The 230,686-nt window shown below is 31.3% G+C and carries 230 protein-coding genes, 14 tRNA genes, 1 other RNA gene and 3 other annotated features (2 of these 248 cut by a window edge); of the genes, 69 read left to right on the top strand and 176 right to left on the bottom strand.

Translation table 11 applies throughout. The features are described from left to right. From glyS to BHU33_RS02095, 5 genes are all read left to right on the top strand, one after another. A protein-coding gene (gene glyS / locus BHU33_RS02115) for a glycine--tRNA ligase subunit beta (protein WP_056997600.1) crosses the window boundary here: on the top strand, positions 1 to 1,687 show its 3' portion. The gene continues 392 nt to the left of window position 1, outside the view; the window shows 1,687 of its 2,079 coding nt (coding positions 393-2,079); its start codon lies off the left edge, out of view; it ends in the stop codon at positions 1,685 to 1,687. A gap of 34 nt (positions 1,688 to 1,721) precedes the next feature. Next, complete coding sequence (gene dnaG, locus BHU33_RS02110; protein ID WP_054646146.1) at positions 1,722 to 3,560, top strand: DNA primase; 1,839 nt, start codon at positions 1,722 to 1,724, stop codon at positions 3,558 to 3,560. Between the two features lie 14 nt (positions 3,561 to 3,574). Next, a complete protein-coding gene (gene rpoD / locus BHU33_RS02105) occupies positions 3,575 to 4,780 on the top strand; it encodes an RNA polymerase sigma factor RpoD (protein WP_078775158.1) in 1,206 nt (401 codons plus the stop codon). 62 nt (positions 4,781 to 4,842) lie between these two features. After that, on the top strand, positions 4,843 to 5,541 hold the full coding sequence (locus BHU33_RS02100) for a tRNA (adenine(22)-N(1))-methyltransferase (RefSeq protein WP_054646147.1): 699 nt from the start codon (positions 4,843 to 4,845) through the stop codon (positions 5,539 to 5,541). Beyond that, the gene (locus BHU33_RS02095) at positions 5,534 to 6,343 is read left to right on the top strand and encodes a Nif3-like dinuclear metal center hexameric protein (RefSeq protein ID WP_056997601.1); all 810 of its coding nucleotides are present in this window, start codon (positions 5,534 to 5,536) and stop codon (positions 6,341 to 6,343) included. Before BHU33_RS02100 ends, BHU33_RS02095 begins: the two co-directional genes overlap by 8 nt. A gap of 40 nt (positions 6,344 to 6,383) precedes the next feature. On the opposite strand, the gene BHU33_RS02090 is transcribed toward BHU33_RS02095, so the two are convergent. Further along, positions 6,384 to 6,572: a DUF2929 family protein gene (locus BHU33_RS02090; protein ID WP_054646148.1), complete on the bottom strand. Its 189-nt coding sequence runs from the start codon at positions 6,570 to 6,572 to the stop codon at positions 6,384 to 6,386. A 129-nt stretch (positions 6,573 to 6,701) separates the two neighbouring features. Between BHU33_RS02090 and dnaE the strand changes: the two genes are divergently transcribed. The 27 genes from dnaE to BHU33_RS01955 all read left to right on the top strand — a co-directional run bounded on the left by dnaE (position 6,702) and on the right by BHU33_RS01955 (position 36,428). Beyond that, on the top strand, positions 6,702 to 10,052 hold the full coding sequence (gene dnaE, locus BHU33_RS02085) for a DNA polymerase III subunit alpha (RefSeq protein ID WP_054646149.1): 3,351 nt from the start codon (positions 6,702 to 6,704) through the stop codon (positions 10,050 to 10,052). Between the two features lie 117 nt (positions 10,053 to 10,169). Further along, positions 10,170 to 11,930, top strand: a complete 1,761-nt coding sequence (gene pyk, locus BHU33_RS02080) for a pyruvate kinase (protein ID WP_054646150.1) — start codon at positions 10,170 to 10,172, stop codon at positions 11,928 to 11,930. Between the two features lie 98 nt (positions 11,931 to 12,028). Further along, entirely contained in the window at positions 12,029 to 12,892 is an 864-nt protein-coding gene (locus tag BHU33_RS02075; protein WP_054646151.1) for a CvfB family protein, read from the top strand. An 11-nt stretch (positions 12,893 to 12,903) separates the two neighbouring features. Then, positions 12,904 to 13,791 (top strand): site-specific tyrosine recombinase XerD, encoded by an 888-nt coding sequence (gene xerD / locus BHU33_RS02070; RefSeq protein ID WP_054646152.1) that lies wholly within the window; start codon positions 12,904 to 12,906, stop codon positions 13,789 to 13,791. Positions 13,792 to 13,813: 22 nt separating this feature from the next. Beyond that, positions 13,814 to 14,176 (top strand): hypothetical protein, encoded by a 363-nt coding sequence (locus BHU33_RS02065; protein ID WP_054646153.1) that lies wholly within the window; start codon positions 13,814 to 13,816, stop codon positions 14,174 to 14,176. Next, entirely contained in the window at positions 14,163 to 14,888 is a 726-nt protein-coding gene (locus BHU33_RS02060) for a segregation and condensation protein A (RefSeq protein ID WP_054646154.1), read from the top strand. Before BHU33_RS02065 ends, BHU33_RS02060 begins: the two co-directional genes overlap by 14 nt. Further along, positions 14,885 to 15,430, top strand: coding sequence for an SMC-Scp complex subunit ScpB (scpB, locus tag BHU33_RS02055; RefSeq protein WP_054646155.1), 546 nt, complete (start codon positions 14,885 to 14,887; stop codon positions 15,428 to 15,430). Before BHU33_RS02060 ends, scpB begins: the two co-directional genes overlap by 4 nt. A gap of 24 nt (positions 15,431 to 15,454) precedes the next feature. Beyond that, positions 15,455 to 16,189 (top strand): pseudouridine synthase, encoded by a 735-nt coding sequence (locus tag BHU33_RS02050; protein ID WP_054646156.1) that lies wholly within the window; start codon positions 15,455 to 15,457, stop codon positions 16,187 to 16,189. Between the two features lie 37 nt (positions 16,190 to 16,226). Continuing rightward, the gene (locus BHU33_RS02045; protein WP_054646157.1) at positions 16,227 to 17,303 is read left to right on the top strand and encodes a helix-turn-helix domain-containing protein; all 1,077 of its coding nucleotides are present in this window, start codon (positions 16,227 to 16,229) and stop codon (positions 17,301 to 17,303) included. After that, positions 17,290 to 18,708 carry a RecQ family ATP-dependent DNA helicase gene (locus BHU33_RS02040; RefSeq protein WP_225354769.1) on the top strand — a complete coding sequence of 473 codons (1,419 nt, stop codon included), beginning with the start codon at positions 17,290 to 17,292 and terminating at the stop codon, positions 18,706 to 18,708. Before BHU33_RS02045 ends, BHU33_RS02040 begins: the two co-directional genes overlap by 14 nt. Positions 18,709 to 18,759: 51 nt before the next feature. Then, positions 18,760 to 19,542, top strand: coding sequence for a LysM peptidoglycan-binding domain-containing protein (locus BHU33_RS02035; protein WP_054646158.1), 783 nt, complete (start codon positions 18,760 to 18,762; stop codon positions 19,540 to 19,542). 18 nt (positions 19,543 to 19,560) lie between these two features. Continuing rightward, the gene (gene cmk, locus BHU33_RS02030) at positions 19,561 to 20,253 is read left to right on the top strand and encodes a (d)CMP kinase (protein WP_056997603.1); all 693 of its coding nucleotides are present in this window, start codon (positions 19,561 to 19,563) and stop codon (positions 20,251 to 20,253) included. A gap of 81 nt (positions 20,254 to 20,334) precedes the next feature. Next, complete coding sequence (rpsA, locus tag BHU33_RS02025; RefSeq protein ID WP_054646159.1) at positions 20,335 to 21,555, top strand: 30S ribosomal protein S1; 1,221 nt, start codon at positions 20,335 to 20,337, stop codon at positions 21,553 to 21,555. 64 nt (positions 21,556 to 21,619) lie between these two features. Beyond that, a complete protein-coding gene (gene der / locus BHU33_RS02020) occupies positions 21,620 to 22,927 on the top strand; it encodes a ribosome biogenesis GTPase Der (protein WP_054646160.1) in 1,308 nt (435 codons plus the stop codon). Between the two features lie 178 nt (positions 22,928 to 23,105). Next, positions 23,106 to 23,381 carry an HU family DNA-binding protein gene (locus tag BHU33_RS02015; protein WP_054646161.1) on the top strand — a complete coding sequence of 92 codons (276 nt, stop codon included), beginning with the start codon at positions 23,106 to 23,108 and terminating at the stop codon, positions 23,379 to 23,381. A gap of 63 nt (positions 23,382 to 23,444) precedes the next feature. Next, a complete protein-coding gene (locus tag BHU33_RS02010; RefSeq protein WP_054646162.1) occupies positions 23,445 to 24,707 on the top strand; it encodes a tetratricopeptide repeat protein in 1,263 nt (420 codons plus the stop codon). A gap of 121 nt (positions 24,708 to 24,828) precedes the next feature. Beyond that, complete coding sequence (locus tag BHU33_RS02005; protein WP_054646163.1) at positions 24,829 to 26,040, top strand: CCA tRNA nucleotidyltransferase; 1,212 nt, start codon at positions 24,829 to 24,831, stop codon at positions 26,038 to 26,040. A gap of 13 nt (positions 26,041 to 26,053) precedes the next feature. Further along, positions 26,054 to 27,952, top strand: a complete 1,899-nt coding sequence (locus tag BHU33_RS02000; RefSeq protein ID WP_054646164.1) for an ABC-F family ATP-binding cassette domain-containing protein — start codon at positions 26,054 to 26,056, stop codon at positions 27,950 to 27,952. Between the two features lie 18 nt (positions 27,953 to 27,970). After that, positions 27,971 to 28,921, top strand: coding sequence for a thymidylate synthase (locus tag BHU33_RS01995; protein ID WP_054646165.1), 951 nt, complete (start codon positions 27,971 to 27,973; stop codon positions 28,919 to 28,921). 9 nt (positions 28,922 to 28,930) lie between these two features. Further along, the gene (locus BHU33_RS01990; protein ID WP_054646166.1) at positions 28,931 to 29,422 is read left to right on the top strand and encodes a dihydrofolate reductase; all 492 of its coding nucleotides are present in this window, start codon (positions 28,931 to 28,933) and stop codon (positions 29,420 to 29,422) included. A 12-nt stretch (positions 29,423 to 29,434) separates the two neighbouring features. Next, entirely contained in the window at positions 29,435 to 29,656 is a 222-nt protein-coding gene (locus BHU33_RS01985; RefSeq protein ID WP_054646167.1) for a YozE family protein, read from the top strand. A gap of 13 nt (positions 29,657 to 29,669) precedes the next feature. Beyond that, positions 29,670 to 30,527 carry a ribosome biogenesis GTPase YlqF gene (gene ylqF / locus BHU33_RS01980; protein ID WP_054646168.1) on the top strand — a complete coding sequence of 286 codons (858 nt, stop codon included), beginning with the start codon at positions 29,670 to 29,672 and terminating at the stop codon, positions 30,525 to 30,527. 5 nt (positions 30,528 to 30,532) lie between these two features. Further along, positions 30,533 to 31,294 carry a ribonuclease HII gene (locus BHU33_RS01975; protein ID WP_054646169.1) on the top strand — a complete coding sequence of 254 codons (762 nt, stop codon included), beginning with the start codon at positions 30,533 to 30,535 and terminating at the stop codon, positions 31,292 to 31,294. Positions 31,295 to 31,328: 34 nt separating this feature from the next. Then, complete coding sequence (gene dprA, locus BHU33_RS01970) at positions 31,329 to 32,204, top strand: DNA-processing protein DprA (protein ID WP_054646170.1); 876 nt, start codon at positions 31,329 to 31,331, stop codon at positions 32,202 to 32,204. 88 nt (positions 32,205 to 32,292) lie between these two features. Further along, positions 32,293 to 34,422: a type I DNA topoisomerase gene (gene topA, locus BHU33_RS01965; protein WP_054646171.1), complete on the top strand. Its 2,130-nt coding sequence runs from the start codon at positions 32,293 to 32,295 to the stop codon at positions 34,420 to 34,422. Positions 34,423 to 34,472: 50 nt separating this feature from the next. Further along, entirely contained in the window at positions 34,473 to 35,393 is a 921-nt protein-coding gene (xerC, locus tag BHU33_RS01960) for a tyrosine recombinase XerC (protein WP_054646172.1), read from the top strand. A 150-nt stretch (positions 35,394 to 35,543) separates the two neighbouring features. Next, entirely contained in the window at positions 35,544 to 36,428 is an 885-nt protein-coding gene (locus BHU33_RS01955; protein ID WP_054646173.1) for an aldose 1-epimerase family protein, read from the top strand. 79 nt (positions 36,429 to 36,507) lie between these two features. Here the strand turns inward: BHU33_RS01955 and plsY are convergent, their stop codons facing one another. Continuing rightward, a complete protein-coding gene (gene plsY / locus BHU33_RS01950) occupies positions 36,508 to 37,137 on the bottom strand; it encodes a glycerol-3-phosphate 1-O-acyltransferase PlsY (RefSeq protein WP_056997604.1) in 630 nt (209 codons plus the stop codon). A gap of 160 nt (positions 37,138 to 37,297) precedes the next feature. Here plsY and parE point away from each other — a divergent pair, with 160 nt between their 5' ends. The 5 genes from parE (at position 37,298) to msrA (ending at position 43,854) form a co-directional block, all read left to right on the top strand. Beyond that, positions 37,298 to 39,259 (top strand): DNA topoisomerase IV subunit B, encoded by a 1,962-nt coding sequence (gene parE, locus BHU33_RS01945; protein ID WP_054646175.1) that lies wholly within the window; start codon positions 37,298 to 37,300, stop codon positions 39,257 to 39,259. A 14-nt stretch (positions 39,260 to 39,273) separates the two neighbouring features. Continuing rightward, positions 39,274 to 41,739: a DNA topoisomerase IV subunit A gene (gene parC, locus BHU33_RS01940; RefSeq protein WP_078775157.1), complete on the top strand. Its 2,466-nt coding sequence runs from the start codon at positions 39,274 to 39,276 to the stop codon at positions 41,737 to 41,739. Positions 41,740 to 41,811: 72 nt separating this feature from the next. Next, entirely contained in the window at positions 41,812 to 42,753 is a 942-nt protein-coding gene (locus BHU33_RS01935; protein WP_056997605.1) for a manganese-dependent inorganic pyrophosphatase, read from the top strand. Positions 42,754 to 42,865: 112 nt separating this feature from the next. Beyond that, positions 42,866 to 43,303, top strand: coding sequence for a peptide-methionine (R)-S-oxide reductase MsrB (gene msrB / locus BHU33_RS01930; RefSeq protein ID WP_054646176.1), 438 nt, complete (start codon positions 42,866 to 42,868; stop codon positions 43,301 to 43,303). Between the two features lie 20 nt (positions 43,304 to 43,323). Continuing rightward, entirely contained in the window at positions 43,324 to 43,854 is a 531-nt protein-coding gene (msrA, locus tag BHU33_RS01925; RefSeq protein WP_054646177.1) for a peptide-methionine (S)-S-oxide reductase MsrA, read from the top strand. 77 nt (positions 43,855 to 43,931) lie between these two features. On the opposite strand, the gene BHU33_RS01920 is transcribed toward msrA, so the two are convergent. The 4 genes from BHU33_RS01920 to BHU33_RS01905 form a co-directional block, all read right to left on the bottom strand. After that, entirely contained in the window at positions 43,932 to 44,561 is a 630-nt protein-coding gene (locus BHU33_RS01920; protein WP_054646178.1) for a pyridoxamine 5'-phosphate oxidase family protein, read from the bottom strand. Between the two features lie 26 nt (positions 44,562 to 44,587). Further along, the gene (locus BHU33_RS01915) at positions 44,588 to 45,595 is read right to left on the bottom strand and encodes a GIY-YIG nuclease family protein (protein ID WP_056997606.1); all 1,008 of its coding nucleotides are present in this window, start codon (positions 45,593 to 45,595) and stop codon (positions 44,588 to 44,590) included. Between the two features lie 175 nt (positions 45,596 to 45,770). After that, positions 45,771 to 46,637 (bottom strand): DegV family protein, encoded by an 867-nt coding sequence (locus tag BHU33_RS01910; protein ID WP_054646180.1) that lies wholly within the window; start codon positions 46,635 to 46,637, stop codon positions 45,771 to 45,773. 1 nt (position 46,638) lies between these two features. Then, the gene (locus BHU33_RS01905) at positions 46,639 to 46,965 is read right to left on the bottom strand and encodes a MarR family winged helix-turn-helix transcriptional regulator (protein ID WP_318529175.1); all 327 of its coding nucleotides are present in this window, start codon (positions 46,963 to 46,965) and stop codon (positions 46,639 to 46,641) included. 237 nt (positions 46,966 to 47,202) lie between these two features. On the opposite strand from BHU33_RS01905, the gene BHU33_RS01900 reads away from it, so the two are divergent. Next, positions 47,203 to 48,924, top strand: a complete 1,722-nt coding sequence (locus tag BHU33_RS01900; RefSeq protein ID WP_056997607.1) for an Rqc2 family fibronectin-binding protein — start codon at positions 47,203 to 47,205, stop codon at positions 48,922 to 48,924. A 70-nt stretch (positions 48,925 to 48,994) separates the two neighbouring features. Here BHU33_RS01900 and BHU33_RS01895 read toward each other — a convergent pair whose 3' ends face one another. The 6 genes from BHU33_RS01895 to BHU33_RS01870 are packed head-to-tail and all read right to left on the bottom strand — an operon-like array spanning position 48,995 to position 55,007. Then, a complete protein-coding gene (locus BHU33_RS01895) occupies positions 48,995 to 51,559 on the bottom strand; it encodes a carbamoyl phosphate synthase preATP-grasp domain-containing protein (protein ID WP_056997608.1) in 2,565 nt (854 codons plus the stop codon). Then, on the bottom strand, positions 51,549 to 52,637 hold the full coding sequence (locus tag BHU33_RS01890) for a carbamoyl phosphate synthase small subunit (RefSeq protein ID WP_054646181.1): 1,089 nt from the start codon (positions 52,635 to 52,637) through the stop codon (positions 51,549 to 51,551). Before BHU33_RS01890 ends, BHU33_RS01895 begins: the two co-directional genes overlap by 11 nt. Before the next feature lie 33 nt (positions 52,638 to 52,670). Beyond that, a complete protein-coding gene (pyrR, locus tag BHU33_RS01885) occupies positions 52,671 to 53,201 on the bottom strand; it encodes a bifunctional pyr operon transcriptional regulator/uracil phosphoribosyltransferase PyrR (RefSeq protein WP_056997609.1) in 531 nt (176 codons plus the stop codon). Beyond that, positions 53,194 to 54,129, bottom strand: coding sequence for an RluA family pseudouridine synthase (locus BHU33_RS01880; RefSeq protein WP_054646182.1), 936 nt, complete (start codon positions 54,127 to 54,129; stop codon positions 53,194 to 53,196). The genes pyrR and BHU33_RS01880 overlap by 8 nt, the downstream gene beginning before the upstream one ends. Before the next feature lies 1 nt (position 54,130). Further along, complete coding sequence (gene lspA / locus BHU33_RS01875) at positions 54,131 to 54,601, bottom strand: signal peptidase II (RefSeq protein ID WP_225354770.1); 471 nt, start codon at positions 54,599 to 54,601, stop codon at positions 54,131 to 54,133. A gap of 16 nt (positions 54,602 to 54,617) precedes the next feature. Further along, positions 54,618 to 55,007 carry an EbsA family protein gene (locus tag BHU33_RS01870; RefSeq protein ID WP_054646183.1) on the bottom strand — a complete coding sequence of 130 codons (390 nt, stop codon included), beginning with the start codon at positions 55,005 to 55,007 and terminating at the stop codon, positions 54,618 to 54,620. A gap of 33 nt (positions 55,008 to 55,040) precedes the next feature. Between BHU33_RS01870 and BHU33_RS01865 the strand changes: the two genes are divergently transcribed. Then, positions 55,041 to 55,445 carry a ribonuclease HI family protein gene (locus tag BHU33_RS01865; protein WP_054646184.1) on the top strand — a complete coding sequence of 135 codons (405 nt, stop codon included), beginning with the start codon at positions 55,041 to 55,043 and terminating at the stop codon, positions 55,443 to 55,445. Here the strand turns inward: BHU33_RS01865 and BHU33_RS01860 are convergent. The 5 genes from BHU33_RS01860 to BHU33_RS01840 all read right to left on the bottom strand — a co-directional run bounded on the left by BHU33_RS01860 (position 55,438) and on the right by BHU33_RS01840 (position 59,167). Further along, the gene (locus BHU33_RS01860; RefSeq protein WP_054646185.1) at positions 55,438 to 56,550 is read right to left on the bottom strand and encodes an NAD(P)/FAD-dependent oxidoreductase; all 1,113 of its coding nucleotides are present in this window, start codon (positions 56,548 to 56,550) and stop codon (positions 55,438 to 55,440) included. The two genes, BHU33_RS01865 and BHU33_RS01860, sit on opposite strands and share 8 nt — an antisense overlap. 9 nt (positions 56,551 to 56,559) lie before the next feature. After that, the gene (locus BHU33_RS01855; RefSeq protein ID WP_054646186.1) at positions 56,560 to 57,699 is read right to left on the bottom strand and encodes a THUMP domain-containing class I SAM-dependent RNA methyltransferase; all 1,140 of its coding nucleotides are present in this window, start codon (positions 57,697 to 57,699) and stop codon (positions 56,560 to 56,562) included. 65 nt (positions 57,700 to 57,764) lie between these two features. Next, positions 57,765 to 58,145, bottom strand: an RNA gene (rnpB, locus tag BHU33_RS01850) — RNase P RNA component class B. A 16-nt stretch (positions 58,146 to 58,161) separates the two neighbouring features. Next, positions 58,162 to 58,551 carry a cell division regulator GpsB gene (gene gpsB / locus BHU33_RS01845; RefSeq protein ID WP_054646187.1) on the bottom strand — a complete coding sequence of 130 codons (390 nt, stop codon included), beginning with the start codon at positions 58,549 to 58,551 and terminating at the stop codon, positions 58,162 to 58,164. 46 nt (positions 58,552 to 58,597) lie between these two features. Next, complete coding sequence (locus tag BHU33_RS01840) at positions 58,598 to 59,167, bottom strand: DUF1273 domain-containing protein (RefSeq protein WP_054646188.1); 570 nt, start codon at positions 59,165 to 59,167, stop codon at positions 58,598 to 58,600. 106 nt (positions 59,168 to 59,273) lie between these two features. Here BHU33_RS01840 and recU point away from each other — a divergent pair, with 106 nt between their 5' ends. Both recU and BHU33_RS01830 read left to right on the top strand, forming a co-directional pair. Then, complete coding sequence (gene recU / locus BHU33_RS01835) at positions 59,274 to 59,885, top strand: Holliday junction resolvase RecU (RefSeq protein ID WP_143444884.1); 612 nt, start codon at positions 59,274 to 59,276, stop codon at positions 59,883 to 59,885. 1 nt (position 59,886) lies between these two features. Next, positions 59,887 to 62,223, top strand: coding sequence for a transglycosylase domain-containing protein (locus BHU33_RS01830; RefSeq protein WP_065866220.1), 2,337 nt, complete (start codon positions 59,887 to 59,889; stop codon positions 62,221 to 62,223). A gap of 41 nt (positions 62,224 to 62,264) precedes the next feature. Here the strand turns inward: BHU33_RS01830 and BHU33_RS01825 are convergent, their stop codons facing one another. Genes BHU33_RS01825 through BHU33_RS01815 form a run of 3 tightly spaced genes read right to left on the bottom strand, consistent with a single transcriptional unit; the run spans position 62,265 to position 66,365 of the window. Beyond that, positions 62,265 to 62,969, bottom strand: coding sequence for a DnaD domain-containing protein (locus BHU33_RS01825; RefSeq protein ID WP_056997611.1), 705 nt, complete (start codon positions 62,967 to 62,969; stop codon positions 62,265 to 62,267). Between the two features lie 25 nt (positions 62,970 to 62,994). Then, positions 62,995 to 63,498 (bottom strand): cell wall elongation regulator TseB-like domain-containing protein, encoded by a 504-nt coding sequence (locus BHU33_RS01820; RefSeq protein ID WP_054646190.1) that lies wholly within the window; start codon positions 63,496 to 63,498, stop codon positions 62,995 to 62,997. 47 nt (positions 63,499 to 63,545) lie between these two features. Further along, complete coding sequence (locus tag BHU33_RS01815) at positions 63,546 to 66,365, bottom strand: helicase C-terminal domain-containing protein (RefSeq protein ID WP_054646191.1); 2,820 nt, start codon at positions 66,363 to 66,365, stop codon at positions 63,546 to 63,548. A gap of 129 nt (positions 66,366 to 66,494) precedes the next feature. On the opposite strand from BHU33_RS01815, the gene mvk reads away from it, so the two are divergent. Genes mvk through fni form a run of 4 tightly spaced genes read left to right on the top strand, consistent with a single transcriptional unit; the run spans position 66,495 to position 70,562 of the window. Beyond that, positions 66,495 to 67,436: a mevalonate kinase gene (gene mvk / locus BHU33_RS01810; RefSeq protein WP_054646192.1), complete on the top strand. Its 942-nt coding sequence runs from the start codon at positions 66,495 to 66,497 to the stop codon at positions 67,434 to 67,436. A 9-nt stretch (positions 67,437 to 67,445) separates the two neighbouring features. Continuing rightward, a complete protein-coding gene (gene mvaD / locus BHU33_RS01805) occupies positions 67,446 to 68,435 on the top strand; it encodes a diphosphomevalonate decarboxylase (protein ID WP_054646193.1) in 990 nt (329 codons plus the stop codon). A gap of 16 nt (positions 68,436 to 68,451) precedes the next feature. Beyond that, on the top strand, positions 68,452 to 69,519 hold the full coding sequence (locus tag BHU33_RS01800) for a phosphomevalonate kinase (RefSeq protein WP_056997613.1): 1,068 nt from the start codon (positions 68,452 to 68,454) through the stop codon (positions 69,517 to 69,519). Between the two features lie 11 nt (positions 69,520 to 69,530). Continuing rightward, the gene (fni, locus tag BHU33_RS01795; RefSeq protein WP_054646194.1) at positions 69,531 to 70,562 is read left to right on the top strand and encodes a type 2 isopentenyl-diphosphate Delta-isomerase; all 1,032 of its coding nucleotides are present in this window, start codon (positions 69,531 to 69,533) and stop codon (positions 70,560 to 70,562) included. A gap of 47 nt (positions 70,563 to 70,609) precedes the next feature. On the opposite strand, the gene BHU33_RS01790 is transcribed toward fni, so the two are convergent. After that, positions 70,610 to 71,950 (bottom strand): RsmF rRNA methyltransferase first C-terminal domain-containing protein, encoded by a 1,341-nt coding sequence (locus BHU33_RS01790; RefSeq protein WP_056997614.1) that lies wholly within the window; start codon positions 71,948 to 71,950, stop codon positions 70,610 to 70,612. Then, the gene (gene glpK, locus BHU33_RS01785) at positions 71,937 to 73,457 is read right to left on the bottom strand and encodes a glycerol kinase GlpK (protein ID WP_054646195.1); all 1,521 of its coding nucleotides are present in this window, start codon (positions 73,455 to 73,457) and stop codon (positions 71,937 to 71,939) included. Before glpK ends, BHU33_RS01790 begins: the two co-directional genes overlap by 14 nt. A gap of 145 nt (positions 73,458 to 73,602) precedes the next feature. Between glpK and BHU33_RS01780 the strand changes: the two genes are divergently transcribed. Continuing rightward, positions 73,603 to 75,027 (top strand): C69 family dipeptidase, encoded by a 1,425-nt coding sequence (locus BHU33_RS01780; protein WP_054646196.1) that lies wholly within the window; start codon positions 73,603 to 73,605, stop codon positions 75,025 to 75,027. A gap of 12 nt (positions 75,028 to 75,039) precedes the next feature. Next, a complete protein-coding gene (gene yjeM, locus BHU33_RS01775) occupies positions 75,040 to 76,533 on the top strand; it encodes a glutamate/gamma-aminobutyrate family transporter YjeM (RefSeq protein ID WP_054646197.1) in 1,494 nt (497 codons plus the stop codon). A gap of 41 nt (positions 76,534 to 76,574) precedes the next feature. On the opposite strand, the gene rplS is transcribed toward yjeM, so the two are convergent. The 15 genes from rplS to BHU33_RS01700 all read right to left on the bottom strand — a co-directional run bounded on the left by rplS (position 76,575) and on the right by BHU33_RS01700 (position 91,919). Beyond that, the gene (gene rplS, locus BHU33_RS01770; protein WP_054646198.1) at positions 76,575 to 76,934 is read right to left on the bottom strand and encodes a 50S ribosomal protein L19; all 360 of its coding nucleotides are present in this window, start codon (positions 76,932 to 76,934) and stop codon (positions 76,575 to 76,577) included. Between the two features lie 118 nt (positions 76,935 to 77,052). Next, positions 77,053 to 77,799, bottom strand: coding sequence for a tRNA (guanosine(37)-N1)-methyltransferase TrmD (trmD, locus tag BHU33_RS01765; protein WP_054646199.1), 747 nt, complete (start codon positions 77,797 to 77,799; stop codon positions 77,053 to 77,055). 1 nt (position 77,800) lies between these two features. After that, entirely contained in the window at positions 77,801 to 78,316 is a 516-nt protein-coding gene (gene rimM, locus BHU33_RS01760; protein WP_054646200.1) for a ribosome maturation factor RimM, read from the bottom strand. Between the two features lie 59 nt (positions 78,317 to 78,375). After that, entirely contained in the window at positions 78,376 to 78,621 is a 246-nt protein-coding gene (locus tag BHU33_RS01755) for a KH domain-containing protein (RefSeq protein ID WP_054646201.1), read from the bottom strand. An 8-nt stretch (positions 78,622 to 78,629) separates the two neighbouring features. After that, positions 78,630 to 78,908 (bottom strand): 30S ribosomal protein S16, encoded by a 279-nt coding sequence (gene rpsP, locus BHU33_RS01750; protein WP_054646202.1) that lies wholly within the window; start codon positions 78,906 to 78,908, stop codon positions 78,630 to 78,632. An 82-nt stretch (positions 78,909 to 78,990) separates the two neighbouring features. Next, complete coding sequence (gene ffh / locus BHU33_RS01745) at positions 78,991 to 80,427, bottom strand: signal recognition particle protein (RefSeq protein ID WP_056997615.1); 1,437 nt, start codon at positions 80,425 to 80,427, stop codon at positions 78,991 to 78,993. Positions 80,428 to 80,438: 11 nt separating this feature from the next. Beyond that, positions 80,439 to 80,798 carry a putative DNA-binding protein gene (locus BHU33_RS01740; RefSeq protein ID WP_054646203.1) on the bottom strand — a complete coding sequence of 120 codons (360 nt, stop codon included), beginning with the start codon at positions 80,796 to 80,798 and terminating at the stop codon, positions 80,439 to 80,441. Between the two features lie 6 nt (positions 80,799 to 80,804). After that, positions 80,805 to 82,061 (bottom strand): signal recognition particle-docking protein FtsY, encoded by a 1,257-nt coding sequence (gene ftsY, locus BHU33_RS01735; RefSeq protein WP_054646204.1) that lies wholly within the window; start codon positions 82,059 to 82,061, stop codon positions 80,805 to 80,807. Positions 82,062 to 82,063: 2 nt separating this feature from the next. Further along, positions 82,064 to 85,597 (bottom strand): chromosome segregation protein SMC, encoded by a 3,534-nt coding sequence (gene smc, locus BHU33_RS01730; protein WP_056997616.1) that lies wholly within the window; start codon positions 85,595 to 85,597, stop codon positions 82,064 to 82,066. A 16-nt stretch (positions 85,598 to 85,613) separates the two neighbouring features. Beyond that, complete coding sequence (gene rnc / locus BHU33_RS01725) at positions 85,614 to 86,342, bottom strand: ribonuclease III (RefSeq protein WP_056997617.1); 729 nt, start codon at positions 86,340 to 86,342, stop codon at positions 85,614 to 85,616. 59 nt (positions 86,343 to 86,401) lie between these two features. Then, a complete protein-coding gene (locus BHU33_RS01720; protein WP_054646209.1) occupies positions 86,402 to 86,659 on the bottom strand; it encodes an acyl carrier protein in 258 nt (85 codons plus the stop codon). A 30-nt stretch (positions 86,660 to 86,689) separates the two neighbouring features. Continuing rightward, positions 86,690 to 87,706 (bottom strand): phosphate acyltransferase PlsX, encoded by a 1,017-nt coding sequence (plsX, locus tag BHU33_RS01715; RefSeq protein WP_056997618.1) that lies wholly within the window; start codon positions 87,704 to 87,706, stop codon positions 86,690 to 86,692. 11 nt (positions 87,707 to 87,717) lie between these two features. Next, entirely contained in the window at positions 87,718 to 89,748 is a 2,031-nt protein-coding gene (recG, locus tag BHU33_RS01710; RefSeq protein ID WP_056997619.1) for an ATP-dependent DNA helicase RecG, read from the bottom strand. Between the two features lie 78 nt (positions 89,749 to 89,826). Then, positions 89,827 to 91,524: a DAK2 domain-containing protein gene (locus BHU33_RS01705; RefSeq protein ID WP_054646210.1), complete on the bottom strand. Its 1,698-nt coding sequence runs from the start codon at positions 91,522 to 91,524 to the stop codon at positions 89,827 to 89,829. 32 nt (positions 91,525 to 91,556) lie between these two features. Then, on the bottom strand, positions 91,557 to 91,919 hold the full coding sequence (locus BHU33_RS01700; RefSeq protein ID WP_056997620.1) for an Asp23/Gls24 family envelope stress response protein: 363 nt from the start codon (positions 91,917 to 91,919) through the stop codon (positions 91,557 to 91,559). Between the two features lie 186 nt (positions 91,920 to 92,105). Between BHU33_RS01700 and rpmB the strand changes: the two genes are divergently transcribed. After that, on the top strand, positions 92,106 to 92,291 hold the full coding sequence (gene rpmB, locus BHU33_RS01695; RefSeq protein WP_054646212.1) for a 50S ribosomal protein L28: 186 nt from the start codon (positions 92,106 to 92,108) through the stop codon (positions 92,289 to 92,291). A 64-nt stretch (positions 92,292 to 92,355) separates the two neighbouring features. Here the strand turns inward: rpmB and BHU33_RS01690 are convergent, their stop codons facing one another. The 24 genes from BHU33_RS01690 to miaA all read right to left on the bottom strand — a co-directional run bounded on the left by BHU33_RS01690 (position 92,356) and on the right by miaA (position 111,764). After that, a complete protein-coding gene (locus BHU33_RS01690; protein WP_054646213.1) occupies positions 92,356 to 93,003 on the bottom strand; it encodes a thiamine diphosphokinase in 648 nt (215 codons plus the stop codon). A gap of 2 nt (positions 93,004 to 93,005) precedes the next feature. Next, on the bottom strand, positions 93,006 to 93,665 hold the full coding sequence (gene rpe, locus BHU33_RS01685) for a ribulose-phosphate 3-epimerase (RefSeq protein WP_054646214.1): 660 nt from the start codon (positions 93,663 to 93,665) through the stop codon (positions 93,006 to 93,008). Positions 93,666 to 93,667: 2 nt separating this feature from the next. Further along, a complete protein-coding gene (gene rsgA, locus BHU33_RS01680) occupies positions 93,668 to 94,567 on the bottom strand; it encodes a ribosome small subunit-dependent GTPase A (protein WP_056997621.1) in 900 nt (299 codons plus the stop codon). A gap of 9 nt (positions 94,568 to 94,576) precedes the next feature. Further along, entirely contained in the window at positions 94,577 to 95,914 is a 1,338-nt protein-coding gene (rsmB, locus tag BHU33_RS01675) for a 16S rRNA (cytosine(967)-C(5))-methyltransferase RsmB (protein WP_054646363.1), read from the bottom strand. Then, complete coding sequence (gene fmt, locus BHU33_RS01670; RefSeq protein WP_103422780.1) at positions 95,904 to 96,848, bottom strand: methionyl-tRNA formyltransferase; 945 nt, start codon at positions 96,846 to 96,848, stop codon at positions 95,904 to 95,906. The genes rsmB and fmt overlap by 11 nt, the downstream gene beginning before the upstream one ends. A gap of 10 nt (positions 96,849 to 96,858) precedes the next feature. After that, positions 96,859 to 99,264, bottom strand: a complete 2,406-nt coding sequence (gene priA, locus BHU33_RS01665; protein ID WP_056997622.1) for a primosomal protein N' — start codon at positions 99,262 to 99,264, stop codon at positions 96,859 to 96,861. A gap of 16 nt (positions 99,265 to 99,280) precedes the next feature. After that, complete coding sequence (gene coaBC, locus BHU33_RS01660; RefSeq protein WP_056997623.1) at positions 99,281 to 100,480, bottom strand: bifunctional phosphopantothenoylcysteine decarboxylase/phosphopantothenate--cysteine ligase CoaBC; 1,200 nt, start codon at positions 100,478 to 100,480, stop codon at positions 99,281 to 99,283. A gap of 105 nt (positions 100,481 to 100,585) precedes the next feature. After that, positions 100,586 to 100,786 (bottom strand): DNA-directed RNA polymerase subunit omega, encoded by a 201-nt coding sequence (gene rpoZ, locus BHU33_RS01655; protein ID WP_054646215.1) that lies wholly within the window; start codon positions 100,784 to 100,786, stop codon positions 100,586 to 100,588. Next, on the bottom strand, positions 100,783 to 101,400 hold the full coding sequence (gene gmk, locus BHU33_RS01650; protein ID WP_056997624.1) for a guanylate kinase: 618 nt from the start codon (positions 101,398 to 101,400) through the stop codon (positions 100,783 to 100,785). The genes rpoZ and gmk overlap by 4 nt, the downstream gene beginning before the upstream one ends. An 82-nt stretch (positions 101,401 to 101,482) precedes the next feature. After that, the gene (gene recN / locus BHU33_RS01645; protein ID WP_056997625.1) at positions 101,483 to 103,186 is read right to left on the bottom strand and encodes a DNA repair protein RecN; all 1,704 of its coding nucleotides are present in this window, start codon (positions 103,184 to 103,186) and stop codon (positions 101,483 to 101,485) included. A gap of 18 nt (positions 103,187 to 103,204) precedes the next feature. After that, positions 103,205 to 104,023, bottom strand: coding sequence for a TlyA family RNA methyltransferase (locus tag BHU33_RS01640; protein ID WP_054646216.1), 819 nt, complete (start codon positions 104,021 to 104,023; stop codon positions 103,205 to 103,207). 12 nt (positions 104,024 to 104,035) lie between these two features. After that, a complete protein-coding gene (locus BHU33_RS01635; RefSeq protein WP_054646217.1) occupies positions 104,036 to 104,902 on the bottom strand; it encodes a polyprenyl synthetase family protein in 867 nt (288 codons plus the stop codon). Continuing rightward, positions 104,903 to 105,187 carry an exodeoxyribonuclease VII small subunit gene (locus tag BHU33_RS01630; RefSeq protein WP_054646218.1) on the bottom strand — a complete coding sequence of 95 codons (285 nt, stop codon included), beginning with the start codon at positions 105,185 to 105,187 and terminating at the stop codon, positions 104,903 to 104,905. A 1-nt stretch (position 105,188) separates the two neighbouring features. Then, positions 105,189 to 106,535, bottom strand: a complete 1,347-nt coding sequence (gene xseA, locus BHU33_RS01625) for an exodeoxyribonuclease VII large subunit (protein ID WP_054646219.1) — start codon at positions 106,533 to 106,535, stop codon at positions 105,189 to 105,191. Beyond that, positions 106,532 to 107,389 carry a bifunctional 5,10-methylenetetrahydrofolate dehydrogenase/5,10-methenyltetrahydrofolate cyclohydrolase gene (locus BHU33_RS01620; RefSeq protein ID WP_054646220.1) on the bottom strand — a complete coding sequence of 286 codons (858 nt, stop codon included), beginning with the start codon at positions 107,387 to 107,389 and terminating at the stop codon, positions 106,532 to 106,534. Before BHU33_RS01620 ends, xseA begins: the two co-directional genes overlap by 4 nt. Positions 107,390 to 107,486: 97 nt before the next feature. Then, the gene (gene nusB / locus BHU33_RS01615; RefSeq protein WP_054646221.1) at positions 107,487 to 107,885 is read right to left on the bottom strand and encodes a transcription antitermination factor NusB; all 399 of its coding nucleotides are present in this window, start codon (positions 107,883 to 107,885) and stop codon (positions 107,487 to 107,489) included. Continuing rightward, the gene (locus tag BHU33_RS01610; protein ID WP_054646222.1) at positions 107,875 to 108,312 is read right to left on the bottom strand and encodes an Asp23/Gls24 family envelope stress response protein; all 438 of its coding nucleotides are present in this window, start codon (positions 108,310 to 108,312) and stop codon (positions 107,875 to 107,877) included. Before BHU33_RS01610 ends, nusB begins: the two co-directional genes overlap by 11 nt. Before the next feature lie 37 nt (positions 108,313 to 108,349). Beyond that, entirely contained in the window at positions 108,350 to 108,913 is a 564-nt protein-coding gene (efp, locus tag BHU33_RS01605; RefSeq protein ID WP_056997626.1) for an elongation factor P, read from the bottom strand. Between the two features lie 117 nt (positions 108,914 to 109,030). Beyond that, complete coding sequence (gene rpmA, locus BHU33_RS01600; protein ID WP_054646224.1) at positions 109,031 to 109,327, bottom strand: 50S ribosomal protein L27; 297 nt, start codon at positions 109,325 to 109,327, stop codon at positions 109,031 to 109,033. 29 nt (positions 109,328 to 109,356) lie between these two features. Then, the gene (locus tag BHU33_RS01595; protein ID WP_054646225.1) at positions 109,357 to 109,677 is read right to left on the bottom strand and encodes a ribosomal-processing cysteine protease Prp; all 321 of its coding nucleotides are present in this window, start codon (positions 109,675 to 109,677) and stop codon (positions 109,357 to 109,359) included. Between the two features lie 5 nt (positions 109,678 to 109,682). After that, positions 109,683 to 109,991 carry a 50S ribosomal protein L21 gene (gene rplU, locus BHU33_RS01590; protein ID WP_054646226.1) on the bottom strand — a complete coding sequence of 103 codons (309 nt, stop codon included), beginning with the start codon at positions 109,989 to 109,991 and terminating at the stop codon, positions 109,683 to 109,685. Positions 109,992 to 110,010: 19 nt separating this feature from the next. Continuing rightward, positions 110,011 to 110,084 (bottom strand) — a sequence feature (ribosomal protein L21 leader region). Positions 110,085 to 110,183: 99 nt separating this feature from the next. Further along, a tRNA-Arg gene (locus tag BHU33_RS01585) sits at positions 110,184 to 110,257 on the bottom strand. A gap of 69 nt (positions 110,258 to 110,326) precedes the next feature. After that, positions 110,327 to 110,851, bottom strand: a complete 525-nt coding sequence (locus BHU33_RS01580) for a hypothetical protein (RefSeq protein WP_054646227.1) — start codon at positions 110,849 to 110,851, stop codon at positions 110,327 to 110,329. Continuing rightward, a complete protein-coding gene (gene miaA / locus BHU33_RS01575) occupies positions 110,826 to 111,764 on the bottom strand; it encodes a tRNA (adenosine(37)-N6)-dimethylallyltransferase MiaA (RefSeq protein ID WP_054646228.1) in 939 nt (312 codons plus the stop codon). The genes BHU33_RS01580 and miaA overlap by 26 nt, the downstream gene beginning before the upstream one ends. A 92-nt stretch (positions 111,765 to 111,856) precedes the next feature. On the opposite strand from miaA, the gene BHU33_RS01570 reads away from it, so the two are divergent. Then, the gene (locus BHU33_RS01570) at positions 111,857 to 112,033 is read left to right on the top strand and encodes a DUF3042 family protein (protein WP_065866225.1); all 177 of its coding nucleotides are present in this window, start codon (positions 111,857 to 111,859) and stop codon (positions 112,031 to 112,033) included. Between the two features lie 39 nt (positions 112,034 to 112,072). On the opposite strand, the gene BHU33_RS01565 is transcribed toward BHU33_RS01570, so the two are convergent. The 14 genes from BHU33_RS01565 to BHU33_RS01500 form a co-directional block, all read right to left on the bottom strand. After that, the gene (locus BHU33_RS01565; RefSeq protein ID WP_054646229.1) at positions 112,073 to 112,486 is read right to left on the bottom strand and encodes a rhodanese-like domain-containing protein; all 414 of its coding nucleotides are present in this window, start codon (positions 112,484 to 112,486) and stop codon (positions 112,073 to 112,075) included. Positions 112,487 to 112,511: 25 nt separating this feature from the next. Further along, complete coding sequence (locus BHU33_RS01560; RefSeq protein ID WP_054646230.1) at positions 112,512 to 113,474, bottom strand: ROK family glucokinase; 963 nt, start codon at positions 113,472 to 113,474, stop codon at positions 112,512 to 112,514. Next, positions 113,449 to 113,703 carry a YqgQ family protein gene (locus tag BHU33_RS01555; protein ID WP_054646231.1) on the bottom strand — a complete coding sequence of 85 codons (255 nt, stop codon included), beginning with the start codon at positions 113,701 to 113,703 and terminating at the stop codon, positions 113,449 to 113,451. Before BHU33_RS01555 ends, BHU33_RS01560 begins: the two co-directional genes overlap by 26 nt. A gap of 37 nt (positions 113,704 to 113,740) precedes the next feature. Beyond that, complete coding sequence (locus BHU33_RS01550) at positions 113,741 to 114,415, bottom strand: rhomboid family intramembrane serine protease (protein ID WP_054646232.1); 675 nt, start codon at positions 114,413 to 114,415, stop codon at positions 113,741 to 113,743. Between the two features lie 2 nt (positions 114,416 to 114,417). Next, positions 114,418 to 114,957 carry a 5-formyltetrahydrofolate cyclo-ligase gene (locus tag BHU33_RS01545; RefSeq protein WP_054646233.1) on the bottom strand — a complete coding sequence of 180 codons (540 nt, stop codon included), beginning with the start codon at positions 114,955 to 114,957 and terminating at the stop codon, positions 114,418 to 114,420. A 50-nt stretch (positions 114,958 to 115,007) separates the two neighbouring features. Next, positions 115,008 to 115,157: a 50S ribosomal protein L33 gene (gene rpmG / locus BHU33_RS01540; protein ID WP_054646234.1), complete on the bottom strand. Its 150-nt coding sequence runs from the start codon at positions 115,155 to 115,157 to the stop codon at positions 115,008 to 115,010. A 118-nt stretch (positions 115,158 to 115,275) separates the two neighbouring features. Next, a complete protein-coding gene (locus tag BHU33_RS01535; RefSeq protein ID WP_054646235.1) occupies positions 115,276 to 117,339 on the bottom strand; it encodes a peptidoglycan D,D-transpeptidase FtsI family protein in 2,064 nt (687 codons plus the stop codon). Between the two features lie 185 nt (positions 117,340 to 117,524). After that, entirely contained in the window at positions 117,525 to 118,001 is a 477-nt protein-coding gene (gene greA, locus BHU33_RS01530) for a transcription elongation factor GreA (RefSeq protein ID WP_054646236.1), read from the bottom strand. Between the two features lie 69 nt (positions 118,002 to 118,070). Continuing rightward, entirely contained in the window at positions 118,071 to 118,730 is a 660-nt protein-coding gene (gene udk / locus BHU33_RS01525; protein ID WP_056997627.1) for a uridine kinase, read from the bottom strand. A gap of 31 nt (positions 118,731 to 118,761) precedes the next feature. Further along, complete coding sequence (pheT, locus tag BHU33_RS01520) at positions 118,762 to 121,173, bottom strand: phenylalanine--tRNA ligase subunit beta (RefSeq protein WP_056997628.1); 2,412 nt, start codon at positions 121,171 to 121,173, stop codon at positions 118,762 to 118,764. A gap of 15 nt (positions 121,174 to 121,188) precedes the next feature. Continuing rightward, positions 121,189 to 122,226 (bottom strand): phenylalanine--tRNA ligase subunit alpha, encoded by a 1,038-nt coding sequence (gene pheS, locus BHU33_RS01515; protein ID WP_054646238.1) that lies wholly within the window; start codon positions 122,224 to 122,226, stop codon positions 121,189 to 121,191. A gap of 281 nt (positions 122,227 to 122,507) precedes the next feature. After that, a complete protein-coding gene (locus tag BHU33_RS01510; RefSeq protein ID WP_054646239.1) occupies positions 122,508 to 122,855 on the bottom strand; it encodes a winged helix-turn-helix transcriptional regulator in 348 nt (115 codons plus the stop codon). 1 nt (position 122,856) lies between these two features. Then, entirely contained in the window at positions 122,857 to 123,366 is a 510-nt protein-coding gene (locus tag BHU33_RS01505; protein ID WP_054646240.1) for an HD domain-containing protein, read from the bottom strand. Between the two features lie 23 nt (positions 123,367 to 123,389). Beyond that, entirely contained in the window at positions 123,390 to 124,157 is a 768-nt protein-coding gene (locus BHU33_RS01500) for a TrmH family RNA methyltransferase (protein WP_056997629.1), read from the bottom strand. Between the two features lie 74 nt (positions 124,158 to 124,231). Between BHU33_RS01500 and BHU33_RS01495 the strand changes: the two genes are divergently transcribed. Continuing rightward, positions 124,232 to 124,507 (top strand): acylphosphatase, encoded by a 276-nt coding sequence (locus BHU33_RS01495; RefSeq protein WP_065866227.1) that lies wholly within the window; start codon positions 124,232 to 124,234, stop codon positions 124,505 to 124,507. 78 nt (positions 124,508 to 124,585) lie between these two features. Then, a complete protein-coding gene (gene yidC / locus BHU33_RS01490; RefSeq protein WP_054646242.1) occupies positions 124,586 to 125,524 on the top strand; it encodes a membrane protein insertase YidC in 939 nt (312 codons plus the stop codon). A 68-nt stretch (positions 125,525 to 125,592) separates the two neighbouring features. On the opposite strand, the gene BHU33_RS01485 is transcribed toward yidC, so the two are convergent. The 26 genes from BHU33_RS01485 to BHU33_RS01360 all read right to left on the bottom strand — a co-directional run bounded on the left by BHU33_RS01485 (position 125,593) and on the right by BHU33_RS01360 (position 149,903). Beyond that, positions 125,593 to 126,291, bottom strand: coding sequence for a Bax inhibitor-1/YccA family protein (locus BHU33_RS01485; protein WP_054646243.1), 699 nt, complete (start codon positions 126,289 to 126,291; stop codon positions 125,593 to 125,595). 119 nt (positions 126,292 to 126,410) lie between these two features. Further along, positions 126,411 to 127,859, bottom strand: coding sequence for a hypothetical protein (locus BHU33_RS01480; RefSeq protein WP_054646244.1), 1,449 nt, complete (start codon positions 127,857 to 127,859; stop codon positions 126,411 to 126,413). Between the two features lie 126 nt (positions 127,860 to 127,985). Further along, the gene (gene rpmF / locus BHU33_RS01475; protein WP_054646245.1) at positions 127,986 to 128,168 is read right to left on the bottom strand and encodes a 50S ribosomal protein L32; all 183 of its coding nucleotides are present in this window, start codon (positions 128,166 to 128,168) and stop codon (positions 127,986 to 127,988) included. A gap of 41 nt (positions 128,169 to 128,209) precedes the next feature. Further along, positions 128,210 to 128,764, bottom strand: coding sequence for a DUF177 domain-containing protein (locus BHU33_RS01470; RefSeq protein WP_054646246.1), 555 nt, complete (start codon positions 128,762 to 128,764; stop codon positions 128,210 to 128,212). An 80-nt stretch (positions 128,765 to 128,844) separates the two neighbouring features. After that, entirely contained in the window at positions 128,845 to 129,975 is a 1,131-nt protein-coding gene (locus BHU33_RS01465; protein ID WP_054646247.1) for a nucleotidyltransferase, read from the bottom strand. Further along, positions 129,975 to 130,712 (bottom strand): class I SAM-dependent DNA methyltransferase, encoded by a 738-nt coding sequence (locus BHU33_RS01460; RefSeq protein ID WP_054646248.1) that lies wholly within the window; start codon positions 130,710 to 130,712, stop codon positions 129,975 to 129,977. Before BHU33_RS01460 ends, BHU33_RS01465 begins: the two co-directional genes overlap by 1 nt. A gap of 2 nt (positions 130,713 to 130,714) precedes the next feature. Further along, positions 130,715 to 131,074 carry a ribosome silencing factor gene (gene rsfS, locus BHU33_RS01455; RefSeq protein WP_054646249.1) on the bottom strand — a complete coding sequence of 120 codons (360 nt, stop codon included), beginning with the start codon at positions 131,072 to 131,074 and terminating at the stop codon, positions 130,715 to 130,717. Between the two features lie 8 nt (positions 131,075 to 131,082). Then, positions 131,083 to 131,685 (bottom strand): bis(5'-nucleosyl)-tetraphosphatase (symmetrical) YqeK, encoded by a 603-nt coding sequence (yqeK, locus tag BHU33_RS01450; RefSeq protein ID WP_056997630.1) that lies wholly within the window; start codon positions 131,683 to 131,685, stop codon positions 131,083 to 131,085. Then, a complete protein-coding gene (locus BHU33_RS01445) occupies positions 131,678 to 132,250 on the bottom strand; it encodes a nicotinate-nucleotide adenylyltransferase (protein WP_054646250.1) in 573 nt (190 codons plus the stop codon). Before BHU33_RS01445 ends, yqeK begins: the two co-directional genes overlap by 8 nt. Positions 132,251 to 132,259: 9 nt before the next feature. Further along, positions 132,260 to 132,571: a ribosome assembly RNA-binding protein YhbY gene (gene yhbY / locus BHU33_RS01440; RefSeq protein ID WP_056997631.1), complete on the bottom strand. Its 312-nt coding sequence runs from the start codon at positions 132,569 to 132,571 to the stop codon at positions 132,260 to 132,262. An 11-nt stretch (positions 132,572 to 132,582) separates the two neighbouring features. Next, the gene (yqeH, locus tag BHU33_RS01435) at positions 132,583 to 133,725 is read right to left on the bottom strand and encodes a ribosome biogenesis GTPase YqeH (RefSeq protein WP_056997632.1); all 1,143 of its coding nucleotides are present in this window, start codon (positions 133,723 to 133,725) and stop codon (positions 132,583 to 132,585) included. Beyond that, positions 133,725 to 134,252, bottom strand: a complete 528-nt coding sequence (locus tag BHU33_RS01430; protein WP_056997633.1) for a YqeG family HAD IIIA-type phosphatase — start codon at positions 134,250 to 134,252, stop codon at positions 133,725 to 133,727. Before BHU33_RS01430 ends, yqeH begins: the two co-directional genes overlap by 1 nt. Positions 134,253 to 134,381: 129 nt before the next feature. Further along, entirely contained in the window at positions 134,382 to 134,735 is a 354-nt protein-coding gene (rplT, locus tag BHU33_RS01425) for a 50S ribosomal protein L20 (protein ID WP_054646252.1), read from the bottom strand. Positions 134,736 to 134,758: 23 nt separating this feature from the next. Continuing rightward, positions 134,759 to 134,953, bottom strand: coding sequence for a 50S ribosomal protein L35 (rpmI, locus tag BHU33_RS01420; protein ID WP_054646253.1), 195 nt, complete (start codon positions 134,951 to 134,953; stop codon positions 134,759 to 134,761). Positions 134,954 to 134,986: 33 nt separating this feature from the next. Further along, positions 134,987 to 135,493, bottom strand: a complete 507-nt coding sequence (gene infC, locus BHU33_RS01415; RefSeq protein ID WP_054646254.1) for a translation initiation factor IF-3 — start codon at positions 135,491 to 135,493, stop codon at positions 134,987 to 134,989. Positions 135,494 to 135,535: 42 nt separating this feature from the next. Continuing rightward, positions 135,536 to 135,659 (bottom strand) — a sequence feature (ribosomal protein L20 leader region). Between the two features lie 17 nt (positions 135,660 to 135,676). Then, positions 135,677 to 137,650 carry a threonine--tRNA ligase gene (gene thrS, locus BHU33_RS01410; protein ID WP_056997634.1) on the bottom strand — a complete coding sequence of 658 codons (1,974 nt, stop codon included), beginning with the start codon at positions 137,648 to 137,650 and terminating at the stop codon, positions 135,677 to 135,679. Between the two features lie 258 nt (positions 137,651 to 137,908). After that, on the bottom strand, positions 137,909 to 138,835 hold the full coding sequence (dnaI, locus tag BHU33_RS01405; RefSeq protein WP_056997635.1) for a primosomal protein DnaI: 927 nt from the start codon (positions 138,833 to 138,835) through the stop codon (positions 137,909 to 137,911). Then, positions 138,835 to 140,181: a DnaD domain protein gene (locus tag BHU33_RS01400; RefSeq protein ID WP_054646256.1), complete on the bottom strand. Its 1,347-nt coding sequence runs from the start codon at positions 140,179 to 140,181 to the stop codon at positions 138,835 to 138,837. Before BHU33_RS01400 ends, dnaI begins: the two co-directional genes overlap by 1 nt. A gap of 4 nt (positions 140,182 to 140,185) precedes the next feature. After that, a complete protein-coding gene (nrdR, locus tag BHU33_RS01395; protein ID WP_054646257.1) occupies positions 140,186 to 140,665 on the bottom strand; it encodes a transcriptional regulator NrdR in 480 nt (159 codons plus the stop codon). Between the two features lie 7 nt (positions 140,666 to 140,672). Beyond that, positions 140,673 to 141,245: a dephospho-CoA kinase gene (coaE, locus tag BHU33_RS01390; protein ID WP_054646258.1), complete on the bottom strand. Its 573-nt coding sequence runs from the start codon at positions 141,243 to 141,245 to the stop codon at positions 140,673 to 140,675. Continuing rightward, complete coding sequence (gene mutM, locus BHU33_RS01385) at positions 141,238 to 142,080, bottom strand: DNA-formamidopyrimidine glycosylase (RefSeq protein ID WP_054646259.1); 843 nt, start codon at positions 142,078 to 142,080, stop codon at positions 141,238 to 141,240. Before mutM ends, coaE begins: the two co-directional genes overlap by 8 nt. A gap of 15 nt (positions 142,081 to 142,095) precedes the next feature. Then, complete coding sequence (gene polA, locus BHU33_RS01380) at positions 142,096 to 144,786, bottom strand: DNA polymerase I (protein WP_056997636.1); 2,691 nt, start codon at positions 144,784 to 144,786, stop codon at positions 142,096 to 142,098. A gap of 392 nt (positions 144,787 to 145,178) precedes the next feature. Continuing rightward, on the bottom strand, positions 145,179 to 146,528 hold the full coding sequence (gene murC, locus BHU33_RS01375) for a UDP-N-acetylmuramate--L-alanine ligase (protein ID WP_056997637.1): 1,350 nt from the start codon (positions 146,526 to 146,528) through the stop codon (positions 145,179 to 145,181). Between the two features lie 71 nt (positions 146,529 to 146,599). Beyond that, positions 146,600 to 148,864, bottom strand: coding sequence for a DNA translocase FtsK (locus BHU33_RS01370; RefSeq protein ID WP_054646260.1), 2,265 nt, complete (start codon positions 148,862 to 148,864; stop codon positions 146,600 to 146,602). A 49-nt stretch (positions 148,865 to 148,913) separates the two neighbouring features. After that, positions 148,914 to 149,552, bottom strand: a complete 639-nt coding sequence (gene ytpR, locus BHU33_RS01365) for a YtpR family tRNA-binding protein (protein WP_054646364.1) — start codon at positions 149,550 to 149,552, stop codon at positions 148,914 to 148,916. A gap of 21 nt (positions 149,553 to 149,573) precedes the next feature. Next, complete coding sequence (locus tag BHU33_RS01360; protein WP_054646261.1) at positions 149,574 to 149,903, bottom strand: thioredoxin family protein; 330 nt, start codon at positions 149,901 to 149,903, stop codon at positions 149,574 to 149,576. 89 nt (positions 149,904 to 149,992) lie between these two features. Between BHU33_RS01360 and BHU33_RS01355 the strand changes: the two genes are divergently transcribed. Further along, a complete protein-coding gene (locus BHU33_RS01355; protein WP_054646262.1) occupies positions 149,993 to 150,310 on the top strand; it encodes a hypothetical protein in 318 nt (105 codons plus the stop codon). Positions 150,311 to 150,314: 4 nt separating this feature from the next. Here the strand turns inward: BHU33_RS01355 and trmB are convergent, their stop codons facing one another. The 3 genes from trmB to BHU33_RS01340 are packed head-to-tail and all read right to left on the bottom strand — an operon-like array spanning position 150,315 to position 152,909. Next, a complete protein-coding gene (gene trmB, locus BHU33_RS01350) occupies positions 150,315 to 150,959 on the bottom strand; it encodes a tRNA (guanosine(46)-N7)-methyltransferase TrmB (protein ID WP_054646263.1) in 645 nt (214 codons plus the stop codon). Positions 150,960 to 150,976: 17 nt separating this feature from the next. Further along, on the bottom strand, positions 150,977 to 152,179 hold the full coding sequence (locus BHU33_RS01345; protein ID WP_054646264.1) for an ABC transporter permease: 1,203 nt from the start codon (positions 152,177 to 152,179) through the stop codon (positions 150,977 to 150,979). Continuing rightward, the gene (locus tag BHU33_RS01340) at positions 152,172 to 152,909 is read right to left on the bottom strand and encodes an ABC transporter ATP-binding protein (RefSeq protein ID WP_054646265.1); all 738 of its coding nucleotides are present in this window, start codon (positions 152,907 to 152,909) and stop codon (positions 152,172 to 152,174) included. The genes BHU33_RS01345 and BHU33_RS01340 overlap by 8 nt, the downstream gene beginning before the upstream one ends. Before the next feature lie 110 nt (positions 152,910 to 153,019). Here BHU33_RS01340 and BHU33_RS01335 point away from each other — a divergent pair, with 110 nt between their 5' ends. Further along, positions 153,020 to 153,454 carry an HIT family protein gene (locus tag BHU33_RS01335; RefSeq protein ID WP_054646266.1) on the top strand — a complete coding sequence of 145 codons (435 nt, stop codon included), beginning with the start codon at positions 153,020 to 153,022 and terminating at the stop codon, positions 153,452 to 153,454. A gap of 125 nt (positions 153,455 to 153,579) precedes the next feature. After that, positions 153,580 to 154,467, top strand: a complete 888-nt coding sequence (locus BHU33_RS01330) for a peptidylprolyl isomerase (protein WP_054646267.1) — start codon at positions 153,580 to 153,582, stop codon at positions 154,465 to 154,467. Positions 154,468 to 154,513: 46 nt separating this feature from the next. Here BHU33_RS01330 and BHU33_RS01325 read toward each other — a convergent pair whose 3' ends face one another. From BHU33_RS01325 to BHU33_RS01300, 6 genes are all read right to left on the bottom strand, one after another. Further along, positions 154,514 to 157,084, bottom strand: a complete 2,571-nt coding sequence (locus BHU33_RS01325) for an ATP-binding protein (protein WP_159442461.1) — start codon at positions 157,082 to 157,084, stop codon at positions 154,514 to 154,516. Continuing rightward, complete coding sequence (locus BHU33_RS01320) at positions 157,074 to 158,306, bottom strand: metallophosphoesterase family protein (RefSeq protein ID WP_056997639.1); 1,233 nt, start codon at positions 158,304 to 158,306, stop codon at positions 157,074 to 157,076. Before BHU33_RS01320 ends, BHU33_RS01325 begins: the two co-directional genes overlap by 11 nt. 64 nt (positions 158,307 to 158,370) lie before the next feature. Further along, on the bottom strand, positions 158,371 to 158,718 hold the full coding sequence (locus BHU33_RS01315) for a YlbF family regulator (protein ID WP_054646271.1): 348 nt from the start codon (positions 158,716 to 158,718) through the stop codon (positions 158,371 to 158,373). A gap of 53 nt (positions 158,719 to 158,771) precedes the next feature. Continuing rightward, positions 158,772 to 160,880, bottom strand: coding sequence for a transglycosylase domain-containing protein (locus BHU33_RS01310; protein ID WP_056997640.1), 2,109 nt, complete (start codon positions 160,878 to 160,880; stop codon positions 158,772 to 158,774). A gap of 112 nt (positions 160,881 to 160,992) precedes the next feature. Beyond that, complete coding sequence (argS, locus tag BHU33_RS01305) at positions 160,993 to 162,684, bottom strand: arginine--tRNA ligase (protein WP_056997641.1); 1,692 nt, start codon at positions 162,682 to 162,684, stop codon at positions 160,993 to 160,995. A 222-nt stretch (positions 162,685 to 162,906) separates the two neighbouring features. Continuing rightward, positions 162,907 to 162,977 (bottom strand) — tRNA-Gly (locus BHU33_RS01300). 60 nt (positions 162,978 to 163,037) lie between these two features. Between BHU33_RS01300 and BHU33_RS07760 the strand changes: the two genes are divergently transcribed. After that, the gene (locus BHU33_RS07760; RefSeq protein ID WP_078775152.1) at positions 163,038 to 163,412 is read left to right on the top strand and encodes a DUF1516 family protein; all 375 of its coding nucleotides are present in this window, start codon (positions 163,038 to 163,040) and stop codon (positions 163,410 to 163,412) included. Positions 163,413 to 163,438: 26 nt separating this feature from the next. On the opposite strand, the gene BHU33_RS01290 is transcribed toward BHU33_RS07760, so the two are convergent. The 5 genes from BHU33_RS01290 to BHU33_RS01270 all read right to left on the bottom strand — a co-directional run bounded on the left by BHU33_RS01290 (position 163,439) and on the right by BHU33_RS01270 (position 169,278). Beyond that, positions 163,439 to 164,155 (bottom strand): aspartate/glutamate racemase family protein, encoded by a 717-nt coding sequence (locus tag BHU33_RS01290; RefSeq protein WP_054646274.1) that lies wholly within the window; start codon positions 164,153 to 164,155, stop codon positions 163,439 to 163,441. 5 nt (positions 164,156 to 164,160) lie between these two features. Beyond that, a complete protein-coding gene (locus BHU33_RS01285) occupies positions 164,161 to 165,414 on the bottom strand; it encodes a carboxylate--amine ligase (protein WP_056997642.1) in 1,254 nt (417 codons plus the stop codon). Beyond that, complete coding sequence (locus BHU33_RS01280) at positions 165,404 to 166,951, bottom strand: UDP-N-acetylmuramoyl-L-alanyl-D-glutamate--2,6-diaminopimelate ligase (RefSeq protein ID WP_054646275.1); 1,548 nt, start codon at positions 166,949 to 166,951, stop codon at positions 165,404 to 165,406. Before BHU33_RS01280 ends, BHU33_RS01285 begins: the two co-directional genes overlap by 11 nt. A 136-nt stretch (positions 166,952 to 167,087) precedes the next feature. Continuing rightward, positions 167,088 to 168,638 carry a UDP-N-acetylmuramoyl-L-alanyl-D-glutamate--2,6-diaminopimelate ligase gene (locus BHU33_RS01275; protein WP_056997643.1) on the bottom strand — a complete coding sequence of 517 codons (1,551 nt, stop codon included), beginning with the start codon at positions 168,636 to 168,638 and terminating at the stop codon, positions 167,088 to 167,090. A 181-nt stretch (positions 168,639 to 168,819) separates the two neighbouring features. Continuing rightward, positions 168,820 to 169,278 (bottom strand): MarR family winged helix-turn-helix transcriptional regulator, encoded by a 459-nt coding sequence (locus BHU33_RS01270; RefSeq protein WP_054646276.1) that lies wholly within the window; start codon positions 169,276 to 169,278, stop codon positions 168,820 to 168,822. 140 nt (positions 169,279 to 169,418) lie between these two features. On the opposite strand from BHU33_RS01270, the gene BHU33_RS01265 reads away from it, so the two are divergent. Continuing rightward, positions 169,419 to 169,502 (top strand) — tRNA-Leu (locus tag BHU33_RS01265). A gap of 162 nt (positions 169,503 to 169,664) precedes the next feature. Here the strand turns inward: BHU33_RS01265 and BHU33_RS01260 are convergent. After that, positions 169,665 to 170,438 carry a (S)-acetoin forming diacetyl reductase gene (locus BHU33_RS01260; RefSeq protein ID WP_054646277.1) on the bottom strand — a complete coding sequence of 258 codons (774 nt, stop codon included), beginning with the start codon at positions 170,436 to 170,438 and terminating at the stop codon, positions 169,665 to 169,667. Between the two features lie 152 nt (positions 170,439 to 170,590). On the opposite strand from BHU33_RS01260, the gene BHU33_RS01255 reads away from it, so the two are divergent. Both BHU33_RS01255 and BHU33_RS07495 read left to right on the top strand, forming a co-directional pair. Further along, positions 170,591 to 171,127, top strand: a complete 537-nt coding sequence (locus BHU33_RS01255; RefSeq protein ID WP_054646278.1) for a hypothetical protein — start codon at positions 170,591 to 170,593, stop codon at positions 171,125 to 171,127. Next, positions 171,114 to 171,275 (top strand): hypothetical protein, encoded by a 162-nt coding sequence (locus BHU33_RS07495; RefSeq protein WP_167550923.1) that lies wholly within the window; start codon positions 171,114 to 171,116, stop codon positions 171,273 to 171,275. The genes BHU33_RS01255 and BHU33_RS07495 overlap by 14 nt, the downstream gene beginning before the upstream one ends. A gap of 55 nt (positions 171,276 to 171,330) precedes the next feature. Here the strand turns inward: BHU33_RS07495 and BHU33_RS01250 are convergent, their stop codons facing one another. Beyond that, positions 171,331 to 171,576: a hypothetical protein gene (locus BHU33_RS01250; protein WP_054646279.1), complete on the bottom strand. Its 246-nt coding sequence runs from the start codon at positions 171,574 to 171,576 to the stop codon at positions 171,331 to 171,333. A gap of 882 nt (positions 171,577 to 172,458) precedes the next feature. Here BHU33_RS01250 and BHU33_RS07585 point away from each other — a divergent pair. The 8 genes from BHU33_RS07585 to BHU33_RS07565 all read left to right on the top strand — a co-directional run bounded on the left by BHU33_RS07585 (position 172,459) and on the right by BHU33_RS07565 (position 177,326). After that, positions 172,459 to 173,259: an Ltp family lipoprotein gene (locus BHU33_RS07585; protein WP_054646280.1), complete on the top strand. Its 801-nt coding sequence runs from the start codon at positions 172,459 to 172,461 to the stop codon at positions 173,257 to 173,259. Beyond that, positions 173,256 to 173,333, top strand: coding sequence for an Ada metal-binding domain-containing protein (locus BHU33_RS07740; protein ID WP_225354816.1), 78 nt, complete (start codon positions 173,256 to 173,258; stop codon positions 173,331 to 173,333). The genes BHU33_RS07585 and BHU33_RS07740 overlap by 4 nt, the downstream gene beginning before the upstream one ends. 76 nt (positions 173,334 to 173,409) lie before the next feature. Continuing rightward, positions 173,410 to 174,144: a hypothetical protein gene (locus BHU33_RS01235; RefSeq protein WP_054646281.1), complete on the top strand. Its 735-nt coding sequence runs from the start codon at positions 173,410 to 173,412 to the stop codon at positions 174,142 to 174,144. Positions 174,145 to 174,222: 78 nt separating this feature from the next. Continuing rightward, positions 174,223 to 175,029, top strand: coding sequence for a hypothetical protein (locus tag BHU33_RS01230; protein WP_054646282.1), 807 nt, complete (start codon positions 174,223 to 174,225; stop codon positions 175,027 to 175,029). A gap of 106 nt (positions 175,030 to 175,135) precedes the next feature. Then, entirely contained in the window at positions 175,136 to 175,939 is an 804-nt protein-coding gene (locus tag BHU33_RS01225; RefSeq protein WP_054646283.1) for an Abi-alpha family protein, read from the top strand. Between the two features lie 270 nt (positions 175,940 to 176,209). Continuing rightward, positions 176,210 to 176,419, top strand: coding sequence for an Arm DNA-binding domain-containing protein (locus tag BHU33_RS07575; protein ID WP_225354771.1), 210 nt, complete (start codon positions 176,210 to 176,212; stop codon positions 176,417 to 176,419). After that, positions 176,394 to 176,780 (top strand): phage integrase SAM-like domain-containing protein, encoded by a 387-nt coding sequence (locus BHU33_RS07570; protein ID WP_225354772.1) that lies wholly within the window; start codon positions 176,394 to 176,396, stop codon positions 176,778 to 176,780. The genes BHU33_RS07575 and BHU33_RS07570 overlap by 26 nt, the downstream gene beginning before the upstream one ends. Positions 176,781 to 176,792: 12 nt before the next feature. Next, positions 176,793 to 177,326, top strand: coding sequence for a site-specific integrase (locus tag BHU33_RS07565; RefSeq protein WP_235806985.1), 534 nt, complete (start codon positions 176,793 to 176,795; stop codon positions 177,324 to 177,326). A 115-nt stretch (positions 177,327 to 177,441) separates the two neighbouring features. Here the strand turns inward: BHU33_RS07565 and BHU33_RS01215 are convergent. From BHU33_RS01215 to BHU33_RS01165, 11 genes are all read right to left on the bottom strand, one after another. Further along, positions 177,442 to 177,526, bottom strand: a tRNA-Leu gene (locus BHU33_RS01215). 24 nt (positions 177,527 to 177,550) lie between these two features. Further along, positions 177,551 to 177,621, bottom strand: a tRNA-Cys gene (locus BHU33_RS01210). Positions 177,622 to 177,674: 53 nt separating this feature from the next. Next, positions 177,675 to 177,747 (bottom strand) — tRNA-His (locus tag BHU33_RS01205). 15 nt (positions 177,748 to 177,762) lie between these two features. Next, positions 177,763 to 177,833: transfer RNA gene (locus BHU33_RS01200), tRNA-Trp, on the bottom strand. Positions 177,834 to 177,838: 5 nt separating this feature from the next. Further along, positions 177,839 to 177,921 (bottom strand) — tRNA-Tyr (locus BHU33_RS01195). A 5-nt stretch (positions 177,922 to 177,926) separates the two neighbouring features. Next, positions 177,927 to 177,999, bottom strand: a tRNA-Phe gene (locus BHU33_RS01190). 59 nt (positions 178,000 to 178,058) lie between these two features. Further along, positions 178,059 to 178,132, bottom strand: a tRNA-Asp gene (locus tag BHU33_RS01185). Between the two features lie 8 nt (positions 178,133 to 178,140). Further along, positions 178,141 to 178,213 (bottom strand) — tRNA-Val (locus tag BHU33_RS01180). Positions 178,214 to 178,218: 5 nt separating this feature from the next. Next, positions 178,219 to 178,291: transfer RNA gene (locus tag BHU33_RS01175), tRNA-Glu, on the bottom strand. Between the two features lie 15 nt (positions 178,292 to 178,306). Beyond that, a tRNA-Ser gene (locus BHU33_RS01170) sits at positions 178,307 to 178,398 on the bottom strand. A 6-nt stretch (positions 178,399 to 178,404) separates the two neighbouring features. Next, positions 178,405 to 178,477: transfer RNA gene (locus tag BHU33_RS01165), tRNA-Asn, on the bottom strand. Between the two features lie 221 nt (positions 178,478 to 178,698). Between BHU33_RS01165 and BHU33_RS01160 the strand changes: the two genes are divergently transcribed. Continuing rightward, complete coding sequence (locus BHU33_RS01160) at positions 178,699 to 179,352, top strand: VTT domain-containing protein (RefSeq protein WP_054646284.1); 654 nt, start codon at positions 178,699 to 178,701, stop codon at positions 179,350 to 179,352. Here BHU33_RS01160 and BHU33_RS01155 read toward each other — a convergent pair. From BHU33_RS01155 to BHU33_RS01075, 16 genes are all read right to left on the bottom strand, one after another. Then, complete coding sequence (locus BHU33_RS01155; protein ID WP_054646285.1) at positions 179,349 to 179,993, bottom strand: TIGR01906 family membrane protein; 645 nt, start codon at positions 179,991 to 179,993, stop codon at positions 179,349 to 179,351. The genes BHU33_RS01160 and BHU33_RS01155 overlap by 4 nt on opposite strands. After that, positions 179,977 to 180,756 carry a TIGR01457 family HAD-type hydrolase gene (locus BHU33_RS01150; protein WP_054646286.1) on the bottom strand — a complete coding sequence of 260 codons (780 nt, stop codon included), beginning with the start codon at positions 180,754 to 180,756 and terminating at the stop codon, positions 179,977 to 179,979. Before BHU33_RS01150 ends, BHU33_RS01155 begins: the two co-directional genes overlap by 17 nt. Positions 180,757 to 180,761: 5 nt before the next feature. Next, positions 180,762 to 181,286, bottom strand: a complete 525-nt coding sequence (locus tag BHU33_RS01145) for a YutD family protein (protein ID WP_056997644.1) — start codon at positions 181,284 to 181,286, stop codon at positions 180,762 to 180,764. 10 nt (positions 181,287 to 181,296) lie between these two features. After that, entirely contained in the window at positions 181,297 to 182,673 is a 1,377-nt protein-coding gene (locus BHU33_RS01140; protein WP_056997645.1) for a bifunctional metallophosphatase/5'-nucleotidase, read from the bottom strand. A 99-nt stretch (positions 182,674 to 182,772) separates the two neighbouring features. Then, complete coding sequence (locus BHU33_RS01135; RefSeq protein ID WP_054646287.1) at positions 182,773 to 184,152, bottom strand: amino acid permease; 1,380 nt, start codon at positions 184,150 to 184,152, stop codon at positions 182,773 to 182,775. Between the two features lie 186 nt (positions 184,153 to 184,338). Next, entirely contained in the window at positions 184,339 to 185,538 is a 1,200-nt protein-coding gene (locus BHU33_RS01130) for an acetate/propionate family kinase (RefSeq protein WP_056997646.1), read from the bottom strand. Between the two features lie 23 nt (positions 185,539 to 185,561). Continuing rightward, the gene (locus tag BHU33_RS01125; protein ID WP_225354775.1) at positions 185,562 to 186,581 is read right to left on the bottom strand and encodes a class I SAM-dependent methyltransferase; all 1,020 of its coding nucleotides are present in this window, start codon (positions 186,579 to 186,581) and stop codon (positions 185,562 to 185,564) included. A 215-nt stretch (positions 186,582 to 186,796) separates the two neighbouring features. Further along, positions 186,797 to 187,243, bottom strand: a complete 447-nt coding sequence (locus BHU33_RS01120; protein ID WP_078775150.1) for a competence type IV pilus minor pilin ComGF — start codon at positions 187,241 to 187,243, stop codon at positions 186,797 to 186,799. A gap of 143 nt (positions 187,244 to 187,386) precedes the next feature. Then, positions 187,387 to 187,785: a hypothetical protein gene (locus BHU33_RS01110; protein WP_146037950.1), complete on the bottom strand. Its 399-nt coding sequence runs from the start codon at positions 187,783 to 187,785 to the stop codon at positions 187,387 to 187,389. 34 nt (positions 187,786 to 187,819) lie between these two features. Next, positions 187,820 to 188,116, bottom strand: coding sequence for a competence type IV pilus major pilin ComGC (comGC, locus tag BHU33_RS01105; protein WP_054646291.1), 297 nt, complete (start codon positions 188,114 to 188,116; stop codon positions 187,820 to 187,822). Beyond that, positions 188,116 to 189,135, bottom strand: coding sequence for a type II secretion system F family protein (locus tag BHU33_RS01100; protein WP_056997647.1), 1,020 nt, complete (start codon positions 189,133 to 189,135; stop codon positions 188,116 to 188,118). The genes comGC and BHU33_RS01100 overlap by 1 nt, the downstream gene beginning before the upstream one ends. Then, complete coding sequence (gene comGA / locus BHU33_RS01095; RefSeq protein WP_054646294.1) at positions 189,104 to 190,072, bottom strand: competence type IV pilus ATPase ComGA; 969 nt, start codon at positions 190,070 to 190,072, stop codon at positions 189,104 to 189,106. Before comGA ends, BHU33_RS01100 begins: the two co-directional genes overlap by 32 nt. Positions 190,073 to 190,151: 79 nt before the next feature. After that, positions 190,152 to 190,889, bottom strand: coding sequence for a YebC/PmpR family DNA-binding transcriptional regulator (locus BHU33_RS01090; protein ID WP_054646295.1), 738 nt, complete (start codon positions 190,887 to 190,889; stop codon positions 190,152 to 190,154). 74 nt (positions 190,890 to 190,963) lie between these two features. Next, positions 190,964 to 191,974, bottom strand: coding sequence for a catabolite control protein A (gene ccpA, locus BHU33_RS01085; protein WP_103433983.1), 1,011 nt, complete (start codon positions 191,972 to 191,974; stop codon positions 190,964 to 190,966). A 143-nt stretch (positions 191,975 to 192,117) separates the two neighbouring features. Next, complete coding sequence (locus BHU33_RS01080) at positions 192,118 to 192,573, bottom strand: YtxH domain-containing protein (RefSeq protein ID WP_054646297.1); 456 nt, start codon at positions 192,571 to 192,573, stop codon at positions 192,118 to 192,120. A 23-nt stretch (positions 192,574 to 192,596) separates the two neighbouring features. Beyond that, positions 192,597 to 193,010 carry a DUF948 domain-containing protein gene (locus BHU33_RS01075; RefSeq protein WP_054646298.1) on the bottom strand — a complete coding sequence of 138 codons (414 nt, stop codon included), beginning with the start codon at positions 193,008 to 193,010 and terminating at the stop codon, positions 192,597 to 192,599. A 139-nt stretch (positions 193,011 to 193,149) separates the two neighbouring features. On the opposite strand from BHU33_RS01075, the gene BHU33_RS01070 reads away from it, so the two are divergent. Then, a complete protein-coding gene (locus BHU33_RS01070) occupies positions 193,150 to 194,160 on the top strand; it encodes a mechanosensitive ion channel family protein (protein ID WP_078775147.1) in 1,011 nt (336 codons plus the stop codon). A gap of 37 nt (positions 194,161 to 194,197) precedes the next feature. On the opposite strand, the gene BHU33_RS01065 is transcribed toward BHU33_RS01070, so the two are convergent. After that, positions 194,198 to 194,788: an XTP/dITP diphosphatase gene (locus BHU33_RS01065; protein WP_054646302.1), complete on the bottom strand. Its 591-nt coding sequence runs from the start codon at positions 194,786 to 194,788 to the stop codon at positions 194,198 to 194,200. Beyond that, entirely contained in the window at positions 194,778 to 195,593 is an 816-nt protein-coding gene (gene murI, locus BHU33_RS01060) for a glutamate racemase (RefSeq protein ID WP_054646303.1), read from the bottom strand. Before murI ends, BHU33_RS01065 begins: the two co-directional genes overlap by 11 nt. Positions 195,594 to 195,717: 124 nt before the next feature. Here murI and BHU33_RS01055 point away from each other — a divergent pair, with 124 nt between their 5' ends. Continuing rightward, positions 195,718 to 196,203 carry a YslB family protein gene (locus BHU33_RS01055; RefSeq protein WP_054646304.1) on the top strand — a complete coding sequence of 162 codons (486 nt, stop codon included), beginning with the start codon at positions 195,718 to 195,720 and terminating at the stop codon, positions 196,201 to 196,203. Positions 196,204 to 196,230: 27 nt separating this feature from the next. Here the strand turns inward: BHU33_RS01055 and trxA are convergent, their stop codons facing one another. The 30 genes from trxA to BHU33_RS00905 all read right to left on the bottom strand — a co-directional run. Beyond that, the gene (gene trxA, locus BHU33_RS01050; protein ID WP_054646305.1) at positions 196,231 to 196,542 is read right to left on the bottom strand and encodes a thioredoxin; all 312 of its coding nucleotides are present in this window, start codon (positions 196,540 to 196,542) and stop codon (positions 196,231 to 196,233) included. An 84-nt stretch (positions 196,543 to 196,626) separates the two neighbouring features. Beyond that, positions 196,627 to 198,984, bottom strand: a complete 2,358-nt coding sequence (locus BHU33_RS01045) for an endonuclease MutS2 (protein ID WP_054646306.1) — start codon at positions 198,982 to 198,984, stop codon at positions 196,627 to 196,629. Positions 198,985 to 198,999: 15 nt separating this feature from the next. Further along, a complete protein-coding gene (locus tag BHU33_RS01040; RefSeq protein WP_054646307.1) occupies positions 199,000 to 199,482 on the bottom strand; it encodes a CvpA family protein in 483 nt (160 codons plus the stop codon). A 2-nt stretch (positions 199,483 to 199,484) separates the two neighbouring features. Further along, positions 199,485 to 199,739 carry a cell division protein ZapA gene (locus BHU33_RS01035; protein ID WP_225354776.1) on the bottom strand — a complete coding sequence of 85 codons (255 nt, stop codon included), beginning with the start codon at positions 199,737 to 199,739 and terminating at the stop codon, positions 199,485 to 199,487. Between the two features lie 95 nt (positions 199,740 to 199,834). Then, positions 199,835 to 200,125 carry a DUF1292 domain-containing protein gene (locus tag BHU33_RS01030; protein ID WP_056997648.1) on the bottom strand — a complete coding sequence of 97 codons (291 nt, stop codon included), beginning with the start codon at positions 200,123 to 200,125 and terminating at the stop codon, positions 199,835 to 199,837. A 13-nt stretch (positions 200,126 to 200,138) separates the two neighbouring features. Continuing rightward, positions 200,139 to 200,567 carry a Holliday junction resolvase RuvX gene (gene ruvX, locus BHU33_RS01025; protein ID WP_054646308.1) on the bottom strand — a complete coding sequence of 143 codons (429 nt, stop codon included), beginning with the start codon at positions 200,565 to 200,567 and terminating at the stop codon, positions 200,139 to 200,141. Between the two features lie 81 nt (positions 200,568 to 200,648). Beyond that, on the bottom strand, positions 200,649 to 203,300 hold the full coding sequence (alaS, locus tag BHU33_RS01020; RefSeq protein WP_054646309.1) for an alanine--tRNA ligase: 2,652 nt from the start codon (positions 203,298 to 203,300) through the stop codon (positions 200,649 to 200,651). A gap of 252 nt (positions 203,301 to 203,552) precedes the next feature. Next, complete coding sequence (locus BHU33_RS01015; RefSeq protein WP_056997649.1) at positions 203,553 to 204,914, bottom strand: DEAD/DEAH box helicase; 1,362 nt, start codon at positions 204,912 to 204,914, stop codon at positions 203,553 to 203,555. Positions 204,915 to 204,916: 2 nt separating this feature from the next. Continuing rightward, the gene (locus BHU33_RS01010; protein WP_054646310.1) at positions 204,917 to 205,873 is read right to left on the bottom strand and encodes a DHH family phosphoesterase; all 957 of its coding nucleotides are present in this window, start codon (positions 205,871 to 205,873) and stop codon (positions 204,917 to 204,919) included. A 55-nt stretch (positions 205,874 to 205,928) separates the two neighbouring features. Further along, complete coding sequence (dinB, locus tag BHU33_RS01005) at positions 205,929 to 207,047, bottom strand: DNA polymerase IV (RefSeq protein WP_054646311.1); 1,119 nt, start codon at positions 207,045 to 207,047, stop codon at positions 205,929 to 205,931. Positions 207,048 to 207,117: 70 nt separating this feature from the next. Next, on the bottom strand, positions 207,118 to 207,459 hold the full coding sequence (gene yajC, locus BHU33_RS01000; protein WP_056997650.1) for a preprotein translocase subunit YajC: 342 nt from the start codon (positions 207,457 to 207,459) through the stop codon (positions 207,118 to 207,120). Positions 207,460 to 207,525: 66 nt separating this feature from the next. Beyond that, positions 207,526 to 208,530, bottom strand: a complete 1,005-nt coding sequence (gene ruvB, locus BHU33_RS00995; RefSeq protein WP_078775145.1) for a Holliday junction branch migration DNA helicase RuvB — start codon at positions 208,528 to 208,530, stop codon at positions 207,526 to 207,528. Between the two features lie 13 nt (positions 208,531 to 208,543). Beyond that, positions 208,544 to 209,146 (bottom strand): Holliday junction branch migration protein RuvA, encoded by a 603-nt coding sequence (ruvA, locus tag BHU33_RS00990; RefSeq protein WP_054646312.1) that lies wholly within the window; start codon positions 209,144 to 209,146, stop codon positions 208,544 to 208,546. An 18-nt stretch (positions 209,147 to 209,164) separates the two neighbouring features. Then, the gene (gene mutL, locus BHU33_RS00985) at positions 209,165 to 211,090 is read right to left on the bottom strand and encodes a DNA mismatch repair endonuclease MutL (protein ID WP_056997651.1); all 1,926 of its coding nucleotides are present in this window, start codon (positions 211,088 to 211,090) and stop codon (positions 209,165 to 209,167) included. Between the two features lie 16 nt (positions 211,091 to 211,106). After that, positions 211,107 to 213,719: a DNA mismatch repair protein MutS gene (gene mutS, locus BHU33_RS00980; RefSeq protein WP_054646313.1), complete on the bottom strand. Its 2,613-nt coding sequence runs from the start codon at positions 213,717 to 213,719 to the stop codon at positions 211,107 to 211,109. Positions 213,720 to 213,736: 17 nt separating this feature from the next. Continuing rightward, positions 213,737 to 214,546, bottom strand: a complete 810-nt coding sequence (locus tag BHU33_RS00975) for a TIGR00282 family metallophosphoesterase (protein WP_054646314.1) — start codon at positions 214,544 to 214,546, stop codon at positions 213,737 to 213,739. 91 nt (positions 214,547 to 214,637) lie between these two features. Next, a complete protein-coding gene (gene rny, locus BHU33_RS00970; protein WP_054646315.1) occupies positions 214,638 to 216,197 on the bottom strand; it encodes a ribonuclease Y in 1,560 nt (519 codons plus the stop codon). 144 nt (positions 216,198 to 216,341) lie between these two features. Beyond that, positions 216,342 to 217,580, bottom strand: coding sequence for a competence/damage-inducible protein A (locus tag BHU33_RS00965; protein WP_054646316.1), 1,239 nt, complete (start codon positions 217,578 to 217,580; stop codon positions 216,342 to 216,344). Positions 217,581 to 217,606: 26 nt separating this feature from the next. Continuing rightward, the gene (gene pgsA / locus BHU33_RS00960; protein ID WP_054646317.1) at positions 217,607 to 218,194 is read right to left on the bottom strand and encodes a CDP-diacylglycerol--glycerol-3-phosphate 3-phosphatidyltransferase; all 588 of its coding nucleotides are present in this window, start codon (positions 218,192 to 218,194) and stop codon (positions 217,607 to 217,609) included. 64 nt (positions 218,195 to 218,258) lie between these two features. Beyond that, a complete protein-coding gene (locus BHU33_RS00955; protein ID WP_054646318.1) occupies positions 218,259 to 219,158 on the bottom strand; it encodes a helix-turn-helix domain-containing protein in 900 nt (299 codons plus the stop codon). 67 nt (positions 219,159 to 219,225) lie between these two features. After that, a complete protein-coding gene (gene yfmH, locus BHU33_RS00950) occupies positions 219,226 to 220,521 on the bottom strand; it encodes an EF-P 5-aminopentanol modification-associated protein YfmH (protein ID WP_054646319.1) in 1,296 nt (431 codons plus the stop codon). After that, positions 220,514 to 221,776, bottom strand: a complete 1,263-nt coding sequence (gene yfmF, locus BHU33_RS00945) for an EF-P 5-aminopentanol modification-associated protein YfmF (RefSeq protein WP_054646320.1) — start codon at positions 221,774 to 221,776, stop codon at positions 220,514 to 220,516. Before yfmF ends, yfmH begins: the two co-directional genes overlap by 8 nt. Positions 221,777 to 221,839: 63 nt before the next feature. Then, a complete protein-coding gene (gene minD, locus BHU33_RS00940) occupies positions 221,840 to 222,637 on the bottom strand; it encodes a septum site-determining protein MinD (RefSeq protein WP_054646321.1) in 798 nt (265 codons plus the stop codon). Between the two features lie 2 nt (positions 222,638 to 222,639). After that, a complete protein-coding gene (locus tag BHU33_RS00935) occupies positions 222,640 to 223,317 on the bottom strand; it encodes a septum site-determining protein MinC (RefSeq protein WP_054646322.1) in 678 nt (225 codons plus the stop codon). Between the two features lie 14 nt (positions 223,318 to 223,331). Continuing rightward, the gene (gene mreD, locus BHU33_RS00930; RefSeq protein ID WP_054646323.1) at positions 223,332 to 223,856 is read right to left on the bottom strand and encodes a rod shape-determining protein MreD; all 525 of its coding nucleotides are present in this window, start codon (positions 223,854 to 223,856) and stop codon (positions 223,332 to 223,334) included. Positions 223,857 to 223,869: 13 nt separating this feature from the next. Next, positions 223,870 to 224,715, bottom strand: a complete 846-nt coding sequence (mreC, locus tag BHU33_RS00925; protein WP_054646324.1) for a rod shape-determining protein MreC — start codon at positions 224,713 to 224,715, stop codon at positions 223,870 to 223,872. A 57-nt stretch (positions 224,716 to 224,772) separates the two neighbouring features. After that, positions 224,773 to 225,777, bottom strand: coding sequence for a rod shape-determining protein (locus tag BHU33_RS00920; protein ID WP_054646325.1), 1,005 nt, complete (start codon positions 225,775 to 225,777; stop codon positions 224,773 to 224,775). A gap of 115 nt (positions 225,778 to 225,892) precedes the next feature. Further along, positions 225,893 to 227,206: a bifunctional folylpolyglutamate synthase/dihydrofolate synthase gene (locus BHU33_RS00915; RefSeq protein WP_056997652.1), complete on the bottom strand. Its 1,314-nt coding sequence runs from the start codon at positions 227,204 to 227,206 to the stop codon at positions 225,893 to 225,895. A 53-nt stretch (positions 227,207 to 227,259) separates the two neighbouring features. After that, entirely contained in the window at positions 227,260 to 229,932 is a 2,673-nt protein-coding gene (locus BHU33_RS00910; protein ID WP_054646328.1) for a valine--tRNA ligase, read from the bottom strand. A 46-nt stretch (positions 229,933 to 229,978) separates the two neighbouring features. Beyond that, positions 229,979 to 230,183: a binding site (T-box leader), on the bottom strand. Between the two features lie 38 nt (positions 230,184 to 230,221). Beyond that, positions 230,222 to 230,686: the 3' portion of a thiol peroxidase gene (locus tag BHU33_RS00905; protein ID WP_054646329.1), read on the bottom strand. Its footprint extends 33 nt past the window's final position; the window shows 465 of its 498 coding nt (coding positions 34-498); the start codon falls outside the window, past its right edge — the gene reads right to left on this strand; its stop codon occupies positions 230,222 to 230,224.

Here is a 230,686-nt window from a genome sequence, read left to right as displayed (position 1 = left end):
TGGCTTAGTTGATGTAATTAAGTCAATGAACTTTCCTACTATGATGAAATGGGGGGCTAATAAATTCCATTTTGTTCGTCCAATTAAATGGCTTGTTGCTTTATTAGATGATGAAGTAATCCCAATGCAGATTGTAAATGTCAAATCAGGCAGAACCACTCAAGGCCAACGTTTCTTGGGAAGCCCTATCAATTTAAATAATGCTAATGATTATGAAAATGATTTATTAAAGCAATTTGTAATTGCTGATTCGGATAAACGAAAAACTAAAATTAAAAATCAAATTGATACAATTGCAAAAGAAAATGATTGGAAAGTCAACATTGATCCCGATTTGCTTGAAGAAGTTAATAACTTAGTTGAATGGCCAACTAGTTTTTCTGGTAAGTTTGACAAACGTTTTTTGAATATTCCTCGTGAAGTCTTAATTACTTCTATGAAAACTCATCAGCGTTTTTTCTATGTTGAAGATCAAAGTGAAAATTTACTGCCTGATTTTATTTCAGTTCGAAATGGTAATTCTGAGTACTTGGATAATGTAATTGAAGGAAATGAAAAAGTTTTGGCAGCTCGCTTATATGATGCTGCATTCTTTTATGAAGAAGATCAAAAAAATAGCATTGATTACTTTGTCAATAAGTTAAAAGATGTTAGTTTTCATGATAAAATTTCCTCAATGTACGAAAAGATGCAACGGGTACAAGTTATTGCACAACTGATTGCTAATCAAGTTGGGCTTAATCAAAAACAAATTGATTTGTTGCAGCGTGCGGCTGAAATTTATAAATTTGATTTAGTAACTGGGATGGTTGGCGAATTTTCTGAACTTCAAGGTATTATGGGAGAAAAATATGCACTTTTGAATGGAGAAGATCCTGCTGTTGCAACAGCTATTAGGGAACACTACATGCCTATTTCTGCTAATGGTAAACTTCCCGAGACAAAAATTGGTGCCATTTTAGCAGTTGCTGACAAGTTAGACAGTATTTTGACTTTCTTCGCTGCAGGAATGATTCCAAGTGGTTCAAATGATCCATATGCTTTAAGAAGACAAGCAACTGGAATTGTACGCATTATCGCACAGCAACAATGGGATTTGCCAATGACCACTTTAATGCAAAATGTGATTAATGATGAAACAAAAGCAGATGTATTGCCTAAAGTCGATCAAAGTAAAGTTATTAATGATGTCGTTAAATTTATGAAAGATCGTATCAAACGATATTTAGAAGGCAAAGATGTTAGTTATGATTTAATTAATGCAGCTGTTTTGTCATCTAGTACAGATATTTTTTATAATATTAAAAGTGCCGATACTTTAAGTAATCATCAACATGATGATAATTTTAAGTCAACAATTGAAGCTTTAACTCGAGTTACTAGAATTGCTACTAAGAGTGATTTTAAATCAGATGATTTATTTGTTGATCCAGCATTGTTTGAAAATGATTCTGAGTTAAAAATGAATGCTGCTGTTGATAAATTAAGCTCTGATTTTATGGAATTAGATGCAAATAGTGCATATATTGAGTTATCTGATTTGCGCGACACAATTGACGATTACTTTGATAAAACCATGATTATGGCGAAAGATGAAACTGTAAAAAATAATCGATTAAAAGAGTTAACTAAACTTTCAAAATTAATTATTCATTTTGCCGATGTAGAAGAAATAATGGTTAAATAATAAAATCGAAATTAGTTAGTTGGTGATGATATTCATGGCTAAAATTCCTGAAGAATTTGTCGAAAAAGTACGTGAAAAAACAAATATTACTGATGTAGTTGGTAAATATGTTCAATTAAAAAAATCCGGGAAAAACTATTTTGGGTTATGTCCATTTCACGAAGAACGGACACCTTCTTTTTCGGTCAATGAAGAAAAACAAATTTTTCACTGTTTTAGTTGTGGACGGGGCGGAAATGTTTTTACATTTTTGATGGATTTACAAGGTCTTTCTTTTCCTCAAGCAGTAGAAGAAGTTGCTAAAGATGATGGAATTGAGATTCCAACTGATGCAACTTGGAATAAGGAATCACCAAAACAAGCCTCCGTTAAGCCATTGATAGATGTGCAAGAAAAAGCTGCTAAACTTTACCATCATATTTTAGTAAACACTAAACTTGGCGAGTCTGCACTTGAATATTTACATCAGCGTAAAATCAGTGATGAAATGATTGAAACATTTAATTTGGGGTTTGCTCCTGAAGAACGTATTTTAAAGCCTTTCTTTGCTGAAAATAAAACGGATTATCAATTGTTACGTAAATCAGGTTTATTTACTGAAAATACTTCCGGAGATTTGCGTGATTGGTTTGTTGGTAGATTAATGTTTCCTATTAGAAATACTTCTGGAGCTACGATTGGTTTTTCAGGTCGACTATTACAAAAAAATGATGATTTACCTAAATATTTAAATAGTCCTGAAACTGAAATTTTTAACAAACGAAGAATTGTTTATAATTTTGATTTGGCTCGACCTAACATTAGAAAAGATCATGATTTAATTTTATTTGAAGGTTTTATGGATGTGATTTCTGCATATCAAGCTGGAGTAAAAAATGGGGTTGCCTCCATGGGAACCAGCCTTACCAACGAGCAAATTTATGATTTTAATCGAGTTACTGATCATGTTTATGTTTGTTATGATGGCGATACACCTGGACAAAAAGCGACCAATCGTGCAGTTGATTTACTTTCTAAAGAGGGACATTTTAATGTTGGAGTAATTCAAATGCCCAACGGGATTGATCCAGATGAGTACCGTCGCGGACAGGGATCTGAAGCATTTCAAAAAGTGATTATAAACGGTCGCGAGCCAATTATTAAGTTTAAAATTAATTATTTGCGTTCACAATATAATCTTTCTAATGAAGAAGATAAATTAGAATATGTTGATCAAGTACTACATTTGATTGCAAGTTTAGATAATCCGGTTGAACAGGATTTATATTTGAATGAGATTGCGACGACTTTGGATTTGAGTATTGAAAGTTTAAAAACTCAAGTAAATCGGTTTCAAAAATCTTTCTCAAAACAAAATGTGCGTGAAAAGATTCAAAAATCTAATCACAATACGTATCCACAAGTTTTAAATAAAAATACACAGAAGTATTCTCAAGTTGAAAGTGCTGAAAGACAGTTATTAAGTGCCATGTTATTAGATTCTGATGTTTGGACACGAGTAAATAACATTTCAGGATTTAATTTCATTCATGACGATTATCAGCAACTCTATATGTTTGCACAAGAATTTTTTAAGCATCATGATGATTATCATTCATCAGAATTCAGTGATTTTGTTGGAGAACGTAAATTACAGTCAATTCTAGCTGAAATTGAAATTGATGATGATTTTAGTCAGCATAATAATAAAGGTATTGATGATTGTGTTAAAATAATAATGGAAGATGCACCGCTTAATGAACAAATCAAGCAAATCAAAGCTGATTTTGATAATGCCAAACAACTTGGTGATGAAATGCAACAACTGAAATTAGCAAGTGAAATTATTGAGCTTCAAAGAAAATTACAACAATTAAAATCGTCTGAAAATTAATGGGAGGTTATAAAATGGCAGAACGAAAAGCTAAAAAAGAAAAAGAATTAAAAAAATCTACTCCCGAACCAAAAAGTAAAACTCAGTCTAAAAAAGCTAAAACTACTAAAGCGTTAAAAAAAGAATTTGATAAAGATGGCTATAAAAAAGTTTTTGATGTTTTAAAAAAGAAGTATAAAAAGATCGGTCACATTACCTATAATGTTCTTCAACAAGAATTACAAGTTCCATTTGATTTAAGCAGAAAACAAATGGATGAATTGATGGAAAAAATTGAAGATTCTGGGATTAGCATTGTTGATGAAAATGGTGAGCCGGATGCGCGTGCTTTAAAGGCTGCTAAAAAGGTTACTCAAAAAGAACTTAAAAATGCATCTAATTCTAAAGGTGTTAAGATTAACGATCCAGTTCGAATGTATTTAAAAGAAATTGGACGTGTGCCTTTATTAACTGCTGATGAAGAAGTTCAGCTTGCACTTCGAATTGAGCAAGGTGATGAATCAGCTAAACAAGAATTAGCAGAAGCTAACTTACGACTAGTTGTTTCAATTGCAAAACGTTATGTAGGACGTGGAATGCAATTTCTTGATTTAATTCAAGAGGGAAACATGGGTTTAATGAAAGCTGTTGAAAAATTTGATTATCACAAAGGATTTAAATTTTCAACATACGCTACTTGGTGGATTAGACAGGCAATTACTCGAGCAATTGCTGACCAAGCCCGAACAATTCGAATTCCAGTTCATATGGTTGAAACCATTAACAAACTGATTAGAGTTCAAAGACAATTACTTCAGGATTTGGGTCGTGAACCTTTACCAGTTGAAATTGGTGCCGAAATGGATATGCCAACTGCCAAAGTTAGAAATATCTTAAAAATATCTCAAGAACCAGTCTCACTTGAAACTCCTATTGGTGAAGAAGATGATTCTCATTTAGGGGACTTTATTGAAGATAAGGATGCTACTAGTCCAGAAGATCATGCTTCCTATGAATTATTAAAGGAGCAGTTAGAAAGTGTTCTTGATATGCTGACTGACCGTGAAGAAAATGTTTTACGACTTCGGTTTGGTTTAGACGATGGGAGAACTAGAACCCTTGAAGAAGTTGGAAAAGTTTTTGGAGTTACGCGTGAACGAATTAGACAGATAGAAGCTAAAGCATTACGCAAATTAAGACATCCTTCTAGAAGTAAACAATTAAAAGATTTCTTAGATTAAATAAAAAACAGAGATCCCAAAGGGTCCCTGTTTTTTATTCATACATAGTTAGGAGTAATTAAATGGATGCTAGGAATTTATCAAAACGAATGCAGGCGGTTGCAGATTTAGTGCCAGCAGCTAAAACGATTGCTGATATTGGGTCTGATCATGCCTATTTACCTGCTTATTTGTTACTAAACGGGATCATCCAGTTTGCTATCGCTGGAGAAGTGAGAAAAGGCCCATTAAAAAATGTAACACTAGAAATTGAACGATTACAGCTTCAAGGAAAAATGGAAGCAAGACTCGGTGATGGATTAGATGTTATTCATGCAAATGACCAAGTGGAAGTTATTACTATTGCAGGGATGGGTGGTGAATTAATTACTAAAATTTTAGAACGAGGAATAGATAAGTTAAATTCTGGAACAACATTAGTTTTACAACCTAATGTGGATGAAAATATCTTAAGATCCTGGTTAATGAAACATAATTTTAAAATTATTGCTGAAAATATAGTAGTTGATGCTAATCATTACTATGAAATGATAAAGGCGCAATATTGTTTTGAACAAGTCGTTTATAGTAAAACCGAGTTAGATTTTGGTCCGATTTTAAAACAACAACAAAGTCCAATTTTTAAAGCAAAATGGAATCATCGTTTAAAGAAAAATAATGAAATTTTAGCTAAACTAAAGAAGTCTAATACTCATCCCGTTACTAAAATAAAAAAGTTGGAATCATTCAAATCTGAAATGGAGGATGTTTTAAATGACTAGCGTTAATGATATTATTACTCGATTTGAAAAATTTGCTCCATTAGCTTTACGTGAAGATGGAGATCCAACTGGCTTTCAAATTGGATCTAAAAAAAATATTGTGCACAAAATGATGACTACTTTAGATGTGAGACCAGAAATAGTTCAAGAAGCAATTAATAAGCATGTTGATTTTATTTTTGCTCATCACCCAGTAATGTTTAGACCGGCAAAAAATTTGGATTTGTCAAATCCTCAAAATAAAATGTATGCCGATATTTTAAAAAACAATATTACTGTTTATGCTGCTCATACAAATTTAGATAATGCTAATGGTGGAATGAATGATTGGTTAGCAGAAACAATAAAATTACAAAATGTTAAAGGATTAGTTTTACATGATACTAATATTAATGGAATAAATCATTATATGGGGCGGATTGGTAATCTATCTCATTCCATGAGTGTGCGAGAATTAAGTGAATTATGTAAGAAAGAATTTAAGGTTTCTGGATTGCGATTAGTGACGAATGACGTAAATCACTTGATTAAGCGTGTAGCTATTTTGGGTGGTAGCGGTGGGAAATTTTATCCTATTGCTTTAAAAAAAGGAGCGGATTTGTATATTACTGGTGACCTTTATTATCATACTTCTCAAGATATGCTAGCTTATGGATTAGATGCTATTGATCCTGGTCACCATATTGAAAGTATTTGTAAAGTTAAATTACAGACAATATTTCAAAAGTGGAATCAAGAAAATGATTGGAAAATTGAAGTAATTACTTCTGAGATTAATACAGATCCATTTACATTTGCATAAAAAAAGAGCCTGATTTAATTATCAGGCTCTTTTAATTTAATTAAGGCTTCATTACTAATTTGAGTAAGTTAACTCCGAAAATAGCGATTATGGCTCCTACAATTGCAACATTAATCGCAATTGTTTTAGAAAATGGAACTTGGACTAAAGCTGATCCAATATAACCAATAATTTCTCCGTAAACAATACCCCAAAATAAAGTTGTTAAGTTAGCAGCAATTATTCTCATCGTATTAACACCCCTTACTTAATAGTAGTTTATCACTATTTTTATCAAATGCAATTAAGTCGTGCTTATCAAGCAAAAGTAGTTTATTTGTTATAATTGAAATAATATAAATGGAAGGAAGCGTTGCTAATGTCATATTCTTTATTGCAAAACATTAGTTCTTATAGTTTATTGCAGAGCACTAATACTTTACCAAAATTGGTTAATACTGCTAAGGATAAAGGATACACAGCGCTTGCTTTAACGGATAAGAATGTAATGTATGGGGCAGTTGCATTTTACAAAGAAGCTAGTAAGCATGGAATTAAACCAATTATTGGATTAACATTATCAATTCAAGGAACATTTCTTTCAGAACATTCTTTTGATTTGGTACTACTTGCTAAAGATCAACTTGGATATCAAAATTTAATGCGACTATCTACCTTGACCATGACAAATGATTCACCACTTAAACTAGAACAAGTAGGAAAACTATTACACCATTTGTTTGTTTTGTTACCTGAAACTAGTGAAGCCAGTTCCTTAGTTACTTATGATCGATCAGACGATGCATTTACTTATATCAATGAGTTAAAACGACTAGTAGATGATAATGCAGTAAAGCTAGGAATTACTGATGATTTTGAAAATAATCAATTCCAACAAAAAAAGGAACTAAGTCAAAATACACAAATTGATTTAGTAGCGTTAAACCCGGTTTCTTATTTAAAGGCACATGATTATTTTAATACGAAAGTTTTAAAAGCTATTGAAGCTGGGACAGTTTTAAATAATATTTCTGAGCAAAAAAATGATTTAGGTCATGATTGGTTGAGAACTCAAAAAGAAACTGAAGCTCGTTATTTAAATCATGATTTAGAATCTGCTTTAAATGTAAATGAAGAGATTGTAGAGTCATGTAATGTTACTATTCCTAAAGAACAGCCGCAGTTACCACATTTTGAAAATCCTAATCATGAGTCTTCCGATGAGTATTTACGTGAATTATGTGAAAATGGGTTAAAAAAGATTATCAAGCAACATCCTGAACAAAAAATAGAATATCAAGATCGTCTAAAACATGAACTAGATGTTATTAACCGAATGGGTTTTGATGATTATTTTTTGATTGTTTGGGATGTGGTTAATTTTGCACATATACATCATATTTTAACTGGACCTGGAAGAGGTTCTGCTGCAGGATCATTAGTAGCATATTGTTTAAAGATTACTGACGTTGATCCGATCGAATATGATTTGTTGTTTGAACGTTTTTTAAATGAAGAACGAGCACAGATGCCTGATATTGATTTGGATATTCCTGATGACAAACGAGATGAAGTTTTACAATACGTTCATGAAAAATATGGGAATGATCGTGTAGCACAGATTATTACATTTGGAACATTAGGTGCTAAGCAATCAATTCGTGATGTAGGTAGAGTATTTGGAATGACACCTAGTGAAATGTCTGAATGGAGTAAGGCAATTCCTAATCATCTGCATGAAACTTTAAATAAAGCATTTCAAGAATCACAAAAATTAAAAAATATTGTAGCTGATCAAAAAATTAATCAAACCTTATTTGAAACTGCTAGCGAGATTGAAGGATTACCAAGGCATTATTCTACTCATGCAGCAGGTTTGATTTTAAGCGATAAACCAATAGTGGAAAAAGCACCATTGCAAAGTGGTAACGATGGGTTATTGATGACCCAATATTCTAAATATTATGTTGAAGATGTTGGTCTTTTAAAAATTGATTTTTTAGGTTTGCGTAATTTATCAATTATGGCTAATATTTTACAGACGATTAAAAAACAAGGGAAACTTGATTTTTCAATTTCTGAAATTAATTTAAACGACCCTAAAACATTAAAATTATTTCAGGATGGAAAAACAGATGGAGTTTTCCAGTTTGAATCTTCTGGAATAAAAAGTGTCTTAAAACGAATGCATCCTGATAATTTCAATTTAATTGCAGCAGTTAATGCATTGTATCGTCCTGGACCAATGGAGAATATTGATACTTTTATTGCTAGAAAAAATGGGAAAGAAAAAGTTGATTATCAAAACGATGCTATTAAAAAGATTCTGGGATCGACTTATGGAATTATTGTTTATCAAGAGCAAGTTATGCAGTTAGCCGCGACAATGGGTGGATTTTCTCTTGGACAAGCTGATGTTTTAAGACGAGCGATGAGTAAAAAACATCGAAATGAAATGGATTCCATGAGGGAGCGATTTATTAATGGTTCAATTACCAATGGTTATAGTAAAGAAACAGCAGAAACTACTTTTGAATATATTGAAAGATTTGCCAGTTACGGATTTAATAAGTCACATGCGATTGCTTATAGTAAGATGGCTTTTGAACTTGCTTATTTAAAAGCGCATTTTCCAGGTCCTTTTTTTGCAGCATTACTTAACTCTGTTTTAGGTAATAAAAATAAAATCAAAAACTATGTTCAAGAAGCTAAAGACAATCAAATTAAGGTTTTAACTCCTGATATCAATTACAGTAATCCTGAATTTGTTTATCAAAATGAATCAATTAAATTTGGTTTTAATGCCGTGAAAGGTCTTAGATCAGATTTTATTAAAGAACTTATTCGGATTAGAAAATCGAGTGGTTTATTTACCAGTTTGTCTGATTTTATTAATCGTATGGAAAAGAAATTTCGTAAAGAAGATCAAATTAAAGCACTAATTTATGCAGGAGCTTTTGATAATTTTGGTTATAATCGACGAGAATTAATTGAAGCACTTCCTGGATTAATTAATTCAGCTGAATTGTCAGGTTCGTTATTGGAATCAATTCCCGGGTTAGAGGTAAATATTAAAAGAAAAGCTGATTTTTTGGATTGGGAAAAAATCAACTTTGAAAATGAATATCTTGGAACCTTTTTATCTGGTCATCCAGTTGAAAGATACAATGATTTAAAAGAACAGAAGCATACTTATCGTATTAATGAATTGCATGATGGACAAAAACACGTTTCTGCAATTTTGCTTATTTCACACATTAAGGTCATTAGAACTAAAAAAGGTCAATTAATGGCATTTATCGATGGAAGCGATCAATTTGGAACGGTTGATATCACAATTTTTCCGCAATTATATGCTCAAATTGGTCAATCTCTAAAACAAAATATGGTAGTGCTAGTTCAAGGAAATGTTGAAAAAAGACGGGAATTGCAAATTATTGCTGATTCAATTCAGCCTGCTGCAAATGTAGTTCATCAGATAGAAAATAATAGAAGTGTAAAAAATAAAAAACTTTTTTTACAGATTTCTGAAGAGCTGGATAATAAAACAGTTTATGAGAAAATGAAGAACATTTTTGTTGAAAACCACGGCAAGACCCCAATTATTTTGTATCGAAAAAAATCAAGAAAAAAGCAAATTTTAGATCACAAATTTAATATCGCTTTAAATCCAAAATTGATTAAGGAATTAAGTGATTTATTAGGAAAAGACAATGTAGTAACAAGATAGTTTTTTATGAGTAATCAGCAGACATCTTTTTCTAAAAGTGATACAATTATGTTGAAATCTATTAAAAGCAAATTGAGTTTTAAACTTGATTTACATTAAAAAGGAGAGGTTTTACTTATGAAGAGAACAAAAATCGTAAGTACACTTGGACCCGCTTCAAATGATGTCGACACAATTGTTGACCTTTTGAATTCAGGTGCCAATGTTTTTCGTTTCAACTTTTCACACGGAGATCATGAAGAACATTTATCAAGAATGAATATGGTCAGAGAAGCTGAAAAGAAAACTGGTAAAGTTGCCGGAATCATGCTTGATACTAAAGGTGCTGAAATCAGATCTACTGTTGAAAAAGGCGGTAAGCTTAATTTTAAGATTGGTGACAAGTTCAGAATTTCTATGGATGACAGTCTTGAAGGTACTAAAGAAAAGATTGCTGTTACTTATCCAGGCTTATACGATGATGTTAAGGTGGGCGGACATGTTTTATTTGATGATGGTTTGCTTGATGCAAAAATCATCGAAAAAGATCCTAAAAACCACGAACTCGTTGTTGAAGTTATGAATAATGGTATTTTAGGTTCACGTAAAGGTGTTAATGCTCCTGGTGTTTCAATCAATTTACCTGGTATCACTGAAAAAGATTCAGACGATATTCGTTTTGGTTGTGAACACGGCATCAACTATATTGCTGCTTCATTTGTTCGTGAACCTCAGGATGTTTTGGATATTCGTGCATTACTTGAAGAAAAAGGAATGCAAGATGTACAAATCTTCCCTAAGATTGAATCCCAAGAAGGTATTGATAACTTTGATGAAATCATCAAAGTATCAGATGGATTAATGATTGCTCGTGGTGACATGGGTGTTGAAATTCCACCACAAATTGTACCAACTGTTCAAAAACGTTTGATTAAGATTTGTAATGAAATTGGTAAGCCAGTTATTACTGCAACCCAAATGTTAGATTCAATGCAGGATGAACCTCGTCCAACTCGTGCTGAAGTTTCTGATGTTGCTAATGCTGTTTACGATGGAACTGATGCAACTATGCTTTCTGGTGAAAGTGCCAATGGTGATTACCCAGTTGAATCTGTTGCTATGATGGCTAGTATTGATGAAGAAGCTGACAAACATTTCGATGAATTTGGTACACCACGTCCTGTATTTAACGATAGTGATGTAACTGAGGCTCTTGGTGAATCAGTTGCTCGTATTGCTAAAGATATGGGAATTCACACAATTGTTGCAGCTACTGGTTCAGGCTATACTGCACGTATGATTGCTAAATATCATCCAAATGCTAATATCTTAGCACTTACTTTTGATGATCGTGTGCGTCGTGGTTTGACAGTTAACTGGGGTGTTTTACCAGTACTTGTTGATAAACCAGCCTCCGCTGAAGAAATGGTTAATTTAGCAGTTGCTAAAGCTGTTGAAACTGGATTAGCTAAAGAAGGCGAAGAAATCATTGTTACTACAGGTGTTCCATTAGGTGATGAAGGTACTACTAACACTATTCGTGTTCAATTAATTGGTGCTAAACTTGCTCAAGGACAAGGTATCGGTGATGAAACAGTGATTGGTAAAGCCGTTGTAGCTGATGATGCTAAAGAAGCTGATGCTAAGACTGTTGATGGTAGTGTATTAGTTGTTAAAGATACTAACAAAGATTACTTGCCAGCTATGAAAAAAGCTAGTGCAATCGTTGTTGAAAATGGTGGTTTAACTTCATATGCTACTGTTGTTGGGATTTCTTTAAATATTCCAGTAATTGTTGCTGCTAATAATGCTACTAAAAACATTAAAGACGGCGAATTAGTTACTGTAGATGCTCGTCGTGGAGTTGTTTACCAAGGTAATCAATCTAAAAATGAATAAATAATTTAATTATTTTAAAAAGACATTCGATTTTATTCGAATGTCTTTTTGTTTTGTTATAATAAGGATAACAAGTAATAAATAATTGGAGACTGAAAATGAATACAGATGACGGAACAATCATTACTGGTAAAGTAACAGATGAAAATGACAAAGAATATTTTATACAAAAAGATGGAATTACTTATTCATTAAATAAAAAAGAAATAAAAAAACCACTTAAGTTAGGTAGTAATTTCAAAGGTTTTGCTTATGAAAATGAAAAACACGAAATGCAAATTACTCGTGATATCCCAGAAGTCGGAATTGATAGTTACGGTTGGGGGAAGGTAGTTGGAACAAAATTTGGTCTGGGTATTTTTGTTGATATTGGATTAAAAAACAAAGATATTGCAGTTTCAATGGATGATTTACCTGATATGAAATCTTTATGGCCTGATGTTGGAGATAAATTATTAATTGCTATTAAAAAGGATAATAAAGGACGGTTATGGGGTGAATTAGCTGATAATGAAATTTTTAAAGCAATTTCACAACCAGTTGATGACCCAAAATTAAAAAATCATGATGTTAAAGCTCGAGTAATTAACACTAAAAAAATGGGAACTCAGGTTTTAACTGATCATTATAATTTAGGATTTATTGATAAATCTGAAGAAGAACAAGAACCACGTTTAGGTGAAGAAGTTAATGCTAGGATTATTGGACTTCGTCCTAATAAGACACTTTATTTATCGCTTCGTCCTCGTTCTTATGAATCAATTGGTGAAGATGCTGAAATGATTAAACGGATTTTGCCGATGAAGCCTAATAACTTTTTGCCATACAACGATAAAAGTGATCCAGAAGAAATTAAGAATTATTTTGGTATTAGTAAGGGACAATTTAAACGTGCATTAGGAAAATTATTGAAAAATGGATTAGTTGAGAAAGAAACAGATGGTATCAAATTAATTAAATAATTGGTGATGAAATGCAAAATCAAATTCAAGACTATTTACACTATTTATTAGTTGAACGGGGACTATCTGATAATTCGATTAAAAGTTATCGGCAAGATTTAAATGATTTTGAAAATTATTTAAAAAAAGCACACATTAACTCTTTTGCTGCAGTTGACCAATATGAAATTTTAAGTTACTTAGAATTTAAAAAGCAAAGTGGGAAAGCTCGAAATTCAATTATTCATTCTGTGTCATCACTACGAAAATTTTATCAATATTTAATGAGATTTAAACTAATAACTGAAAATCCAATGAATCAAATTGATACACCCAAAAAAGGGTCACATTTACCAGCAGTATTGACTCAAAAAGAAGTTAATCTTTTAATGGAAATGCCTAATGTGAATAATAAATATGGAATACGAGATCGAGCAATTTTAGAAATATTATATGCTACTGGTCTACGGGTTTCGGAATTAATTAATTTAAAACTTCAAGATTTACATTTGGAAATGAATCTTATTCAAACAATTGGTAAAGGAGATAAAGAACGAATTGTGCCAATTGATGAAATAGCAATTGGTTGGCTTGAAAAATATCTGAATCAAATTCGATCATTACTATTAAAACAAAGAAAATCTCCGTATATCTTTTTGAACGCTCATGGCAGTCAGCTAAGTCGTCAAAGTGTTTGGGAAAAAATCAAACATTATGTTTCTTTAGCTGAGATTAAAAAAAATGTTACCCCACACACTTTAAGACATACTTTTGCAACCCATTTATTAGAAAATGGAGCTGACTTAAGAACTGTTCAAGAACTTTTAGGTCACTCAGATATTTCTACGACCCAGATTTATACGCATGTTTCTCATGAGCATTTAACTAGAGAATATAATAAATACCATCCCCGTGCTTAATAAGATTTTTCTAGGAGGATTTATGCTTTATAAATATCAAAAAGATAACGAAAAAATTGTTTTAGGGATTTTATCGCTTTCAAAACGAAATAATAACGTGAAATATTTAAAACAAGAACTTAATTGGTATAATGACTCAGATAATCGGAATGTCTATTTATGGAAAGATCAGTTTAATAATTGGTCGGGAGTTATTGGAATAGAAAAATATAAATCATGTGTGGTAATAAGACATATCATTTTGACACCAGACTCCAATACGGTTTTTAATGTTTTTCGCGTTCTAGATGGTATCCAAAAAATGTATCCTGGAGAAATGATTATGGGGACATTAGAAACTCAGGATTTCATTACTAAATGGGAGCGTAATAATGAACGAAGATAATTTAAATATCCATTTACATGATTTTGATGGACCATTGGAATTATTATTGCACTTGATTAAACAATCAAAAATGGATATTTATGATATTGATATCAAAGATATTACTGATCAATATGTTAACTATTTAAATAAAATGAAAAGAATGCGAATTGAAATTGCTGGAGAATTTTTTGTGTTGGCTGCTAATTTAATGCGAATAAAGTCACAAATGTTGTTAGCAGAAGAAATAGATGATGATTACGAAGAAGATCCTAGAGAAGAGCTAGTAACTCAATTAGTTGAATATAAGAAATACAAGCAGGCAGCCTTTGAATTAAAGCAACGAGAAAAGAATCGCAATAAAATGCATTCAAGAAACTTGCTTATAAATAATAAAAATATTTCCATCGAAACTGATGAATTTCAAATTGGTATCTTAAAAAATGCTTGGAATAAAATTAAACAAAGACAACAAAACAACTTAGATCTTCCAATTGAGCGAATCAATGAATGGAATTATGATATCAATACTCAGACTAAAATAATTGAAAAATATCTTCGTACTAGTTCCAATAACGAACTAAAATTTTCTCATTTATTTACAATAGATAGTCCCATTGAAGAATTAATCACTGATTTTTTAGCATTATTGACAATGGTTAAACATAAAATTGTAAAAGTATTTCAACAGAATGATGATTCTGATATTACGATTAAAGGTGTTAATAAATGACTTTAAGGAATAAAATTGAAGCATTGATTTATATTTCTGGGGATCAAGGAATTACAATCAAAAAATTGAAAGAATTAACTAATGCATCAAGCGCTGCAATTCGAGAAAACATTGTAAATTTAACCTTGAATTATGAAAAATCTGATTCTGCTCTTTGTATCTCTCAAAATGGTGACATAGTACAGATGATGGCCAAAACAGAATTTGATACTTTGATTCAGAAATATACTAAGTCCAATGATTCATTATTAACCCAATCAGCATTAGAAACCTTGACAATTGTTGCTTATAAGCAACCAGTCACCAGAATTGAAGTTGATGAGGTGCGTGGAATTAATAGTTCTGTTTCACTACGGAATTTACTGAATTTTGGCTTGATTAAGATTAAGGGAAAAACTGATGATCCTGGGAACCCTAGTTTATACGCTACAACTGATTTGTTTCTAAAAGCCTTTGGGTTAAAAAACATTTCAGAGTTGCCAATTTTACCTGAAGATGATGAAATTGTTTCGGAAAATAATAATGAAATGTTTGATAAATAATAAAATTAGTGGAGGACCATGGTAATGAATGATCGATTGCAAAAGGTTATGGCTCATGCTGGAATAGCTTCTAGGCGGGCTTGTGAAACTTTAATTGAAACGGGACATGTTAGAGTTAATGGGTCAGTGGTTACAACTTTAGGAGTTAAAGTTAATAATAGTGATCGAATTGAAGTAGACCGTGTACCGATTAAGAGAGAATCACCGGTTTATTTTGTTTTGAACAAACCTAAAGGAATTATTACCTCAGTAAAAGATGAAAAAGATCGAAAAACAGTTCTGGATTACTTTAAACATAAAGTTCCTGAGCGGATTTATCCAGTTGGAAGATTAGATTATGATACTAGTGGGGTATTATTATTAACTAACGATGGCAATTTAGATTATTTGTTAACTCATCCAAAACATGAGATTAAAAAAACGTATATTGCCAAGGTAGATGGTATTCCTGACGAAAAGGATTTAGATAGACTTCGAAAAGGTGTCAAGCTAGAAAAAAATATTAAGAGTGCACCAGCAGATGTTAAATTACTTAAAAAAGTTGGTGATAATGATCAAAGTGGATTAATTGAATTAACCCTTCATGAAGGTAAAAATCACGAAGTAAAAAAAATGCTTAATGCAATAGGACATCCAGTTGAAAAACTTAAAAGAATTAATTTTGCAGGTATTGAAGTTGAAAATCTTGAACCAGGACAATGGCGTCCTTTGAAAAAACGTGAAGTTCGTGATTTATTTGAACTAGTTAAAAATAGATAAGAAAATTTGAATAAAGGTTTTTAATGGTATAAAAATAATGGATTTTAAAAATAAATTGGCGTTATTTTTATTGGATGAACAACAAGTACGTAGGAAAAGATTATTAGAGAACTTATTAAATGGAAAAAAAACTGTTGCAACTCTTTATTGGTCATTACGTTATGATTTATTAGGTTATTTTGGTGTGGGTCGTTATTTTGGAATATATAACCTTAGCTATGATGAACTTTTAGATCAAGATTTAATAAAAGCAGTTCCTAATAATTCCTTTATAATCACAAATAAAGGACAGAAAAAAAAAGATCAATTAAGAACAATTCTGCCAGATTACAAGTGGTCAAAACAATTTCAAAATATTGATATTATCCATTTTAAACAGCGATTTATGCTTTTTATCCAAGTTGTTTCTGAATATTCTCATGGAGAAAATCAATATTATGCTTTAGATATAAATCAAAATGATAAAAGGTTTGTTAAAAACTATTTTAAATCATTAAAGAAAACTGATTTAGAACAAAAAGTTAAAAGCGAATTAATTAATTTTTTATCTGAATTAGATAATAAAACTGCTTTGTTATTTGCGTCGGAATTAGTTGGTTACCATAATAATGGAAATACTATGGAACAAATTTCACAAAAATTAAATTTAGATTTGTTTGCAGTTTATTTTGTTGATTTAACATTGTTTTGTTTGTTTACCAAGTACGTCGAAAGGAATTCAGATTCAATTTTCAAACCACTTTTAAATGGATTAAATAAATCATTACTTAATCAAAGTGCGTTAAAAACATTTAAATTATATGAAAATACACATAATATAAACACAATTATTGAAAAACGAAATATTAAACCTTCTACGATTTACGAACATTTATTAGAAATTGCAATTTGCTGGCCGATTGATAAATTTCCTTATGCTGATTTTATTACAAATCAAGATAAGGAATTGATTGTTAGTGAGTTAGGCAAAAGAATTGATACATGGAATTATGAAAATTTAACTGAAAATATTAAGCAGAAGCTTTCTTTTTTTAAATTTAGATTAATAGAGATATTGTTAACTAAAAGAAATCTAGTAAATGCAAACGGTGAAATTGAAATTGACGAAAATTAAAGGATTATTAAAAGAAAAATTTGGCTTTTCTAAATTAAGATCAGGACAAATCGATACGATTAATGAACTATTAACTGGCAATAATGTTTTAGCTGTTTTACCAACAGGATCTGGGAAAACTTTAATTTATCAGCTATTTGGCTATTTAGTTAATAAGCCTATTGTGATTGTTTCTCCATTACTTTCATTAATGAGTGATCAAGTTAATCGAATGAATTTTTTAGGTGAAAAAAAAGTTGTTGCATTGAATTCTAATCAGGATTGGGAACAAAAACAATTTGCTTTAAAACACTTAAATCAATATCGATATATTTTTATTTCCCCAGAAATGATTACCAATCAACAAGTGTTACAAAAAATGAAACAATTATCCCTTGGGTTATTTGTCGTTGATGAAGCTCATTGTATTTCAAAATGGGGAGTTGATTTTCGTCCCGATTATTTAGAATTAGGGCACGTTTTAGCAACGCTTAATAACCCTCAAGTTTTAATGTTGACAGCAACTGCGTCACAAAAAGTGCAAAATGATATAATTAAAAAACTACAATTAAAAAATTTTCAAAAAATCATAAAAAGCGTTGATCGGCCTAATATCTATTTAGGTGTCCACAAATCTCTAAATGAATTAGAAAAGCAAAGCTATCTTTTGGATATTTTGAAAAAGCTTAAGGGTAATGGAATCATCTATTTTTCTAGTAAAAAAATGGCTAATGTAATGGCTGACATGATTCAGCAAAAAACTGGATTAACAACAGCCGCTTATCATTCAGACTTAAGCAGCGCAGATCGTTTTAAAATTCAACATCAATTTATGGATAATGATTTACAAATTATTTGTGCTACTAATGCATTTGGAATGGGAATTGATAAATCAGATGTTAGATTTGTAATTCATTATCATATGCCACAGGATTTAGAAAGTTATGTCCAAGAAATAGGTCGTGCTGGTCGTGATGGAAAACAGAGTTTAGCAATTTTATTATATGCAGAAGGTGATGAACAGATTGCTGCAAATTTAATTGAACATTCACTTCCAACTAAAATGGAAATTGATTTTTATTTACAAAAAGAATATTCAAGAATCGAGGAGTCCAAAAAAAATTTATTGGATTTTTATTTTAAACATGATTTTAGTGTTGAACAAATTCAAAAAGTCTTTCAAGATGAATTTTCTCAAAAAGAAAAGGAATTATTTAAAATGCTAGATTACATTCAATGTAGTGGATGTAGAAGAAAAGTATTATTAGCTAATTTTGATGAAGAGTTTGATTCTCATGATGAAATTTGTTGTGATTTTGGAATAGAAAATAATATTGATTTTTCATTATTTGAGCAGAAACTTAATATTAAAGTTTCAACTAATGATAAAAGTAATTGGCAGCAGATTATTAATGATTTGCTATAGAAATCATTTAAAATGATATAATAAAATAAATACTATTTTGGAGGTTTTGATTTGAATAATAATAGTGATAGTGAAAATAAAAAAAATAAGCCATGGAACCAATCTTTTTCTGATGATCGCGATGAAAGTGGTAATTTATCTCGGACGGAACTACGTAAAAGTCAAAGTAATTTCAAAGTGATTGTTGCTGTTTTAATTTCAATTATTGTTTTGATTGCTATTTTTGCTTTGGCATTTGGAATGTCCAAGCAAAGCACAGTACAACAATCTAAGGTAACTACTCATAAAAAAGTTGATAAAAATCATAAAAAAGACCAAAAAAGTGATAAAAAGAACAAAAATAAAGAAACCAAAGTAAAATCTGATAAAAAGAAAGATTCTGAAAATACCACCAATGATGACAATACAACTCAGACAACTAAAACTTCTACTAGTAGTTATACTCCATCGCCATCAAATACTTCTAAAGAAACAGCAACTCCTTCTCCAAGTACTAACTCCACCTCTTCTTCGACTGATGCTGGTTTACATAACACTGGAACAGCTGCCAATCAATCCAGCCAACAAACATCGAAATCCGCAAACAACAATAGCTCGTATAATCAATCACAAAAGCAAACTAATAATCAAACCAATTCTGGTAATAGTAACCAACAAAGTTATCAATCTTCAAATGGTTCTGATGACTCTTCCAATTACGTTGTAGCAAGTAACAATCAGGGAGTTTATCGAATTGCTAAAAATGCTGGGATTTCTGTATCACAATTACAAAATCTTAATGGATTAAATGATCAAAGTGTCATTAAACCAGGGCAAAAATTAAGAGTTAAATAAAAATAGGGATTGATATAAATGCATAAAAAAGGACTTCAAGTTGCAATTGATGGACCTGCGTCGGCCGGGAAAAGTACCGTTGCAAAGGTTGTTGCTAAACGTTTTAATTACATATATGTTGATACTGGTGCAATGTATCGAGTTGTTACTTTAAAGGCAATTGAAGAACATTTAAAATTAGATGATGAAATTAAAATTTTAGATTTATTAAAAAAAATTAATATTGAGTTCAAACCAGGGAATCCAGTACAGCATGTATATGTAGATGGACATGAGGTTACCAACCAAATAAGGTCAGAAAATGTTACAAATAATGTTTCAACAGTTGCAGCATTACCAGCAATTCGCAAAGAATTAGTTAAACGTCAACAACAAATAGCTGCTGATGGTGGGGTAGTTATGGATGGTAGAGATATTGGGACTACTGTTTTACCAAACGCTGAAGTGAAAATATTCTTAATTGCTAGTGTGACTGAAAGAGCAGAACGACGTTATCTGGAAAACAAAAAAAATGGAATAAACGTTACTTTAACAGATTTAAAGCGAGAAATTGAGACAAGAGATTATAAAGACTCTCATCGTAAAATTTCTCCTTTAAAAAAGGCTAAGGACGCCATCGAGATTGATACAACCTCGATGACAATTGATCAAGTTGTTGATGAAATTTCTAATTTAATCTCTAAAAAAATAGTAGAAATTAAAAATAATTAAAACTTAAATATTATTTTACTGGTATTCTAAATCTATTTAAGATAAAATAAAGGTAGAGTAGTATCAAGGAGGAAATGTTTGATGAGTGAAGATGAAAACAAACAATTATTAGACGCACTTGACAATATAAAGCAAGTGAACGTTGGTGACGTGGTTAATGGTGAAATTTTAGCCGTTGATAATGACCAACAATTAATGGTGGGAATTGATAACGCTGGTGTCGAAGGTGTAATTCCCCGTAAAGAAATTTCTGCATCATTAGAAGACAACCCAACTGATGGCTATAAAGTCGGCGATCAAGTTAAAGTTGTTGTTATTTCTAAGATTGGTGACGATAAAGAAAATGGTAGTTATCTTCTTTCTATTCGTCGTCTTGAAGCCCTTAAAATTTGGGATGAAATTAAAGAAAAAGCAGAAAAAGGCGAAAATATTAACGTTAAGGTAACTCGTCCTGTAAAGGGTGGATTAGTTGTTAATGCTGATGGTGTTCGTGGATTTATTCCTGCTTCAATGATTACTGATCACTTTGTAAGTGACTTGAACCAATGCAAGGGTGAAGAATTAGAAGTTAAGATTATTGAAGTTGTTCCTGAAGAAAACCGCTTAATTCTTTCCCATCGTGCAATTGCTGAAAAAGATCGTAAAGAAGCAAGAGAAAAAATTATGAATAGCATTAAACCAGGCGATGTGGTTGAAGGAACTGTTGCTCGTTTAACTAACTTTGGTGCTTTCATTGATCTTGGTGGAATTGATGGATTGGTTCATATCTCAGAAATTTCTTATGATCATGTAAGTAAAGCTTCTGATGTATTAAAAGTAGGTGAAAAGGTTAACGTTAAAGTCCTTTCTGTAGAACCAGAACGTAACCGTATTTCACTTTCAATTAAGCAATTACAACCTGGTCCATGGGACGATATTGAAGATAAAGCAGCTGTTGGTAGCGTACTTGAAGGTACTGTTAAGAGACTTGTAGACTTTGGTGCTTTTGTGGAAGTGTTACCTGGTGTAGAGGGATTAGTTCATATTTCTCAAATTTCTCATAAGCATATTGACAAACCAAGTGATGTACTTAAATCTGGTGAAAAGATTAACGTAAAAGTTCTTTCTATTGATCCAGATGATCATCGTTTAGCTTTATCAATCAAGGCATTAGAAGAAAAACCAGAAGAAGATAACAATGAAAAGAAGGCTCCTAAAAAGAATGTAGATGATAATACAACTTCTGGTGCTCCAGAAGAAGAAAATGGATTTACATTGGGCGATATTTTAGGGAAAGCCATTGATGACGATTCAGAAGAATAGTTTTTAATAAAAAATCCTTCATTTTTATGGAGGCTTTTTTATTTTTTAGAGAAGGGGTGAAATTATGGCACAACCAACTGTGGCAATTGTCGGAAGACCAAATGTAGGTAAGTCTACGATTTTTAACCGGGTTGCGGGAGAAAGAATTTCAATTGTTGAAGATACTCCTGGAGTTACACGAGATCGAATTTATGCACATGGAGAGTGGTTAGGACATAACTTTAATTTGATTGATACTGGTGGAATTGAAGTTTCAAATGAACCGTTTATAAAACAAATTACAGCACAGGCAGAAATTGCAATTGATGAAGCTGATGTAATTATTTTCATGGTTAATGGAAAACAAGGAATTACTGATGCCGATGAACGAGTTGCCCAAATTTTATATAAATCTGACAAACCGGTTGTTTTAGCAGTTAATAAAATCGACAATTTTGAAAGTCGTGCTGATATTTATGATTTTTATGCACTGGGTTTTGGTGATCCATATCCAATTTCTGGAGCTCATGGCTTAGGACTTGGTGATTTATTAGATGAAGTTATTAAAAATTTCCCAGAAGTTCCGGAAAATCAACCGGATGATAGTATTCGGTTTAGTTTAATCGGAAGACCAAATGTAGGTAAATCATCATTAGTTAATGCTATTTTAGGAGATAGTCGAGTGATTGTTTCTGATGTAGCTGGAACAACTAGAGATGCAATTGATACCAAGTTTGTACACGATGGGCAAGAATTTACAATTGTTGATACTGCCGGAATCCGAAAACGTGGCAAAGTTTATGAAAAAACTGAAAAATACAGTGTTATGCGGGCTATGAAAGCAATTGATGATAGTAATGTAGTACTTGTTGTTTTAAACGCTGAGGAAGGAATTCGTGAACAAGATAAACGAGTTGCTGGATATGCTCATGAGGCTGGTAAGGGTGTTATCATTGTTGTAAACAAATGGGATACTTTAAAAAAAGATAATCATACTCAACAGCAATTTGAAGCTGATATTCGCAGCGAATTTCAATATTTAGCTTATGCACCAATTATCTTTGTTTCTGCAAAAACCAAACAAAGATTAGAACGATTACCAAATTTAATTGAAAAGGTTGATGACAATCATAATAAGCGAATTAGTTCATCAACATTAAATGAAGTTATTATGGATGCAGTTGCTATTACTCCAACTCCTACCATTAAAACTAGGAAATTACGAATTTATTATGCAACTCAGGTTGCTACTGCTCCGCCAACGATTGTGCTGTTTGTTAATGATCCCGAATTACTACATTTTTCTTATAAACGTTATTTGGAAAATCAAATTAGAAAAAACTTTGATTTTAAAGGAACACCAATTCATATTATCGCTCGAAGTAGAAAATAGTAATTTATAATTGGAATTAAAGTAAAATTAGTTATAATTGCGTTGCAATCGCAGTTTTCATGTGCTATCTTTAAATACGAAATGATGTTTGCATTATTTCATCTAGTTCCGCTACATAAGACTTGTAGGAGCTTAGAAGTCGGTGTTTTTTAAACATCTTTCAGGAGGTGAATCACTCATGGCCAACAAAGCAGAATTAGTAGATGACGTTGCTAAATCAACTGGTTTAACTAAAAAGGATGCAACTGCTGCATTAGATGCAGTTTTTGATGCCATCCAAGATCAACTTGCTAAAGGTGAACGTGTTCAATTAATTGGTTTCGGTAGTTTTGAAGTTCGTGAACGTGCCGCACGTAAAGGTCGTAACCCACAAACTGGAAAAGAAATTGAAATTCCAGCAAGTAAGGTACCTGCCTTTAAACCTGGTAAAGCATTGAAAGAAGCTGTCAAATAATTATTTATTTGATATTTAGTCGGTTCGCATGTGCGGACTGACTTTTTTGTTAGAGGAGATAATATGAGTTATTCAGAAAAAGCGTTAGATGAATTACAAAAAAATGATTTAGAAGAGTTTAAAAAAAATTTTAAAGAAGCCTTAAAATCTGATAGTGATGAAATGCTTTTTTCCCTGGCAGAAGAATTATATTCTTTGGGATTTTCAGATGATGCTTTGAAAATATACAAACAATTATTGGCAAAATATCCTGATGAAGATGAGATTAGAACTTATATTGCAGATATTTTAATTTCGAAAGATGAAACTGATGAAGCTTTAAATTGTTTAAATGAGATTAAACCAGGTTCTCCTTATTACATTAATGCCCTTTTAGTAGAAGCTGATTTATATCAAACACAGGATTTATTTGTAGTTAGTGAACATAAATTACTAGAAGCAGAAAAACTTGCTCCTGATGAGAATGTAATTAAATTTGCATTGGCTGAATTATATTATTCAACGGGAAAATATAATCAATCAATCCCAATTTATCTTAATTTGATAAAGCAAGGGGAATTAAGCATTTCAAATGTTAACTTAGTTGAACGATTAGGAGTTTGTTATGCTCATGCTGGCAAGTTCGAACAAGCAATTGGTTATTTAGAACAAATTAAACCAATTGATATGACGCCGTCTGTACAGTTTGAAACTGGATTTACTTATTTACAATTAGGAAATTATAAAAAGGCAATTGAAATGTTTGAAATGCTGCGTGATTCAGATCCGCAGTATGCTACTCTCTATGTTTATTTAGGAGAAGCCTTTTTAAAAGATGGCAAGCCTGAAGAAGCACTAAGGACGTATCAAGAGGGTATAAGTGTGGATGAGTATAATGTTGCCTTATACTTAAAAGCGGCTGATACAGCAGCAAAATTAGGTAAATCAGAACTAGTGACTGATTACTTACAAAAAGGTAATCGGGCTAATCCACAAAATATGGCGGTTATTATTAAACTTTCAGACGTTTACCTTAAAGATGGTAAATATCAAGAGGATATTGACTTTTTAAAACCATATTTACAAGAACATGACGTTGATCCGCAAATTTATTGGGATCTTGCGATTGCTTATGACCATTTAGATCAAATTAAAAACGCACAAGTCTATTATGAAAAAGCATATCCTGATTCAAAAAATAATCCAGATTTTTTGAAACAATATATCCTATTTTTGCGTGAAAATGGACAAGTTGAAAAAACTATTGATTTATTAAAGCAATATGTAAAATTAGAGCCTGGCGATGATGAAATGATTTATATGCTAGATGATTTGGAACAACAATAAAATTAAAGTGCTACTTGATTATCATCTTTTTCTTGATAATTAGTAGCACTTTTTATTAGGTTGACTGCTTTTTGGTATAATATAGATAATTATTATCTAGTAATGAAAGAAGGTTGCTTCTTTGAAAATTGAACATTTACCTGTTGAATTTGTTGATGCGCGTAAAGTATTACAGGTTATTGAAAAACATGATTATGAAGCATATTTTGTTGGGGGAAGTGTTAGGGATACAATCATTGGCCTTCCAATTCACGATGTTGATATGGCCACTTCTGCCTATCCAGCTGAAATTAAACAAATGTTTAAACGTACTATCGATACTGGGATTGAACATGGGACCATTACGGTTATGTTCGATAATATTGGTTTTGAAATAACAACTTTTAGAACAGAAACAGGATATCAGGATTATCGGCGACCAGACCAAGTTAACTTTGTTAGATCACTAAAAGAAGATTTAAAAAGACGTGATTTCACAATTAATGCCTTGGCAATGCGCGAAAATGGCGATGTAATTGATTTGTTTGATGGAATTGGTGATTTACGACGACATTTAATTAGGGCTGTGGGAGACCCAGAGCAGCGTTTTAATGAAGATGCTTTAAGAATGATGCGAGCAGTTCGTTTTGGCAGTCAATTGGACTTTACGATTGAAAGTGATACATTTAATGCAATTAAAAAACATAGTTCATTATTAAAAAAAATTGCTATTGAAAGAATTAACGTTGAATTTGTTAAGATGATGTTAGGCTTTGCCCCTGGTCGTGGTATACAACAAATGCTTGAAACAGATATGTTTAACAATGTTCCTTTTTTTGATCGATTTATTGTAAGCTTAAAGGAATTAGTTCATTTACCAATTGCAGAAAATATCAAGAGCGAAGATCAGGTCTGGTCATTATTTTCAATTTCATTAAAGCTGAATTATGATCAAATAAAAAAGATGATGCGTTTGTGGAAATGTTCTAATAAAATGATTGAAACCACGCTTAAAATTGTTATGGGCTGTTACGCCATTACAAAAAATAACTTAACTGCCTGGACGACTTATGAAATTGGGTTGGGGAATTTATTAAAGGCCAATCAGGTAGCTGCTGTATTTGAAAATTCAATCATGACAACGCAAATAAATGATTTATATCAACATTTACCAATCAAACATAAAAATGAATTAAAAATCAATGGTAGTATTTTAATAAAAAATGGTTTTCATCCAGGCCCAAATTTAGGTAAAATCTTAAGTCAGTTAGAACATGAAGTCATTGATTTACAAGTTAATAATGACACTGATAAATTATTAAGACGAGCAAAAAAGATAAGCAATAATATGTAAATGAGGTAATTTAATGGTAGAAACATTAAAAGCAGAAAATTTAACAAAAACATATGGTGAAAAAAAACTATTTGAAAATTTAGATTTTACCATTAATGAACATGACCGAATCGGTTTAATTGGAACTAACGGAAGTGGAAAGTCATCATTATTGAATACCATTTCTGGGATTGACAGTGATGTGACAGGTCAAATTATAACTTCTAAAGCTTATCGTATTGGTTATCTAAAACAGCATCCTAAGTTGCCAGAAAATATGACGGTTTTAGATGCTGTCTTTTCTGGCAATCAAAGTGTTTTTCAAGTGATTAGGCATTATGAAGACGCTTTGAATAATTATTCTAACCATCCAGATAATAAAGAATTTGAGAAAGCCTATTTGGATGCTGAAGCTCATATGAATGAAAAAGATGCTTGGAACGCTGAAAGTCGAGTTAAAACTGTCTTAAACCAGTTAAAAGTCACTAATTTAAACCAAAAGGTTGGGACAATGTCTGGTGGTCAACAAAAGCGAGTTGGACTGGCTCAAGTATTAATTCAATCTCCAGATTTGTTGTTATTGGATGAACCAACCAATCATTTAGATTTTGATTCAATTGAATGGTTAGAGCAATATCTTGCGAAATATAAAGGATCATTGGTAGTTGTAACACATGATCGTTATTTTCTTAACCAAGTTGTTAATCATATTTGGGAACTTTCATTTGGGGGATTATACGAATATCCAGGTAACTATCAAACCTATGTTGCTAAGAAAGCTGAATTGATTAGTGAGCAACAATATGCTAGCCATAAAGAACAACAATTATATAAGCAAGAATTAAAATGGATGAAAACTGGAGCAAAAGCTCGTTCAACTAAGCAAAATGCTCGAATTGAAAGATTTAATGATTTACAGGATAAAGTAAAGGAAGGCCCTAATATTGAGGAAAATGTTGACATCAGCATGGGACAGCAACGCTTGGGTAAAAAAGTAATTGAAATTAAAAATGTTGATTTGAAAGTTGCTGATAAAACAATCTTAAAAGATTTTAGTATGCTAATCCAGAATCAGCAAAGAATTGGAATTAGTGGAGAAAACGGAGCAGGAAAGTCAACATTCCTAAATATGATTGCTGGATTGTGTCCAATTGAATCCGGTACTATTGAGATTGGAGAAACAGTTAAATTAGGTTATTATACGCAACAAATGGAACCAATCCCAGATGATAAGCGGGTTATAAGTTATCTAACTGATGTAGGTCAAAATGTTGTTGATCAGGATGGTAATAAAATTAGTGTTACAAATTTATTGGAACAATTTTTATTCCCAAAATTTATGCATGGAACATTAATAAGAAAATTATCAGGTGGGGAAAAGAGAAGACTATATCTACTGAAACTTTTAATGGAACAGCCTAATGTATTGTTATTAGATGAACCAACTAACAATTTAGATATTGGAACACTAACGGTACTTGAAGATTATATTAAACACTTTAATGGAACGACGATTACTGTTTCACATGATCGATATTTCCTAGACAAAGTTGCCGATCAATTGTTGATTTTTGATGGTAACGCCAAAATTGAAAGATATACAGGTGTATTTACTGATTATTTAAGCAATAAAAGAGAAACTAAGCAAAATAATAACAAAATTAAAAATAAAAAAAGTTTAATTTCTAATAAAACTAAAATTGATTCAAAGCAAAAAACTAAGCTTACTTATGCAGAAAGATTAGAATGGGATAAGATTGAAACTAAAATTGATCATAATGAACAACAGATTAATGAAGTTAAATCAGAGATGCAAAAAAATGGAAGCAACTATGACAAATTAGCTGATTTGCAAAAACAGTTATATGAACTTAATCATGAATCAGAAAATTTGATTAGCAGATGGGAATATCTAAGTCAATTTGTAGATTAATATTTAAAAGGAGTTAACATGCTAGAAGATGCATACCTAAATTTAGCAAAATTTATCTTAGAAAATGGGCAAAAAAAAGAGGATCGTACAGGAACTGGAACAATTAGTTATTTTGGTTATCAGATGCGCTTTGATTTGTCTGAAGGATTTCCTTTATTGACTACTAAGAATGTTCCGTTTAGATTAATTAAAAGTGAACTTCTCTGGTTTTTACAAGGTGATACAAATATTCGCTATTTGTTGCAAAATAATAATCATATTTGGGATGAATGGGCGTTTAAGAAGTGGATTACTTCGTCAGAGTATCAAGGCCCAGATATGACAGATTTTGGGTTACGTGCTCAAAATGATCCAAAATTTAAAAAAGAATATTTAAAGCAGAAACAAATATTTTGTGAAAAAATAATTGATGATGAAAATTTTGCTGCTAAATATGGAGATCTGGGATTAGTATATGGAAGCCAATGGAGAAATTGGAAGACTAGTACGGGTGAAGCTATTGATCAAATTAAAAATGTCATTCATACGATTAAAACTAATCCAAATTCAAGGCGAATGATTGTGACTGCTTGGAACCCGGAAGATGTTGACAATGTTGCTCTACCACCATGTCATACCATGTTTCAATTTTATGTAAATGACGGTAAGTTAAGTTGTCAATTATATCAACGAAGTGCAGATGTATTTTTAGGTGTTCCGTTTAACATTGCTAGTTATGCTTTGTTAACTAATTTAATTGCAAAAGAATGTGGATTAAAACCTGGAGCATTTATTCATACTTTAGGTGATGCACATATTTATTTAAATCATATTGAACAAATTAAACAACAATTAACCAGAAAACCATATAAAGCACCTAAATTATGGTTAAATCCAGATAAAAAAAGTGTTTTTGATTATGATATTGATGATATTAAGGTTGAAGGTTATCAGCATCATAAGACTATTAAGGGATCAGTTGCAGTATAGGAGAAATTAATGTTAGCTTATATATGGGCAGAAGCAAAAAATCATGTGATTGGAAAAAATGGAAATTTACCATGGAATATTCCAGATGACATGAAATTTTTTAAAGAGCAAACTTTAAATCATCAAATTTTAGCAGGATATACTACTTATAAAAGTTTTGGAAGACCATTACCGCATCGTAAAAATTTAGTTTTAACTCATCGTAATCCCAAACAATTTCCAGTAGATGTGAAAGTATTTAGTGATGAAAATGATTTCTTGCAATATGCAAATAAATATAAAGACGATATTATTTTTGTTGTTGGAGGAAGAAAGGTTTATGAAGCATTACTTCCTTATGTAAAATTATTGTATCGTACATCTATTGACAAAGAAGTTGATGGAGATACAAAAATGATTCCAATTGATTATTCAAAATTTGAAAAAATAAAAGAAATCCCAGGAAAAGATAATTCAGAATATCCTCATCAATTTGATATTTTTAAACGTAAAGTGAATTAAAAAGGAGTAATTGTGCGTAAAAGTTTTTATGAGTATTTAATGACAGAAAGAAATCCTGATAGTTACGATGAAATTGCACAGTTTGCTAATAACGCTTTTTTTGATCAGACCTTCCCCAAACATGAAAATGATTTTCAGAATTTATCTAAATATTTAGAAGAAAATGCTGGATATTTGCCGTCGATGACAATTTTTGATGATGCATGGCAAAAGTATTTAGCTTACCTTGATTAGAGGAGTTTTCAAAATGAAAAGTAATATCCAATGGTTTCCTGGACATATGGCCAAAGCCATCAGACAATTTGAAGAAAATATCGGGTTAGTTGATATTGTTTTTGAATTAGTTGATGCTCGTATTCCATATACTTCTATTAATCCTGAAATAAAAAGAATTAGTATAGATAAGCCCCGTTTGATGATATTAACTAAAGCTGATTTAGCTGATCCCAATTTAACTAATAAGTGGATTTCATATTTCAAAAGCCAAGGAATTGATGCAATTGCCATTGATTCTAAGGTTAATGGCGCTAGAAAGAAAATTGAAAGTGCAGCTAAAGAAATTTTAAAAAATAAATTACTTCTTAAAAATGAAAAAGGTGTTGAGCGCAAGTCAATCAAAGCAATTTGTGTGGGTGTCCCAAATGTAGGTAAGTCGACTTTGTTAAATCAATTAGTTAATAAGCGTTCTGCTCCAGTTGGAAATCGTCCTGGGGTTACTAAAGGGCAACAATGGCTGACATCTAATGGACGATTGGAATTACTCGATACACCAGGGATTTTATGGCCTAAGTTTCAAAGTCAAGAGATTGCAGAAAAACTAGCAGTAACAGGTGCAATTCGAGAAAAATCTTATCATAGTGATGATGTGGCTCTTTTTGCTTTAGATTTTTTTAAAAATAAGTATCCTGACGAAGTTATTAAAAGATACCATTTAACTAGTGCTGATTTAGATTTGAATAATCCAAATTTATTATTGAAAATAACTGAAAAAATTGGTATGCGCGATGATTATGATCGTGCTTCTGATCGAATCATTAATGACATTCGTAAAGGTAAATTAGGTCGTTACACACTTGATGAACCAAACGAGCTTATTAAGGAATAAAACTCATGAAAATTACAGAGATTGCGAAACAATTTAAGCGGGTTAATGACTTATCGGACCCGCTTTTTTTGTTGTATAAAAATGATTCCCGAAAAGGGGTTCAAGCTATTGTGCGAAAAGTATCTAATAGAATTATGAAAAATAATGAAAAAATTACTGCATTTCATGAACGATTTCGTTATGAGAATACAATTTGGGAAAAAGGTGTAACTTATATTGCTGGAGTTGATGAGGTTGGAAGAGGTCCATTAGCTGGACCAGTAGTATCTGGAGCAGTTATTATTCCCAAAGATTTTGATGTTATTACAGTAAATGATTCAAAAAAACTATCAGATCAACAACGTCGTGATTTAATTCCATTGATAAAACAAGAAGCATTGAGTTACAACTGCGCTGAGATTTCAAGCCAAGTTATCGATGAAGTTAATATTTATGAAGCAACTAAAATCGCAATGAAACAAGCAATTGAGGGACTCTCTATCACTCCAGAACATATTATTGTCGATGCAATGTCAATTGATATTGAGATTCCACAAACAAAATTGATTAAAGGAGATTCAAAGTCAATTAGCGTTGCAGCTGCTAGTATTATCGCTAAAGTAACACGAGATGACTTGATGATTAAATATAGTCAAAAATATTCGGAATATGGATTTGAAAAAAATGATGGATATGGGACTAAGCAACATTTGATTGCCTTACAAAAATTTGGAGCAACTCCAATTCATCGAAAAAGTTTTGCCCCAGTTAAAAATTTAAAATCATAAAAACGTATCTATCTAAAAAGGTAGAGTATATTTTATGAATAAAAGAGAACTACTATTAAGAATTAAATTATGTTCTGGAATTGGTCTCAAGGGAGAAAGCTTAGTTTACGAGTGGATTAATCAATGTGAAATATCAAGTTTATCAATCGAAACTTTATGTGCAAAAATATGTCATTTATTGAGTGAAAATCATTTGCGAACGCAAAACTTTAAAATTGATTTTTTAAGTTCTTCATTGGATAAATTAATAAAAATTAATCAACAGCAAAATTGGATTTCAATTTTAGATGACAGTTATCCTCAGCAATTAAAAGAAATTTATCTTCCGCCAATCATTTTATTTTACGCAGGAGATATTAATCTTTTAACTAAAAATGCAATGCTGGGAGTGGTTGGATCAAGAAAATGTTCTAAGTATGCGGTTTCTGCTATGAAAAAAGCCATTACTTCTAAGGTAACTGATTATTTTGTGATTGTTTCTGGTTTAGCTGCTGGTGTCGATACATTAGGTCATCAAATTACATTGGCAAATCAGGGTAAAACAATTGCAGTTTTAGGAACAGGATTAAATCGTTATTATCCATATTCCAATCAAAGACTGCAGCAACAATTAATGGCTGATCAATTAGTATTATCCGAATATGGTTTAGACGATGGCCCGAAAAAATTTCATTTTGTAGAAAGAAATCGAATTATTGCTGGATTAAGTCAAAAATTATTAGTTGTAGAAGCACGCGAAAAATCTGGTAGTTTAATTACTGCGAGCTTAGCATTACGAGAAAACCGTGAAGTTTTAGCAATTCCTGGCAATATTGATAGTTATTTTTCAACTGGAGCAAATGAGTTAATCGCTGCAGGAGGTCAGCCTTGTTTAGATGAACGAGATTTGTTGGGCAGGGTTGTTATTTGACAGCGTAAAAAAACTGCAATATGATGTGTTAGAATTTAAACGGATTTTTACGCATTATATATGTAGAAAATTTATGAGGGATGAATTAATGGCTACAAGTGTTACAACTTTAAAACCAACTAAGAAAAAAACAACTAAACGAAAAAAACGTAATACAAAAAAGAAATTAGTTATTGTTGAATCACCTGCAAAAGCTAAAACTATTAGTAAATATTTAGGACGTACTTATAATGTTATTGCTAGTAAAGGACATATCCGTGATTTGCCTAAAAGTCGAATGGGAGTAGATATTTCAGATGATTATAAACCTGACTATATCTCAATTCGTGGTAAGGGCGATACAATTAAAATGCTAAAAGCAGAAGCAAAAAAATCCAAAGAAATTTTCTTGGCTTCTGACCCGGATCGTGAGGGTGAAGCAATTGCATGGCATGTGGCACACGTATTAAATTTAGATGTTACTGATAAAAATCGAGTTACTTTTAATGAAATCACTAAAGATACTGTCAAGGATGCCTTTAAGCATCCAAGAACAATTGATATGAACTTGGTAAATGCACAACAAGCTCGAAGAATTGTTGATCGTTTAGTAGGATATTCGATTTCTCCGATTTTGTGGAAAAAAGTTAAAAAAGGCTTGAGTGCAGGACGTGTTCAATCAGTGGCATTATGGATTGTGATTCAACGTGAAAGAGAAATTAAGGCTTTTAATCCCGAAGAATACTGGACAATTGATTCAGTATTTAAAAAAGGACGATCAAAATTTAAAGCCAGTTTTCATGGTTTAAATGGTAAAAAAAAGAAATTAAGTAGTAATGAAGACGTTCAAGATATTTTAAAACGACTTGATCCTAAAGGCGATTTTAAAATTAATGAAGTGAAAAAAAGGGAAAAAAAACGACAACCTCCACTTCCATTTACTACTAGTACGATGCAACAAGATGCTAATAAAAAATTACATTATAAAACTGGTAGAACCATGATGGCAGCTCAACAACTTTATGAGGGAATTAATGTTGGAAAAGAAGGAAGCCAGGGTTTAATTACTTACATGCGTACTGATTCCACTCGGATTTCTTCAATTGCTAAACATGAAGCTGCTGAGTTTTTGCATAAGGAATATGGACCGGAATACGCTGCAAATCATCCTAAAAAAGGTAAATTACCTGAAGGTTCACAAGATGCTCATGAAGCTGTTCGTCCGACTTCAGCTTTTAGAACTCCTAAAAGTATAGAAAAATATCTAACAAAGGATCAATTTAGGCTGTACTCTTTAATTTGGTCTCGTTTTATAGCTAGTCAGATGACTCCAGCGGTGGTTGATACTGAAACAGTTACTATTGAACAAAATGGAGTTGATTATCGTGCTAATGGATCAAAAATGAAGTTTGAAGGATATTTAAAGGTCTATTCTGCTGGAAAAGAAAAAGACAATATTTTACCAGAACTAAAAAAAGACGATGTTGTTAAATTAGATACTAATAATCCAGACCAGCATTTTACCCAACCCCCGGCTAGATATACTGAAGCAGCTTTAATTAAAACCTTAGAAGAAAATGGTGTTGGAAGGCCATCAACTTATGCTCCAACTTTAATGACGATTCAAAAACGTTATTATGTAAGACTTGATGCTCGACGTTTTGTACCAACTGAATTAGGCGAAATTGTTAATACCTTGATTGAAGAATATTTTCCAGATATCGTTAATGTTGACTTTACTGCTGATATTGAAGGCAAATTGGATGAAATTGAAGAAGAAAAACGTAAATGGGTTGCCGTAGTTAATCAGTTTTATCAGCCTTTTTCCAAAGAAGTTACATATGCAGAAAAAGAAATGGAAGACGTTCAGATTAAAGAACCTTTAGCAGGATTTGACTGTGAAATATGTGGATCTCCAATGGTAGTTAAAATGGGAAAATATGGGAAGTTTTTTGCTTGTTCCCGTTTTCCTGATTGTAGAAATACTCAAACTATTGTAAAGGAAATTGGCGTTAGTTGTCCTAAATGTCACGAGGGGCAAGTTATTGAAAGAAAAACTAAACGTAAACGTATTTTTTACGGTTGTTCTCGTTATCCTGAGTGTGATTTTGTTTCTTGGGATAAACCAATTGGTAGAGATTGCCCTAAATGTGGTCATTTCTTAGTTAATAAAAAAGTTCGTGGTGGCTGGCAAGTTGTTTGTCCTGAAGGTGACTACGAAGAAGATGTAATTAAATAATAGAAAAGACTGTTCTAATGAGCAGTCTTTTTAAAATATTGAGGGAAACAATGAAAAAAGATAATCAAAGTTTAATCGATTTATTTATTAAATATATTGTTAATGAAAGACAATATTCTAAAGATACTGCTCGTGCTTATCACGACGATATTTTTGAGTTTGATCAGTTCCTAATTGAGTCAGAAGAACCTAAAGATTTTAGAAAAGTTGACAGTTTTGATGTTGAAGTTTTTTTAGGCCATTTGCATGATATTGGAGATAATAACAATACAGTTTCAAGAAAGACTTCTTCTTTACGTTCTTTTTATAATTTTTTAATTAATAATGAATTAGCTGAAGATAATCCTTTTTCATATGTTCATATAAAAAAACATTTGAATCATCTCCCTCGTTTTTTTTATGAAAAAGAATTAGAAAAGCTATTTAAAACAGCAAAAAAAAATAAAAATACTAGTTTGGCAAAACGTGATTCAGCAATTTTAGAAGTTTTATATGGTTCAGGATTACGAGTGAGTGAATGTGCGAATCTAACAATTGGTAACGTAGACTTAGACAATAATATGATGCTAGTTCTTGGTAAAGGGAATAAGGAGCGTTACATTCCTTTTGGGAGCTATGCTAATAATGCTATTTGTGATTATTTGGCTAATGCTCGGGATCCGATTATGAAAAAATATCAAAAGGAACATAACTATTTATTTATCGATCATCATGGCGATCATTTGACTAGTCGTGGAATTGAATATATTTTGGATAAAATTATGAAAAAAAGTGGGATGAATAGTAGTATTCACCCACATATGCTTCGACATTCCTTTGCAACAGAAATGTTAAATAATGGTGCGGACTTAAGAACGGTTCAAGAATTATTAGGTCATGCTAATCTTTCAAGTACACAAATTTATACTCACGTAACCAAAGCAAAATTATTAAAAAATTATCAACAATTTTTTAAACGATCTTCTAGATAGTAAACTCAAAGACTGATTAATACTTATTAATAATTTAACTTTTCTAATATGAGTAAAATGAGATAGAATAGTAAATATACTTAAGTTTTAGCTAGAGGAATACTCAATGTTTTTATTTAGAAAATTATATTTCACTTTGGGGAGATTTAGATGACGGTAGTTTTAAAAAATAATCAATTAAATGTGAAAATTAACGAAAAAGGTGCCGAGATAGTTTCAGTTACTAATAAAGAACTCCTTGAATATATATGGGATGCTGATCCCCGCCATTGGAAGAGACACGCACCAATTTTGTTTCCAATTGTAGGAAGGCTACAAAATGATGAATACAATTATGAGGGAACCATTTATAAAATGTATCAACACGGCTTTGCTCGTGATAGCGAATTTGAAGTTGTGGAACATACGAATACAAAAGTTGTGTTTTTATTACAACCAAATGATGAAATTAAGCTTCATTATCCTTTTAAATTTAAATTATATGTAACCTATATTTTAAATGGTAATGATTTAAGTGTTGATATGTTGGTTAAAAATGAAGATCGTCATTCAATGTATTTTTCGATTGGAGCTCATCCTGGTTTTAGAATTCCTTTGTCTCCCGAAAAAGAATCATTTAATGATTATTCTGTTACGATTATTCCGGATCATCAATATTCATTGATTAGTTTAGATAAAGATGGATTAACGACCACTAATGTACACAATAAATCAGGACTTACCGATCCGCTTCCGATTAGTCATCATTTATTTTCCGAAGATGCAAAAATATTTGACGTTTCTGAAAATAAAAAGACGACTTTTAAAATTAGTTCTAAAAAGGGAAAACATGGAGTTGCAGTTACGGCTTATAATAATCAATACTTTGGATTGTGGTCAACGTACCCACAAGAATCTGATTTTGTTTGTGTTGAGCCGTGGTGGGGTATTGCAGATTCAGAAAGCAGTACCGGATTTATTAAGGATAAAAAGGATATTAGTAGGTTACGCTGTGGTGAAGATTTCTATGCTAAGTTTACAATTAAATTCTTTTAATAATGAATAAATTTTTAAACAAAAAACCTCTCAATTTAGTAATTAATTTGAGAGGTTTTATTCGCGATTAAAACAGTAATTATTTAATGGTTTTTTTTAAGTATTTCAAATACCAATAATATAAACCAAAGGGAACAATATTTTCTTGTCCATGAATAATTTTTTTAATGTTATTACGATGTCTGTAAAAAATAAATATTGTTAATACAAATGCTAAGATAGTTAAAGCTGTATCATGGGTAAAGTAGGCTGCAATTACAATTATTACAAATCCAAGCATACTTCCTAAACTAACCATACTAGTTAAAAAAATACAAAGGGTAAACGCAGCAGCAGCAATCCAGAAAAACCCAAAGTTATATGCCATTAGCATTCCAGCACTTGTAGCAACAGCTTTTCCACCTTTAAAGTGATCAAAGATAGAAAATGTATGTCCCAAAACAGCTGCTACCCCAAAAATAAGTGGATACCATGAACTTATTCCAAACTGCATTGGTATCCATGTTGCAAGATAGCCTTTCCCAATATCTAAGATTGTTACAATGGTCCCGGCTAGTGGTCCTAATACTCGAAAAGTGTTAGTTGCTCCGATATTTTTAGAACCATGTCTTCTGATATCAACGTGAAAAAATAATTTTCCAATCCAGATACCACTTGGTATTGATCCTAAAAGATAAGCAATAATTAAAAGAGATACTAACTTAATCATTTTTCCTCCAAGTTGTATTAATTAATTAACAAAAATAATTTTAGCATTAAATTAAAGATTAAAACAGCTGAATATTGATAATCATTGTTAATCTAGCAAGTGTTTGCAATCATTTTTAAATCAGTTATTATAAATATTGGATAAAAAGGAGCTTTTCGAAATGACGAAACAAAATAATTCACAAAAATATGATGCTTCTTCAATTCAGGTTTTACATGGATTAGAAGCAGTTCGAAAACGTCCCGGAATGTATATTGGATCGACCGATGCTAGAGGATTACATCATTTGGTATATGAAATAGTAGATAATGCGGTTGATGAAGCAATTGCAGGTTACGGTGACGAGATAAGTGTAACAATTCATGAAGATGATAATATTACTGTTGAAGATCATGGTAGGGGAATGCCAGTTGATATGCATTCATCAGGTAAACCAACTCCAGAAGTTATTTTGACTGTTTTACATGCCGGGGGCAAATTTGGTCAAGGTGGATACAAAACCTCTGGTGGATTACATGGTGTTGGATCAAGTGTTGTAAACGCTTTATCAAAGCAGCTAACTGTTCAAATCGTGAGAGACCACGAATTATACCAAGAAGACTTTGAAAATGGTGGGAATCCCGTTGGAACATTACGTGATTTGGGAAAAACTAAAAAATCGAATGGAACATTGATTACTTTTAAACCTGATCCAGAAATTTTCACTACTACTGTATATAATTTTGATACCCTAGCCGTGAGACTACGCGAATCTGCATTTCTCTTAAAGGGAGTTAAAATATCTTTAACAGATGAACGACCTGGCAAAGAAAAACAAGAAATTTTTAAGTATGACGATGGAATAAAAGAATTTGTCGAATACTTAAATGAAGGGAAAAGTACGCTAGGGAATGTACTTTATTTTGATGGAAAAAAAGGCGGCATTGAAGTTGAAGTGGCTAGTCAATACAATGATGGCTATACTGAAAATATGCTTTCTTTTGTCAATAATGTTAGGACTAAAGATGGTGGTTCTCACGAAGCTGGATTTAGAAGTGGTTGGACGAAAGCCTTTAATGAGTATGCTAGGAAAGTTGGCCTTTTAAAAGAAAAAGATAAAAATTTAGATGGTAATGATGTTCGTGAAGGATTGACAGCTGTAATTGCTCTTCGTGTCCCTGAAGAAGCACTTCAATTTGAGGGACAAACTAAGGAAAAGCTGGGGACTCCAGAAGCTAGATCAATTGTTGATAGTGTTGTTTCGGAACAATTGTTATATTTCTTAATGGAAAATGGTGACTTTGCTAATACATTAGTACAAAAGGCGCTAAAGGCCCGTAAGGCTCGTGAAGCTGCTAAAAAAGCGCGTGATGAAACTAGACATGGTAAGAAGAAAAAGAAGCGTGAACGTCTATTATCGGGGAAATTAACTCCAGCACAATCTAAGGATACTAGTAAAAATGAACTTTTTTTGGTTGAAGGTGATTCTGCGGGTGGTTCTGCTAAACAAGGTCGAGATCGAAAACATCAAGCTATTTTACCGCTTCGAGGTAAAGTTTTAAACACTGAAAAAGCTAGTACAGCTGATATTTTAAAAAATGAAGAAATTAGTACCATTATGTATACAGTTGGAGCTGGATTAGGCAATGAGTTTATTTTAAAAGATGCTAATTATGACAAAATTATTATTATGACTGATGCTGATGATGATGGTGCCCATATTCAGATTTTATTATTAACTTTCTTTTATAAATATATGCGTCCCATGATTGAAGCTGGAAAAGTGTATGTAGCTCTTCCTCCACTTTATAAATTACAAGAGGGTAAGGGTAAAAAAGCTAAAATTGAATATGCCTGGACAAATGAAGAATTAGATAATCTCAGAAAAGATTTCCCTAAAGGAATGACTTTACAACGATTCAAAGGTCTTGGAGAAATGAATGCCGATCAATTATGGGAAACAACGATGAATCCTGAACATCGGACATTGATTAGAGTACAAATTGATGATGCAGTTATTGCTGAAAGACAAGTTTCAACATTAATGGGTAATAAGGTTGAACCAAGAAGAAATTGGATTGAAAATAATGTCCAATTTACTCTTGGAGATGAAGGAAGTATTTTAGATAAAACTAATAATTAAGGGAGGTGATCTTTTTGGTAAAAAAATCAGAAATCAAAGATTTATCGCTTGCATCCGTAATGGATGAGCGATTTAGTCGTTATTCTAAAGCAATTATCCAAGAAAGAGCTTTACCAGATATTCGAGATGGGTTGAAACCAGTTCAAAGACGAATTATGTATTCTATGAATAAAGATGGTAATACATATGACAAAGGATTTAGAAAAGCAGCTAAATCTGTTGGTAATGTAATGGGAAATTTTCATCCGCATGGTGATAGTTCAATCTATGATGCTATGGTTAGAATGAGTCAATCATGGAAGCTAAGAGAAACTTTAATTGATATGCATGGTAATAATGGATCAATGGATGGTGATCCACCTGCTGCAATGAGATATACTGAGGCACGATTAAGCAAAATTGCAGGAGAAATGCTGCGAGATATTGATAAGGGGACAGTTGATTGGGTATTAAATTTTGATGACACAGAATATGAACCAACGGTCCTCCCGTCAAGAATTCCCAATTTGTTAATTAATGGTGCTACTGGTATTTCTGCTGGATATGCTACTGAAATACCACCTCATAATTTAGGTGAGGTAATTGATGCGCTAATTTACTTGCAAAGTAATCCTGAAGCGACCCTTACTGACTTGATGAAATTTATTAAAGGACCAGACTTTCCAACATGCGGAATCATTCAAGGAATTGATGGAATTAAACAGGCTTATGAAACCGGTCATGGACGAGTTATGATTCGTTCCCGAAGTTCTATTGCTGAAATGCGTGGCGGTAAGAAATTGGTTCAAGTAGTTGAAATTCCATATGAAGTTAATAAATCACAACTAGTTAAACAGATTGATGAAATTCGGTTGAACAAAAAAATTGATGGAATTGCAGAAGTCAGAGATGATTCTGATCGATCAGGATTGATGATTTCTATTGAATTAAAACGTAATGCCGATGTGCAAGGGATTTTAAATTATTTATATAAAAATACTGATTTACAAATTTCTTATAATTTTAACGTGGTTGCAATTAAAAAAATGCGTCCTGAACGCTTGTCTTTAAAAGATATTTTGGTAACTTATTTAGATTATCAACGAGATGTTTTGACTAAGCGAACTGAATTTGATTTAAATAAAGCTCAGGAACGTCAACATATTGTTGAAGGTTTAATTAAAGCATTATCTATTTTAGATGAAGTAATTAAAACGATTCGTGCTAGCTCTACGAGAAAAGATGCCCGAGATAACTTGGTTAGTGAATATGAATTTACTGAAAAACAAGCTGATGCAATTGTTGCTTTACAGTTATATCGATTAACTAATACTGATGTTACTAAGTTAAAAAATGAGAATGCTGATCTAGCAAGTAAAATTGCTAAGTTTGAATCAATTTTAGCTAATCCAGAGGAACTTAATCGGGTTTTAAGTAGAGAATTGACTGATATTGCTAAGGAATATCGTAGTCCGCGTCGTTCAAGTATTGAAGCTGAAATTCAAAATCTTAATGTTAGTAAAAAAGTTACAGTTCCTGACGAACAAGTAATTGTAATGGTTTCTAAAGATGGTTATTTAAAACGAAGTAGTTTACGGTCGTACAAAGCATCTGAACTATCCGATAATGGATTAAAAGACGAAGATTATCCAGTTTTTATTAAAAAATTAAGTACACGAGATTTTATTTATATTTTTACTGATGGGGGAAATTTAATTTATCGACCTGTTTTTGAAATTGAAGATGTTAAATGGAAAGATACTGGAGAACATATTTCTCAATTAAATGGACTAGATGCTAATGAAAGTGTTATTGCAGTATTTGATTTTCCAAATCTTAAACAATCCGGAAACTTTGTTATTACCACTAATGCTGGACATATTAAAAAAACTGAATTTGCTAAATTATTGCCTAGTAGAACATATAAAAGTAGAGCTGCTGTCTATGAAAAATTAAAAGATACTTTGCAAAAAGTTGTAAATGTTGAATATGTTGAAAATAGCAATGATAGCGAAGTAATTATTATGACAGAACATGGGTTAGCATTACGTTATAGTCTAGAAGAAGTTTCTACTAGCGGACCAAAAACTACCGGGGTTAAATCGATTAATTTAGGATCAGATGATACTGTTATCAATTCTCAGATTATTAATAATAGCTCAGAATTAGGCATTGTCTTTCAAGATGGTAATTTTAAAAAGATTAAAATAAATGATATCCCTGTTACATCTAGAGCTCGTAAAGGAATCAAAGTATTAAAAGACTTAAAAACACGGCCAAATTTATTGGCTAGTTTTATTAAAATTAATGCTGAAGATCAAATGTTACGTATTTATACTGATCATCGTAGTGCTCATGATGTAATTTTAGACGAATATCATGTAGCTTCTAGAACTTCAAATGGTTCATCAGCAGTTAATACAAAAATCGATGGAGTACCAGTTTCAATTAATCATTTACTATTGGATAATTTAAGTGATGCAACAATGGAAAAAAATTAATGGGTTCCTTCACCAAATGTTTTGTGTTTGTGTTAAAGTAATTAATATAAAGTTATTAAAGGAGATAATTAAATGACTAAAGAGCTAGTTTTTGGACACAAAAATCCCGATACTGATGCAATTGCAGCAGCAATTGGGTTAGCATATTTAGAAAAACAAGATGGATACGATACAGAGGCAGTTGCGTTGGGTCCTGTAAACGCAGAAACTAAATTTGTATTGGATTATTTTGGGGTAAAAGCTCCTAGAATTGTTGAAGCTGCAAGACCTGAAACTGATAAAGTAATGTTGGTAGATCATAACGAACCACAACAAAGTATTAGCGACATTGCAGAGTTAACAGTTACACATGTAGTTGATCATCATAGAATAAGTGGTTTTGAAACAGCAAAACCATTATATTATCGGGCCGCTCCTTATGGTTGTTGTTCAACAATTTTGACACAGATGTATTCTGAAGAAGGAATTGATATCCCTAAAGAAATTGCTGGATTAATGATGTCTGCTATTATTTCTGATACATTACTTTTGAAATCTCCCACCACAACAGCGATAGATAGAGATGCGTTACAAGCATTGGCAGATATTGCTGGAGTTGATAACTATGAAGAATATGGTATTAAAATGCTTAAAGCTGGAACTAATGTTGACGCTAAGTCGGACAAAGAATTAATTGATGGAGATGCTAAATCATTTGTACTCGGTGGTAAAAATGTCAGAATTGATCAAATTAATGTGGTTGATTTAGAGGATATTAATAAACGTCTTCCAGAAATAAAAAAAGCGATGGAAACTGAATCTAAAGAAGAAAATTATGATTTATTTTTAGTTTTAGCAACTAATGTTCTTACAAGTAATTCTGAATTAATTATTGTTGGAGAACCCAAGGATCTTGTAGAAAAAGCATTTAATAACAAATTTGCTGATAATGATGTAATGAATTTACCAGGTGTAGTTTCTAGAAAGAAACAAGTTGTTCCACCATTAACTGAGCAATTAGATCCAGAAAAATAATTTTTAATTTAGAATCGTACTTTTAAGTACGATTCTTTTTAAATGAATTAAATTGCTTGCAATTTAATTATTATTGATTAATATTAGTAGTAGAATAAATAGGGGTGATATTATGAATGATTATGATAAAAAAGAGTTAAAAAATAAACTGACTCCAGAACAATACGCTGTAACGCAAGAAGCTTCAACTGAACCAGCCTTCACTGGTAAATATGATAATTTTTATAAAAAAGGTATTTATGTTGATGTTGTTAGTGGTGAACCATTATTTAGTTCTGCCGATAAATATGATTCTGGATGTGGCTGGCCAGCATTTACTAAACCAATTGATCAAAACAATATTAAAGGAAAAACTGATAATTCTTTTGGTATGATACGTGAAGAAGTAGAAAGTTCAAAAGCCAATTCACATCTTGGACATGTTTTTCCTGATGGACCTCGTGACAAAGGCGGATTACGATATTGTATTAATTCAGCTGCTTTAAAATTTATTCCTTATGATGAGATGGATAAAGAGGGATATGGTAAATATAAAAGTTTTTGTAATTAAAAAATTAGGAGGTGTATGTAATGAGTAAAACAGAAACAGCAATTTTTGCTGGTGGTTGTTTTTGGTGCATGGTAAAACCATTTGATGAAATGCCAGGTATTGAATCTGTTGAATCTGGATATACTGGCGGACATGTTGCAAATCCAACATATGAACAAGTTTGTGATGGCAATACCGGTCATACTGAAGCAGTTAAAATTACCTTTGATCCTAGTATTATTTCTTACAAAGAATTAGTCGATATATATTGGCGTCAGACTGATCCAACTGATGCTATGGGGCAGTTCCAAGACCGCGGTGATAGTTATCGTCCTGTAATATATGTAAATAGTCCAGAACAACGACAAGTTGCGGAAGCATCTAAAGCAGCACTTGAAAAATCTGGTAAGTTTGATAAACCAATCGTTACTAAAATTGAAGATGCTAAGCCGTTTTATCCAGCTGAATCTTACCATCAAGATTTTTATAAAAAGAATCCACTTCGAGCAGAAATTGAAGAAATGGGTGGAAGAAAACAATTCAAAAAAGATGTTTGGAAAAATAAAGAATAAATTTAATTTTAATATAGTTAAAAATATGAAAAAAACAGATAACTTCAGCTTTTATGTAAGCTGGTAGTATCTGTTTTTTATTTGAATGTAATATTTTCAGGACGTTCTCTAAATGATTCAATTACTACTGATTTAATTGTAATAACAATAATTGCTTTATCAGTTAGATTTTCGTCTAGCTCTTTAATTTGAGGTACTTTATTGGTTAATGATTCAATTTGATCTTGATTAGTAATGGATTCAGCAGTTGCTTGATTAGAAGAGAAGCGAAGACCAGTTTTATTATTAAATAAACTAGCAATTGCAACTTGAGAATTATAATTAATGTTATTTACTCGTTCCGAATTAGCAGAAGTTACAACATAAAATATATTTTCTTGTTTTGAACTCTGTGAATAGGTAATGATGGAGTTACTAATCGTACCATCATTATTCTTAGTTGCTAAATAAATAAAAGCAGGTAGTTCGTTTAATACTTTTGAAAATTTACTTTTATTTTTGTTAACTCCACTGGCGTTTTCACGAGTAGCCATCTTTTTTATGGTAAGTAGTGTTAGGGGTATAACTAAAATAATATATCCAATTATTACTCCTAAAATAATTAAACCCAAATGATAAAAATTAAATGGATAACCAATTACCCAAATAGCAATTAAAAACGAAACTCCATAAGCAATAAATAATTCTACAAATCTTTTTAAGTACATATTATATCTCCAATAATTTTTCTTTATTAAATTAAACCAATATATTTTTTTGTTTTAATAATTGAATCCTGATTAAATACTTTTTTTACAATATTAATATCATTCGTTTTTTGATATAAACGGTAGCCGTATGTTTTTCTTGGAGTCAAAGTACCAAGTTTGACGATATTTGTAAGCTTTTTGTTTTTATCTGTTTGAATTTTTTTTTGAGTTTTTTGCATTACTTGATAAAATCCATGTTGTTTAATATGAGTTACTGAATTTGATTTGTTTGATGGAAATATATAAGAATTCTCAGTTACGTCATCATATTCATGATAAATCCAAGTTAAATAGTTATTTAGCTCATTTAAAATTTCGTTACTCAAAATATCTTTATAATTAATGTCTGCTTGATTACAAATAATTAAATCATTAGGTTTTTTTAAATCTTTAATTTGCAAACTCATTAACGAATTAGGGGTTAATCCGGTAGCAAGACCTAAATCAAACATAAATAGATTGCGACGACCGTAATTTCCTTCCAATAGTATTTCACGGATTCGTTTCATTAATTTGTTTGATTTAATGGGTAGTAAAGCAGGTTTATTGGTATTTAACGTTTTATTTGATGATAATTGCTCAACAGTAGGAATTATATTCAAGTCCATTTTATCAATCAATGCTAATATTTTAGAAGCAGATAAATCAAAAAATTCGCTTTCTCCGTCGCTATCGGCAGTCGAATAACTAAGTTTGTGACTGTGATATTGATCTAAATTACCATGAATAGTTTGCTCAATTGTTTTAGGATCATTATAAGTAGTGTTTGAAATATATGTTTTTTCTAAATAATAATTATGATTTTCAAGCATTGATCGTTTTAAATCATTAATACGGTTAAATGGATTTTGAGTAATTCCAACTTTAGTAATAACAAAAGCCAATTCATGATTTTTTTTAAATTCTAAAACATAAATATATTTTTGTTCACTAAAAGTGGGACTTGGAAAATTATTTTTGTAAATTTGATTAAATGTAAGATGATTATGCATAATTAATATTCTCCATAAAAATAGTCTATTCAACATTTTTATCATTTTTCACAGAATAGATCATTTATAGCTACTTCGTATAATATATATTATGTAAAGTAGACAAAATAACACAAATAAATCTATTTCCCCTAAATTTGCTTCTTAGATAAATTTTTAAAAATTAATTTAATTATTATTTCAGGTTTAAATCTTTTTCCCATCCTAATACAAGTGCACCTTCACCAAGATGAGTTCCAATTGCAGGACCAATATAACTATGCTCGACATTTATATTTGGAAAATTTTTTTTGAAATTTTTAACCCAAATTTTTCCTGATTTGGAATCGTTTGCATCATATATGATTGCTTTAATTGGATAATCAATATGTTCCAAATCTTCACTAAATAATTTTTCAACTCGTTTAAGTGCACGTTTCATCGTTCTAACTTTTTCAAAAGCTACAATCTCATCAGTCTGGTTATCAAATGTTAAAATTGGTTTAATATTTAATAGTCCGCCAATAAATGCTGAAGCATTTGATAATCGTCCACCTTTAACTAAATTTTGTAAATCAGCAACTATAAATAATTCGTCAATAGTTGCTCGTTGTTCTTTTAATTTTACGATAATAGTATCTGGATCAACATTTTGTGCAGCTAAATTTGCAGCATATTTTGCTAAATCTCCCATTAAACTTACAGTAATTTGCGAATCAAAGGGAATAATTCGAATATTTGAAACCATTTTTGAAACGTTCACTACTTGGTTATATAATCCTGAAATCGTTGCTGCAAGTGTGATAGTTATAACAGTATCATAACCTTCATCGGCTAATTGATTATATAATTTAATTAACTTACCAATTGGGGGTTGTGAAGTGGTTGGTAGTTTTTTTGAACTGTCTAATTTTTGATAAAATTCTTTGTTTGATAAATTAATTCCCTCTTGAAAACTTTGATTTTCAAAAATGATTTCAAGAGGAATTATGTGAATATTATATTTTTTGAGCTCTTTTTTTGAAAGGTATGAAGAACTATCAGTAACAATAGCTGTTTTCAATTTATTCACTCCATTTATTATTTTTAGTCATACTATTTTCTAATCGATTAAGTAAAATTTTCAACATATTTTTTTCTTCATCTGTCCATTGTTCAAAAATGTGTAGTTTGAATGTTTGATAGTCATTTTCAATACTTTTGTAAGCGTTAACCCCTTTTTCATCAATATTATAGACAAGTTGTCTCCTATCCTTGCCTATTGCAGTTTTATGAACCATTCCTTTTTCTACTAAACGTTTTAATTGTCGCGACAAGGTTGAAGTATCTAAACTCATTTCTTTAGCTAACTTTTCTTGAGTATTATATTCATTGTTAATTGCAGTTAACAATTTCCATTCTGAAATGGTTAAATTCCTTTTTTTTTGTGATTTTCAATAATTTTTGTTGTTGAGTTTTACTTACATCATGTAATGCAGCCAAAATGTTTTTCATTTTAAATTCCCCCAATCGATATTATAACATTAATTGTGCTATACAATATTGAGTAATCAGTAAATTTACTATAAGTTAGTATGAGTATAAGGTATACTAAAATAAAGGTACAAATTTAAACAAGGAGTCTTAGTATGTCTTTTGATGGATCATTTATGCATGCAATGTCAAACGAATTAAATAATGAGTTATTGAATGGTCGAGTTACAAAAATTAACGAACCATATCCTAACGAAATAATGATGACAATTCGTGCCAATGGCAATAATTATCAGACACTTTTATCTGCAAATCCCCTTTATGCACGTATCCAAACTACCAAAATTCCCTTTACCAATCCAAAAGAACCTAGTAATTTTGCGATGACATTAAGAAAACGACTACGAGGAAGTTTTCTTAATAAAATTCATCAAGTTGATAATGATCGAGTTATGCATTTTCATTTTAATACTAGAAACGAATTGGGTGACATTGAAGAATTAGTTTTGGTTATTGAAGTTATGGCTAGACATAGTAATATTATTTTAGTAGAAGCAAAGAATCGAAATATTATTGATGCTGTCAAAAGAATTGGATTAGAAAAAAATCGTTATCGTACCCTTCTTCCTGGTTCCAAATACATTAACCCGCCTAAACAAAATATGATTAATCCTTTTGATTTAAATGATTTTACTACTATAAATCAACTTAATCATGATTTTCCTAATGTAAGTGTATTTGCAACGAATTTACGCCAATATTTACAAGGACTGGGTAAAGATACTTCAACTGCATTAGCAACTGCAATTCATGAACCTGGATCAACTATCAAAAGTAAATATCAGAACTTTTTTTCTAATTTTAATAATCCAACCCCAACTATTAGTATTAGTGAAAATGGAAAATTAAATTTTTCTGCTTTTCCTTATCTTAATCAAAAGATTGAAAAACAATTTCCTACTTTAAGTGAAATGTTGGATGTTTATTTTCAAACCAAGGTAAACCATGAACGAGTTAGAGAACAAGGCTCTCAACTCATTCAAATCACTCAAAATGAATTAAAAAAGAATAAACGTAAAATAAAAAGATTAGAACAATCTGAAAAAGAATCTAAATTAGCTGACGAATATCGCATTAAAGGCGAGATTTTAATGACTTATTTAAAACAAGTTAAATCTGGCGAGAAATTGATTGTATTACCAAATTTTTATGACAATAACAAAAAAATAAAAATTAATTTGAAACCTTCCTTATCACCTTCAGCTAATGCACAATGGTATTTTAAGCAATATCAGAAAAAAAAGAATGCGGTTAAATTTATTAATCAACAATTGAAAAAGACTAAAGCAGAAATAGATTATTTTGAGAATATTAAATCACAAATTGAAATTGCAGATCCTGAAAATTTAGCTGATATAAAAATAGAATTACAAAATGAAGGCTATCTTAAAATTAAAAACAAAGTTAAAAAGCAACGAAAAGCAAAAGTAAGCAAACCAGAACGATTTGTTTCGGATAATGGTACCATTATTTTAGTTGGTAAAAATAATTTGCAAAATGATCAGCTGACGCATAAAATAGCTGACAAGCGTGATACCTGGTTGCATACTCAAAAAATTCATGGTTCTCACGTGATTATTCGTTCTTTTAATCCTAGTGAAGAAACTATTATACAAGCAGCCGAGTTAGCTGCTTATTATTCTAAAGCCCGAAATTCAGCAAATGTTCCTGTTGATTATGATGTAGTAAAAAGAATTAAAAAACCTAGTGGTGCTAAACCAGGTTTTGTTACCTATACAGGTCAAAAAACAGTTTATGTTACTCCTACTAAAGAAAAATTTAAACATCTTCGTGAAAATGTACTTAAAAACAATTAGCAAAAAACAGGAAAATAATTTATTTTCCTGTTTTTTTAATTAAATATTTATATATTGTTTTTCAATTTACTCATTTCAATAAATTTTTTTGTGAATCACTAATTGATTTGCCAAATGAAAGCTTGGCTCCAATCTCAAAGTCTCTTTTTTTAGGAATATTGCTAATTCCAAGTGATTTAAATGGGAAAATTATTTGCATAATTGCAAATCGACTAGTTGAATCAATACTTGGAATTAATTTTTTTAAAAATGATGGATTAAAATGTTCAGTATACATTTGCATCAAAATTTTTATCCAATTAATACCAGTGACTTCATTTAAAAAAATTGTTTCCGTAATTCTTAATGGTGTAATCCCAGATACTGCGTATCCACCAGTATGATGATTAGTATGGAATAATACTTGAATTAGTCCCGTTAATTGATGCTCCTGAACTTCATTCTTTGCCATTTTTTCTATTTTTTTGATATCTAAAGCATCTTTTCCAAAAGGAATATAATAATCAGTTTGTTTATCAACTTCATCGTCATCAATGTCTTCTTGCGATTTGAATCCAACCGTAGAAATGGGAATGATTTCATTACGACTTACCAATAAATCAATAGCAAAATCAGCTTTTGGCACATTCCAAATACCGTTTTTTTGATCAGGTGGTAAAACAATTAGTGTAAAATTATCTTTTAACTTACTTAGTTCTCTAATTAAATAATGACGATTTCCAGGTAAAAACACATAACTCGGTTTCTCTAACTTAATTATATTTAAAATTTCTCCAAGTTGAACTGGTTCAATGTATTGTTTATCACTAATAATCGGAATTAATGATACTGAATTTGGATTGTTGTTAAGAATGATAGTTTTATAGCCGAGTTTATGAAGTTGAATCAACATCTCAGCAGTATAAGTATCAGCAGCTGTATTAGGCCCAAGATGATTTCTTCCTTTACCAATAACTAATGCACTATTGTTACTTAATTGATTACTATCAGATTCTGATTCATAACTACCATAAAAAGAATCAGTATTTTCTATAAATTCGCCTGCGGTCGGTTCAATCATTTTATAGGTCTTTTTATTATTTAAATTTTCTTGCAGATAAACCACGGTTTGATTGCTAACATTCCAATAATGACAAAACATACCATTTCCGAAACCATATCGATCTCCAGCTAATAATGCTTTTGGATCTAAAGGATTGTCTTTTACAAATTTAACAATTTTTAAAATATTTTTCATAATAACAAAAAAGAATTCATCAATTTTAGTTATTTCACTTAAATCATTCGTTGAATATCCACGATTTACTGCTTCATATAAAATTAACAACTGTTGATCAGTTGGATGCAATAATTGTTCAATTAAGTCATCTTCACTTAAATAGTTATAACTTGGCAAAACATCTTTGGGGCTAGGTTGTGAACTTCTTAATGCATTCATAAAAGCAGCTTCAGCACTTCTCCCAACTCCAATTGCAGCACCAGTAGCTTTAGCATGTGGTCCTAAATGTGAATCAGCCATATCCAAATAATCAAATGGCCAAATTGGTGTTTTTACGGTGATGTGATCATTAATTGGTTGTAAAATTGGGGTTAATTTATTAAATTTTGGCGGTAATTTGATTTCTGTAAGTGAATAATTGATTATTATCGAAGCCACTATCATAGCTAAAGGATAACCTGTAGCTTTGGCAGCTATTGAAGTTTCTTGGTTAAAAAAAGGATTTATTTTCAAAACATAATATTCATCAGTTTTTGAATTAACAGCAAATTGTATATGGCAAATTCCTTTTATACCTAAACAATCCATTACTTTGAAAGTAGTTGCACGAAGTTGTTGAAGCATTATATCATTTAACGTTTGTGCAGGTGCAAAAACTACTGAATCAGTTGAATTTACCTTAACTGGGTTCATATCCTCTAATGATGAAATAATCATTTTAGTTCCAGCTTTATCTCTAATTGCAACCATACCAATTTCTTTGTATGTTCCAACTTCTTTTTCTAAAGAAATTTTATTTACTTTAGATTGTTGAAAAATATCATTAATTTGAGCATTTAAATCCTCTACATTTTGAAAAACATTTCGATATTGCCCTTTAATTGGATTTACGGGTTTTACAGATACAGGAAACTTTATTTTTTCAATATTACTTCTTAATTCATCGAAATCATTAATAATGTTAGAAGCTAATATTGGAATGTCATTTTCAAGCAATCGATTTGCTAATACTGTATTGTTATCAACATTATCCTTAATTCCACCAAATAATGAAATATTATTTTCATTCAGACCGATAATTTTTACATTATAATTTTTTAAAATACCGTTCTTGTTTAGTCTTTGAATTACTTTTAATGCTTCCTTTTTTCCATAAATAGAAGTAATTGCATCAATTTTTTTTGTTTTAATAATTTCTTCAACGTTTTGTGTGTTGATATTTTTAACAAATACGTCACTTGCAGGGACTTCCTGTAACAACAATGAATAAGGATTATTATCAATAATAAATGTTTTTATTCCAATATTTTTCCACATAGAAAAAGCTTGAAAAGCAGCAGCATCTTGTTCGTTTTCATGACCCACATCAGAAGGGCCACCACCAATTATTAAAATATTTTTAATCTCACAATTCATATTTAACTCTCCTGTGAGCTACTACGCTTTCAATAAATTCATCAAAAAGATCTAAATTGTTTTCTATACCTAATGCACTTTCCGGTAAAAATTGAACAGAAAAAGTAGGATAATCGCGACTTCTAAGTCCTTGAACTGTTCCATTGATTAAATCAACATAAGTAATAATTAGTTTTGAGGTATCAACGGAATCAGTCACAATTGCATAATCTTGTGCTTGATGTGGGTAAACAATTTCATTTGTAATAATCTTTTTTACTGGATGATTATCTCCATAATGACCAATTTTTAGTCTTTTAATTTTTGCACCATTAACAATGGCAATTAATTCATGACCAAGTCCAATTCCGAACAACGGTAATTCTTTTTGAATCTCCAAAATATTATCTATTACAGAATTTTCAATTTCTTCTGGAGAACCTGGTCCAGAAGAAATCACAACTCCTTCTGGATCTAAATTTTTGATTTCAGAAAAACTAGTATTCCAAGGAACTACAATTAAATTACAATTTAATTTAGATAATTGCCGTACAATGGATTCTCTGAGACCCAAGTCAATTACCACAATAGTAATACCGCTTCCTGGTACAAGATATGGTTTAGGAGTAGCGACAGATTGAATTTGTTGGTTACTTAATACTGATGCTTGTAATTGATCAAAGGCATGTGCATCATTATTATTAACAATGCTAGCTTTTTTCACATTATGAGTATGAACATATTTTTGTAGTGCTCTTGTATCAATCTGACATATCCCTGGAATATGACGTTCTTTTAAAAAAGAATTTAAAGATAAATTTTTCAGATGTGAAAATGAAATATTTTCCTCTTGATGTACTACAATTCCTTTAGCAGAAGTTAAAATAGATTCATAACTTTTAGGATTAATTCCAATATTTCCAATTGAAGGCTGCGTAAAAGTAATTATTTGATTATGATACAAAGGATCTGTGAGTGACTCTTGATAATTATTTAAATTACTGTTGATTGCTAATTCTCCAGTTGCTGTAGACAAATCACCAAAGGCTTCGCCAACAAAGGAAGTTCCATCATCAAGTATTAAATATTTTTTCACCAAAAAATCGCCCTCTTTACTTTAAAATATTTATAGTTATTTTTTTGTGATTTCTACCCCATCACGATCGTCAATTTCAGAAACTAAAACTTTTATAGTTTCATCTTTCGAACTAGGAATATTTTTACCAACAAAATCTGCTCTAATTGGAAGTTCATGATGTCCTCGATCAACTAAAACAGCTAAATTAATTCGCTTGGGTCTACCGATTTCATTAATAGCACCTAATGCAGCTCTAACTGTTCTGCCAGTGAATAAAACATCATCAACTAACACAATATTTTTTTCATTTATATCAACAACATTTGTAGCGACTTTTTGGCTATTATTTTTCTCTTTTTTATCATCACGATAATTAGTAATATCTAATTCGATTACTGGAACATCTGTGTTTTCTAATTTTTTAAGTCGATTTGCTATTCTTTTAGCTAAATAAACTCCACGAGTTTTAATACCAATCAGAACTAAGTTATTAACGCCTTTATTTTTCTCAATTATTTCATATGTGATTCTAGTTAATGCCCTTTGCATTGACATGTTGTCCAATACAACTTTTTCATTATTCATAGGTATCTCCTTCTTTTTTACTATGATATTGTTCCCTTAAATTTTTTAAAGTTGTTTCAAAAATTATTGGAAGTTGACTAGAAAAATCCATTTCTTTCCCTGAAGTTGGATGTTTAAAACCTAATTCTGATGCATGAAGAAATTGACCATGTCCTTTAATAGTTTTTCGTGGTCCATATAATGGATCTCCAACTAAAGGATGATTGATATACTTTAAATGAACTCTGATTTGATGTGTTCTACCGGTTTCTAATTGGCACTGAATCAATGTATAATCGCTACCGAATCTTTCTAAAACTTTAAAATGAGTTACAGCATTTCTACCACCGGTAATCACTGCTTGTTTTTTACGATCTTTAGGTGATCTACCAAGAGGAGCTTTAATAGTTCCACGGTCTTCTTTAATATTACCGTGGACTAATGCTATGTACTTTCGACGACTCGTCTTATTTTTCAATTGTTGTGATAAAGATTTATGTGCAATATCAGTTTTTGCAACCATTAATAATCCTGAGGTATCTTTATCAATTCTGTGAACAATTCCAGGTCGAATAGTTCCATTAATACTGGATAATTTTGTATGATACAAAAGAGCATTAACTAAAGTATGATTTAGATGACCAGGTGCTGGATGAACAACCATTCCTTGCGGTTTGTTTATGACAATCACTTGATCATCTTCATAAACAATGTTTAATTTAATGTTTTCTGGTTCCAAATCAAGTTTTTTAGGTTCAGGAATTGCTACTGTAATAACATCTTCATATTTAGTTTTATATTTTGGTTTTTCAATTTTTTCATTCACTAATACATGATTTTCTTTAATTAAATTTCCAGCTCGAGAACGACTAAGATCAGTATAATTATCAGAAATTATTTTATCTAAGCGAATTCCATTACTTTTGACTGTAAACTTACGATTATCCATCTTACTTTCCTTTACAAACGAGTGAATAAATAATGATTAATACCCCAACCGAGAGACAACTATCAGCAACGTTAAATACTGGAAAATTAATAAAATCTAATTGAAACATGTCAGTTACATAACCAAATAAAATTCTATCAATCAAATTTCCAATTGTTCCAACTAACATTAAAACAAGACCGATAGTATAATGATAATTTTCATAATATTCACAAATAAGATAACCAAAAATAAAGATTGCTATAACTGATATAACAATAAACAAAAAGGAATTTCCAGTCAAAATACTCCAAGCTGCTCCAGTATTTTGTAAATTTGTAATTGATAAAATCCCTGGAATAAACTTAATGATTTTCCCAATTGGAATTAAAGATCGAATCATTAATTTTGAAATTTGATCAATTAGCAATAAAATAATTCCAAAGATTGTGATTAAGGTAAATTTTATTTTGTTTTTTTTTGAAAATCTCACTTTTTTCTCATTTCTATTATTGTTTTTTTGAAATAATTTCTTGTAATTCAATTAATGAATTCGAAGGTAATAAAAATTTATAATTCTTTCCATTAGCATCGAAAGAAATACTATTCCTTTTTGTTTTAATATTAGTAATTGAACTAATACTTATTTTCTTTCCAAATGGATTTAAGACGCTATGAATATCAATCTTTCCATTGCCAACAAAGATCTTTCTAAAATAAATTTGAATCCATGTTAAAAATGCAAAAGCAATAAAAAAACCTAAAGTAATTGTTTGAAAATGTGTTATTTCCAACCAAATAATTATACCAATCAACATAACGATTAATGTCCAACTCCAACAAATACTACTTGTAAGTAATGGTGGTTGATACAAAAATTTCCTTTTTTGCGTTATCATAAACACTACCTCTTTTTGAAATGGAGAAAATCAATGTTTTATAAATTATATTCTGATGCTGCTGTAAATCCAATTAACTTAAAAAGTAGTGCTGGTGTATTAATTATTAATAAACACCAACAAACTCAATTAAAAACAATTTTAAAAGCTAACGATAATCATACAGCCGAGTTCATGGGATGTATTTTTGCATTTAAATCGCTTATCAATGAAATTAATGATAATGAATTACAGCATGTAATAGTCACATACTATACTGATAGTAAGATACTTGCTGATAGCTTAAACAAAAAATATGCCAAAAAATATCAAATATATGTTAATGAAATCATAAAAATAGAAAATAAATTTCAACAAGTTTTTATTAATTGGATCCCAGAATCACAAAATAAAGGTGCACATATGCTTGCTCAACAAGCATTACATGAACTTAACTAATGTATTGCCCAATTGGTTTTCTATAATGTGCGAAGTTAAGCTTTTCATTACAAACTAACTCAGCTAAAAATTTGCCAACTAATGGCCCAGTAGTTAATCCTGAAGAGCCTAATCCGCTTCCAACTAAAATACTATCATGTCCAGGGATAGTTCCAAAAAATGGAGCATAATCATTAGTATAAGCACGTGTACCGACTCTTTCCATAATAACATCATTTGTACTAATACCAGTTACAAAATGATGAGCAGTAGTTATTAAATGATTAGTTACTGATTTTTCAATGTTTAAATCAAATTGTTGTTCATTATCATGGGTTGCCCCAATAATAAGTTTTCCTTGACCTAAAGGAATTAAATCAAATTCTGATTCAGGCATCATTACTGGCATTTTTTGATCATTTTTAAAAGATGGGACTTTAACTTCAATCAATTGTCCTTTTTGGGCACGTATTTTACATTTAATCCCTAATGGAGCTAGTGTTTGTTTCGCCCATGCCCCTGTAGCGACAATAATTTTGTCAAAATAATAAATTTGATGTTTATATTCTAAATTATGATCATCTTGAAATGTAGTTTTACCCTTCAAGATTTTAAGGTTATTTTTTTGAGCAATATTTAGCAAATGTCTACAAAAAAAACCACCTTCAATCCTAGCGCCCCCAGAAATAAACAAACCATCATATAATGGCTTGTTTATAATTGGAATTTTTTTTGTAATTTCTTCTTTAGTGAGAATTTCAATGGATCCCATTTGAGGTGCTTCTAATTTTCTTTTCTTAGCTAATTCAAAAAGATTAGTTAAATCATCAGCATTTTTTCTGGTAATAATAGTTCCATTATTTGCATAAGTTTCAGAATTCATATTGGTGTCAACAGCAATTTTAGCAATTAATTTTGCTCCATCTTTTGCTAGTTGATACCATTTTTTATTTCTTCGTTTGGATAACCAAGGAGAAATTATTCCGGCAGCTGCCATAGTAGCTTGTCCCTGACCATCATCAAACAAGGTAACATCTATTTTATCATTATTCGGAAGACAATTTAAAAAATAAGCAGCAGACGATCCAACGATTCCTCCTCCGATAATTGCAACTTTCTTTTTCATTAATTACCTCTATTTTTTAAAATTTGATTTGCTCCAATATTGAAAGTAATCAGTTCTAATTCGTCCATTATATAATTTACGTCGTTTAGTTGCTTTTTTACCATAGGCCTTTTCAAAGTTTAAATCACTAGTAAGATAATATTTAGACCAGGTAGTCATTGGAATGAATACTTTACCTAAGTCTCGATAAAGTTTTTCAGCAGCTTCTTGGTCACCCATTCGTTGACCATAAGGAGGATTAGTAACAACTACTCCATTCTTTTTATTAGTATGAAAATCCTGAACAGCTAATTGTCTAAAATCAATATCATGAAGTAAACCAATTTCTTGTGCATTTACTTTAGAGTAGTTAATCATTTCACCGTTTACATCTGATCCGGTGATATCAAATTCACTATCATAATCTGCTTTAGAATCTGCTTCAGCTTTTATTTCATCAACTAATTTTTTATCTACCCAATCCCAACTTTCAAAAACAAATTCTCGTTGAATTCCTGGTGCAATATTACGTGCTATCATAGCAGCTTCAATTGGAATGGTTCCAGAACCGCACATCGGATCTAAAAATGGCATTGTTTTAGGTTTCCAATCTGTTAATAAAATTAAACCAGCAGCCATATTTTCTTTTAAAGGTGCTTCACCCTTAGCAACACGATAACCCCTTTTAAATAAACTAGGACCGGTTGTATCAAGTAAATCAACGACTTGATTTTTTAAAATTCTAACTTCTAGCGGAAATAATCCCCCAGTTTCAGGTAATCTTGTTCTACGATGATAGAAATCACCTAACTTAGTTGCAATAGCTTTTTTGGTAATTGCTTGAATATCAGGAACACTATGTAAATCAGAACTACGAGAACGTCCCTCAACTGGAAATTTTGCATCCATAGGAATAATTTCTTCCCATGGTAAATCTTTAGTCTCTTCAAAGAGATCATCAAAAGTTTTTGCTTCAAACTTTCCAACAATTATTTTTATTCGGTCAGCTGCCCTTAACCAAAGATTCGTTTTGATTATATCTTTAACGAATCCATCGAATAAAACCATACCATTTTCGACTTCAACATCGTATCCCATATCTTTCAATTCTTTGCCAACAACTGATTCTAATCCAGCAGAACAAGTTGCCATTAATTTAAATTTTTTCATTAAGTTACCTTTCCAATTCTATAAAAAAAGAGTGGGAAATCCCACTCTTCCTGATTGGTGCAGACCCCTGTAAGCCATGTTTTGTGCTCAATTGAAATATCAGGAATAACAATTGAGTAGTAATCATCTATCTCAAGAATCAAAGATTCTTGCCCTACACTTGGTTCAATTTCCGTGTGTAAAGCTCCCCTACCAAAGTTTGGGTTTCCCGCTCGAGGGGTTTACTACGTTCCAGTAATTTGATTTCTCAAATTAATCGTCTCTATAGCACCTTAGGAAATACTAAGACATAGATTAAAAATCCTTAGTCTGTTCTTTCGCCGTAATCGTAAAAATACAATTCCCCGGCTTATTTTTTCACCGAGCACGAACACTACAAGCGTCTCAGCTTGTGCGAGAGTGGACTTTCCTCAGCCAGTAAAAACTGACCGCGATTACTCAGAGTCTGCACCAATTATACATTTAGTTGTTAGTATTTTCACCAAATACTTTACGTTCAAGATTTGACAAACGTCGCAAAACATCCATGTTAGTTACATTGTTATTTGTATCATTTTCAACCGGTTTAGGTTGTGGAGCAGAAGTTGTTTCAACACTCTGCTCAGGTTTAACATAATCTGCTTTATTAGCTAATTCATTTGTCAATGCAGCTACTCTAGATTTTAATTGTTTGTTTTCAGAATCTAATTGATCAATTTGTTGATCTTGTTCTTGAATATTTTTTTGAAAACTTTCATAGTCTTTAATAACTTCATCTAAGAACGAATCAACATCGTTTGGATCATATCCTCGCATTTTTTGTTTAAATTCTTTTTGCAAAATTTCTTTTGGTGTGAAATTGATTTTGTTCATTCTAAAGCACCTCTTGTAATTTAAATACTACATTATTATAGCATAATTAAGAAAAATTGTCATCATCAGTTTGTGATTGCAATTCGTTAGCGGTTTCTTGTAAATCATCAAAATCAATTATTTGCATTGTATAATTATGATTTTTCATATAATAATTAGTTGCATTGTAATCATACATTGTTTTTCCCTCATTATCAGTGTCGTATAAAAACAAGGCCCCATCCGTATGTGTTAACATAAATGTTTGATAATTTTTTAATTGCTGTGGCGACTCATAAGGATGATCGCTAACTGAAGCAGAAAAATCAGCTATAGATAATAAATGTTGCATTTGAATTTGATTAGCTTCATTCCATTTTTTTCCAAAATCTTTAAATGGTAACATAATTCCAATTTTAAATTGATTTGGATATTCTTCCTTTAATTGGTTTGCAATTTCAATTGTCCATTGTTCTGTACCCAATTGAACTCCTGTTATTATCCACTCACATCCATTTTCAATTAACTGTTTCAATTGCTCCTTAATTGCTAATTTAATAATTAGAGCTTTTGGACTTTTATTATCAAAAACCCCTAATTCGTAGTTACGATATCCACTTACCCATATCCTATTCATTCATAATCCTCTAATCAATAAAATTTTTAATAAATCAATTATATTGCTATAATTGTAGTACATTACGCAATAAGATTGTATGAATTATTTAATGAGGAGTTTTAGATTGACTATCAATTATCCCAACGGAAATGATTATTCACCAAATAACAAGCAGTCAAAAAAAAAGAGTACCATTAATTACGGCGATCGAGGAATGTCTTTGGAACAAGAAATTAATTTAAGTAATGCATATTATTTAAATAAAGGAATTGCTGTCATTCATAAGAAACCAACTCCAATTCAAATTGTAAAAGTAGATTATCCTAAGCGAAGTGCAGCAGTTATTAAAGAAGCCTATTTTAAGCAAGCGTCTACTACTGACTATAATGGTATTTTTAAAGAAAAATATATTGACTTTGATGCAAAGGAAACTACTAACAAAACTTCTTTCCCCCTGAATAATTTTCACCAACATCAAATTAGCCATATGCAACAATGTTCTAAATTAGGGGGAATTTGTTTTTCATTAATTAAATTTGTGAAAACAAACGAATTATTTGTTCTAAATGGAACTGATTTATTTTTTTATTGGGAAAGACAATATAACGATGGAAGAAAATCTATTTCTAAGCAAGAATTAGAAAATTCAGGCTATAAACTAAGCTATCAAATCAATCCCCTTATTCCATATTTGGATGCGGTTGATAAGATTATTGACGACAATGGAGGAAAATAAAATGAGCTCAGATGAAACGTATTCTAGAATGAGGAAAAATCAAAGGCATCATGGGCCAGTATTTCACATTATTATGTGGATTATTTTATTTGTTTTTTTACTTATTTTAATGGGATGTGGGATGTTTGCATATTACGCAGCAACGGCTCCTAAAATTTCTTATCACACGCTTTCTAGCGATAACTCCACCACTATTTACGATAAAAATGGAAAAGTTATTTCTCGACTAGGAATGCAAAATAGAGATTATGTTAAACAACAAGATATTCCGGATAATTTAAAAAATGCAATTATTTCTATTGAAGATCGCCATTTTTACTCTGACAAAGGTGTTGATCCAATTAGAATTATAGAAGCTGCTGGAAGCGATTTAATTGGTTCTGGTGGAGGATTACAAGGTGGAAGTACATTAACCCAACAATTGGTAAAATTATCTGTATTTTCAACTAAATCTTCTGACCAAACTTTGAAACGAAAAGCCCAAGAAGCTTGGTTAGCCATTAAAGTTGATCGTGACTATAGTAAACAACAAATCATGGAATTTTATGTTAATAAGGTTTATATGGGGAATAATTCTTATGGAATGCAAACAGCTTCACAATTATTATTTCATAAACCTTTAAATAAACTTGATCTTTCACAAACAGCTTTGTTAGCTGGATTACCACAAGCTCCTGTCGCATATAATCCTGTACACAATCCTAAATATGCTCAAATGAGAAGAGATACAGTTTTAGAAGCAATGGTTCGTAACAAATCAATTAGCCGTGCACAAGCTGATCAAGCTGAAAAAGAAAGTGTAAAAAAAGGACTGCATACAAAAAACGTTGATAAGACACCAACTCAAAAAGATGAAAAATATGCTGATGGTTATATTAGCCAAGTTATTCAAGAATTAAAAAACAAAGGATACAATCTTACTTCTGGTAATAAGGTTTATACAAACTTAGATATGAGTACGCAAAAACATATGTATAAACTGGCAAATGATAAGAATTCTGGAATGGATTTTCCAAATAAAAACTTTCAAATTGGAGCAACAATGGTTGATCCACATAATGGTAAAGTTGTATCAATGTTAGGAAGTCGAAAACAGAATGTATTATTTGGATTAAATCGAGCTGTTCAAACTGATCGTTCAAGTGGTTCAACTATGAAGCCATTAATGGATTACGGTCCAGCCATTGAATACCTTAAATATCCAACCTACCAACCTATCAAAGATACACCCTTTACTTATCCTGGAACTGGTAAGGAGTTAAATGATTTTGATAATAAACATGAGGGTACCATCACGATGCGTCAAGCACTTATAGAGTCTCGTAATATTCCAGCCATTAGAACTTTACAGGCAGTTGGTATTCCTCAAGCAACGAATTTCCTCAATGGCTTGGGAATGAAATTTAAACAGCCGCTTGATTTGCAAAATGGTATTGGTGCTTACATTTCTACTGAACAAGAAGCTGCTGCTTATGCAGCCTTTGCTAATGGTGGTATTTATCACAAACCTTACATGATCAATAAAGTTGTTACCCCAACAGGTGAAGCAAAACACTATGGTTCTACCAGTCACAGAGCAATGTCAACTGCTACTGCGTTTATGATGACCGATATGCTTAAAGGTGTTATGACTGATCCAAAAGGTTCCGGAACAGCAGCTAAAATTGATGATTTATATGAAGCTGGTAAAACGGGTACTGTTCAATATCCTGGTAATTATCTAGGCAAGTTCCCTAAAGATGCAAGTATGGATTCATGGTTTACTGGTTATACTAAAAACTTATCATTGTCGGTTTGGACTGGTTATGATCGCCCACTTGAAGATGGTCATTATGTATCTCAGTCTCAAACTAAGATTGCTCAAAAATTTTATAAAGAAACGATGGAAAAAGCTTCTGAAAATCTACCAAATGAAAATTGGGATAAACCTTCGGATGTGGTTAAAACCCACAAAGACCACGCAACTCAATATTACATCGTTGGTTATCCTGGCGATTCAGACGCTAAAGTTTCCCATAATTCTACTCAATCAGAGCAAGCTTCCAATGATAAATCTGTTGTGAATAACAATTCTAATAGTTCACAAAATAAGAATGAGTCAAAGACGGACGATGATGCCACTAGTGGTGGTACTTCAGCTGCCAATGAAGAAACACCAAATGATGATAATAAAAATAATTCTACAAATAATAATCAAGATAATAATAATCAAACCGACAATAGTCAGAATGATGGGAATCAAACAAATAATACTCAAAATAAGAATCCCCAAGGAACTCAAAGTCAGCCTACTAATGTTGATAATGAAAACAACAATGGTGGAAATAGTAATCCTTAAATAAAAACCAAACCCCAGATTTTTAAAATCTGGGGTTTGGTTTATTTTTTTTGAATTTTAAATAATGGTATTTTAGGACCTTCATTGCTATTGTTTGATTTAAAATTACTTTGTCTTTTATTTCTCTGATCTTCAACTTGAGCTGCAGTTTGAATATTAGACTTTTTCCAATTTATCAATATTCGATCCATATATTTCAAGTTATAAACTTGATTTAATACAGCTTCTTTCAATGCTAAATTAACTAACTTTGGCGAATAATTATCTTCATCAAACCATGCATTAATAGTTTCTAGTTCAAGTGGAGAAAGCATCCTACCAAATTCACTGCTAATCATATCAAAGGTTTCTTTTTTAGCATTTTTTTCATTGTTATTTTTTGTCTTAGAAACATCCATTTTATAATTAGGAATTGTTTCTTTATTATCCATAAGCTGATTCATCTTATTAATCAATGGTTCTAGACTGTATTCATCTTTATTAGTAGTATTACTAGTTTTAATTGAAATTAATTTTTTAGCTACTAATTGGTGTAAAATTTCATAGACTTCGCTTTCAGTTAAACCAGTAACTGTAGAAAGCTTTTGAGCATTCGGAAACGAATCTCCTTGAGTACGAAAATAATTTAATTCTAAAATAATGATTAATTCTGCAGAATCAATCCCCAATTTAGGAAAGTTAGTCAATAAAAAACCGGAAACATTAATTGAACCTAAATTTAAATAGTGAGTTAATTTATCGTCCATATAGCCTCCTCCTATTTATATTTAACTAAATATTATTAATTTTAGAAATAACACGACCATTATAAAAATTAATTATACTATAACTCATGTGATGATCTTTAGAAGACATCGAAACTATCCAAACCGGTTTATTTTTTAATAATGACAATCCAACATTAGTCACCTTTTTATTTTTATTTCCATCGAGAGCAATATTTTTAGCTTTATTAGAAGAAATTCCATCATCATGTTTAATAACTTGAATATTTTCCCAATTTTTAGAAACTATTGCATACGCAGGTTTACCGTCCTGGTTATAACCAGATACTGAATAATATGTCTTGCCCAAATTAGAGGTATAAAATTCATTAATTCCATGAAATTTAGCGTGCTTTTCTACCAAATTAATTGTAGTTCTTTTCGTTTTAATTTGTGGTTCTTTAGCTTGATGAATAATCATAACCGCCATTATTAATAAAAAAATTAAAAATATGACTAATATTTCAAATATTTTCATCAATTTTTTACGTCTAATCCATTTTTTTCGCATCTTTAATCCTCTTTTTGGCTGAATAATTTAATTATAGCAAAGAACAACTATTTTTGATGATGTTGTTTTAAAAATTCAATGTTTTTTTTGGCAATTTTCTCTATTGATCCGACTTCTGGAGCTACTCCGTTATCAATTGCCTTCATTATTTGTTTTCCATATTTTTTAGTTATAATTCGATTATCTAAAATTGTAATAGTCCCATAGTCTTGTTTATTCCGAATTAAGCGTCCAATCCCTTGTTTTATATCCATAATAGCTTGGGGTAATGAATAACTAGTAAAAGGATTCTTTTTTTTCTTTTTTAGATATGATGCTCTAGCTTTAACTATCGGATTATTTGGTGCTGGAAACGGTATCCTAGGAATAATAATAGATTTTAAATAGTGTTTTGGGAAATCAATCCCTTCCCAAAAAGCATTTGAACCCAAAATAATTGAATTTGGATTAGCTTCAAAACGTTTAATTATTTTTTCTTGACCTCCAGAAATACCAGATGCAAGAACAGCATAAGAATTATCGTTTCCATTAAGTCTTTCATAAACTGCTTTAATTAAGTTCATTGAATTAAATAACACTAGCGTAGGCTGTGGACTTTCTTCAAACAATTTTTGGATTGAATTTGCTAAATAATTAACGTATTCATCATTTTCATAATTTTCTGGTGTTGGAGTTTCTTTAGAAATTACTATTTGACTTTGTTTAGCATAATCAAATGAATTTTTTAAACGTTTCATTCTAGTGTTACTTCGATGTAAGTCTAATTGATCATAAATATATTGGGATTTTTTTGATGTAAACAAGACTGACCCGGTAAAAACAACTGGCTCAAAATATCTATAAATTTTTTTATTCAGATTGCTGCTGGTGTCAAACCTAGCTAGTGATAGATAAACGTTATTAACATCCATGTCATCTGAATAATTTAACCAAAAAACTTCAGAATCAGAACTAACATTAATTTGATTAACTATATTTTGAACCTTAGTAATAAAATTATTAATATGATTAACATGATCATTAAATTGCAGAAAAATTTTGTAATCTGATGCCGTCCACTTTTGCACACTTTTAGAAATTTTAATATTAATTTGATTTAATAATTTTTTGATTTGCTCATTTAATTTAAATTGTTTTTTTAAATCATTATGAACGTTTTCAAAATATTTATTGAGTTTGGTTGTTTTCAAACCAATTTCATGTTGTTCATTAGATAAATGATGCATAAAATTTTGTTGAAACTGGTTCAATAGTTTTGAATTAACTTCAAAAACCTCATCAATTTTTTTCATGATTTTTTTAAGTTCATTATTTAATGATATGTCATCGTCAAAAATATCCATTAAATTTTTATTATGAGTTTGAAAAACGTCATTTTTAATCCGTCCAGTATATAACTTAATTGTGCCTAACCAAAGCGATTGTTTTTGGGAATCAAACGCTACGTCTGCTAATCGATGGGCTTCATCTATGATTAAATAAGGATTAGTATTCAGATTTTCATGAATTTTTTTTGCGTTCTTAAATAAATAATTATGATTAACCACTATCATATCCGAAACTTGAAGCTTCTTTTTTTGCCACTCTAAAAAATCGTATTCTCCAAATTCATTGTCAAAGTTATTTTTTCCAGATTGATAACTGATTTGTTTTAAAATCGCTGCTTCAGTGGGTAGATGTAATTCATCTAAATCGCCAGTAGTTGTTTCAGTTAACCAAACTAAAATTTGTGCTTTAATAAATTGTGATAATTTATTATCATCATTAACTACTAGATTATTAACAAATCTTGAAAGATCAATATAATGATTTTTTCCCTTTAAAATGCTTGTATTTAGATTAAATCCAAAGTAATCATTAATTTCGTATTTTAAAATTTGGCTTAATTGTTCTTGCAATGCGATTGTAGCAGTACTAATTACAACTGGTTTTCCTTTAGCAGCTATAAAGGCCATTGGTAGCAGATAACCAAGTGTCTTACCACTTCCTGTTGGAGCTTCGATTAAAAGATTATCAGTTGTTTTTTGCGAATCAGTGTAATTACGATAAATCAAATTCATCATTTTACTCTGAGATTCACGCCATTTAAATTTATTTTCTAATAATAATTGTTTTTGATGTTTAGTTTTTGGAAACTTTTTGTCAATTTCTTGATTATTATTTAATTTAATTTGATGTTTTCGTAAGATAAGTCCTTCAACATTAACCAAATCATCTGATAATAAAGCATTATTATTTTTGCTTAGTTTTTCTTGATAAATTGATTTAATAAAATCATTTGTTTGTTGTGGTAAATCTAAATTAATTTCTAAAATACTTTTTATGGTATCTATTGGTAGTGAGTTAATCTTATTATAAATGATTAATAATAAATCAGCGGTTGCTTTAGCGTCGCTAAATGATGAATGCGGATGATCATGTAAAATATGAAAATAACTACTTAAGTGACTTAAACGATAACTAGTCAGTGTCGGGAAGAAAATCTGCGAAAGAGTTACCGTATCAATAGCATCATTATCTAACGTTGGATATCCAACCTGTTCTAATGAATTATTTAAAAAGGGAAAATCAAAATTGACATTATGAGCTACAAAAACCGTATTTTTTAATTTTTTATAAATGATGGGAGCTAGTTGATCAAAAGTTGGAGCATTTTTAATTGTTTTTTCAGAAATACCCGTAAGTTTTGTAATTTCCTGTGGAATTTCTTCCCCATTATTTACATATGTTGAATAAGAATCAATAACTTTACCATTTTGCACAAAAACAACACTAAATTGAATTATTTGATCTCCATTATTTATATCAGTTCCAGTCGTTTCCATATCAACAACCGAATATACTGTATCTTTATTCGTAATAATCACCAACTTTCATTTCTAACTAAAACAATTTTACTACAAGTTAGTGATATTCGATAATGTCAATACGCTTGAGTGCTAGAAATAAAATAATTTGTGATAAAATGAGACTATTAAGAAAGCGAGCGATTATTAATGAAAAATAGTGCCTCTGGTAAAAGTCATGCCAAAGTTATTTTTTTGGGTGAACATAGTGCTGTATATAATAAACCGGCCATTATCTTCCCAATACCTCAAGTTAAAGTTTTCGTAACTATTAAAAAAAGTAAAATTAATCAATCGATAATTCATAGTTCTTATTTTAATGGTACTCCTAACGAACTACCTGCTTATATGGACGGACTAAAATTATTAATCATTAAATTAGAAGATAACCTTAACTCGAAACGAATTCCTTTAGATATTACAATCAAAAGTGAAATTCCTTTGGGAAGAGGCATGGGATCTTCTGCAGCAACCGCGACTGCTATTATTCGGGGATATTTCAATTTTTTCGAAAAGCCATTAAATATGAATACCTTAAAAACATTTACTGATATTGAAGAAAATGTCACGCATGGTAATCCAAGTGGAATTGATGCTGAAACGGTTAGTTCTATGCATCCGATTTTATTTGAAGCAAAACAATTTTCTGACTTTCCTTCTAAATTAAATGGTTACTTAGTAATTGCAGATACTGGGATTTCTAGTAATACACGCGTCGCAGTTAGTAAAGTACATGACGAATTAGCAAATAATAAAACTAAAATATTACAAATTATTGATCATTTAGGTGACTTAGTTGAGAATGCTAAAAAAACCATTTCATCTGATGATATTAACGGCACTGGTAAAATTATGAATTTGGCCCAACAAGATTTAAAACAACTTAAAGTTAGTTCAAAAGAAATTGAAAAATTAATAAAAATATCACTACAATTTGGTGCAGTAGGTGCTAAATTAACTGGTAGTGGTTTGGGAGGCTGTATAATTGCTCTTACATCCAAAGAACATACAGCTATTAATATTAAAAATGCTTTATTAAAAAATGGAGCAGCTCACGTTTGGATTCAAACATTACAAGAATTAAACAATTAGGAGTAAACAATGACATTTGAAAGTCAAAATAATTCCAAAGTACGTGCTCATACCAATATTGCATTAGTAAAGTACTGGGGAAAAGAAAATGAAGCCTTAAAAATCCCGACTACTAGCAGTTTGTCATTAACATTAGATAAATTTTATACTGACACGGAAGTAACATTTAAAAATGAGTTAGCTGCTGATCAAATTATTTTTAACGGTGAAGCAGTTAAAGGAAATAAAGCAAAACGAATTACTAATTTTTTAAACATCGTTAGAGAAATGGCTGGTAAAAACATTTTTGCAGAAGTTAAAACGTCAAACAATGTTCCAACTGCCGCAGGATTAGCTTCTTCTGCTTCTGGATTTGCTGCATTAGCAGGAGCTGCCAGTAAAGCAATCGGATTAAAATTAAACAAAAAAGAACTATCGAGATTAGCTAGAAGAGGTTCTGGATCTGCAACTCGTTCTATTTATGGTGGCTTTGTGGAGTGGCAAAAAGGATTTGGTGATCAAACCTCAATTGGAGTTCCTTTTATTGAAAAAGTTGATTGGAATATTCATATAGTGGCAATTTTGGTTAACAAATCAGAAAAAGAGATGACTAGTACTCAAGGTATGAAAATTTCAAAAGACACTTCCCCTTACTACGTTGAATGGAAAAAACTTTGCAAACGAGACCTTAAAAATATTAAAATAGCAATTAAAGCTCATGATTTTAGTAGAATGGGTAAAATTGCAGAAGAAAATGCTATGAGGATGCACGCATTAACATTAAGCGCAGACCCAGATTTTACCTATTTTGATGCTGATTCATTAAAAGTTATGAAATTAGTTCATAACTTACGTCAAAGAGGAATCGAATGTTACTTTACTATGGACGCAGGTCCCAATGTGAAGATTTTAGTAGAAGACCATAATCTTGTAAGCTTAAAGCAAGAATTGAAAAAAGACTTTGATGAGGATAAGATAATAGTTGCTTCACCTGGTCCTGGAATTAAGTATTTAAAATAAGAAAGAAGTTACTAATTTGATTACAACTAAAGCTCCTGGAAAAATTTATATTGCTGGAGAATATGCTGTTGTTGAAAACGGCAATCATGCCATTATAGCTGCGGTTAATCGTTTTGTTACCGTTAAGTTAAAAAAAACTTCCGGAACTGGTCTGATTACCTCAAAACAATATGAAAATCATATGTTAAGATCGCATCGGATAGGTTCAAAAATGGTTGTTGATAATCGTGATAATCCATTTCAATATATTATTTCTGCTATCAATGTTACAGAAGAATACGTTCAAACGTTGAATATTCCCCCACAAACATATGAAATTAACGTTAACAGTACATTGGATAATGGTGATGGAAAAAAATATGGATTAGGTTCATCTGCGGCGGTGACCGTAGCAACTATCAAAGCACTTTGTGAACTGTACCAATTAAAAATTACTAAAATTGAATTATTTAAATTAGCTGCAATTTCTCATTTTGATGTTCAAGGTAATGGATCATTAGGTGATGTAGCATCAAGTGTTTTTGGTGGAATTATTTCATATAGTTCTTTCGATCGACAATGGTTAGCAGATTTTCGTAAAAAAATATCTATTAAAGAACTTCTCAAATTACAATGGCCGGATTTAGAGATTATTCCTTTAAAAATCCCCAATTCATTAAAATTTTTAGTTGGATGGTCTGGATCTCCTTCTTCAACATCTAATTTAATTGATAAAGTTGAATTAAAAAAAGGAAAAAATAATTCACGTTATCAAAAATTTCTCCATGATAGTAATAAGTGCGTAAGAGAAATTACAAATGGTTTCAGACAAAATAATATTAGAATAATTATGAACAATATTAACTGGAATCGATTATTATTGCGCAATTTAAGTAAATTTGCTCATGTTGATATTGAAACCCCTGCTTTGACAAAATTAATTGAAATTGCTGACAAGTTTGGTGGTGCAGCAAAAACTTCTGGAGCTGGTGGTGGAGATTGTGGAATTGTTTTAATTGAAAAAGAATGCGATATCAATCAGCTTATTAAGGATTGGAAAGAAAATGGAATTCAAAGACTTGATATTAGTATTTATGAACATTAAGGAGTTTTAGGATGTTAAACCAACATTCCCATAGAAAAGATGAACATGTTTCATTAGCCAAAAAATTTCATCAAGAGAATTCAAATGCTGGATTTGATGATATTCGCTTTATGCCTAACTCTCTGCCAGAAATTAGTAAAAAAGAAGTTGATATTTCGACACAAATTGGCAATCTTAAATTTAATATCCCCTTTTACATTGAAGCAATGACTGGTGGAAGTGATTTTACTAAAAAATTAAATCAAAAATTAGCTAAAATTTCTAAAGATACTGGAATAGCAATGGCTGTTGGGAGTGAAAGTGTCGCTTTAAAATATCCAGAAACAAGCGACAGTTTTACAATTGCCAGAAAAGTTAATCCAAAAGGAATTTTAATTGCTAATTTAGGTGCGGATGTTTCCTTGGATGAAGTTGATGATGCGATTAAACTCATCGATGCCAACGCAATTGAAATCCATATTAATGCAGTTCAAGAGATTATTATGCCAGAAGGAGCATCAGTATTTAAGTGGATTGATAATATCCAAAAAATTGTAGAACATGTGACAATCCCTGTAATTATTAAAGAAGTGGGTTTTGGAATGGATTCTGAGTCCCTTCAACGATTAAAAAATATAAGTGTTAAATACGTTAATATCGGTGGACGTGGTGGTACTAATTTTGCACAAATTGAGAACTTTAGACGTAAAAATAAGGAAATGAAATATTTAAAAGATTGGGGCATAAACACAGTTCAATCTCTTTATGAGTCTCAAAAAGTTAATGGGGTACAAATTATTGCCACCGGTGGAATTACAAATCCATTAGAAATTGTAAAATCACTATATTTGGGTGCAGATGCAGTTGGGATAGCTAGTGAAATATTAGTTAGTTTAATTGATAATGGCGTCGAAAAAACAGAAATTATGATTAATTCATGGATTGATGGAATTAAATCAATTTTTACTATTTTGGGTGTTCAAAATATCCAAGAATTGCGTACTAAAAAAACAGTCCTTAGTCCTGAACTACTTAGTTATTTACAACAAAGACATATTAAATAAAAAAATAATGCTCTGACCAGCTAATTGTTGGTCAGAGCATTATTTTTTTATACTTTAAATCTTAAACCCTTAGGGAAAAAATTTTTCAAAGTTCCATTAACAACTTTACCAAATCCAACTGCCATTTCATCACATTGAATTAAATACCATCCTTTATTCAAATCTTTATCGACTTTAATAGTATCTCCGTGAACATATGCTTTCCATTGATTTCTGTCAATTTGAATTTTTCTCTTAACATTTTTAGGATTGATAGCTAGTGAGAGTCCATAACTAGGTTCGATTCGATTTTTTTTAACTATCCCTAATGGTGTTCCTGGTCGCATAACTTTTAATCCCTGTAAATTTGGTATTTCAGGATTGAAAGAATATAACATATCACCAAACTTTAAAAGATTTTTGGGATCAAAATCAACAAAAGTATCATTGTTAAATTTTTCCCATTCCTTTTGGATATCAGGTTTTACATTTGATTTTTGCGGATTAAATTTATTAATCGATTTCAAATCGTTATTCTGTAATTTAGCTACAAAATGCCCATCTCCCCTGAACAGGTGCGGAAAAAGACGAACAGTTTTAGTTAAGTCCTCTTCTCCATTTGCCCAAGCAGGTTTCCCATCAACCATTCCTTCATATTTAGGGATTGGTAATATAGTAAAATTGTAATTTTCTAATATCCAAGCAATAATCTGTTCATCCTCTTCAGGAGCAAAAGTACAAGTCGAATAAATTAACTGGCCACCAGGTTTAAGCATTTTAACTGCTTCGGTAATTATTTCTTTTTGTCGAATAGCGCATTCTTTAGGGTAATCAATTGACCAATATTTCGTAGCTTCATGATTTTTACGGAACATTCCCTCCCCAGAACAAGGTGCATCAATTAAAATTTTGTCAAAATAATGTTTAAAATGACTAGCCATTTTTTGAGGAGATTCATTCAAAATTAGTGAATTCCAAACGCCAAACCTTTCAAGATTTTCTACTAATATTTTAGCGCGTCCCCGATCAATTTCATTAGAAACTAATAAACCAGTATTATTTAATAAGTTAGCAATTTGGGTGGATTTCCCACCTGGTGCAGCACATAAATCTAGGATTTTTTCTCCAGGTTGTGGATCTACTACTTGAGCCACAAACATTGCTGATGGTTCTTGACTATAAACATATCCACTTTGATGTTCAGGTGTTTTACCATTGACTTTACCATAGTATCCATTTGGAACATACTCAATTGGATAGTCAAAATTTTCATGAATATTTGCTGCTGATTTTAATTTATTAATGCGAAATCCATTATCTGGTTCATCATCAAAACTTTTTATAAATTCACCATATTCATTGCCCAGTAATTTTTGATATTTAGTTTTAAATTCTTCAGGAAGTTCCATTACTTTTCCCCTTTTTAAATTCACTAGTTGCTTTGACAGCCATTTTCCAACCATCATATAGTTTATTACGATTATTTTGACTTATCTGGGGATTAAATATAATACCAGCTGTTTTATTTTTTTGTAATTCAGTAATATTTTTCCAATATCCCACTGATAATCCAGCTAAATAAGCTGCCCCTAGTGCTGTAGTTTCAGATATTTGTGATCTTTCAATTGTCTTATTTAAAATATCTGACTGAAATTGCATTAAATAATTATTTTTGGACACACCGCCATCTACAACTACTGATTTTAGTTCGATTCCTGTTTCATCCACCATCGTTTCTAAGACGTCTTTTGTTTGATAGCCTAATGATTCTAACGTTGCACGCACAATTTGATTCTTGGTGGTATGCATAGTTAACCCTAAAATTGAACCACGAATATTTTGATCCCAATAAGGAGCACCCAACCCAGAAAATGCAGGTACTACATAAACAATTTCTGAAGTTTTAGTTTCCTGTGCCAGCTTTCCAGATTCAGAAACATCATCAATAATTTTAATTCCATTTTTCAACCATTCAACGGCTGCTCCTGCAGCAAAAATACTTCCCTCATATGCATAAGTAATTTCACCATTAAGACCATAGGCAATGGTAGTCAGTAACCCTTGTTTAGATAACTTAACCGAATTACCTAAATTCATCATGATAAAGGCACCAGTTCCATAAGTGTTCTTAGTCATTCCAGGTTTTAAGGCTAGTTGTCCAAATAAGGAAGATTGTTGGTCTCCAGCAATTCCAGAAATTGGAATTTGAACTCCCATAAAAGTAAAATCTTGTGTATATCCATAAATATGAGAGGGGTCTTCAACTTTTGGCAATAACTTTTGCGGAATATTCAAAATATTTAATATTTCTTGATCCCATTTTAAATCGTTAATGTTAAACAACATAGTTCTACTAGCATTAGTATAATCGGTAGCATGTACTTTTCCATTAGTCAACTTCCATAATAACCACGTATCAATGGTACCAAACATTAACTCACCATTTTGTGCTCTTTCTCTAGAACCTTCAACATGATCTAAAATCCATTTTATTTTAGTAGCAGAAAAGTAAGAATCAATTAATAATCCAGTTTTTTCATGAATTAACTTTTCGTAACCCTCTTGTTTTAATTGATTAGCAATCGATGCGGTTTGTTTTGATTGCCAAACAATTGCATTATAAATAGGCTTGCCTGTATTTTTATCCCAAATAACCGTTGTCTCTCTTTGATTGCTAATTCCAATTGAACGAACCTTATATGGAGGGATTTCACTTTTAAAAAGCACCTCAGAAATTATAGTTTCAACAGTATTCCAAATTTCGTTTGCATCTTGTTCAACCCATCCAGAATGTGGAAAGTATTGTGTGATTTCTTTTTGTGCTTTTCCAATTTCTTGTCCTTGATGGTTAAATAAAATAGCACGAGCAGATGTGGTTCCTTCATCAATTGCCATTATGTATTGTTCGTTTTTCATGTTTAACTCCATAAAATTAACTTAATATAATAATTATAACCTTTATTGGTTTTTCTTCATAACTATTCATTATCATGAATTATAAATTAGCTTGGTGTACAATTAAAATGTAAGATATTTTTTTGAAAATAAATAAGGAGTAATAATGAATAATAATTATTCAGCATGTACAAGCATTTTGGTTGGTAGAAAAGCAACTACAGATGGAAGTACTCTGATTGGTAGAAATGAAGATGCTAAATCAGCTTGGCCTAAACGTTTTATAGTTCATGAACACCAAAAATTAGCAAAACAGCAAAAATTTATTTCTAAAGATAATAATTTTCAAATCTTGTTGCCTAAAGAACGGTTAAAGTATACTGCTACTCCGGAATGGACCGATAAATTTGGTTTATTTGAAGAAGACGGTATTAATGAAGACGGAGTAGCAATGAGTGCTACTGAAAGTACTTATGCTAATAATCAAGTTCTTGGAGCGGATTCCTTAGTAAAAAATGGTATTGGGGAAGAAGCAATGGTAACAGTTGTTCTTCCATATATAAAAACCGCTAAAGAAGGTGTAAAGAGATTAGGTAAAATTGTAAGTGAATACGGAGCTTCTGAAACAAATGGAATTCTTTTTTCAGATTGTAAGGAAGTTTGGTATTTTGAAATCGGATCTGGTCATAATTGGGTTGCTGAAAAAATCCCAGATGATGAGTATGCTGTTGTGGCAAATCAAATGGCAATCCAAAATATTAATTTTGATGATCCCATTAATTTCCAATGGTCCCCTAATATTCTTGAGTTTGTTAATCAAAACAAATTAAATATTAATAGAAAGGGGTTTAATTTTAGAGAAATTTTTGGTACTCAAGATCAATCAGATACTTATTACAATACACCTAGAGTTTGGTATGGACAAAGAACATTTAATCCTAAAATTGAACAAAATCCAAATTCACAACAATTACCTTTTAGTCAAAAAGCAGAGCATTTAATTTCTGTGTTTGATGCTCAATCATTTTTAAGTTCTCATTATCAAGGAACTGTTTTTGATCCACTTGGAACCGGAACTAAAACAGAAAAAACTAAGTTTAGACCTATTAGTTTGGCTAAAACACAAGAGTCACATGTTTTACAATTAAATGGTAATCTTCCACAACAAATTGGCGATATCCACTGGCTTTTAATGGGTGTGGGTGCACAAAGTACTTATGTGCCATTTTTTGCTGGAATTACTGATACTCCTGAAGAGTATCAATATCCAGTTGGAAAAGATTATGATCCTAAATCTGCTTATTGGATTTATAAATTGGTTGGAGTTCTTGTTGATCCTCATTATTTAGAGTTTGGAGAACAGTTATCTAATGTTCAAAATCAACTAGTTCAAAGTTATATTCAAATAATCAACGAAACTATTCAGGCATCAGATAATCTTACTGGGAAAGAACTAAACAAATTAGCAGATAAACAAAGCAATAAAGCAGCTATAATGGCTATGGATTCTTTTAAAAAACTTGCATCTCAGTTTATTACGCAATCAACTGATTTTTCTCCATTAAATTATCATCAAGATTTGAATCTTTAAGGAGGTAATCATATGAAAAATAATAAAAAAATGAGTGTAAGTGGTTTAGTTTTAATGATTCTTTCGTCAATATTTGGATTTGCCAATGTGACTGTTGCATATGATCAAATGGGTTATGCAAGTATTATTTGGTATGTTTTTGCAGCCTTAGTATTCTTTTTACCTACTGGATTAATGTTTGCTGAATACGGTTCTTCATTTAGTAATGAAAAAGGTGGCATTTATTCCTGGTTAAAAAATTCAATTGGAGAAAAATTAGCTTTTATTGGGACTTTCATCTGGTTATCTGCCTGGATAATTTGGATGATTTCAGTTTCAAGCAAGGTTTGGATTCCAGTTTCAAATATTTTCTTTGGTACTGACAAAACTAGTACTTGGCATTTGTTTGGAATTTTCTCATCAATGCAAACTATTGGAATTTTGGGAATTCTCTGGGTACTAATTTCTACACTTTGTGCCACTAAAGGATTTAATCAAATTTCAAAAGTAGCCAATATCGGTGGTATTTTCTCAATTATTTTACCTGTTTTATTCGTAATAATTTCAATTTTCATCTTGTTTGCAAATCATGGTAATTTAGCTGAACAAGTTCATGGAATGTCTACTTTTATTAAATCCCCTAACCCATTATTTTCTAGTCCCATCGCAGTAATGTCATTTGTTGTTTATGCCATTTTTGCTTATGGTGGAATGGAATCTATGGGAGGAATCGTTGATCAAGTTGATAATCCCAAGCGTAATTTTCCACGTGGTGTAATTATTGGTGGAATTATTATGGCAGTAATTTATTCTGGAGCTATCTTCTTCGTAGGAGTAACTGCTAATTGGCAACAAGTTTTAGGTAAAGGAAGCGTTAATTTAGGTAATATTACTTATGTTCTTGTTAGCAACCTTGGTTATGTTTTAGCTAAGACTATAGGATTCTCTTCTGCTACTGCTATTATAACTGGAGAATGGTTTGCACGTTTTGCCGGATTAAGCATGTTTTTGGCATATATTGGTTCCTTTTTTGTCTTAATATATTCACCCATTAAATCATTTATTGAAGGCTCAGACCCTAAAATTTGGCCTAAACGAGTGACTAAACTTAACAAACATGGAATGCCAGCATTTGCGATGTGGATTCAAGCAGCTGCCGTGGCAGTCGTTATTTTTGCGATTTCGTTCAGTGGTTCAGGAGCACAAAAATTTTATCTTATTTTGACTGATATGGGAAATATTTCTAGTACTTTCCCATACCTTTTCTTAGTTGGTGCATTTCCATTTTTCAAAAAATTAAAAAACATCGAAAGACCGTTTGTTTTTTATAAAAATAAATTATTTACTACAGTAGTTGTGACAATCATTATGATTGTTCTAATTCTTGGAATAGGATTCACAGCTATTGAGCCAATTTTAACCAAAGACTACGAAACAGCTTTTTGGACCATTTTTGGACCAATTGCATTTGGACTAATTGGATGGATTATTTATGATATTGGAACACACAAACAAAAAAATGCTTAAAAAAAGAGATTAGACATTGTTGTCTAATCTCTTTTTTATTTTTAACGTTTTTTGAAAGATTGCTTGATACGAGCAGCTTTCCCTTGACGATCACGTAAGTAATAAAGCTTAGAACGACGTACTTTACCGTGTCTAATAACTTCAATTTTTTCAACACGTGGTGAATTCAATGGGAAAATTCTTTCCACTCCAACACCATTACTAATCTTACGAACAGTATAAGTTGCTTGAATACCAGCACCACGACGTTTAATTACAACCCCAGTAAAGTCCTGAATTCTTTCGTTGTCACCTTCAACAACTTTAACTGATACCTTAATAGTATCACCAGCACGAAAGTCTGGAATATCTGAACGTAATTGATCACTATTAATCTTTTCAATCAATTTGTTTTGACGCATAATAAATTCTCCTAACTAGCACTCATATCTACTCGACAGCGGAATACTGTTGTATTTAGTTTAACAATCAATATAAATTATATCATAAAAATTTAAAAATAGTAAAGGTTAATTTACATTATTCTTCTTCAATCTTAACTTCAGCAAGTAATTTAATTGCTTTTTTAGAAAGTTTTTTATAATTAATTAAATCTGGACGTCTTAAATAAGTCTTTCTTAAAGATTCTTTTAATCTCCAATCAGAAATTTTTTGGTGATCTCCACTAGTTAATACTGCTGGAACTTCTTGACCTCTGAAATTAGCAGGACGCGTATACTGTGGAGATTCTAATAACCCACTTGAGAATGAATCATCTGCTGCTGATCCTTTATTTCCAAGTACTCCTGGAATCAAACGTGCAATGGCATCAATCATAACAAGAGTGGGTAGTTCCCCTCCAGTTAGCACATAATCTCCGATTGAATATTCATCAGTAACAATTTGTTTAATACGTTCATCGTATCCTTCATAATGACCACATAAAAAAGTTAGATGTTCTTCTTTGGCTAATTCTGCTGCAACATTTTCATCAAATTTTTTCCCAGCAGGATCAGTTAAAATAACTCTTCCAGTTGAAATATCGTTTTCTTTTGCCACTTGTTGAGTATGATCAAATGCGTCAATAATTGGTTGAGGTTGCAACAACATTCCTGCTCCACCACCATATGGCATATCATCAACGTTATGATGTTTATTAGTAGAATAATCTCTAAAATTTGTAATATCAATATTCAAAAGATTGCGATTAATTGCTTTGCCAATTATTGATGCATTTAAAGGTCCTTTTAAAATGTCTGGAAAGAGACTTAAAATATCTATTTGCAAACTATTCCAATCCTTTCAACATTTCAACAATAACTTTATCATTTTCTAAATCAACTTTTTTAACGACGTCATCAATTTTAGGTAATAATAAATCTTTTTGATTTTTACGTTTAACAACCCAGACATCATTCGGACCAAGATCCATAATATCTTTAATTTCGCCTAATTTATTATTATTAGTATCAAAAACATTTAAACCAATAATTTGATGATAATAATATGCACCTGGTTTTAATTCATCATCTTTTTGTTGTTCTTGTTTTATTTTTAATAATGAAGGTTTAAGATATTCAACATCATTAATTGAATTGAGTCCTTTAAAATGAAGTAAAATAAAATTTTTATGTTTTCTAGATCCATCAATTTTAAGTGGAACAATTTCATTATTTTTGGGAAAAGCATATACAATTGCTCCGACCTTAAACCGTGAATCTGGAAAATCAGTAATAGCTTGAACTCTTACTTCGCCTTTAATACCTTGAGTATTAACTATTTCTCCAACATTTAAATATTGCATAATTCACCTGTTCTAAAAAAACTCTTAAATAAAACTAAGTTTTATTTAAGAGTTTCTATTTATTTACCGTCATTAATAATAAGTTTAATTCGCTTATTATCAGGAACATGGACACTATAAACAATAGCACGAATTGTTTGAGCAACTCTTCCACGTTTCCCAATCACACGTCCAACATCTTTTTCATTTGTTGATAAAATATATTCATGAAAATCGTCAGTATCTTGATGAGATATTTTAATATCATCAGGAAATTTAACTAACGGTTTAATAATGGTTTTTATTAAATTATCAAAATTAATCATAATTAAGGTTATTTCTTATTAGCAAGCTTTAAATCATGAAGTTTTTTCATAATTCCAGCATCTGACAAGATATTTCTAACTGTATCAGAAGGCTTTGCGCCTTTTTCTAACCAATTAAGAATATTTTCTTCTTCAAGAGTTACTTGGTTTTCTTGAATTAATGGATTATAAGTACCAACATTTTCAATATAACGACCATCACGAGGACTACGTGAATCAGCAACTACAATACGGTAAAATGGATTTTTCTTTGAACCCATACGTTTCAAACGAATTTTAACAGACATAATTACACCTCCTATAAGTTTCTTAACACCTATTATAATAACAAGAATAATTTGTAATGTAAAGAGTTTTTTCTTTACACTACTATTTTTTCTTTTTCTTACGACGACGCTTATTTTTTTTCATTTTACGACTCATACGTTTCATAGCTATATTGGATAACTTGCTCATTCCCCCACCCATTCCAGTTGCTTCCATCATATTTTGCATTCCAGACATGTTACCATTTGATACTTGATTCATCATTTTTTTCATTTGGTCAAATTGTTTAATCAAACGATTAACATTTTGAATTGGCTGAGCAGAACCTCGAGCAATTCTTCTTCTTCGTGAAGGGTTTAATACATCTGGATTTTCACGTTCTTCATTAGTCATAGAATAAATAATTGCTTTAATTTTTTCTAAATCTTTTGGATCCATATTAACATTTTTCAAAGCAGGATTATTGGCCATACCAGGAATCATACCAATAATATCTTTTAAAGGTCCCATATTTTGAATTTGTTGTAACTGATCTAAAAAGTCATCAAAATTAAAAGAATTTTCTTTAATTTTTTCAGTTAATTCTTTTGCTTTTTTTTCATCAACATTTTTTTGAGTTTTTTCTACTAATGAAAGAACGTCTCCCATTCCCAATATACGAGAAGCCATTCGATCTGGGTGAAAGACGTCCAAATCATTCATCTTTTCACCTTGACCAGTATAAAGGATTGGTTTACCAGTAACTGCTTTAATTGATAAGGCTGCTCCACCACGAGTATCCCCATCAAGTTTAGTTAAAATAACACCAGTTAAATCTAGAGCATCATTAAATCCTTCTGCTGTATTAACGGCATTTTGACCGGTCATTGCATCAACTACTAAGAGAATATCAGTTGGATTAGCAACTTCTTTAATATTTTGGAGTTCTTTCATTAATTTTTCATCGATTTGTAGCCGACCAGCAGTATCAATAAAAACATAGTCATTATGATTTTCTTTAGCTTGTTTTAACCCATCTTCAACAATTTTAACTGGGTCAACATTTGTACCTTCATCAAAAACAGGAACGTTAATTTGATTACCAATTTGTTGTAATTGCTCAATAGCAGCTGGACGATATACATCGGCTGCTATCAATAATGGTCGAGCATTATCATCATTTTTTAAGCGATTTGCTAATTTTCCAACAGTGGTGGTTTTACCTGCTCCCTGAAGTCCAACCATCATTATGATTGTTGGTATTTTGGGTGCTTTTATTAACGAAGTAGTTTCTTCGCCCATCATTTGTGTCAACTCATCATCAACAATTTTAATGATTTGCTGTGCAGGATTTAATCCTTCAAGAACATTTTCCCCATTTGCTTTAGCTTGTACTTTTTTTACAAAATCACGAACAACTGAAAAATTAACATCAGCATCTAATAATGCTAATCTAATTTCTCTCATTGTAGCACGTAAATCTGCTTCACTAATCTTACCTTTACCACGCAAATTTCTAAAAGCATTTTGTAATTTATTAGTTAACCCTTCGAATGCCATTTTATAACCTTCTATTCTTCCTCTATTTTTTCTAATTTATCAACTAATTGATTAATATATTTATCATTATTATATGTTTTTTTGACATAATCTTGTAAATTATCAATTATTTTGTTTCTCTTTAGAAATTTATCATACAAACACATTTTTGCTTCATATTTTTCTAAAGTTTGTTCAGTTCGTCGAATATTATCATAAACCGCCTGACGACTAACATTAAAGTTTTCCGAGATTTCTCCTAATGATAAATCATCTGCATAGTACTGACAAACATATTCGGCTTGTTTAGGAGTTAATAAACTCCCGTAAAAATCAATTAAAGCATTAATTCGATTATCCTTTGCTAATTTTAAATCGAAGTTTTCATTCATGAATTATTATTCCTTTATTAACCCTTTAAAAAGTCCGTAAACAAATTCTTTTGGATCAAAATCCTGTAAATCATTTACCGATTCTCCCAATCCTACATATTTAACTGGGATTCCAAGTTCATTTTTGATTGCAATAATTATTCCACCACGAGCTGTACCATCTAACTTAGTTAATACTAAACCTGATATATTAGCAACATCTTTAAACATTTTAGCTTGAACTAAAGCATTTTGACCAATGGTAGCATCAATTACAAGCAATACTTCTTGTGGTGCACCTGGGATTTCACGTGTAATGATTTTATTCATTTTTTCTAATTCGTTCATCAAATTAACTTTATTTTGCAAACGTCCCGCCGTATCAACGAATAAAATATCATAATTTTCTTTTTTAGCTCGTTGGACAGCATCGTAAACCACTGACGCTGGATCACTACCTTCATCTTTTTTAACGATATCTACATGATCACGCTTAGCCCATTCGTCAAGCTGTTCAATCGCTCCAGCTCTAAATGTGTCAGCAGCTGCAACCAAAACTTTTTTACCATCTTCACGATATTTATTAGCTAATTTACCAATTGTAGTTGTCTTCCCAGCTCCATTGACCCCAATAAATAAAATCACTGTTGGACCATCAGGATTAATATTTAATTCTGATTTGCCATCATCTGGTGCATCGTACATATCAATTAATTTTTCAACAATAAAATTTTGTACTTCTGCAGTTTTTTTTATGTTATTTAATTTAACTTCTTCTTTTAGTTGATCACTAATTTCGGTTGCTGTTTTCACTCCAACATCTGATTCAATTAAAGTATCTTCTAAATCTTCAAAAAATTCATCATCCACAGATCTGAAATTAGCAAATAAACTATTTAACTTTTGACCTATTAACGAACGTGATTTTGATAATCCATGTTCATATTTTTTTTCTTTATCAATATCATTGCTTTTATCATTATCCAATTCAGAATTTTTAGAACTGATCGATTCATCTTCATCATCATGATTATTATTGTTTTCCAATTCCATTTTATCAAAATCATCATCTGATACATCATTTTCTGATGATTCTGTTGTATTTTCATTACTACCAGCTTCAATATTCTCATTTGAATCATGTTCATCTTTTGAATTGTTTATATTTTCCGTTTCAGCATTGGTTGGTTGCTCAATATCTTCATCATTTTGTGGCTCATTATTTTCTTTTTCTAATTCACTATTTTCTTTATTTTTCTTTTTAAAAATATCAAATAATCCCATTTTTAATTCTCCCTATGTTTATCATCATTTAAGTTTACCGATACTAGCTTTGATATTCCAGAATCTTGCATAGTAACCCCATATAGATTATCAGCATATACCATGGTTTCTTTTCTATGTGTAATAACTATAAATTGGATTTCCTGCTTTAAGTCTTGAATATAACGAGCAAATCTATCAACGTTTGCAGGATCGAGTGCAGACTCAGCTTCATCTAAAATTACAAATGGAACTGGTTTAACTTCTAAAATTGCAAATAATAATGCTAAAGCTGTTAAAGCTTTTTCGCCCCCGGATAATAAACTAATGTTTCTAAATCTCTTTCCAGGCGGTTTTACTATAATATCAATTCCAGTAGTTAATAAGTGATGAGGATCATTTAATTCTAACTTAGCTTCACCACCGCCAAAGATATTGCGAAAAACTTTAGAAAATACTTGGGAAATGTTTTGGTACGTTTTTTCAAAACGAACCTTAACCGTTTCATCCATTTTATTCATAATGCTTAACAATTGATTTTTAGCTACATTTAAATCATTCATTTGATGTTGCATAAAATCATAACGTTCTTTAAGTTCTTCATATGACTTAATTGCACCTATATTAACATTACCAAGTTCACTTAATTCCTGTTTAACATTTGAAATTTTTTGCCTAATTTCATCAAAATTTAATGTTAGTTTTGAAAATTTATCATAATTAATTTCTAAGTCTTTTATTTTGTTTTTATTTTTTTTAAGATTATCAGAAATTACATTGAGTTGCGATTGAAATTGATGAAGCTTTTCATTTTGATTAATTGTTTCATCTTGATTTTCACTAATTTGTTTGTCAATTTTAATGATTTTTTCTTTATTAATCTTTGTTTTTTGTTTAATTTGATCAATTTTAATTTGGATGATTTTTATTGATTGTTTAATATTGTCAGTATTTACGTTATCTAATTTAATAGTTTGGTTCAATTCAGCAGTTAATTCTTTGATTTTATTTCTTGAATCTGACAATTGTTGATTAACACTTTGTAATTGATTAGCCAAATTACTCTTTTGCTGATTTAAATTTCTTTTTCGTTCATCAGCAACTACTAATTTTTGATTAATTTCATTCAAACTTTGTTTACTTTGATTTTGTTTTAATTTTAATTCATCAATTTCACTTTTTAATTTTTCATTTAACTTTTGATTATTTTCAATTTTTATTTGTAATTGTTTAATGACATTATTGAATTCATGTTCATTATAATTATTATCACTAAAACTTCCGCTAATTTTAATTTGTAATGCTTTAATGTTTCGGTTATTTTTGTCAAATTCAATTTTATTTAAAGTTAAACTTTTTTGTTTTAGCTCTAATTTTGATTTTAAATCACTAGTTAATTTGTAAAGTTCATTCTTTTTTTGCTGAATTTCTTCATTAATTTTTTTAGTTTGATTAAGCTTTAACTCATCATCTTTTAACTTTTTACCTTTTTTTTCAACTTGAATATTAAGTTTTATTAATTTGTTTTTTTGGCTTAAAATTCCTTCATTTTGATGTTGATTCTTACCACCTGTAATAGATCCGCCTGAATTAATCACGTCACCATTTAAAGAAACAAATTTAACTCGATGATGAACTGTTTTACTTAGTTCAGTAGCATGTTTCAAATTATCAGTAATTATTACATTTCCAAGTAAATGATTTTTTACTTTTTCCATATTATTCGGCATTTGAACTAAATTAGCTGCAATACCCATAAATCCAGGTTTATTTTTAATTAAATCAAGGATTCTAGGACTAAGTAAACGTTCATTAATTTCTTGTATGGGAAGTAAAGTTACTCTTCCTTGTTTATTTTTATTCAAAAAACGAATTGCATTACGTGCATTAGTTACATTATCAACGATTATCTGTTGAATTGAACTACTTAAAGTAATTTCAATTGCTGTTACGTACTCTTTTGGAACACTAATGAAGTCGCTAACTGTTCCTAGAATCCCTGGTAATTTATTACGTTGTTTTAATAAATTACGTGTTCCTCGATAAAGATTGTTATGGCTTTCTAACATTGACTGCAAACTATCTCGTTCAGTCTTTATTTCTTGATAATTTCGCACATCAGCATACCAATTTTCTTGGTAATCTTCAATTTGTTTTTCTATTTTATCTGATTGAACATTTATATCATAAAATTGCTTATTAGTAATATAAATATTAGCTTGTAATTCTTTTAATTCTATTTCATCAGAATCTATTTTAGTTTTAATTTCACTAACTTGATCTTGATAAGCTCTAATTTGTCTTTGTTGTTCTGCTGACTCATTATTACTTTGCTGCGACAATTTTTGGTTTAAACGCATATCATTTCTTTTATTCGTAATTTGTTGCATTAAATCAACATAATCACTACGATTTTTTTCTAATTCTTTTTCTTTTTTATTTATTTCAAATGACAATTTTTGGTCATTTGAAACTCGCTTTGATTTATCAAAATTTTTAATATTATTTTTTATTTTTACTAATTCATTTTCATTTTTTTTAACTTCAATGATTAAAGTATCTCTTTGAGCTTTAAGATCTAATATTCTTTTCTCTAAATCATTTTTTTTCTGAGAATTAAATTGTTCTCTTTGCTCATACAAACGTTCTTCACTATTAACAGTTTCCAACGTTTTAGTATTCGTTAAAAGTTCTTGCTGTAGCTTTTCTTGTTCGGCATTTAAGGATTCTATACTACCATTTAAATTCTTTTTTTCAGATTTTAAATCAGTTAAACGATGATTCAAATCTAAGCAGTTTTGACTAAGTTTAGATATTTCATTAGATATTTGTTTCTTTTTATTCTCATCTTGATTGATTTCAAGATTAAATGCATTATATTCTAATTGACTTAAGTACTTTTTTTTACGCAAATAAAGCGAAGCGGTTTCGCTTTGCTTTTTTAGTGGAGTCATTTGCTTTTTTATTTCACTAGTAATGTCAGAAATACGATCTAAGTTAAATTGCGTTTCTTCTAATTTTTTCTTAGATTCATTCTTTTGCTTTTTATATCGATATACACCAGCAGCAGTTTCAATAATAGAACGACGTTTTTCAACATCATCATCTAAAATGTCATCAACATTACCTTGCGAAATGATTGATAAAGATCCTTCACCTAATCCTGTATCCATAAACAAATTATTAATATCACGTAATAAACACTCTTTATCATTAATGGAATAAATACTTTCACCATTTCGATAGTATGTTCTAGTGATTTTAACTTCGCTATAATCAGAATCTAAAAAATGAGTTGAATTATCAAAAATCAAACTAACTTCTGCCCGATTTAAAGGATGACGATATTTTGATCCAGAAAAAATAACGTCTTTCATTTTTTTACCACGAAGGCTTTTAGCAGATTGCTCTCCTAATGCCCATCGAACGGCTTCAATGACATTACTTTTACCGCTTCCGTTTGGACCTACAATTCCTGTTAATCCTTTTTGGAAATTTATGATTGTTTTATCAGCAAAAGATTTAAATCCCGCAATCTGAATTGATTTTAATTTCACAACAGAATCCTCGCTTTTACTGCAATTTTTGATCTTTAATGCCTAATTTATTTAAAGCAACTTTAGCAGCAGCTTGTTCGGCATTTTTTTTGGCATGTCCTTCTCCCACACCTAACTCTTGATTATCAACATAAACAGCTACTTTAAATTGACGATCATTGTCAGGACCATCTTCATCTAAAACCTTATAGTCAATATTAACAGGTCCATTAATTTGAATTGCTTCTTGAAGCTCAGTCTTATGATCAAAAAACTCATCAAACCAACCTTCGTCGAGTTTAGGGAAAATAACTAAATTACAAAAATGCTTAACCGTTTCAATACCTTGATCAAGATAAACAGCTCCAATAAAAGATTCAAATATATCGCAAAGTAAAGAATCACGGTTTCTAGCTCCAACTTTTTCTTCTCCTCTTCCTAAACGAATATATTTATCAAAATGACATTCACGAGCAAACCGACTAAAACTATGTCGATTAACCATGGCAGCACGTAGTCTAGAGAGACGGCCTTGTGGCATATCTGGGTATCTTTTAAAGATATAATTGGAAACTACTAATTGATAAACTGCATCTCCCAAAAATTCTAAGCGTTCATAAAATTTTAAATCTTGATCTGGATGTTCATTTACATATGAAGCTTGTGTAAATGCTTCATCTAATAAAGCTTCATTTTTAAATTTAACGTTATATCTATCTGCTAAAATATCATCAAATTCTTTTTGCAACTTAAAAACCTCCAACATATTTATCTTACAGTATAGCATTAAATTAAAAACTCCATCTTAATTGATGGAGTTTTTAATCATTTTTTTCTTTTTTTGTTAGTACTTTCAACAATTACATTGACTAAATCATTAACAGTTTGAATTCTTTCTGCTGCGTCATTTGGAATCACATCGCCAAATTCATCTTCAATTTCAACAATAAACTTGGCTAAATCAACAAAATCAGCTCCAAGATCCTTATTGAAATCAGTTTTAGGTGAAACTAAGGCGGCATCAACATTAAATTGATTGCAAACAGTCTGGACTACGCTCAAAAAAACTTTTTTATCATCCATTAAAAAAACTCCTATCAACATTTAATCTAATTAATCATTTTTCTCAGTATTATTAAAAAAATTTTCAACTTCTTCAACATAACCTGAGGTAACAATTTCATTTGCATGGAATAGACAATTTTTAATCATTTCAGGATTACTGTTACCGTGACCTTTAACTACTGGAGCTTTTAAACCTAAAAGAACTGCCCCACCATATTTAGTATAATCCATTTTTTGAGCAATTTTTTTCAGAGTATCCTTTAAAAAAAACGCTCCCATTTTACTTTTAATTCCGCCATTTTTAATTCCATCTTTTAGCATATCAATAACGGCTAAAGCACTACCTTCTGTTGATTTCAAAACAGCATTACCTGTAAATCCATCTGTAACAGCTACATCCGTAATACCGTTTAATAATCCACGCGGTTCAATATTTCCAATAAAATTAATGTCCCCATTATCACTCATTGATTGCAATGCTTGATGCATCTTTTGATGGATAATATTTCCTTTATCATCTTCGGTTCCATTGTTTATTAAGCCAATTTTCGGATTGTCTACTTTTCTAACATTTTTTGAATAAAATTTTCCTAATAAAGCATACTGGCAAATATTATTAACTTTAGCATCTGCATTCGCTCCAAAATCAATCATAGTAAATCCAGTATCATTATTAATTACAGGCATCGTAACCGTTAGTCCTGGTCTATCAATTGATTTTATTCTACCAATGATTAACAGACCAGCTACCATGACTGCTCCAGTACTACCAGCAGATACAAATGCGTCTGCTTCCCCATCTTTTACAGCTTTAGCAGCCAACACTAAACTTGAATTTTTCTTTTTTTTAACCGCTCTAACTGGTTCATCATCCATAGTAATTACTTCATCAGTATGAACAATTGTTATATTTTTATTATCTTTTAAAAGTGGTTGAATTTGTTTTTTATCTCCAAATAGTAAAAATTCAATCTTACTATTTTCATTTCGTGCCAATTCTACACCTTCAATTATTGATTGAGGTGCATTATCTCCACCCATCGCATCAACTGCAAGCTTAACCATTAGATAACTCCTTAATCAAATGATGTATTATTATTTATTGCATTCAAACGCTCGACAAGATTTTTATTTTTTGCGAGTTGCTGCCAATTGTCTTCATCTGTAACTCTTGTAGCAACATTTTTAGCAGCACTAAGAATATTAACATCAGAAATTGGATCACCAACTTTAAAATTAGGAATACCAGATTGCTGTTTTCCTAAAATATCACCTGGTCCTCTTAATTCTAAATCTTTTTGTGAAATAAAGAAACCATCAGTTGAAGAGCTCATTACATTCATTCGCTCAATCCCAGTTTTGTTTTTAGGATCAGCAATTAAAATACAATATGATTGTTGTTGACCACGTCCCACTCTTCCACGTAATTGATGCAACTGTGCAAGTCCAAAATGATCGGCATCAAAAATCACCATTACGCTTGCATTTGAAACATCTACACCTACTTCAATTACAGTAGTAGAAATTAATATTTGAGTCTTATTTTTTTTGAAATCATCCATAACTTGATTCTTATCTTCATCATTCATTTGACCATGCAACAAACCAACTTGGTAAGTCGGTGAAAATGTCTGTTCAAATTTTTCATAAGTATCAGTTACATTTCTCATATCAACAGAATCGGATTCATCAATTAAAGGAACCACTACATAAGCTTGCTCATGATTTTTGAGATGTTTTTTTAGGAAGTTTAACATTAATCTTACTTGGTTATTTTTAATCCAGGTTGTTTTAATTGGTTTTCTTCCACCTGGAAGTTCATCAATCACTGAAATATCCATTTCACCATATGTCGTAATTGATAATGTTCTAGGAATCGGAGTAGCTGTCATGGATAACACATTGGTAGCAGCTCCTTTTTCACGCATTTTACGACGTTGATTAACCCCAAATCGATGTTGTTCATCAATTACTGCTAAACCTAAGTCATGATATTGAACGGTATCCTGGAATAAGGCATGCGTCCCCACAATTAAATTGATTTTTCCATCTTTAATTCTAGGTAGTAATTGTTTTCTAGCAGAATTAGGAGTGTCTCCGGTTAATAAAGCAATATTAATATCTGTATCTTTAAATAGTTTGGCTAAACTATTAGCATGTTGTTCAGCTAGTATTTCTGTTGGTGCTAGCATCACTGCTTGTTTATGAGACAAAACAGTAGCTAAAATGGCAAGAGCTGCCACTACTGTTTTTCCACTACCCACATCACCTTGTAGCAGGCGATTCATCTGATATGGGCGATGTAAATCGTACAATATTTCATTAACTACTTTATCTTGTGCTGCAGTTAATTCATACGGAAGTTTGTCAATGAAAGGCATTAAAGTTAATTTATCACTCATTATCTTAGCTTTTTCACTTTTTTGTTTCTGACCTTTAACGGTCTGAAGACGCATTTGGAACAAAAAAAATTCATTAAATTTAGCTGTTCTACGAGCACCCTTTACATCGGCTTGTGATTTTGGAAAATGCATTGTTTTAATAACATTTTTTAGATTTTCAAGTCTATATTTTTTTATAATCCAATTGGGAACAAAGTCTTCAATTACATCCTGATATTCAGAATATGCTTGTTCAATAATCTGCTTTAAACTTTTTTGAGTAATTTTACTATTTACAGAATATATTGAATTATAACCTTGATTTTTAGTTTCATTAATTATTTTAATTCCAGACATTGTTTTTCGATTAGAATCAAATTTTCCGTAGACTAAAATTTCTTGACCCACAATTAAATTTTTTTTCAGCCAAGGTTGGTTAAAAAAAGAAATCGGAATAACATCATTACCAACTAATAATCTAATAATCAAACGATTGCGTCGCTTTCCAAAATAGTTGACTGTTGGTTCAACCGCAATTTTTCCTTTTAAAGTGACTGTTTGCTGATCCTGTAGTTGACTTAAATCTTTCATTCTAAAGTCATCATAACGAAACGGAAAATAATTTAATAAATCAAAAATTGTTTTAATATTTAAATCAAATAAATCTTCCTGTTTTTTAGGACCAACTCCTTTTAGTTTACTAATAGGATCATCTAGGTTTTTCAATTTAGTTCACCTCCTATACTAAAAAACTGTTAATCCAATTTTGAATTAACAGCTATTTAATATTAATTTAATTTATTATTATTCTACCGAAATAATAAGTGGATAAACAGGCTGATTTCCTTCATGAATTTCAATTTCAAGATCTGCATCAATTGCCAATGCAGCTTGTTCAATTTTATCGGCATCAGTTTGGGAAGCCCCGTCACCAAAAATAATAGTTACATTTTCACTATCTTCGTCAAGCATTGATTTAAGCATATTAATTGTAGTATCATCAAGGTTTTCGCCTATAACATCAATAGTTCCATCAACAATTCCCATAAAGCTACCCTTTTTGATATCTAAACCATTAATTTTAGTATCTCTTACAGCTGCAGTAACTTGTCCACTTTTTACAGTATTTAAAGAATCATCCATTTCAGCTTGATTCTCTTCCAAACTATTTTCCGGATTATACGAAAACATAGCAGTTAATCCTTGAGGAACGGTCTTACTGTGAACTACTTTCATTGGAATATCAGTTAATTTTTCAGCTTGTTCAGCCGCAAGAAAAATATTTTTGTTATTTGGCAATACAATTGCTTGTTTAGCATTTGAATTATTAACAGATTTAACAATATCTTCAGTACTTGGATTCATTGTTTGTCCACCACTGATAATGTTAGTAACACCTAAACTTTTGAATAAATCTTCAAGTCCTTTACCAGCAACCACAGACACAATAGCTAAGTCCTTTGGTTCAGCAGCAACATCATCAACTGGTTGTTCTTCAATTTCTTCATCATTTTCCATGATATTTTCTTGTTGAGCTCGCATGTTATCAATTTTAATGTTAATTAAATCACCAAACTGCTGTCCCCAACCTAAAACTTTCCCAGGTTGTTCCGTATGAATATGGACTTTAGCGACTTCATCATCATTAATTACTAATAATGAATCACCCAAAGGAGCAAGGTAATTATAAAATTCATCATATTCAAACGACTTCTTAGCTTCCTTACCTTTGCCAAATCGAACTGTCATTTGTGTACAATAACCATACACAATACTTGCAGGATCCAATTGTCCTTGGGCACTTTCATGATGATCTTCGTTAACCATTTGATCCATCTTATTTGACTCAACATTAAACTTTGATCTTTTATCGTTCGAAGGTTGACGACCATTTAAAATGTCTGCAAAAGCTTCAAAAACAAAGGTTAAGCCTTGTCCACCAGAATCAACTACCCCAACTTGTTTTAAAACTGGAAGTAAATCAGGTGTTTTTTTCAATGCGTCTTGAGCACCTTTGGTAATAGCATCCATCACTTCAGCGACATTATCAGTTTTTTCAGATTCACGTTGTCCAGCATTTGCTGCATAGCGAACAACAGTTAAAATTGTACCTTCAGTTGGTTTCATTACAGATTTATAAGCTGTTTTAGCCCCTGCTGTAATTGCATTAGATAATTCTTTAGCTGTTAAATCTGTCTTTCCCTCGACATCTTTAGAAAAACCACGAAAAATTTGAGAAAGAATTACTCCAGAATTACCTCGAGCTCCCATTAACAATCCTTTTGCTAATGCAGAAGCTTTTTCACCAATAGTTTTACTATTAGATTGTTTTACATACTTAGCTCCACTAGCAAAAGATAAGCTCATATTAGTACCAGTGTCACCATCTGGTACAGGAAAAACATTTAAAGAATTAATAAAATCTGCATTATTTTTTAGTACGACCGATGCAGCCTGAACCATTTGGTCGAACTCTTTAGTAGTAATCTTAGTTACTGGCACTATTATTCAATCTCCCTTTCAATTCAAAATAATTAATCGATAATCACCTTAACGCCTTGAACGATAACATTAACCGCGTCAGCTGTAACACCGAGCATTGATTGTAAATTATATTTTACTTTATCCTGAACAGTTCGTGAGACTTCCGATATTTTAGTTCCGTAACTCACAATGATATTAACATCTACTTCAATTTGATCATCAACTTGACGTACAACAACTCCACGTGAGTAAGCATCTCTACGTAAAATTTCATTCATATTATCTTTTAATTGATTTTTACTGGCCATACCCACAACTCCGTAATTATCAGTTGCCGCACCGCCGACTACTGTAGCAATTACGTCATTATCAATATCTATTGACCCATATTGGGTATTCATTTTTACTGCCATCGTATGCATCTCCTTATTTTAACGAGCTAATAACGATACTATATAATAACATATAGAAACCCAAATCCAAAATTTTTGGGTGTAAAGCAAAATTACTTGAAAGAACAATTGCATTTATAGCTTATTTATGCTAACCTATCATTATAGCTTATTTACGCTTTAATGCATTTTAAAGGAGGGATTTTCATGGCTAAAGATCAATTATCAGGAAAGAGAACTCATTTTGGTAACCGTCGTTCTCATGCCTTAAACGCTTCAAGAAGAAGTTGGAAGCCAAACCTACAAAAAGTTCGTATTTTAGTAGATGGTAAACCAAAACGTGTTTGGTTAAGTGCAAGAACCTTAAAATCTGGTAAGTTCAAACGTGTATAATTACAAATATTTTAATTAATTAATTAAAAAAAGAGAGCAGCCACAAATATGGCTGCTCTCTTTTTTAATCGGAACTTTGGATAACCATTAGAATCCCACTATCAAATGAAAATGTGGCATGATTTCCAATAAATTCATTACTTGAAAAAGACACCGGAAACTTAATTTCATAATTATTTAATTTATATTTTTCGTCTGGAAGTGTTAATTTAGTTTTTTCTAATGAAACAAAATCTAAATATTTCATTCCTGAGATCTTTGTAATTTGATACTTTCCAGGTAAAAAGAAATTAACAAAATTATGTCGATCAATTAAAGTTATTTTCTCGGCCACAGATTTAATTGGATCTTTATATACCATCAACAAGTTTGTCATCAGTTGATCTAATCTTCCACCCGAAAAACCATAAACGTTAATTTGATAATTAGGAAAGTGTTTAAGTACATATCTAATTCCTAACTCTGTATCCGTTTCATCTTTGATTGGATTTGAACAATAAACATTCGAAACATTTTTTTTAATTTGTTGTAATTCAACTGATGAAACTGAATCAAAATCCCCTACAGCTGCAATCGGTTTGATTCCCATTTCCAAAAGGCTTAATGCCCCTCGGTCAACTCCAACAAAAGGACCTTTTATTTTTGTATCTGACTTTAAATCAGTAGGCCATTCTGTTTTAGGACCACCTACTAATAAATTAACTACTTTCATAATTAGAAATTAGTTGCCTCTCTAATCGCATTAATTCTAGCTGCGGGATCTTCAGCATCAAATACATAAGAACCAGCTACAGCTACATTAGCACCAGCTTCATATGCCTTAACAACTGTCTTATTGTTAACTCCACCATCAATTTCAATATCGTAATTATAATTATCATGTTCATTTCTTAAACGATCTAGCTGCTTAATCTTTCCAATAGTTTCTGGTATAAACTTTTGTCCGCCAAATCCTGGGTTTACTGTCATTACTAATACTTGATCAATCATGTAAAGAATTGGTTTGATTAAGCTAACTGGAGTTCCTGGGTTAATTACTACTTCTGCTTTTACGCCTTTAGCTTTAATCATTTGTAAAGCACGATGAATATGTTGGGTGGCTTCTACGTGCACACCAATGATATCTGCACCATTATCAGCAAAAACATCGATGTATCTTTCTGGATTTTCAATCATTAAATGGCAATCTAATTCCATTTTAGTTATTGGTCGAATTGCTTTTACCCATCCAGGTCCATAGGAAATAGAAGGAACAAACATTCCGTCCATAATATCAATATGTAAAATTTCTGCACCGGCTTTATCAACTTCTTCAATTGATTTTTGCAGATTTACATAATCAGCACTTAAAATTGATGGCGCAACCTTAATCATAATTATTTTCCCCTTTTTTTGTTATAAATTGGTTTTTGATTTTTTACAACTTCATATTGTTTTAGATAATTTTCATACCTACTAGCTAAGATTGTACCATTTTTAACACCCATTTTCACTGCACAACCAGGTTCATTAATGTGCAAACATTCTCTAAATTTACAATTATCAGCAACCTTTTCAAAGTCTGGATAATAATTTTTTAATTCATTCGCTTTAAGATCATTGGCATCAAATGTAGAAAATCCAGGGGTGTCAGCCACCAGTCCATCGTTAATATTTAACAATGATACTTTTCTAGTAGTATGTTTTCCCCGACTAAGTGCTTTTGAAACTTCTCCTGTTTTTAAATTTAAATTTGAATCAATTTTATTTAGCAAAGTAGACTTCCCTGCCCCAGTTTGACCTAAAACAACGGTTTGTTTCCCTTTCAAAGATTCAAATATTTTTTTCAATTGATGACCATCAGTAGAGGGTAATATGACTTTGTATCCAACCTTTTGCTCATAATCGGACGCAATCTTTTTGAAATTTATTAATTGTCCCTCATCTAACAAATCAGTTTTCGTAAAATAAATCAATGGAACAATTTTTTCTTGTTCTAAAGCCACTAATTCTTTATCAAGCAATCTTGTAGAAAAATCAGGTTGAACAGCTGATACAACAACAATTGCTTGATTAGTATTAGAGATTGGCGGACGGACCAACACATTAAATCTGGGCATAATTTCTAAAATATATCCTTCGTTTTCATTAGTAATATCAAATTTAACCTTATCACCAACTAACGGCTTTATTTGAAGTTTACGAAAATTACCTCGAGCCCGAGTTCGAAAAATTTTTCCGTCTGAATAAACATCATAAAAACCACTTAAAGATTGATAAATTTTACCTTCACGCACACTATCCACCTATTTAACCTTTTTAAAACCAGAAATAAAGAATCCATCAGAACCATAATCATCAGGAAATATCTTTAAATAATCTTCTGGACGATCTGGCTTCAAATTCATTTTAGTTTCCACTCTAATCGGTGCAAAATTATGATGTTCATTTAAAAACTTTGTTACATTAGCTGAATTTTCTTGATTAATAATTGAACAAGTACTGAACACCAATTGACCACCAACCTTCAATTTAGGTGCAACAGCATCTAAAATTTGTGATTGAATCCTACTTAAACTTTCAACATCTCTAATTGATTTATCATAACGAATTTCAGGTTTTCTACGGATTAATCCCATACCAGTACAAGGAGCATCAACTAAAATTTTATCAAAGGTTTCATCATTAAATAATTTATCTAATTTACGGGAGTCACAAGCATGAACCTCAATCTGATTAGCAACTCCCATTCTTTCAGCATTTTTTTTAATTAAATTTAACTTATTTTCATGTAAATCTAATGCTTCAACTTTTCCAGTAGTGAGATATTCAGCGATTTGCGTAGTTTTCCCACCAGGGGCAGCACACGCATCCAAAATATAATCATCACTAGCAATCTGCATTGATTGAACTGGCAACATTGCACTTTCATCTTGAATTGTAAAAAGTCCGTCTTTAAATAAATCAGTATGGGCAGCATTTCCATTTGAAACAACTAAAGCATTAGCAGCTACCTTACTTGATTCAACTTCAAACCCTTTTTCTTCTAACATTTTAGTTAAAGAAGATGGATTGGTGCTTTTAATATTAACTCGTAGTGACTGATTAGCAGGTTCATTAATTGATTCTAAAATCTTTTCCGTTTTTTCTTTACCTAATTGATTATTCAGTTGTTCAATAATCCAAACTGGGACGCTAAATTTTATAGATAAATATTCTGTTTTATCTTTTATATCATCTAAGCTAGGAAGACCATCACGATTAATTTTATGTAAAATCCCTGTTACTAATCGTCGAATCCCATCATGTCCCCTCGCTTTATCAATTTCAATTGACTCATCAAAAATTGCACGATTAGGAACTTTATCAAGATATACCATTTGATAAATTGCAGTATATAACAATTCTTTAACCCATGGTTTTAATTTATCAGGATGTTTTACCATCTTCTGAATGTAATATTCAAAAGTTAAGCGATGCTGAATAACTCCATAAACAATCGTTGTAAATAAGCGCACATCTTTTTCATTCATATTAGTTGAATCAATCACATTATTAATTTGTAAGTTGGAGTATGCACCATTAGAAACACGTTCTAAAGTTTTTACAGCCAAATATCGAGGGTTACTAGTATTATTTTTCATCAATAAATTGATCTCCTATTTTTATGTCCTGCTTGCCATTCAAGAAATCAGTAATTGATTTCTTGGGTTTGCCGGAAGGCTGAATTTCATTAACTTGAATAACTGTCTGATTTCCAGCAGCCAGTTGCAATGTGTGCTTATCTTTATACACTATTTGACCTGGTTCAAGCGTAGTTTTCTTATCAACTACTTCTGTATCCCAAAATTTAAAGCGCTTTCCAGCAACATATGCATAGGCAGTTGGATCTGGTCTTAAAGCCCTAATCTTGCAATCAATTGCAAAAGCTGTCTGATTAAAATCAAGTTTTTCCTCAGAACGCTTAATTGTTGGAGAAAAAACTACTTGAGATTCATCTTGCTTAATTGGATTAATATCATTAGAAGCAATTTTAGGTAAAGTATCTAATAATAAATCACGACCAACAATACTTAACTTATTAAACATTGTTTCTGTATCATCAGTTTCAGTGATTGCAACTGCCTGTTGAGCAATTATATCCCCTGCATCCATTCCTTTAACCATATACATAATTGTAATTCCGGTTTCTTTATCACCATTCATAATGGCGTATTGGACAGGAGCACCACCACGATACTTTGGTAATAATGAACCATGAACATTGACTGCAGCAATCTGAGCAGCATTTAACAATTTAGTTGGCAAAAATTGCCCATAAGCTGCTGTGATAATAAAATCCGGTTGCATCTCAATTACAGATTGCATTTCTTCACTACCACTTAATTTTTCTGGTTGTAGAACTTTCAAATTTAAGTCATTAGCCGCTTGTTTTACTGGAGATGCACTAATTTTCTTTTTTCTACCAACTGGACGGTCTGGTTGCGTTACCACCGCCAAAATATCATATTTCTCATTTAATGCCTTTAAAATTGGAACACTAAAAGATGGTGTTCCCATAAAAACAATTTTTTTCAAATTATTCCTCCTACATGAAGTTAACTGGTTCTGGATCAATTGCAATTCTCAGGCCTTTTCTAATTTCTTTTTGTGAAACCTGTTGCACATGTTTTAAGGCCTGATCTAAATTTTGATCCCGCTTATATTTGATAATGATTTGATAATAATACCTACTTTTAACACGAGCAATTGGTCTAGGAGTAGGTCCTAAAATAATTGTATCTTTTTCTAAATTTCCTTTTAAATAATTAGATACTTGATACGCTTCTTTAGCTGCTTGATGTTCAGACAGTGAGCTAATAGTCACTTTTATCGTAAAATAATAAGGTGCATAATCTGCTAAATGACGAAGCTCCATCTCTTTTTGAAAAAATTTTTCATAATTTTGTGTGCTTGCTAATTTAATTGCATAATTATCAGGATTGAAAGTTTGAATGATAACTTTTCCATTTTTATCAGAACGACCTGCTCGTCCAGAAACTTGCGTCAGCAAATCAAATGTCCTTTCGCTCGCCCGAAAATTAGGAAGGTCGAGCCCAGTGTCAGCATTTAAAACTCCAACTAACGTAACATCTGGAAAATCAAGTCCTTTAGCAATCATTTGTGTTCCTAATAATACATTAGCTTCATGATTACCAAATTTACGTAAAATATTTTCATGTGCTCCTTTACGTTTAGTTGTATCCACATCCATTCGCAATATTTTAGCTTCGGGAATTAATTTTTCTAACTGTTGTGCTGCTCTTTCGGTCCCAGTCCCAAAATAACGAATATTTTTACTATGACAAACTGGACATATATTCGGAATTGCTTCTTCAAAGCCACAATAATGACATTTCATGGTATGAGAATCTAAATGCATCGTAAGGGAAATATCGCAATTAGGACACATTAAAACGTGACCACAATCTCGACATAACATAAATGAAGAAAATCCACGACGATTTAACATTAAAACAACTTGGTTACCTTGATTAATTGTTTGCTTAAGATCATTTAATAACTCTGTTGAAAAGATGTCGCCGTGTTTTTCAATTTCTTGTGTCATATCAACAATAGTTACTTGAGGTAAACTTTGTTGATTAATTCGATTGGGAAGCAAAATCAAATCATAAACGCCTTTTTCAGCTCTTGCCCGTGACTCTAAAGATGGAGTTGCACTACCAAGGATGACAGGACAATGATGATAAGCAGCCCTCCAAATTGCAACATCTCTAGTATGATAGCGAGGATTATCGTCTTGTTTATAACTAGCATCATGTTCTTCATCTAAAATTATTAACCCAATGTTTTTTAATGGCGCAAAAATAGCTGAACGAGCACCCACTACTACTTGTGCTTCTCCTTGATTAATTCGTCGCCATTCGTCATACTTTTCTCCATTTGAAAGGCCACTATGAATAATAGCAACTTGAGATCCAAATCTATTTTTAACCCGTCCTACCATTTGCGGCGTAAGTGCAATTTCTGGAACTAACATTAAAGCCTGTCGCTTATCATTTATGGCGTGTTGAATTGTTTGTAAATATACTTCTGTTTTCCCTGATCCAGTAACTCCTTCTAATAAAAAAACTCTATCATGATGTTGTGCAATTGCTCTATCGACTTTATTTACCGCGATTTGTTGGTCAGAATTGAGTTTTTTGGGTTTATTCAAAACAATTTGATGCTTATAAGGATTTCGATATTTTTCTACCCTGATTTTTTTAACAAATCCTTTTTTTACAAAATTATTAATAGCACTAATTGAGATTGCATTCTCATTTACAATTTTTCTTTGTATTAAAGGCTGGTCGGGAAATTTTTGTAATAGTTTTAACAATTTTATTTGAGCAGTAGCATTCTTAGAAATCTCTTGAGTAACTTCAGCAAAATCAGTTATTTGGTTTAAAATTGCTAATTCCGTTTTAGGTTTCGCCTTATTTTGTACATGATAAGTCATTTTAATTTGATTTCTTTTTTTTAAATCAGATAATTTTGCCATTTCAGCTTTTGAAAAATGATCCTCATCGAATGGAATAACTTGTTGCTTTTTAAATCGATTAGCTAACGACTTATCATCAATTTCCCCGATTAATTCAACCGTACTACTATATTCAGCTTTCATAACACTGGGTAACATAGTTAAAAGACAACTAATTTGAAATGAATAAGTCTTGTTTGCCATCCAGCTTGAAAGTTTAATTAATTCATTATTTAAAACTGGACTTAAATCCATGATACTAGAAATACTTTTCAAAGTAGTGGTTTTATCTTGCGCGAGATTACCAATTCCAACTACGAATCCCTCAACTTTTCGATTTCCATTACCAAACGGAACTACCACTCGCATTCCAGTTTCTAAGCGTCCTTTTAAATCATCAGGAATTAAATATGAATACGGTGTGTTTGTTTGCATTGTAGGAACATCAACAATCACATCTGCGACATTCATATTATCCCTCCCATCTTTAATCTTTGAAATTTGTAACTATAATATCCATTAATTCAGTTGCAATTTTATCTTTTGTTTCAACTTCCGTAGTTTTTTTAATACCATTATTAGAAATAAATGTAACCTGGTTTAAATCACTATTAAAACCAATTTTAGGATTAGAAACATCGTTTAAAACAATTAAGTCCAAATTTTTCTTTTTTAATTTAATTTTGGCATTCTTTTCTGGACTTTGAGTTTCAGCAGCAAATCCAACTACATATTGATTATTTTTTTTCAACTTACTAATTTCTTTTAAAATATCAGTTGTTTTTTCTAAAACCAAACTGATACTGTTTTCATCATCAAGTTTTTTAATTTTTTGTTTAGCAATTTTTTTAGGTTTAAAATCACTAACTGCCGCTGCCATTACTAACACATTATTTTTTTTAAATTCAGTTAAGATTTCTGTTTGCAATTCATCAACTGAATTAACTTTTATTATTTTCATACCTCTGGGATCAGGCAAACTAGAATTAGCACTGATTAATGTAACATTTGCACCTTGATCACGAGCAGCTTTTGCAATGGCGTAGCCCATTTTCCCAGATGAACGATTCGAAATAAACCGAACTGGATCAATTTGCTCCCTAGTTCCTCCAGCTGTCACTAAAAAGTTGAGATCTTTTAATTTATTTCCATCTGACATTTTAGCAATTACATGTTCCACAATATTTTTAGGATCAGGCATTCTTCCCTTGGCTGAATATCCTTCAGCTAGCATCCCAACATCGGAATCTATGACATCAACCCCGTTTTTTTGTAAAGTTGCAATATTTTTTTGGGTAGCATCATTTTTTAACATGATATCATTCATAGCAGGAACTACTATTTTCAAACTAGGAGTTGCTAAAAATACTGTTTGAGCAAAATTATCAGCAATTCCATTTGCAGCTTTAGCAATAAAATCAGCTGTTGCCGGCGCAACAATTGAAATGTCAGCCCATTGTGCTAATTCAATATGAGTAACTCTTTCCTCAATAAAATAACTTTCATCATCATAAACTTTGTGTTTAGAAAGCGTTTGAAAAGTTGTTTTTGAGACAAATTTTGTTGCAAACGGAGTCATAACAACTCTAACTTCTGCACCATTTTTTTGTAAAATTCGCATTAAATAAACTGCTTTATAGGCAGCAATACTCCCAGTTACATATAAAACAATTTTTTTACCGTTCATCTTTTCCTCCGCATTGCTTAATACAGTATTAATTATACATTAGTTCATCATCTAATTAATAAAAAGACCACCATGCACTTTGGCATAGTGGTCAAGTAATATAATCTAACTACCTGGTTCAATTTTAAGCACACCTGCAGCAATTTCTTCAAGTGCCATTCCAACTGATTTTGAATTTTTGTAATGGGCCAACATTGGTGCGGCCCCTTGATCTAATTCTTCTGCTCTTTTACTTGCAAGCATTACTAAAGAATAACGTGAATCAACAATTTCTAACAACTTGTCAATTGATGGATAAAGCATCAAATATCATCTCCTAAACTAGTTAAATAATCAGGCATAACTCTTTTAACCTTTAATCTTTCACTTTTTACAATATCTTTAATCTGAGAAACGGCATTATTAATTGTATCATTAACAACGGCATAATCATAATTCTGCATCATCCGTATCTCTTTGGATGCCTTTTGAATTCGTTTATTAATAATATCAATATTATCGGTTCCACGCCCTACTAATCGATTACGTAGTTCTTTAATATCAGGCGGTGTCAAGAAGATAAAAACTCCATCAGGGCAGTTAGCACGAACTTGTAAGGCCCCATTGACTTCAATTTCTAAAAATACATCATGTCCAGCATTAAGCTGATCGTTAACATATTTTAACGGTGTTCCGTAATAATTGTCAACGTATTTGGCATATTCCAACATTTCTCCATTTTTAATATGATCTTCAAATTCTTCTTTGGTTACGAAAAAATAATCAACACCATTTTTCTCACCATCACGAGGCTGACGCGTCGTCATTGAAATTGAATAGTTAAAATCTACTGTTGGATCTTCAAATAATGCTTTTCTAACCGTTCCCTTGCCAACACCTGATGGACCAGAAAGCACAATTAGCATTCCTCTTTTTGCCAATTAAATCGCTCCTCATTATTTATTATTATTACAATTATTATGACTTTTTTATAGTCGATAATCAATAGCAATTATCATTGACTCATACATTTGTTTCTTTTTCTTTATCAGCCAACTTTAATAATTCTTGAGCGTGTTCCAAAGTTAATTTTGTAACCGTGGTACCAGCTAGCATTCTAGCAAGTTCATTTACACGAGCTTCGCCTTTAATTAATTTGATGGTAGTTTCTGTTCGATGTTCTTTATCGATGTGTTTAGAAATATAATACTGATGGTCTGCCATAGCTGCAACTTGAGGTAAGTGTGTAATACATAAAGCCTGAGATTGAATGCTTATTCCATGAATTTTATCAGCGATAGCTTGTGCTACTCGACCAGAAACCCCAGTATCAACTTCATCAAAAATAATTGAAGTTATTCCTTGGAGTTTGGAAAAAATAGTTTTCAGCGCTAACATAATTCGAGACAGTTCTCCTCCAGATGCTATTTTTGAAAGCGGCTGCATTGATTCTCCAGGATTAGTACGAATATAAAACTCCACATTTTCAATTCCAAACCGATTAAATGTATCTTTAGACAAACTACTAAAACGAACTTCAAATTCTGTTTTATCCATATATAAATCAGCCAGCTGCTGGTGAATTTCTGCTTTTAATTTTTGTGCCCCATCATGACGAATACTTTTTAATTTTTTACCCAATTTATTTAATTGAAGAACACAATCAGCTAAATTTTTTTCTAAATCATTTCCAGTATTTTCTTCAATTTCCATTTCATGTAATTCACGAGAAATTTTTTCAAAATATTGTAAAATTTGACCGATTGAATCCCCATATTTATGTTTTAATTCGAAAATAGTATTTAAACGTGATTGAACTTCATTTAATCGATTCTCATCAAATTCTAAAGAATCTAACTGATTTGATATTTCACCAGTGGCATCTTGAAGCATATAGTATGCACCTTTAATATTCTCAGAAATTTTTTTGAAATCATCATCAAGACGTTCAATGTCTTCGATAGAACTCATTGCTTCACCAATCATATCAAGAGGGCTAACTGTTTCATTACCTTCAATGTTATTTAAACCATTACTAAGGCTTTCGTTAATAGTTTGAAAGTTATTAAGTCGATCTTTTTCTGAAATCAATTCTTCTTCTTCGCCATTTGTCAGCTCTGCTTTTTCAATTTCATCAACTTGATATTTAAGCATATCTAATCTTTGAGCCCATTCTTTTTCATTTTGATTCTTATTTTCCAATTGTTTTTTTAGTTTTAAATATTCTGTATATTTAGACTGGTATTTTTGTAAAACAGGCTTAATTTGATTACCAACAAATTCATCTAACAAATGCAAATGTTGATCACTTTGCATCAAAAGTTGGTGTTCGTTTTGTCCATAAATATCAACTAAAGTCTCTCCAACTTGTTTTAAAGTATTTGTATTTACTAACATGCCATTAATCCGACAAATATTACGACCGTTTCGATATAATTCACGTTGTAAAATTACATTATCATCACTATGGTCAATTCCATACTCATCAAGTTTCTGTTCGGTTAATCCACCTTTAGGAACTTGAAACAAGCCCTGTAACACTGATTTATTTGCTCCAGTACGAATAAAATGTTGGGAACCACGCCCACCAGCTAACAACCCAACTGCATCAATAATAATTGATTTCCCTGCACCTGTTTCTCCAGTTAAAACTGTCATTCCAGTTTCAAAATTAACTGATAAACGTTCAATAATTGCAAAATTTTTGATTGATATTTCTTTTAACAAAACATCACCTTCTACCTATCAATTATTTAAAGCTTTGTATGCTTGTTCTTGAACTGCATCAACTAAAACATTACTTTGTAACTGCGGATTATCTGTCGATTTTAAATGAATTAAAAATTCAACATTTCCTTCTCCACCTTTAATTGGCGAAAAATCTAAATTTAATACAGAAAATCCAGACTCGAGTGCAAAATTAATCACCTTTTCAATTACTTGATGATGGACATTACGATCTTTTACAATTCCATGTTTCCCAACATTTTCTCGTCCAGCTTCAAATTGAGGTTTAATTAATGCAACGACTTCCCCATTTGTTTTTAAAATGTTTTTTAAAGCCGGCAAAATTAAGTGAAGAGAAATAAATGATACATCAATAGATGCAAATTCTGGCAATCCCAATGTAAAATCAGCTGATTTGCTATATCTAAAATTAGTATTTTCCATTACTTCAACTCTTGGGTCATTTCGAAGTTTCCAAACTAACTGATTAGTCCCAACATCTAACGCGTAACTCATTTTAGCACCATTTTGTAACATTACATCGGTAAATCCACCTGTTGAAGAACCAATATCCAAAACAGTTTTATCTTTAACAGAAATCGCAAAACTCTTTAATGCTTTAGCAAGTTTTAAACCGCCCCGACTGACATAGGGCATTGCCTTTCCTTTTAAGTGAAGTTCAGTATCAACTGGAATTTTTACGCCCGGCTTATCTAAACGCTGTTCATTTTTGCCTAAAATTTCTCCAGCCATTACAGCACGTTTAGCTTGTTCTCGACTATCAAAAAGCCCTTGTTTAACTAATAAAACATCAATTCTTTCTTTTTCTTTTGCCATTTTAACCTTATCCTATATCTCAAAATATGAAAAAAATGAAGCTAATAAATCAACAAATTGACAATCATTTAATTCGTTTAAAGCATTTTTTCCATCTTCAATGGTAATGCGTAATTTTTGTTGTGCACCTTTCATTCCTAAAAGATTAACATAAGTATTTTTATTAGCGTCTTCATCAATTTCTGTCGAAGGATGATCTAATATATCATCATAAATTTGAAAAGCTAATCCAAAATTACAAGCAAATTTTGATAAAATTTGTTGATCTTCTTGATTAACATCAGCAATAATAGCACCTGCCATAATACAATAATGAAATAATTCGCCAGTCTTCTTTTGATCTAAATTCATTAATTGATTTAGATCAAGCTGTAAATTATCTGATGATACATCGATTACTTGTCCTGCTACCATACCATTTGGGCCAGCAGATTTAGATAACAAGTCAATCAATTTAATCCGTTTTTCAGAATTAATATTACTTTCAGCTATCCATTGAAAGGCTAACGTTAATAATCCATCACCTGCCAAAATTGCAATGTCGGTGCCAAATTTTTTGTGATTGGAAAGTCGTCCTCTTCGATAGTCACTATTATCCATTGCAGGAAGATCATCGTGAATTAAAGAATATGTATGCACTAATTCAACGGCAGAACTTAATTTAATGATTGATTCATCAATGGGAAAGGAAAATGCCTGCAACGTTGCTAATGTTAGTAACGGACGTAATCTTTTGCCACCAGCTAGTAAAGAATAATTCATTGACTGCTCTAAAATCTTTGCTGCGGTAGGATGTTGAATATTATTTTTTAAAACTTCATCAATTTTAGGGGTATATTGATTTTTAAATTTTTTTAATATTAATTTATTATTTTCCATTTAAAAAGGAGCAGCTCCATCTTCATTTCCGTCTGATTTCTGTTGTTTTAATTCTTCATATCCTTTATCACGCGTAAAGGGAACTTCGTCTCCATCAGAATTTACCATTTTAGCCAACGTGTTATCGGCATTTTGTAATGTTTTTTGCATTTCTTGACTTAATTTAACTCCGTTTTGAAATTCAGACAAAGCTTTTTTAAGTGGAACATTCCCACCTTGCAATTCTTGCACGATTTCATTTAATTTATCCATATTTTCTTCAAAAGTTGCTTTTTTTTCTGTCATATTATTTATCCTCTTTTGAATTTATATTTGTGACATTAGCGTTTATGTTTCCATCTTTAAATTCAATATTTAATTCTTCATCATTTTTAACATCTAACACAGATTTAATCAATTTACCATTTTTATTTTTTACCAAACTATAACCACGAGCCATAATTTTTAACGGACTTAAATGGTCGAGAGCTGCAACTTTTGAAACTAATAATTCATTTTTTTGCGACAAAATATTGTGTGTTTCTCGTTGCATAGTTTCAAACAAATAATCTAACTGTTTTAAATTTGATTGTACCAGATTATGCGGCGAAATACCTTTTAACTTTCCAACCAATAATTGAAGTTCGTTTTTATTAGTATTAATAATCTTTGAAAATTCGTTAAATAATTTTTCAGTTAAGATATCCTTTTGTTGCATATATGACTCATACAAACGTTCTGGATGTTTGAATATATAACTATTAAGTTGTTGATTAAGTTGCTGTCGCTTCATTTTAATAATATTAGAAGTTGCATTTTCTAATGCATTTTGATTATTTCGTATCTTTTCAATCACATCATTTAAAACCGGAGATGCAATTACCCCTGCTTGAGTAGGCGTAGATGCTCTAATATCAGCCACAAAATCAGCAATCGTATTGTCAGTCTGATGCCCAACTGATGAAATAATAGGGACATCACTATCATAAATTGCCCTTGCTACTTCTTCCTCGTTAAAAGGCCAAAGATCTTCAATTGACCCACCACCACGACCAATAATCATAGTGTCAAAACCACCAAGATCATTAACATGTTTAATTTGATTTACAATTTCCTTTGCAGCATTTTCCCCTTGAACTGCGGCTGGAAAAAGAACAATTTGAATTTTAGGATCTCTTTTTCTGACTGCATCAATAATATCACGAATTACAGCTCCACTTTGAGAAGTTACTACCGCAATTCGTTTTGGATAATTCGGAATAGCTTGTTTATGTTCTTGCTCAAATAAGCCTTCATCATATAGTTTCTTTTTTAATTGTTCATAAGCAACATAAAGATTTCCAACTCCATCTGGTTCCATTGAATCAACATATATTTGATATTGTCCACTTCGTGCGAATGTAGAAACTCTCCCAGTTATAAGAACTTTCATTCCTTCTTCTGGTTCAAATTTAATCTTTCCAAATTGACCCTTCCACATTACTGCACTAATAACTGATTTATCATCTTTAACACTAAAATATTGATGCCCTGGCCGTTTTCTCCAATTAGATAATTCTCCTGTCAAGTAAACTCGATTTAAATAGGGATCCTTATCAAATTTTTGGTTAATATATTGATTTAATGCCGTTACAGTTAAATAATCTCGTTTCATTCTACATGGCTCCATTCACACATTTCAACTGTTTGTTGCATCAGTGTAGCAATCGTCATTGGACCAACTCCTCCTGGGACAGGAGTAATAAAGCCAATATTTTTTGAATTCTGATCGTAACTTACATCTCCAACGAGTTTTCCATTTATATCCAAATTTTGTCCTGCGTCGATTACATAAGCTCCTGGTTTGAAATGATTGTCGTTTAAAGTATTAGCGTTTCCGACAGCAGAGATAACTAAGTCTGCTTTTTTAGTGTGCAAAGTAATATTTTCACTATGACTATGTAAACACGTCACGCTTGCATTAGCATTTAATAATAAAGCTAAAAGAGGTTTACCAACAATTGGGCTTCTGCCAATAACTACTACATTTGCACCATTTAAATTAACTTGATAAGCAGCTAGTAAAGTCATAATTCCTTTTGGAGTACAAGCTACCGGAAATTGTTCGTTAAGATTCAAAAATAATTTTCCAATATTTAATGGATGAAATCCATCTACATCTTTTTTAGGATCAATTGATTGAATAATATTTTGTTCATTAATATGACTAGGTAACGGTAACTGAACTAAAATTCCATTAATTTTTGGATCATGATTTAATTCATTAATTGATTTTATTAAATCTGTTTCACTGATATCGTTTTCAAAATGTTTCATTATTGAATAAATTCCCAAAGATCGAGCCTTCTTATCTTTCATACGAACATAACGTTCACTAGCCTGATCATGACCTACAATGATAACCGCAATTCCAGGAACAATTCCGCTTTTAGCTAATTTTTCAATATGTTGTTTGGTTATCTCATTTAAATGTTTCGCCTCTTTTTTACCGTCAATTATTTCGACCATTTAATCTCTCCTAATTACACTATTATTAATATTAGTTTAGCATACCACCAATTGGCAGATCTAAAAAATGATATAAAAAAAGAACCTTCATTAGGTTCTATTTCATAATTTTATCCAAAACAGCATTAATAAAATTAGTTGATTTATTATCACTGTATTTTTTAGTCATTTCCAATGCTTCGTTAATTGCAACTTTAGCAGGAACTTGATCAACAAAATCAATCTCATAAACTGCCATTTGCAATATTACTAAATCAGATTTATTTAGTCGTTTCAAACTCCATTTATTATCTAGGTTATCCTGAATTTTTTGATTGATTTCAGATTCATGATTTCTTACACCATTCACAAGCTCAATATAATAGCCTGGAACAGCTTCAATTTTACCTTCGGTTAAGTAATCAAAAAATGCTTCAGGATCAACATTTTCATTACTATCCATTGCAAAGAGAGTTTGAAATGCCAACTCTCTTATTTGATGTCTGTTAATTCTCACTGTTCTCTCCATCATTATCAAATAAACTATCTGTATCTACTTTAGGAGTCTTTTCAGGTACAATACCTTCTACGTGAACATTTACAGATCCAACATGAAGATCTGTCATGAAAAGTAGTTGTTGTCTAACTTGATCCTGAATCTGTAAGGCTACTTTAGGCACAGAAACACCATAATCTAGGTACACATAAACATAAACATCGAGTTTATTATTTTCGTCAAAAAGAAGTTTTACACCTTTGCTGCGTTCTTTTTTCCCAAACAACCCTTTAACACTTGAAGAGAAATTTCCACGCATTCTATTGACACCATCAACGTCAATAGTAGCAATTCCAGCAATAACTTCAATTACTCGAGGAGAAATTTTTATTTTACCTAAATCATCTTTTTTAATATCTAACGTAATAAATGGTTCAGCTGCTGCCATCTTATAACCTCCAACTCAAAATAAATTAAGATATTATCTATTTTTCACGTGAAATATACGTTCCATCGGTAGTATTAATAACTACTTTATCTCCTTGGTTAACGAAGAACGGAACTTGTAAAGTCACACCAGTTGACATCGTAGCTGGTTTTGAACCTCCTGAAGCTGTGTCACCTTTAATTCCTGGTTCAGTTTCAGCAACTTCAAGAGTAACAGTTTTGGGAATATCAATTCCAATCGTTTCACCCTTATATTGCATAATTTGAACTTCCATATTAGGTTGCATGTATTTCATTGCTTCTTCAGCTGCTTCACGGGGAATTGTAAGTTGTTCATAGGTATCAGTATCCATGAATACCAATCCATTACCGTCATCATACAAATATTGCATTTTCATCGTATTGATTTCAGCTTTTTCCATTTTTGCACCAGAACGGAAAGTCTTTTCCTGAACAGCACCAGTTCTTAAATTCTTTAATTTAGTTCTAACAAATGCTCCACCCTTACCAGGTTTAACGTGTTGGAAATCCAAGATCTTCCAAATAGCGTTATCAACTTCGATTGTTAATCCAGCTTTAAATTTTGCAGTAGAAATAGCCATAATAAAGCCTCCTATTAATTAACAGTAATCATATCAATCTTAACAGTTTCAAATCAAGTAAAACCACTAATTAAAAATAAAAAAAGAGACCCACGTTAAGCAAGCCTCAAATTTTATTTACTTATTTGCAGTTTCAGCTTCTGTATAAACAGAAACTTGACGTTTGTCTCTACCTAAACGTTCGAAACGAACGACTCCATCAACCAATGCGAATAAAGTATCATCTGAACCACGTTTAACGTTTTTTCCAGGATAGATATGAGTTCCACGTTGTCTGTAAATAATTGAACCAGCAGTAACTGAAGAACCATCAGCAGCCTTTGTTCCTAAACGACGACCTGCAGAATCACGACCGTTAGATGATGAACCACCTGTTTTATGGTGAGAGAAGAATTGTAAATCCATTTTAAGCATATGCAATACACCTCCATACTTATTTAAGTTTATTTAATTTGTACATAATCATTATATTGACTAGCAACATCACTAATACCATTTTTAAAGCTTTTCAATAATGCCTGTGCAATAACATTAGTTAAATCATTATCTTGAAGAGTGATGGCAAGATAACCACCATTTTTGCTATCTTGATCCACTAAAGGATTAATGTTAGCAACTTGTGACAATCCATTAACTGTAGTAATTGCTAGAGCAGAAACTGCTGCACAAACGATATCATGTCCATAATCTCCAGCATCGGCATGACCAGATAATTTAAATCCAGTCATAACTTGATCTTTATAATCAAATTTAACTTTAATCATGATGATTATGCATTAATCTTTTCAATTTTTACCTTAGTATATGGTTGACGATGTCCTTTTTTAGAACGAGCACCTTTTTTAGCTTTGTATCTAAAAATAGTAATCTTTTTGTTTTTACCTTGTTTTTCAACTGAACCTTCAACTGAAGCTCCATCAACTAATGGAGTTCCAACCTTAGGAGTGTCTCCACCGACAAAAACAACTTGATCAAATGTTACTTTGTCGCCTTGGTCACCATCTAATTTTTCAACGAAAATTGATTCACCTTCAGCAACTTTGTATTGTTTGCCACCTGTTTCAATAATTGCGTACATTTCAATGCACCTCCTCTTAATATATGCTTAGACTCGCCAGAGATAAGTGTCTTTTACGAACTTAAAACTTACACTGCGCGGTTGTAGCTGTGGAAGTCCACAAGTACAACAACAAAAGTATATCTAATAAAACTGTATAAGTCAAATAAAAAAGGAAACCTTCTTAAAAAATTAAGAGATTTCCTTTTTTAATGTCGCAGGAGCGATTCGAACGCTCGACCTACGGTTTAGAAGACCGTTGCTCTATCCAGCTGGGCTACTGCGACATAACCAATGCAACACTCATAATTATATTTAATTTTGATTAATAAGTCAATAACAAATTAAAATATATTTTAATTTAAAGCTTGATTTAGTTCTTCTTGAATTTTATTTAAAAATTCATCATTAATTTCACTAGTATTAAAACCTAAATCAACAATCCCCCATTTTAAGAATAATTTCCAAGCATGTTTTAAATAAGTTTTATTTTTTTCATAATAACCTTTTAAAAGCATATTTTTCAATGATAAATAAAGAGTCATAATTTGAGTTTGATCATCTTTTTTCAATGCTGATAATTTATCGAAAAATTCATCAGAAGCTTCCAAAGTATCGCTCCAGTTTAACAAATTAGCTAGTAGCAAAAAATCTTGTAATACTAATAAATAGTAATCTAATTTTCTTTGATGAGAACTTTGAGATACATTTCCTAATCCAATAACATCTAAACCACTAATTTTGGCCAAATCACTCAAATGAATATCTAAAGCCACTAAAATACTATTTATATGCTTATTATCTTGCCAAATGTTTTTCTTTTTTGCGTCAATTTGCCGGTATAAATTAATTGTTTTAGCACTCATTTCTGGTAAATTCATTTTTTCTCCAATCTTGAACTAATTTATTAATATTATTTATTTCTTCAGGATGCTCAACTAAGTTAAACCAATTAACATTCATTTTATTTCTAAACCAAGTTAGCTGACGTTTAGCATAATGTCGAGAATCTAACTTTATTTGTTCAATGGTTTGATTTAAATCACGTTCTCCAGAAAAATATTTAACAAACTCCCGATAACCAATTGCCTTACTAGCAGGATTTTCGATGCCACCATGAGTATATAACCAATGATTTTCTTCTAATAATCCATTTTTTACCATTTGATCAACTCTTAAATTAATTCGATTATATAATAATTTTCGATCACAATTTAAACCAATTAACAAAGCATCATATTGCAAACTTCCATTTTTTTGTTCAGAAAATTTTTTACCAGTAGTTTTATAAACTTCCAAAGCTCTAATCACCCGACGTGAATTTTCCGGTGGTATTTTTTCAGCTGACTTGGTATCTACAAGCTTTAATTCATTCCACAAATTAATTTTCCCAACTTTAGCTAATTTTTTTTCTAAGTCAGTCTTGATTTTCTTGTTTGAACTGTTTTCACCGCCCAAGGTAAGACCATTAATTAATGCTTGAACATAGTATCCTGTTCCCCCTACTATTATAGGCAAACCACCAGTTGCAGTAATTGAATTTATTAAAGTTTTAGCATCTTTTACAAATTCAGAAACCCCATATTGTTGATTTACATCTCTAACATCAATTAGATAATGCTTAATTCCTTCACGTTCAGAGCTTAAAACTTTTGCAGTGCCAATGTCAAGGTTTCGATAAACCTGCATTGAATCTCCTGAAATTATTTCTCCATTAAATTTTTGTGCTAATTTAATTGCTAAATCACTTTTACCTACTGCGGTTGGTCCAACAACTACTAAAATTTTTTTCATTTGTTACTTTCCTAACTTAATCTGAGTTTTGTTACTGGATATATTAACGTAAATAAAGCATAATAGACAAGTAATAACAAAGGAGGCTAATTATGCACAAATTTGGAAAAGGTTTCGCAACTGGGGTTGCCACAATGATTGGAATTACAGCTGGTGTTTTATTATCTTTTAAAAAAGCTGTCGTTGAACCAATTGAATCGCAAGAACAAAAAGCTGACGAAAACCGTAAAAAATCAATGAGAAAATCTGGATCATCACATCTAGGTTAATTAAATAAAAAATAAGAACTCTTCCGAGTTCTTATTTTTTTACTCTTTTTTAACCTTACCATCCCACTTTTGATATCCTTCATCCAAAATTGAAATGTCTTTAAATCCATGCTTATGAAGTAATTTAGCGGCTCTCATACTAAGAGATTTATTTTGATCATATAAATAGACTGGTAAGTCAGGTCTTAAATCTGTATAAAAGCTTTTAAATGTCGAATATGGCATATTTCTAGCACCAAGAATATGTCCATCTTTAAAATTATTTGATTCTCTCAAATCAACAACTTGAGCCTTACGCATACCTTTTTTGAATTCAGGTTCGGAAAGAAATTTAGCATACTTTTTTGCTCGAAAAATATTATAATATCGAATAATCGACCAAATACCAACTAAAATTGCAATTATCACTAAAGAAATTGTAATTGATTCTAAAATACTGGTTCCAATAACCACTTATATCCACTCCAATTATATTGTTTTATCTAAATTGTAATGCCATAGAAGCAGCACCAATAACACCAGCATCATTACCTAATTCAGCAAGTTTAATTTTAGTTGAGTCTCGAACTGAAGTAAAAGCATTTTGTTGGAAATATTTAGTGGTTGGTTGTAACAAGGTATTTCCGGCATTTGATACTCCACCACCAATAATGATACTAGCAGGATTAAGAGTATTACCTATATCAGATAATGCAAGACCTAGATAAAAGCAAACTTTATCAACAACTTGATTAGCTAAAATATCGCCATTATCAGCTAAGTAAAAAATCAACTTTGAAGTAATTTTTTCATCAGTCTGCTCTAATTCAGCTAATCTTGAAGTGCCATTAAATTCTTTTGCCATATCTCCAGCAACTCGGACGATCCCAGTAGCAGAAGCATACGTTTCAAGACATCCTTTTTTACCACATGTACATAAATATCCGTTTGGTTGTACAGCAATATGACCAATTTCACCTGCTCCACCATTAACACCATGTAATAATTTACCGTTGGCAATAACTCCACCACCAACACCAGTACCTAAGGTAACAAATACAACATCGTCTTCACTACTTCCAGCACCTTTCCAGTATTCACCTAAAGAAGCCACATTTGCATCATTATCAATTTCAAAAGGTAATCCTAAACCTTCTTGAATTTGTTTTCGAATTGGTTGTACTGTTTTCCACCCTAAATTATAAGCTTCCGTAACAGTCCCATTCTCTCTGTTAACAGCACCAGGCGTTCCCATTCCAATTCCAATAAAATCGTTTGTAGTTTTCCCTGAATCTTCAATGTGTTTACTGATTGATTTAACAATGTTTTCAACAATATGACTTCCATTATCACTAATATCAGTCAAAATTCTCCATTTATCTAAAACTTCTCCATCTTCATTTAGAAAAGCCATCTTAGTTGTTGTACCACCTAAATCAATTCCAATTAAATTTTTTGACATAATAAAGACCTCCAGTTTCATTATTTTCTTTTAACTTATTTTCTTCAATTCGATGTTCCCGGGTTAAGACCATTTTAGCTGCTAAAAACTCTTTGTCTGTAACTAATTGAGCTTCTCTAAGATGATCAAGCTCTAATGCCATTACTTCTATATCCCAAATACGTTTGCCAATATACACGTAAATCCCGAATTTTTTTAACAACTTTTGAACATCATATAATGTTTCCATAAGTATTATTCACCCTAAGTCATTATACTAACCTGTGTTAACGAATTATACCAATATAACACAAGACAATTATACCAATAATTAAAGCGTTTGCATAAAGAAAACTACATTTTTTATTTAAATTATTGAATCCTTTGATTCCAACTACAAAACTTATCATGAATCCACCTATTAAGCCACCAATGTGACCATAGATATTAATACCAGGAGCAAAAAGATCAAAAATTAAATTAATTATTATTAATAGCAAAAAAGTTTTAGCTGTTTGAGTAATAAATTCATTATCTTTCATGACACATGCCAGCATTAAAAATGAACCAAATAATCCAAATAAAGAAGTACTGCTTCCAGCAGACAAGCTATTTTCAAACGCAAAACTCATTAAATTACCACAAAATCCAGAAACCATAAAAATAATGAAATAACGGATATGTCCAAAAATATTTTCTAAAATTTTACCTACAAAATAAATTGATATTCCATCAATGATTAAATGTTGATATCCAATATGAACAAAAATTGGAGTTATTAATCTCCACCATTCACCTTGTTGAATCAAAATATTTGATTCAGCACCAAATTCTAATAAGACACTCGGATTAGTAGATCCTCCAGAAAAGGTCATTAAAATAAAATTAATAATCATAACTAATAATAATATCCAAGTTACTATTGGATATTTTGAACATTGTTCTATTATTTTTTTTACCAAAACTATGCTCCTACAAATATTTTTTGTACAGGAATATCAAATTTTTCTGAATCCCATATCATATCACCAAAAACCTGCTCTTTTTGTACTAAAGAAATAGTACTTCCAAAATAATCTTGTAGATAGCAATCGAAGTATCCACCACCATATCCGATTCGTTGACCCGTTGTAATACAAAAAGCAACACCAGGAATAAAAATTAAATCAATCTTATCTTTAGTTGCTTCAATACCATTAACTGGTTCCCAAATTCCAAATTTAGATTTTTTTAATTTAGTATGGGTGGTTAATCTATAAAAAATCATCTTTTTGTTTTTAAAAGTCTTTGGAATTACGATCTGTTTTCCTTCAGATAGAGCTTTAAAAATCAAAGGATAAGTTGGGATTTCATTATCTGTATTAAGAGTTAGAGCTATTACTTTAGCATTTCTCCATTCTGATGTATCAAAAACTTTTCGATACATCTTTAAAAACATTGTGGGAGTAATTTTTTTGTTTTTTAATTTCTCTAAAACAATTCGCCTTAATTCATTTTTTTTCATCAGTACCTTCAATTCCAATAAAAAAAGATTCTGGGCAACAGCCCAAAATCTTATTTTGTTTCACGATGTAATGTAACTTTTCTTTCACGAGGGCAATATTTATCTAATTCTAAACGATCGGGATTATTACGACGATTTTTAGAAGTTAAGTAATTGCGCTCGTGACATTCAGTACATTCTAAAGTAATGTGTACACGCATGTTAAATACCTCCAAACAATTTCTTTTTAACATCAACTATAACAAATATCAGTTTAACATCTTTTGGAAATAAATTCTACAAAATAACTAAATAAATGTTAAGTATTTATACTTGACGCTATTTGCTTGGCTTATTTTGAACATCTTTCCAATATGCTTTATAAATATTTTTAGCTAAATCCATATTATTACTTTCAGCATCAGTTGGAAGGTTTGGCATTGCAAGTGCAACGACTACTTGAGGATGGGTTGATGGCGCATATGAAGCTAAACTCAACGTAACAGTAGGCTTCCCATTATAAAATGTTTGGGCCGTTCCAGTTTTCGCAGATATTTCTGGTGAAATATCTGCCAGTGCTCCACCAGTTTTGTACTTATTATTACCATGAACTACTTTATATAATCCATCTTTAACAACGTTACGTTCGTCTTCCGTCATTGGAATCTCATTCAAAGCTTGTGGCATAATGGTTTCTTTAACCGCACCCAATTTTCCAGTTTTGCTATTCGTACCCCGAATATTCTGAACAACATGAGGTTTGAGTCGATATCCACCATTTGCAATGGTTGACATATATTGTGCAACTTGCATAGTAGTATATCCATCATAGTTTCCGTATGATTCATCAAGTGCTTTACCAATGTTTTCAAATCCACCCGGTCCTTTAATACCAGCTGATTCTCCCGGTAAATCAATTCCAGTTTTTATACCCAACCCAAATTGATTGAAATACCCACGTTCAATATCAAATATATTTGGGTTCATGTTCAATTGACCACCAGGAACATATTTAAACTTTGCTTCTTTCATGGCTAATTGCATCATATAAGAATTTGATGAAACTTCTAAGGCATCCGAAGCAGTAACGGGCATGTTTGCATTACCGGTTTTATTGAACCATGAACTTTTTGATGATCCACCATTTTTAATGGGTTCATCAGTCATCGTACTGTTAGTAGGAGTGATGACGTGGTCCATCAAAGCACCAGAAACAGTGGCTCCTTTAACCACAGATCCCATAGTAATAGCATTGTTGATATTTCCAATATCATTTTGAGTAACTTTATTAGTCTTAGGATCACGACTAACTCCAGCCATCCCAATTACAGCACCAGTATTTGGATTCATAGCTACTGCATAAGTCCCAGTAGCATTTCCACCAGGTTGAGCATCTTTAACTAATTTTTGAAGATCCTTTTGGAACTTAGCATTAATAGTTAATTGTAAATTGTCACCACGTTGTCCTGGATATTTTTTAACTTGTTTAACAATTTGATTATTACTATTTAATTTAACATCAGTCTGAGATTTTGAACCTTTCAATATTGGCTCGTATTCTTCTTCTAAATTACTTTGACCAACTGATTCGTCTTGTGAATATCCTTGAGCAAGTAATTGATTAACCCGATCTTCTGGCAAACCAACTTTATTTGATGAAACTGTTCCAGTAATTGATTGGAATCCTTTCCCATCAGGATAACTTCTCTTCCAACTAGTTCCAACTTGGACTCCAGGCATTTCACTCTGATGCTCACCAACTTCTGCAACTTCTTTATTAGAAACCCCACTATATTTAATATAAGTAGTTGATAATTGATACGCCCCACTCATTTCAGTATAAATAGTAGCAGCATTTTTCATTGAAGGTGTAATTTCAGCTACAGAACCATCTTTAAATTTTTTGATTTCAGATGATTGTAAAGCATCAGGAGATAAATTAGCCGCATTAGGTATCGATTTTGCAACCTGTTTTCTATTATTCGCATTTGCTAAATAATATTCAGCAATTTGCTTTTTAGTCAATTTTTTTGCTGGAACTTTAATAAAACTACTTAATTTAGTGGCAACTTGATACATTTCATCAGAAGTTATTCCTGGTCCCTTTGTATAAATAATGGCACGTTCTGATTTATTTCCTGCAATTTGTTTACCAGTTGAATCATAAATCATTCCCCGTTGTACGTTTCCATAAACCGTGGAATTATTGCTTTGATTAACGTTTGATTTAAAATAGTTACCCTGAATAATTTGTAAATCAGCTAACTTCCAGATTAAAACAGCAAATAAGACCCCAACAATTATGAAAATTAAATTTAAACGAAAAGGAATTTTACTTGTTCCGTTTTCCCGACTATTTGCTCGTGTTCTTTTTTTGAAAAATTTACCAAAGAAACTCCCCACAACAGTTACCCCTTAATAATAATTAAATTAAAACTTAGTGTTTTAATCACTATGAAACTATATTTTACAGTTACGTCCATTATTACATTATACACTTAGGACCACAATATTGAGGTCCAGAAAAAATTAATTTTAATAAAAAGTTGAATTTCATTGAATATTTCTCAATAAAATCCAACTTCTAATTATTTAACTGAAAGAATCTTTACATGCATAACACCATCGGGAATGTCAATATCTACTTCTTCACCAATTTTATGCCCTAATAATCCTTTAGCAATTGGAGAATCATTAGAAACTTTCCCACCAAGCGGATCAGCTTCAGCTGCACCAACAATCTGGTAAACTTCGGGTTCTTCGTCTGGTAATTCCTTAAATTCAACTGTTTTACCGACGCTAACCTCATCAGAAGCAGTTTCTTCTTCATCTACAACTTGAGCAAATTGAAGCATGTGCTCAACTGTATTGATTCTGCTTTCCAACAAAGCTTGTTCATTTTTTGCCGATTTGTATTCGGAATTTTCTGATAAATCACCATAACTTCTTGCAATTTTAATTTGTTCAATGACGTGAGGACGCTGGTTAGTCTTTAAATCTTCAAGTTCAACTTCTAACTTGTCTTTCCCGTCCTGAGTCATTGGATATACTTTTTCTTCTGACATTTTCACACCTCAATTATTTTATACACAATAGAATTTATCATGAAAAATTACCATTATCAAATAAAACGTTTAATAATTGACAACTGGATTATTATCTTCAGTTCCAAAAATAGCTTTGACTTTAGTAGCTAATAAATCAATTGCAACAGCATTTTCACCCCCGCGAGGGATAATAATATCTGCATAGCGTTTAGTCGGTTCTACAAATTGATGATACATTGGTCTGACAGTTGCCAAATATTGCTGAATAACGGAATCTAAACTCCTATCACGTTCTTTTGTATCACGTTGAATTCTACGAATTAAGCGAATGTCATCATCAGTATCAACAAATACTTTAATATCCATTAAATTCCGAAGTCGCTCATCATTTAAAGTTAAAATTCCCTCCAAAATAATAACATCCGTTGGTTCCTGCTTTTCAGTTTGTTTGCTTCTAGTAAAAGTAGTGTAATCATAAACTGGTTTTTCAATTGTTTTGTAAGCAAGCAAATCATTCAAATGTTCTACTAATAGATCATTATCAAATGCATTAGGATGATCATAATTTACGTTTTTCCTTTGCTCCATTGTCATATTAGTCTGATCATTATAATAAGAATCCTGTTGAATAATGCTAATTGAATGTCCTAAAAGACGTTGCAAAATTGCTTTACTAACCGTTGTTTTCCCACTACTAGAGCCGCCGGTTACTCCAATAATAACTGGGCGCTTATTTTTAGTTACCATTTATTTCTCCCATCGTGTTAAACATACAGTATTATCTAATTTCAACTTTTAGTTCTTCTTGCAAATATTTTTCAATTTTTTTAACTGCATTATTCACTACGTCGTCTTTCAGTGTTTCATTAGAATTTTCAAATGTTAATGAATATGCAAGAGATTTTTTACCATTTGGAACATGTTCTCCCTCATATACATCAAATAATGTAATATCTTTCAAAAAAGCCCCGCCACGGCGTTTAATAATTGCATAAATTTGTTCATTTGTAACTTGCTGATCAATTAACATTGCAATATCACGTTTAATGCTGGGATATGAACTTACAATTTGGTATTGTTGCTCTGTTTTATCGGCATTAATTAATTTATCTAAATCAAGCTCAAAAACGTAAGTTTGTTTAATTTTAAACTGACTAGCGATTGTAGGATGAACTTGCCCTACAAATCCAACTATTTCATCGCCTAGTTTAATCAATGCTGTTCTTCCTGGATGCATTTCTTTTATTTTATCATTTGGAACAAAACTAATTTGATCCTTTAAAGACAACGTTTCTAAGTATTTAGCCACAATTCCTTTTATTTCAAAAAAATCTACTTGCTCAGATTTTTTATTCCAAGTTGATGAAAATAATGATCCCGAAATGGCTCCAGCAATGTGCTCAACTTCAATTGGTCGAGAATCATTACTATTTCTAAAAAAGACTCTTCCTTGTTCATAAAATGGAACGTCTACCACTCCACGAGCTTGATTATACGCAATATCATCTAACAATCCAGAAATTAAATTCATTCGCAAAACAGAATGATCATTAGTCATCGGCCACTGTAAAATTGTTTCTTCACTTGGATTAATCATAAACATTTTAGCTTTGTCTGCATTAGTTAATGAATATGAAATTGCATGATTCAGCCCCATGCCTTGAAGCGTTTGACGAGATTTTTTGATTAATTTTTGTTTAGGAGTTAATCCACCTTCTGTTGTTGTTGTGATTGGTAGTGTACTTAGAATGTTATCATAGCCATAAATTCTGGCAACTTCTTCGTATAAATCAGCATCAATTTTAATATCCCAACATCTAGTTGGAATTGTTACTAATAATTTATCAGTTTGTTTTTCAATTCCAAAACCAAGTCGTTTAAAAATCGAAATAACGTCTGCTTCACTTAGAGAAGTTCCCAAAACATGATTAATTTTTGTAACTGTAATCGCAATTTTAACCGGATTTACTGTTTCCATACTGCCAGTTACAACATCCTTACTAGCAATTCCATTGGTGTTTTTTTGAATCATACCAGCAGCGTAGTTAAGTGCATTTTCCACGTTTCCCTTATCAACACCACGTTCAAACCTTTGAGAAGCATCCGTATGCAAAAGTTCTTTTTGTGCCATCTTACGTGTTAAAACCGGGTCAAAAACGCCAGCCTCTATAACAATATTTTTGGTTTTTGCAGTAACACTACTTTGCAATCCACCCATCAATCCAGCAAGTGCGACTGGCTTTTTTGCATCAGCAATAACAACGTCTACATCATCTAACTCATGTTCTTGATTGTCTAAAGTAGTTATTTTTTCGCCTTGTTTCGCTTTACGAACTTCCAAGTGATGATCAGTTATTTGATCTAAATCATAAGCATGTAATGGCTGTCCTAATTTCATCATAACAAAATTAGTTATGTCAACCACATTATTTATGGGCTTAATTCCTAAATTCCACAATTTGATTTGAAGCCAAAGTGGACTTGGTTTTACATCAACATTTTTAACAACCTTAAGTTGATAAATAGGAGCCAAAGATTCATTTGCTTCCGCTTTAATACTATCAGCACTAAATTCATCGCCTTTAGACGGTTCGCTAGTTTCATCAAAATCTACTTTTTGATCCAAAACAGCACCTAAATCATAGACTGCCCCTCTAAGACTTAACATATCACCACGATTAGGAGTCACATCTAAATCAATCAATGAATCGTTCATACCTAGATATGAATAAATTTCATCTCCAACTTTAGCATCATCAGGAAGAAAATAAATCCCATCTTTCCATTCATCAGGAACAATTTCTTTAGGAAAACCAATTTCATCTAAAGCACATAACATACCATTTGATTGAACCCCTCGCATTTTGGCTTTTTTTATTTTGATATTTCCACCAACACGGGCTCCGGGTAAAGCAACAATTACCTTTTTCCCTACTTCAACATTAGGTGCTCCACATACTATTTGTTGTGGTTCGTCATTTCCAACATCAACCTGACAAATATTTAAATGTCCTGCATCAGGATGTTTTTCAATCGATAAAATTTTACCAACTACTAATTTTTTTAAACCATCACTTCGTTTAAAAACAGAATCAACTTCTACTGAAGTTCTTTCAATTTTTTCTCCCAAATCTTCAGGAGAAAGATTTATTTTTAAATAATCACTAAGCCAATCATAAGACAATAACAATTTTATTCCTCCTTATTAGTCAAATTGAGTTAAGAATCTTAAATCATTAAGGTAGAAATCACGAATATCGTTAACTCCATATTTCAACATTGCAAAACGATCTGGACCTACTCCAAAAGCAAAACCACCATATTCTTGACTGTCAACGCCTGCCATTTTCAAAACATTGGGATGAACCATACCAGCCCCTAATACTTCAATCCAACCGGATCCTTTACAAACTTCACAACCTTTTCCTTCACAGTTCATGCAAGTTACATCTGCTTCTACTGAAGGTTCGGTAAATGGAAAATAACTAGGACGAACACGAACCTTGAATTTATCGCCAAATAATTTATGCGACATTACCTCTAAGGTTCCTTTTAAATCAGCCATCGTAATGTGCTTATCGATTACAATTCCCTCAACTTGATGAAATTGGTGTGAATGAGTTGGGTCATCTGTATCTCTTCTAAAAACAACTCCAGGAGAAATCATTTTTAATGGTCCTTTATTGAAATCATGCTGTTGTAAAGCACGAGCTTGCATAGGTGACGTGTGAGTGCGCATTAAAATTTCTTTAGTAATATAAAAAGTATCTTGCATATCGCGGGCTGGATGATTTTTAGGTAAATTCATCATTTCAAAATTATAATGTTCTTCTTCAACTTCTGGCCCGTTTAATACTTGATATCCCATTCCAATGAAAATGTCTTCAATTTCATCAATAACTTGTTGAATAACATGTGGATGACCCATAGGAATATTATTTCCTGGCAAAGTAACATCAATGGTTTCAGATGCTAGTTGTTTATTTAAAATTTCTCTTTCAAGTTGTGTTTGTTTTTCATTAATAGCATCCGTAAGTTCATCACGAACTTTATTAGCAAAACTTCCTACAATTGGTCTTTCCGCTACCGATAATTGTGATATCCCGCGTAAAGCTTTAGTAATAGGACCCTTTTTACCTAATAATTTAACTTTAATTTCGTTTAACGCCTTAGAATCTGACGCAGCTGTTACCTCTTGTAATCCAGTTTGTTTAATTGTTTCTAGATCTTCTTTTAAACTCATAATTACCTTCCTTTTTCCAAAAAAAAAGCCCTCCCTTAAAATAGGGACGAAGCTTCGCGTTACCACCCAAATTCACACTAAAAAATGCGCACTCTTAGATGGATAACGATCATCAATCGGACATTTTTAATTAATTATTTATGCCTACTTTCAAAAGCGAATTCGACTCCAATGATTAGTTTCAGCATTTCTAATCTCTCTGTTATTAAATCCACAGCCTACTACTTCTTTTGTCCACGTAGTTAATAAAACTATAAAACAAACATTTATAATGGTCAAGATTATTTATCTCCATCGCACCACTTGTCAGCCCATTTATGTACATCAGTCATAATTGGCGCCAATCCACGACCTTTTTCAGTTAATTCATACTTAATTAAAGTTGATTCGGGAGAAGTTTTTCGAACAACAATCTTCAATTTTTGCAGTTCTTTCAATCTTGCTGTTAATACTCGGTCACTACAGGTTTCATTTTTTTTTGCAATTTCACCAAAACGTAAAGAATCGCCAATTAACAATGACTCAATAATCATACCATTCCACTTTTTACCTAAAATACAAAAAGCTTCTTGAAACTTAGAACATAAGCATTCTGTCTCATCATCCTTGGAGGTTTGCCGTTTCATCATATCACCCCTTTAAATTATTACCTTTTTCATTTTTTGCTAACAATTTTTTAACTTTTGTTTCCAATGGGGACATAAATTCATTAATCGCTGCATAATCATCAACTAATGAAACAATAACACTTTCCATATATTTTGGCCTTGCTAAGGTTAACCCCCACATGTGCTTTAATATTATATCTTCTTCTTTTGGAGTTAAATCTGTAATTTTTTTAGCATTGCGTAAAGCTACCCGAGGATGAATATAAGCATGTGAACCAACATCAAATTTAGTAGTTCGCCAATCATAATAAAATAAATCATGCAATAATCCACCGCGAGCTGCCGCCCGATAATCTAAATGCATTTTTTTAGCAATTTTATAACTTTCATAAGATACGTCAATACAATGTTTTAAACGAGTGGAATGATGATGCTGCGTATAATTAGCTAATTCTTTTATTTCATTTGATTCTAACAAGTCAGAAACACATGTTATATACTCTGGATCATCTTGCCAATTTTGTTTTTTCAACTCAGTCACATCCATTCATGTACTTATTTCTTAATTCGAAACATAATTACTGCTGCTGCAATCGCAACGTTTAATGATTCAGATTTTCCTGTAATTGGAATATATAAATTTTTAGTAGTTTTAGATAACAATTCTTGCTTCATTCCGTTTCCTTCATTTCCCATAACTAAAGCAAAATCATTAGCAGGAGAAATACTACGATAATTAACAGCTTCTGGATTCAATTCAGAACCATATATCGGGAAATTTTTGGCATCAAATGCATCCATAACTTTTAAAAGAGATTCTTTAACTACTTTTATATGAAACTGACTTCCCTGCATTGAACGTAAAACCTTACTATTATAAGGGCTAGCAGTTCCTTCACCAAAAACTACCCCATTAAACCCGGCCGCATCAGCAGTTCTTACCATCGTTCCTATATTTCCAGGATCTTGAACATAATCTAACAATAACCAAGCTCCATGTAGATTATTTTCGTCAAAACTAACGGGAACAATCTTACAAACCGCAAAAATCCCCTGCGTTGTTGCTGTATCACTTAATTCTTGAGCTACTTCATCAGAAATCAAAGTTATTTTAAAATCATTAATATCATTACCATGTTTTAAATATTGATCATCAGTTGTATAAATCCTAATGATTTCATCTTTAGGTAAATAATTAATTGCTTCTTGAACTAAATGCCAACTTTCAATCACATATTGACTATTTTTTTTACGTCCTTTATGAGTAGATAACTTTTTTAAATCTTTAATTACTTTATTTTGTTTTGACGAAATTTGTTCCATTAGTAACTCCATTAGATTATTATATTATATGTTAATACTACCACAATCAATTAAAATGAAAGTGATTTTCTACTATGGAAACAATAATAATAACAGTGACTGGAAAAGTTCAAGGGGGTGGGTTTCGTTATACTACTTTTATGATTGCTGAATCGTTAAACTTAAATGGAACTGTCAAAAATTCAAAAAATGGAAAAGTTGTAATCTATCTTCAGGGATTAAATCAGCAAATCACAAAATTTATTGAACAATTACAAAATTTTCCAAATCCTTATGCACAAATTAATAAAATAAATACTAAAGTTATCAAAAACACCAAAAAATTCAATAAATTTCAAATTATTCAATAATAATTATGGACATAATTGCAGTAAACTATGCTTTAGTTTAGTATTAAGATTATGACTTTATAGTTAGGAGCTGTATAAATGAAAAACATGAAAAAATATACACTGTTGGGGGTTGTCACATCTGCGGCATTATTATTAACAGGATGTGTTAGAACTGATTCACATGGTCATCCATACGGATTAGTATATAACTATCTGGCTGTTCCCGGACAGCATTTAATGGATTGGCTAGCAAAGTTTGTAGGTGGTTATGGTTGGTCTTTGATTGTAATTACAGTTGCTGTAAGGTGTATTTTACTGCCCTTAATGATTAATCAACTGAAAAAATCAACTATTCAACAAGAAAAAATGAATTTAGTCAAACCACAATTAACTAAATTACAGAAATTAATGAAAAATGCGAAAAATCAAGAAGAACAAGTTGCACTTAACCAACAAATGATGAAATTATATCGTGATAATAACATCAGTATGACTGGGGGAATTGGATGCTTACCAATGCTGATTCAACTCCCTATCTTTGCAGCTTTGTATGCTGCCATTAGGTATTCTCCAGAATTGTCCCATACTGTTTTTATGGGGATTCAATTGGGTCAAAAGAGTATTTTGCTTGCTGTTCTGTCATTTGTAGTTTACGCCGTTCAAGGATATTTATCTGTACTTGGGATGCCAAAAGCACAAAGAAAACAAATGGGAATGATGATGTTAATCAGTCCTATCATGATTTTTTTTGTTTCAATGTCATCTCCAGCTGGATTAGGAATTTACTTTTTCATCGGAGGGGTTTTTGCGATTTTACAACAGTTAATCGTTAATTCATATCGACCAAGAATTATCAAAAAAATAAATGAAGAAGCAAAAAAGAATCCACCTAAAATAATTATTCCTGACACATTGAACTCAATTGAAAATGATGTTGAAAAAGAAGAACACAACCAAACAAATGAACAACTAAAAACACAATCTGAAAAAAATCGAAATCGAAATAAAAACCGTCAAAAGCATCACAAAAAATAATTAATAATAAAAAAGGATGGGATTAGTTAAATAACTAATCCCATCCTTTTTTATTAGTTTAAATATAATTAACGATTATTGCTACTCATTCCAATTAATTCAAGTAAAATTTCAAAAATATTAAGAATATCAAGATAAATACTTAAAGCACTCATAGCACTAAACTTTTGTAATTGACTTTCTGAAGTAACAGAACTAGCATATTGCTTTACGCTTTGAGTATCCCAAATAATGTAAAATGAAAAGATTACTAGCATTACTACATCAATAATGATATATAATGTTGGAATTCTTAATAACATTGCAACTAAACTAAGCACAATTGCTGCAAGTAATGCCCAAAATAGGTATACTCCCATTCCAAGAAAATTACGTTTCGTTTTGTTAGCGTACAAAGTTAAACCACCAAACATCAAGGCAGTTCCTAGAAAAGCAAGTCCAATTGTTCTAACGTCATAGTAAATTAATACTGGACTCAAAGAAACTCCAAACAAAATTGTCATTAAGTAATAAATAGTATTTGTTGTTGAAGCACTCGTACTTTCATCGTTAACCGAATGACCAAGGGCAAACATCAATCCTAATGCTACGACTAAAATTAATAATGAGGTCCCAATTCCCATCGACATAACAAATTTAGTCATAAATGTAGACATAAATGCCATTACGATTCCAGTTATTAATAAACCAATGGCAACTTTTTGATAAGTCTTAGCAACTAATCGTTGCGCCATATCTTCAGTATTTCCGTAAATTTCTCCGTTCATACAAAAACTCCCTTTCTATATTTTTAACAATATGAATTGTACCACGTTTAACAACATAAATATAGAAATGAATGATAGCCAATGAACATTAAAATCATTCATTATAAATAAAAGTAAATCTAATTAACAACTATATAGTTAAGTAGATTTTCGTTTTGGGATAATTCGTGCTTTTTACCATTAATGTTAACAATTAAATTATCATCATTACTTAACTTAACTTTAAAACCGAGTTTATGTGCTTGAATATAACTTTGAATTAAATTTTTTGGTATTCCTGGGAATTTTTCTGCCAATGTTTCTCTAGAAAAATCATCTTTATATTTAAGTCCTTGTTCAATTCCAAATTTTTCTAATGATCCATTACGAATAAATGGGATTAATTGTCCAGCAACTGTCTTCTTGGGATTTAAGATATCTTTACGCGCTGACTTTACTGTTTGTTCTAGTTGAGATTGTAAATTTTCTGGAGCATTTTTTATAAGAAAGTCTAATCGATTCAATAATTCTAGTGCTTTATTTTTTAAATCAACTGGTAAATCATCATATGGATGTTGTAAGGCGGTATACTGATTATCATGATGTGCCTGATTTAATTCAAACTTATTCCAACTTTTATCAGTAATCAATTCATCAATAACTAACAAATGAACAAAATTCAATGATTGAAGTGTAACCCCGTTGATTGAAAATGGATTATCATCAAAAATCCTAAATTCAACATATTTTGCTCCTTTTTTAATTACGTCTTCTATTTTATTGGTACCCTTCAAACGAACTGGACCATAAAACTCACTAGAACTACTTAACTTTCCATCTTTTACTGATTTGACTATATCATTAATAAAGCCATCTAAAGTTACATAGGAAACATGAACATCTGGAAAATTAGTATAACCATATTCACTAGCACGGATTGAGCGAAAAGGTTCCTTTTTACGAATATTTTGGGGAACAGTATCATTTAAATTTTCACTAACTGGCGTTGCACCAAATAAATAAGTTAAAAGCCAACGATAACCAACGATTTGCTGACCAATCTTAAATAATAATTCATTTTTAGCTTTTTTTCTTGCTGTAATTTGGTGCTTTTTCTGAAAATAATCAACTATTTTTTCATTTGGAGAATAATTCACATGAACTCCCGCAATTAACTGTCTGTAAGGTCCATATTTATGCATTAAATTATCTAGATACGATTGATACCAAGGGCGATTTTTAGACGTAGTTTTTAAAAATGCTAAATCAGCTGAAGTGAGTTTAGGTGGCATTGATAATGGCCAAATAATTTCATTTTGCTGTAAATCATTTTGTAAAATAGATTGTAGTGAATGTAAATGATTAATAACTTTACCGTTAGTTGAGTGCGGGGCTGTCACTAATTCTTCCATACATTCAGTAAAGTCATTTTGAAAATATGGTTGGCTACGACGGTCACCTAAATCATTTGAATGCTCGTAGCGAGATAAACTATTAAGTTTTACGTCAAAGCGATTACCTTCGATTTCGATTCCAATTAATCCTTTAAATAATGCTTGATATGTATCATAGTCCATTTTTTCTTTCATTGGATTACACCACCTTATTTTTAATTAAGTTTAATTACTAGTTAAGCATTAGTCAATCCGTACGAAAAAATTATATAAAAAAAGAATCTCGAAAACCCATGGTGCTTTCGAGATTCTTTAATTTAATTAGTTACTTTTTTTAGCAACTACTTCTTTACCATCGTAATATCCACAACTAGGACATACATAGTGTGATTTGCGGAGTTCACCACAATTAGGACATGGACTCATGCCAGGAACTGACAATTTAATGTGTCCACGACGATTATCTCTTCTTGATTTAGAAGTTTTTCTCTTTGGTACAGCCATTATTAATAACCTCCCTTTGCTTAATTTCCACTAGTGAATTATTAAGTTTCGTCATTATTAGAAGAATAAAAATTCTTCAAACTTGCGAAACGTGGATCAACTTTTTTAGCATTCTCCTTTTGATGGTCAAAATCATCTTCAGAAACAACATTCCAGTCATTTCCAGATGGCATTTGTTTTCCATTCTTTTCATCTGGAGAAAGAACTTGCATTGGAATTTGAACAATCACATTATCTACAACAGCCTTATCAAAATCAATCATTCCAGATTCATCAATTAACAAAGCAACCACCTCTTCATCATAACGATTTAAAGCAGCATTAGTATTTACATAAACTTCATTAACATGAAAATCTAGCGGGATTTCAACTGGCACTAATGATCTTGAAGATGGGACAGTAATACTTCCCTTAATGTCTGCATCAATAATCACATCACCATCATTGGCAATACTTGAAATCGAAACATTAAGTGGAGTTGCATCTAAAATCTCATCTGGATATCGTTCTTTTAAATCCTGTTTTAAATCAAGGACTGCAGATTCCTCGTAAGGTTTGTCTTTATATCCTTGTAAATTTTCAAAGGACCATTTCATAAAATAACCTCCAATGCAACAGTTTTAATTATACTTAGAAAAAAATCTAATGTCAAGGACTGCTCCTTGATAGCTATTCATCAAATTATTATCGAGTGTTGAAATAAATCTTGTTGCTTTCCATTAACCATCTCTGTTAAAGTCCCTGCTTTACACTCTAAATAAAGCTGATTTTCAAAAGCATTTTTATCTATCTTTGAAATAATTGGAACTGGACATTCATGTTTAATTTGCTTTAAATATTGACGTCCAATTTGATTAGTTCCTAAAATTCTAAGACAACTATCACATTCACTTATATTTTGAACTGTCATTTTAAACAAAACATAAACGCATAGTCTTTGAATTCTAGTATAGGTATACCTTTTACTTTTAACTGCATCGACAAATTCAATAAAGGTGTTAGCATTAAGTGCCATTTTCTTGAATCGATATTCTAACCCATCAGTCATTTGATAAATTTCTTTTAAATCAGATAAAGAAATTTGGGTAATTTCATATTTTAAATATGGCCAAAAATCATCCCAAAATAGCGGTTTTAAGTTGTTAGGATTAATAGATGATTTAGGAAGATAAGTCAAATAATCATTTTGTTGATTTTTAATTGCCATTCTAATTGATTTCCCGCTTGAAATTTCCTTTGAAAAATTTTCATCACTATGATTACTTTCTTTTCGATCGATTGGAACTAATTCTAAATTAGAATTAAATTTTTGAGCTGCCTGAGCATACCAAAATCCTAACGTATCATTGGGATTATTGATTTCCAATCCTAAATTTTCTTGAAGCGCTTGATTAAACACTTGGGGATAAGTTTTTCGATAGTCTTTATGAAACGATAACTCAAAATTTAAATTGACTTTTTTAAATTGATTAAAATCCCAATCAGCATGCTCGCTTCCAAAAGATAAAAATGAACATTGGAGATAATTAATTAATTTAACAGCTTGAGTAGCAAAGATACCAGCTGGCTGGACTGCGTCCTGAATTGGTAATTCTATTACTAAATCAACCCCATTATCCAATGCCATTTGTGTACGGGTCCATTTATCAAAAATTGCGGGTTCCCCTCGTTGGGTCCAATTGCTGCTCATTACCACTACTACTAAATCAGCATTAGTTTTTTCTTTTGCGGTCTTAAGTTGAAATAAATGACCGTTATGAAACGGATCATATTCGGCAATAATCCCTACTGCTTTTAATTTTTTCATTATACTTTCTCACAAACAAAGAACCAACGAGTAGTTTTATCATCAATTTTTTGCTCTCCAAAGTCACTTGTTACTTTAATATTATTAAATCCTGCTAGTTTTAAGGCATTTTTATATTCAGTTAATTCATAAGTTCGTTCTTTATGAGTTTCACTGTATTCATCGTAAGCATTAATTTTTTCATTGTATTCAAAAAATGATAAATCATGCTCAACAGAATGAATTTGTTCCCCAGTATATGTCGTCCACATAAATGCATGATCTTGATCATGAAAATTATACATATATCCTGGATATTTAATATCAGTTTGATAAGGGGTTATGACATCAAACAAAAATTTACCACCCTTATTTAAATGCTCATGGACTTGACTAAACATCTCTTGAACTTCATCAATATTATTTAAATAACAAATTGAGTCGTCAAAACACATAATATCATCAAAATTAGTTAAACCATTTAAATCTAACATATTAGCTTGAATCAATTCAGTATCAAAAAAATCCTTTTCAGATAAATGCATTTGTGCAATTGTCAGCATGTCATCAGATAAATCAGCTCCCACTACTTGATAATGTTCTTGCTTCAAAATAACAAGTAGACGTCCAGTTCCACAGGCCAAATCTAATAGAGAAGCATCTGATTTAACATTATTAGCAACAAAAGAAAACCAACGCTTATATAATTGATTATCAAATAATTCATCGTAAAATGTTGCAAATTTACTGTAAATCATTTTTAATCCTCGGTTATCCAATCAGATATGTCTTCAACAATCGCGTCTGCCCATAATTTTTCTAAGTTATAAAATTCACGTGTTTCTGAAGTGAAGACATGGACAATTACATCTCCTAAATCAATCAAAATCCATTTGGCATTATCTTTTCCCTCTAAATGGATGATTTTTACATGATTTTCATTTAAATGGTCAATAATATTGTTAGAAATTGCTTTAACTTGTCGCTCAGAACTAGCATCCATAATAACAAAATATCTTCCCATAACACTAAGATTTTCAATCTTGAGAACCTCAATATCATGTGCTCTTCTTTCATCAGCTGCTTTAACTATTATTTGTAAAATTTCTTGGTTATCCATAAATTCTCCTATTTGATGCCTGCTACAATCGAATTATAAGCAATAACTGCAGCCGGATAAATTGCTTTCCCTTTTTTAATTAAAAAATCCATAGTATTTTGATTTTGATATACCACACCCCGCCATAAATTATCATGTGTCAGACGACGTGCTTCTTCTACCCCTGCAAAAGTTCGATTAGGTTCAATATAATCAGCCATGTATACAATTTGCGCACAAATGCCCATATCAGGAGCGCCAATCGTATGATATTTAACTGCATTTAAAATTCGAACATCATTAATACCTAATTCGTGTTGAACAAATAAATAACCAACATATCCATGCCAAATTGATTTTCCGTAATTTAGCAAGTCAAGATCTAAATGGTATTCATAAATTGCTTTTTCAAAATCATTGGAAGAACGTTGTTTAGCATAATCGTGAACCAATCCTGCTAACCCAGCCACAGTTTCATCAAATTCGTTTTCTCTGGCTAAATCGATTGCAACCTGCTCAACTCGTAAACAATGTTCAAACCGCTCATGCTTTAAAACTTTTTTCATTTTAGCAATAATTTCGTCTCTACTATATGATGAATACTTTTGATAATCTAATTTATTTTCATTCATAAAGATGATGCTCCTTAATATAGGTTAAAACTTTATCTGGAACTAAATATATAATATTTTTATTACTTTTAATACTATCCCGTATAAATGTAGATGAAATAGCAATGGTTGGAACTTTAATCCACTTCACTGGATATTTTGACATATGCGAATTACCTTGACGATCAACTCCAACAAACGTAACTAATGAAAGTAAATCTTTAATTCGATACCATTTTGGCAAATACGATACCATATCTCCACCAATAATAAAATAATATTCATTCATTGGATGTGCTTTTTTTAAGTTAATCATTGTATCATAACTATAACTTTTTCCGCCACGCTCTATTTCATTCATTTCAATTCCAAATTGGTCATTATTTTCAATGGCTAAATTAATCATATTAACGCGATCTTTGGCAGCAATTGCTGTTTTAGCATCAATATGTGGCGGAATAAAATCGGGCATAAAATATACTTTATCCAATTGCAATTGTGCCAATGCCTGTTCTGCAATCACAAGATGACCAATATGAATTGGATTAAATGTACCGCCTAATATACCTATTTTTTTATGTTTCATTTGATACTCCTACAAGTTAAAAACCCCATTGGAAATATCGCGATGAGCAGGATTATTTGATTGATTAAATAATAAAACAGTTTTTCCAATTGTTTGAACTACTTGAATTTCACTATTATCTTCCACAAATTGTTTAACATCATCAACATCAACGTCTGCACTTTGTTGAATACTTATCTTCACCAATTCACGTTTATTTACTGCTTGAATAACTTCATTTAACCAAACTTCATTTAATCCATTTTTTCCAACCGAAAAAATTGGACGAAGATGATTAGCATTTGCACGTAAAAATCTTTTTTGTTTTCCAGTTAATTTCATACATTCTCCTTTTAAAACATTGATTTACGAATCAAAACAGCGACACCTTTAGGAGCCCATCCTGCTACAATTGATCCTTTAGGGACAGTTATCCAACCTAATCCTTCAATTACTAAATCTGAAGTATCAGTTATCTTAAATTCATGTCGTTGTAATGGAATAACATTTTCTTTGCCAATTGGAGGATTTAACAATTCTCCGGCATGTTTTTCGAAAAAATCGTCTGCATTTTCCAGCTTCGTTCTATGGATCATTAAATTATTGTCAGCATATACTACGAAACCTGCTTTTGATCCCTTAATATAATCAAAGCGACCTAATGCACCTAAAAATAATGTTTGTCCTTCATTAAGTTGATAAGACCGCGGTTTGATTGTTTTTTGTGGTGAAACATACTTTAAATCTTTAGGAGATAAATAATGTGCCATCTGACTCTCATGGATAATACCTGGAGTATCAATTAAATAATGGCCATTATCTAGTGGAATTTTAATCATATCAAGCGTTGTTCCAGGAAATTTTGAAGTCGTAATTAATTGTTTTTCTCCAGAACTTTGGTGAATAATTTGATTAATCAGGGTGGATTTTCCGACATTCGTAACCCCGACTACATATACATCACGATTTTTTTCATACTTATTAATTGCATCTAATAAATTATCCACGGATTGATTAGTTTTAGCAGAAGCTAATTCAATATCAACTGGTTTAATTCCAGCTTTATTTACCATTTGTCGAAGCCAGTCTTTTACTTTGGTTCGTTTGAATGATGATGGTAATAAATCAACTTTATTACCTACTACCATAATCGGATTATCTCCAACAAACCGTTGAATCCCTGGAATAATACTTCCATTGACATCAAAAATATCTACTACATATACAACCAATGAATCAGTTTTCCCAATTTTACTTAATAATTCTAAAAAATCATCATCAGAAATACTAACCGGTTGGATTTCATTATAATGACGTAATTTAAAACATCGCTGACAATATAACTCCCCTGAATCTAATCCTTTTTCAACGGCAGATTGTGGAGTATATCCAGGTTCTTTAGGATTAGTGGTTTGAATCTCTGCTCCACAACCAATACAATACAATGGTTCTTCGTTTGTCTCTTCATTAATGATTGTTTCATCATTTTTTTTCATTAATCAATATCCTCTTTCCATTTCAAGTCAGAATATTTATTTTGGAGCATTTTATAAACAATCGCTTCAAAATAACGATTGATTTTGGTTGGTAACATATCACTAGACTTTAATGGTTTTACCCAAATACTAGCGATTCCACAATTATTTGCTGCCCAAATGTCAGTCATTAATTGATCACCCACCATTACTACCTGATTTTTTTTAAGATGATAGCTCTTTAAAGTTTTTTTTATTCCAATTCCAAGTGGTTTTAGAGCATGTGAAACAAATGGTAATTGTAAATCTTTCACAGCAACTCTAACTCTTTTGGGATCATTGTTAGAAACGACAATAACTTTAATACCATAACTATGCAGCTTATCAATCCATTTGATAACTTTTTCTGTGCCAGTAGCATTATTCCAAGGAATCAAAGTATTATCAAGATCCGTCAAAATTGTATTAATTCCATGTTTTTTTAATTTTTCAGGTGAAATATGATAAATACTTTGTACCATCCATGTTGGTTTAAAAGATGATAACATAACAAACCCACTCTCTTCGCTAAATTTACTTACTTTATTTTAAAGCATTTGGATATGAATTGGGAAGATTCTAATAAAAAAACTTCCACCAACATAAAATGGTGAAAGTTTAAAATAAGATTTATTTTATTATAAAGCTTTTTTAGCTTGTTCAGCTAATGCAGCGAATGCATCTGCATCGTTAACGGCTAAATCAGCTAACATTTTACGATTCATATCAATATTAGCTTCCTTTAAACCATGCATAAGTTTGCTGTAACTAATATCATTAATTCTAGCTGCTGCATTAATTCTAGCAATCCAAATTTTTCTAAAATTACCTTTGTTGTTACGACGATCACGGAAAGCATATTCCTGTGACTTCATTACTTGATCTTTAGCTGTTTTAAATAGACGATGTTTTCCACCGCGGTATCCTTTAGCTAATTTAAGAACACGTTTCCGACGATTACGTGTGGCAGTTCCACCTTTTACTCGTGGCATATTAAAATCCCCCTAAGATTAAATTATTTTCTTAATAGTTCAGTATAGGTCTTAACCCAAATTTTGCTAAGCGTATGTGTTCCACGTAAATGTCTACGTTGTTTCTTAGTTTTACCGTGGAATCTATGATCAGTAAAGGCATGAGCACTTTTAAGTCCACCTTTAGAAGTTTTCTTAAATCTTTTGGCAACCGCACGATTTGATTTCATCTTTGGCATAACAATTTCCTCCTCTTTAATTAGCTGTTAAAGCTAGTTCTTTCTTTTATTACTTGGTGCAAGCATTAAGAACATACTACGGCCATCCATTTTTGCTCTCTGAGTTACTGTTGCAATATCAGAAGTTGCATCAGCCATTCTATTAAGAACCTGACGTCCAATTTCTTTATGCGTAATGGCACGTCCTTTAAATCTAATTGAAACTCTAACTTTTTCACCTTTATTTAAAAATTTCTGTGCATTTTTAAGTTTAGTATTAAAGTCGTTAGTGTCAATTGTAGGACTTAAACGAATTTCTTTAAGACTAACAGTCTTTTGCTTTTTACGAGCTTCACGCTCTTTCTTTTGCCGATTAAAACGATACTTACCATAATCAAGTATTTTTGCAACCGCTGGTTTTGCATTAGGAGCTACAAGTACTAAATCAAGATTAGCATCTTCCGCCATTTGTAAAGCATCCTGTTTTGACTTCAGACCAAGTTTATTACCATTATCATCAATAATCATCATTTCATGAGCTCGAATACCTTCATTGACCATTTGATCTCTCTTTGCTATGGTGGTTCACCTCCAAGTATATTTAAAGCAGAAAAATAGCGGGCATTCAGCTGAATACCCGCTACACCTATTAAATAGGTCATTAATCCGTAAAAGCCCAGCAATCAGTATCACTAAGGCGAGAAGCGGGAAGCCTCTGCTTTTATCTATTTAATATTATCAAGATTATTTAACTTTGTCAACCTTACTACTATCTTTTTCATCATTTCGCGAATAAGTAGAAATATCTTTTAAAATTTCCATCAAAAAGTCATCCATTGATAAGTCGCGACTGTTATCTTCTCCGTATTTACGCACAGAAATAGTATTATTTTTAACTTCATCATCACCAACAACAATCGTATATGGTATTTTATGAGTTTGTGCATCTCGAATTAAATATCCCATCTTTTCACTTCGTTCATCAACATTGGAACGGATGTTAACTGCACGTAATTTTTCATTGATAGCTTTAGCATAATCACCGTGTTTATCATCGCTAACGGGAATAATTTGCACTTGTTTAGGTGCTAACCAAGTTGGGAAAGCACCTTTATACATTTCAATTAAGTAAGCAGTAAATCTTTCCATAGTTGATACAATCCCACGATGAATCATAACGGGACGATGTTCTTTACCATCTTCACCAACATAATGAAGATCAAATCGTTCTGGCAACATGAAATCTAATTGGATAGTTGATAAAGTTTCTTCATTACCTAGCGCAGTCTTGGTCTGCACATCAAGTTTTGGACCATAAAATGCTGCTTCACCTTCAGCTTCTACATAGTCTAAACCAAGATCATCCATAGCACCTTTCAACATTGATTGAGCTTTATTCCACATTTCATCATCATCAAAATACTTTTCAGTATTCTTTGGATCACGATAACTTAATTGGAAAGTATAGTTATCGATATCAAAATCCTTGTATACTTCCATCATTAAGTTAAGAATCTTTTTAAATTCATCCTGGATTTGATCCAAACTTACAAAGGTATGCCCGTCATTTAAAGTCATTTCACGAACTCGTTGTAGTCCACTCAGAGCTCCTGATTTTTCATAACGATGCATCATTCCTAATTCAGCAATTCGCAAAGGCAATTCACGATATGAACGAATATGATGTTTATAAATTTGAATATGAGAAGGACAATTCATCGGACGTAATTCAAGCATTTCATCATCATCCATTTTCATTGGTGGAAACATATCCTCTCGATAGTGATCCCAATGACCTGATTGTTTATATAAATCAAGATTAGCTAAAACAGGAGTATAAACATGTTGATATCCATGAGCGATTTCTTTGTCTGTAATGTATCTTTCAATCGTACGACGAATAGTTGCACCATTTGGCATCCAGTATGGAAGTCCAGCTCCAACTTTAGGATCTACAAAGAATAAATCAAGATTATTACCAATCACACGATGATCACGCTCTTTTGCTTCTTGGCGTTGTTGTAAATCTGCTTTTAGTTCTGCTTCTTTATAAAAAGCAGTTCCATAAATTCTTTGTAACATTGGGTTAGAAGATTTTCCTTCCCAATAAGCACCAGCAACTGACAATAATTTAAAGTGTTTTAAATCTTTCAAACTAGGAGCTACTACTCCTTGTGCCAAAGTTAAAATCCCATCAATACCATAAAATAACACATTATCTGAATTAATTTGATTAATTAATTTAGCTTGATATGGATCACCATCAACCTCTTTAAGTGCATCTTCTTTAGTTAAATAAACTCGTTTTACACTTGCATCATTTTTAATTACTTTTTTCATTTTTGCAGCAAGATTATCTAATTCATCAGCACTAACCTGGCGATCTTCTTTATCAGTATCAACGTAAAAACCATCTTCATCAGCTGAAATTTCCCCAATTCTTATTTCAGGGAATTCTTTTTTTACTACAGCTTCTAATAATTGTGCTGCTCCTTGACGTAATACTTGAAGCCCTTCTTCAGATCCAGAAGTAATAATTTCAATCTTACCACCTTCATCTAAAGGTTGCATTACATCAACTAAATTTCCATCAACCTTACCAGCTACTGATTTCTTAGCTAGACTAACAGAAATTGATTTAGCAATTTCTTCAACAGTAATTCCTCGATTAAATTCTTTTTTATTCCCATCAGGAAATTCAAAGGTTAACTCTGCCATAATTTCTTCCTCCTATAAAAAATGCCCCTGGTATTATAATACCAGGGGCGTCATTAGACGCGGTTCCACCCAAATTTATTCATAATAAATATGAACATCTTCGTTAACCACATATTAATTTTTAATTTAGTAAGGTGGTAAAATAATAAAATCAACAAACAGTTTCCAGAAATATACTGTTCTCTCTGTGAATCAATTATCATTCCATATCCTTAGTGATAGTTTAACTATCAGCCATATGGATGTCAAGCTATAACCTTAATTATTTCTTCGATTTCGGCCACTAACTTGAATAGGACGAGCTAAAAATTTAATTCTTTCCATTAATCGTTTGGCTTTTAAAGGCTCTATATCACCGCGAGAAGTAGTTGAAAGATGTTCTTGTTCTAATTGTTCCATTGAAAAATTAGAACTAAAAAATGTTGGTAATTCATGCTGCATCCGATATTCTAAAATAACACCTAATATATCATCTCTAATCCAGGTAGACATTGCATCTGCCCCAATATCGTCAATTATTAAAACTGGAACTTTTTTAACATTATTTAACTTATCTGCTACCTGGTTATTGTTAATAGCATTCTTAATATCAACTGCAAAACTTGGAAAATGAAGCAATAACGTTTGAAATCCATCATCAGATAAACGATGGGCAACAGCAGCTAATAAATATGTTTTACCTACTCCGAATGGGCCGTATAAATAAAGTGCTTTATGAAATGATTTAGGGTTAGTTTCGTAAGCTTGAATAAAATCAATTGAGGCTTCAAGGGCAACTGCTCTGTCAGCTGTTTGATCATAATCATCTAAATTAACATTTTTAATACCTGCAGTCATTCCAACTGTTTTAAAATTCTTAGCTAATTTTTTTTGTCTTTCTAAGTTTAGGTGGTCTTTTGTCGGCTGATATGATACGTCAATTAAGTGATCATTTAAAATTAAGGTCGGCTGGTATCCTTTAGCAAAATTACCGTGTCCATTTAACAACTTTTTCTTTTCATTAACGAACTCATACAATTTTGAAGCAGATTTTTCAACTGCATTTTTATCAAGTTTGTTTTGATTAATCTTCAAAAATTCTTTTACATCCTTATCAGCATATATACTCTTTAAAATTGCTTGATACTGCTGCTTTAAATTATGCGATTCCATTGTTCGCTTCATTTCTTTTCCAACATCTTCCACTACTTTTCACTCCCCTCGTCTTTTTTTAATTGTTTTAATTTATCAGCAATTTTATGTTGTTGTTCTTTTGAAATAACTTCATCTTTAGCAAATTTAGTATTATTTTTAGCCCAATCAGGCAATGTTTCTCTAATATTGTTTTTTCGCTGATTTTGTTTTTTTCTAGCAACCTTTTTTTCATCAATTTTACTATCACGAGTTTTAATCTCATTAAGAGCTTGATCTGCACTATTAATACCTTGTTGCAACCAGTCATTAGCGATTGTATCAACTAAATTTTTATTTAAAGTGGGATAGTCTCTATCAACTAGTAATAAATAAATCAGTATATTGATAACTTCGCTTTTTAAAACATTTCTCTCGACTAATTGACTGATGGTACGTTCTTCAGAAGAAGTTGCAAACCCCTTTTTTTCTTTTTTAAGTGAATTTAAAAAAACAAGCGGAGCAGTGTTTTGTGCAATTTTAACCAGTTGTCGTTCTTGACTAGTTAAGGATTCAATCTCTGACTCATCATTTTTAACAATAACTGGCTGACTATCCGGATTAAATCGAATTTGATGAGCACGTGAAATTAATATTTTGAACTTTTGAACATCAAAATGATTATTTACTAAACTTGTTGCTTTTTCAATTATTTTAGCCATCTCAACTTCATCAGTTCCATATAATAATTTTGTTGAACTAAACAAAGATTTGTTTTTTTTAACATCATCTATATTTACAAACGAATTTTGTAAAATATTCAAAATCAAATCAAAATCCAAATTATTAATATCATTAGAATGATTCTGTTTATTTAAAGTGTCTTCAGTATAATCATGGACTTGCTTAATCATATCTGGTTGGTTGGTAACATTTTCTGAACGGATTGAAAATGCTTGTAAAAAGTTATGTGTTTGATTATCAAAAGCAGAAAAATCAAATTGTTTAGGTAATAATTTGTGTGATAAATTTAGAAATTGAGATTCCCCAACCATTTCTAAAAGCACTTCACTTAAAAGATTATCATTAAAAAATCGTACACTAGATAAAGGATTTTCTAAAAGATATTTATTACTTCCAGATTCGTCAACATAAACTTTTAGTAGACTAGAACCTTCTAACTTTAATCTAGCATTATATAATTCATTTCCATCAACTCCAAGATTAGACATTAATTCAAAATGTTCGTGCTCACGATCATCACTATGCCAAAGTTGATTAATCAAAGCATAAGCATTATTTCCAATAATTGGCAAATACAATTCATCTAAACTTTGTCGATTCTGATTATCTAATGATTGATGTTTAAAAACCTGATAGCTAGTTTTAGGATTAATAATCTTGTTGTTAGTTATTTCCATTTGTTTACTCTTCTGATGATTCCGCAGAATCACCCATTAGTTCTTTCATTTTGCTATAAAATTCATTCATATCCTTAAACTGACGATAAACACTAGCAAAACGAATATAAGCAATTTCATCTACTTTTTTTAATCCTGCCATTACATATTTACCAATAGCTTCACTTGAGACCTCATGGCTCCCAGTATCCTGATTTTCAACGTTTTTTTCTGTTTCAGATACAATCTCATTCATTTGTTCCATTGACACCGGTCTTTTTTCACAAGATCTAATAATACCGCGAAGAATTTTTTCTGAACTAAATTCTTCACGAGCTCCATCTTTCTTAACTACTAACATTGGAGTATCTTCAATTGTTTCAAAAGTAGTAAACCGATGTCCACAATCCTCACATTCACGACGTCGTCTAATTGATTTTCCACCCTCAATTGGTCGACTTTCAATAACTTTTGATGAAGTATGGAAACACTTTGGACATTTCATTCATCTCTCACCTCAGCTTGTCTAACCATTTTAATACTTGCTGTTTTAAATCTTTAAAGCCGTTGGAACTATCGATTAATTCATCAGCTAATTCTTTTTTTAAAGATTGCGGCCATTGAGCTGAGATTAATTGATTAGCTTTACTAATAGAAATATTATCACGTTTTTGTAATCTACTCATCTGAATCACCGGATCACAAGTTACCATCAAAACATTATCAGTCATAATTTGAAATCCATTTTCAAATAAAGTTGGAGCGTCAAGGACTGTTAAACAACCGTTAGTATTTTTTTCAATCAATTTAAACAGGAAGGGATTAATTATTCTTACTAATTCTTTCATTTTACTAGGATTGCTAAATACAATTTTTCCCAATTTATTTCGATCAACTTTTCCAGAACTAATAACATTTTTTCCAAAACATTTTCCAATAATTTCAATGACTTTTTGATTATGATTTTCTAAATCATGAGTAATTTCATCTAAATCAAGAACTGGAATGCCTTCTTCTGCAATCATTCTTGCAACTGTGGATTTACCAGTTGCAATACTTCCAGTCAATCCAATTATTTTAGTCACTTAAATCACCATGAATAACTTGGCAGGTTGGACAAAACGTCGTACCACGCTGAGCTACTTTAATTTTTTCCATCACAGTTCCACAACGTTCACATCTTTCTCCCTTTTTGCCATATGCATGCAATTGGTTTTGAAATTCTCCTGCTTCACCATAAGCATTAGAATATGAGTGAACTGTAGTTCCATGTCCTTTAATCGCTGCAGCAATTTCTTTAATAATATTTTTACGTAATGATTCAATTTCTGAATCGTTTAAATAATTGGTTTGTTGCTCTGGATTAATCTTAGACATCCATAATACTTCATCACAATAGATATTACCCAATCCAGCTAAATTAGATTGGTCCAACAAAAATGATTTGATTTTACGGTGGGATTTATGAAGCTGATGCTTTAAATAATCAAATTTCAAGTCATTATCAGTTGGCTCAGGTCCAATTTTATTTAAGCCTGATAAATCAAAGACATTTTCGTTTTTAACCAAATACATTTTTCCAAACATTCGTGTATCTTTATAACGTAATTCACGTCCATCAGTTAAGTGAAAGACAATATTAGTATGTTTTGGACGTTCAGTACCTTCAGGTTGGATCTCGTATTTACCTTCCATTCGTAAATGAGAAACCAACGTTAAGTCATCACTCAAACGAAATAAAAGATATTTTCCACGACGTTCAATTTTAATAATTTCTTTTCCAACTAATTTTTCTTTAAATTCTTCTGGTGAAACATTTAGCATTTTGGAATAAATCACTTCAACAGATTTAATTTTTGCTCCCGCAACTAAACTCGTTAATCCTTTACGGACTGTTTCTACTTCTGGTAATTCGGGCATCATTACACCTACTATCTATTTTTTTATATCATACCAATTGTCGCCATAATGGCTTTCAACTTTTAATGGAACATTAAAGTTAACATCTGAAGCCTTTAGCAAAGGACTCGTCTTCATAATTGAGTCCATCACTTTTGGAACCAATTTTTCTAATTCTGGAATTTCAGCTTCTGGAGCCTCAAATATTAATTCATCATGAATTTGAAGCAACATTCTCGCTTTCATTCCTTTCTCTTTTAAAACTTGTTGCATTTTAATCATAGCAGCTTTGATGATATCAGCCGCACTGCCTTGGATAGGTGAATTCATTGCAATTCTTTCAGCAAATTGGCGTTGTTGGAAGCGTTTTGAATTAATTTCCGGAATATATCTTCGTCTCTTAGAAATGGTCTCAACATACCCATTTTTTTTAGCAAATTCAACAATATCTTCAGTATATTTTTTTACTTCTGGATATTCTTTGAAATATTTATCAATAAATTTTTGGGCATCTTTAGGAGAAATACCTGTGTTATGAGCTAATCCATATGAGCTAATTCCATAAACAATTCCAAAGTTTACTGCCTTGGCTTGTCTTCTTAGTTCGGGAGTTACTTTTTCATCAGGATCAAGCTCAAATATTCTGCGAGCAGTGACAGCATGAATATCTTCGCCGCTATCAAAGGCCTCTTTCATATTTTTATCACCTGATATCGCAGCTAAAACCCGTAATTCAATTTGAGAATAATCAGAAGAAAATAATTTCCATCCCTTATGACTAGGTACAAAAGCTTCTCGGATTTTTCGACCTTCCTCAGTTCGAACTGGTATGTTTTGTAAGTTTGGATCAACAGAAGATAACCTACCAGTTTGAGTAAGAGTTTGAAGATATCTTGTATGTACCTTTTTATCCTTTCCAATGTCACCTTTAATTCCATCAATATAAGTAGAAATTAATTTGGTTAACTGCCGATAAATCAAAATATTATCAATGATTGGATAATCAGGAGCAAGTTTTTCCAAAATATCTACAGAAGTGGAATAACCGGTTTTAGTTTTCTTTAAGACTGGCAATCCCATTTTTTCAAATAAAATATTTCCTAATTGCTTTGGAGAACCAATGTTAAATTCCTCTCCAGCTTCTTGATAGATAGTTTGTTTTAATTCTGAAACTCGCTCGGTAAATTTACTCTTTAACTCTTCCAATTTATCAACATCAACAGTAATACCATCAATTTCCATTTCACTTAAAACTTGTGAAAGTGGCAACTCTAACTGACGATACAAATCAGTTTGTTGATGTTTTTCTAAATCTACTAACATTTCATCTTTTAATTTACTAATAGCCAAAGCCTTGCGAGTCATATGTTCATACAATATTTTATCATCAGGAATCTTAATACTTTTACCTTTTCCATAAATATCCTGATCAGGTAAAACACCATCATATCCATGTCGATTAGCCACTTCACCAATATCATCAGCGTTATCTAACGTATTTAACAAATATGAAACTAGCAACATATCAAAATCGACGCCTTTTAAAATAACATTATTTCGGTGTAAACCCACAATCTGTGATTTATTGTCAAATACATTTTTCTTGATTGACTCATTTTCTAATACATTCTTAACATTTTCATTTTGCAACAAATTTAAATCTTTACTAACAAACCATTTTTCGCCATTACCAATTACAAAACCAACTTGTTGTGCATTATGATAATTCATAGATAACATTTCTAAATTAAAAGTTAAATTGTCACCAAGTTGCTTTAAATCATCGCTATTTGCTTCTGTTAAGATTGTGTAGTTAACATTTGGAAGTTTTCGCTCTGAGCTTTGTTCATCACTTCCAAAATCTTTTAAAAAAGATTTAAACCCCATTTTTTTATAAAAATCAATCAGCTCGTCTTGATTTGCACCTTGATATGATAACTCCGATAACTTAATTTCCAATGGAGTATTTCGATCAATAGTAGCTAATTTTTTTGACAAAAAAGCTTGATCTTGATCATTTTTTAAATGTTCTTTTAGTTTCTTTCCAGAAACTTCATCCAAATGTTGATAAAGATTTTCAATAGTCCCAAACTGTTTAATTAACTTAATTGCAGTTTTAGGTCCAACTTTTTCAACTCCAGGATAATTATCAGAATTATCGCCCTGAAGACCTTTTATATCAATAATTTGACTAGGTTTTATTCCCATAGATTTTTCTACATATTTAGGAGTGTAAGCTTCAATATCACTAACTCCTTTTTTGGAAACGGAGACAGTTGTTTTTTCTGAACAAAGCTGAGTCAAATCACGATCCCCAGTTATTATTTCAACTTGGTATCCTTCTGACTCTGCCTTTTTGGCCATAGTTCCAATGATATCATCGGCTTCATAATTTTTTAATTCATATGTTTTAATCCCACGAGCATGCAATAAATCCATCACATAAGGAAATTGCTCTTTTAATTCTTCAGGCATCTTAGCACGACCAGCCTTGTAATCATCGAACATTTTCGTTCTGAAAGTTGTTTTACCAGCATCAAAAGCTGCTAAAACAGCAGTTGGTTTAACCTGTGCTAAAATATCATCCAACATACGGTTAAAACCATAAATTGCATTTGTGTGCAATCCATCTTGATTAGTAAAACGATCAAGTGATGTATATAATGCAAAAAAGGCCTTATAGGTTAGTGAGTTCCCATCAATTAATAATAATTTTTTGTCGGACATAAATGCAACTCCTCTAGGAATAATATTTATTGATATTAAATATCTTTACTTCATCATAATTATAATCTTTTATACTAATTTTATTATACTTCATGACGATTATCTAATATTGTTAACTAAAATTTTTAAACAAAAAACGTCCTGCTGTGGCCACAGCAGGACGGCAAGAATATATTCTCTTGATAACGATAACTCTAACAGACAGGAAGAAATTAATCAGTACTATTATTATTTCATTACTTTAAAACTAAAAAATCAAAAATTTTTATTAATTATTAATTAACAAACTCGTTCTAATTCATTCGTGTTTAAAAACCTAAAATGCCTGTTGAGTTACCGTCATCTTAACTGAATCATAACACCAAAGGTGGTAAAAGTGTTAAATAAAGTTTCTAATTTACTTTTTTACTTAAATGACTAAGTAATTCTTCATATGTTCTTTCATATTTCTGAATATCCCCAGCACCCATAAAAATAATTACAGCATTTTTATAATCTAGCAATGGAGACATATTGTCCTCACTAATCAAATTACCATTATCAATCTTATCAACCAAATCTTGACTAGTTACATGGCCAGATTTCTCACGGGGAGATCCATAAATTTTAGTTACAAATACTTTGTCAGCCTTACCCAAAGTTTTGGCAAAATCATCTAAATAAGCAATTGTTCTACTAAAAGTATGTGGTTGAAAAACTACAATGATTTCTTTATTAGGATACTCTTGTCTTGCTGCATCTAAAGTGGCTTTAATTTCAGATGGATGATGAGCATAATCATCAATAATTGTCATATCACCAATTTTAATTTGAGAAAAACGTCTTTTTACTCCCTTAAAAGTTAATAATTCTCGTTTGATTTCATCTAAATCAACTTCTTCAAAGTAAGCAACTGCTATTACTGCAAGGGTGTTAAGTACATTATGTTCACCAAATAATGGGATTTCAAAGCGACCTAAGTTTTTGCCGCGAAAAACAACGTTAAAAGTTGATCCAGTAGTCGTTCTTTTGATATCAGTAGCACGAAAATCATCTTTTTCTTTTGTACCATAGTAATAAACTGGAACATCAGCTTCAATTTTTCGTAAATAAGGATCATCACCCCAAGCAAAGATTCCTTTTTTAACGTGTGAAGCAAAAGTTTGAAAGGCATCAAAAACATCATCGATTCCTTTATAATAATCAGGATGATCAAAATCAATATTTGTCATAATTGCATAATCTGGATATGTTGGCATGAAGTGTCTCCGATACTCATCAGCCTCATATACAAAGAATCTAGCATCAGGTGTTGCATTACCGGTACCATCTCCAACCAGATAATCAGTTGGAGCAATCCCACTCAAAACATGTGCTAACAATCCAGAAGTACTTGTTTTACCGTGAGCTCCACAAACAGCGATACTGGTAAAATTTTTAATCAATTCTTCCAAAAATTCTGGATAACGATAAACTGGCAATCCCATTTCCTTAGCACGAACAACCTCAGGCTGATCATCTTTAAAAGCATTTCCAACTATTAAAGTCATACCGGGTTTAATATTGTCGGGATTAAATGGGTATACTGAAATCCCCTCATCTTCTAATCCCTTTTGGGTAAAAGTATATTTTTCAATATCTGATCCTTCAACTTTGCATCCCATGTCATGCACTACTAATGCCATGGCACTCATTCCCGTTCCTTTAATTCCAACGAAAAAATAAGTTGTATCTTTATTTAATTCAGGTTCATTATTTATCATTATTTATGGATGTTCTCCTTTTATTTTATATAGTTCAAATGATATCAATTTCTAACACTAAAGTCTAAGTACTAAATATTAAGCTTTTTTAAATCAGCTTCATTCAAATAAATATCACGAGGTTTTGCCCCATGTTGCGAAGAAACAAAATTATTTCTTTCTAAATCATCAATAATATTAGCTGCTCGATTATATCCAATCGAAAATGTTCTTTGTAATTTTGAAGTTGAAATCGTGTCTTCATTGGCAACATATTGCAAAATTTGTTGCCACAAATCATCATGACTAGCTGCTTGATCAACGCTCTTTAATAATGACTTGGGCTCAAATTCATAATGAGGATTCCCCTGAGTACGAATAAAATCTGTAACTTTTTCAACTTCTTTATTTGTTACAAATGCACCTTGCAATCGCTCAGGTTTATTAGCTCCATTACCTAAATAAAGCATGTCTCCCTTACCTAACAATCGTTCAGCTCCAGATTGATCAATAATTGTTCGAGAATCTACCTGACTTGAAACCATAAAGGCAATTCGAGTTGGAATATTGTTTTTAATCGTTCCGGTTACAATATCGACACTTGGTCTCTGAGTTGCTACTACCAAGTGAATCCCTGCTGCACGTGCTTTTTGCGTAATTCTAACAATGTAATCCTGCACTTCACTAGAAGCCACCATCATCAAGTCTGCTAATTCATCAATCACAACTAAAATATAAGGCAGTTTATCAACATCACGATTATTTTCATGTGCTAGTTTATTATATTGTTCAATATTTCTGACACCAGAAGCAGCTAATCGCTCATATCGATTATCCATCTCGGTTGTAACCCATTTTAAAGCAGCTGCAGCTTCTTTAGGATCTGAGATAACTGGAGAAATCAAATGAGGAATCCCATCATATGGTGCCAATTCTACAGCCTTAGGATCTATTAAAATCATTCTTAAATCCCGAGGAGTTGCGTGATAAAGCAAAGATAACAACAAACTATTAATAAAGACACTTTTACCGGAACCAGTTGCCCCTGCAATTAAAGCATGAGGCATCTTCCGAATATCTGCTGTCACAGGGAATCCTTCAATATTAACTCCTAATGCAACGTCCGTAGAGAAGTTTTCTTGTTTAAATAAAGAAGATTCCAAAATTTCTGATAACATTACAGGCCGTGGATCAGGATTTGGGATTTCAATTCCAACGGTTGATTTGCCTGGAATGGGAGCTTCAATTCGGATATCTTTTGCAGCTAATGCCATTTTTAAATCGTCATTTAAATTAGTTATTTTATTTACTTTAACTCCTAAATCAAGTTTTACTTGAAATTGAGTTACAGTTGGACCATTAGTCCAATCGGTCACATGTCCTTGAACATGAAAGGCTTGCAAAGTATCATCCAATGTCTGAGCCTGATTTTCAATCCATTCATCCATATCGTTATTTTCATTACTATTAACAGGAGGATTTAAAAGCTTGTCGCTTGGAAATTGATAATTATGTTCAGAAAATTGACGAACATTATCGTTATCTTCTACTCTTTCATTACTTTGAGAAATTAATTTATTACTACCATCATTTAAATTAGACTTGGAATCAATTAATGAATTATTAATCTCATCATGATCTGACGTAAAATCATCTTTAGATTTAATTTGATCATGGTCAACATCCTTATTTTCATTTAACGTAGCTGCATTATTAACAGTTTTTCCCTTAGGTTGATTAAACAAGGGTAAATGATCAGCTAAACCATTTTCATTATTAAAAATATCGCTAAGAGAATGACCTAACTCCTTATGATGAACATGATTTTTCTTTTCAATTTCCAAGTTATCCACAGTGTTTTCATTTTCGTTTTCATGTGATTGTGATTTAACATCATCATCAAGCGGTTGTTGATCATATAATTTTTTTTTGCCTTTTTCCGAACTTATAGTTTGGATGGTTGCTTTTTTATCATCATTAATTAAATCGATTGAATTAGATTCAATCACACCAATTTTAGGCTTTTCAGCATATAAAATAAAGTTCGCTGTATTTTTTTCTAATTCTTTAATGGCTTTCAGATACTGTGAACTAATCTTATTTCCACTAAAATTGTAATAATTATGTTTAATATTACTCTCAATTGGTTTGAAGGACTCGGTTTTTTGAACCAAACCAAGGTCTTTTCCTTTTGGAGTAAATGTATTTTTTTTATTATTTTTGCTTAAATGCTTTGATTGCTTCTCAATATTAACTTTGTTGGATTTATTTTGAAATTGATTAATTGCAAAATTTCTTGAAGCTTTTTCCCCATTAAAATATTTCCTAAAAAATGCTGGACCATCATAATGTTCCATAATGTTTTTCACCCTAATTAAAAGTTATGTATAAAAAAACGAATAGAAACTATTCGTCAAAAAGTGTTTTAGCTTTTTCAAAATTGAACGGTTCACCAATTTTATATGAATCAGGTAAAATCAATGCCCCCGGTTTGTCGGGAGCATTAGGAATTCTCAATTCTCTTCCAGAACAAATCATCCCATCACTTTCAACTGATTTTAATTCACTAGGCCAAATAATAAGACCATTAGGCATCATTGCACCACTTTCAGCAACTACTACTTTAATACCTTCTCGCATATTTGGAGAGCTACTAACAATTTGCAATGTCTTACCATCTTGAACTTCAGTCTCGGTAATACGTAAATGGCTTGAATCAGGGTGATCTTTAACTGATTTAACATAACCAACAACAAATTTTGATTCAACTTTTTTCGGTAATAAACTATTAAAGCCATGATTAGTTAAAAATTCATTTACTTGGTTAATTTGATTTTCATTTAAATCAACTTTTCCATTATGATTTTGGATATCTGGAATAATTTGGCTAACATTGAAAATATTGTAACCAATCACATTTCCGTCTTCATCTTTAATTTCAACAATATCATCTTTTTTATTGATTTGTTGTTTTCCTTTTTTAGGACCTAATACAACAATCAAAACATCACCAATTTGTTTCGGATTATAACTTGTAATCATCAATTTAATCATTTCTCCTTAGTATTATTTTTTATTTGAGAGTGAATTAATGAATTCTTCAATTTCATTTTTAGTCTTGCGATTTTTATTTACTAAGCGACCAATTTCATTGCCATTATCATATGCAATAAAACTAGGAATACCAAAAACATCCAATTCTTTACATAAATCAATGTTATCATCACGATCGACTTTGATAAATGTGTATTCTGGATAATCTTTTACGATTTCTGGCATTACTGGTTTAATAAAGTTACAATCTGGACACCAGCCAGCGGTAAAAAATAAAATATATTTACCTTTTTTTATTTTTTTGTTCAATTCAAGTGCGTTCATTACTGGTAATTGTTCCATAGTACAATACTCCTTTCTATTCTATTATAGCCCACGATTAATCAATTTGTTATATAATTAAATTTAAATGAAAGAAAGGGGCAAATCAATTGTTCAAACCTAAATTTATAGTTCCAACTCTATTGTCAGTTGCAGGTACCTCAGTCTATGTTTTTGCCAAAAAAAGAAAACAAGCTAAACAAGAATTAGTAAAAAAAAGGTTAACCGACTCCATAAAAAAAGAATTTGGTAATCAAAATATTAATGGTTACTGGATTGATTTTGATAACCATAATGGTCTTGAATATGAATGCGGTATAACTATTAAAAATGAAGAAACTGGTTTGAAAGAATCCTATACTTTCTTATTTACTCCAGAAATCGGAGAAATATATCGCATCAAACTAGTTAACGATAGTTATGAATAATTATTTAAGTAAATTGGGCCACAATCTTATAGATTGGGCCTTTTTCTTTGTATTTTTCTTCATATTCAGTTTCCACGTTATTAGCTATAATTTCTTCATCACTATGATGAAGATTTAAATTAACAGAACTAAATTTCATTCCAAAATTATTTAAACTAACCAATGAATATTCAAAAAGTCCCCGATTATCAGTTTTAAATTCTAGCTCAGCATTCTTAGGTAAAACATTTTGATAGCTTTGTAAAAATTTTGGTGAAGTTAAACGTCGTTTTTCATGCCGAGTTTTAGGCCAAGGATCAGAAAAGTTAAGGTATAGTTTTTGAATCTCACCCTTTTCAAAAAAACTATCAACATCTTTACCATCAGTTAAAACTAATTGAACATTGGGAAGCTGATTATCAACTGCTTTATTTACTGCCATTGCCAGTACTGAATCTTGAATTTCAATTCCAATATAATTAATTTCTGGATGCTTTTTAGCCATTCCAATAATAAATTGACCTTTCCCAGAACCAATTTCAACATGAATTGGAGCATTATTTTTAAATCTATTTTCCCATTTTCCTAAATACTTTTCTGGGTCATTAATTAAATATTCTGGATGTTTATCCATGTATGGAATTGCCCATTTCTTTTTTCTAACCCTCATAATTAATCTCCCAAATTCTAATTTTTATTTTTTTTATTTAAAAGTGTAACTGTTAAAAAATAAATCTCTATTAACCATAGTACAATTGAAATTAAAATTGTTTGCAAACTATCTTTAGCAATTAACATCCCGATTAAAAGAAGTAACATTTCAATCATTAATAATAACTGAAGCAATTTTCTGAAATTTTTAACTTTAATCTTTTCATTAACTGGATAAATATGAATTAAAACATTATCATCAAAATAATTAAAAAACGGAATAATTTGAATTCCGGTTAAATAAATAAATAAAACTGAAATTAAAATTGCTAAAATTTGATTATTAACAAAAACTAATAAAACAAATCCAACTAGTAAAAGTCTGAAATATAAGGAGCTTGTATCATTATCACGAATAAAAGTACGTAAATATAAATTAGAAAACAAATGCTTTTGATCTTTTTTTAGTGGTTTTAATAATGGATCCAAATACTTACGCCGATGCAATTTTGATGGTAATGATGGGACATCTGTAAATAAACTGAAGAAACGATAAACACGATTCATACGCTTATCTTCGGTATTAATTACATATTGCCAATTAACTACATTAAACTGATGTAATTTTTCATAAGTAACTCCAAAAATACAAACTAATGTTAAAAAAAGGGCTGTTGGTAACCCAATATAAAATGCTATTCCTAAAATTCCGATTGGAATAATCCAATTAAATAGCATCTTTCTCAATAATGGACTTGGATGAGAACGTCTAATTTGCAAAAATTCTATTTCTAACAAATAAAACTTTATTAATAACATCAGAATTAATACAAATACTAAATATAGGGTCTTCCATCCAAAGGAAATACTCATAAAAGGTAATAAAATAAACCAAACCAAAAATTGAATAAGTGATGCCATTAAATAGCTATATTTTAATGCAGCTTGAAAATAGCTTTTAAAATCATATTCTTTGGGCGTTAAAAACACTTGATCTGGTTGTTTAATCAGCGTAACCATTGTTCCCAAATGAACTGAAAATAAAATAACGATAATTACTAATAATGGTTCCCACCACAAGTTAGTCTGTAAATTACGTAATAAATTTGAATATGAAAGACTTAATGCTCCAATAAAAAACATTAACGCAATTACAAAAAAATCATTAAAAACATAACGTAAATATTTAACCATTTCCATTATGTGAGAATTAAGTCTCTTTCTAAAAATTTTATTCATGACTATCATTCCTTGCCAATGCTAAATAAATATCATTTAATGAATTTCCATAATTTGAATATCGCTGCTTAATATCTGTCATTGTTCCCTCGTAATTAACTTTACCATCATTAAGCAATACAAATCGATCACAATATTTTTCAGCAGTATCTAACACGTGAGTGGACATCAAAATACTGGCACCCATTTTTTTCTTATTTTCAATTATTTTAAGTAAATCATTTACTGCCAATGGATCCAATCCTAAAAATGGCTCATCAATCACAAATAATTTAGCGTTAGTAATAAAAGCACAAACAATCATGACTTTTTGACGCATTCCTTTAGAAAAATTAGCTGGAAACCAATCTAATTTATTATTCAACCGAAAAGTCTTTAATAATTGATGTGCCTTCTCCCAAGCTGATGCATAATTAAGATTATATGCCATGATTGTAGTATCAATATGTTCCTTTAAAGTCAATTCAGGATATAAAATTGGCATTTCAGGAACATAAGCAATTTCCTGCTTATATTTTTCAACATCTTCATTAATTTGAATCCCATTTACTTTAATAGTTCCAGAAAATGGTGTCATTAAACCCATAATGTGATTAATGGTAGTTGATTTTCCAGCTCCATTAAGGCCAATTAAAGAAACTAGTTCCCCATCTTTAACATCGAAACTCTCATTTTTTAAAACAGGAATACTAGAATATCCACCGGTCAACTTATTAACTTCTAAACTCATTGAAACACTCCCAACTCATTAAGATATAGTAATTAAGCTAATTATATCATATGGCAAAGCTCAATAATTTTATAAGATAGTGTATACTTACAGAGAAAGGAGCTTTATCTATGACTGATTCAAATTGTATTTTTTGTAAAATTGTAAGTGGTGAAATTCCTAGTTATAAAGTCTATGAAGATGACGCAGTTTTAGCATTTCTTGATATTTCACAAACTACACCTGGACATACATTAGTGATTCCCAAAAAACATATTAAAAATATTTATGATTTCGATGCCAAAACTGCAGGCGAAGTATTCGCAAGAATACCAGCAATTGCAACAGCTATTAAAGATTCAAATCCTGAAATCAAGGGAATGAATATTGTAAATGATAATGGTGAATTAGCCTATCAATCAGTATTTCATGCTCATTTTCATCTTATTCCACGCTATACAAAAGATGATGATTTTTCAATTCATTTTGGCAATAATGAAAACGATTATAATAAATCTAAATATCAAGCAATCCAAGATTCAATTATAAATAAAATTAGACAATAAGATTAAAATAAGATTAAATTTAATTAGTAAATAATCACCATTAATTTAGATATGGTATATTTGTAAGTAAGATTATCTTTCTTTGAGAATTTAAATCTTCAAATTTTAAGAATGGATGTGTATATATGAGTAAGAAAAAATGGGCTGTTGGCGCAACTGGTATTCTTATGAGTCTTTCACTTGTTGCATGTGGTGAAAGTAGTAAAACTGTTGCCACAACTGATGGCGGAAAAATAACTCAAGAACAATATTACAACAAAATGAAGGGTACCCAACAAGGTAAGCAAGAACTTCAACAAATGATTCTAAACAAAGTATTGGAACATAAATACGGAGATAAAGTTAAAGAATCAGAAGTAAACAGTCAACTTGATAAATACAAAAAACAATATGGTAGTCAATTCTCTGCTATGTTACAACAGCAGGGTATGACTGAATCACAGCTTAAAGATTCAATTAGAGATAATTTATTATTAAAACAAGCTGTCCTAGATAAAACAAGCTTCTCAAACAAAGATCTTGAAAAGCAATTTAAGAGTTATCAACCTAAGGTAACTGTTAAAGCAATCGTTACTAAAGATAAGAGTACAGCTGAAACTGTAATCTCAGACTTGGATAATGGTCAAAAATGGGATACTTTAGCTAAGAAATACTCAATCAACTCTTCAAATAAAAATGATGGTGGTAAATTACCAGCATTTGATAACAGTAATTCAACGGTTGATTCATCATTCAAGAAAGCTTCATTTAAGCTTAAGAATGGTGAATATACTAAGACCCCTGTTAAGACTAAGGAAGGTTACCAAGTAATCGAAATGGTTAACCATCCATCTAAGGGATCTTTAAACGACCACAAAGCAGAAGTTAAAGATCAATTAGCAACCCAAAGAATGAATGATAGTGATACACTTCATAACGTTGTTTCTAAGGTTCTAAAAGATGGTGATGTTCATATTGAAGATAAGAGTTTACAAAACATTCTTTCTGGATATATTGACACCCCTAAAAACTAAATAATAAAAAATAATCACCTAATCAATTTAGGTGATTATTTTTTTATTAATCTAATTTTAATACTAAATCCGTTGAAATCTCATTCATAATTCTGTCGTCGGCTGTAAAATACAATATTTGAGTCGTTTCTGAAATTAATTTCATTAATTCAATTGCATTGTTTGTCCGAACATGATCGAATTCTACAAAACCATCGTCAATAATAATTGGCATTGGAAATTCGTCACTAAACGAGATTGTCAAAGCAAAAATCAATGACAAATAAAGTTGTTGCATTGTTCCTCTTGATAACTCTTTTATCTTAAATTTCATTCCATCATTTGAAACAACTTCAATCTTTTTACCATATTTAATTTCAATATAATGATGATCGGTCAAAATATCAAAATATTTTTGTGCTTGTTGTTGAACTTGAGGGAATCTTCCATGACTAGCTTGATTTAAAACTCGTTCAATCCATTCATTTGTTAACTTATAAACCAACCATTTACTCGTCAAATCATTAATCTCACTTTGAGAAGTAGCTAATTTTTGTTTTAGATCTAAAAAGGTTCCATCTTTTTTTAACTGATCAATTTTAATTTTAACTGCAGTTTGTTTTTGAGTTAAAGAAACCATTTTAAGTTTTAATTGCTCCTGTTGATCTTTTAACATCTGTAATTTATCATCTAATACTTGTTTATTAGGATAATTTTTTAATCGCATAATAACAGAATCATCTAATTCACTTTGTAAACTAGCTAATTGTTCTAGTTGTTTTTTTAACTTATTTTGTTCTGCAAATAAAGATTTAAATTCAGCTAAATCTTTAGCTCCACGTGAGATATAAAATTGTTGCATTTCATTTTGAATTTCATCAAGTTGCTTTTGATGTTGATCACGATCATTTTCTAATTCCTGTAATCTCTGATGATATTGTGTGCTCTTTTGTTCCTGGTCTTTGGCACCCAGTACAAACTGTTTAATAGTATTGTATTTCATTCCGTCAGAAACATCAGTTAATTCTAATTCGTTAAATGCAAAACTCCAATTATCCAAATAATTTTTAAGTGATACTAATTTATTTTGTGCATCATTTTTTAAAGCATTAATTTCTTCCAATTCATTATTACGACGCTTAATTGCAGTTTGTAGTACATTTGTCCATTGATTTTGCGAAATACTTTGAATTTCATATTTTTTACCAATCGACATTAATTCGTTTTCAATGTTCTGAATTTGAGAATTTAATTCATCAACTGAAATTTGATTGTTTGGATTAGTATGATTTTGCTTAGGCTTTCTTGTTAACAAAAAACCACCAAGAATCAATAATAATCCTACTACTAATAAAATTGGCAGCATGACTCCTTGAAATAAAAACCCAATTATAATTATGACTAATCCAAGACCCATAATCCCAATTGGTAATTGATTATTAGTAATTGAAACTTCAGATTTACTGCGACTGTTTTGTTTAGCAAACGTAATTTGGCTTTTTAAATCATTTTTATAATGAATCAATTCATCAACATGCTTTAACATCTCAGAATCAAAAGGTTTACTATCCGTTCCCCCAGCATCGATATTATCCTGGTGTAATCTTAATTCTTCATTTTTAATATCATGAAGTAATGAATCATACTCACGTTGCTTTTCAATTTGATGATCAAGATGTACATATAAATCATTAATTTTAGCTTGATTGTCCAAATAAAATTGATAATGTGGTTGCGTCACAAAATGTTGTTTTTTTAAATTTTGAATTTTCAAATTATTATTATTTAAATCATCTGCCATTAGTTTGGATTTATTATTTAAATCATTAATTTTTGCTAAATCATGATCTTCAAATCCATCTTTAACCTTAAGATTTTTATTTTTTAATTGACTTAATTGATCGTATTTATTCCAATTTTGACTATCTTCGTAGACTTTTGAATAAGTTTGAACTAATTGATTATAATCTTGATTATCCTTTTTTATTTCACTATCTAATTTATTTAGTTGTTCTGTCAACTCAACAAATTCAGGATATTTATTTTTTGCTTCTTTAAATTCATCCTGTAGTTTCTCATAATTTTTCAATTCCATATATAATCTTTGCTTTTTCCCAGTTGGCCGATAAATTGAGCCTGCTTCTTCGTCTAAATCTTTTTTTAACTTAAGCCATTGTTCAATACCAACGACCCCTACTCGACGAATTCGTTCCTCTAACTCGTCGTTAGTCATTTTTGCAATAGCATCAAGATCAAGTGAACCAAAATAAAATAATTTATCGTATACATTGCGATTAATCGGTCCTAAAATTTCTTTTAAAGTCTGCTGTGAAAGTTCATTCCCCTGATAATCAAAAATAGTTAAATCTCCACCATTTTTACCATCAACACGTTGGATTTCAAAAGTTACTCCATGATTAACAATTACTAACTTACCACCCATTTCGCTTTTATCTTTAGGACCATAGAGATGCGTAGTGCTACGATGCTCAAATCCAAATAAAATATCTTTAATGAAATTAATGATAGTAGTCTTACCTGCTTCATTTTTACCATAAATGACCTGAAATTGATTAAAATCCAAAGTAACATGGCTGAGTTTGCCATAATTAAAGATTTCAATTTTTTTAATTTTCACTATTTTTTTCATTCCCTTCAGTTTGGGTCTTCAAAAGTATTTTACTTTGATCTAATAAATTTTGAAGTGCCTCATCAGAACTAAAATTATCACGAATAAAAGCATTTTTAAATAGTTTTTTAGCTAAATTATTAATCATTTCATGGTTAAAAACTGAACTTTGTGTTTCATTCCAAAATGATTCGTCTAAATCAGAAAAATGAATATCTTCTTTTTCATCAAGATTAATTTCATAAACCCAGCCGTTTAACTCTTGATATTCATTTTTTAATTCTTGCTGAATACTTTCTATTAATAAATCATTTAGTAATCCATTTGTTACCTCATTACTAGTTTTATTATCATCATTAACCAAAATGACGTCCAATAACTTCAAGTTGGTAAATTGATTTTGTTCAAGTGTTTTTAACACTTGATTAACGACATCCGTGATGTTCATCGAACCATTAATTTTTACTTTTAATTTCGTAAAATCAACCTCAGATGTCGAAACAAAATTAGCATGAAGCTTATCATCCGCATCAGTTACCATCAAATACCCTTTTTTGCCAGCTTCATTTTTATGACGTCCTTGAATATCACCAGGGTACTCTATTAAAGGATTTTGATTTAATTCTTGTCTTTTATGAATGTGTCCTAACGCCCAATAGTCGTATCCTTTATCAATCATTTCATTAATAGTAAATGGAGCATAATTAGAATCATTTCCCGATTTTATAGCACCATGAACCATTCCAATTTGATAGTCCGCATCACTATTGGTAGGAAATTCAGCTACCATATCCTCAGTTATTGCTTGTTTATCATAACTAAATCCAGTTATTTTGACTTTTTCCCCATCCTTTGTAATCAATTGATGGGTCGTCACTTCGCTTGGAAAAACAAAAACATTTTTAGGGAACGCAAACTTTACTTCATCATCTTTTTGAAAATCATGATTTCCAAACGATAATAAAACCGGAATATCTGCTTGATCCAATCTATTTAACTGATCAATAAAAAAACTCACAGCTGCTACACTTTGATTTTTACCATCAAACAAATCCCCAACTAATAAAACAAAATCAACCTTTTCTTCAATTGCATCATTTACAATTCTAGTAAAAGAATCATAAGGAGCTTGTTGTAGTTTTTTCCATAAAGATTGTGGGGAATTAGCATCATCTCTAATTCCTTCAAAAGGTGTATCCAAATGTAAATCAGCCGCATGAATAAATTTCATTCTCTCATCTCCTAGACAATAAAAAAAGAAGCACCTAAATTAAGTGCTTCCTAATTTAAAAGAATTAACCTTCGTAAAGTTTACGCAATGGTTCAGTGATAACCATGTTAGCATCATCAATTAATTTACCCATTGCTTTTTCTCTTTCCATTAAAATTTTAATTGCAGGAAGTTTGTTCATTTTATCAGCAAGTTCTCTTGCAGCTTTCATATCATCTGGTGTGATTTCTTGGCCAGACATTTGTTTTTGTCTTAATTCATTTTGACTTGCTTGGAATTCAGTAAAAATCTTGTATGAATCTTTTTCAGCTTTTAAAGCATCAAAAGCATTTTTTAAATTAGTGAATTCTTCTGATTGAGCAACTGCATCTTGCATTTTTTTAGCTTGTTCCATAATTTTGTTATCTGACATAAATATATCTCCTCTTGATAAGTATTATATTATCATTTTAACATATTTTAACCTCAACGACCTAACAAACTGCGTGCTCCATCGATTAAATTATGAGCTACACTTTTAGCTCCAACTTCAACATTTTTACTAAAATCTTGAACTTTTCCAGCTAAGTCATTCTTATCTTTACTACTACTATGCTTATTTTGTTTATCTTTTTCTTTAACTAACGTAGCTGCATCCTGAGTTTTGAATGGGGTTTGCTTAGTATATGGAATAATTTGTTCCATTTGTTGTTTATATAAAGTATTAACACCAGTCCCACTTAAATTTTCTAGATGATGGGAAGAATTAGTATTATCAAAACCCTCCCAAGTAGCTACTACTACATCTGGAGTATAACCAACTAACCACTTATCCCTGGTAGCATCTGCATCTTTACTATTATCAGCCTCTGTACTACCAGTTTTTCCAGCAATCTGATATCCACTTGGTTTAGCAGTTGCACCAGTACCATAATCAAATACGCCCATCATCATACTTGTCATTTGTTTTGCAGTATCATCAGACATAATTTGACTCGGACTACTTTCATGTTTACCGACTGTCTTACCAGTTGAATCCACAATCTTAGTAATATAAAAAGGTTTAGAAACTTGACCATGGTTAGCAAATGCAGTATAAGCTCCTGCCATTTGTTGTGGTGAAACACCACTTGATAATCCACCTAAAGCAAGGGCTAAATTATCGTCCTTTTTAGTAACCGGTAAACCAAATTTTTGTACCGATTCGTAACCCTTATTAACTCCAATTTTATTCAGAGTCCAGACAGCTGGAGCATTCATACTTTGTGCTAATGCTTCATACATCGGAACTTTACCACTATATTGATTATTATAATTATTTGGCGTGTAATTATTTTTACCATAAGATAATTTTTTATTAACTAATTTTGAATCATAATTAAATCCATTTTCTAATGCCGGCGTATAAACCGCCAACGGTTTCATAGTTGAACCTGGTTGCCGTTTGATATCTGTCGCTCGATTAAATCCACGGAAAATATCTTTATTACGTCCTCCTACAACAGCTTGAACACCACCATTTTTAGGATTAACAGCAACAGAAGCTGCTTGAACTTTAGTACCATCAGCTGCATTTTGAGGAAATAATTCTGGATTTTTAAAATCTTTTTGAAAACTACTTTGTTGTTGCTGATCAAGGTTTGTATATATTTTATAACCGTCGTTCATAATCTGCTTTTCAGTTAGACCATACTTACTAATTGCTTCATTAATAACTGCATCAAAATAATACGGATATTTATAACCATCTTTTACTTTAAAGGTATCTTTAGTCCCCAATGGCAATTTCTGATAATTTTTAAGTTCACTCTTAGAAATCTTACCATTTTCAGCCATTAACTCTAAAACAACATTTCGTCGTTGTTTAGCTGCTTCTGGGTGATCAATTGGATTATTACTAGGATTCTGCAACATTCCGGCTAAAACAGCTGCATCTTGGACTGGCAAATTTTTAGCGTCCATTCCAAAATACTTTCTAGATGCATCTTGAACGCCATAAACCCCATTTCCAAAGTACGCATTATTCATGTACATTGTGATGATTTGTTTCTTAGAATACAAATTTTCAATTTCAATCGAAATAAACAATTCTTTAAACTTACGCGACAACGTTTGTTGCTGGGAAAGAAAAGTGTTTTTAGCTAATTGCTGTGAAATTGTACTTCCACCACCACTAATTTGATTTCTACCCATTATTTTATTGCCAATTGCCAGTAGAATAGCTCTCCCATATCCTTTTACTGAAAAACCGTGTTCGTGATAAAAATTACGATCTTCAGTTGATAAAATTGCATTAGGAATATTAGGAGAAATTTTTTGACTTGAAACATAGGTGCCTTTTTGTGAATAAAGACCCCCAGCTTTAGTACCATTTTTGTCATAAATTAAAGTTGAGCGTGATAAATTAGATTGTAAATTATGAACATGAGATGTTTTAGCAATAATTGTCAAATAGATTGTGAATATTAAAGAAAAAAACAAAACTATTACTACAATCCATTTTGTGATTTGAAATTTTTTCCAATATTTGTAAATAAAATACCAAATTCTTTTAAAAAAAGTTTTAAAAAATGAGTTGTCTTTGTATTTTGCCATAAAAAAATTCTCCTAAATAAGCTTAATCATCATTGTATCACAAAGACTTTAAAAAGCTGTAAAGACAGTAAAAGAGCGTCACTGACAAAAGTGACCCTCCTTTAAAATAATGTTACATTTCATTTGGTGCTTTAACTCCAAGCAAATTCAAAGATTCTTCTAAAACAATTGAAACACTTTTAACTAACGATAGTCTTGCATTCAATTCATCATCATCGACCAAGATCTTAGTATGATCATAATATTTATTAAATGCTTTCGCTAATTTTAATGAGTATTTAGCAATGTCCGATGGTTCAAAATTCTGATTTGCATGTTTAACAACTTTAGGAAATTCTTGTAATAATTTAATTACTTCCCATGAATCGTCATCGGTTAAGGAATGATTGCTTTTTTCAAAATTAGGATTTTCAGCTTTTTTTAAAATACTTTCAGCTCGAGCATGTGCATATTGTACATAAGGACCAGTTTCACCTTCAAATTTCAATTGATCTTTCAAGTTAAAATCAATGCTGTCCACTCTAGCATTTTTCAAATCTCCAAAAATGACTGCCCCAACCCCAACATCTTCTGCAACTTGATCTTTATTATTTAATCCAGGATTCTTTTCAGCGATTTGTTCTTTAGCCATTTTAACTGATTCATTTAAAACTTCATTTAAGAGAACAATATTTCCGTGTCGTGTGGAAAGTTTTTTACCATCAACTGTAATTAAGCCAAAAGGAACATGGTGTAATCCATCTGCTGATTCGAGACCCATTTTCTTCAAAACTGCTTTTAATTGTTTAAAGTAATAAGTTTGTTCTGAACCAACCACGTATAAGTTCATAACTGGATGATAAGTTTTATCACGATAAATAGCAGTTGCAATATCACGAGTAACGTATAATGAAGCACCATCAGTTTTTAAAATCAAAGCTGGATTTAAATCTTCATCACTCAAATCTACAATAGAAGCACCTTGAGATTTTTCTAATAATCCCTGCTCTTTTAAGGTATCAACCACATTTTGTAATTTATCGTTATAAAATGACTCACCATTGTAGGTATCAAAATCAACATTAAGTTTTTGATAGGTTTGTTTAAAAGCCTTTAAAGAAGCATCTCTGAACCATTCCCAAAGTCTTACTGCTTCTGGATCTCCATCTTCAAGTTTTTTAAACCATTCACGTGCTTCAACATCTAATTCAGGGTCTTCTTGGTCTTCTTTATGAAATCTAATATAATACTGCACTAGATAATGAATTGGATCTTTTTTTACATCTTCTTCATTACCCCACTTTAAATAAGCTGTAATTAATTTTCCAAACTGCGTACCCCAATCACCTAAATGATTATCTTTAATTGGTTTATAACCATTTTTAGTTAAAATTTTAGCAATTGAATTTCCAATCACAGTAGAACGAAGATGACCCATTGACATTGGTTTAGCAATATTAGGAGAAGACATATCAATAGTAACAACACGATCTTGTCCATCCTGATTATCTCCATAATGATTTTTTTCAACCAATATGTCACTAATTACTTGTTCGCTAACACCTTGTTTATTTAAAAAGAAATTAACATAAGGACCAGCAGCTACAACTTTGTCAAAACTAACTCCATCAATTTTAGTAACGATTTCTTGAGCAATTTCTTGTGGAGCTTTATGCATTGTTTTTGATAATACAAAAGCTGGAAAAGCTAAATCACCATTTTTTGAAAGTTTAGGATTTTCGATTTTAGTATAAATATCACTGGTTGAAACCTGATTGTCAATTGCATCCGAAATAGCATCTGCCACTAATTGTTTATAATCCATTTTATTCACTCCTTATAATAAAAAAACTCCTACATTAAAAATTAATGTAAGAGACGAGTTAACCCGCGGTACCACTCTAATAGGCATATTACCCACTTTAATTATTCAAATTATTGCCTAAAAAGTACGCCTTCACATTCCCCAAATATCTAGCTTCCATCATCCTAGACTTGCTGTGATTTTAAAAATGCTACTACTCTTTTATCATAGACAGCTTCCCAAAGCGGGTGACGGGAATCGAACCCACGACGTAAGCTTGGGAAGCTTAAATTTTACCACTAAACTACACCCGCAATACATGAAAATTATAGCATTAAATAAGTTGCTTGTCATTAGTATTTACTTTATTAATTATGATAAAATTCTACTGGAGGCATATCATGTTTATTTATTTAATTATTATTTTATGGCTATTACTCATAATTTCTCTAACGATAGGAGTTACTCGTAAACAAGACAAACAAATTGTTAAAGCTTTAATGTATACTAGGGCACTTTATTTTGTTCTTTTAATGATAGAGGTAGTTTTCTCTATTCAAAAATTTAATCAACAACCCAGTTTAATTATTTTTAGTTTCATTATATCCATTTTTGCTATTTCGTTTATTGACATTTCTTTTCAAAGAAAAATACAAGGAACATTAAAGCTATCTATCATTTGGATAACTATTATCTTAATCATCATTGCTATTATTATATTATTCATGTTAAAGCAAAAATTCGTTTAGATTTTAAGTCTAAACGAATTTTTTGATTATTTACTTTTTTGCATTTTTTCAGCCAATCTAATTGATTCATCAACTAATTCGCTTTGAGCATCAATTACATGATAACCATCACTACCAGCACGTTCTTCTGCAACTGATATTTCAGTACAACCTAAAATAACAACATCACAATTCAAATCATTCGTCATTTGATCAAGAATATGATGGTATAAATCAGCATCAACCCAATTTTGTTCTTTAACATCATCATAAATTAATTGCATGGTTTCATCAGCAATTTCACTTGTTGGCATCACTAAATCATATCCAGCTTTTTTAATTGGTGTTTCATACACTTTGTCTTTTAATGTTCCTTTAGTAGCAATTAGACCAACACGTTTAGCACTTGGAAATTTTTTGCTAATCGCCGCAACTGCTAAATTTGGCATATGCAAAATTGGAATTGATGTTAATGACTGTAATTGATTATAAAAATAATGAGCAGTATTACATGGAAGTGCAAAAAATTCTGGTCCCAGCTTACTTTGTTGCTTAATATCTTCAGCTAATGGTTTCAAAGGATCAGGATGATTCTTGGGATCAATAATATAATCAGTTCGATCAGGAACCGTCGCATGATTTACAAGAATATAGTTTAAGTAGTCTTGATCTTGATGAGCATCAGTTTTTTTATTCAACTGATGAATATACGATTCTGTTGCTTCTGTTCCCATTCCACCAATAATTGTAAAAAAATCCTTCATAATCTTTACCCTTTTTCTGCATGGAAATACTTTTTGAAGTCTTCAACATAATTATGATCAATCCACTTCATTAATAACCAACGCATAAAATTTTCATCTTTTTTATACCAAAAAGTATTGCCAACTTGACCTTGTGAAATTAATTTTTGAGCTTCTTTTTTATCTTGATTGTTTTTAGCATACTTTTCAAAAACTTTTTCTGGTACACCCAGCCATAGTTGATAGTTATTTTTATCCTGATTAGCATAAACAGTATCTTTATCTTTTAAATTATCAAGAACATAATCATCCACTAACCATTTTGCTAAATTATAACCATTTAAAGTTACATAAAAACTACTTCTTCCTTGCCGAAGATTAATTTCAAATAACTTATAAGTATTATCCCGAGAATCCCACTTCATATCAAAATCAGCATAACCAGTATAGTTAACGCTTTCCAAAAATCTTTTGATTTGATCATAAATTTGTGCATTATATTCCGGTAAAATAGCTACATAATTGCCAATTGCTCCCGGCGCCGGGTCTTCAAGTAAAGGATGACCTAAACACATCATTTTAACTTTATGATTCTTATCAACATAAGCATTAATAACTCGCATATTACTATCATCACCAGGGATGAAGTCTTGAACAATTACATCCGAAGTATAACCATTGTCATAAATTTTTCCAATTTTATCTCGATAATCAGCTTCATCTTTAATGATGAATACCTTTTTTCGACCCTCAAAATGAATATCAAGCCATTCAACACTATTAGTAGGCTTAACCGCAATTGGGTATCCAAATGGCTGAGCAAAATTATCATCTTTATAATCTTGTTTAGTAATCACTTTAGTTCCTGGATAAGGAATATTCAATTTGTCACATAATTCATAAAATTTTTCTTTACTGTTTAATTGTTTAATCAATGAATAATCAACATAAGGACAAATAAAAACATCTTCTAATTCATCTTTATGCTTAGAAATTAATTCAGCATATCCGTCACTACAGCCGATTAAAATTACTGGCTCTGAATGATTTGCATATCTTTTTTTTAGCTTACGCATTTCTTCAATCCAAGCAGGATCCTCACTGAAATTTGGCACAATTTCTAAATCAACAATTTTAGTATAACGAGTTGGTGCTAATCGCGTTTGAGCAATTGCCTTAACTGGCTTTCCATATAAATCATAAAAAGAACGTGCCATTCCATAGACATTAAAATCACTGCCTAAAAGAATTGGTGTAAAATCTGGTGTTTTAACAGTCATTTTTATTCAGTTCCTTTACTAATTCTTTAACAATAACTGTATCAGTAGGATATGGAGTATCAACCCCATTAATTTTTTGATATGGATCTCTTCCTTTTCCCGCTATTACAATTATATCATCATTTTTACCTTGTTTGATTGCATCAGCAATCGCTGTTTCCCGATTCATCACAAAATGAACATCGACTTTACTATGGTCAATATGGGAATCAATTTCTTTTGATATTTCTTTGGGATCTTCAAAAGCTGGATCTTGCATGGTTAGATACGCCACATCGGCATTTTCACTTAATGCTTTTCCAATTCCCTTTCGACGAATAATCCCTTTATTGCCAGTACAACCAACTACTACGATAACTTTTCCATCTGGATTTTGACTTTTTAAAAAAGATAATAACGAATGCATACTAGAATAATTATGTGCATAGTCAACATAAACCGTTCCATTATGTTTTGTCTCGTAAATTTCCATTCTTCCAGGGATTTGTGTACTAGCAATTCCTTTAGTAAGATCAGAACGTTTAAATCCAGCAATTCCAGCAGAAATAATTGCATCTGCGGCATCTGGTTCATTATAATCGCCAGGCAACCCTAAGCGATAACTACCATCTAAGTCAAGTTTTTTTGCCTTTTTAGTTAAAGACTGCATATAAATCTCATTTAGCTTTAATGTATCCACTTCGCTTGAATAGATAAAATCTAGCTTAATTGGAATTTCTAATTTTGCATTTTTTCTAGCAAATAAATAAATATTTTCAGGATTACAAGTTGCTTTAGCAGTATAATAAACGTCTTTTAAATTATCCGTTTCGGCGTTAATAATTGTGATTTTAGAATTTACCAGTAACTGTTCCTTACAATGCAAATAATTAGCAACCGTTGGATGCTCATTTTCCCCTACATGATCAGAAGAAATATTGAGAAATGATCCAATATCATATTTTAATCCATAAACACGATTTTTAAGATAGGCCTGAGAAGAGACTTCCATTACCAAAATTTTCATTCCATTATTAACTGCTCTTCGCATATTATGAAAAATATCTAAAGACTCGGGAGTTGTTAAATGAGATTTAAAATTATCACTAGGTGCATTCCCAATCACTGTATTGATGGTGGAAAAAATGGCAACCTTATCATTAGTAGCGTTTTGAATTGCATCACGCACAAAATATGCTGAAGTTGTCTTACATTTAGTTCCAGTAATTGCAATAATGTACAATTCATCTTGTGGATAATTAAAAAAAGCGGCGGAGAGCAGAGCCATCGATTTTTGAATATCTTTTACAATAAATTCATTCATTCCAGCACTTGCTGGAAGATGACGTTCGGAAACAACACCAGTAGCACCAGCCTCTTTAGCTGTTTCTAAATATTCTGGTTTGAAATTTCCTTTACAAAAAAATAAAGTATTTTTCTGAATGTCTCGGGAATCATAGCTTATATACTCAAATTCAGGATGACCCATTGCGTTAGTTGATTGCAACAAACCATGTTCATATAAAATTGTTTTTATTTTTTTGACATTTAACGACAAATGTTAGGACTCCGTTCTGCGGTATCTATTTTTCAATGAGTTCATAAATGTTATTTTAAATGATTTATATTACAGCTTTATTACTCATAAATTAAAAAAATCTTTAGTTTGATTATTTTTAATTTAAAATACAAGGTTAATTTTTAGTATCTTGATTTAATGATTCAACAATTTTTTTAACTATTGCAGAATCTGTGGGATAAGGAATATCAATTCCCTTGACCTTTTGATATGGATCTTGCCCTTTTCCAAGAATTACAATAATATCTTCCTTTTTTCCAGACAAAATTGCATCCTTAATTGCTTGTTCTCGATCAAGATTAAAATGAACATCAACTTTATCATGATCAATATATGAATCAATTTCTTGAGCAATTTTTTGGGGATTTTCATAAGCGGGATCATCGGTTGTCAAATAAGCCACATCAGCTTCTTCATTTAATGCTTTCCCAAAGCCTTCACGACGGTCAATCCCTTTATTACCAGGACTTCCAACCACTGCTACTACCCGACCATTTGGATTTTGTCGTTTTAAAAATCCAAGCAATGCACGTGTACTAGCATAATTATGTGCATAATCAACATAAACTGTTCCATGATCTTGGCTTGAGTACATTTCCATTCGTCCTGGAATTTTAGTGTCTGCAATTCCTTTTAACAAATCGGTCCGTTTAAAACCAGCTAACCCTGCTGCAATAATAGCATCAGTTGCATTGGCTTCATTATAATCTCCCGGAATTCCAATTCGATAATTTCCATCTAAGTTTAACTTTTCCCCCTTTTTAGTTAAACTTTTCAAATAAATCTCATTATCACTTAAAGTATCGGATTTACTATCAAAAACAAAGTCCAAAGTAACTGGAATTTCAGTTTTAGCACCATTTCTAGCAAACAAATAAACATTCTCAGGATTACAAGTTGCCTTAGCAGCATAATAAACGTCATCTAGATTTTTCGTTTCTGCATTTATAATTGTTACTTTTGAATTTATCAATAATTGTTCTTTACAATGTAAATAATTAGCAAAAGTTGGATGTTCATTCTCTCCTACATGATCCGGTGAAATGTTTAAAAAAGATCCAATATTAAATTTCAAACCATAAACTCGATTTTTTAAATAAGCCTGAGATGAAACTTCCATCACTAAAATTTTCATGCCATTGTCAACAGCTCTACGCATATTGCGAAAAACATCTAGCGACTCAGGGGTCGTTAACTGAGATTTAAATGTATCCCCGCTTTTATTTCCAATCACAGTATTAACTGTAGAAAATAACGCGGTCTTATTTCCTGATGCTTTATCAATAGCATCTCGTAACAAATATGATGAGGTAGTCTTCCCTTTCGTTCCAGTAACCGCTATAATAAACAAATCATTTTGTGGATAATCATAAAATGCAACTGATAATAACGACAAAGCTTTTTGAATATCAGTTACGATATATTCATCCATTCCAGAACTAGCTGGAAGATGTTTTTCAGCTACAACACCTGTTGCACCAGATGCTTTTGCAATCTCAAGATACTCTGGTTTGAAATTTCCTTTACAAAAAAATAAAGTATCATTTTTTACATCACGAGAATCATAACTAATATAACTATATTTTTTTTGATTAGCTGAAACAGATGATTTCAACAAATTATGTTCTTGTAAAAGAATTTGAATCTCATCAATGTTTAACGACAATTTACCATACCCCATTCTAGCTATCTTATAAATTAGCGAGTTTTATTTTTATATTAAATCTTATACTTTTTACATATTGCAGCATTTTAATTCTAGCAAAATCAATGACTAAAAACAAAAAGAACCTCTTAAATGAGGTTCTATAATTAAACAATTCTTAATAGCTATTTAACCATTAATTTTATTTTGCATCTTTTATTTTTTTAGTATCAACTTTATCTAATTTATCAAGTATATTATCAATCACTTCGACTGAATCTGCGATTTGTGTTTTAGACATCCCTAAAATATCAAAGCACGTATCAACATGTGTGCAAATATCATCTTCTAACTTTTTAGCCTGATCTGTCACACCGATGTTTACTACTCTCTCATCCTTTTTAGAACGTTCTTTAGTTATCCATCCTTTTTTATCAAGCCGTTTCAAAAGTGGTGTTAATGTTCCGCTGTCTAAGTCAACATGAGAACCTAATTCGCGTACTGTCATTGGAGCATATTGCCATAAAACTACCATCACGATATATTGTGGGTATGTTAAATCATATGAAGACAAAGCATTTTGATAAAATCTATTAAACTTTTTATTTGCATTATAAATTGCAAAACAAACTTTGCTATCGACCCCTGTAAGTTTTTCCATATCTACTCCCACCAATGTTTATTCCATAATATTTCTTATGAAATTTTTAATTATATTTAATATATAGCATAACCACAATATATTACAACCCCTGATTTCTATTCCATTTATAAATGATTTATAGTAAAATAAAGAAGTTCGCACCAGTGGCGGAATTGGCAGACGCGCAGCGTTCAGGTCGCTGTTTGATTTTTCAAGTGCGAGTTCGAATCTCGCCTGGTGCATATAAAATCATTTGTTACTTATTGTTACTACCAACTCTGATTTGTAACATGATTATTAATATGATTAACTAAGCTGGGTAAAAATATTGGCTTACAAACGTAACGTGAACAAAAAGATGAGTTAAATAGCTCATCTTTTTTTATATAATCTAATTTAAAACTCTAATTAAACACCATTCCACCATCAATTAATAATGATTGACCCGTCATATAATTTGAATCTGGTCCTGCAAGGTAAGAAACACATCCAGCGACATCTTCTGGTTTTGAAAGACGTTTTAAAGCAATATCTTTGGCAAATTGTTCCATTCCCCACTCAAATGGCTTGCCTGCTTTGTCAGCGACATTTTGAGCGATATCATTCATCATTGGCGTAACAACAATTCCAGGACAAAAAGCATTAACAGTAATATCAAATTCTGCTAACTCTTTGGCAGTTGTTTCAGTAATTCCTCTAATTGCAAATTTAGTTGAACCATAAACAGTTAGGTTGGGATTACCAGTCATTCCTGCTTGAGAAGAGGCATTAATTATTTTACCTGGATGTTTGAGTTTTTTAAACATTTGGGATGCTGCTTGAATTCCCCAAATAGTTCCTCCAACATTAATTCTTTCAGCATTTTCTAAGACTTCTGGTGTCACTTCATCAATAGGAGTTGTTGGAGCAACTCCAGCATTGTTTACCATTACATTAAAATCACCAAAATGTTGATAAGCTTTTTCAACGGCCGCAAAAACATCATCTCGGTTAGCAACGTCTCCTTGGATTGCCATCGCATCACCATTATCATTTTGAATTTCTTGTGCTATTTTTTCTACTTTGTCAAAAGTTCTCCCCAATAAAGCTAACGAAAAACCATCATGATGTAATCTTTTAGCAATTGCAGCACCAATCCCTTGACCCGCACCTGTAATTAAAGCTACTTTTTTATCCAAAATAAAATCTCCTTTATAATTATTTACACTGATAACTGTAATATATCACAATTGTTTTGATAATTTATTTTTGATTATCAAAATCTCAAAAACAAGTGTTATAATACAATCTGTTTTATTAATTATAAATATAATAATTGGAGATGGTCAGCTTGAAAATTTTTGTTACATTTTGTGCTTTTGTTGCGGATTGGCTATTATTTATTTTTCCGTTACTTCAAGGAAAAATGGAATTAATGGATTCTAATAGTGTTTTCAAAAAATATCAAAGCTCACATCATCAGGGGTTCAGTCTCAAAGGTTTATTCAAAAATATTATTTGGGTAATACCACCTTTACGGATTTATTACTTAAAAAAATATGCTGGCAAAGAACTTTTTGATTTGTCATTAAATAAAGAAGACTTTGCAAAATTTTACGGCTTTTATAATAAATCGATTGCTTGGTACTATGTTTCATATGCTGGATTTTTAGATGCTCTCTATACTACATATGAAATGACTGAATATCTTCCTATTGGAGAATGGAGTTTAATTATCTTCATTGTTATTGTAGTCATTTTAACGTACGGCGGGATTTCTTATACTAACTATATGGTTAGTTCAAACCGTAAAATCAATCTCGTCAAAAAAATTGCTAAAAACCATAAAAATAAAATCCATCAGGAGCAAACTTATGAAAAAAAATAGTCAGCGTAATACTCCATTATTAGTTGAATCCCTCGTTGTTGGAGGAATTGCAATTGCTCTTGAAGCAACTTCCCTAGTAGGATTAACTTACTGGTCACTAACAAGAAATCAAGCCGCACAAAAAAATCATTTAAATAAACAATATTAATAATAAGTTATAAAAAGGAGTTGTCAGTTTTTAAATTGACAACCCCTTTTTATTTTTATTCAAAAAATTCTCGACTATGAGAAGTTTCATTATAAATATCAAAACGTCCTTGTTTTAATTCAACTTTATACATATCAGTCTTCTTAGCTTTGTTTTTAGCAAAGTTTAAAAGTTGATGTTCTACACTGGTATTATCAATGTGACCTGCTGAATTACCTAATTCTTCAATCACACGTGGATCTTTTAAAATTTCTTGGAGTTTCTTTTCAAGCTTAGCTCCATCAGTTGTAAATTCTTTCATAATGATATTCCTCCTAATTTAATATAAGTAAATTATACCATACATCTTTAAATTCTTAATTAACCAGAAATTAAGTTTAACTATTTTGCAAAATTTCTCTAATAGTAGTTTCCATAGCAGTTGGTTTAATCACCTATTTCATTTTGATACTGGTTATCCACATAAGATGCAACTTCAGCATAAGAATCTTCATAAATTCGTTTAATTTTCAGCTTTTATTTCGTTATCAGTGGCAAAGTTAGCCACAAACTCAATCAACGTGGACAAAAAACTACTCACTGTCATATTAATCATCAGCATCATGCGCTAGCAACTTATTTAAATAGGATTAAGTCCAACTATTATAATGCTCTTGCAATGAGACGATGCTACTCTCTTCATCAACGACTCAATGAACAATTTTTCCATTAAAAATTAGAATAAGTTTAGAAAAAATTAATAATGATTATTTTTAAAAGTTGATCTTCTCTACTTGTATAGTATAAACTGGTTCGATTCTAGCTTTAGGATTTTAAAAAGAAAAAGTTCGTTAGGTGCGTTTACCATTGTAATGGTATTATAATTATAATGTAATAGTATACTTTATCTAAGTATTAATTAAGTAAATAAATTTTGATTGAAACTTTATGTAATATAACATCAAACACAATGATTATGTATTATTAAATAAAAAAATTCGAATAGATAACTTATCATTATATTATTTAATGGTTATGAAAAAATATTACAGCACACTTACTATCAAAAAATTAATTATTTTAAATTATAATTACTAAAATTTTTTAACTATCATCTTAATTAATTATTAACTTAATATAGTGAAACCTAATAGACCAAAAACTTATGTCTTTAAAAGATGGATTAAATTTATAGGAGGACAATATGTCTGAAAAAGGAACAAAGAAAAAATTTTATAAGCGTTGGTGGTTTTGGTTATTAGTAATAGTAGTTATATTTATCATTGCAAGTGCTAGTGGCAATGATGATAAAAAGAACTCATCTGATTCTAAAGATAAAACAACCAAAGTAAAAAAGAATGACTCAAAGAAAAAGTCTAATGATAATAAAAAAGACACTACCATGAAAGATGATAGTGACAAAGATAAAGTAGCAAAAGTTAAAGTCCCTACTTCAAAAGATGATAACGGTAGTGATGACACTGAAAAAGACAATGCTTATAAATCTGCTAAAGACTATATGGAAACTAGCGGAATGTCTAAAAAAGGTTTGTATGAACAACTAACTTCTGAATATGGAAGTAAAATTACGCCTGAAGCTGCTACATATGCTGTTAATAAAATTAGTGAAGATGATTATAAAGCTGCAGCTGTTAAATCTGCTAAAACGTATTCAAGCGACATGCACATGTCTGCAAATGATGTATATCAACAGTTGATTTCTGATTCAGGAGATAAATACACTCCAGATGAAGCTAAATATGCTATTGACACATTACATTTAGGTTCTGTTGATACAAACGCTAAACCTGATGACACATCAGCTCCTGATACATCTACGACCGATTCAAGTTCAACTGATTCTAACTCAGACGATTCAAGTCAAGAAAATCAATCTAAAAGTAATTTTCAATCTGGTGATACTGATTCCGCTCAAAGCCAAAAAGTAGTTGGAAATTCTAAGACACATATTTACCACTTAGATGATCAAAAAATTATCGCATGAGTTCAAATAATGTTGTTTACTTTAATTCACCTGCCGAAGCAGAAGCAGCTGGATATAGAAAATCTGCAAGATAATTAATTTCACTACTCTACTTGGTAGTATAAAGTTAGTTAAATTCAAACTTTAAGGTTATACATAAGGAGATTAACTATGAAAAAATTTTTATTGAGCGTAACTGGCGCAAGTATGATTGCATTAACTGGAATATCCGTTACTACTATTAATCAACCTAGCGTTTACGCTTCAAATAAATCATTCCCAAAAGAAGTTCAAGGTAAATGGAATAATCAAGCTGGTAATACTTTTAAAATTAAGGGTTCTAAAGCAATTTTAAAGATTGCTAATAGCAAGAAAAAAGGTACATATAAATTTAAACTAAAAAGCAAAATTGATGAAGGCTTTAAATTAAAAGCGGACGGTAAAAAATTAGATAAAACTAATGACTATTCATTAACAACATCTAAAAATGGAACAATGCAATTTAATTACGGAAAACAGAAAATTCAGTTTAATAATGAAACTATGAATTCTAAGCAAACTAACAAAAGTTCTGTTAATAAAGATAATCCTCAAGTGAAAAATAATACCCAGCAAAATAACAATGTAACACAGCAAAAGTCAACTAAAAATGTTTCAAACAATCAAAATAGTAATATATACGAACAAAATTCTTCAACGAATAATAATCAGCAAAATAATTACGAGAATAGTGACCCTAATAGCTCTAAGTTTTATGACGAAACAGATGGGACTTACCATGCTCCCGGTTCAAATCCTGACGGAACACCAGATCCTTGGGTACAAGGTCAACTAGATTGGTTGGCACAACATCCAGAAGAAAATAATGTAACTGTTCAAGACGACGGAACAGTTACACAAAATTAATATATACACCCTACTTGGCAGATTATGAGTAGTTTGATTCCGTTCGTAGGGTTTAAATTTAAAGATTGGAGAATAAAAATGATTGATTTTATAAAAACATTAGTGTCTATACTACCATTATTAACCATTATTATTTCTATATTTAATATATATATTAAATATAGAAATTCTGAATCTAATAAAGTTTCATTAAATAACCCAGTTAGGTTTATAAATATAATAATACATAAAAATAACGTTTCATTTACATTGGGAGGAATAATAACAGAGACAATAGGATTTTCAATACTAATATTAGGTTGCATAGGAATTGGTCTATATGTAGTTAATCTTAATTTATTCTGGGTTAGTATTATAAGTATTTGCTTAACATTAGTTGTAATGCTTTTAAGTTTTGAAATGACATCTATATCGGAACAAATTTTAGGTCCTAAAACTAAATACTTACCATTAATTAAATTTAATAAGATAGAATATTGCATAATTGGAGAAGATGGTAATTATTTATTCTTAATAGAACTAAATAGTGAATATAAACCCAATAATAAAAAGGATAAAAACAAGCTAAATACTAAACAAATTCCTAAAACAAATATTAAACAGGTACTTAAAACACTCATTAAAGGGTTTCCTGAAACAGATAATAACCAGTTTTCTAAAACAAACATTATATTTTTAATTCCTAATAAAAAAATTAAGAACAATATCCCTTTTCGTGAAATTGAAAATTCATACAATTTAAAACCTTTTGTAAAAAATTTCAAAAATGGAAATTTAACATTAAAATTTTTGAAAGATAATAATCAAAGTTTGAAAAACAAAAAGCGCAAATACAAATTATTTGGATACAATATTTCTATTAAAAAGTCTAAAAAATCAAAATAGTCAACCATCCTCCCCGGTTGCACGAAGCTGGTTCAACTCCAGCTTTAGGGTTTGCGATAAATAAAAAAGCCTGCAAATGCAGACTTTGAAAGGTGGTGATATTAATATGAGTGATGAATTAACTCCAGCAGATGAATTTGCTTGGAAACAAGTAGTAGATACAATACCTAAATCTTCTTTGGAAAAATTATGTGATCCAATTTGCGATGTCGTAGGAAGAGGAATTGCCGGATGTTTTACCTATATATTTTACAAACCATTAGAATTCGGTATAGTATCAAAAAAACATTTTAATGATTTAGTGAATGGCACAGCAGATAAAATAAGTAAAATACCAAAAGAAAATATTGATAATTCAAAAGCAGACCAATTATTGAATATTATAGAAAATTCAAAACATTCTATAAGTGATGATGAAATAAGAAACATGTACAAAAAAATAATCGCTAACACTGTTGATAATAGAAAAAATAAAAATATAAACAACTACTTTGCAACTGTTATTAGCAATTTATCATCCGAGTCTGCAGAAGTTTTAAGAATGCTATACAAAAACGAAATAAAATGGCTTCCATATGTTAAAGTAGTTGAATTTTTAAAATCTAAATCTGATGGAGCAATGAGAGTTATATCAACTGGTAATACAGTAAATTTATCAGAATTTAAAAAAGAAACTAACCCAAAAGTAGTAATGATGGAAAGCAGTATAAACGTTCTAGAATCATTGGGAATAATAACAAAATCAGGAAAATCACGTGAAGAAAATGCTGAAGAAGTATATTTATTTATGAGAAAAAAACTAACAAAAGAAGCCCGAAAAGCTAACTTTGACATAGATAAAATAGAATTTGTTGAAAAAACAATAAATTTGACTGAATTAGGATATGAATTTATAAACATTTGTTATTGATTGATTCTTTCAACTTTAATTTTTTATCGAATCTATCTTCAGTTTCAAATAAAAATTTGGTCATGAAATCAGCATTGATTCTAAAAGCAAAAACTGTAATTGCTGTATTAATGACAATTGTTATACACATAGCTAAAATAATAAACATTTTATCTCCCCTTATATAATACGAACGTTTGTTCATATTATATCACATAAATAATCAGCCCATTTTATGGACTTTTTATTTTTAAATCTTTTATCGAACATATGTTCAGAAAGGCATAAGTTATGGCAATATTAAAGCATCATGGAAAATGGATGGCACGAGCTTACTATAAAGATGACAAAAGTAAACGACATTCAATCGCCAAAGGTGGTTTTAAAACTAAACGAGAAGCTGAATTCTATTTATCACAAATGAAATTAGATCAACGTAACAGCGAACTGGTTAAAAATAAATCTCCCCTATTTTATGACTATTTTTGGAAATGGGTTTGAAACATATAAAGAAAAAACTATCTCTGAACGTACTAAAAGACACTATACACACACTTTTAACGTAATGAAGGATTACTTACCCAACGTAAAGCTGGAAGATATGACACGCGAAAAATATCAGCATTTTTTAGATGAATATGGCTCTACCCATGCTAAAGAAACTGTTTCTAAATTAAATTCATTAATTCATGCTTGTATTAAAGATGCAATTTATGATGGACACATAAAAAAAGATTTTATTCAAAGAACTAATCTAGTTTATGACAAATCTAAAACTTGGAAGATTGATTATTTAAATATTGATGATTTAAATAAATTAGTAAATCATCTAATAACAACTAGAAATTATCATTATTCATAAAAGTATATGATATTGTTAGCAATTTATACTGGCATGCGTCTTGGTGAAATTCAAGGACTTAAATGGAAAGATATTGATTTTAAAAATAATATGATTAATGTTAATCGATCTTGGAATGCTTTAAATAAAGAATATATTCCAACAAAAACGGAATCGTCCATTCGTTCAATTCGAGTAAATAAAAAAATCATGGATTTGTTAAAAGAATTAAAACAGAATGATAATTCAGTCGTATTTATTAATCAATTTAAGACTATTCCTACTTCTAATGCCGTAAATAAAGTTTTGAGAGAAAGTTTTAAAGAACTTAATATAAGTATACATGGTTTTCATTTCCACTCTTTAAGACACACTCACATAGCTTTTCTACTTTATCATCACGTTGATATTTATATCATTAGTAAAAGACTTGGTCATTCAGATGTTGGAACTACTACTCGTGTTTATTCTTATTTGATTGATGAATATCTTGATCGTGCAAATGATGAAATTGAAAACTCAATTAGTAAATTAATAACTTCAAAAGATAAAGTTGAAGTTAATTAGTTTTGGCGGTCAAAAAACGGTCAAAATGATATGAACACCCACAAACATGAACAAACAAAAAAGGCTCTGAATCAACGTTATACCGTTTATACAAAGCCTTTAAAATACTTATTTATGCCGAGAGCGGGGGTCGAACCCGCACGATCGCAATGATCACTGGATTTTGAGTCCAGCGCGTCTGCCAATTCCGCCATCTCGGCAAAAGTTTGATTGAAACAATACAAAGGCGGTAGTCGGATTTGAACCGACGATAAAGGTTTTGCAGACCTCTGCCTTACCACTTGGCTATACCGCCAGAACAATATTATCAAAATGCCCTTTTCTTGCAAAAAGCAAGTCAACCAAAAAGGCGGTAGATGGGAATCGAACCCACGCGTGTCGGTACCACAAACCGATGTGTTAACCACTTCACCACTACCGCCATAATATCATAAAACAGGGATAGTAGGAATCGAACCCACATTAGCGGTTTTGGAGACCGATGTACTACCGTTATACTATATCCCTATAAATGGAGGGGAGTGGATTCGAACCACCGAACCCGAAGGAGCGGATTTACAGTCCGCCGCGTTTAGCCAGACTTCGCTACCCCTCCATAAATGGCGCGGGACAGAGTCGAACTGCCGACACACGGAGCTTCAATCCGTTGCTCTACCAACTGAGCTACCGAGCCGAACCAATTATGATATTAATAAGTAAATCTATTTAATTATAGTTGCTAAAAAGCAACAACGGTTCGTACGAGACTCGAACTCGTGATCTCCTCCGTGACAGGGAGGCGTCTTAACCGACTGGACCAACGAACCAAAAATTATGGAGGATACAGGGATCGAACCTGTGACCTCCTGCTTGTAAGGCAGATGCTCTCCCAGCTGAGCTAATCCTCCAAAAGTGACCCGCACGGGATTCGAACCCATGTTACTGCCGTGAAAGGGCAGTGTCTTAAACCACTTGACCAGCGGGTCATATAATATTTCTTACGGAGAGTGAGGGATTCGAACCCTCGAAACCGGCTTTTACCAGTTTACATCATTTCCAATGGTGCTCCTTCGGCCAACTCGGACAACTCTCCATAATACTCCGACAGGCGGGCTCGAACCGTCGACAACCTGATTAACAGTCAGGTGCTCTACCAACTGAGCTATGTCGGAATAATCTAACAATGTCTCACAAGACAACTATATAAATATAACATGACAATTAATTTGTGTCAACACAAAATTGTTTTACCCTGTGCCCTGCTCATCAACATAGATAATGTTATCAAGAATTAAAGAAATCGTCAACATTTTTATTAAAAAAATCTTATAACATCTCTTAGGCAATCTTTGATAAAATATAGTGTAGCTATTTTTTAAGAACGGAGAAGTATATGAGTACATTAATAGATTTTGTTTTACACATCGATAACCATTTGATATCGATTGTTAATACTTTTGGTGATTGGACATATTTAATTTTATTTTTAATCATTTTTGTTGAAACGGGAGCAGTTATTCTCCCCTTTCTTCCTGGTGATTCCTTGCTTTTTGCTGCAGCAGCTCTATCGGCAAATTCGCAATATCACTTAAATATTTGGATTTTTGTTATTCTTTTCTTTTGTGCATCAGCTTTAGGTGATTCAGTTAACTTTTTCATTGGGCGAAAAGTAGGAATGACAATTACTGAAAATAAATTTTTAAGTAAATTTATTAAGAAAAAAGATTTTGATCATGCGCGTACATTCTTTGATAAATATGGTGCAATTGCAATATTTTTAGCACGCTTTATGCCAATTGTAAGAACTTTTGCACCTTTTGTTGCTGCAAGTAGTGATTATAGTTATAAGAAATTTGTAAAATATGATTTATCAGCATGTGTAGCATGGGTTTTATTGTGTTGTGGTGGAGGTTATTTCTTTGGAAACATTCCATTTGTACAGGAACACTTCTCGTTAGTGGTGTTATCCATTATTGTTATTTCATTGATTCCTGCCCTAATTGGCATTATAAAAAATAATTTAAATAACAAAAAGAGCAAATCTTAAAGATTTGCTCTTTTCATTTGCCGCCTACCGATTAAATAAAATAAAGCTAAAATTACTATTACAATTAAAAACCAAACCGCAAAGCAGAGAAAGAAATATTGATCTGGTAAAACATTAATAATAGGATCATTTTTTGGATTAAAAACCCAATCCTTGTTACGAAATAAAATTTCATGAAAATAAATAAATATATCATTAAAATCAGCTATAACCATCAAAAAACATATTCCAATAATTACCCAAGAAGTTTTAATAAACTCCATTAAACGCCAAATATTACGCCTAAAATTAACGTTACATAGCAGCACAATTAAAATAATACTTGTGATCAACAAAATCACGTTATTTACAACAACCAAAGACTTCACATTTTGAAAATGTAATAAAGCATTATCTGACAAATTATATTTTTGTAAAGATAATTTGTCAGATAATGGATTTTGAATAAAAATAATCATTTTATAAAAGTTTTTCATCAAAATGATTTCAGAAACTTGATGTTTAATATTTAGTTTCAGCCAAAAAACATTTATCAAATATATCCAACTTGAATTAATTGTAATAAATGTAGCAAAAGTAAAACTAAATAAAAGAACTACTCCATAATTAAAAACATCTTTTAATTTATAATTTCCAATCATCTAAACTCTTTATCTCATTTGTTGGTTTAATTTTTTTATCTTTTATAACATCTGGCTTTGATACACCCGAATAAACTAAAAGTGTATCAATTTTAGCATTAATTCCTGCCAAAATATCAGTATCATAATTATCTCCAACCATCACCACATCTTTTGCAGGTAAATTAATCTTCTTAATAGCATTTTCAATAATCAAATTATTGGGTTTCCCTACGATAACTGGATCTACTTTAGTAGCATAACGAACCAAGTCAACAATCGAACCAGCACTAGGTAGCATCCCCTTTTCACTTGGTATCAAAGAATCAGCATTAGTTCCAATGAAATGTGCACCTTTTTGAACTTCTAAAACTGCTGTAGCAAGTTTGTGATAAGTTACATCATAGTCTAAGGCAACGACAACATAATCTGGATTGTCAGAGTACAAATCAAAATCAGCCTTAGTTAAAAGTGCTTTTAACCCATTTTCACCAATTACATAAGCTGTTTGATTTCTTTTATGTTTTTCAGCATCAGCACTAAGAAATTCAGCAGTGGCCTGTCCAGCTGTATACACATTATTAACTGATACATTAATATCATGATTAACTGCTAGATTTTCCACTACATCGATTGGCTGCTTAGTAGTGTTGTTGGTCACAAATAGAAATGGGATTTTGTCTTTTTGTAATCTTTCAATAAAACGTTTAGCAGCTGGGATTTTTTTTGATCCTTGATAAATAGTACCATCAAGGTCAATCAGATATCCTTTATATTTATTCATAAGTATTAATCTCCATTTTTTTGTCGAATTGTGAATTTTCGGCGATGATTGGACTTATGTTTGTCATAAGTACTTTGATTAGTCTTTGTTTTTCGATGATTTTTATTTGTTTTTTGAGAATGAGAACTTTTTTTGTTTTGTTTTATATTTTTCTTGATTTCTGGTCGATTAGTGACTTCTAAATTATGTAAAACAAAATAATTTGAACCAAAATTTGTATAATCAACTAAATAATCCGGAATTGCTGCCTTTTTTAAATTTTGATCTACTTGGCGATTATCAGCATAAAAACCCTTCAAACGTAATTGTCCATATCCCCAATCACCAACAATATAATCAAAATGAGTAAAAATCGGGTTAAAGGCATTAGAAAATTCTAAAATATCAAAAGCATCGCGAACATTTTCTTCAAGAATATATTTATGACCATTAATGCTAAAGGTATTTTCATTTACTCGTTTAATTTCAGCATATGGAGTTCTTTCTATTTTCCTTTTTTCAATTAAATCTTCAATTTGACTATGGTCCATCTTATGCTCCTTATAATGGATATTTTTTCGCTAAATATTTAGCAAAAACATTTTCAAGAGTGCCGTTAAAATAAATTGTATTTTTACCCACAATACTAATAGTTGGGAAAAATGGAATGAAATCATAATGATCAATCAATGCAATTTTATATTTTTGATCTGGCAATACTAATTTATCATGCCAAAAAAGTTGCTGTTTAGACTGATCATATTTAATTCCATCATAGATTAATAACCCAAAATTTTTACCACGGAATCCCATTCCCTTTTGTGTAAAGCGAATCAAAAATCCCTTGTTTTTTTCCATTTCTTTTACCATTCTCCACAAATTATATCCTAAAAATTCGGTTTTCATAACGTGAATGTTATGAGGTAAAATTTTGTGAATTTGATTCATATCAACAATTCCCTTTGGCAGGTCATCTAAAAATAATCCAGTATTAAGTACCGCAGCATCAGTATCTGTCGCTTGCTCGATAGCTTTTAAACCTATTTCAATTAATGGATTATCTTCAAGTAAATTATTTTTTAATTTTTGGGGCAACTTTGCAACTTTTTGACTCGCTAGAAGTTTTTTCCCTTTATCATTCCAAGCAGAAATCATCTCAAAATCAGTATCTTCAGCTTCCATTTCAGAAACCTTAAAAACTTTAGCATCACGATTGAATATTTCAGACCCATCTACCTCAAAAGTAATTTGGCCAACGTAATGACCCCATTTTTCAGCTGCAGTTAATAAAGTTTGTTGCACCATTTCTCCATGTTCTAATAGATGATGTGTGTGACCTCCTACAATGATTGAAATCTCTGGGAATGCCTTCGCAATTTTACGATCATAATTAATTCCTAAATGTGATAGTAAAATCAAAACATCATAATCCCCTTGCCACTTCTTCAAATCAGCGGCAATTGTCGGCATTACTGGGAGAACTTTCCAGTCCATAAATTTAAAAGTTGGATATGGACAAGTTAGTGCCATAAAACGAAGCTTAGTGCCATTTTTTAATTTATAATCTGCAAATGACTTTGCCCAAACAGGTGCTTTACCCGTATCTTCATCAATCACATTATCTAATACGATTTGAAAATTAGCTTGATTATATAAATCATTGAGTTCGGAATGGGAATTAGTAAGTGCCTCATTATTACCAATCGTAGCGACATCATAATTCATTTTATTTAATATTTCAATATTTCCCTTACCACTCGTAGCATCAGTCAACGGATTAAATCGATCAATCGCATCACCATCATCAACCTTGAAAACAGTATATCCAGCTGCTCTTAATTTATCAGTTTGACTTTTCATGAATCTAATAATTTTAGGAACATTTTCAAAATGAGAATGTAAATCATTTGTATGTAAAATAGCTACTTTTGTTTTCAATTTTTTACCTCTTATCCGTTCATTATCCAGATATTTTATATTTTAACATCTAAAAATAAATAAGTCCGAAAAAAGCCAGTGATAATCACTGACTTTTCTTTATTCAAGTTTTTTACTGCGATAAATTTCAAAACCATAAAGACCGATTAACCAAACAACCGATCCTAATAAAGCTACTAATGTTTGAATTCTAAAAATCAAGATTACACCAACAAAGACTAAAAATCCAACCGTGAAAAAATCAGAGTATGGAAAAAATGGCATTTTAAATGTTAATGCATTCGTTTGTTCCTTACTTAAAGACTTACGGTATTGATAATGAGTAATAACAATTAATGACCAAATAAACAAGAAACAGGTTGTTGCAACACTAGAAATAAAATCAAATACTCCACTAGGCATGACGATATCTAAAATAACAGATAATCCAATCAACAATGTTGAGAAAAAGATAGCTGCAGTTGGTAAACCTCGTTTTGACAAAGTACCTAATCGTTTAGCAAATTTGTTTTTACTTCCTTTTGTTAAAGAATACATCATTCTACCAGTCGTAAAAATTGCACTATTACACGATGAAGCAGCAGCAGTTAAAACAACAAAGTTAACAATTGCAGCTGCAGATTTAATTCCAATTCCTTGAAAGACCTGGACAAACGGACTCGATGATGGAGATACAAAATTCCAAGGATAGATACACATCAAAGCAACCAATGAACCAACATAAAACAAAATGATTCTGACGGGGACATCATTAATACATTTAGGAATGATTTTTTGGGGATCTTTTGTTTCAGAAGCAGTCATCCCAATCATTTCAATCCCAACAAAACTAAAAATTACCATTTGGAAGGAAAGAAAGAATCCTTTAAATCCATGTGGAAAAAAGCTTCCATTGGTTAAATTAGAAATTGATGCATAGCCAACTGGCGTCTTATAGTGAATTGAAACTAAAATTACCCCAGTTAAAATCAATACAATAATAGCAATCACTTTAATAATAGCAAACCAAAATTCAGTTTCTCCAAAAGCTGACACAGTAATTGAATTTAACAAAAACAAAACTACTAGTAAAAATAAGCCAGTAACCCAAATTGGCAAATCAGGGAACCAAAATTGCATATATAAACCAGCAGCAGTGATTTCTGCCATAGCAATGGTTATCCAACAAACCAAATAGGTCCAGCCCGCTACAAATCCAGTTTTAGGGCCTAAATACTTCTTAATAAAATCAATAAAAGAAACGCATTCAGTGTTAGATAGCAAAAGCTCTCCTAATGCTCTCATTAAAAAGAAACATGCTAGGCCAGCAATTAAATATGCCAAAATTAAGGACGGCCCCGCCAAATGAATTGATTGTCCAGCACCAAGGAATAATCCAGTACCAATCGTTCCACCTAGAGCAATTAATTGCACATGACGGCTTTTAAGTCCTCGTTCCATTCCAGATTCACCACTTTTTTCTTTACTCAAAATATTCATTCCTTTCATCATATTTTTAATTATGATTTAAATTTATTATATACAAAAAAAAGATCTCATGAGGAATATTAATCATAATTTAAACGATGAAAAAATATCTTAACTCTTACTATTCTTTTCAGAATAATATTAAAAGTATTTTTTCATTTAAAATTATAACTTCATTCCTTCTGAGAATCTTTTAGATTATTTATTTTCTTTTGATAATGTTTCTACATCTTCAACAATCATTAATTCTTCGTCAGTAGGTACTAATAAAGTTTTAATCTTAGAACCCTTGGCACTAATATCTCTTACAACTCCACGAACATCATTTTTTTCATCATCTACCCCGATTCCAAAATAATGAAGTTGATCAGTTACTTCTTTACGAATTGTAATACTATTTTCACCAACACCAGCAGTAAAGACAATTGCATCTGCCCCACCTAGCTCTGCAAGATAAGAACCAATGTATCTAACAATTCGATTAACATAAATTTCACGAGCAACTTTAGCACGAGGGTTAGTAGCCTGAGCCGCTTCGACTTCACGCATATCACTGGAAACTCCAGAAATTCCTAATAATCCAGATTTAGTGTTTAAAATATCAATCATTTCATCGATGTCTTTCATGCCTTCTTTTTGCATAATATATGCTAAAAGTGATATATCAACATCGCCAGATCTAGTTGCCATTGTAAGACCAGTTACTGGAGTGAACCCCATTGAAGTATCAAGAGATTTACCATGGTTAACTGCACAAATTGAAGCACCAGCACCTAAATGCATGATAATCATTTTAAGATCCTCAACTGGTTTCCCTAATAACTTAGCCGTACGTTGTGAAACATAACGGTAGCTAATTCCATGAAATCCATATTTTCTAGCAGCATATTTTTCATAGTATTCATAAGGTAAACTATAGAGATAGTTCTTTTTTGGCATAGTAGCATGAAACGCTGTGTCAAATACCGCAACACTAATAATATCTGGCAAAACTTTTTTAAAAGCCTTAATTCCCAAAACATTAGCTGGTTCATGTAAGGGAGCTAATTCATCTAAACTTTCAATTTTTTTCAATACTTCAGGAGTAATAATAACTGACTTATCAAAATATTCTCCACCAGCTACTACTCGATGACCAACTCCATTAATTTCTGAATAATCTTTAATAATATCTAAATCAAGTAATTGATCTAATAAAATTTGAATTGCTTGCTCATGATTTTTCACATCGGTAGTTTGTTCAAACTTTTTGCCATCATCATATTTAATTTCAACATGTGAATCCGGCATGGCAATTCTTTCAATTAAACCTTCAGCTAAAACTTTTTCTTGTGGCATTTCATAAAGTTTAAATTTTAATGTTGAACTACCAGCATTAACTGCAATAATCTTACTCATAATAATTCTCCTTATTTATTAAATCACTTTTTTAATAAATCTTTTTCTTCCCAATCAACAATTTCAGCCATAAATTTTTGAAAGGCATTTGTATCTTTAAATGATGGAAATTCACCTAACATAACTTTATCAGCCTGCTTAGCACCATTACCATGTTTTTGCAAAATCATAATTGCCTTTTGAGCACTGTCATTTAAAAATAATTCTTTAGGCAAATTTAAAATTCCTTGTAAATATACATTATCTTGCATCCAAGATAAAAGGCCTTTAGCCTCAGGAGTTTGAAATAAATTACTTGGAACCAAAAACACTCCAAATTCACCATCTTTTAAATAACTAATTGATTGTTCTAAAAGCAAATGATGAACATAAGAATGACCATTTTCAGCATGAGTTTTGTATTTTTTAGCATTTTCATCAATTGGATAATATCCAATTGGCAAGTCAGCTACTACTAAATCAACATTTGGAATCATAATTTCATCACCAACACTATCTTGATGAATTAATTCAATGTCTAAACCCTGCATTTGTGCACTAATGCTAGCCACAGAAATCATCGAATCATCATTATCTACACCGTAACCTTTTACTTCTTCATGAATTTCATCATGTAGCTGATTCATAACAGCAGTTAATAAGTTTCCAGAACCAACTACTGGATCAAGAATACTTACCTTAGTCTTATTTTTATATAATCTAATGATCAAATAACCCATTATGTATGCGATTGTATCAGGAGTAATTTGATGTGTAGATTGAATTTTATCAACCTTTATTGCTTTTATCATTACCATTTGAATTGCTCGACGAATTGAAGGAGCATCCATTTTTTTATAATCAACTGTTTTATATAAATCAACTAGTTCTTTAACAACTTTTTCACTAGGAATACCATCTTCGACACGTACGGTATTATTGTCAATCATATTATCAGCAGTTTCAATGAAAGCATCTAAATACGAAATATCTAATGCTTGCATGAGAGCTTTAGTTGATTGATCAAAAACTTGAAATAAAGCAGTTGTGTTTCCCTCTGTCAAAATAATCAACTCCCTTGGTAATATCTACCTATGAATATAGTACCTAATGTATGCACCTATTTCAAGATGGATAGTTTATAATTATTTTTGTTTTTTATTTTTGGTAGTGTCGAATTCTATTTTCATTACTTTGTATATTCATATTAGCTATTTGTAAACGATAAATTACTACTACAGAAATAATAGTTAAAAATATAATAGAAATCATGGTTAAACTACCGTTGCTCTGGGATTTTAATTTTAGCTTCAATTTGTTTTTCTCCTATCACTACCCTTGAAAAAAGCTCATGATTTTTTAAAAACCATTGTGCCGACTTAATATTCATTATTAATGGCATATAACCGCCATTTTCACCGCTTAATTTAATTACATTTTTATATTTTTTTAAATTATAGTTTTTACTCTCTTTTAAACTATGTAATTCGACATTATTATTTTCACATTTAACTACTGTGAACTGAAAATTATCTGATTCTAAAACGTCTAAATACTGGTAAAATTGTTGAATTTGATTCCTTTGCTGATTATCTTTTCTAATTTGCCAAAATGTACAACTAATCAAACTAAAGGCAACTGAAATAATTATTAATGAAAAAATGGTTTCCACTAGTGAAAACCCATTTCTTTTATTTCTTAAAATCTGATACATACCTATTTTCATATATTTTCCTAGCACTGATTAAATTAATTTCACTTTCATGAATATGACAGTTAATCCATTTGCTAGTTTCAAAATACATTGAAACACCTAAACAAATGAATGAGAGACCTATTAAAGAATCCATAAGTGAAAAACCAGTCCGATTATAAATTTTCTTTTTCATTCCGATATGTTCCCCAACCTAACTGAAATTTTTGTAGTACACGTTCGTTCGTATTACTGGATTTCCAATACACTGTTTGTGGTTTAACATAACCTTTCTCACTAATATTCATTTCATATCTTTTAACTACACTTAAACCATGTGGCATTTGAACCGTTTTTCGATATCTTTTACCGTGATTAAAACTTTTGAATACTACTTCATCATTAGGATAAAATGCAACATTAACAGAAGTATTATCATTCCTAGCCAGAACTAAGGAGTGATTCCAAGTTTCATCAAAGGTATTCCAAAATAATTTTTCATTAATTTGAAATTGATTAAAAATATGAATTCCAAATATCAATAGCAATAAGACTACAGAAGTAACGCAAAGCACAGTCATACTTTCTAAAAATGTAAATCCGTAACGCTTATTTTTGTGATGCCTGATTATCTTGAATAATAATTTTTTCATCATTAGCCTGCTTTGCTTGTTTATCAGTCAAATAGTTACTTGCGACTAGTTTATTCATAGAAACATTATTATCACCTGTTTCATCATGATAAGAATCAATTTGAGTTTGAACTACGGAAACCATTGCAGATCCGTGTACAGAATTAGCATGCTTTTTTTGTGCACCCAAATTAGGAATAATAATCAAAATCAATAATGAAATTATAAATAATACAACTGTCATCTCAATTAAAGTAAAACCTTTACGTTTCATTAATAAATTCCTTTCATTGAATCATACATTGGTAAAAGCATCTGTAAGTATGTTATTACAATCGTTAAGCCAATGATTGCAAACGAAAGAGGCTGAATTAATTGAATAATGGATCCCGAAGACTTTACTAAATTTTGAAAACAAAACTTACCTAAAGCATCTAAATTTTTAGAAAGTTCTGTTTTTACACTTCCGTTTGAGAGAAAGACAATCATTTCATTTGAAACAAAACTATATTTTTTAAAAATAACATCTATATTTTCCCCCTTTTGAAGTCCTTTTTGCATATCCAAGCCAATTTCATAAAGTAAAGTTTCTTTTTCAAATTCTAAAAATACATTCACAATTTGCTTCATATCCAACCCATTTTTTATCATCAAAGATAAATTACTAGAAAGATAATATTCATAATAATTACTAAATATTTTCCCAACTAATGGAATTTTTACCAATAATTCTGCTTTAACAATCATTTTTTTATTACGAAACAAATCAAATTGATATAGACCAAATAGAATGACTAAAAGAACTATTCCCCAAATTAGATAATCAGTCCAGTTATTGCCATTAGTTTGCTTAATTAAATCAGAAGTCTGTGGCAAAATAAAAAATTTAATTGCAAAAATAATTATGAATAAGATTCCAAAGAGAAACGAAGGATAGATCATTACTTCACGAATCTTTTGTTGTTGTTTTAAACGCAACTGAATAAACCGACTTATTTCCCTCATTCCTATCACAATATCTCCATGTTCATCAGCAATTTTTAATTGTTGATAAATAGCATCTGACAAAAAAAATTTCATTGCCACTGGCAAGGAATATCCGTTGATTAAAGATTGTTTAATGCATTGGACAACTTCTCGATTTTTCTTTGAAACTGTTTCAATGAATACCAACGCTTGTTTCACGGAAAATCCAATTGCAATTAGATCAGACAGAGATTCAAAAATGAATGCCTGTTGTTTTAAAGTCACTTTGGAACGTTTAACCATACCAATATTTCTTTTTTGTTTCATTTGTAATTTCCCCATTCTGGAAAAGATCCTCTAATTTTTGCTTCCAGTCATCCATATCATCTGTGTTTAAATCGACTGGATTATCATCGCAAATTGTAATTAAAGCTTTGACGCTGTTATTATTAGTTGGTAGTAATCGTTGATATGAAACTGAGGTAAGTGCACTTTTCAACTGTATTTTATCCACTCCTAAATCTAATAATCGTTGAATGGTTCCTTGAGGTGTTTTAGCATGAACTGTACTAAAAACTAAATGTCCAGATAATGCTGCTCTGACTGCAATATTAGCTGTTTGAGAATCTCTAATTTCGCCAATGATAAAAACGTCTGGACGTTGCCGCAAACCAACTTTTAATAAGTTTGCATAAGTCATATCCGCCTTATCATTTACTTCTAACTGTAAAAAACGATCTTCACAAATTTCGACTGGATCTTCAATTGCCATTACTACTTCATTTTCATGTAATGTTCGCGCAATTTTATAAATAGTTGTTGTCTTTCCAGATCCCGTTGGTCCTGCAAACAACATTAATCCACGTTTATTAGCGATATTTAAAAGTTGTTCAACCTTTCTTTCATTAAAAAATCGACATCCGCTTTGTTCATTATCATAAATAATTCTTAAGACAAGAGATTCATGTTGATTAAAGTTACCAACAGATGAAAGTCTAAAACGCAACTTTTGTTTTTGATAGGTATACATAATTGCCCCAAGTTGAGGTCTTCTTTTCTCGGAAATTGCCATTCCACTACGATATTTACAGTAAGTAATTACTCGTTGTGCTTTTTCAAAGGGTAATTCTGATAGTTGAATTACACCATTTGAAGTATGAATTTTAATCTCATAATTATCACTTTTGGGTAAAAAATAAATATCAGAGGCTTTTTTCTGAATTGCTAAATCAATAATTTCATCAAATAATTCACTAATTTCCAAAACTTCACATCCTTCATAATTAAATACGAAAAAAGACCCAATCTTTTTTAGATTGAGTCTTTTAAAATATTCTATTTAATTATTTAGCATCTTCAGGTATTACTGCAGCTTCATAAACATCTTGAACATCATCATTGTCTGATAATTCATCAATCAGACCAGAATATTGTTCAATTTTGTCAGCTGGAACTTCAGTAGTATTTTGAGGAAACAGTCTAACTTCAGAATTATCAAGTTTATAACCTGCATCTTGTAATGCATCTCGAACTGTACTCAAGTTAGATGGGTCAGTATAGATTTGGTACTCATCTTCAGTTGCTTTCATATCATCCGCACCTGCATCAAGAGCAGCCATTAACATACTGTCTTCATCATCATCAGTTTCATCACGCAAAACAACTACATATCCTTTACGATCAAACATATATGAAACTGATCCATTAGTGCCTAATGAACCACCATGATGGGAAAAAGCAGAGCGAATGGCAGCCGCAGTACGATTTTTATTATCAGTAAGCGTTGAAACCATAACTGCAGTTCCGCCGGGTCCATAACCTTCATAAGTTACTTCTTCGAACTTAGCACCACCAACACCAGAAGCCTTATCTAAAGCACGTTGAACATTATCCTTAGGCATATTAGCTGCACGTGCCTTTTCTAATTCAAGTCTTAGTTGGGGATTTCCGGATGGATCAACTCCACCAGCTTTAGCAACTTGGTACAAGTTACGTGAAATTTTTTGGAAAATCTTACCTCTTTTAGCATCTTGAGCGTTTTTACGACCCTGAATATTATGCCATTTTGAATGTCCTGACATGATTCAGCACTCCTCTCTCTAACAGAAATTAACACTTTTAATTATACCAACAATGTTGTCCTTAATCAACTTTACTAGTCTTTAGTAGATTCACGTTTTTTCAATCCAAATGACAATAAAATATTATTATTTTCAATTTCTTCATTATCCATTACTTTTGTTAATAATCGCATTGAAACCGCCCCAATATCATATAAGGGTTGCGTAATTGTTGACATCGTTGGCCGAGTCATTTCAGTTAATTGAGTATTATCACTAGTAGCAACTTCAAATTGTTCTGGAACATTAATTCTATTATCACCCATTGCATTCATAATTCCAGCTGCTACATCATCATTACTTACAATTGCAGCAGTGGCACCTGATTTAATTAAACGTTCTTGTAATTTATATCCACTTTCATAACTGACATCGGTTGCTTCAATCAATAAAGACTTCCTAAAAGGAACCCCTGCATCTTTCAAAGCATCTTGATACCCTCGAATTCGATAATCTTTATTAATTGAACGACTTAAATTATCGGCAATAAACGCAATTCGATCATTACCATTTTCAAATAATTTATTAAATTGAGCATAAATAGCTTTACGATAATCAATATTAACACTTGGAAACTCATTTTTAGGATCAACTGATCCCGCTAAAACAACCGGGGTACGAACATTTCTAAGTTCTTCACGGACTTCATCACTGATATCATTACCCATAAAAATGATTCCGTCAACCTGTTTTGAATACAGGGTATTAAGTGCCTTGATTTCTTTTTTTTCATCACCATCTGAATTAGTCAAAATAATATTATACTGATACATCTCAGCAATATCATCAATTCCACGAGCCAATGCTGCAAAATAAGAATTAGTTACATTAGGAATAATAACTCCAACTGTAGTTGTTTTTTTACTAGCTAAGCCACGAGCAACGTCATTAGGTCTGTAATTAAGTTTTTTTACTACATTTAGTACTTTTTGTTCAGTTTCTGGTTTAACATTGTGATTGTGATTAACAACTCGCGAAACAGTCGCCATTGAAACCGAAGCTTCCCGGGCAACATCATAAATTGTCACTGTTTGCTTTTTTTTCATAGCTACTCCTCTTTCCCGAATCAAGTTCATTTATCTAAAGAATAGCAGAGAAACCGTTTTCATTCAAGCCCTGAAGCAATCAAAAAAGACCAATATCTATAAATTTAGATATTAGTCTTCAGTTTAGATACATAACTAATTAATTATTTGCGATGTTCATCATGTAAAGGATAAATAGTATCGTCACTGTCGTTTTCTGGTGCAAACGCATCATCCATATCAACTGTGATGTCATCCGTTTCAGTTTCCTTTTCTTCATCGTCTAAATGATTTTTAGGAACTGGTACCAAATTAAGGTAAGTTTGTAATTGACTCAAATCATCCTTTAAATCATTCATTTTATCAGTGATTTTTTCACTCGTTCCACTAATAGAACCTTTATAATCATCAACTTTATCATTTACCATATCTTTAGCATCTGCTAAAGTATCAGCGGCATAAAATGCATAATCAACTGCACGATCTTTAGCATCTTCAGCTGCATCTAAGATAGTATTTCTTAATCTGTATTGACGTTCTTCATCAAGTGAACGATATGCAGCATACGCAGCAGCGCCTCCAAGTAAACTTCCTAATAATAAACCTTTTTTAAAGCTCATAATTAACTCTCCTTAGTTAGTAACTATTTCCTTTTGTTTTCTTTTTTATTGTTCTTTTGGTTTTTATCTTTTTTTGAAAATAATTTTGAAACAGTATTCATTGCTGTACCGAAAAATGAAACTTTAGCTAGACTATCCATTCTTCTTTTAATACTATCACTAGTAACTTTAGCTGTTTCTGTAACATTAGAAACAGTTGTGCCTAGATTAGCAGCAGCCTGAAACACTGGATCTACTTGATTTAACTTTGAATTGACATTGTTCAATAAACTATCAGTTTCCTGACTTAAATCATTAACATCTTTGGTAATTTCTTCAAGACTTTGATTTACATTACCAAGAACTTTAACTAAATGCATTAAAAAAACACCTATAAAAATAACTAATACTACAAATGCAATTGCAGCAATTATGGCTGCGATTCCCCCAATTGTCATCGAACATACCTCCTAATGGTTTCTAACAAATTAAGAATATCATTATTAACAAATTAAGACAATCAATCTGACAATTTGTATTAAATTTATTTAAATATTCTGATAAAATTAACCTACCAATAAATTAATGGAGAAAATTATGAATATTATAAATATCTTTTTAGCATCAAATTTATCAGATAGCAAACTAGTTAAATATACCAATAACAATATTATCAATAAATACTTAAATAACTTTGATTGGAATCAAATCTTGGTTAGCTTAACCACCAAAGTTTTTAATATTATACTAATTTCAATTTTGTTTTTTTTTATTGCTAAAATTGGTAAAAGATTAATTGCACATTTTTTCAAAAATTATCAAAAAAAATTAGACAATAAAAAGGAGCAAACTTTTACTGGAAATTCCATCAATGTTACCAAACGGCGTAATAAAACTATGTATACCTTATTGGAAAATGCTTACTATTACATCGTAATCTTTTTTTATTTTTATTCCATCCTATCAATTATGGGTATCCCGGTAGGAACATTAATTGCTGGAGCTGGAATTTTCAGTTTGGCAATTGGTCTTGGAGCGCAGGGATTTGTTAGTGATATTGTTAGTGGTTTTTTTATTTTATTCGAACATCAAATTGATGTTGGTGACCATGTAATTATTAATAACATCAATGGAATTGTCGTAGCAGTTGGTTTGCGCACTACACAAATTAGAAGTAGCAATGGTACATTAAATTTCATTCCAAATCGTAGTATTACTACTATTTCTAATTTATCAAGAGGAAATATTCAGGCAATTGTCGATATTCGTATTACTCCTGAAGCACCAATTCAAAAAATTGAAAACATTATGGCAGATGTTAACAAAGAAAAAGCTGGAAAAAATCCAAATGTAATTGGAGATCCATTAATTTTTGGAACTGTTTACTTAGATGATGGATCATTAGCAATAGAAGTTGCCATTACCTCCAAAAGCAGCACGGAAGCAGCCGTTCAATCAGAATATTTAACTGCCTATCTGGACGCTATTAAAAAAGCTGGAATTTCATTACCACTTGCACCTTTAATGGTTCCAGAACCATCAACTCCAACTGACACTTCTGAAACATCTGAATCCACACCTTCAATCCCCACTCCAAAATCCAAATAAAAAAATAAAATGTCCGTTTAACGGACATTTTATTTTTTTACCACCAGTCATTAATAACTCCACTTAACTTAGCTAAAGCACGACCACGATGGCTAATTTCATTTTTCTCACTATCAGTCATCTCAGCGAGTGTTTTTTCTTTTCCAACAACAAAGAATAATGGATCATAACCAAACCCATTATTTCCCTTAGGAGTCTTTAAAATTTCTCCAGAAATAATACCCGTTACATGTAATTTTTCACCATTAGGTTTCATTAATACCAAAGAAGTATGAAAATAAGCATTACGATCATCAGAATGTAATAATCGTTTTAATAATTTTTCATTATTTGCTTGATCATCATGATCACCAGCATAGCGAGCAGAATAAATTCCTGGCTCCCCATTAATTGATGGAACTACCAGTCCTGAATTGTCAGCCAGTACAGGGATGTTTAATGACTTTGAAACTATTCTGGCTTTAATAGTTGCATTTTCTTCAAATGACTTTCCAGTTTCATTAATATCAGGAATATCATTAAAATCTTGAATTGACTTAATTTGAAATCCCATAGGTTCAAGCATTTCTTTAAATTCTCTAATTTTATTTTGATTTTTTGAAGCAATCACTAATTCTTTACTCTTCATAACTTTTTAACTCATTAGGCAAAATTAATTCTGCCTTTACCTTTCTATTAAGCCATTGGGAAGCCACCTCATCAAAATGTTCCACTCCACTAGTCGTATAAAATTGATTTTTTGAACTAGTTTTATCATTTAGTAATGATTGATTTTGCAACATTTGTTTAGCAGTTTCAACAGTTTCAAAGCCTGGATTAATTAAAGTTACTTTATCTCCTAAAGCGGCTTGAATCAAATTAGCTACAATTGGAAAATGAGTGCAACCTAATATTAAAGTATCGATTCCAGTATTTTTTAAGTTTTTTAATCCATCGTTAATAATTTGCTTTGCCTCTGGAGAAGTATAGTCACCTTTTTCAACTAAAGGTATAAAAGTTGGACAAGCAACCTCAATTACTTCTGCATTTGAATCTATTTTCTTAATTGCATCCCTATAGGCATGACTTTTTACTGTTACTGAAGTACCAATTATTCCAATTTTTTTATTTTTACTGACCTTAATTGCTGCTCTGCTTCCTGGTTCAATTACTCCAATAACTGGAATAGCAAGCTCTGTTTGTAATCGTGATAACGCCGTAGCAGATGCAGTATTACAAGCTATAATCATAAATTTAGCATGTTTTTTTTCAAAAAAATGTCCAATTTCAGTTGCATAATTAATTACTTGTCCTGCCTTTTTTTCTCCATAAGGAAGATGGGCCTCATCACCTAGATAAAGCGTATTTTCTTTAGGCAATTCTTTTAAGGAGAGTTTTAAAACAGTTAACCCTCCGATTCCAGAATCCATGAAAGCAATTGGTGCTGAATTCATAATTTTTCCTCCCTCTTCCTAATTAACATAACGATATTATACTATAATTTACTCTATGCCAACTCATTTGTTAAATCAGTATGTTAAAATTAACAACGAAGCAATTTTGATTGGAGACGAATCTATGAGCAAAAAAGAAACCAATAAATACGAAAAATTCTGTAAAAATAACCAAGACTTAAACTTTTGGGGAATTGAATTATTAAGAGATAATTTACTACCAGATATTCTCAATGAAGATACACACGATATTCTTTATTGGGCGGGTAAAAATTTAGCAATTAAGTTTCCCGTATCGTTAGATACTATCTCAACTTTTTTTAAACAAAGTGGTTTTGGTAACTTAGAGTTATTAAAAAACAGTGATCAAAAAATGGTCTGGAAACTTTCTGGCGAAAATGTAGAAAAAAGAATTAAATTAAACCAAGATGCTGATTTTATGCTTGAAACAGGATTCCTTGCACAAACTAAGCAACAAATTAGTGGATTTTCTACAGAAGCAGAGTATCATATCAAATTTAAATCGACTGTTGAAATTACAGTTATTTCAGATACTTCAAAGCAAGTTCAAGATCCGAGCGAATGTCATCCAATTAAAATTAAAGAATAAAAAAGAGCCCTTAAAAAGGCTCTTTTTTTATGCTGCATATTCAGCCAATAACTTTTGTAATTGTTCTTTAGGATGATATCCAACAATTTGATCAACAACTTTACCATCTTTTTTAACTAATAAAGTTGGAATACTCATAATACCAAACTTGCTTGCAGTTGCTTGATTATCATCAACATTTAACTTACAAAATTTAATATCTTTATCTTCTTCAGATAATTCCTCAATTACAGGACTTTGCATCTTACATGGTCCACACCATGGAGCCCAAAAGTCAATTACGACTAATCCCTTTTCTGTTTCTTTTTCAAAATCTGCATCTGTAATTTCATGTACCATTTTAAATTCCTCCTTTATAAAATACACTTACTATCTGTAAGTATAATCAGTAAATCAAATAATTTCAACTTAATCGCTTACAAATCATTTAAATTTAGCAATAGTTGATCCATCGCCCCCAGAATTAGCAGGAGAAAACCCAAATGATTTTACTTGGCGATTTTGTTTTAAATAATTTGTAACTCCTTTTCGTAAAGCTCCTGTTCCTTTACCGTGAATGATAGTGACAGATGGATAACCAGCTAACAAAGCCGAATCAATATAACGATCCAATCGTTGCATTGCATCATCATATCTTACCCCACGAAGATCTAAAGTTGGAGACATAGATGAGGAACGGGTTCGTCTAACCGTTGGATGACTTTTTTGTTTTTGAGAATTATCAATTATTTTTTCCATATCATTTTCTGAAATTTTCATTTTTAAAATTCCAAGTTCAACTTCCCAATTATTTCCATCCAGTTTCTTAAGCAGAACTCCTCTTTGACCATATGTTTTTACCATTACATCATCGCCGATTTTGAAATCATGTTTCTTTTTAATACGTTTTAAAACCTTATTATGCTTAATCTCAGGTTGTTGCTCTAAAGCATTTAATTTACCTTTATCTGCAATTAATTCATGTTCTTTAACATTTACATTTGCAGCTTTTTGTTTTTGATGCAAATCATCAATAATCTCATTTGCTTTTTGCTTCGTTTGCACCACAATTTGATTAGCTTCTCGTTTAGCATTATTAATCAATTGCGTTTTTTGATTAGTGAATTTGTTAAACTTTTCGCTCAGTTCCGAATGTAATTCTGTTGCATCATTTAATTCTATTTCTAATTTACGAGCTCTTTCATCAGCGGCCTTAGTTTGAGCCGTTAATTTTTTTATCATATTATTGATATCTTGACTATCTTTATCAGTTAGGGAACGAGCTTCAGTAATTATTGCATCATCTAACCCTAAGCGACTAGCAATATTTAATGCATTACTTTGACCTGGAATTCCAATTAATAACCGGTAAGTTGGTTGCAAACTTTTTTCATCAAATTCCATGGAAGCATTGATAGTTTCAGGACGATTGTAACCATAAATTTTAAGTTCCGGATAATGAGTTGTAGCAAGTACTTCACTATCAGATTGACCAATTGCATCTAAAATTGACATTGCTAGTGCAGCACCTTCATGTGGATCAGTTCCAGCACCTAACTCATCAATCAAAACTAAACTTTTAGCAGTAATTTGATGCAAAATATCAATGATGTTATCCATATGACCAGAAAAAGTACTTAAATTTTGTTCAATAGATTGATCATCACCAATATCTGCAAAAATATTATCAAATAAACCAGCTTGACTACCTTCATCAGCTGTAACAAATAAGCCTGACTGTGCCATTAATTGTAAGAGTCCTAAAGTTTTGATGGTTATGGTTTTACCACCTGTATTTGGACCAGTAATAATTATTTGACGATAATCAAAACCAATTTCTATTGTATTACCAACTACCTTTTCTTGATCAATTAAAGGATGGCGAGCATTTTTTAAATTAACTTGGTTAGTTGCTGAAATTAATGGTCTTGTTGCTTTAATTGATGCTGCATATTTTGCTTTAGCATTAATTAAATCAAAATGTCCTAATTGCACAGCGTTGTTAATTAATTCATTTTGAAAGGGACGAATAAGATCAGATAATTCGGTTAAAATTCGTTTTGTTTCCTCACGCTCATTAATTTGTTCCCTACGTAAATCATTGTTTAATTCAACTACATTGCCTGGTTCAATATATAAAGTTTGGCCTGTTGCACTTTGATCATGGACAATTCCGCCAAATTTTTGTTTATATTCTGTTTTTACGGGAATAACATACCGATCATCTCGAACTGTGATAACAGACTCACTTAAATATTTAGCCTGCTTGCCACGCATATATTTTTCCATCCTACTTCGAATATTGTTTTGTAAGCGCGTAATCTGCTTCCTGATTGAAAATAAAGACTTAGAAGCTGAATCTAATAGTTTACCATTTTCATCAATCGCTGTTTTTAATCGATTTGTAATATCCGGAAGATCTTCAAAAGATTCAACTTGAGTATAAAGTACTTTCAAATCAACTTTTTCATCTATTAAGTTAGTAAAAAAGCGTTTAATCCTTGAAACAGCTAATAAAACGGCATTAATTTGGGCAAGTTCTTTACCATTTAAACTAGCACCAACTGATAGACGCTTCATATAGACTGAAATATCTTTTAGCTTAGGAATTGGAATTACATGATTCAAACGATAAATATGAGCTCCATCATCTGTTTCATCTAACCATTGGTTAACTTTCTTTTCATCATTACTTGGATTTAAATTATTTAATTCTTTTTTACCATTTTCTGTAGCTAAATATTGATTAATTTGCTGTTTAATTTGTTGATATTCTAATGTATCTAATATTTTTTTATTCATTTAATAAACACCTTACTAATGAAATAGTATCTGTGGAAAAATTCCTACTAAAAATTGCGCAATCGTTGAATCATTATAAAGACTGGTAAACCACTCAATATGCAACATAATTAAAATACTTAATACCATTGTAATTAATATCAAACTTATAATAAAACCTACAACAGCGCCTAGTAATGAATTAAATTGTTTTATAACTGGCAAGGAAACAATCTTGTTCAAAATTCGTTCTACATAATGCAAAATTGTCAATAATACAGCAAATACTAATAAAAACCCTATTCCTTTCCAAAAATCAGTATTTACGTATGACTTATTAGTAACTAAAAAATTACAAATAGTTCTTAAAAAAGTAGCAGTAGGATCTGCAAACATGATCGAAACAGCAAATGCCAAGACTATTCCAAATAAATTAACTAATTCTTGAACAAATCCACGATGAAACCCATGAATAATGGCAATGATTAAAATCAAGATAATTAATATTGATAAAATCATAATTAAAGATCCTCATCTTTCATTTTGTTTTTTAATTGATCCAATTCTAATTGTTTATCTAATTGATTAGAAACTGCATTGAACGCAATCAAGATAGCTGCATCTTCATCACTAATGTTTTCTGATTGATTTTTCAAACTATTTAATTCATCATTTAATATTTTAGAAACTGATCTCATATGTTCATCTGATGCTGTTCCAATAAAGGTATAAGCCTTTTTACCAATCATGGTTTTAAATCGTTTTTTATTATCCAACTTAAATCCCTCCAATATACTCTTATTTTAGCATGAATAAACAAAAAAGGCGCCAACTTACAAAAGTTGGTACCTTACTGTATTTAAAATAAAAACTAAATTTTACTATTTGGATCCAAAAAGGTATTAAGTGTTTCTTGTACCATTTCCCACTCAGCATCATCCTCAATTGGTTCTAAATCCCCATCTTGAGGAGCAGTTGGATCTGAACCTTTAGGTAAAGCATAAGCTTCAATGTTAATACTTTCATTACCTTCATCAGTAGCTGGATACATTAAAATGTATGAACGACCAAAATCATCTGAAGAAAATGTAAATAATTCGTTGTATAAAATCTCGTTTCCTTTTTCATCAATTAATGTGATTTGTTCTGCTTCATTATTCATAGTAGATTCTCCTTTATTTATTGGAACTTTGACGATCAAGATATCCTTGTAAAATTAATTCTGCAGCTACTTTGTCGATTACTTTTTTACGTTTGGCACGCGAAACATCAGCCTTTTCAATCAACATCCGTTCAGCTTCCACAGTAGTTAATCTTTCATCTTCAAATGCAACTGGAACATGAAATTTAGCTCGCACCATTTTGCCATATCGTTTAGATGCTTTCACTCGAGGACCCGATGTATTATTCATATTTTTAGGCAAACCAATTACCACTTGAGTAACATCATTTTGCTGAATTAATTCTCCAATACGATCTAATCCAAAGTCTTTTTCATCTTCATTAATCTTAACTATTTCAATTCCCTGTGCAGTCCATCCCAGTGCATCACTAATTGCAACACCAACTGTTCTAGAACCAACATCTAATCCCATAATTTTCAATTTATTTATCCAATCATTGTTATAAGTTAAAAACAATCGTCATCTTTATCACATATTATATGGAGAGCTATCTAAATGTAACTACTTACTTTGAGCTAACCACTCCTTGGCATTCTTTAAAGCATCATCAATTCCAGCAGGATTTTTCCCACCTGCTTGAGCAAGGTTAGGTCTTCCGCCCCCGCCTCCTTGAATATCCTTAGCAATTGCTTTAATTAAATCACCGGCTTTTAACCCTTTTTTAACATGTTCTTCATCAATTGCAACTAATAAATTAGCCTTCCCATCATTACCAGTTCCTAAAACTAAAACATTGGAAGCATGTTTATCACGCCAAGTATCAGATAATTCCCGAAGTTGATTCATGTTAGCATTTTTCAAATGACCAGTTATAATACTAGTTCCATTAATTTTAACTGGGTTTTCAAACATATCACTAGCTTCTTGACTAGCTAATTTTGCTTCTAGAGATTCCTGTTTGCTTTCCAACTTTTTGATTTGTTCCTGTAGTTCTTTAACACGACCCGGAGTTTCATCATTAGAAGGTGATTTTACTGTCTTAGAAATACTATTCAACATTCTTTCTTCATCATCAAAATAATCAAATGCTGGTTTAGCAGTTACTGCTTCAATTCTTCGAATACCTGCACCAACGCCAGTTTCTGAGATTATTTTAAATAATCCTAATTGACTAGTATTTTTAACATGATCTCCACCACAAAATTCAACTGAAAAGTCACCTGCTTTAACAACTCGAACCTTATCACCATATTTATCATCAAATAAAGCAATCGCTCCCATCTTTTTACCAGATTCTTTATCAGTCACGATGGTTTCAACCGGTTTAGCAGCAAAGATTTGTTCGTTTACCATTTCTTCTACTTTTTTCAAATCTTCCTTAGTAACAGAACCAAAATGATTAAAATCAAACCGTAAATAGTCTGGTTTAACCAAAGATCCAGCTTGCTGAGTATGTCCACCTAAAACATTACGTAATGATTGATCTAACAAATGAGTAGCAGTATGGTTTCTTTCAACTCCAGCATGAAATTCCCGATTAACTACTAATTTATATTGATCATCTTTTTTTAAATTACCAATGATTTTCACCGTATGCAAATTCTGTCCATTTGGTGCATGTTGAACATCCTCGACTTCAGCTACTAGTTCTCCATTTTGATTATAAATCTTACCAATATCAGCTACTTGGCCTCCCATTTCTGCATAAAAAGGCGTTTTGTCAAAGATTAATTCGGCTTTTTTAGCTGAAGCAGTAATATCACCAACTAATTTTTCATTAAAAATAATGTCTTTTAAAGTTGCCTTCTCAACAGTTAACTCATCATATCCTACATATTCACTAGGTGTATCAATGTCTAATAACAAATCCCTTTGAACTTTCATTGATCCTTTAGTGCCCCGAGCATTACGGGCTCGATTACGTTGTTTTTCCATTTCATTATCAAATTCAGTTTCATTGACATCAATTCCTCGATCATGAGCATATTCTTCAGTTAATTCAAGTGGAAAACCATAGGTATCATATAATTTAAAGGCATCTTTTCCAGAAATATCCTTTTTATTAGCTTTTTTAGTCGTTTCAATTAAATCGTTTAAAAGTTTAATTCCATCATTAAGAGTGGCATTAAAACGATCTTCTTCACTTTTTACAATCTTAGCAATATAATCACTTTGCTCTAAAACCTGTGGATAATGGGAGTGCATAATTTTTCCCACAACAGGAACTAATTTATAAAGAAAGGCATCATTAATTCCTAATTGATGACCATTAACCGTAGCTCGACGCAATAAACGTCTAATCACATACCCACGTCCTTCATTAGAAGGTAATGCTCCATCACTAATAGCAAAAGTAATGGTTCTAATATGATCAGCAATCACTTTAAAAGCAACATCATCTTCACCATTAGCTCCATATTTTTTTTGATCACTAAATGTTTCGGTCTTTTTTATAATTGGCAAAAACAAATCAGTTTCAAAATTTGTTGGTGCATCTTGGAAAATTGACACTACTCGTTCCAAACCCATTCCTGTATCAATATTTTTCCGTGGAAGTGGTTCATAAGTTCCATTTTCTGTATGGTTAAATTGTGAAAATACAATATTCCAAACTTCTAAATAACGTTCATTTTCACCACCAGGATAATTTTCTGGATCATCAGGAGCTAAATCATCGTACTTTTCACCTCGATCATAAAAAACTTCTGAGTCAGGTCCTGAAGGTCCCTGCCCAATATCCCAGAAGTTATCTTCAGCAGGAATCAAATGATCAGGAGCAACCCCTGCTTTTTCCCATAATTCTTTAGTAATTTTATCATCAGGATAATAAGTAATATAAAGTTTGTTTTTATCCCATCCAAACCACTTAGGACTAGTTAATAATTCAAATGCCCAAGGAATAACTTCTTTTTTAAAATAATCGCCAACTGAAAAATTTCCTAACATTTCAAATAAAGTTTGATGGCGAGCAGTTTTACCTACGTTTTCAATATCATTAGTTCGAATGCTCTTTTGAGAACTTGTCATTCGGGGATTTTCTGGTGCAACAGATCCGTCAAAATATTTTTTCATTGTTGCAACTCCAGAATTAATCCAAAGCAAAGTTGGATCATCTTTGGGTACTAACGAAGCACTTGGTTCAATTTTATGTCCTTTTTCTTGAAAAAAATCAAGAAACATTTGTCTGATTTGACCACTAGTTAATTGTTTCATAATAATTGTCCTCCATAAAATAAAAAACACCATTGCTAACAAAGACGCCGGGACGCGGTACCACTTTGTTTGCAACGATGTTTGTCGTTTACCTCTTTAGTCCTTATAACGCGGGAAGCCGTAACAAATCTGAGAGGAGCACTTTCATAGCTTTTGATTGGTTAATCTCATCATATAACCATTTCTGTATTCAAAAGGATAATTAGTATATCTCTCAACTAAAATTATATATAGAATTATCGAACGTGTCAATCAACGGTAACGTTGTGAACTACGCTTCTTTTGTTTCTTCTTAGAACGAATCTGATTTCTAAGCTCAATCTTATGTTTCTTTTCATCTTTCATTTTAATTGCACGTTTAATTTTCTTTTTATAACCAGGTTTTACATTTTTCTTTTTCTTATTAATCATTCCAAGTGTAGAACCATCAAGTTTATCATGGTGACCACGATAATTAGCTCGGCGTTTACGATCATAAGAATCAACAATCTCATCATTTTTAATTTCTTTGGGCTTAAACTTAATTCCCATTTTTTCTAATTCTGATACTTTATCTTCTTCATCGGGACCATAAAGAGTAATAGCCGTTCCTTCCATACCATTTCTACCCGTTCTGCCAACTCGATGAACAAAATATTCTGGATCAGATGGCATATCATCGTTAATAACCTGAGAAATTCCTTCGATATCAATCCCTCGAGCCGCCAAATCAGATGCTACCACAAATTGATAATCCAAATTTTGAATCTGCTTCATAACACGTTTTCTAACACGTGGCTGCATGCCACCATGAATCTTAGCTACTTTCAACCCTTGGACTTGTAAGTACTCTTGAATTTCATCAACTCTCTCACGGGTGTTTGCAAAAATTAAAACTAAATATGGATTTCCCATAGTTAAAAGTTTATAAATTAAACTATTTTTATCTTGGCCTTTGGTAGAAATCAACCAATTATCAACATCTTGATTAATTACTGAAGCAGTTGGAATATCATTTAAAACAGGATTTTTCATATATTTCTTTAAAAATGGCTTTAATTTTGGTGGAATTGTTGCAGAAAAAACCATCATTTGTAAATCTTTGGACATTCCTGCAGCAATTTTATCAACTACATCTAAAAAACCTAAATCAAGCGTCATATCAGCTTCATCAATCACTAGCTTATTAGCAGTATTAATGTCTAAATGATTACCCTTTGTTAGGTCTAAAATTCGACCTGGAGTTCCAATTACAATCTGTGGTTGCTCTCGTTCTAATTTTTCAATTTGTCGTTCTTTATCAGTTCCACCAACATAATTAGCAATATGAATTGTTTCAGGACTAAATCTAACAAGTTGTTTTACATTATCATAAATTTGATAGGCCAATTCTCGACTAGGAGTTGTAATTACAATCTGTGTTTTTTCATTTTTGGGATCAAGTTGATCTAAAAGTGGCAATAAAAACGCATGGGTCTTACCACTACCTGTTGCTGATTTTCCAATCACACTTTTACCGTGCTTAATCGTTGGAATAACTTTAGATTGGATGGGAGTAGGATTTTCAAAACCTAAATCTTTAATTGCATCGTTAATAAATGGTTGAAAATGATAATCTTTAAATGAAGCACTCATATTTATTTCCTTTTCTCTACATATTCTTTTGTTAATTCGTCAAGTTGATTAACAACTTGTTTTATTTCAATATCATCTTTAGCAACTGCACCACTTGCAAGCGGATGCCCGCCACCACCGTGTTCTTTAGCTAATTCGTTAATTGCTGGACCTTTAGAACGTAATCTAATTCGATAACTTTCATCTTTTTGTTGTACAAAAATGGCCCAATCAACAACTGATCCAATATTACCTGGTAAAGGAACCATTGCTGAAGTACTATCGTCACCCAAATGTAAGTCTTCCACAAGCTTATTTGTCAAAATGACGTGTGCAGAACCGCTTTCTGAAATTTCAAGATTTTGATAAATATAGGCAGCTAAATGAGAAAGTGGAATGTCAATTTCATCTTCTTTTTCAGCAATAATATTCGTTGAAAAATCATATTGAGCTAAGTTACTAGCAACCAAAAACGTATGACTAGTAGTTGCTGGATATTTAAATCTACCTGTATCACCGACAATTCCTGCATACAATAATCTAGCAGAATTATCAGACATTTTCAGAGCTTCATTAGCATCATAAAGATCATAAATCATTTCAGAAACACTAGAAGCCTCTGTATTGACCCACATTAAATCGCCAAATTGATCGTCATTAGGATGGTGATCAATTTTAATCAAATATTTACCAGTATTATACCGATTGTCATCAACACGGGGCTGGTTTGCTGTATCAACTGCAATCACTAGTGCATTTTGATATACATCATCAGAAATTTCGTCTGTTTTTCCAAGCCAATCAAAACCTTTGTATTGCTTTCCAACACAATAAATCTTTTTTTCTGGAAAAGTTGCTTTAATAATTCCTGCTAATCCCATTTGTGAACCAATCGCATCTGGATCAGGATGCTGATGCCTATGAATGATAATCGTATCGTATTGATTTATTTTTTCGTAAATTTCTTGTTTAATATTCATTTTCTACCCCTATATAAAACATTTAATACTCAAGTATAACCTTTATTATAATATATTAAAAGACTTGTTTTGGATATAAAGGTAGATTAACGTTTTGAAACCCAATATCAGAAAGATTCGTTAAAGTGATACCTAGTAAACGAATCCCACGACTTGCAGAGGGCATTAATTCAAAGATATCCATCGCCTTTTCATATAAAAAAGTGGCATCATTTTCAATAAAATCTTCGCTAGTAACTCGTCTGGTTAAAGTTGAAAAATCACTATAACGAACTTTTAAAACCAACGTTTTCCCATGTTTTTGATGATTTACAACCGTTTTATTAACTAATTTAGCTATCAACAATAGTTGTTCTTCAACTTCTTCGTTACTTTTTAATTCATGAATATAAGTACGTTCTTTTCCAATTGATTTTCTTTCTCTTTGATATTCAACCGGCCGATCATCAATCCCGCGAACACGTCGATATAAAACATACCCAAACTTTCCGAAGTTTTTAATTAATGACATCTCTGACATTCGAAACAAATCTGTACCGTCATTAATATTTAACTCCTGCATCTTTTTGACTGTCTTTTTTCCGACTCCCCGGTATTTTTCAATCTTAAGTTGCATAAGAAATTCATGGGCATCTTCAGTATCAATAACCGTTATTCCAACTGGTTTTCGATAATCTGAAGCTTCTTTAGCCAAGAACTTATTATATGAAATACCAGTTGAACAAGTTAATTTAGTTTTTTCCCATATTTCACTTTGAATTAAATGAGCTAATAACATTGGATTTTCAATATTTTTCTTATTTTGCGTTATATCTAAATACGCCTCATCCAATGCTACTGTCTCAATTTTGTCAGTATATTCATGAAATATTTCATGAATTTGATCAGAAATACCTCGATATAATTCGAAATCAGGAGTCTTAAACACCGCTTCAGAGCATAAATCTAAAGCTTTACTGGCAGGCATTGCAGAATGAATCCCAAATTGTCGAGCAACATAATTAGCTGTAGTAACTACTCCTCGTCCTCCAGTAGTACGTGGATCTTTTGCAATTACTAAAGGCTGGTTAATAAATTCTGGGTGGTTTATTTGTTCAATCGAAGCAAAAAAGGCATCCATATCAACATGAAGGATTTTTCGTGAACTATTAACTTTAAGATACTCGTCATTCATTAAAAAGACACCACACTTTAGAACGTACGTTCTTTTGCTTGTAATAAAAAAGTCTGGAATCCAGACTTTTTTACTTATTATCATCTGATTTAGAATCATCAGCTTTAGTTGTTTCTTTTGCTTCAGAACTTGAACTAGCATTAGTTGCTGTAGGTTTATTAACGTTAGCAATTGCATTAAGATCGAATTCTAAATAAACACCATCGCAATCAAGTGTAACTGTGTTATTTGCACGGTCAATATCATCAACTACCCCATGAAGTCTACCAATGGTAATAACGTGATCACCTTTTTGCAAAGTCTTCAATGTTTCTTGATGTTTTTGTTGTTGTTTTTTTTGAGGTCTAATCATAAAGAAGTACATTAAACCAAATAAAACAATTAATACAATAATTCCACCGTATTGTGCCATTTTTTTCACCTCAATTTCATAATTACTTTATTTTACCAAATTTTATTATAAATATCTAGCAACGAGTTACCGTCGAGGATTTTCTTTGCCTAAATGTTGATAACCAGATTCTGTTACCATTCTACCGCGTGATGTTCTTTTCAAATAACCAATTTGCAATAAGTAAGGTTCATATACTTCTGAAATTGTTTCTGTTTCTTCACCAATATTTGCAGCAATCGTATTTAGACCAACAGGACCACCATTATAGTAGTCAATCATCGTTTCTAATAATTTTAAATCAGTTTGATCAAGTCCTTTACTATCAACACCTAAAGCTGATAGTGCTTGATTAACACTTTCAATATCAATTTCATTTTTATTAGAAACCTGAGCAAAATCACGTACTCGTTTTAAAAGTCGATTAGCAATCCGTGGTGTTCCACGCGAGCGTAAAGAAATTTCATGTGCGCCTTCATCTTTTATTTTGGTATGAAAAATAGTCGCAGACCGCTTTACAATTGCTTCTAAATCTTGTGTGTTGTAATAATTCATATGTTCTACAATTCCAAACCGATTTCGAAAGGGAGCATCTAACAAACCAGCTCGAGTAGTTGCCCCAATCAAAGTAAACGGTGGTAAAGAAAAATGAACTGGATGAGCTGTAGGGCCTTGTCCTATCACAATATCAATATAAAAATCTTCCATGGCAGAATAAAGCATTTCTTCAACTACTTTTGGAAGACGATGAATTTCATCGATAAAAAGAATATCACCAGGTTCCAATTCATTTAATAAGGCTGCCAAATCACCACTTTTTTCAATTGCTGGACCACTAGTCGTTTTTAAATTAACACCCATTTCATGTGCAATTACAGTGGCCATGGTTGTTTTACCTAAACCCGGAGGACCAAATAGAAGCACATGATCCAAAGATTCTTCTCTTTGTTTAGCGGCTTCAATATAAATATTTAAAGATTTTTTTATTTTATTTTGTCCAATATATTGAGAAAAATTTTGGGGGCGCAGCGACTGCTCAAATGATCGTTCATCATTCTCAGTTTCTTGGGAAATAATCCGATTATCATCCAATGATATCACCACCTTATTTAGTTAACATTTTAAGTCCAACACTAATATACTGGTCAGTAGAATAATCGCTAGTTATTTCTAACAATTTAGGTTTGATTTTATCAACTGCCTTTTCTTTAAATCCTAAAGCCTTTAAGGCACTCAAAGCATCTATAATTTTATCATTATCTGTTTCTGTTTTGATTTCTTTAGACTCTAGTAAGGAATTTCCCATAGTTTTATTAATTTTATCTTTTAAATCTAAAATAATTTGTTGTGCCGTTTTTTTACCAATCCCAGGAAATTTCGTTAAAAAACTAACATTTTCAGTTCGAATGGCATTAATTAAACCACTATTATCATTTCCAGCCATAATTGCCAAAGCACTTTTGGCACCAATCCCTGATACATTTAATAATTGCTCAAATAAGTATTTATCCTCTAATGTAGCAAACCCATATAAAGAAATATCAGTATCAGAAACATTTTGATGAATATAAACCGTTTTAACTTCATCCCTATCAGTTTCAAAATGATAAGGATTAGCGACATACACTAGATAACCAATCTGATTAGTTTCCACCACAATATATTTTGGAGTAATTGATGTTATCTTGCCTTTTAAATACTCAAACATAAAAAACCATCCATTCGTTTAAAATTCCCAACTATTAGTATCATGGGGGTCTTGAATTCTTTTGAACATTGTCTGTAAATCACTAGGATTGAAATGGACTAAAACTGGACGTCCATGAGGGCAATTAAAAGGATTTTCACATTTTTGCAAATTTTCTAACAATCCTTTTGCTTGTTGTTCATTCAAATGATGATTGGCTTTAATTGCCTGTTTACAACTCATCATAATAGCAGCCTTTTCGCGATATTCCGCTGTACTTAATTTTCGGTTAGTTAAGACCCAATCAATCATTTCTCGAATTGTTTTTTCTTCCTGTCCTTTTTCAAACCAAGTTGGGTGCTGACGAACTACAAAACTATTTTCTCCAAATGATTCTAAGTTAATTCCTACTGAAGCCAAAAGTTCAAAGTTGTTTTTGATTTCCAAAGCATCACTAGCAGGATAATCTAACACAATTGGAACTAACAAGTTCTGTTCATCACTTTCAATCATGCCAACTTGTTTTCGTAACTGCTCATAGTTAATTCTTTCCTGAGCAGCATGCTGATCAATAATATACATCCCGTCTTCAGATTCAGCAATTAGATAAGTGCCATGAACTTGCCCAATATAGCGAAGCTTAGGAAAACGAACATTATCATGATTTTCTTTCGCCTTTTCTGTACCAAATGGTCCTTCTACTCGTTCTCGACTATAACGATTTTTAAAATCGATGACTGCCTCAGAATTTAAATCATTTTTAGTTAAGATGACAGCGGGCTGATGGCTTTGAAAATTATTATTTTCAATTTTAGTCGTTTTTTTAAACTTTAATGAATCTTGACTTTTTTCAATAACAATATTTCTTGTTTGGGATTTCTGATCATCCAAGTCATCAAAATTCAAAGCCACTTCCATACTATTATGTTCCGAGACACCACGTTTCAATGTTTTATTTTCCATTGCATCCGGAATTAAATTTTCTTTCGCCAAAAACGAATAAATTGATTTTGCAATAAAATCACTCAATTCCCTACTATTTGACAATCTAATTTCCTGTTTCGTTGGATGGACATTTACATCAATTAAACTCGGACTCATTTCAATCTTAATAACCGAAATTGGAAATCGACCAACCATCAGCTTTGATCCATATCCCTCAATAATTGCATGATTCAAAGTAAAATCCTTCACAAATCGGCCGTTAATAATTATTGAAATATATTTACGACTAGCTCGAGTTAAGTCTGGCAAACTGGTATATCCCGTGAGACTAAAATTTTCATTTTCGTTTTTAATCTCAAGCATTTTTTTCATAGTTTGATTACCATAAATTCCAGCAATCACCTGTAATAAATTATTTCGACCGGAAGTTCTCAATATTTCTTTACCGTTATGCGTTAATGAAATTGCTATTTCAGGATGACTCAATGCTAGTCGATTAACAACATCAGTGATTTTACTAAGTTCCGTACTAGCTGATTTCAAATATCTTAACCGATGTGGAGTGTTAAAAAACAAATCTTTAACTTCAACTGAAGTTCCTCGTCTCAATTCAGCTGGCATCTGCTTGATGATTTCCCCACCATAAACTTGAATTTCACTTCCATGTTGTTTTCCATCAGAAGTTTTCATTGCAACATTAGAAATTGCAGCAATACTTGGAAGAGCTTCACCACGAAATCCCAGTGAATGAATATCGAATAAATCATTTTGAGAACTTATTTTACTAGTTGCAAAACGCTTAAATGCTAATTTAACCTGGTCAGGTGCAATTCCGCTTCCATTATCTACAATTTTAATTCCTTTTAAACCAGATTCATTAATTTCGATATCTATCCTAGAACTACCAGCATCAATTGAATTTTCAACTAGTTCTTTTACAACTGATGCTGGCCTCTCAATTACTTCTCCAGCTGAAATCTGATCGGATAAAATACTCGATAATTCATGAATCTTTGCCATTACTTTCACCCCAATTCTAATTTTTATTTAGAGCCTGTTTCCATTTATAAACTAAATTCATAATTTCTATAGGACTTTTCCCCATTAAATCAGTTTTATTAATCTCATCAATTATTTCCTGAGTTTTAGCATTAACTTTATTTTCTGATTGATTTGGAATTTCTACTTTGAAAAGTTCCATTTGTTGCTCTCCATTTGAAGAATGTTCAGTAGTTTCCGGTGTTACATTTAGGTTGTCTGAACGTTTTTTTGTTTCAGAATTTTCTAAATCTGTTAAAACTGTCTGAGCCCTTTTTAATAAATCATCTGGTAAACCAGCCAACTTAGCAACATTAATACCATAAGACTTATCTGCAGGACCAGACAATATTTTGTGCAAAAACACTAATTGTCCTTCTTTTTCAACTGCTCCCACATGAATATTTTTTAACTGAGTTAAATTTTGTGCTAAATCAGTCAATTCATGATAATGAGTTGAAAATAAAGTTTTAGCATGAACATCGTTATGAATATATTCAATAATTGCCTGTGCTAATGCCATCCCATCATAAGTTGACGTTCCACGACCTAATTCATCAAAAAGGATTAAACTATCTGGAGTCGCATTTTGGATAGCTTGATTAGCCTCTTTCATTTCAACCATAAACGTACTTTTACCAGAAATTAAATCATCCGCAGCTCCAATGCGCGTAAAAATTTGATCAAAAATTGGCATTTCAGCTTTTTCAGCAGGAACAAAGCAACCAATTTGAGCAAGAATAACTGTTAATGCTAACTGCCGCATATAAGTACTTTTCCCTGACATATTTGGTCCAGTAATTAATAAAATACCAGTATTGGGGTCCATATCAACATCGTTTGGTACATAAGATTGGGTCTTCATTACTTCTTCAACTACCGGATGTCTACCATTTGTAATATGCAATTGATGCTTTTGATTAAAGTTTGGTTTTACAAACTGCTGCTTTTCACTAATCATCGCAAAACTTTGTAAAACATCTAAACTAGAAATCCCACTTGCAAGTTTTTGTACTCGTGGAATTTGCTTTTGAATTTCATTCCGAATCTTAGTAAAAATATTATATTCTAAACTACGAGATTTTTCCTGTGCTTCTAAAATCAATGATTCTTTTGCTTTTAATTCGGGTGTAGTAAATCGTTCAGCGTTTGTCAATGTTTGTACTCGCTCATAACGTTGATCATCTATTTTACTTAAGTTTCCCTTTGAAATTTCAATGAAATAACCAAAAACACGATTATACTTAATCTTTAGATTATTAATTCCAGTTGCTTGACGCTCACGCGTCTCTAAATCAGCTAACCATTGCTTTCCGTTTTGCATCGCATCACGATATTCATCAAGTTTCAAATCATATCCAGGTTTGATAATGCCACCATCTGTAACTGAAATTGGTGGTTCATTAACAATTGAATCATCAATCAGCTCTAAAACGTCATGAATATCATCAAGCTGTTGGTAAATATCATTAAATCCCGGCGTGTCAAGTTCATTTAAAACATGTTTAATCTTAGGTACTTGTTCTAAAGAAGATTTTAATTGGACAAGATCCCTTCCATTAACACCACCAAATGAAATTCGTCCTGCTAATCTTTCCAAATCATATACTTTAACTAACGCATCACGTAATTCATTTCTTTCATAATAATTATCAAGTAAAATTTCAACTAATCGCTGACGGTTTTCAATTGCATCTTTATTAATCAATGGTCGCTCTAACCATTGTTTCAGTTTGCGACCACCCATGGCAGTTTTAGTATCATCGATTACCCACAAAAGAGTTCCTGATTTTTTGCCAGTCCGGATATTTTTCATTAATTCTAAATTATATTGTGAATTATGATCAATTTTTAGAAATGAATTAGGTTCATATAACACTGCTGGTTGAATGTGCGAAAGACTTCTTTTTTGTGTTTCATTAACATATGATAATAATAATATTAATGAATTTTTTAAAATCACATTATCAACATTAGTAATAATGTCATAATCATCTAAATCTTGTGAAGATTGTTGAATAGAAACTAAAATCCCTCTCTTTTTCAAACTATCAGTTATTCCATTAGTAATCGTATCATCAACTACAACTTCTTTAGCATTAAGATTTATAACTTCGTTTAACACCATTTCAATCGAATCTAACAAACTAACTTTTAGTTCTCCAGTAGACAATTCAATATATGATAAACCATATTGAGAACTCATTTCATCATAAGTAAGCCCAATTAAATAATTGCTAACTTTTGCAGTTTCTGAATTATTATCAGTTTGGGTTCCAGGAGTAACTAATTGAATAACTTCCCGTTTAACCATGCCTTTAGCTGATTTAGGATCTTCAACTTGTTCACAAATTGCAACTTTATACCCTTTATCTATCAAAGTATCAATATAAGTTTGGGCTGATTGATGTGGAACACCACACATCGGGATGGGATTTTCGGCTTTTCGATTCCTAGCTGTCAACGTTAGTTCAAGCAGCTGCGAACCTTTAACTGCATCTTCGTTAAACAATTCATAAAAATCGCCAATTCGGTAAAATAAAAAAGCATCCGGATACTGATCTTTGATTTTTTGATACTGCTCCATCATTGCTGTATTCTTTTTTGCCATTTATCTCACTCTTTCAATTATACTTGCTGGTATGGATGGTCCTTGTTAATTAAAATGGTTTTCCCCTTTTTGGCATGTCCATCTTTTTTATCAATATCAATTAAACATCCAGATAAAATACCATTGCCTTTTGTTTCAACTTCAAATCGATTAGGTCGTGAAGTTAAAAATTTCTTAATAACCGGCTGATAAGTCATTCCAATCACCCCATCATTAGGTCCAGTCATTCCTGCATCCGTTAAAAAAGCAGTTCCTTGTGGAAGAATTTGCATATCATTAGTTTGAACATGAGTGTGAGTGCCAACTATTGCAGAAACTCGACCATCAAGAAACATTGCCATCGCTTTTTTTTCACTCGTAGTTTCAGCATGCATATCAACAAAAATTATCTTAATATTTTCTTTTTTTAATTGCGTTACTAATTTGTCGACTATCGCAAAGGGATCGTCTGTTTCTTCCATAAATATTCTTCCTTGTAAATTAATAACCGCAACTTTCGTACCATTAATATTTAATTTACAGCATCCCTTACCTGGAACATCGTTGCCAGGATAATTCAAAGGACGAATTAATTTATCTGTATCATTAATAAAATCAAAAATCTCTTCATTGTTCCAAGCGTGATTGCCAAGCGTTACGACATCCGCACCATCTGTCATTAATTGTTTAAATAATTTTAAATTAATTCCACGACCTACTTTTGTTGCATTTTCACCATTTACAATAGTAACTTGGGGTTTTAAGTCATGTTTTAACAATGGTAAATACTCATTTACCATATGCATTCCCATTTCGCCTACTACGTCTCCTAAAAACAAAAATTCCATAATTTTCCGCCATTCTAGTTTACTTATAATATATTTTACCATGGATAAAATAAAATAAAAAAAGACCAGTTCTCAAACTGATCCTTTTCTATCATTTAGCATAATCGACAGAACGAACTTCTCTAATCACAGTTACTTTTGCATGACCAGGGTGGCTCATTTCTTTTTCAATTTTATCTTTAATTTCTCTTGCCAATACAATAGCTTGAGAATCAGAAATTTTGTCCGGTTGAGCAATTACTCGAATCTCACGCCCAGCTTGAACAGCGTAACTCTTTTCAACTTCATCAAAACTATTGCTAATAGCTTCTAGTTTTTCTAAACGATGAACGAAGCTCTCCAGCGAATCACTTTTAGCACCAGGTCTAGCAATTGATATGCGGTCTGCAACTTCAACTAACTCAGCAACCATACTATGTGGTTCACTTCCAGGTTCTCCTAAACGAATCGCGTCAATTACTACAGGATCTTCACCATATTTTTTGGCGATATCGATTCCTGCATCTACATATGATTCATCAGCTCCACTTGTAGAAGCTTTTCCAATTTCGTGCAATAAACCTGCGCGCTTTGCTAATGTAACATCTTCACCTAACTCGGCTGCAAAAACTCCAGCCAACTTAGCAACTTGAATTGACCGTGATAAAACATTTTGACCATAAGAAATTTTATATTTCAACTGACCAATCAATCTAATTAAATCTGGATTCATAGAATGAATCCCTAAATCAAAAATTACATTTTCTCCAGTTTCTTGAATCTGTTGTTTGAGTTCTTTCTTACTTTTCTCAACCATTTCTTCAATTCGAGCTGGATGAATTCTGCCATCCTTGATTAATTTTTCAAGTGCCATCTTGGCAATCTCGCGTCTGATTGGATTAAAGCCACTTAAAACTACTGCATTAGGAGTATCATCAATAATCAGATCAATTCCTGTTAAAGTTTCAAAAGTTCTAATATTCCGACCTTCACGTCCAATGATTCTTCCTTTCATATCGTCATTAGGTAAGGTTACAACAGACACGGTAGTTTCTGAAACGATATCAGCCATGCTTTGTTGTAATGCTTCCACAATCAAGTTTTTAGCATCACGAACAGAAGTTTTTTTCGCTGATTCGTAATTTTGTTTAATCATTTGTGCTCTAACATCAGCTAATGATTTTTTCGTTTCATCAATTACTAAGTCACGAGCTTCTTCTTGAGTTAGTGAAGCAACTCTAGTGACTTCTTCTTGCCGTTTTGCGATAAGTGCATCTGCATCTTGCTGCTTTTTAATTAGCCCTTTTTTCTCATTACTAAGCTTTTCTTCTTGTTGATTTAAATTATTATCACGCTTTTCAAAAGAACGATCTTTACGATCTAATGCTTCCTCACGCTTTAATAAATAATCTTCTTGACGTTGAATGTCAGCACGACGCTTTTTTAACCCTTTTTCAACTTTGGAACGGTATGCATTACCTTTTTCCTTTGCTTTTAAAGTACTAGCTTTAAATTCGCTTTGTGCTTGCTTCTTCGCATCAGCAAGAATGTCATTAGCATTCTTATGAGCGGCATCTAATTTCTTTTCAACCGTTCGTTTATGAGTATATTGACCAAGTAAAAATCCAACAATTATAGCGATAGCGGCGCATCCAATAATAGCCAAAAGCATCATTTTTCCTCCGTATCACTTAATCACGGTTTCCTAATAATTTAACATTAAAAGAAAACTACTTATTAAGTTTAATGTTAAAAAAATAGGGTGTCAACCAACTATAACTAAAAAAGAAATAACAAAAGTTATTTCTTTCAAAAACTATTTAAAATTATCATAAATCATTTTAAAACCAGTTTTGGTAGCGTAGTCACGAACTTCATTCCGGGCTTTGGCAAAGTTAACGCTTTTAGTCAAAACTTCTCCATCTGGCAAGGATAACCCAATCCAAAAGAAACCAGCAGGATGGCCTTCTAATTCATCAGGTCCAGCTACTCCAGTAAACGATACTGCAATATCAGTTTTCATTTTGCTTTGAGCATTTTGAGACATATAAGTTGCAGTCTCTTTAGAAACTACTCCATACTTGTTAACAATTTCAGTCGGAATTTCTAACATTTGCTCTTTAGCCGTTGCTGAATAAGTTACAAATCCGCCAGGAAATACTTCAGAAGCACCTGAAATATTACCAATTCGACTTTGAAACATCCCACTAGTAAGTGATTCTGCCGCAGTAATGGATAAATGCTTCTCTTTCAGTAAATTTACAACAACTTTTGCAAGTGAATTATCGTCACCCCAGCCATAGAAATATTGTCCCACGATTTCCATGACTTTTTTTACCATCTCATCAATTAAAGAATTAACATCCTGTTCTGTCTTTTCACTCCCAGTAATTCTCAAAGTAACTTCATTTCGTTTAGCATAAGTTGCAAGGGTAGGATTAGTTTGCTTGTCAATTAATGGTTTTAAATCTTTTTCTAATTCTGTTTCACCAATTCCAAAAAATCGCATTACTTTAGAATCAATTACTGCATTTCCATGAGTAAGTTTAGCAAGAATTGGAAGTGCGTATTTATTAAACATAAATTGCATTTCTACAGGAGGTCCTGGGAGTACCAAGTAATCACAATTAGGAGTTTTTAAAAACATCCCCACAGCAAATCCTTTTTCATTCGGAAGCACAGTCGATCCTTCAATATATTTAGCCATAATATCAGCATTTGCCGGTTTACCTAATTCATAAGATTGGTAAAATTGGTTGATTTTTGTCAGTGCTTTTTCATCAGTTGTAAGATTCAATCCAAGATGTTTTGCCAAAACAAGCTTAGTAATATCATCCTCAGTTGGACCTAAACCACCAGTTAAAACAACTAAACTACTTCTTCCTTCTGCTAATGAAATTGTTTCTTCAAGCCGTTCATAATTATCACCAACAGTATCTTGAAAGTACACATCCACTCCTAGATTAGCAAGATTACGCGCGACAAAGGGTGCACTAGTATCGACAATTTCACCCAATAAAATTTCAGTTCCTACAGTTATAATTTCAGCATTCATATAGTTTCCTCCCATTACATTATTAATTAAAATGAATCAGCAAAAACCTTTCTATTTTTCACAAAATATTCGATTCCTGAATAAACCGCTGCAATTAATGCAATATACAAACAAATCTGTCCAACTGGAATATCAAAATTAGCAAAAAATACGTTGTTTAATAATAAAATAATAATTGAAATCATTTCAAAAAATGTTTTGATTTTACCAGACCAAGCAGCTGCAACCACTTCACCATCATTTTGAACAATAATCAATCTTAAACCTGTCACTGCTAATTCTCGACAAACAATAATAGCTGCAATCCAAGCTGCAACATTATTAGAGCCAATCCCTACTAACATAATAAATGCTGTCATAACAATCATTTTATCTGCTAAAGGATCTGCAAATTTACCAAAGTTTGTTACTAAATGTTGTTTTCGTGCAATTTGTCCATCCAAAAAATCAGTTAATGCAGCAATAATAAAAACAATTGCCGCTAATATTTGGGCAACTGGAATCATAGTTCCTAACACCATCACATTTCCCATTTCCCAAGGAACTGCTAATAAAAGTAAGAAAACTGGTATTAAAATAATTCTAAACATTGTTAATTTATTTGGTAAATTCATTTGTTTTCCTCCAATACATAACCAAATAACGACCTGTCATTAAAGTAAACAGATCGTTACATTTTTATTTAGTAAATTTAAGATTCATATCTCTTTGTTGTGCATCTTGTCCTTGTGCTTGGGCAGGCAAAGTAATTTGTTTATCATTCAATTTAACACTTGAAACTGGAGCATTTGTCATATGAATATTAACATCTGTAGTATTAGCAGGAATATCTACTGTATGTCCGGCATTAACATCTAAATCTCCCTGCCAAACTTGATTACCATTTATTTTAACTATTGTATTAGCTTTTTGTGACGCACCTAAATCAAGTTTTGAAGTAGTTTTACCAGTTTTAACTGTAAAATCGGATGTACTTCCTTTAACTGGAGTTATTTCAGTTTTATCATTGCTCTTAGAATCTTTTTTGGACTTATTATCATTAGATTTTTTCTTAGTATCATCATTCGAAACTGTAACCTTTGAATTTGTAGGAGCAGAACTGCTACTATCCTTTTGCGTTTTACTAATTGATATCCAAACAACAGCTACTACAACTATTAAAATTACTAAAAGACCTAATAATGGCAAGTATTTTCGTTTGTTCAAATTTTTTTCACGATCTTTAACTGAAGGAGTAACTACTCGCGATGGTCGTGGAGTCGATTGGCTTGTACTTCTTTCATTTTTAACTGGTTCCATGTTTTTCTTTACTTCAGCCGGTTTAGACTTAGTTAAATTATAACTATCTATTAATTGTTCCCCATTTAAACCAACTGCATTAGCAAATTGACGGACAAATGCGCGAACATAAAATTTACCTGGTAACGAGTCAAAATCATTGTTTTCAATATCAACTAAATATTTCTTTTGAATTTTGGTCTTTTTTTGTAACCCGTCAATTGATAAACCCGCTTTGATACGAGCAGCTTTTAATTCACTGCCAATGCTTAATTTTTGATCTTTATTCTCATCAGTCATTATTACAACTCCGTTTTATTTATTTAATGTCAGTATATCACAAGAATTCATGTTACGAAATCCAGCCCTATTCAATGATATTAATTGTTTTACTACTACCAGCGAAAAATTTTTGAGCAAAATCAATCACTTCTGTAAAATTCATTTCACTAATCATATCTACTTCATCAAATAAGTTAGTATAGCCATTTAATTTATCTCCCATTTGATTAGCTGTTGCAGAAACTGAATTCATCATGGAAATATGTTCACCAATTTCTTCATTTTTAATCAATTCAAATTGATTAAAAATTAACTCAGGATTATTTAAAACACGTTTGATTTCTATCATGATTTGTTGATAAAATTTTTCTGGTTCATTTGTATCAGAAGCAAAAATGATAAACTGATATCCAGCTTCCATATCGAAATCATAACCAAATGATTCGTTAATCACCTGATCACTATAAAGTCGTTGATAAATATCTGAATCCTCCGAAAAAATCATTTCTAAAAAGATTCCCATTGCCAATTCGTTTCTAGCAAACTGTTTTCCTGAAATTTGATTATAAGGGCCACGAATTCCCAATGCAACTTTAGGCGTTTCTAATTGCATTGATGTCTTATTAAATGAAATTGGTTTTGAAGCTTCAATTTGTTGATTAACTTCACTTTTTAGTTGGTTAACAACTTCCATATTACCTTTATTTGTTAAATTAAGTTCTTTTTCCTTTTGAGAAATAGAATTTATTACCTGTTTAACGTCAATATTCCCTACCAACACAAAATTAAGATTAGCAGCTAGATAATATTGATAATATGTATTATACAAATCTGCTTCGCTAATTTTTGCAATAGAATCCACACTACCAGCTATGTCATTACTTAAGGGCGATTCCGGATATAAATTAGCAATTGTATCAAAATAAAGTCGTGAACTTGGTTCATCTTGATACATCAAAATTTCTTGATCAATAATTCCTTGTTCTTTAGCAATTTTTTTAGCATCAAAATATGGTTTTTGAACCAAATCGAATAAAACATCAATATTTTCTTGAATTTTATCAGTTGCTGAAAATAAATAGCTAGTTTGATTAAAACTTGTAAAAGCATTATTTTCAGAACCATATTTTGCAAAAATATTACTAATGTCATAATTCTTTTTGTCAAACATCTTGTGTTCTAAAAAATGTGCAATTCCAGCAGGTACTTGAATATCTTTATCATTATGTCTAATTAAATTATTAATTGAACCAAAATCAACTGTTAAAATCCCATAAGCTGAATTAAAGGAAGGTTTAGGATTAATAATAACTTTCATTCCGTTATCAAGAACTTCATCATATACTGTTTCATTAACTCTCGAATAAAAATTTTTATGCATTATTTTCACCTTTTAAGAAAAAAACTGCTTTCAATTTTAACAATTTTGCTACTTTTGCAATATCTTTTTTGCTAACCTTCTTAATATTATCAATCCAGTCACCTTTATTAATTGATTGATGTAAAATTGATTCAATAAAAATATTGTTTAAAATTTGTCGATCACTATCAAATTTAGTTAAATAATCAGATATCATTAACAATTTAACATTTTCTAGTAGGTCATCAGAATATTTCATTTGAATAATTAATTCTATTTGTTTAGCAATCATCTTTCTTACCAGAAGATAGTTTTCTCCATCAATCCCACTCTGAATCGTTAAATAACCTAGCGTAGATTTATAACTACTATTAATGTAATATGCAAGACTTTGTTTTTCTCGAATATTAGTGAACATTAGTGATAATGGCGAACCACCTAAAATCGCATTCATAATTAAAGCAGCATAATAATCATGACTTTTTATTGATACCGGTATTTCATAGGCTAAATTTAAAATTGATTGCTGTTGTTGTACAACTTCTGTTCTCTCTCTTACTTTAGAACTACTTTGCAGATTAACGACTAAATTTTTCACTGTTTTTCGAGGTTTAAAATCAAGTTGTTGTTGAATTTTTTTAAGTTGTGAACTAGATACATCTCCTAAAACAGATACAAAAATTTCGTCATGATCCAACATCCAACGATAATAATCAGCAGTCTCCTTACTGTTAATTTCTTTAAGCTTATGTACATCTCCAAAAATTGAATTAGAATTTTGTGGCTTATCTGCAAAATACAATTTGCTTAATTCCTTAGCGGCATAGTACTTTTTATTATCATCTAAATTCTGTAGGTAATTAATTAAATTTTGTTGGTGTAGTTTAAATATTTGTTTCGGATATTGATTGGTTTCAAAATATGGATTAAAAATCATTTCATGCAAAAATTCAGTGATTTGTTGAATCAAATCAGCATTGTTTGGCAAATACTCATCATTTACGAAGCTAATTAATATTCGCAAAACAGCCATTTCTCCAATTTTAAAAACATTTGTTCCAAATTGTGCCCCATACATTTTTGCTAATTTTTGAGCAACTTTTAATTTTGAATTATATTTATTACTATAATTTTCAATCATTTCTGCAACCATGGTTCGTTTCTCTAAGTTATTATCACTAAGTGGTTCTACAAAATCAATTGTAATTACAATACTTTTAAATTTTTCGCTTTTTTTGTAGTTAAAATGAACCCCATCTTTTGATTTCACTTCCATACTTCATAAACCCCCCAAAATAAAAAAATTCCTTAGATTTAATTCTAAGGAACTAATATTTATTTACTTAAATATTTGTTTAAGTTTTGTCCAGAATCCTTCTTTTTTCGGTTTTATTAACATTAATGGAACCGTTTCTCCTAGTAACCGACGTGCAATATTTCGGTATCCTTCAGAGGCTGGATTATCAGGATCTAAAACAATTGGTTCGCCATGATTAGAAGTTGAAATAACTTTATCATCATCGATTACAATTCCAAGTAATTTGATTCCTAAATGGTGAGTGATTTCATCAACATCCATTACATCCCCATTATCCATCATGTTAGGACGAATTCGATTAATCACTAATCGAGGCGCTTCTTTCATAGGATGCTTTTCCAATAATCCTACTACTCGATCAGCATCTCTAACCGCAGAAATTTCTGGAGTAGTAACGATAATAGCACTATCAGCACCAACGACTGCATTAAGGAATCCTTGTTCAATCCCTGCAGGACAATCAATTAAAACAAAATCAAATTTTGGTTTTAATTCATCAACAATTTTTTTAACTTGTTCTTCAGTCAAAGCAGTTTTATCAGTATTTTGGGCTGCTGGTAACAAATAGAAATTATCATCAAATCTTTTATCTTTTACCAAGGCTTTAACTAATGGAACTTTCCCTTTAGCAACATCTACAATATCGTACATAATCCGATTATCTAGTCCTAGAACAACATCAAGGTTTCTAAGTCCGATATCTAAATCCATTAGGCAAACTTTTTTACCCATCAAAGCCAATGCAGTCCCAATATTTGCTGAAGTGGTTGTTTTACCTACTCCACCTTTACCAGAAGTAATTACGATTGCTTCACCCATTATTACATTCCCCCAATTCTACTAAAGAATTTTGGACTAATTTCTTTTATATTATCCAAATTACTATAAGTAATACTATGTAAATCATTCACATAAAGAACTGTTCTTACATCGTCAGCAATTTCATCATGTTTGTCTGCAATAATTTCAATTTGTTCGCCAATTCTAACTTGTTGAGCATTATGAAAATTACCAATTGCCAATTTACTTTCGTCTACTGGAAAGCCAACTTGAATAATTCCTTCAACATCACCCATACAAAACAGATTTCCATTTGTAACTAGTTTACCACCTTCGTGGATTTTTCCTAAAAATAAAACATCACCTTTGACGCGTAAATCCTGTCCATTACGAATAATTTGATCAACAATTGTTACACGATTTTCATCTCTAAGATGATAAGCCTCATCATTAGACATTACATCTGCACTGAATCCATTAATGGTTAAATTATGGTATTTTTTTACAATCTCACGTAATACTTGTTTTTGAGTTACGGATAATGCTCGGTTTCCAGTCAGAATATCAAAAGACATCCTTTTTTTTTCATCATAATCTTTACCGTTTATTAAATGGTTTAAAAGACCTTCAAATTCATTTTCTATATCCTCAAAACTGCCAGAATCATCCAAAATAATCTGAAAACCGTTTTGAGTTCCCTTTAATACAACACTTTTCATATTTCATTCAGCTCCTATTGTCTATAATGATCAAACAATAAATTAACTGGATAATAAAGTACCAAAAAGATAATTAAATTCAGTAATAATGTCGGACCAAATGCAAATGCCATAAAATGTATCCCAGAAAAATATACAAGATGTCCCATTCTGCCGCCTGCATACCCTAATACTAACACAATAATTATATCAATTAGATAAATCATAGTTGAACTAACAATGTTTTCATCAACATATTTAAGAATCAATCTTGTGATATAAACCACTAGAGGAAAGATAAACATAAAAATACCAATGACTCCAATATAATAAGAATCATATAAAGCACCAATTCCAAACGACCACCAATATATATGAAGATTGTCATCTTGATGTGTAAATAAAACCGTATAAACAAGCCATAGAACTACTAGGTAAGGAACCATTGGAAATTTTCCTGCTAGCTGGTAAGAGAAAATATGCATAATTGATCCCTCAAGGATAAAAGAAAGTAATAAACCAATTGGGAACAATAATTGATATTTTGATTTTTTAAACATAATAAAGCACCTACTAATCCTTACCGACTACAGTAACGACATCAATGTTTCTAGTGTCAGCAGCTGGCTTAATATTAATTTGTTCCGAAATCCCATTGGCAGTACCAGAAACTCCAGTAACCGTACCAACAAATAGCCCCTGAGGTGTCACTCCACCTAGTCCACTTGTCATAACTTTAGATCCACGTTTTATTTTACCTTTAGAAGTCAAACTTCCCATTTCCAATTCATTTTTCGCATTATTATAACCAGAAATTAATCCACTAACTGGTGTCTTCTTATCATCAACTTGGACAGCAAAACTACTAGCCGAGTCTCCACTATCAGTAATAAGTTCTACTTTACTGTTAGTTTTATTAACCTCACTAATCCGACCTACTAATCCCTTATTAACAATTACAGACATATTTTTTTTAATGCCAGCCATTGATCCTTTGTTAATAATTAATTGTTGTTGCCAATTGGATGGGGTTCTAGACATTACAGCAGCATTTACTTTTGTATATCCAGTTAATGTTTTATTCAAATCTAATTGTTGTTTGAGTTGTTGATTTTCTTTATTTAAAGCATGATTACGAACATCGGTTGCTTGAACTTTTTGTACTTTTGACTTTAAATAATTATTTTCATGATAAGTATTAATTAAATCTTTTGTTGAACCAAATATTTTTTCGACACCATTAGCAGGGACACTAACAATTCGTTGACCCAAACCTGCCACATCATTCCCAATCATTTGAATAAATGTTGGTGTTCCTTTCTTATCACGAATAGCCGCAGTTCCACCAATTAAACCGATACTTAAAACCAAACAAATAACTAATATTACTAAGTTTCGGCTAGAAAAGATCTTGTGCATAAAAATCCCCCAATAAGTATTTAAAACAAATAAGCGGGTATGCCCGCTTATAAAAATTTATTTTTTCTTCATTACTTCGATACTTTTAAGTGATTCACCAGTTCCTTTTGCAACACAATCTAATGGATCTTGCGCAACTGAAACAGGAACCTTGGTTTCATCAGCAATGACATCAGATAAATTCTTTATCAATGCTCCACCACCGGTCAAAACAATCCCATGATCAACAACATCGGCAGATATTTCTGGAGAAGTAGCTTCTAAAGTTTCTTTAATTGCTGTAATGATTTCCATTAAATCTTCATGAATAGCAATTGCAATATCTTCAGCTGTAACTTCAATAGATTTTGGAAGACCGGTTAATAAATCACGTCCCCTAACCGTTTCACTACCCATTTCTTTAGACTTTTCAATCGAAGCTGATCCAAGCTTCATTTTAATATCTTCTGCAGTTGGAGTTCCAATCAGTAAATTATAATTTTTGCGAATATAAGACACAATTGCATCATTTAATTTGTCGCCGGCCATTCTAACTGAACGGGAGGAAACAATGCCCCCTAGGGAAATGGTGGCTACATCAGTAGTTCCACCACCAATATCAACTACCATACTACCAGTAGGATCCATAACAGGAAGTCCTGCACCAATTGCAGCTGCAAATGGTTCTTCAATCACATATGCATCACGTGCACCAGCTACTCTAGTAGCATCAATTACCGCTCTTTTTTCAACAGTAGTAATTCCACTTGGAACACAAACCATTACATATGGTTTTGCCCCATGATTTCCAAGTGATTTTTCAATATAGTATTTTAACATTGCAACAGTAGTATCATAATCAGCAATTACGCCATCTTGCATAGGGCGAATAACATCAATACTTGCTGGTGCTCTTCCAATCATCGCTTCAGCTTCATTACCAACTGCTACGATATCACCAGATTTAGTATTTTTAGCAACAACAGAAGGCTCGCGGAGTACAATTCCTTTACCGTCAACATAAACTAACGTGTTGGCAGTTCCTAAATCTACTCCAATATTTTTAGTTCCTAATCCAAACAAAATGTTCATCCCTTATCAATATTTATTTTAATTAATTTCAATTTAATACACTAAGTATACCATAATGAATGAAGTTTAAAACCAAGATTACTCTTCTGAATATTTTAATAATTAGTTATTTATTTAAATTTTGTTTTAACAAAAAGTTACGGACTTCTGAAATGAATAATAGTGATCCCGTAATTACTAATACACTATGTTTTTTGGATGATGATTCGATTTGGTTCGCAATAATTGCTTGTTTCCAATCTTTTATAAAATCAGCTCGATATTGATTATTATCGCTAAAATCAGCACTTAAACGAGTTCCATTTTGATTAAACCGAGTTAAGGTTAATTTAACATTAGATGTTTTTTGTACAATTTCAACCATTTTATCATATTGTTTGTCAGCAAAAATTGCCATTACTAAATAAATAGTATCGTAATTTAATTGCATTAGTGAATTCAAAAGTTGTGTTATTGCAGGAACGTTGTGGGCTCCATCAATGATAGTTACTGGTGAATTGCTAATTAATTCCATTCTGCCAATCCAATTTGTCAGCTTAATTCTGCTTTTAATGTTGCGTATAACGTCTTGTTTCTTAAAAGTTAAATGTTGTTCAACAAACACCCAAAAGGCTTCAATTGCAACAGCAGCATCTTCCATTTCAAAGTTTCCCAACATAGATGTTTCGATTTTAGAAATCACTAAACTATCATTTCTAAAATTAAATTTATTTTTATCAAGTTGCTTAAAATAAAAATTATCATTAATTTTATAAATTGGACTGTTAACTACTACCCCTCGTTGATAGATGATTGATTTAACTTCATCTGGAATAGCTCCTACGATTGTTGGAATTTTGCTCCGCATCATACCAACTTTATCATTTGCAATTAATTTAATGTTATTTCCAAGGATTTTCATATGATCCATGCCGATAGTAGTAATAATAGTCATTACAGCATTGTCATTTACGTTTGTAGAGTCACTTTGACCACCAATTCCTGCTTCAACCAAAGCAATATCAACATTTTTACTAGCAAAATAAAGATACATCATGGCAGTAATCAACTCAAACTCAGAAGGTCCCATTTCTGGTTTTTCTTTATCAATTTTATCTACTAACGGTTTAATCTTTTGGATTAATTTTACTAAATCTTCATTACTAATCGAATTGCCATTAATCCTAATTCTTTCATTAAAGTTAATCATAAATGGTGAAGTAAATTCACCCACTTGAAAATCAATTCCTTGAAATAGTTCATTAAGATAAGCTACTACTGATCCTTTTCCATTAGTTCCGACGATATGAATTACCTTTAAATCTTTTTGTGGATTCCCAAGTAGTTTTAATAATTGATTAATTCTTTTTTGAGTTGCTTCTTTTTTAATTCGCGGACGAGAATGAATATAGGCAAGAGCAGATTCATAGGTTTCAATCAAAATAGTTCCTTTCTAAAACAAGCCTAGCATTTCTGCTAGGCTTGTTTTAATTACTAATTTTTTTCATTTAAAGCAGCTTGAACATCAGCTAAACGCTTTTTAGAGGCAGCTAACTTATTCTTATTATCAATCTGTTTTTCTTTTTGTTCTTGTACAACTGCTTCAGGTGCATTATCTACAAACTTTTTATTAGCTAGTTTATGCTCAGCACGTTCTACTTCGGACTCAAATTTTTTAACTTCTTTTTCAAGTCGTTTAACTTCATCGTGCAAGTCAATTAATTCTGCTAACGGAATACTGATTTCTGCATCAGTAATCACTGAAGTCATTGCCAAATTAGGAAAATCAAGGTCGGCACCAATTTCTAGTTTATTAGGATGCCCAAATCGATCAATATATTCTCGATTATTTTCCAATACATTCTTTAAATCAAGATCATTAGTTTTAACCAAAATGTCAACTGGACTACCTAATGGTGCATTAGCCTCAGCTCGAATATTACGAACAGCTTTGATGGTTTCAATCAAGTGCCCCATATCCGACTCAGCTTGTTCATTAATAAAATCATCATGTGTTTCTGGGTACTTAGCCACTACTAATGATTCACCTACATGTGGCATTGATAACCAGATTTTTTCAGTTACAAATGGCATTACTGGATGTAAAAGTCGTAATACTTGATCAAGAACATATGCCAAAACATTTCTTGTATTTTGTTTAGCCTGCTCATCATCACCGGTTAATGTTTCTTTACTCATTTCAATATACCAATCACAAAAGTCATTCCAAATGAAATCATAAAGGTTACGATTAGCTTCACCAAAGTTGAACTTATCATAATTATCTTTAACATTTGCAATTGTCTTATTCAGTTTAGCTAGAATCCATTTATCAGCTAAATTCCAATCTTTTGCATTAGGTAATTGAGGCTCCTTCATATTACCCAAGTTCATAATTACATATCGGCTAGCATTCCAAATTTTATTTACAAACTTCCACGAAGAGTCCATTTTGTCATAGCTAAAACGTTCGTCTTGCCCAGGCGTAGTACCCGTAGAAAGTGACCAACGTAATGCATCGGCACCATATTTTTCAATCACATCCATCGGATCAATTCCGTTTCCAAGCGACTTACTCATTTTGCGTCCTTGTTCATCACGAATCAGACCATGTAATAAAACATTCTTAAATGGGCGACGACCAGTAAAATGCAAACTTTGGAAAATCATACGAGAAATCCAAAAAAAGACCAAATCATATCCGGTTACCATGGTTGAAGTTGGAAAGTAACGCTTAAAGTCTTCAGAATCAGTATCTGGCCATCCCATAGTAGTAAATGGCCATAATCCTGATGAAAACCAAGTATCTAATACATCTGGATCTTGTTCCCAATTTTCGGAATCTTTAGGATCAGTTTCACCAACATAAATTTTACCAGTCTTTTTGTTATACCAAGCTGGAATACGATGTCCCCACCATAATTGTCGTGAAATAACCCAGTCATGAACATCTTCCATCCATTGATTAAAAGTATGTTCAAACCGTTCTGGAACAAAGTTAACAGCATCATCAGTTTTTTGATTTTCCATTGCTTTTTTAGCTAATGGTTTCATTTTTACGAACCATTGAGTTGAAAGACGAGCTTCGACCTGAACTCCAGTCCGTTCGGAATGACCAACTGCGTGAACAATTGGATCAATTTTGATGATATCATCTGCTTGTTTTAAGTCTTCAACCATTGCTTTTCGTGCATCAAATCGATCCATACCTTCATATTTACCAGCATTTTCATTCATTGATGCATCTTCGTTCATAGTATTGATTTCAGCTAAATCATGTCGCTTACCAACTTTAAAATCATTAGGATCATGTGCTGGAGTGATTTTAACCATCCCAGTTCCAAATTGTTGATCAACATAATGATCTGCAATGATTGGGATTTTTCGGTTAACTAACGGTACAATTATTTCTTTTCCTACTAATTCCTTATATCTTTCATCGCTTGGATTAACTGCTACTGCAGTATCGCCAAACATTGTTTCTGGTCTAGTAGTAGCGATCTCAATGTAGTTTTTACCATTAAATTTCGTGTCATCAGCAAATTTATATTTAACATGATAAAAAGCACCTTTATCATCCTTATGCTCAACCTCAATATCAGAAAGTGCGGTTCTTGCTTGTGGATCCCAGTTAATAATATATTTTGCTCGATAAATTAAGCCTTGATTATAAAGATCAACGAAAACTTTTCGAACTGCCTTAGAAACATTATCGTCTAAAGTGAATGTTTCACGATCATAATCTAATGACAAACCTAATTTAGCCCATTGATCATGAATAGTATCAGCGAATTTGTCTTTCCATTCCCAAACTTGTTGAATAAACTTTTCTCGTCCTAAATCATAGCGGGAAATTCCTTTTTCACGCAACATTGCTTCAACTTTTGCTTGAGTTGCAATTCCAGCATGATCCATACCAGGAAGCCATAAAGTATCATAGCCTTCCATTCTTTTTTGTCTAATCAACATGTCTTGCAAGGTAGTATTCCAAGCATGACCAAGATGTAATTTACCAGTTACGTTTGGAGGAGGCAATACAATCGAATATGGCTTTGCTTTTTGATTACCACTAGGTTTGAAAACTCCTTCATTTAACCATTTCTGATACATCCCTTTTTCAACTTCTTGAGGATTGAATTTTGTTGACATTTCAATCTTTTCTTTCATCAGATTCACCTCTATTTTTATTTAAACAAAAAGCATCCATCCTAATTAATAGGACGAATGCTCGCGGTACCACCTAAATTGGATTATTAAAATAATCCCAACTTAAAACAAATAACGGTTTGAACCGTTCATAACTACTAAATTCATTATGACTGCTAACAAGTTACATTTTAAAAACAACTTAAGAAATTCCCACCAACATTCTCTCGCTTAAAAGTTAATTTATAAAACCTCTTGCTCAAAGCATTTAATTTAATCCAATAATACTTAATTTTATTCTATTAGTCAACTATTCAAATAGTTCTTTTATTTTTTCAATAACTTCTTTATATTTTGGCTGTCTAGCAACTTGTGGAACGATTTGTTCATAAACTATTTTCCCATCAGCATTAATTAAAAACACAGCACGTGCTAAATGTTTAATTTCTGGGATATAAAGTTTCATTGCTTCCCCAAATGATCCATCAAAATCAGACATAACTTCAAGATTATCCACTCCCTTAGCTGCACACCAATTCTTTTGGACTTCCAAATCATTATTTGAAATCGTTACAAATCTTACATTAGTAAATTCATCAGCCTTTTTATTAAACTTTTTAGTTTCAAGACTGCAAACTTCACTATCTAAATTAGGAACCGAACATAAGACCATTGGTTTTCCCAATAAATCTTTAGTATTTATTTTGTCACCAGCAGCATTTTCTACCGTAAATTCAGGTAATGTTTCACCAACTTGGGGTGGATTACCAAATAA

Source organism: Fructilactobacillus lindneri DSM 20690 = JCM 11027 (genome assembly GCF_002907375.1).
Taxonomy (GTDB): domain Bacteria; phylum Bacillota; class Bacilli; order Lactobacillales; family Lactobacillaceae; genus Fructilactobacillus; species Fructilactobacillus lindneri.
This window is presented reverse-complemented; position numbering and strand designations above follow the sequence as displayed.

What these genes read in the sequence shown, in the direction of transcription:
- BHU33_RS01630 (WP_054646218.1), bottom strand. Translation starts at nt 105,187, where the DNA reads ATGACAGAAAAAAAAGCAACTTTTGAAGAAAATATGGATAAATTAAAT.
- BHU33_RS01090 (WP_054646295.1), bottom strand. Translation starts at nt 190,889, where the DNA reads ATGTCAGGACATTCAAAATGGCATAATATTCAGGGTCGTAAAAACGCT.
- rplU (WP_054646226.1), bottom strand. Translation starts at nt 109,991, where the DNA reads ATGTACGCAATTATTGAAACAGGTGGCAAACAATACAAAGTTGCTGAA.
- BHU33_RS01955 (WP_054646173.1), top strand. Translation starts at nt 35,544, where the DNA reads ATGACGGTAGTTTTAAAAAATAATCAATTAAATGTGAAAATTAACGAA.
- rpmB (WP_054646212.1), top strand. Translation starts at nt 92,106, where the DNA reads ATGGCTAAAGATCAATTATCAGGAAAGAGAACTCATTTTGGTAACCGT.
- pyrR (WP_056997609.1), bottom strand. Translation starts at nt 53,201, where the DNA reads ATGAATAATGAAAAAGTTGTATTGGACAACATGTCAATGCAAAGGGCA.
- greA (WP_054646236.1), bottom strand. Translation starts at nt 118,001, where the DNA reads ATGTCAGAAGAAAAAGTATATCCAATGACTCAGGACGGGAAAGACAAG.
- ftsY (WP_054646204.1), bottom strand. Translation starts at nt 82,061, where the DNA reads ATGGGATTATTTGATATTTTTAAAAAGAAAAATAAAGAAAATAGTGAA.
- BHU33_RS01915 (WP_056997606.1), bottom strand. Translation starts at nt 45,595, where the DNA reads ATGCATAATCATCTTACATTTAATCAAATTTACAAAAATAATTTTCCA.
- BHU33_RS01895 (WP_056997608.1), bottom strand. Translation starts at nt 51,559, where the DNA reads ATGAATTGTGAGATTAAAAATATTTTAATAATTGGTGGTGGCCCTTCT.
- BHU33_RS01870 (WP_054646183.1), bottom strand. Translation starts at nt 55,007, where the DNA reads ATGATAACGCAAAAAAGGAAATTTTTGTATCAACCACCATTACTTACA.
- BHU33_RS01840 (WP_054646188.1), bottom strand. Translation starts at nt 59,167, where the DNA reads ATGAATAGGATATGGGTAAGTGGATATCGTAACTACGAATTAGGGGTT.
- BHU33_RS02095 (WP_056997601.1), top strand. Translation starts at nt 5,534, where the DNA reads ATGACTAGCGTTAATGATATTATTACTCGATTTGAAAAATTTGCTCCA.
- BHU33_RS01500 (WP_056997629.1), bottom strand. Translation starts at nt 124,157, where the DNA reads ATGGAACAAATTTCGTCAAAACAAAATAAAGTAATTAAAGATTTAAAA.
- msrB (WP_054646176.1), top strand. Translation starts at nt 42,866, where the DNA reads ATGAATGATTATGATAAAAAAGAGTTAAAAAATAAACTGACTCCAGAA.
- BHU33_RS01040 (WP_054646307.1), bottom strand. Translation starts at nt 199,482, where the DNA reads ATGATTTTATCAATATTAATTATCTTGATTTTAATCATTGCCATTATT.
- BHU33_RS02045 (WP_054646157.1), top strand. Translation starts at nt 16,227, where the DNA reads ATGGATTTTAAAAATAAATTGGCGTTATTTTTATTGGATGAACAACAA.
- murC (WP_056997637.1), bottom strand. Translation starts at nt 146,528, where the DNA reads ATGATAAATAATGAACCTGAATTAAATAAAGATACAACTTATTTTTTC.
- BHU33_RS01640 (WP_054646216.1), bottom strand. Translation starts at nt 104,023, where the DNA reads ATGGCAAAAGAAAAAGAAAGAATTGATGTTTTATTAGTTAAACAAGGG.
- BHU33_RS01495 (WP_065866227.1), top strand. Translation starts at nt 124,232, where the DNA reads ATGGAAACAATAATAATAACAGTGACTGGAAAAGTTCAAGGGGGTGGG.
- BHU33_RS01310 (WP_056997640.1), bottom strand. Translation starts at nt 160,880, where the DNA reads ATGGCAAAATACAAAGACAACTCATTTTTTAAAACTTTTTTTAAAAGA.
- mutM (WP_054646259.1), bottom strand. Translation starts at nt 142,080, where the DNA reads ATGCCCGAATTACCAGAAGTAGAAACAGTCCGTAAAGGATTAACGAGT.
- dinB (WP_054646311.1), bottom strand. Translation starts at nt 207,047, where the DNA reads ATGAATGACGAGTATCTTAAAGTTAATAGTTCACGAAAAATCCTTCAT.
- BHU33_RS01400 (WP_054646256.1), bottom strand. Translation starts at nt 140,181, where the DNA reads ATGGAAATAACTAACAACAAGATTATTAATCCTAAAACTAGCTATCAG.
- BHU33_RS02090 (WP_054646148.1), bottom strand. Translation starts at nt 6,572, where the DNA reads ATGAGAATAATTGCTGCTAACTTAACAACTTTATTTTGGGGTATTGTT.
- BHU33_RS01155 (WP_054646285.1), bottom strand. Translation starts at nt 179,993, where the DNA reads ATGATTGGAAATTATAAATTAAAAGATGTTTTTAATTATGGAGTAGTT.
- BHU33_RS01100 (WP_056997647.1), bottom strand. Translation starts at nt 189,135, where the DNA reads ATGAAACAAAAAAGAAATATTGGTATGGTTAAACGTTCCAAAGTGACT.
- cmk (WP_056997603.1), top strand. Translation starts at nt 19,561, where the DNA reads ATGCATAAAAAAGGACTTCAAGTTGCAATTGATGGACCTGCGTCGGCC.
- BHU33_RS01975 (WP_054646169.1), top strand. Translation starts at nt 30,533, where the DNA reads ATGAAAATTACAGAGATTGCGAAACAATTTAAGCGGGTTAATGACTTA.
- yajC (WP_056997650.1), bottom strand. Translation starts at nt 207,459, where the DNA reads ATGGCACAATACGGTGGAATTATTGTATTAATTGTTTTATTTGGTTTA.
- BHU33_RS01690 (WP_054646213.1), bottom strand. Translation starts at nt 93,003, where the DNA reads ATGAAAGTAGTTAATTTATTAGTAGGTGGTCCTAAAACAGAATGGCCT.
- BHU33_RS01830 (WP_065866220.1), top strand. Translation starts at nt 59,887, where the DNA reads ATGAGCTCAGATGAAACGTATTCTAGAATGAGGAAAAATCAAAGGCAT.
- murI (WP_054646303.1), bottom strand. Translation starts at nt 195,593, where the DNA reads ATGAATTCAGCACCAATTGCTTTCATGGATTCTGGAATCGGAGGGTTA.
- yqeH (WP_056997632.1), bottom strand. Translation starts at nt 133,725, where the DNA reads ATGAAAAAAAATGATGAAACAATCATTAATGAAGAGACAAACGAAGAA.
- xerC (WP_054646172.1), top strand. Translation starts at nt 34,473, where the DNA reads ATGAAAAAAGATAATCAAAGTTTAATCGATTTATTTATTAAATATATT.
- mreD (WP_054646323.1), bottom strand. Translation starts at nt 223,856, where the DNA reads ATGTTTAAAAAATCAAAATATCAATTATTGTTCCCAATTGGTTTATTA.
- BHU33_RS00955 (WP_054646318.1), bottom strand. Translation starts at nt 219,158, where the DNA reads ATGACTGATGAGAATAAAGATCAAAAATTAAGCATTGGCAGTGAATTA.
- BHU33_RS02000 (WP_054646164.1), top strand. Translation starts at nt 26,054, where the DNA reads ATGGTAGAAACATTAAAAGCAGAAAATTTAACAAAAACATATGGTGAA.
- alaS (WP_054646309.1), bottom strand. Translation starts at nt 203,300, where the DNA reads ATGAAACAATTAACTAGTGGTCAAATCAGACAAATGTTTCTTGATTTT.
- BHU33_RS01920 (WP_054646178.1), bottom strand. Translation starts at nt 44,561, where the DNA reads ATGTACTTAAAAAGATTTGTAGAATTATTTATTGCTTATGGAGTTTCG.
- BHU33_RS01360 (WP_054646261.1), bottom strand. Translation starts at nt 149,903, where the DNA reads ATGGAACAATTACCAGTAATGAACGCACTTGAATTGAACAAAAAAATA.
- BHU33_RS01865 (WP_054646184.1), top strand. Translation starts at nt 55,041, where the DNA reads ATGTTTTATAAATTATATTCTGATGCTGCTGTAAATCCAATTAACTTA.
- plsY (WP_056997604.1), bottom strand. Translation starts at nt 37,137, where the DNA reads ATGATTAAGTTAGTATCTCTTTTAATTATTGCTTATCTTTTAGGATCA.
- BHU33_RS01250 (WP_054646279.1), bottom strand. Translation starts at nt 171,576, where the DNA reads ATGAAAGAATTTACAACTGATGGAGCTAAGCTTGAAAAGAAACTCCAA.
- plsX (WP_056997618.1), bottom strand. Translation starts at nt 87,706, where the DNA reads ATGGTTAAGCTTGCAGTTGATGCGATGGGTGGAGATAATGCACCTCAA.
- BHU33_RS01080 (WP_054646297.1), bottom strand. Translation starts at nt 192,573, where the DNA reads ATGAGCTTTAAAAAAGGTTTATTATTAGGAAGTTTACTTGGAGGCGCT.
- BHU33_RS02060 (WP_054646154.1), top strand. Translation starts at nt 14,163, where the DNA reads ATGAACGAAGATAATTTAAATATCCATTTACATGATTTTGATGGACCA.
- BHU33_RS01130 (WP_056997646.1), bottom strand. Translation starts at nt 185,538, where the DNA reads ATGAGTAAGATTATTGCAGTTAATGCTGGTAGTTCAACATTAAAATTT.
- BHU33_RS02100 (WP_054646147.1), top strand. Translation starts at nt 4,843, where the DNA reads ATGGATGCTAGGAATTTATCAAAACGAATGCAGGCGGTTGCAGATTTA.
- yjeM (WP_054646197.1), top strand. Translation starts at nt 75,040, where the DNA reads ATGAAAAATAATAAAAAAATGAGTGTAAGTGGTTTAGTTTTAATGATT.
- BHU33_RS01720 (WP_054646209.1), bottom strand. Translation starts at nt 86,659, where the DNA reads ATGGATGATAAAAAAGTTTTTTTGAGCGTAGTCCAGACTGTTTGCAAT.
- BHU33_RS01460 (WP_054646248.1), bottom strand. Translation starts at nt 130,712, where the DNA reads ATGATTTACAGTAAATTTGCAACATTTTACGATGAATTATTTGATAAT.
- BHU33_RS01900 (WP_056997607.1), top strand. Translation starts at nt 47,203, where the DNA reads ATGTCTTTTGATGGATCATTTATGCATGCAATGTCAAACGAATTAAAT.
- ffh (WP_056997615.1), bottom strand. Translation starts at nt 80,427, where the DNA reads ATGGCATTCGAAGGGTTAACTAATAAATTACAAAATGCTTTTAGAAAT.
- rpoD (WP_078775158.1), top strand. Translation starts at nt 3,575, where the DNA reads ATGGCAGAACGAAAAGCTAAAAAAGAAAAAGAATTAAAAAAATCTACT.
- rimM (WP_054646200.1), bottom strand. Translation starts at nt 78,316, where the DNA reads ATGCAATATTTAAATGTTGGAGAAATAGTTAATACTCAAGGTATTAAA.
- mvk (WP_054646192.1), top strand. Translation starts at nt 66,495, where the DNA reads ATGAAAAATAGTGCCTCTGGTAAAAGTCATGCCAAAGTTATTTTTTTG.
- msrA (WP_054646177.1), top strand. Translation starts at nt 43,324, where the DNA reads ATGAGTAAAACAGAAACAGCAATTTTTGCTGGTGGTTGTTTTTGGTGC.
- BHU33_RS01150 (WP_054646286.1), bottom strand. Translation starts at nt 180,756, where the DNA reads ATGAATAAATATAAAGGATATCTGATTGACCTTGATGGTACTATTTAT.
- BHU33_RS01045 (WP_054646306.1), bottom strand. Translation starts at nt 198,984, where the DNA reads ATGAATAAAAAAATATTAGATACATTAGAATATCAACAAATTAAACAG.
- yfmH (WP_054646319.1), bottom strand. Translation starts at nt 220,521, where the DNA reads ATGCATAAAAATTTTTATTCGAGAGTTAATGAAACAGTATATGATGAA.
- parE (WP_054646175.1), top strand. Translation starts at nt 37,298, where the DNA reads ATGACGAAACAAAATAATTCACAAAAATATGATGCTTCTTCAATTCAG.
- BHU33_RS01480 (WP_054646244.1), bottom strand. Translation starts at nt 127,859, where the DNA reads ATGAAAGAAAAAATGGACTATGATACATATCAAGCATTATTTAAAGGA.
- BHU33_RS01560 (WP_054646230.1), bottom strand. Translation starts at nt 113,474, where the DNA reads ATGTCAAAAAATTTAATTGGAATTGATTTAGGTGGTACAACAACTAAG.
- BHU33_RS01270 (WP_054646276.1), bottom strand. Translation starts at nt 169,278, where the DNA reads ATGGAAAAACTTACAGGGGTCGATAGCAAAGTTTGTTTTGCAATTTAT.
- glpK (WP_054646195.1), bottom strand. Translation starts at nt 73,457, where the DNA reads ATGAAAAACGAACAATACATAATGGCAATTGATGAAGGAACCACATCT.
- udk (WP_056997627.1), bottom strand. Translation starts at nt 118,730, where the DNA reads ATGGTAACTAAAAATAAGCGCCCAGTTATTATTGGAGTAACCGGCGGC.
- BHU33_RS01485 (WP_054646243.1), bottom strand. Translation starts at nt 126,291, where the DNA reads ATGAACGGAGAAATTTACGGAAATACTGAAGATATGGCGCAACGATTA.
- ylqF (WP_054646168.1), top strand. Translation starts at nt 29,670, where the DNA reads ATGAAAAGTAATATCCAATGGTTTCCTGGACATATGGCCAAAGCCATC.
- xerD (WP_054646152.1), top strand. Translation starts at nt 12,904, where the DNA reads ATGCAAAATCAAATTCAAGACTATTTACACTATTTATTAGTTGAACGG.
- rsmB (WP_054646363.1), bottom strand. Translation starts at nt 95,914, where the DNA reads ATGAAAAATAATACTAGTAACCCTCGATATTTGGCTGTAAAAACTTTA.
- BHU33_RS01235 (WP_054646281.1), top strand. Translation starts at nt 173,410, where the DNA reads ATGAAAAAATTTTTATTGAGCGTAACTGGCGCAAGTATGATTGCATTA.
- xseA (WP_054646219.1), bottom strand. Translation starts at nt 106,535, where the DNA reads ATGAAACGAGATTATTTAACTGTAACGGCATTAAATCAATATATTAAC.
- BHU33_RS01290 (WP_054646274.1), bottom strand. Translation starts at nt 164,155, where the DNA reads ATGAAGGATTTTTTTACAATTATTGGTGGAATGGGAACAGAAGCAACA.
- BHU33_RS07585 (WP_054646280.1), top strand. Translation starts at nt 172,459, where the DNA reads ATGTCTGAAAAAGGAACAAAGAAAAAATTTTATAAGCGTTGGTGGTTT.
- BHU33_RS01820 (WP_054646190.1), bottom strand. Translation starts at nt 63,498, where the DNA reads ATGCGAAAAAAATGGATTAGACGTAAAAAATTGATGAAAATATTTGAA.
- BHU33_RS02075 (WP_054646151.1), top strand. Translation starts at nt 12,029, where the DNA reads ATGAATACAGATGACGGAACAATCATTACTGGTAAAGTAACAGATGAA.
- trxA (WP_054646305.1), bottom strand. Translation starts at nt 196,542, where the DNA reads ATGGTACATGAAATTACAGATGCAGATTTTGAAAAAGAAACAGAAAAG.
- miaA (WP_054646228.1), bottom strand. Translation starts at nt 111,764, where the DNA reads ATGAAAAAAATTTTAGTAGTTGTTGGACCAACCGCAGTAGGTAAAAGT.
- BHU33_RS01230 (WP_054646282.1), top strand. Translation starts at nt 174,223, where the DNA reads ATGATTGATTTTATAAAAACATTAGTGTCTATACTACCATTATTAACC.
- BHU33_RS01595 (WP_054646225.1), bottom strand. Translation starts at nt 109,677, where the DNA reads ATGATTAAAGTTAAATTTGATTATAAAGATCAAGTTATGACTGGATTT.
- der (WP_054646160.1), top strand. Translation starts at nt 21,620, where the DNA reads ATGGCACAACCAACTGTGGCAATTGTCGGAAGACCAAATGTAGGTAAG.
- rnc (WP_056997617.1), bottom strand. Translation starts at nt 86,342, where the DNA reads ATGTTGGAGGTTTTTAAGTTGCAAAAAGAATTTGATGATATTTTAGCA.
- yfmF (WP_054646320.1), bottom strand. Translation starts at nt 221,776, where the DNA reads ATGGAAGTGAAATCAAAAGATGGGGTTCATTTTAACTACAAAAAAAGC.
- BHU33_RS01855 (WP_054646186.1), bottom strand. Translation starts at nt 57,699, where the DNA reads ATGAAAAAATTTAAATTAATGGCAACTTGTTCTGCTGGATTAGAATCA.
- BHU33_RS01580 (WP_054646227.1), bottom strand. Translation starts at nt 110,851, where the DNA reads ATGAATTTACCAGAAATGAGTGCTAAAACAATTAATTTATACCGGCAA.
- BHU33_RS01030 (WP_056997648.1), bottom strand. Translation starts at nt 200,125, where the DNA reads ATGAATAATGAAGCAGAACAAATCACATTAATTGATGAAAAAGGAAAC.
- mutL (WP_056997651.1), bottom strand. Translation starts at nt 211,090, where the DNA reads ATGGCAAAGATTCATGAATTATCGAGTATTTTATCCGATCAGATTTCA.
- BHU33_RS02065 (WP_054646153.1), top strand. Translation starts at nt 13,814, where the DNA reads ATGCTTTATAAATATCAAAAAGATAACGAAAAAATTGTTTTAGGGATT.
- BHU33_RS01780 (WP_054646196.1), top strand. Translation starts at nt 73,603, where the DNA reads ATGAATAATAATTATTCAGCATGTACAAGCATTTTGGTTGGTAGAAAA.
- BHU33_RS01620 (WP_054646220.1), bottom strand. Translation starts at nt 107,389, where the DNA reads ATGGTCGAAATAATTGACGGTAAAAAAGAGGCGAAACATTTAAATGAG.
- BHU33_RS01010 (WP_054646310.1), bottom strand. Translation starts at nt 205,873, where the DNA reads ATGAATATTAAACAAGAAATTTACGAAAAAATAAATCAATACGATACG.
- BHU33_RS01330 (WP_054646267.1), top strand. Translation starts at nt 153,580, where the DNA reads ATGAGTAAGAAAAAATGGGCTGTTGGCGCAACTGGTATTCTTATGAGT.
- BHU33_RS01055 (WP_054646304.1), top strand. Translation starts at nt 195,718, where the DNA reads ATGAGCAAAAAAGAAACCAATAAATACGAAAAATTCTGTAAAAATAAC.
- priA (WP_056997622.1), bottom strand. Translation starts at nt 99,264, where the DNA reads ATGAATGTCGCAGATGTGATTGTTGATGTTCCTACAATGCAAACAAAC.
- mvaD (WP_054646193.1), top strand. Translation starts at nt 67,446, where the DNA reads ATGACATTTGAAAGTCAAAATAATTCCAAAGTACGTGCTCATACCAAT.
- trmB (WP_054646263.1), bottom strand. Translation starts at nt 150,959, where the DNA reads ATGAGGGTTAGAAAAAAGAAATGGGCAATTCCATACATGGATAAACAT.
- BHU33_RS01610 (WP_054646222.1), bottom strand. Translation starts at nt 108,312, where the DNA reads ATGGCAGCAGCTGAACCATTTATTACGTTAGATATTAAAAAAGATGAT.
- rpsA (WP_054646159.1), top strand. Translation starts at nt 20,335, where the DNA reads ATGAGTGAAGATGAAAACAAACAATTATTAGACGCACTTGACAATATA.
- comGC (WP_054646291.1), bottom strand. Translation starts at nt 188,116, where the DNA reads ATGAAACGTAAAGGTTTTACTTTAATTGAGATGACAGTTGTATTATTT.
- BHU33_RS01635 (WP_054646217.1), bottom strand. Translation starts at nt 104,902, where the DNA reads ATGGAAAATAATAAATTAATATTAAAAAAATTTAAAAATCAATATACC.
- BHU33_RS01790 (WP_056997614.1), bottom strand. Translation starts at nt 71,950, where the DNA reads ATGGAACTTCCTGAAGAATTTAAAACTAAATATCAAAAATTACTGGGC.
- mreC (WP_054646324.1), bottom strand. Translation starts at nt 224,715, where the DNA reads ATGCACAAGATCTTTTCTAGCCGAAACTTAGTAATATTAGTTATTTGT.
- rsfS (WP_054646249.1), bottom strand. Translation starts at nt 131,074, where the DNA reads ATGGATAACCAAGAAATTTTACAAATAATAGTTAAAGCAGCTGATGAA.
- BHU33_RS07570 (WP_225354772.1), top strand. Translation starts at nt 176,394, where the DNA reads ATGACTATTTTTGGAAATGGGTTTGAAACATATAAAGAAAAAACTATC.
- nrdR (WP_054646257.1), bottom strand. Translation starts at nt 140,665, where the DNA reads ATGAAATGTCCAAAGTGTTTCCATACTTCATCAAAAGTTATTGAAAGT.
- BHU33_RS01315 (WP_054646271.1), bottom strand. Translation starts at nt 158,718, where the DNA reads ATGTCAGATAACAAAATTATGGAACAAGCTAAAAAAATGCAAGATGCA.
- BHU33_RS01320 (WP_056997639.1), bottom strand. Translation starts at nt 158,306, where the DNA reads ATGAAATTTATTCATGCGGCTGATTTACATTTGGATACACCTTTTGAA.
- argS (WP_056997641.1), bottom strand. Translation starts at nt 162,684, where the DNA reads ATGGATTATAAACAATTAGTGGCAGATGCTATTTCGGATGCAATTGAC.
- BHU33_RS01075 (WP_054646298.1), bottom strand. Translation starts at nt 193,010, where the DNA reads ATGACAATTGGGGGAATCGCAGCCATAATTGCTGCAATTGCATTTGTA.
- BHU33_RS01345 (WP_054646264.1), bottom strand. Translation starts at nt 152,179, where the DNA reads ATGAATAAAATTTTTAGAAAGAGACTTAATTCTCACATAATGGAAATG.
- topA (WP_054646171.1), top strand. Translation starts at nt 32,293, where the DNA reads ATGGCTACAAGTGTTACAACTTTAAAACCAACTAAGAAAAAAACAACT.
- rplS (WP_054646198.1), bottom strand. Translation starts at nt 76,934, where the DNA reads ATGCGTCAAAACAAATTGATTGAAAAGATTAATAGTGATCAATTACGT.
- BHU33_RS01070 (WP_078775147.1), top strand. Translation starts at nt 193,150, where the DNA reads ATGAATATTATAAATATCTTTTTAGCATCAAATTTATCAGATAGCAAA.
- rplT (WP_054646252.1), bottom strand. Translation starts at nt 134,735, where the DNA reads ATGCCACGAGTAAAAGGTGGAACTGCCACACGTAATCGTCGGAAACGT.
- BHU33_RS01340 (WP_054646265.1), bottom strand. Translation starts at nt 152,909, where the DNA reads ATGAGTTTAGAAGTTAATAAGTTGACCGGTGGATATTCTAGTATTCCT.
- BHU33_RS01470 (WP_054646246.1), bottom strand. Translation starts at nt 128,764, where the DNA reads ATGAAATGGTCCTTTGAAAATTTACAAGGATATAAAGACAAACCTTAC.
- BHU33_RS01570 (WP_065866225.1), top strand. Translation starts at nt 111,857, where the DNA reads ATGCACAAATTTGGAAAAGGTTTCGCAACTGGGGTTGCCACAATGATT.
- polA (WP_056997636.1), bottom strand. Translation starts at nt 144,786, where the DNA reads ATGTCCGACAAAAAATTATTATTAATTGATGGGAACTCACTAACCTAT.
- thrS (WP_056997634.1), bottom strand. Translation starts at nt 137,650, where the DNA reads ATGGCAGAGTTAACCTTTGAATTTCCTGATGGGAATAAAAAAGAATTT.
- efp (WP_056997626.1), bottom strand. Translation starts at nt 108,913, where the DNA reads ATGGCTATTTCTACTGCAAAATTTAAAGCTGGATTAACAATCGAAGTT.
- dprA (WP_054646170.1), top strand. Translation starts at nt 31,329, where the DNA reads ATGAATAAAAGAGAACTACTATTAAGAATTAAATTATGTTCTGGAATT.
- BHU33_RS01335 (WP_054646266.1), top strand. Translation starts at nt 153,020, where the DNA reads ATGACTGATTCAAATTGTATTTTTTGTAAAATTGTAAGTGGTGAAATT.
- BHU33_RS01555 (WP_054646231.1), bottom strand. Translation starts at nt 113,703, where the DNA reads ATGGAAACATTATATGATGTTCAAAAGTTGTTAAAAAAATTCGGGATT.
- BHU33_RS07740 (WP_225354816.1), top strand. Translation starts at nt 173,256, where the DNA reads ATGAGTTCAAATAATGTTGTTTACTTTAATTCACCTGCCGAAGCAGAA.
- BHU33_RS01135 (WP_054646287.1), bottom strand. Translation starts at nt 184,152, where the DNA reads ATGAATATTTTGAGTAAAGAAAAAAGTGGTGAATCTGGAATGGAACGA.
- rpmF (WP_054646245.1), bottom strand. Translation starts at nt 128,168, where the DNA reads ATGGCTGTACCAAAGAGAAAAACTTCTAAATCAAGAAGAGATAATCGT.
- BHU33_RS01825 (WP_056997611.1), bottom strand. Translation starts at nt 62,969, where the DNA reads ATGGACGATAAATTAACTCACTATTTAAATTTAGGTTCAATTAATGTT.
- BHU33_RS01285 (WP_056997642.1), bottom strand. Translation starts at nt 165,414, where the DNA reads ATGACTGTTAAAACACCAGATTTTACACCAATTCTTTTAGGCAGTGAT.
- BHU33_RS01430 (WP_056997633.1), bottom strand. Translation starts at nt 134,252, where the DNA reads ATGTTATCATCTTTTAAACCAACATGGATGGTACAAAGTATTTATCAT.
- BHU33_RS02015 (WP_054646161.1), top strand. Translation starts at nt 23,106, where the DNA reads ATGGCCAACAAAGCAGAATTAGTAGATGACGTTGCTAAATCAACTGGT.
- BHU33_RS01545 (WP_054646233.1), bottom strand. Translation starts at nt 114,957, where the DNA reads ATGAAAAAAAATGAATTAAGGCGAATTGTTTTAGAGAAATTAAAAAAC.
- BHU33_RS01510 (WP_054646239.1), bottom strand. Translation starts at nt 122,855, where the DNA reads ATGATGAAACGGCAAACCTCCAAGGATGATGAGACAGAATGCTTATGT.
- BHU33_RS01700 (WP_056997620.1), bottom strand. Translation starts at nt 91,919, where the DNA reads ATGGCAGTAAAAATGAATACCCAATATGGGTCAATAGATATTGATAAT.
- BHU33_RS01740 (WP_054646203.1), bottom strand. Translation starts at nt 80,798, where the DNA reads ATGAATGAAAACTTCGATTTAAAATTAGCAAAGGATAATCGAATTAAT.
- BHU33_RS01120 (WP_078775150.1), bottom strand. Translation starts at nt 187,243, where the DNA reads ATGAAAATAGGTATGTATCAGATTTTAAGAAATAAAAGAAATGGGTTT.
- BHU33_RS02050 (WP_054646156.1), top strand. Translation starts at nt 15,455, where the DNA reads ATGAATGATCGATTGCAAAAGGTTATGGCTCATGCTGGAATAGCTTCT.
- scpB (WP_054646155.1), top strand. Translation starts at nt 14,885, where the DNA reads ATGACTTTAAGGAATAAAATTGAAGCATTGATTTATATTTCTGGGGAT.
- BHU33_RS07575 (WP_225354771.1), top strand. Translation starts at nt 176,210, where the DNA reads ATGGCAATATTAAAGCATCATGGAAAATGGATGGCACGAGCTTACTAT.
- ccpA (WP_103433983.1), bottom strand. Translation starts at nt 191,974, where the DNA reads ATGAAAAAAAAGCAAACAGTGACAATTTATGATGTTGCCCGGGAAGCT.
- pyk (WP_054646150.1), top strand. Translation starts at nt 10,170, where the DNA reads ATGAAGAGAACAAAAATCGTAAGTACACTTGGACCCGCTTCAAATGAT.
- BHU33_RS07760 (WP_078775152.1), top strand. Translation starts at nt 163,038, where the DNA reads ATGATAAAATTCTACTGGAGGCATATCATGTTTATTTATTTAATTATT.
- BHU33_RS01880 (WP_054646182.1), bottom strand. Translation starts at nt 54,129, where the DNA reads ATGGATAATCGTAAGTTTACAGTCAAAAGTAATGGAATTCGCTTAGAT.
- infC (WP_054646254.1), bottom strand. Translation starts at nt 135,493, where the DNA reads ATGGTCAATGAAGGTATTCGAGCTCATGAAATGATGATTATTGATGAT.
- BHU33_RS01065 (WP_054646302.1), bottom strand. Translation starts at nt 194,788, where the DNA reads ATGAAGAGTAAAGAATTAGTGATTGCTTCAAAAAATCAAAATAAAATT.
- BHU33_RS01465 (WP_054646247.1), bottom strand. Translation starts at nt 129,975, where the DNA reads ATGAAAAAATTAAAAGCAGTAGGGATTATTGCCGAATATGATCCGTTT.
- coaBC (WP_056997623.1), bottom strand. Translation starts at nt 100,480, where the DNA reads ATGAACGGTAAAAAAATTGTTTTATATGTAACTGGGAGTATTGCTGCC.
- dnaE (WP_054646149.1), top strand. Translation starts at nt 6,702, where the DNA reads ATGTCATATTCTTTATTGCAAAACATTAGTTCTTATAGTTTATTGCAG.
- rpe (WP_054646214.1), bottom strand. Translation starts at nt 93,665, where the DNA reads ATGATTAAGGTTGCGCCATCAATTTTAAGTGCTGATTATGTAAATCTG.
- BHU33_RS00965 (WP_054646316.1), bottom strand. Translation starts at nt 217,580, where the DNA reads ATGAATGCTGAAATTATAACTGTAGGAACTGAAATTTTATTGGGTGAA.
- dnaG (WP_054646146.1), top strand. Translation starts at nt 1,722, where the DNA reads ATGGCTAAAATTCCTGAAGAATTTGTCGAAAAAGTACGTGAAAAAACA.
- ruvA (WP_054646312.1), bottom strand. Translation starts at nt 209,146, where the DNA reads ATGTTTGAGTATTTAAAAGGCAAGATAACATCAATTACTCCAAAATAT.
- BHU33_RS01225 (WP_054646283.1), top strand. Translation starts at nt 175,136, where the DNA reads ATGAGTGATGAATTAACTCCAGCAGATGAATTTGCTTGGAAACAAGTA.
- BHU33_RS01935 (WP_056997605.1), top strand. Translation starts at nt 41,812, where the DNA reads ATGACTAAAGAGCTAGTTTTTGGACACAAAAATCCCGATACTGATGCA.
- yqeK (WP_056997630.1), bottom strand. Translation starts at nt 131,685, where the DNA reads ATGAATGAAAATAAATTAGATTATCAAAAGTATTCATCATATAGTAGA.
- BHU33_RS01995 (WP_054646165.1), top strand. Translation starts at nt 27,971, where the DNA reads ATGCTAGAAGATGCATACCTAAATTTAGCAAAATTTATCTTAGAAAAT.
- rpmA (WP_054646224.1), bottom strand. Translation starts at nt 109,327, where the DNA reads ATGCTTAAAATGGATTTACAATTCTTCTCTCACCATAAAACAGGTGGT.
- pgsA (WP_054646317.1), bottom strand. Translation starts at nt 218,194, where the DNA reads ATGAATTTACCAAATAAATTAACAATGTTTAGAATTATTTTAATACCA.
- BHU33_RS01990 (WP_054646166.1), top strand. Translation starts at nt 28,931, where the DNA reads ATGTTAGCTTATATATGGGCAGAAGCAAAAAATCATGTGATTGGAAAA.
- yidC (WP_054646242.1), top strand. Translation starts at nt 124,586, where the DNA reads ATGAAAAACATGAAAAAATATACACTGTTGGGGGTTGTCACATCTGCG.
- rpmG (WP_054646234.1), bottom strand. Translation starts at nt 115,157, where the DNA reads ATGCGTGTACACATTACTTTAGAATGTACTGAATGTCACGAGCGCAAT.
- mutS (WP_054646313.1), bottom strand. Translation starts at nt 213,719, where the DNA reads ATGGCAAAAAAGAATACAGCAATGATGGAGCAGTATCAAAAAATCAAA.
- BHU33_RS00935 (WP_054646322.1), bottom strand. Translation starts at nt 223,317, where the DNA reads ATGAAAAGTGTTGTATTAAAGGGAACTCAAAACGGTTTTCAGATTATT.
- fni (WP_054646194.1), top strand. Translation starts at nt 69,531, where the DNA reads ATGTTAAACCAACATTCCCATAGAAAAGATGAACATGTTTCATTAGCC.
- BHU33_RS01160 (WP_054646284.1), top strand. Translation starts at nt 178,699, where the DNA reads ATGAGTACATTAATAGATTTTGTTTTACACATCGATAACCATTTGATA.
- rpmI (WP_054646253.1), bottom strand. Translation starts at nt 134,953, where the DNA reads ATGCCAAAGATGAAATCAAATCGTGCGGTTGCCAAAAGATTTAAGAAA.
- BHU33_RS01015 (WP_056997649.1), bottom strand. Translation starts at nt 204,914, where the DNA reads ATGAGTGCTTCATTTAAAGATTATCATTTTCAACCATTTATTAACGAT.
- gpsB (WP_054646187.1), bottom strand. Translation starts at nt 58,551, where the DNA reads ATGAACAAAATCAATTTCACACCAAAAGAAATTTTGCAAAAAGAATTT.
- rpsP (WP_054646202.1), bottom strand. Translation starts at nt 78,908, where the DNA reads ATGTCTGTTAAAATTCGTTTGAAACGTATGGGTTCAAAGAAAAATCCA.
- BHU33_RS01860 (WP_054646185.1), bottom strand. Translation starts at nt 56,550, where the DNA reads ATGAAAAAGAAAGTTGCAATTATCGGAGGAGGAATCGTTGGATCGTCT.
- BHU33_RS01370 (WP_054646260.1), bottom strand. Translation starts at nt 148,864, where the DNA reads ATGGAACATTATGATGGTCCAGCATTTTTTAGGAAATATTTTAATGGG.
- BHU33_RS07495 (WP_167550923.1), top strand. Translation starts at nt 171,114, where the DNA reads ATGAAAAAAAATAGTCAGCGTAATACTCCATTATTAGTTGAATCCCTC.
- rny (WP_054646315.1), bottom strand. Translation starts at nt 216,197, where the DNA reads ATGCTTTTGGCTATTATTGGATGCGCCGCTATCGCTATAATTGTTGGA.
- BHU33_RS00910 (WP_054646328.1), bottom strand. Translation starts at nt 229,932, where the DNA reads ATGAAAGAAAAGATTGAAATGTCAACAAAATTCAATCCTCAAGAAGTT.
- BHU33_RS01755 (WP_054646201.1), bottom strand. Translation starts at nt 78,621, where the DNA reads ATGATTAATTTTGATAATTTAATAAAAACCATTATTAAACCGTTAGTT.
- yhbY (WP_056997631.1), bottom strand. Translation starts at nt 132,571, where the DNA reads ATGAAATTAACTGGAAAACAAAAAAGATTTTTACGTGCAAATGCTAAT.
- pheS (WP_054646238.1), bottom strand. Translation starts at nt 122,226, where the DNA reads ATGAGTTTAAAAGAAGATCTAGAAACAATTAAACAAACTGGATTACAA.
- BHU33_RS00975 (WP_054646314.1), bottom strand. Translation starts at nt 214,546, where the DNA reads ATGGAATTTTTGTTTTTAGGAGACGTAGTAGGCGAAATGGGAATGCAT.
- BHU33_RS01145 (WP_056997644.1), bottom strand. Translation starts at nt 181,286, where the DNA reads ATGGACCATAGTCAAATTGAAGATTTAATTGAAAAAAGGAAAATAGAA.
- BHU33_RS02010 (WP_054646162.1), top strand. Translation starts at nt 23,445, where the DNA reads ATGAGTTATTCAGAAAAAGCGTTAGATGAATTACAAAAAAATGATTTA.
- BHU33_RS01445 (WP_054646250.1), bottom strand. Translation starts at nt 132,250, where the DNA reads ATGAAACATAAAAAAATAGGTATATTAGGCGGTACATTTAATCCAATT.
- minD (WP_054646321.1), bottom strand. Translation starts at nt 222,637, where the DNA reads ATGGGTGAAGCAATCGTAATTACTTCTGGTAAAGGTGGAGTAGGTAAA.